The sequence below is a fragment of the Amaricoccus sp. B4 genome, from assembly GCF_043226085.1.
In the GTDB taxonomy this organism is placed as follows: Bacteria; Pseudomonadota; Alphaproteobacteria; order Rhodobacterales; family Rhodobacteraceae; genus Amaricoccus.
This window is the reverse complement of sequence record NZ_CP171225.1, coordinates 504,633-731,609: the sequence shown is the minus strand read 5'-3', so window position 1 is coordinate 731,609 and position 226,977 is coordinate 504,633. Positions and strand designations below refer to the sequence as shown.

Annotated in this window: 199 protein-coding genes, 1 tRNA gene, 1 other RNA gene, 3 pseudogenes and 1 riboswitch (2 of these 205 running past the window's edge); of the genes and pseudogenes, 98 read left to right on the top strand and 106 right to left on the bottom strand. The window is 65.4% G+C overall.

The window, feature by feature from the left end; genetic code table 11:
- Window positions 1-616, bottom strand: partial view of a DMT family transporter gene (locus ACF66B_RS03450; protein WP_111428235.1) — the 5' portion only. 275 nt of this gene lie to the left of the window's left edge; 616 of the gene's 891 nt are visible here — the first part of the coding sequence; it begins with the start codon at window positions 614-616; its stop codon lies beyond the left edge, outside the window.
- Window positions 613-1,338, bottom strand: coding sequence for a YdcF family protein (locus tag ACF66B_RS03445; RefSeq protein ID WP_162683126.1), 726 nt, complete (start codon window positions 1,336-1,338; stop codon window positions 613-615). The genes ACF66B_RS03450 and ACF66B_RS03445 overlap by 4 nt, the downstream gene beginning before the upstream one ends.
- Window positions 1,339-1,570: 232 nt before the next feature.
- Here ACF66B_RS03445 and ACF66B_RS03440 point away from each other — a divergent pair, with 232 nt between their 5' ends.
- On the top strand, window positions 1,571-1,861 hold the full coding sequence (locus tag ACF66B_RS03440; protein WP_111428237.1) for a hypothetical protein: 291 nt from the start codon (window positions 1,571-1,573) through the stop codon (window positions 1,859-1,861).
- A 46-nt stretch (window positions 1,862-1,907) separates the two neighbouring features.
- On the opposite strand, the gene guaA is transcribed toward ACF66B_RS03440, so the two are convergent.
- Entirely contained in the window at window positions 1,908-3,470 is a 1,563-nt protein-coding gene (gene guaA / locus ACF66B_RS03435) for a glutamine-hydrolyzing GMP synthase (protein ID WP_111428238.1), read from the bottom strand.
- 174 nt (window positions 3,471-3,644) lie between these two features.
- Here guaA and ACF66B_RS03430 point away from each other — a divergent pair, with 174 nt between their 5' ends.
- Window positions 3,645-5,204 (top strand): trimethylamine methyltransferase family protein, encoded by a 1,560-nt coding sequence (locus tag ACF66B_RS03430; RefSeq protein WP_111428239.1) that lies wholly within the window; start codon window positions 3,645-3,647, stop codon window positions 5,202-5,204.
- Between the two features lie 19 nt (window positions 5,205-5,223).
- Here ACF66B_RS03430 and otsB read toward each other — a convergent pair whose 3' ends face one another.
- The 3 genes from otsB to ACF66B_RS03415 form a co-directional block, all read right to left on the bottom strand.
- Window positions 5,224-5,964, bottom strand: a complete 741-nt coding sequence (gene otsB, locus ACF66B_RS03425) for a trehalose-phosphatase (RefSeq protein ID WP_111428240.1) — start codon at window positions 5,962-5,964, stop codon at window positions 5,224-5,226.
- The gene (locus ACF66B_RS03420; RefSeq protein ID WP_111428241.1) at window positions 5,964-7,367 is read right to left on the bottom strand and encodes a trehalose-6-phosphate synthase; all 1,404 of its coding nucleotides are present in this window, start codon (window positions 7,365-7,367) and stop codon (window positions 5,964-5,966) included. The genes otsB and ACF66B_RS03420 overlap by 1 nt, the downstream gene beginning before the upstream one ends.
- A gap of 87 nt (window positions 7,368-7,454) precedes the next feature.
- Window positions 7,455-7,781 carry a DUF6477 family protein gene (locus ACF66B_RS03415; protein WP_392664019.1) on the bottom strand — a complete coding sequence of 109 codons (327 nt, stop codon included), beginning with the start codon at window positions 7,779-7,781 and terminating at the stop codon, window positions 7,455-7,457.
- Window positions 7,782-8,268: 487 nt separating this feature from the next.
- On the opposite strand from ACF66B_RS03415, the gene ACF66B_RS03410 reads away from it, so the two are divergent.
- A complete protein-coding gene (locus ACF66B_RS03410; protein WP_392664017.1) occupies window positions 8,269-9,144 on the top strand; it encodes a DUF6456 domain-containing protein in 876 nt (291 codons plus the stop codon).
- 18 nt (window positions 9,145-9,162) lie between these two features.
- Here the strand turns inward: ACF66B_RS03410 and tpiA are convergent, their stop codons facing one another.
- The 7 genes from tpiA to ACF66B_RS03375 all read right to left on the bottom strand — a co-directional run bounded on the left by tpiA (window position 9,163) and on the right by ACF66B_RS03375 (window position 13,916).
- On the bottom strand, window positions 9,163-9,897 hold the full coding sequence (tpiA, locus tag ACF66B_RS03405; protein ID WP_111428243.1) for a triose-phosphate isomerase: 735 nt from the start codon (window positions 9,895-9,897) through the stop codon (window positions 9,163-9,165).
- Window positions 9,898-9,948: 51 nt separating this feature from the next.
- On the bottom strand, window positions 9,949-10,290 hold the full coding sequence (locus ACF66B_RS03400; RefSeq protein ID WP_111428244.1) for a TfoX/Sxy family protein: 342 nt from the start codon (window positions 10,288-10,290) through the stop codon (window positions 9,949-9,951).
- A gap of 1 nt (window position 10,291) precedes the next feature.
- A complete protein-coding gene (locus ACF66B_RS03395; RefSeq protein ID WP_111428245.1) occupies window positions 10,292-10,642 on the bottom strand; it encodes an iron-sulfur cluster assembly accessory protein in 351 nt (116 codons plus the stop codon).
- Between the two features lie 78 nt (window positions 10,643-10,720).
- Window positions 10,721-11,464: a DUF3307 domain-containing protein gene (locus tag ACF66B_RS03390; protein ID WP_162683127.1), complete on the bottom strand. Its 744-nt coding sequence runs from the start codon at window positions 11,462-11,464 to the stop codon at window positions 10,721-10,723.
- Between the two features lie 79 nt (window positions 11,465-11,543).
- On the bottom strand, window positions 11,544-12,185 hold the full coding sequence (locus ACF66B_RS03385) for a hypothetical protein (protein WP_111428247.1): 642 nt from the start codon (window positions 12,183-12,185) through the stop codon (window positions 11,544-11,546).
- Window positions 12,186-12,247: 62 nt separating this feature from the next.
- Entirely contained in the window at window positions 12,248-12,613 is a 366-nt protein-coding gene (locus ACF66B_RS03380) for an SUF system Fe-S cluster assembly protein (protein ID WP_111428248.1), read from the bottom strand.
- A 94-nt stretch (window positions 12,614-12,707) separates the two neighbouring features.
- A complete protein-coding gene (locus ACF66B_RS03375; protein ID WP_111428249.1) occupies window positions 12,708-13,916 on the bottom strand; it encodes a glycerophosphodiester phosphodiesterase family protein in 1,209 nt (402 codons plus the stop codon).
- Window positions 13,917-14,028: 112 nt separating this feature from the next.
- Between ACF66B_RS03375 and tgt the strand changes: the two genes are divergently transcribed.
- The gene (gene tgt, locus ACF66B_RS03370) at window positions 14,029-15,156 is read left to right on the top strand and encodes a tRNA guanosine(34) transglycosylase Tgt (protein WP_111428250.1); all 1,128 of its coding nucleotides are present in this window, start codon (window positions 14,029-14,031) and stop codon (window positions 15,154-15,156) included.
- Window positions 15,157-15,159: 3 nt separating this feature from the next.
- Here tgt and ACF66B_RS03365 read toward each other — a convergent pair whose 3' ends face one another.
- Together ACF66B_RS03365 and ACF66B_RS03360 are read right to left on the bottom strand one after the other, a co-directional pair.
- The gene (locus tag ACF66B_RS03365) at window positions 15,160-16,476 is read right to left on the bottom strand and encodes a TrkH family potassium uptake protein (protein ID WP_111428251.1); all 1,317 of its coding nucleotides are present in this window, start codon (window positions 16,474-16,476) and stop codon (window positions 15,160-15,162) included.
- 1 nt (window position 16,477) lies between these two features.
- Window positions 16,478-17,146: a TrkA family potassium uptake protein gene (locus tag ACF66B_RS03360; protein WP_111428914.1), complete on the bottom strand. Its 669-nt coding sequence runs from the start codon at window positions 17,144-17,146 to the stop codon at window positions 16,478-16,480.
- Between the two features lie 284 nt (window positions 17,147-17,430).
- Between ACF66B_RS03360 and lon the strand changes: the two genes are divergently transcribed.
- Both lon and ACF66B_RS03350 read left to right on the top strand, forming a co-directional pair.
- Complete coding sequence (gene lon / locus ACF66B_RS03355) at window positions 17,431-19,842, top strand: endopeptidase La (protein WP_111428252.1); 2,412 nt, start codon at window positions 17,431-17,433, stop codon at window positions 19,840-19,842.
- Window positions 19,843-19,962: 120 nt separating this feature from the next.
- Window positions 19,963-21,255 (top strand): acetylornithine deacetylase/succinyl-diaminopimelate desuccinylase family protein, encoded by a 1,293-nt coding sequence (locus tag ACF66B_RS03350; protein ID WP_111428253.1) that lies wholly within the window; start codon window positions 19,963-19,965, stop codon window positions 21,253-21,255.
- A 27-nt stretch (window positions 21,256-21,282) separates the two neighbouring features.
- Here ACF66B_RS03350 and ACF66B_RS03345 read toward each other — a convergent pair whose 3' ends face one another.
- Entirely contained in the window at window positions 21,283-21,780 is a 498-nt protein-coding gene (locus tag ACF66B_RS03345) for a GNAT family N-acetyltransferase (RefSeq protein ID WP_111428254.1), read from the bottom strand.
- 338 nt (window positions 21,781-22,118) lie between these two features.
- Between ACF66B_RS03345 and ACF66B_RS03340 the strand changes: the two genes are divergently transcribed.
- The 11 genes from ACF66B_RS03340 (at window position 22,119) to ACF66B_RS03290 (ending at window position 36,125) form a co-directional block, all read left to right on the top strand.
- Window positions 22,119-23,594 carry an ABC transporter substrate-binding protein gene (locus ACF66B_RS03340; RefSeq protein WP_111428255.1) on the top strand — a complete coding sequence of 492 codons (1,476 nt, stop codon included), beginning with the start codon at window positions 22,119-22,121 and terminating at the stop codon, window positions 23,592-23,594.
- 144 nt (window positions 23,595-23,738) lie between these two features.
- Window positions 23,739-25,526: a M10 family metallopeptidase C-terminal domain-containing protein gene (locus ACF66B_RS03335; RefSeq protein WP_111428256.1), complete on the top strand. Its 1,788-nt coding sequence runs from the start codon at window positions 23,739-23,741 to the stop codon at window positions 25,524-25,526.
- A gap of 215 nt (window positions 25,527-25,741) precedes the next feature.
- A complete protein-coding gene (locus ACF66B_RS03330; protein ID WP_111428257.1) occupies window positions 25,742-26,689 on the top strand; it encodes an ABC transporter permease in 948 nt (315 codons plus the stop codon).
- On the top strand, window positions 26,689-27,501 hold the full coding sequence (locus ACF66B_RS03325) for an ABC transporter permease (protein WP_111428258.1): 813 nt from the start codon (window positions 26,689-26,691) through the stop codon (window positions 27,499-27,501). Before ACF66B_RS03330 ends, ACF66B_RS03325 begins: the two co-directional genes overlap by 1 nt.
- Window positions 27,498-29,084, top strand: coding sequence for an ABC transporter ATP-binding protein (locus ACF66B_RS03320; protein ID WP_111428259.1), 1,587 nt, complete (start codon window positions 27,498-27,500; stop codon window positions 29,082-29,084). Before ACF66B_RS03325 ends, ACF66B_RS03320 begins: the two co-directional genes overlap by 4 nt.
- The gene (locus ACF66B_RS03315) at window positions 29,084-30,088 is read left to right on the top strand and encodes a P1 family peptidase (RefSeq protein WP_111428915.1); all 1,005 of its coding nucleotides are present in this window, start codon (window positions 29,084-29,086) and stop codon (window positions 30,086-30,088) included. The genes ACF66B_RS03320 and ACF66B_RS03315 overlap by 1 nt, the downstream gene beginning before the upstream one ends.
- Before the next feature lie 119 nt (window positions 30,089-30,207).
- Window positions 30,208-31,020 (top strand): flagellar motor protein MotB, encoded by an 813-nt coding sequence (locus tag ACF66B_RS03310; protein WP_111428260.1) that lies wholly within the window; start codon window positions 30,208-30,210, stop codon window positions 31,018-31,020.
- 127 nt (window positions 31,021-31,147) lie between these two features.
- Window positions 31,148-32,488 (top strand): flagellar hook-basal body complex protein, encoded by a 1,341-nt coding sequence (locus ACF66B_RS03305; protein ID WP_111428261.1) that lies wholly within the window; start codon window positions 31,148-31,150, stop codon window positions 32,486-32,488.
- A gap of 33 nt (window positions 32,489-32,521) precedes the next feature.
- Complete coding sequence (gene flgK / locus ACF66B_RS03300) at window positions 32,522-33,985, top strand: flagellar hook-associated protein FlgK (protein ID WP_111428262.1); 1,464 nt, start codon at window positions 32,522-32,524, stop codon at window positions 33,983-33,985.
- Between the two features lie 4 nt (window positions 33,986-33,989).
- Window positions 33,990-34,997, top strand: coding sequence for a hypothetical protein (locus ACF66B_RS03295; protein WP_111428263.1), 1,008 nt, complete (start codon window positions 33,990-33,992; stop codon window positions 34,995-34,997).
- A 3-nt stretch (window positions 34,998-35,000) separates the two neighbouring features.
- The gene (locus tag ACF66B_RS03290; RefSeq protein WP_111428264.1) at window positions 35,001-36,125 is read left to right on the top strand and encodes a flagellar basal body P-ring protein FlgI; all 1,125 of its coding nucleotides are present in this window, start codon (window positions 35,001-35,003) and stop codon (window positions 36,123-36,125) included.
- Between the two features lie 16 nt (window positions 36,126-36,141).
- Here the strand turns inward: ACF66B_RS03290 and ACF66B_RS03285 are convergent, their stop codons facing one another.
- The gene (locus tag ACF66B_RS03285) at window positions 36,142-37,983 is read right to left on the bottom strand and encodes a glycerophosphodiester phosphodiesterase family protein (RefSeq protein ID WP_162683128.1); all 1,842 of its coding nucleotides are present in this window, start codon (window positions 37,981-37,983) and stop codon (window positions 36,142-36,144) included.
- Between the two features lie 129 nt (window positions 37,984-38,112).
- Here ACF66B_RS03285 and pheS point away from each other — a divergent pair, with 129 nt between their 5' ends.
- Together pheS and ACF66B_RS03275 are read left to right on the top strand one after the other, a co-directional pair.
- Complete coding sequence (pheS, locus tag ACF66B_RS03280) at window positions 38,113-39,207, top strand: phenylalanine--tRNA ligase subunit alpha (protein ID WP_392664004.1); 1,095 nt, start codon at window positions 38,113-38,115, stop codon at window positions 39,205-39,207.
- A gap of 287 nt (window positions 39,208-39,494) precedes the next feature.
- On the top strand, window positions 39,495-39,686 hold the full coding sequence (locus ACF66B_RS03275; RefSeq protein ID WP_111428266.1) for a hypothetical protein: 192 nt from the start codon (window positions 39,495-39,497) through the stop codon (window positions 39,684-39,686).
- On the opposite strand, the gene ACF66B_RS03270 is transcribed toward ACF66B_RS03275, so the two are convergent.
- From ACF66B_RS03270 to ACF66B_RS03235, 8 genes are all read right to left on the bottom strand, one after another.
- Window positions 39,677-40,840 carry an AI-2E family transporter gene (locus ACF66B_RS03270; protein WP_111428267.1) on the bottom strand — a complete coding sequence of 388 codons (1,164 nt, stop codon included), beginning with the start codon at window positions 40,838-40,840 and terminating at the stop codon, window positions 39,677-39,679. The genes ACF66B_RS03275 and ACF66B_RS03270 overlap by 10 nt on opposite strands.
- The gene (locus tag ACF66B_RS03265) at window positions 40,807-42,723 is read right to left on the bottom strand and encodes an acyl-CoA synthetase (RefSeq protein ID WP_111428268.1); all 1,917 of its coding nucleotides are present in this window, start codon (window positions 42,721-42,723) and stop codon (window positions 40,807-40,809) included. Before ACF66B_RS03265 ends, ACF66B_RS03270 begins: the two co-directional genes overlap by 34 nt.
- 125 nt (window positions 42,724-42,848) lie before the next feature.
- Window positions 42,849-44,633 (bottom strand): ABC transporter transmembrane domain-containing protein, encoded by a 1,785-nt coding sequence (locus ACF66B_RS03260; protein ID WP_111428269.1) that lies wholly within the window; start codon window positions 44,631-44,633, stop codon window positions 42,849-42,851.
- A gap of 133 nt (window positions 44,634-44,766) precedes the next feature.
- Window positions 44,767-46,956 carry a tetratricopeptide repeat protein gene (locus tag ACF66B_RS03255; protein WP_111428270.1) on the bottom strand — a complete coding sequence of 730 codons (2,190 nt, stop codon included), beginning with the start codon at window positions 46,954-46,956 and terminating at the stop codon, window positions 44,767-44,769.
- Between the two features lie 123 nt (window positions 46,957-47,079).
- A tRNA-Gly gene (locus ACF66B_RS03250) sits at window positions 47,080-47,153 on the bottom strand.
- A gap of 114 nt (window positions 47,154-47,267) precedes the next feature.
- Window positions 47,268-48,227 (bottom strand): NADPH:quinone oxidoreductase family protein, encoded by a 960-nt coding sequence (locus tag ACF66B_RS03245; protein ID WP_111428271.1) that lies wholly within the window; start codon window positions 48,225-48,227, stop codon window positions 47,268-47,270.
- Window positions 48,228-48,307: 80 nt separating this feature from the next.
- On the bottom strand, window positions 48,308-49,123 hold the full coding sequence (locus ACF66B_RS03240) for a metallophosphoesterase (RefSeq protein WP_111428272.1): 816 nt from the start codon (window positions 49,121-49,123) through the stop codon (window positions 48,308-48,310).
- A gap of 23 nt (window positions 49,124-49,146) precedes the next feature.
- A complete protein-coding gene (locus tag ACF66B_RS03235; protein WP_111428917.1) occupies window positions 49,147-49,836 on the bottom strand; it encodes an HAD hydrolase-like protein in 690 nt (229 codons plus the stop codon).
- Window positions 49,837-49,976: 140 nt separating this feature from the next.
- Here ACF66B_RS03235 and glmU point away from each other — a divergent pair, with 140 nt between their 5' ends.
- From glmU to ACF66B_RS03210, 5 genes are all read left to right on the top strand, one after another.
- Window positions 49,977-51,341, top strand: a complete 1,365-nt coding sequence (gene glmU, locus ACF66B_RS03230; protein ID WP_111428273.1) for a bifunctional UDP-N-acetylglucosamine diphosphorylase/glucosamine-1-phosphate N-acetyltransferase GlmU — start codon at window positions 49,977-49,979, stop codon at window positions 51,339-51,341.
- Between the two features lies 1 nt (window position 51,342).
- A complete protein-coding gene (gene glmS / locus ACF66B_RS03225) occupies window positions 51,343-53,163 on the top strand; it encodes a glutamine--fructose-6-phosphate transaminase (isomerizing) (protein ID WP_111428274.1) in 1,821 nt (606 codons plus the stop codon).
- The gene (locus ACF66B_RS03220; protein WP_111428275.1) at window positions 53,160-53,864 is read left to right on the top strand and encodes a DNA alkylation repair protein; all 705 of its coding nucleotides are present in this window, start codon (window positions 53,160-53,162) and stop codon (window positions 53,862-53,864) included. Before glmS ends, ACF66B_RS03220 begins: the two co-directional genes overlap by 4 nt.
- 125 nt (window positions 53,865-53,989) lie before the next feature.
- The gene (locus ACF66B_RS03215; RefSeq protein WP_111428276.1) at window positions 53,990-54,322 is read left to right on the top strand and encodes a BrnA antitoxin family protein; all 333 of its coding nucleotides are present in this window, start codon (window positions 53,990-53,992) and stop codon (window positions 54,320-54,322) included.
- Window positions 54,323-54,511: 189 nt separating this feature from the next.
- On the top strand, window positions 54,512-56,548 hold the full coding sequence (locus tag ACF66B_RS03210) for a heparinase II/III family protein (protein WP_111428277.1): 2,037 nt from the start codon (window positions 54,512-54,514) through the stop codon (window positions 56,546-56,548).
- 170 nt (window positions 56,549-56,718) lie between these two features.
- Here the strand turns inward: ACF66B_RS03210 and ACF66B_RS03205 are convergent, their stop codons facing one another.
- The 7 genes from ACF66B_RS03205 to ACF66B_RS03175 all read right to left on the bottom strand — a co-directional run bounded on the left by ACF66B_RS03205 (window position 56,719) and on the right by ACF66B_RS03175 (window position 65,023).
- Window positions 56,719-58,317: an ABC transporter ATP-binding protein gene (locus tag ACF66B_RS03205; protein WP_111428278.1), complete on the bottom strand. Its 1,599-nt coding sequence runs from the start codon at window positions 58,315-58,317 to the stop codon at window positions 56,719-56,721.
- Between the two features lie 145 nt (window positions 58,318-58,462).
- Window positions 58,463-59,584 carry an ABC transporter permease gene (locus ACF66B_RS03200; RefSeq protein ID WP_111428279.1) on the bottom strand — a complete coding sequence of 374 codons (1,122 nt, stop codon included), beginning with the start codon at window positions 59,582-59,584 and terminating at the stop codon, window positions 58,463-58,465.
- Complete coding sequence (locus tag ACF66B_RS03195; RefSeq protein ID WP_111428280.1) at window positions 59,584-60,657, bottom strand: microcin C ABC transporter permease YejB; 1,074 nt, start codon at window positions 60,655-60,657, stop codon at window positions 59,584-59,586. The genes ACF66B_RS03200 and ACF66B_RS03195 overlap by 1 nt, the downstream gene beginning before the upstream one ends.
- A 14-nt stretch (window positions 60,658-60,671) precedes the next feature.
- Entirely contained in the window at window positions 60,672-62,591 is a 1,920-nt protein-coding gene (locus tag ACF66B_RS03190; protein WP_111428281.1) for an extracellular solute-binding protein, read from the bottom strand.
- A gap of 148 nt (window positions 62,592-62,739) precedes the next feature.
- Window positions 62,740-63,243 carry a cytochrome c family protein gene (locus tag ACF66B_RS03185; RefSeq protein ID WP_111428282.1) on the bottom strand — a complete coding sequence of 168 codons (504 nt, stop codon included), beginning with the start codon at window positions 63,241-63,243 and terminating at the stop codon, window positions 62,740-62,742.
- 147 nt (window positions 63,244-63,390) lie between these two features.
- Window positions 63,391-64,251 (bottom strand): prephenate dehydratase, encoded by an 861-nt coding sequence (locus ACF66B_RS03180; protein WP_111428283.1) that lies wholly within the window; start codon window positions 64,249-64,251, stop codon window positions 63,391-63,393.
- A gap of 61 nt (window positions 64,252-64,312) precedes the next feature.
- Window positions 64,313-65,023 carry a class I SAM-dependent methyltransferase gene (locus ACF66B_RS03175; RefSeq protein WP_111428284.1) on the bottom strand — a complete coding sequence of 237 codons (711 nt, stop codon included), beginning with the start codon at window positions 65,021-65,023 and terminating at the stop codon, window positions 64,313-64,315.
- A gap of 238 nt (window positions 65,024-65,261) precedes the next feature.
- Between ACF66B_RS03175 and ACF66B_RS03170 the strand changes: the two genes are divergently transcribed.
- Together ACF66B_RS03170 and ACF66B_RS03165 are read left to right on the top strand one after the other, a co-directional pair.
- A complete protein-coding gene (locus ACF66B_RS03170; protein WP_111428285.1) occupies window positions 65,262-65,759 on the top strand; it encodes a hypothetical protein in 498 nt (165 codons plus the stop codon).
- 4 nt (window positions 65,760-65,763) lie between these two features.
- Window positions 65,764-66,996, top strand: a complete 1,233-nt coding sequence (locus ACF66B_RS03165) for an HlyD family secretion protein (protein WP_111428286.1) — start codon at window positions 65,764-65,766, stop codon at window positions 66,994-66,996.
- A gap of 38 nt (window positions 66,997-67,034) precedes the next feature.
- Here ACF66B_RS03165 and nudC read toward each other — a convergent pair whose 3' ends face one another.
- Window positions 67,035-67,994, bottom strand: coding sequence for an NAD(+) diphosphatase (gene nudC, locus ACF66B_RS03160; RefSeq protein ID WP_111428287.1), 960 nt, complete (start codon window positions 67,992-67,994; stop codon window positions 67,035-67,037).
- 279 nt (window positions 67,995-68,273) lie between these two features.
- Here nudC and ACF66B_RS03155 point away from each other — a divergent pair, with 279 nt between their 5' ends.
- Window positions 68,274-69,461 (top strand): acyltransferase, encoded by a 1,188-nt coding sequence (locus tag ACF66B_RS03155; protein ID WP_111428288.1) that lies wholly within the window; start codon window positions 68,274-68,276, stop codon window positions 69,459-69,461.
- A gap of 43 nt (window positions 69,462-69,504) precedes the next feature.
- On the opposite strand, the gene ACF66B_RS03150 is transcribed toward ACF66B_RS03155, so the two are convergent.
- From ACF66B_RS03150 to ACF66B_RS03125, 6 genes are all read right to left on the bottom strand, one after another.
- The gene (locus ACF66B_RS03150) at window positions 69,505-70,551 is read right to left on the bottom strand and encodes an aldo/keto reductase (RefSeq protein WP_111428289.1); all 1,047 of its coding nucleotides are present in this window, start codon (window positions 70,549-70,551) and stop codon (window positions 69,505-69,507) included.
- Window positions 70,552-70,605: 54 nt separating this feature from the next.
- Window positions 70,606-71,388 carry an ABC transporter ATP-binding protein gene (locus ACF66B_RS03145; RefSeq protein WP_111428290.1) on the bottom strand — a complete coding sequence of 261 codons (783 nt, stop codon included), beginning with the start codon at window positions 71,386-71,388 and terminating at the stop codon, window positions 70,606-70,608.
- Window positions 71,385-72,386, bottom strand: a complete 1,002-nt coding sequence (locus tag ACF66B_RS03140) for an iron ABC transporter permease (RefSeq protein ID WP_111428291.1) — start codon at window positions 72,384-72,386, stop codon at window positions 71,385-71,387. The genes ACF66B_RS03145 and ACF66B_RS03140 overlap by 4 nt, the downstream gene beginning before the upstream one ends.
- A 40-nt stretch (window positions 72,387-72,426) precedes the next feature.
- Window positions 72,427-73,230, bottom strand: a complete 804-nt coding sequence (locus tag ACF66B_RS03135; protein WP_111428292.1) for an ABC transporter substrate-binding protein — start codon at window positions 73,228-73,230, stop codon at window positions 72,427-72,429.
- A gap of 8 nt (window positions 73,231-73,238) precedes the next feature.
- Window positions 73,239-75,116: a TonB-dependent receptor gene (locus ACF66B_RS03130; RefSeq protein ID WP_111428293.1), complete on the bottom strand. Its 1,878-nt coding sequence runs from the start codon at window positions 75,114-75,116 to the stop codon at window positions 73,239-73,241.
- Window positions 75,117-75,257: 141 nt separating this feature from the next.
- Window positions 75,258-75,467, bottom strand: a riboswitch (cobalamin riboswitch).
- Between the two features lie 686 nt (window positions 75,468-76,153).
- Complete coding sequence (locus ACF66B_RS03125) at window positions 76,154-77,317, bottom strand: NAD-dependent epimerase/dehydratase family protein (RefSeq protein ID WP_111428294.1); 1,164 nt, start codon at window positions 77,315-77,317, stop codon at window positions 76,154-76,156.
- A gap of 419 nt (window positions 77,318-77,736) precedes the next feature.
- Here ACF66B_RS03125 and ACF66B_RS03120 point away from each other — a divergent pair, with 419 nt between their 5' ends.
- Window positions 77,737-79,326, top strand: coding sequence for a VCBS repeat-containing protein (locus ACF66B_RS03120; RefSeq protein WP_111428295.1), 1,590 nt, complete (start codon window positions 77,737-77,739; stop codon window positions 79,324-79,326).
- Window positions 79,327-79,333: 7 nt separating this feature from the next.
- On the opposite strand, the gene ACF66B_RS03115 is transcribed toward ACF66B_RS03120, so the two are convergent.
- The gene (locus tag ACF66B_RS03115; RefSeq protein WP_111428296.1) at window positions 79,334-79,756 is read right to left on the bottom strand and encodes a DUF1810 domain-containing protein; all 423 of its coding nucleotides are present in this window, start codon (window positions 79,754-79,756) and stop codon (window positions 79,334-79,336) included.
- Window positions 79,753-81,108 (bottom strand): cytochrome c peroxidase, encoded by a 1,356-nt coding sequence (locus ACF66B_RS03110; protein WP_111428297.1) that lies wholly within the window; start codon window positions 81,106-81,108, stop codon window positions 79,753-79,755. The genes ACF66B_RS03115 and ACF66B_RS03110 overlap by 4 nt, the downstream gene beginning before the upstream one ends.
- Before the next feature lie 120 nt (window positions 81,109-81,228).
- On the opposite strand from ACF66B_RS03110, the gene ACF66B_RS03105 reads away from it, so the two are divergent.
- Window positions 81,229-82,206, top strand: a complete 978-nt coding sequence (locus ACF66B_RS03105) for a ribonuclease T (RefSeq protein WP_162683131.1) — start codon at window positions 81,229-81,231, stop codon at window positions 82,204-82,206.
- 24 nt (window positions 82,207-82,230) lie between these two features.
- On the opposite strand, the gene ssb is transcribed toward ACF66B_RS03105, so the two are convergent.
- A complete protein-coding gene (ssb, locus tag ACF66B_RS03100; protein ID WP_111428299.1) occupies window positions 82,231-82,731 on the bottom strand; it encodes a single-stranded DNA-binding protein in 501 nt (166 codons plus the stop codon).
- Window positions 82,732-82,953: 222 nt separating this feature from the next.
- Between ssb and ACF66B_RS03095 the strand changes: the two genes are divergently transcribed.
- Window positions 82,954-83,538: a lytic transglycosylase domain-containing protein gene (locus ACF66B_RS03095; RefSeq protein ID WP_111428300.1), complete on the top strand. Its 585-nt coding sequence runs from the start codon at window positions 82,954-82,956 to the stop codon at window positions 83,536-83,538.
- Between the two features lie 40 nt (window positions 83,539-83,578).
- Here ACF66B_RS03095 and ACF66B_RS03090 read toward each other — a convergent pair whose 3' ends face one another.
- Window positions 83,579-84,385, bottom strand: coding sequence for a transporter (locus ACF66B_RS03090; RefSeq protein WP_111428301.1), 807 nt, complete (start codon window positions 84,383-84,385; stop codon window positions 83,579-83,581).
- Window positions 84,386-84,619: 234 nt separating this feature from the next.
- Between ACF66B_RS03090 and uvrA the strand changes: the two genes are divergently transcribed.
- A complete protein-coding gene (gene uvrA / locus ACF66B_RS03085) occupies window positions 84,620-87,496 on the top strand; it encodes an excinuclease ABC subunit UvrA (RefSeq protein WP_111428302.1) in 2,877 nt (958 codons plus the stop codon).
- Between the two features lie 50 nt (window positions 87,497-87,546).
- On the opposite strand, the gene ACF66B_RS03080 is transcribed toward uvrA, so the two are convergent.
- Complete coding sequence (locus ACF66B_RS03080) at window positions 87,547-88,212, bottom strand: hypothetical protein (RefSeq protein WP_111428303.1); 666 nt, start codon at window positions 88,210-88,212, stop codon at window positions 87,547-87,549.
- A gap of 559 nt (window positions 88,213-88,771) precedes the next feature.
- On the opposite strand from ACF66B_RS03080, the gene ACF66B_RS03075 reads away from it, so the two are divergent.
- Complete coding sequence (locus tag ACF66B_RS03075; RefSeq protein ID WP_111428304.1) at window positions 88,772-90,136, top strand: dicarboxylate/amino acid:cation symporter; 1,365 nt, start codon at window positions 88,772-88,774, stop codon at window positions 90,134-90,136.
- Between the two features lie 267 nt (window positions 90,137-90,403).
- Here ACF66B_RS03075 and mmsB read toward each other — a convergent pair whose 3' ends face one another.
- From mmsB to ACF66B_RS03055, 4 genes are all read right to left on the bottom strand, one after another.
- Entirely contained in the window at window positions 90,404-91,279 is an 876-nt protein-coding gene (mmsB, locus tag ACF66B_RS03070; RefSeq protein WP_111428305.1) for a 3-hydroxyisobutyrate dehydrogenase, read from the bottom strand.
- Window positions 91,280-91,297: 18 nt separating this feature from the next.
- Window positions 91,298-92,341 (bottom strand): 3-hydroxyisobutyryl-CoA hydrolase, encoded by a 1,044-nt coding sequence (locus ACF66B_RS03065; RefSeq protein ID WP_111428306.1) that lies wholly within the window; start codon window positions 92,339-92,341, stop codon window positions 91,298-91,300.
- Window positions 92,338-93,483, bottom strand: a complete 1,146-nt coding sequence (locus ACF66B_RS03060; RefSeq protein WP_111428307.1) for an acyl-CoA dehydrogenase family protein — start codon at window positions 93,481-93,483, stop codon at window positions 92,338-92,340. Before ACF66B_RS03060 ends, ACF66B_RS03065 begins: the two co-directional genes overlap by 4 nt.
- 85 nt (window positions 93,484-93,568) lie before the next feature.
- Window positions 93,569-95,068, bottom strand: a complete 1,500-nt coding sequence (locus ACF66B_RS03055) for a CoA-acylating methylmalonate-semialdehyde dehydrogenase (protein WP_111428308.1) — start codon at window positions 95,066-95,068, stop codon at window positions 93,569-93,571.
- A gap of 153 nt (window positions 95,069-95,221) precedes the next feature.
- Here ACF66B_RS03055 and ACF66B_RS03050 point away from each other — a divergent pair, with 153 nt between their 5' ends.
- From ACF66B_RS03050 to ACF66B_RS03030, 5 genes are all read left to right on the top strand, one after another.
- Window positions 95,222-96,133, top strand: coding sequence for a LysR family transcriptional regulator (locus ACF66B_RS03050; protein ID WP_111428309.1), 912 nt, complete (start codon window positions 95,222-95,224; stop codon window positions 96,131-96,133).
- A gap of 151 nt (window positions 96,134-96,284) precedes the next feature.
- Window positions 96,285-96,722 carry a CBS domain-containing protein gene (locus ACF66B_RS03045; protein WP_111428310.1) on the top strand — a complete coding sequence of 146 codons (438 nt, stop codon included), beginning with the start codon at window positions 96,285-96,287 and terminating at the stop codon, window positions 96,720-96,722.
- Window positions 96,723-96,806: 84 nt separating this feature from the next.
- Complete coding sequence (gene coaD / locus ACF66B_RS03040) at window positions 96,807-97,313, top strand: pantetheine-phosphate adenylyltransferase (protein ID WP_111428311.1); 507 nt, start codon at window positions 96,807-96,809, stop codon at window positions 97,311-97,313.
- Window positions 97,314-97,436: 123 nt separating this feature from the next.
- The gene (locus ACF66B_RS03035) at window positions 97,437-97,955 is read left to right on the top strand and encodes a peptidylprolyl isomerase (RefSeq protein ID WP_111428312.1); all 519 of its coding nucleotides are present in this window, start codon (window positions 97,437-97,439) and stop codon (window positions 97,953-97,955) included.
- A complete protein-coding gene (locus tag ACF66B_RS03030; RefSeq protein WP_111428313.1) occupies window positions 97,952-98,530 on the top strand; it encodes a peptidylprolyl isomerase in 579 nt (192 codons plus the stop codon). The genes ACF66B_RS03035 and ACF66B_RS03030 overlap by 4 nt, the downstream gene beginning before the upstream one ends.
- 75 nt (window positions 98,531-98,605) lie before the next feature.
- Here ACF66B_RS03030 and ACF66B_RS03025 read toward each other — a convergent pair whose 3' ends face one another.
- Complete coding sequence (locus ACF66B_RS03025) at window positions 98,606-100,069, bottom strand: NCS1 family nucleobase:cation symporter-1 (protein WP_111428314.1); 1,464 nt, start codon at window positions 100,067-100,069, stop codon at window positions 98,606-98,608.
- Between the two features lie 366 nt (window positions 100,070-100,435).
- Between ACF66B_RS03025 and ACF66B_RS03020 the strand changes: the two genes are divergently transcribed.
- Window positions 100,436-100,750: a hypothetical protein gene (locus ACF66B_RS03020; RefSeq protein WP_162683132.1), complete on the top strand. Its 315-nt coding sequence runs from the start codon at window positions 100,436-100,438 to the stop codon at window positions 100,748-100,750.
- A gap of 100 nt (window positions 100,751-100,850) precedes the next feature.
- Here ACF66B_RS03020 and tyrS read toward each other — a convergent pair whose 3' ends face one another.
- A complete protein-coding gene (gene tyrS / locus ACF66B_RS03015; protein WP_111428316.1) occupies window positions 100,851-102,107 on the bottom strand; it encodes a tyrosine--tRNA ligase in 1,257 nt (418 codons plus the stop codon).
- A gap of 136 nt (window positions 102,108-102,243) precedes the next feature.
- Between tyrS and ACF66B_RS03010 the strand changes: the two genes are divergently transcribed.
- The 7 genes from ACF66B_RS03010 (at window position 102,244) to lpdA (ending at window position 109,782) form a co-directional block, all read left to right on the top strand.
- Window positions 102,244-103,338 carry an anhydro-N-acetylmuramic acid kinase gene (locus tag ACF66B_RS03010; RefSeq protein ID WP_111428317.1) on the top strand — a complete coding sequence of 365 codons (1,095 nt, stop codon included), beginning with the start codon at window positions 102,244-102,246 and terminating at the stop codon, window positions 103,336-103,338.
- Window positions 103,339-103,473: 135 nt separating this feature from the next.
- Window positions 103,474-104,604, top strand: a complete 1,131-nt coding sequence (locus ACF66B_RS03005; protein WP_111428318.1) for a polysaccharide biosynthesis/export family protein — start codon at window positions 103,474-103,476, stop codon at window positions 104,602-104,604.
- A 128-nt stretch (window positions 104,605-104,732) separates the two neighbouring features.
- Window positions 104,733-104,966 carry a hypothetical protein gene (locus tag ACF66B_RS03000; protein WP_162683133.1) on the top strand — a complete coding sequence of 78 codons (234 nt, stop codon included), beginning with the start codon at window positions 104,733-104,735 and terminating at the stop codon, window positions 104,964-104,966.
- 123 nt (window positions 104,967-105,089) lie between these two features.
- On the top strand, window positions 105,090-106,145 hold the full coding sequence (queA, locus tag ACF66B_RS02995; RefSeq protein WP_111428320.1) for a tRNA preQ1(34) S-adenosylmethionine ribosyltransferase-isomerase QueA: 1,056 nt from the start codon (window positions 105,090-105,092) through the stop codon (window positions 106,143-106,145).
- 100 nt (window positions 106,146-106,245) lie between these two features.
- A complete protein-coding gene (locus ACF66B_RS02990; protein ID WP_111428321.1) occupies window positions 106,246-107,514 on the top strand; it encodes an MFS transporter in 1,269 nt (422 codons plus the stop codon).
- Window positions 107,515-107,628: 114 nt separating this feature from the next.
- Window positions 107,629-108,195, top strand: a complete 567-nt coding sequence (locus tag ACF66B_RS02985; RefSeq protein WP_111428322.1) for a DUF924 family protein — start codon at window positions 107,629-107,631, stop codon at window positions 108,193-108,195.
- Between the two features lie 192 nt (window positions 108,196-108,387).
- A complete protein-coding gene (gene lpdA, locus ACF66B_RS02980) occupies window positions 108,388-109,782 on the top strand; it encodes a dihydrolipoyl dehydrogenase (protein WP_111428323.1) in 1,395 nt (464 codons plus the stop codon).
- A 65-nt stretch (window positions 109,783-109,847) separates the two neighbouring features.
- Here lpdA and ACF66B_RS02975 read toward each other — a convergent pair whose 3' ends face one another.
- From ACF66B_RS02975 to ACF66B_RS02950, 6 genes are all read right to left on the bottom strand, one after another.
- A complete protein-coding gene (locus ACF66B_RS02975) occupies window positions 109,848-110,855 on the bottom strand; it encodes a hypothetical protein (RefSeq protein ID WP_162683134.1) in 1,008 nt (335 codons plus the stop codon).
- 174 nt (window positions 110,856-111,029) lie between these two features.
- The gene (locus tag ACF66B_RS02970; RefSeq protein ID WP_111428325.1) at window positions 111,030-112,739 is read right to left on the bottom strand and encodes a bifunctional sulfate adenylyltransferase/adenylylsulfate kinase; all 1,710 of its coding nucleotides are present in this window, start codon (window positions 112,737-112,739) and stop codon (window positions 111,030-111,032) included.
- Window positions 112,740-112,877: 138 nt separating this feature from the next.
- The gene (locus ACF66B_RS02965; protein ID WP_111428326.1) at window positions 112,878-113,495 is read right to left on the bottom strand and encodes a CDP-alcohol phosphatidyltransferase family protein; all 618 of its coding nucleotides are present in this window, start codon (window positions 113,493-113,495) and stop codon (window positions 112,878-112,880) included.
- A 140-nt stretch (window positions 113,496-113,635) separates the two neighbouring features.
- A complete protein-coding gene (pap, locus tag ACF66B_RS02960) occupies window positions 113,636-115,120 on the bottom strand; it encodes a polyphosphate:AMP phosphotransferase (RefSeq protein ID WP_111428327.1) in 1,485 nt (494 codons plus the stop codon).
- Between the two features lie 77 nt (window positions 115,121-115,197).
- The gene (locus ACF66B_RS02955; RefSeq protein ID WP_111428328.1) at window positions 115,198-116,268 is read right to left on the bottom strand and encodes a quinone-dependent dihydroorotate dehydrogenase; all 1,071 of its coding nucleotides are present in this window, start codon (window positions 116,266-116,268) and stop codon (window positions 115,198-115,200) included.
- Entirely contained in the window at window positions 116,265-116,603 is a 339-nt protein-coding gene (locus ACF66B_RS02950; RefSeq protein ID WP_111428329.1) for a DUF952 domain-containing protein, read from the bottom strand. Before ACF66B_RS02950 ends, ACF66B_RS02955 begins: the two co-directional genes overlap by 4 nt.
- Before the next feature lie 178 nt (window positions 116,604-116,781).
- Here ACF66B_RS02950 and ssrS point away from each other — a divergent pair.
- Together ssrS and ACF66B_RS02940 are read left to right on the top strand one after the other, a co-directional pair.
- A non-coding RNA gene (gene ssrS / locus ACF66B_RS02945) (6S RNA) lies at window positions 116,782-116,939 on the top strand.
- A gap of 16 nt (window positions 116,940-116,955) precedes the next feature.
- Window positions 116,956-117,531 (top strand): 5-formyltetrahydrofolate cyclo-ligase, encoded by a 576-nt coding sequence (locus ACF66B_RS02940; RefSeq protein ID WP_162683135.1) that lies wholly within the window; start codon window positions 116,956-116,958, stop codon window positions 117,529-117,531.
- 11 nt (window positions 117,532-117,542) lie between these two features.
- On the opposite strand, the gene ACF66B_RS02935 is transcribed toward ACF66B_RS02940, so the two are convergent.
- The 7 genes from ACF66B_RS02935 to ACF66B_RS02905 form a co-directional block, all read right to left on the bottom strand.
- Window positions 117,543-117,767 carry a formate dehydrogenase subunit delta gene (locus tag ACF66B_RS02935; RefSeq protein WP_111428331.1) on the bottom strand — a complete coding sequence of 75 codons (225 nt, stop codon included), beginning with the start codon at window positions 117,765-117,767 and terminating at the stop codon, window positions 117,543-117,545.
- Window positions 117,757-118,524, bottom strand: a complete 768-nt coding sequence (gene fdhD, locus ACF66B_RS02930; RefSeq protein ID WP_392663971.1) for a formate dehydrogenase accessory sulfurtransferase FdhD — start codon at window positions 118,522-118,524, stop codon at window positions 117,757-117,759. Before fdhD ends, ACF66B_RS02935 begins: the two co-directional genes overlap by 11 nt.
- 65 nt (window positions 118,525-118,589) lie before the next feature.
- The gene (gene fdhF, locus ACF66B_RS02925; protein ID WP_111428333.1) at window positions 118,590-121,469 is read right to left on the bottom strand and encodes a formate dehydrogenase subunit alpha; all 2,880 of its coding nucleotides are present in this window, start codon (window positions 121,467-121,469) and stop codon (window positions 118,590-118,592) included.
- Window positions 121,466-122,998: an NADH-quinone oxidoreductase subunit NuoF gene (locus ACF66B_RS02920; RefSeq protein WP_111428334.1), complete on the bottom strand. Its 1,533-nt coding sequence runs from the start codon at window positions 122,996-122,998 to the stop codon at window positions 121,466-121,468. The genes fdhF and ACF66B_RS02920 overlap by 4 nt, the downstream gene beginning before the upstream one ends.
- Entirely contained in the window at window positions 122,995-123,474 is a 480-nt protein-coding gene (locus ACF66B_RS02915) for a formate dehydrogenase subunit gamma (RefSeq protein WP_111428335.1), read from the bottom strand. The genes ACF66B_RS02920 and ACF66B_RS02915 overlap by 4 nt, the downstream gene beginning before the upstream one ends.
- A gap of 92 nt (window positions 123,475-123,566) precedes the next feature.
- The gene (locus ACF66B_RS02910) at window positions 123,567-124,451 is read right to left on the bottom strand and encodes a LysR family transcriptional regulator (protein ID WP_111428336.1); all 885 of its coding nucleotides are present in this window, start codon (window positions 124,449-124,451) and stop codon (window positions 123,567-123,569) included.
- Window positions 124,452-124,517: 66 nt separating this feature from the next.
- Window positions 124,518-125,531 (bottom strand): LysR family transcriptional regulator, encoded by a 1,014-nt coding sequence (locus tag ACF66B_RS02905; RefSeq protein ID WP_162683136.1) that lies wholly within the window; start codon window positions 125,529-125,531, stop codon window positions 124,518-124,520.
- A 221-nt stretch (window positions 125,532-125,752) separates the two neighbouring features.
- Between ACF66B_RS02905 and ACF66B_RS02900 the strand changes: the two genes are divergently transcribed.
- The 5 genes from ACF66B_RS02900 to ACF66B_RS02880 all read left to right on the top strand — a co-directional run bounded on the left by ACF66B_RS02900 (window position 125,753) and on the right by ACF66B_RS02880 (window position 136,334).
- Entirely contained in the window at window positions 125,753-126,589 is an 837-nt protein-coding gene (locus tag ACF66B_RS02900) for an FAD binding domain-containing protein (protein WP_111428338.1), read from the top strand.
- A complete protein-coding gene (locus ACF66B_RS02895) occupies window positions 126,586-129,339 on the top strand; it encodes a molybdopterin cofactor-binding domain-containing protein (RefSeq protein ID WP_111428339.1) in 2,754 nt (917 codons plus the stop codon). Before ACF66B_RS02900 ends, ACF66B_RS02895 begins: the two co-directional genes overlap by 4 nt.
- Complete coding sequence (locus tag ACF66B_RS02890; RefSeq protein ID WP_111428340.1) at window positions 129,320-130,918, top strand: xanthine/uracil/vitamin C permease; 1,599 nt, start codon at window positions 129,320-129,322, stop codon at window positions 130,916-130,918. Before ACF66B_RS02895 ends, ACF66B_RS02890 begins: the two co-directional genes overlap by 20 nt.
- Before the next feature lie 136 nt (window positions 130,919-131,054).
- Window positions 131,055-132,404 (top strand): guanine deaminase, encoded by a 1,350-nt coding sequence (gene guaD / locus ACF66B_RS02885; protein ID WP_111428341.1) that lies wholly within the window; start codon window positions 131,055-131,057, stop codon window positions 132,402-132,404.
- 276 nt (window positions 132,405-132,680) lie between these two features.
- Window positions 132,681-136,334, top strand: a complete 3,654-nt coding sequence (locus tag ACF66B_RS02880) for a vitamin B12-dependent ribonucleotide reductase (RefSeq protein ID WP_111428342.1) — start codon at window positions 132,681-132,683, stop codon at window positions 136,332-136,334.
- A 92-nt stretch (window positions 136,335-136,426) separates the two neighbouring features.
- On the opposite strand, the gene ACF66B_RS02875 is transcribed toward ACF66B_RS02880, so the two are convergent.
- From ACF66B_RS02875 to ACF66B_RS02840, 8 genes and pseudogenes are all read right to left on the bottom strand, one after another.
- Window positions 136,427-136,774, bottom strand: a complete 348-nt coding sequence (locus ACF66B_RS02875) for a hypothetical protein (protein ID WP_162683137.1) — start codon at window positions 136,772-136,774, stop codon at window positions 136,427-136,429.
- A 56-nt stretch (window positions 136,775-136,830) separates the two neighbouring features.
- On the bottom strand, window positions 136,831-137,100 hold the full coding sequence (locus ACF66B_RS02870) for a hypothetical protein (RefSeq protein WP_111428343.1): 270 nt from the start codon (window positions 137,098-137,100) through the stop codon (window positions 136,831-136,833).
- Between the two features lie 79 nt (window positions 137,101-137,179).
- Window positions 137,180-138,646, bottom strand: coding sequence for an aminotransferase class V-fold PLP-dependent enzyme (locus ACF66B_RS02865; protein WP_162683138.1), 1,467 nt, complete (start codon window positions 138,644-138,646; stop codon window positions 137,180-137,182).
- 1 nt (window position 138,647) lies between these two features.
- Window positions 138,648-138,995, bottom strand: coding sequence for a glutaredoxin domain-containing protein (locus ACF66B_RS02860; RefSeq protein ID WP_392664797.1), 348 nt, complete (start codon window positions 138,993-138,995; stop codon window positions 138,648-138,650).
- 114 nt (window positions 138,996-139,109) lie between these two features.
- Window positions 139,110-140,168, bottom strand: a pseudogene (locus tag ACF66B_RS02855) (PLP-dependent cysteine synthase family protein); the annotation flags it as partial.
- Window positions 140,169-140,197: 29 nt separating this feature from the next.
- Entirely contained in the window at window positions 140,198-140,773 is a 576-nt protein-coding gene (locus tag ACF66B_RS02850) for an OsmC family protein (RefSeq protein WP_111428346.1), read from the bottom strand.
- 12 nt (window positions 140,774-140,785) lie between these two features.
- Window positions 140,786-142,021 carry an NAD(P)-binding domain-containing protein gene (locus tag ACF66B_RS02845; protein WP_111428347.1) on the bottom strand — a complete coding sequence of 412 codons (1,236 nt, stop codon included), beginning with the start codon at window positions 142,019-142,021 and terminating at the stop codon, window positions 140,786-140,788.
- Window positions 142,022-142,050: 29 nt separating this feature from the next.
- Entirely contained in the window at window positions 142,051-142,611 is a 561-nt protein-coding gene (locus ACF66B_RS02840) for an OsmC family protein (protein WP_111428348.1), read from the bottom strand.
- Between the two features lie 150 nt (window positions 142,612-142,761).
- Between ACF66B_RS02840 and ACF66B_RS02835 the strand changes: the two genes are divergently transcribed.
- The 3 genes from ACF66B_RS02835 to ACF66B_RS02825 all read left to right on the top strand — a co-directional run bounded on the left by ACF66B_RS02835 (window position 142,762) and on the right by ACF66B_RS02825 (window position 146,552).
- A complete protein-coding gene (locus tag ACF66B_RS02835) occupies window positions 142,762-144,339 on the top strand; it encodes a winged helix-turn-helix domain-containing protein (protein ID WP_111428349.1) in 1,578 nt (525 codons plus the stop codon).
- 277 nt (window positions 144,340-144,616) lie between these two features.
- Entirely contained in the window at window positions 144,617-144,820 is a 204-nt protein-coding gene (locus ACF66B_RS02830; RefSeq protein WP_111428350.1) for a hypothetical protein, read from the top strand.
- Between the two features lie 100 nt (window positions 144,821-144,920).
- On the top strand, window positions 144,921-146,552 hold the full coding sequence (locus ACF66B_RS02825; protein WP_111428351.1) for a winged helix-turn-helix domain-containing protein: 1,632 nt from the start codon (window positions 144,921-144,923) through the stop codon (window positions 146,550-146,552).
- 275 nt (window positions 146,553-146,827) lie between these two features.
- Here ACF66B_RS02825 and ACF66B_RS02820 read toward each other — a convergent pair whose 3' ends face one another.
- Window positions 146,828-150,175, bottom strand: coding sequence for a M10 family metallopeptidase C-terminal domain-containing protein (locus ACF66B_RS02820; protein WP_111428352.1), 3,348 nt, complete (start codon window positions 150,173-150,175; stop codon window positions 146,828-146,830).
- A gap of 231 nt (window positions 150,176-150,406) precedes the next feature.
- On the bottom strand, window positions 150,407-151,624 hold the full coding sequence (locus ACF66B_RS02815) for an argininosuccinate synthase (RefSeq protein ID WP_111428353.1): 1,218 nt from the start codon (window positions 151,622-151,624) through the stop codon (window positions 150,407-150,409).
- A 316-nt stretch (window positions 151,625-151,940) separates the two neighbouring features.
- Between ACF66B_RS02815 and ACF66B_RS02810 the strand changes: the two genes are divergently transcribed.
- Together ACF66B_RS02810 and ACF66B_RS02805 are read left to right on the top strand one after the other, a co-directional pair.
- Window positions 151,941-152,627 carry a TetR/AcrR family transcriptional regulator gene (locus tag ACF66B_RS02810; protein ID WP_111428354.1) on the top strand — a complete coding sequence of 229 codons (687 nt, stop codon included), beginning with the start codon at window positions 151,941-151,943 and terminating at the stop codon, window positions 152,625-152,627.
- Window positions 152,624-153,124: a hypothetical protein gene (locus ACF66B_RS02805; RefSeq protein WP_111428355.1), complete on the top strand. Its 501-nt coding sequence runs from the start codon at window positions 152,624-152,626 to the stop codon at window positions 153,122-153,124. The genes ACF66B_RS02810 and ACF66B_RS02805 overlap by 4 nt, the downstream gene beginning before the upstream one ends.
- 12 nt (window positions 153,125-153,136) lie before the next feature.
- On the opposite strand, the gene recJ is transcribed toward ACF66B_RS02805, so the two are convergent.
- Both recJ and ACF66B_RS02795 read right to left on the bottom strand, forming a co-directional pair.
- Window positions 153,137-154,891, bottom strand: coding sequence for a single-stranded-DNA-specific exonuclease RecJ (gene recJ / locus ACF66B_RS02800; protein ID WP_111428356.1), 1,755 nt, complete (start codon window positions 154,889-154,891; stop codon window positions 153,137-153,139).
- Between the two features lie 43 nt (window positions 154,892-154,934).
- Window positions 154,935-155,579: an SOS response-associated peptidase family protein gene (locus ACF66B_RS02795; protein ID WP_111428357.1), complete on the bottom strand. Its 645-nt coding sequence runs from the start codon at window positions 155,577-155,579 to the stop codon at window positions 154,935-154,937.
- A gap of 177 nt (window positions 155,580-155,756) precedes the next feature.
- Between ACF66B_RS02795 and ACF66B_RS02790 the strand changes: the two genes are divergently transcribed.
- On the top strand, window positions 155,757-156,692 hold the full coding sequence (locus ACF66B_RS02790; protein WP_111428358.1) for a LysR substrate-binding domain-containing protein: 936 nt from the start codon (window positions 155,757-155,759) through the stop codon (window positions 156,690-156,692).
- Window positions 156,693-156,696: 4 nt separating this feature from the next.
- Here ACF66B_RS02790 and ACF66B_RS02785 read toward each other — a convergent pair whose 3' ends face one another.
- From ACF66B_RS02785 to ACF66B_RS02760, 6 genes are all read right to left on the bottom strand, one after another.
- Window positions 156,697-157,758, bottom strand: coding sequence for a 3-deoxy-7-phosphoheptulonate synthase (locus ACF66B_RS02785; protein WP_111428359.1), 1,062 nt, complete (start codon window positions 157,756-157,758; stop codon window positions 156,697-156,699).
- Window positions 157,759-157,988: 230 nt separating this feature from the next.
- Complete coding sequence (locus tag ACF66B_RS02780; protein ID WP_111428360.1) at window positions 157,989-158,600, bottom strand: 2-hydroxychromene-2-carboxylate isomerase; 612 nt, start codon at window positions 158,598-158,600, stop codon at window positions 157,989-157,991.
- A gap of 4 nt (window positions 158,601-158,604) precedes the next feature.
- Window positions 158,605-159,117: a cupin domain-containing protein gene (locus ACF66B_RS02775; protein WP_111428361.1), complete on the bottom strand. Its 513-nt coding sequence runs from the start codon at window positions 159,115-159,117 to the stop codon at window positions 158,605-158,607.
- A 142-nt stretch (window positions 159,118-159,259) separates the two neighbouring features.
- Window positions 159,260-160,945 (bottom strand): FMN-binding glutamate synthase family protein, encoded by a 1,686-nt coding sequence (locus tag ACF66B_RS02770; protein ID WP_111428362.1) that lies wholly within the window; start codon window positions 160,943-160,945, stop codon window positions 159,260-159,262.
- A 147-nt stretch (window positions 160,946-161,092) separates the two neighbouring features.
- On the bottom strand, window positions 161,093-161,959 hold the full coding sequence (pdxY, locus tag ACF66B_RS02765; protein ID WP_111428363.1) for a pyridoxal kinase: 867 nt from the start codon (window positions 161,957-161,959) through the stop codon (window positions 161,093-161,095).
- Complete coding sequence (locus ACF66B_RS02760) at window positions 161,956-162,636, bottom strand: MOSC domain-containing protein (protein WP_111428364.1); 681 nt, start codon at window positions 162,634-162,636, stop codon at window positions 161,956-161,958. Before ACF66B_RS02760 ends, pdxY begins: the two co-directional genes overlap by 4 nt.
- 174 nt (window positions 162,637-162,810) lie before the next feature.
- Here ACF66B_RS02760 and ACF66B_RS02755 point away from each other — a divergent pair, with 174 nt between their 5' ends.
- Window positions 162,811-164,241 carry a PLP-dependent aminotransferase family protein gene (locus ACF66B_RS02755; protein WP_111428365.1) on the top strand — a complete coding sequence of 477 codons (1,431 nt, stop codon included), beginning with the start codon at window positions 162,811-162,813 and terminating at the stop codon, window positions 164,239-164,241.
- A 20-nt stretch (window positions 164,242-164,261) separates the two neighbouring features.
- On the opposite strand, the gene ACF66B_RS02750 is transcribed toward ACF66B_RS02755, so the two are convergent.
- A complete protein-coding gene (locus ACF66B_RS02750) occupies window positions 164,262-164,720 on the bottom strand; it encodes an Lrp/AsnC family transcriptional regulator (RefSeq protein ID WP_111428918.1) in 459 nt (152 codons plus the stop codon).
- Between the two features lie 146 nt (window positions 164,721-164,866).
- On the opposite strand from ACF66B_RS02750, the gene ald reads away from it, so the two are divergent.
- Window positions 164,867-165,982 (top strand): alanine dehydrogenase, encoded by a 1,116-nt coding sequence (gene ald / locus ACF66B_RS02745; RefSeq protein WP_111428919.1) that lies wholly within the window; start codon window positions 164,867-164,869, stop codon window positions 165,980-165,982.
- 39 nt (window positions 165,983-166,021) lie between these two features.
- Here ald and ACF66B_RS02740 read toward each other — a convergent pair whose 3' ends face one another.
- Complete coding sequence (locus ACF66B_RS02740; protein ID WP_111428366.1) at window positions 166,022-166,570, bottom strand: cupin domain-containing protein; 549 nt, start codon at window positions 166,568-166,570, stop codon at window positions 166,022-166,024.
- Window positions 166,571-166,721: 151 nt separating this feature from the next.
- Here ACF66B_RS02740 and ACF66B_RS02735 point away from each other — a divergent pair, with 151 nt between their 5' ends.
- The gene (locus tag ACF66B_RS02735; protein ID WP_111428367.1) at window positions 166,722-168,095 is read left to right on the top strand and encodes an aminotransferase class III-fold pyridoxal phosphate-dependent enzyme; all 1,374 of its coding nucleotides are present in this window, start codon (window positions 166,722-166,724) and stop codon (window positions 168,093-168,095) included.
- A gap of 51 nt (window positions 168,096-168,146) precedes the next feature.
- Here ACF66B_RS02735 and ACF66B_RS02730 read toward each other — a convergent pair whose 3' ends face one another.
- Entirely contained in the window at window positions 168,147-168,782 is a 636-nt protein-coding gene (locus ACF66B_RS02730) for a PAS domain-containing protein (protein ID WP_111428368.1), read from the bottom strand.
- Window positions 168,783-168,880: 98 nt separating this feature from the next.
- Here ACF66B_RS02730 and ACF66B_RS02725 point away from each other — a divergent pair, with 98 nt between their 5' ends.
- Window positions 168,881-169,291, top strand: a complete 411-nt coding sequence (locus ACF66B_RS02725; protein WP_111428369.1) for a Rid family hydrolase — start codon at window positions 168,881-168,883, stop codon at window positions 169,289-169,291.
- Window positions 169,292-169,317: 26 nt separating this feature from the next.
- Complete coding sequence (locus tag ACF66B_RS02720; RefSeq protein WP_111428370.1) at window positions 169,318-170,448, top strand: pyridoxal-phosphate dependent enzyme; 1,131 nt, start codon at window positions 169,318-169,320, stop codon at window positions 170,446-170,448.
- Window positions 170,449-170,464: 16 nt separating this feature from the next.
- Here ACF66B_RS02720 and ACF66B_RS02715 read toward each other — a convergent pair whose 3' ends face one another.
- Entirely contained in the window at window positions 170,465-171,178 is a 714-nt protein-coding gene (locus ACF66B_RS02715) for a GntR family transcriptional regulator (protein WP_392663949.1), read from the bottom strand.
- Between the two features lie 167 nt (window positions 171,179-171,345).
- Here ACF66B_RS02715 and hutI point away from each other — a divergent pair, with 167 nt between their 5' ends.
- From hutI to ACF66B_RS02645, 14 genes and pseudogenes are all read left to right on the top strand, one after another.
- Window positions 171,346-172,548: an imidazolonepropionase gene (gene hutI / locus ACF66B_RS02710; protein WP_111428372.1), complete on the top strand. Its 1,203-nt coding sequence runs from the start codon at window positions 171,346-171,348 to the stop codon at window positions 172,546-172,548.
- Window positions 172,541-174,082 (top strand): histidine ammonia-lyase, encoded by a 1,542-nt coding sequence (hutH, locus tag ACF66B_RS02705; protein WP_111428373.1) that lies wholly within the window; start codon window positions 172,541-172,543, stop codon window positions 174,080-174,082. Before hutI ends, hutH begins: the two co-directional genes overlap by 8 nt.
- An 89-nt stretch (window positions 174,083-174,171) precedes the next feature.
- Window positions 174,172-175,845, top strand: a complete 1,674-nt coding sequence (gene hutU / locus ACF66B_RS02700; protein WP_111428374.1) for a urocanate hydratase — start codon at window positions 174,172-174,174, stop codon at window positions 175,843-175,845.
- An 18-nt stretch (window positions 175,846-175,863) separates the two neighbouring features.
- Window positions 175,864-176,865, top strand: a complete 1,002-nt coding sequence (gene hutG, locus ACF66B_RS02695) for a formimidoylglutamase (protein ID WP_111428375.1) — start codon at window positions 175,864-175,866, stop codon at window positions 176,863-176,865.
- Between the two features lie 244 nt (window positions 176,866-177,109).
- The gene (locus tag ACF66B_RS02690; protein WP_162683139.1) at window positions 177,110-177,454 is read left to right on the top strand and encodes a hypothetical protein; all 345 of its coding nucleotides are present in this window, start codon (window positions 177,110-177,112) and stop codon (window positions 177,452-177,454) included.
- A 20-nt stretch (window positions 177,455-177,474) separates the two neighbouring features.
- Complete coding sequence (locus ACF66B_RS02685; protein WP_111428377.1) at window positions 177,475-179,385, top strand: methyl-accepting chemotaxis protein; 1,911 nt, start codon at window positions 177,475-177,477, stop codon at window positions 179,383-179,385.
- 47 nt (window positions 179,386-179,432) lie between these two features.
- Window positions 179,433-179,531 (top strand): annotated as a pseudogene (locus ACF66B_RS02680) (IS5/IS1182 family transposase); the annotation flags it as partial.
- Window positions 179,532-179,860: 329 nt separating this feature from the next.
- Window positions 179,861-180,865, top strand: a complete 1,005-nt coding sequence (dusA, locus tag ACF66B_RS02675) for a tRNA dihydrouridine(20/20a) synthase DusA (RefSeq protein WP_392663943.1) — start codon at window positions 179,861-179,863, stop codon at window positions 180,863-180,865.
- A gap of 143 nt (window positions 180,866-181,008) precedes the next feature.
- On the top strand, window positions 181,009-181,356 hold the full coding sequence (locus ACF66B_RS02670) for a hypothetical protein (RefSeq protein WP_111428378.1): 348 nt from the start codon (window positions 181,009-181,011) through the stop codon (window positions 181,354-181,356).
- Between the two features lie 148 nt (window positions 181,357-181,504).
- Complete coding sequence (locus ACF66B_RS02665; RefSeq protein WP_111428379.1) at window positions 181,505-183,400, top strand: sigma-54-dependent Fis family transcriptional regulator; 1,896 nt, start codon at window positions 181,505-181,507, stop codon at window positions 183,398-183,400.
- A 229-nt stretch (window positions 183,401-183,629) separates the two neighbouring features.
- Complete coding sequence (locus tag ACF66B_RS02660; protein WP_111428380.1) at window positions 183,630-184,418, top strand: glucose 1-dehydrogenase; 789 nt, start codon at window positions 183,630-183,632, stop codon at window positions 184,416-184,418.
- 76 nt (window positions 184,419-184,494) lie between these two features.
- Entirely contained in the window at window positions 184,495-185,571 is a 1,077-nt protein-coding gene (locus ACF66B_RS02655) for a hypothetical protein (protein ID WP_111428381.1), read from the top strand.
- Window positions 185,561-186,691 carry a 2,3-butanediol dehydrogenase gene (locus tag ACF66B_RS02650; protein ID WP_392663938.1) on the top strand — a complete coding sequence of 377 codons (1,131 nt, stop codon included), beginning with the start codon at window positions 185,561-185,563 and terminating at the stop codon, window positions 186,689-186,691. The genes ACF66B_RS02655 and ACF66B_RS02650 overlap by 11 nt, the downstream gene beginning before the upstream one ends.
- 30 nt (window positions 186,692-186,721) lie before the next feature.
- Window positions 186,722-188,524 (top strand): NAD(P)/FAD-dependent oxidoreductase, encoded by a 1,803-nt coding sequence (locus tag ACF66B_RS02645; protein WP_111428382.1) that lies wholly within the window; start codon window positions 186,722-186,724, stop codon window positions 188,522-188,524.
- Window positions 188,525-188,607: 83 nt separating this feature from the next.
- On the opposite strand, the gene ACF66B_RS02640 is transcribed toward ACF66B_RS02645, so the two are convergent.
- From ACF66B_RS02640 to ACF66B_RS02610, 7 genes are all read right to left on the bottom strand, one after another.
- On the bottom strand, window positions 188,608-188,739 hold the full coding sequence (locus ACF66B_RS02640) for a hypothetical protein (RefSeq protein ID WP_392663935.1): 132 nt from the start codon (window positions 188,737-188,739) through the stop codon (window positions 188,608-188,610).
- Window positions 188,740-188,971: 232 nt separating this feature from the next.
- A complete protein-coding gene (locus ACF66B_RS02635; protein WP_162683140.1) occupies window positions 188,972-189,178 on the bottom strand; it encodes a hypothetical protein in 207 nt (68 codons plus the stop codon).
- An 841-nt stretch (window positions 189,179-190,019) separates the two neighbouring features.
- Window positions 190,020-190,199 (bottom strand): hypothetical protein, encoded by a 180-nt coding sequence (locus ACF66B_RS02630; RefSeq protein ID WP_162683141.1) that lies wholly within the window; start codon window positions 190,197-190,199, stop codon window positions 190,020-190,022.
- A 220-nt stretch (window positions 190,200-190,419) separates the two neighbouring features.
- On the bottom strand, window positions 190,420-190,665 hold the full coding sequence (locus ACF66B_RS02625) for a hypothetical protein (protein WP_162683142.1): 246 nt from the start codon (window positions 190,663-190,665) through the stop codon (window positions 190,420-190,422).
- 351 nt (window positions 190,666-191,016) lie between these two features.
- Window positions 191,017-192,240, bottom strand: a complete 1,224-nt coding sequence (locus ACF66B_RS02620) for an osmoprotectant NAGGN system M42 family peptidase (RefSeq protein WP_111428384.1) — start codon at window positions 192,238-192,240, stop codon at window positions 191,017-191,019.
- A complete protein-coding gene (ngg, locus tag ACF66B_RS02615) occupies window positions 192,222-193,997 on the bottom strand; it encodes an N-acetylglutaminylglutamine synthetase (protein ID WP_111428385.1) in 1,776 nt (591 codons plus the stop codon). The genes ACF66B_RS02620 and ngg overlap by 19 nt, the downstream gene beginning before the upstream one ends.
- 2 nt (window positions 193,998-193,999) lie before the next feature.
- Window positions 194,000-195,775, bottom strand: coding sequence for an N-acetylglutaminylglutamine amidotransferase (locus ACF66B_RS02610; RefSeq protein WP_111428386.1), 1,776 nt, complete (start codon window positions 195,773-195,775; stop codon window positions 194,000-194,002).
- A gap of 82 nt (window positions 195,776-195,857) precedes the next feature.
- Between ACF66B_RS02610 and ACF66B_RS02605 the strand changes: the two genes are divergently transcribed.
- Both ACF66B_RS02605 and ACF66B_RS02600 read left to right on the top strand, forming a co-directional pair.
- Entirely contained in the window at window positions 195,858-196,340 is a 483-nt protein-coding gene (locus tag ACF66B_RS02605; protein WP_392663931.1) for a MarR family winged helix-turn-helix transcriptional regulator, read from the top strand.
- A gap of 45 nt (window positions 196,341-196,385) precedes the next feature.
- On the top strand, window positions 196,386-197,411 hold the full coding sequence (locus ACF66B_RS02600) for a histone deacetylase family protein (RefSeq protein ID WP_111428388.1): 1,026 nt from the start codon (window positions 196,386-196,388) through the stop codon (window positions 197,409-197,411).
- 4 nt (window positions 197,412-197,415) lie between these two features.
- On the opposite strand, the gene ACF66B_RS02595 is transcribed toward ACF66B_RS02600, so the two are convergent.
- Genes ACF66B_RS02595 through ACF66B_RS02575 form a run of 5 tightly spaced genes read right to left on the bottom strand, consistent with a single transcriptional unit; the run spans window position 197,416 to window position 200,140 of the window.
- A complete protein-coding gene (locus ACF66B_RS02595; protein ID WP_111428389.1) occupies window positions 197,416-198,375 on the bottom strand; it encodes a hypothetical protein in 960 nt (319 codons plus the stop codon).
- A 23-nt stretch (window positions 198,376-198,398) separates the two neighbouring features.
- Complete coding sequence (locus ACF66B_RS02590) at window positions 198,399-198,707, bottom strand: urease subunit beta (RefSeq protein ID WP_111428390.1); 309 nt, start codon at window positions 198,705-198,707, stop codon at window positions 198,399-198,401.
- Complete coding sequence (locus ACF66B_RS02585; RefSeq protein ID WP_111428391.1) at window positions 198,704-198,961, bottom strand: DUF1272 domain-containing protein; 258 nt, start codon at window positions 198,959-198,961, stop codon at window positions 198,704-198,706. The genes ACF66B_RS02590 and ACF66B_RS02585 overlap by 4 nt, the downstream gene beginning before the upstream one ends.
- A gap of 12 nt (window positions 198,962-198,973) precedes the next feature.
- Complete coding sequence (locus tag ACF66B_RS02580) at window positions 198,974-199,276, bottom strand: urease subunit gamma (RefSeq protein WP_111428392.1); 303 nt, start codon at window positions 199,274-199,276, stop codon at window positions 198,974-198,976.
- A gap of 24 nt (window positions 199,277-199,300) precedes the next feature.
- Window positions 199,301-200,140: an urease accessory protein UreD gene (locus tag ACF66B_RS02575; protein ID WP_111428393.1), complete on the bottom strand. Its 840-nt coding sequence runs from the start codon at window positions 200,138-200,140 to the stop codon at window positions 199,301-199,303.
- Between the two features lie 193 nt (window positions 200,141-200,333).
- On the opposite strand from ACF66B_RS02575, the gene ACF66B_RS02570 reads away from it, so the two are divergent.
- From ACF66B_RS02570 to preA, 4 genes are all read left to right on the top strand, one after another.
- Entirely contained in the window at window positions 200,334-201,692 is a 1,359-nt protein-coding gene (locus ACF66B_RS02570; protein WP_111428394.1) for an NAD(P)-dependent oxidoreductase, read from the top strand.
- A gap of 66 nt (window positions 201,693-201,758) precedes the next feature.
- Entirely contained in the window at window positions 201,759-202,298 is a 540-nt protein-coding gene (locus ACF66B_RS02565) for a DedA family protein (protein ID WP_111428395.1), read from the top strand.
- A gap of 61 nt (window positions 202,299-202,359) precedes the next feature.
- A complete protein-coding gene (locus ACF66B_RS02560; protein WP_111428396.1) occupies window positions 202,360-203,181 on the top strand; it encodes a class I SAM-dependent methyltransferase in 822 nt (273 codons plus the stop codon).
- 49 nt (window positions 203,182-203,230) lie between these two features.
- Window positions 203,231-204,532 carry an NAD-dependent dihydropyrimidine dehydrogenase subunit PreA gene (gene preA, locus ACF66B_RS02555; protein ID WP_111428397.1) on the top strand — a complete coding sequence of 434 codons (1,302 nt, stop codon included), beginning with the start codon at window positions 203,231-203,233 and terminating at the stop codon, window positions 204,530-204,532.
- Between the two features lie 34 nt (window positions 204,533-204,566).
- Here the strand turns inward: preA and ACF66B_RS02550 are convergent, their stop codons facing one another.
- From ACF66B_RS02550 to ACF66B_RS02535, 4 genes are all read right to left on the bottom strand, one after another.
- Entirely contained in the window at window positions 204,567-204,965 is a 399-nt protein-coding gene (locus ACF66B_RS02550; protein WP_111428398.1) for a lysozyme inhibitor LprI family protein, read from the bottom strand.
- Window positions 204,966-205,178: 213 nt separating this feature from the next.
- Complete coding sequence (locus tag ACF66B_RS02545) at window positions 205,179-205,907, bottom strand: tRNA (guanine(46)-N(7))-methyltransferase TrmB (RefSeq protein WP_111428399.1); 729 nt, start codon at window positions 205,905-205,907, stop codon at window positions 205,179-205,181.
- A gap of 28 nt (window positions 205,908-205,935) precedes the next feature.
- Window positions 205,936-207,105 carry a methionine adenosyltransferase gene (gene metK / locus ACF66B_RS02540; protein WP_111428400.1) on the bottom strand — a complete coding sequence of 390 codons (1,170 nt, stop codon included), beginning with the start codon at window positions 207,103-207,105 and terminating at the stop codon, window positions 205,936-205,938.
- A 100-nt stretch (window positions 207,106-207,205) separates the two neighbouring features.
- Entirely contained in the window at window positions 207,206-208,054 is an 849-nt protein-coding gene (locus tag ACF66B_RS02535) for a DMT family transporter (protein ID WP_111428401.1), read from the bottom strand.
- Window positions 208,055-208,319: 265 nt separating this feature from the next.
- Between ACF66B_RS02535 and nrdR the strand changes: the two genes are divergently transcribed.
- From nrdR to ACF66B_RS02490, 9 genes and pseudogenes are all read left to right on the top strand, one after another.
- Window positions 208,320-208,790, top strand: a complete 471-nt coding sequence (nrdR, locus tag ACF66B_RS02530) for a transcriptional regulator NrdR (RefSeq protein WP_111428402.1) — start codon at window positions 208,320-208,322, stop codon at window positions 208,788-208,790.
- Window positions 208,791-208,795: 5 nt separating this feature from the next.
- A complete protein-coding gene (gene ribD, locus ACF66B_RS02525; protein WP_392663921.1) occupies window positions 208,796-209,902 on the top strand; it encodes a bifunctional diaminohydroxyphosphoribosylaminopyrimidine deaminase/5-amino-6-(5-phosphoribosylamino)uracil reductase RibD in 1,107 nt (368 codons plus the stop codon).
- A gap of 213 nt (window positions 209,903-210,115) precedes the next feature.
- A pseudogene (rplU, locus tag ACF66B_RS02520) lies at window positions 210,116-210,427 on the top strand (50S ribosomal protein L21); the annotation flags it as partial.
- Between the two features lie 26 nt (window positions 210,428-210,453).
- Complete coding sequence (gene rpmA, locus ACF66B_RS02515; RefSeq protein WP_111428404.1) at window positions 210,454-210,723, top strand: 50S ribosomal protein L27; 270 nt, start codon at window positions 210,454-210,456, stop codon at window positions 210,721-210,723.
- Window positions 210,724-210,800: 77 nt separating this feature from the next.
- Window positions 210,801-211,376, top strand: a complete 576-nt coding sequence (locus tag ACF66B_RS02510; RefSeq protein WP_111428405.1) for a GNAT family N-acetyltransferase — start codon at window positions 210,801-210,803, stop codon at window positions 211,374-211,376.
- Window positions 211,377-211,400: 24 nt separating this feature from the next.
- Window positions 211,401-212,438 (top strand): GTPase ObgE, encoded by a 1,038-nt coding sequence (gene obgE, locus ACF66B_RS02505; protein WP_111428406.1) that lies wholly within the window; start codon window positions 211,401-211,403, stop codon window positions 212,436-212,438.
- The gene (gene proB / locus ACF66B_RS02500; protein ID WP_111428407.1) at window positions 212,426-213,568 is read left to right on the top strand and encodes a glutamate 5-kinase; all 1,143 of its coding nucleotides are present in this window, start codon (window positions 212,426-212,428) and stop codon (window positions 213,566-213,568) included. The genes obgE and proB overlap by 13 nt, the downstream gene beginning before the upstream one ends.
- On the top strand, window positions 213,565-214,830 hold the full coding sequence (locus ACF66B_RS02495) for a glutamate-5-semialdehyde dehydrogenase (protein WP_392663915.1): 1,266 nt from the start codon (window positions 213,565-213,567) through the stop codon (window positions 214,828-214,830). The genes proB and ACF66B_RS02495 overlap by 4 nt, the downstream gene beginning before the upstream one ends.
- Window positions 214,831-214,959: 129 nt before the next feature.
- Window positions 214,960-215,991 (top strand): sodium:calcium antiporter, encoded by a 1,032-nt coding sequence (locus tag ACF66B_RS02490; protein WP_111428409.1) that lies wholly within the window; start codon window positions 214,960-214,962, stop codon window positions 215,989-215,991.
- 80 nt (window positions 215,992-216,071) lie between these two features.
- On the opposite strand, the gene ACF66B_RS02485 is transcribed toward ACF66B_RS02490, so the two are convergent.
- Complete coding sequence (locus ACF66B_RS02485) at window positions 216,072-216,629, bottom strand: DUF882 domain-containing protein (RefSeq protein ID WP_111428410.1); 558 nt, start codon at window positions 216,627-216,629, stop codon at window positions 216,072-216,074.
- A gap of 304 nt (window positions 216,630-216,933) precedes the next feature.
- Here ACF66B_RS02485 and ACF66B_RS02480 point away from each other — a divergent pair, with 304 nt between their 5' ends.
- Genes ACF66B_RS02480 through ACF66B_RS02465 form a run of 4 tightly spaced genes read left to right on the top strand, consistent with a single transcriptional unit; the run spans window position 216,934 to window position 221,250 of the window.
- Window positions 216,934-218,610 carry a L,D-transpeptidase family protein gene (locus ACF66B_RS02480; RefSeq protein ID WP_162683143.1) on the top strand — a complete coding sequence of 559 codons (1,677 nt, stop codon included), beginning with the start codon at window positions 216,934-216,936 and terminating at the stop codon, window positions 218,608-218,610.
- A 24-nt stretch (window positions 218,611-218,634) separates the two neighbouring features.
- Entirely contained in the window at window positions 218,635-219,720 is a 1,086-nt protein-coding gene (lpxD, locus tag ACF66B_RS02475; protein WP_111428412.1) for a UDP-3-O-(3-hydroxymyristoyl)glucosamine N-acyltransferase, read from the top strand.
- A 35-nt stretch (window positions 219,721-219,755) separates the two neighbouring features.
- Window positions 219,756-220,031, top strand: a complete 276-nt coding sequence (locus ACF66B_RS02470; RefSeq protein WP_111428413.1) for an acyl carrier protein — start codon at window positions 219,756-219,758, stop codon at window positions 220,029-220,031.
- Window position 220,032: 1 nt separating this feature from the next.
- Entirely contained in the window at window positions 220,033-221,250 is a 1,218-nt protein-coding gene (locus ACF66B_RS02465) for a beta-ketoacyl-[acyl-carrier-protein] synthase family protein (protein WP_111428414.1), read from the top strand.
- A 63-nt stretch (window positions 221,251-221,313) separates the two neighbouring features.
- On the opposite strand, the gene ACF66B_RS02460 is transcribed toward ACF66B_RS02465, so the two are convergent.
- The gene (locus ACF66B_RS02460; protein WP_162683144.1) at window positions 221,314-221,928 is read right to left on the bottom strand and encodes an invasion associated locus B family protein; all 615 of its coding nucleotides are present in this window, start codon (window positions 221,926-221,928) and stop codon (window positions 221,314-221,316) included.
- 558 nt (window positions 221,929-222,486) lie between these two features.
- Between ACF66B_RS02460 and ACF66B_RS02455 the strand changes: the two genes are divergently transcribed.
- Window positions 222,487-224,034 carry a helicase HerA-like domain-containing protein gene (locus tag ACF66B_RS02455; RefSeq protein WP_111428417.1) on the top strand — a complete coding sequence of 516 codons (1,548 nt, stop codon included), beginning with the start codon at window positions 222,487-222,489 and terminating at the stop codon, window positions 224,032-224,034.
- Here the strand turns inward: ACF66B_RS02455 and ACF66B_RS02450 are convergent.
- Window positions 224,021-224,473: an ASCH domain-containing protein gene (locus tag ACF66B_RS02450; protein WP_111428418.1), complete on the bottom strand. Its 453-nt coding sequence runs from the start codon at window positions 224,471-224,473 to the stop codon at window positions 224,021-224,023. The two genes, ACF66B_RS02455 and ACF66B_RS02450, sit on opposite strands and share 14 nt — an antisense overlap.
- A 246-nt stretch (window positions 224,474-224,719) precedes the next feature.
- On the opposite strand from ACF66B_RS02450, the gene ACF66B_RS02445 reads away from it, so the two are divergent.
- Window positions 224,720-225,172, top strand: a complete 453-nt coding sequence (locus ACF66B_RS02445; RefSeq protein ID WP_111428419.1) for a GNAT family N-acetyltransferase — start codon at window positions 224,720-224,722, stop codon at window positions 225,170-225,172.
- 18 nt (window positions 225,173-225,190) lie between these two features.
- Here ACF66B_RS02445 and ACF66B_RS02440 read toward each other — a convergent pair whose 3' ends face one another.
- Together ACF66B_RS02440 and ACF66B_RS02435 are read right to left on the bottom strand one after the other, a co-directional pair.
- Window positions 225,191-225,754, bottom strand: a complete 564-nt coding sequence (locus ACF66B_RS02440; RefSeq protein WP_111428420.1) for an adenylate kinase — start codon at window positions 225,752-225,754, stop codon at window positions 225,191-225,193.
- A gap of 175 nt (window positions 225,755-225,929) precedes the next feature.
- A protein-coding gene (locus ACF66B_RS02435) for an HlyC/CorC family transporter (RefSeq protein ID WP_111428421.1) crosses the window boundary here: on the bottom strand, window positions 225,930-226,977 show its 3' portion. It continues 263 nt past the right edge of the window; 1,048 of the gene's 1,311 nt are visible here — the last part of the coding sequence; its start codon lies off the right edge, out of view; the stop codon is at window positions 225,930-225,932.

Below are 226,977 nucleotides of genomic sequence, written 5' to 3'. Positions count from 1 at the left end.
GACAGAGGAGTGCAGAGAACACGGTCTGCAACAGCGTCATCCAGAAGAGCACGCAGATCGTGCGATCCTCGCGGGTGATGCGGCGGGTGTAGATCGAGGTGAGCGCAAAGCAGATCGCGGCGAGGAGTGCGGCGCCATGCCCCCAGCCGAGAGGCGAGACGCCCGGGCGGGCGACGATCAGCACGCCTGCGAAGCCCAGCAGGGCCGCGAGCATCCGGATGCGGGTGAGCCGTTCGTGGAGAAGCAGCGGTGCGAGCAGCGCGACCCAGAGCGGGTTTGTCATCTCGAGCGCGACGACCTGGGCGAGTGGGATGGCCGCCACGGCAAAGAACCAGGCGTTCTGGCCGATGAAATGGATGCTGTTGCGTTGAAGATGCAGCCAAGGCTGGCGCGTCACGACCGGCGCGAAACCGTCGCCGAGGCGGAGCACCACCACGAGCATGATGAGCCAGCCGATGGCGGAGCGGAAGAGCATGAGTTCGAAGGTCGAGAGTTCACGCTGTACCTCGCGGCCCGCAATTGCCATCGCGACGAAGGACACCATGGCGGCGAGCATCCAGGCGAAGGCGCGCCAAGGGCGCGCATCGCGCATGGCAGGGGTGACGGTGGCGTTCATACTGGGATCACTGCTTTGCGGGACGCGCCGGCGAGCAGACGTGAGGTTTCCGGCTCGTCAATGCCAAGGCCCTTCAGGATCTCCCAGACAGAGATGCGACCGAAATTGTAGGACCATGCCAAGGATTCGCGCGCAATGCGACGGAATTTCGTCCGCGCCGTGCCGTCTCCGAAGCTGGTCGCTGCTGACACTGCAACGTGACGGTAGCCCACCCAGCGGAAGATCGCCCAGGCACGGGCGAGATGGTAGCCGTCGGAGACGACGATGATCGGGCCTGTTGTGGCCGGCGGCAGCATCGGGCGGGAGAGGAGGGCATTCTGCAGCGTGGAGCGCGAGGTGTCCTCGACGGTAATGGCACTGAGCGGAACGCCGGCGGCGATGGCGACATCGGCCATGGCAGTACCGAGGCCCGGCAATCTGGGATTGGTATGGCCGCCGGTGAAATGCATCCGTGGCGCGAGGCCCGCGCGGTAGAGCGCAATGGCGTGGTTCGTGCGCGCGAGCGTATCGGGCCCGGGGGTGCCGTCTCGTCGGACACCGCCGCCAAGCACAACGATCACGGACGCGGGTGCGGGCTCGCCGCTACGGTGGACGAGCCAGAGGGCATGGAACGTCACGCCCACGCCGGTGAGCAAGACAGCGACCACTGCTGTCGCAACGAGGCGCGCGGCCCAGGTGAGCGCCGCGAGGCGACAGTCCTTCTGCTCTCCGGGGCGCGTCATGTCTTTCCTTCCCTCGCGTCGGACCCGCACCATAGGGGCTGGCCAGACGGCTTTGAACGGGAAATTTCGGGCGGCGCAAGGGGGGCTCCCATGCCGCACAACGCCGCGTGCCACGGCGTAATCTTCACAGATAACCTTCGGTTAGACTTATTCGTGCATCATCGCGGATCATTTGCAGGTGGTGGAGCCAGCGCAGCATTTGGCTGGTGGGATTCGAAACGTGGAGAAGGTCATGGGACGTGGATTCAGGATGCTCCTGTTGCTCGCGGCACTATCGCCGGCTGTAGCGCCCGTGGCCGCGGAGACGCAGGCGCAAGTCGGAGACTGTCCGCCGCGGGTCGGAGCCGAAGCAAAGACGGGCAAGCAGGCGGGGCAGGCCACCGGGCCCTGTGACGAGGAGGACTCGGATGGGCCGGTTGCCGGCAAGGGAGCGGATGGCAAGCGCCAGATGGAGCGGAACGTCTACTTCCCGCTGATGCGCTTCGAAGTGCCATCCTGGCTGCGCTGGTGGGATCCGGACTGACGGCTGGCTGCGCCGCGGGTTCTCGACACCCGGCGCAGCATATCGCTTATTCCCACTCGATGGTGCCCGGGGGTTTCGAGGTGATGTCGTAGGTCACCCGGTTGATGCCTTGGACCTCGTTTATGATCCGAGTTGCGGTCTCCGACAAGAAGTCGTGGCTGAATGGGTAATAGTCCGCCGTCATGCCATCGACGCTGGTCACGGCCCGGAGGGCGCAGGCGTAATCGTAGGTGCGGCCGTCGCCCATCACGCCGACGGTGCGCACCGGGAGAATTACCGCGAACGCCTGCCAGATTTCGTCGTAGAGGCCGTGCTTGCGAATTTGGTCAAGATAGACCGCATCGGCCTTGCGCAGGATTTCCAGCTTCTCGCGGGTGATCTCTCCGGGGCAGCGGATCGCGAGGCCGGGCCCGGGGAAAGGGTGGCGTCCGATGAAGCTCTGCGGCAGGCCAAGTTCGCGACCTAGGGCGCGAACCTCGTCCTTGAAGAGCTCCCGCAGGGGCTCGACCAGCTTCATGCCCATCTTCTCGGGCAGGCCCCCGACATTGTGGTGGGACTTGATCGTCACCGACGGTCCGCCCGAGAAGGAAACGCTTTCGATAACGTCGGGATAAAGCGTCCCCTGCGCGAGAAATTCTGCGCCGCCGAGTTCCTTCGCGTGCTTCTCGAAGAGCTCGATGAAGAGCCGACCGATGGTCTTGCGCTTCACTTCCGGGTCGGAGACGCCTTCGAGAGCGGTCAGGAAGGTCTCGCTGTCATCGGCGTGGATGAGCGGCAGGTTGTAGTGGTCGCGAAACATGCCGACGACCTCTTCGGCCTCGTTGAGCCGCAGGAGGCCATGGTCGACGAAGACGCAGGTGAGCTGCTCACCGATGGCCTCGTGGATGAGGATCGCCGCGACCGAGCTGTCGACGCCGCCCGAGAGTGCGCAGATGACCTTGGCGTCGCCGACCTGTTCACGGATCTGGGCAACGGCCTGCTCGCGGTAGGCTTCCATTGTCCAGTCGCCGGTGAAGCCGGCGAGCCTGACGAAGTTCTCATAGAGCTTCCGGCCGTTCGGAGTGTGGTGGACTTCCGGGTGGAACTGGACCGCGAAAAAATTCCGGGCGGCGTCGGCGGTGATGGCGAAGGGCGCGTTGGGCGAGGTGCCGTAGACCTCAAAGCCCGGCGCAAGTTTCGAGACATGGTCGCCATGGCTCATCCAGACCTGCTCCGAGGCGCCCTCGAACCAGCCCTCGAGGAGCGGCAGGCGGTCGTTTGCGGGCGTGACGAAGGCGCGGCCGAATTCGGCGGTGCCGTGGCCGCGTTCGACCTTGCCGCCGAGGCAGTGCATCATGACCTGCTGGCCGTAGCAGATGCCGAGAATCGGCACGCCGAGATCGAAGACTTCCCGGGGCGGCATCGGTGCGCCCTCGGCGAAGACGCTGGCGGGGCCGCCGGAGAAGATCACGGCCTGCGGCGCGAAGTCGCGCAGGAACTCGGCCGTCACGTTCTGGAACGGATGGATTTCACAATAGACATTCAACTCGCGCAGGCGGCGCGCGATCAGCTGCGTCACCTGGCTGCCGAAGTCGATGATGAGGAGGCGCTGGTGGGTGTCCTGTGTCATGGCAGACGCATTAGGGTGCCGCGCGCGCCGCTGCAAGAGGTCGATGCTGGCAGGTGAGGACTTCGGGCGCGGGGCATGTCGCGGATGATCCGTTTGGCGGCGCAAACCGGCAGGGTCGGTGCCGGGATTGCCGTAAGAATGGAGGGAATGGACCGGGTCCGACGGAGGAAGGCGATGAGCGAAGCAACTGTCGAGGAACGGAGCCCGGCACGGGGCCGCCGCACGGGCGGCGGCGCGGCCCGGCGGGCGGAACGCACGGCTCCGAAGATCGAGGCGGCGCGATTCATCGAGCGGCGCATCCCGAATTTCGAGATCCTCGACGAAGAGGGGCTCGCGCTCATCGAGGCCAATGCGGAGACGCTACTCGAGGAGATCGGGGTCAATTTCGTCGACAATCCGCCCGCTCTTGCGCTTTGGCGGGAAGCCGGGGCGGATGTGCGCGGTGAGCGGGTGCATATCCCAAGGGGGCTTGCGCGCAAGCTTTGCGCAACAGCCCCGTCGCGCTTCACCCAATTGGCGCGCAACCCCGAGCGCAGCGTCGAGATCGGCGGGAAGAGCCTCGTGCTGGCGCCGGTTTACGGGCCACCCTTCGTGCGCGACATGGAAGGTGGCCGCCGCTATGCGACGATGGAGGACTTCCGCAACTTCGTGAAGCTCGGCTACATGTCGAAATGGCTGCACCATTCGGGGGGGACGGTCTGCGAGCCCACGGATGTCGCAGTGAACAAACGCCATCTCGACATGCTGCTTGCCCATATGACACTCACCGACAAGCCCTTCATGGGCTCGGTGACGGAGCCGTCGCGGGCCGCGGATTCGGTCGAGATGTGCAAGATCCTGTTCGGTGCCGAGAATGTCGGGCCGAACTGCTACATGACGAGCCTCGTCAACATCAACTCGCCACTTACCTTCGATTCGGTCATGATGGGCGCGCTCGAGGTCTATGCCCGCGCCGGCCAGGCCTGCATTGTTTCGCCCTTCATCGTCGGCGGTGCGATGGCGCCGGTCTCGGTCGCGGGGACGCTCACGCAGCTTCTGGCCGAGGTGATGGCGGGGGTTGCGTATTCCCAGCTCGTCAAGCCCGGAGCGCCGGTGATCTTCGGTGCCTTCGTCACCTCGATCGACATGAATTCGGGTGCTCCGACCTTTGGAACGCCCGAGGCCTCGAAGATCCTGTTCGGGGCGGGGCAGCTCGCGCGCCGGATGAACCTGCCGTTCCGTTCCGGCGGCGGGCTTTGCGGCTCGAAGCTGCCGGATGCGCAGGCAGCGACCGAGACGGCCAACACGCTGCAGGCTGCATTGCTCGGCGGAGTGAACTTCATGCTGCATGCCTGCGGCTGGCTCGAAGGCGGGCTGGTCTCGTCCTACGAGAAGTTCGTACTCGATGCCGACCAGCTCGGTCTGCTGCATTCGATGGCCGAAGGGATCGACCTCTCGGAGAATGGTCAGGCGATGGATGCGATCCGCGAGGTGGGGCCGGGGGGGCACTATCTCGGTTGCGCGCACACCCAAGCGAACTTCAAGACCGCGTTCTGGCGCTCCAGTGTCTTCGACTACCGCCCGTACGAGACCTGGGCTGAGGATGGCGGGCCGGATTCGATGCAAATCGCCAACAGAAAGATGCGCAAGATGCTTGCGGCCTACCAGCCGCCGCCGCTCGATCCCGGGATTTCCGAAGAACTTGCGGCCTTTGTCGCGGCCCGGAAGGCATCGGAGCCAGACGCCTTCGGCTGAATGAAGCGCGAGGGATGCGTCACCCCGTGAGGCGTGCGGCCTCGCGGGCAAGCCAGGCGCGCACCGCGGCCGGATCGGCTGCGCGGATCTGCGCCACGGTGTCGCCGGGGCCGACCTTGGCGCCGATCCCGCCGAGCTCTTGAGCCACGGCCATCGCGTCCTCGTCGGTAGTGTCGTCACCGATCATCACCGGGCGCCGAGCGGTAAAACCCGAACGGCCCGCGATATCGCGGAGGGCGACGCCCTTGTGGGCATGTGCGGGCTTCACTTCGACGACCATCTTGCCGGGCTGGAACACGAGGCCCGGCACCGCTTTGGATGCCGCTTCGGCCGCGGCGAGGCATTGGGCTTCGGCCGCGGGGGCTGCGCGAAAGTGCAGGGCCGCGACAGGGCCCTTGGTCTCGAGCCAGACGCCCTTGATCTTTTCAGTAACTGTGAGCAGCGGGGCCAGAACCGTATCGGGCTGGGCGGGCGGCATGGCGGGCACCGAGCCGCTCGGAGGCACGATCTCGAGGCCATGGCCCCCGGCGCGCCAGACGAAATCCGGGGTGCGGCGGGCGAGGTCGCGAATGTCGCGGCCGCTCAGCAGCACGATGGCGCCGTCGAACACGCGGGCGAGCGCCTTGAGATCAGCCACCGTCGCCGGTGGAATGGCGATTGCTTCTGGATCCGGGCCGATTTCGGCGAGCGTGCCGTCGAGGTCGAGAAAAAGTGCGTCGGTTTTCGCAAGCTCGAGCGATTCGAGGTAGGTATCGGTCATCAGCTCTCGACCTCGGTGTCTGGCGCAGGCTTGCCGAGGCTTTCAAGTTCGTCGAGGAAAGCGCGGCGCCACCAGGCAATGCTCTGCGCGCGAACCGCGGCATCCATGGATTTCCATCGCTCGATTCGTTCCTCAAGCGGCATATTGATGCCTTGTTGGATCGCATCGGCGGTTGCCGCTATGTCGTGGGGATTGACGAAGATTGCACCCTGCAACTGTTCGGCGGCGCCCGCAAACTCTGACAGCACGAGAGTCCCCGGATCTTCGGGATCTTGAGCGGCGACAAACTCTTTCGCCACGAGGTTCATGCCGTCATAGAGCGGGGTCACGAGGCCCACGCGCGCAAGCCGGTAAAGCCCGGACAGCATGCCCCGCGGATAACCGCGGGCAAGGTAGCGGATTGGCACCCAATCGAGATCACCGTGATCGCCATTGATTCGGCCGGTTACCTGATCAAGCTCGATCCGGAGATCCTGATAGGTATCCACGTCCTCCCGGGAGGGCGGTGCGATCTGCAGGAAGCTCACCCGGCCACGGATATGCTCATTCTCGTCAAGCATGCGCCCGAAGGCGTGCATGCGCTGCGGCAGGCCCTTCGAATAGTCCATCCGGTCGACGCCGAGGACGAGTGCGCGCTGGTCAATGATCCGGCCGAGCCGGCTTGCCGCGCTACGGCCTTCCTCACTGTTGGCCAGGTTCACGATCTCGTCGGCGTCGATGCCGATCGGGAACGCCTTGGTGCGAAGGGTGCGCCCGAAGGCGGAGATCGTGCCGTCCGAAGAGGAAGATGCCTGGTCGATCTCGACCAGATAGCGCTCAAAGTTCGCTCGATCTCGTTCGGTCTGGAAGCCGATCAGATCGAAGGCGCAGAGCGCGCGGGCGATGCGGCGATGCTGTGGCAGCGAGGTGAAGATCTCGGGTGCGGGGAAGGGAATGTGCAGAAAGAAGCCCATCGGGCCTTCCCATCCGGACGTACGCATTTCCTGGCCCATCAGCAGGAAGTGGTAGTCGTGAACCCACACGGTGTCATCGGGTCGGGTGAACTGCGCCAGAAGCCGGCCGAAGCGGCGGTTCACTTCCTCGTATGTGGCAAACTCGGTTTCATCGAAATGTGCGAGGTCGACGCGGTAATGAAAAACCGGCCAAAGGGCGCGGTTTGCATAGCCGAGATAGTATCCCTCGTACTCCGCCTCAGTGAGATCGGCGAGCGCGAAATCGACATTGTCCTCGGCGAAGAGGCGTACGCCGCGCGTCTCGCGCTCGAGCGTTTCCCCCGACCATCCGAACCAGACGCCGCCGCCCCGTTCGCTAAGGGCTTCCCATATGGCTACCGCGAGGCCGCCGACCTTGGGTTCGCCGGGGCTGGCAGTGCGGTTCGATGCGATAATGAGCCTTCCCGTCATGGCGCGATAGAGACCCCATGCGGCTTCAGGAAGCAACAGCCAAAGGGTCTATTTGTCTATTTCGGTTGGGAAGAGATCATTTGCTGCTCAGGCGGCGGCGCAGATTTCCAGGAGGCCTCGCCCTATGGAGCTCGCGTCGGCGGAAAAGTGCCGAGCCTCGGCAATCAGGGCGGTGAGCACGCCGACATGGCGCTGGACCGAATAGGTGGCATCACCCGCAGCGCGGCATGATTCGAGGCGGCTTTCTTCTGCGATCAGGGTCACCATCACCTGATGCGGCGCGGTGCCGCGCAGGTTGCGGAAAAGGCGCTTGAGATCCCGGTCTCGGCGGTAGTCGGATACGCCTGCACGGGCGGCACGGATCAGAATCTTGGGGCGGCGAAGGCCGCCGAGAAGGTTCGCGAGATCGTTCATGATGTCCCTCTTTCTTGTCGATGGAAGGACTTTGCCGGTGTTCGGCGCGTGTTGCGCAACCAGAGCGAGTAACGCTCGCGGGGTTAAAGTGTAAAATAACTATAAAACAGCAACTTAATGATGTTTAAGGAATCTTTGAGGAATCAACCTTAAGACGAGTTTTGCGAAAATTGTAGGAACGCCGAAGGGCGATTGCCTGCCAGTCTTCCCCAAAGGCCCGGTCCGGGCCGATCCAGATGGAGCGTTGAACATGTTGCCAGGCTGGCTTCCGGAACCCGCCGTCACCTACCTTGCGCATACGTCCGCCGGTCACTCCATTCGCGGTCTTGCGCGGGCGAAGGGGTGCCACGCTTCCACGATCCTGCGGCAGGTCCGCAAGGTTGAATCCTGGCGCGATGACCCACTGATCGACGAGGCACTCGATCGTCTGGGGCGCGCCCTTTCCACTGAACTCACCGACCGTTCCGAATCCAGAGAGGTCTTGTCCATGTCCAACCCGGCCACGCAATCCTGTGACCGTCCCGATCCGCGCATCGAGCGCGAGGCGCGGCGTATCCTTCGCCGGCTTTGCGAGAAGGGGGCCTTCCTAGCCGTTGCGCCGACCATGGAAAAGGCGGTCGTGCTGCGCGAGGTGGTTCCGGGGCGGCAAAATCGTATCGCAGTGGTGGACCGGGACGTGGCCCATGCCTTCGCGTTGCAGGAATGGATCAGCTGCGAAAAGGCCGGAAAGATTGCTTGCTACACGATTTCTGCGGTCGGTCGGGCGGCGCTCAAGCGGTTGCTCGCGGAGGAGCGACAGGCGAAATCGGCGCGTGGCGGTTTTGCCGAGGCCCAGGGCGCCTTCCAGGAGCAGCATCGGACCTTTGCCGAGCGCGTGGTGATGGCTTCAGACGGCTCGGGTGAGCAGAAGATTCGCTACAACCTCGCCGAAAGCCCACTTTCGGTGCTCGGCCGCAAGCACGGCAAGGACGGCAAACCCTATCTCACGCCGGAGCTCATCGAGGCAGGCGAGCGTCTGCGCGAGGATTTCGAGCTTGCGCAGATGGGTCCGCGGGTGGCGCAGAACTGGGACCGTTTCCTGACGTCAGGGTCCGATCGGGGCGGCTTCTCGGCCGCGCGCGGACCGGCGGAGGGGCCTGCTGATGCCCGCACCCGGGTAGCGCTGGCGCTGGAGGCGCTGGGTCCGGGCCTCTCGGATATCGTTTTCCGGGTATGTTGCTTTCTCGAGGGGCTCGAGGCGGCAGAAAAGCGGCTCGGCTGGTCGGCGCGTTCTGGCAAGGTCGTGCTCAAGATCGCGCTCGAACGCCTCGCCGCTCATTACCAGACACCCGCTCGCCAAGAGGCGCGCAGAAAGACCGGCTGAGGCCGGAGGCCGCGCGGATCAGCCCGCGGCGCTGATGATCCCCCCGAAATCCTCGGCCTTGAGAGACGCTCCGCCCACGAGTGCGCCGTTCACGTTTTTGATTGCGAAAATCTCGGCGGCGTTGCTCGGCTTCACCGAACCACCATAGAGCAGTCGGACACCGCCGGCGATATCGGCACCAAAGCGATCGGAGAGGGTTTTGCGCATGAAATCGTGAACTTCGGCGATTTCCTCAAGAGAGGGGGTGCGGCCGGTGCCGATGGCCCAGACCGGCTCATAGGCTACGACCAGGTTTGCGGCGGTGGCGCCGTCGGGGATCGAAGCCGCAAGCTGGCTGCCAATGCGTGCGAGCGTCTCGCCTGCGTCGCGTTCGGCTTCGGTTTCTCCCACGCAGACAACGGCGACAAGGCCCGCGCGCCAGGCGGCTTCGGTCTTGTTGGAGACCATCGCGTCGGTTTCGCCGTGATCGGCACGGCGCTCGGAATGGCCGATGATGACTGCACTTGCACCCGCATCGGCGAGCATTTCTGCAGAGATATCACCTGTATGAGCGCCTGAGGCCTTCCAATGGCAGTCCTGGCCACCGATCGGGAAGGCGCCGCCGGCAAAGGCTGCTACGAGGGTTGAGGGCGGGCAGACCAGCACGTCGCAGACCGGAGAGGGGTGCGCTCTTGCCAGCTCCTCGAGCATGGCGGAGGAGGCCTTGAGGCCGTTCATCTTCCAGTTTCCGGCAACGAGCGTGCGTGGCGACATCTATCGGGCTCCCGTAACAATATTTCGCTGCTTGCTAGCAGAGGAGGCCGGTCAGGAAAAGTCGGGATCGGAGGCAGCAAGCGAACGGCGCGCCCAGGCGCAGGCGGCGTCGGGGTCGTCGAGTGCGGCATCTGGCAGGGTCCAGTAGCCCATCTCCATACGCCGCCCCGACCGATGGATGTAGGAGAAGCGACTGGCACCTTCGCGGGCGAGATCCTCGGCGAGGGGGCCGACTGCCTTGATGTAAAGCTGCCGCTCGGGGCCGCCGAAGATTGCAAAGATGCGGCCTTCGGAGTAGATCGCGAGGCCGCCCATCATTGCACGCGAGGAAATCCCGCTAATATCTTGGAAAAGTTCGTGGATCCAGGCGCGGATGTCGGCCGGAACGGCCATGTCACATGCCAGTGAACTTGATGGATTCACCACAGCCGCAGGCTTCAGCGACGTTGGGATTGTTGAACTTGAAGCCCGATTCCAGCAGGCCTGTTTCGTAGTCGATCTCTGTACCGAAAAGGAACATCTGAGCCATCGGTGCGATCATAACTCGCGCGCCGTTCTGCTCCACAACCTCGTCCATCGGGTCGATGGCATCGACATAGTCCATGGTGTATTCCATGCCTGCGCAGCCGCCTTTCTTGACGCCGATGCGCAGGCCCTTGGTATCGCCCTTGTTCATCAGGCGGAGGATTTGCGCTTGCGCCGCAGGCGTCATGCTGACGGGCGGCTTTCCGGGAATTCCGAACATCTGTCCTTTGTCTCTCGCTATCGGAGTTGCTCATAAGTTAGGTGAGGATGCATGTTTTCTCAAGGCCCGCTGCACGGCTCAGGGGCTGCCGAGCGCGCTGAGCGCCCAGCGCGCGGCCTCGGCCGAGGCAAGGCCCCAGGCAAAGCTGCCGAGGGTTCCGACGATCACGTATTCACTGACCTGGTGGTGCCGCTCGCGGGTGAGTTCATTGAAGCGGAGCACCGACTTTGCCGCGATAAGAAAGCCAATTGCGCCGACATTGCCCGAAAGCGTCAGCATGAAGATGAGTAGCCTTTCAAGGCGACCGATGAAGAGCCCCCCCTTTGGCATGTCCTGCCGTTCCTCGGGGGCGTCGAGCGCAATGTTGGCCATGAGCGCCTTGACCGCGTAACCGCCGGCGAAGACAGCGGCGATCAGGCCGGCGGTAACAGCCATGAGTGCGGGCAGCGCTTCGGTGAGGTCCGGAAGGGCTTCTGTGACGGCGGAATGGCCCCAGAGACCCGTGCCGAAGGCTTGCGGGGAGAGGCGTGCTGCGGCAAGTATCACAATGCCGTGGGCCGCCTGATCTGTGAGGAATGCGGTGAGTCCCGGCCCGCCGAGCCGGGCCTTGAGCACATCGATGAGGGCGTGACTGACGGTCACGAGCGCAAGCGCGGCAAATGCGGGCGCAAAGCCGAGGCAGACCCAGCTAGCAAGCCCGACAATGGCGGCATGAGTCGCAAGCGCCTTGGGGCGGCGCTTGTTCTCTACCATCCAGGTCGTCTGTAAAAGGAAGTCCGCGGCGAGATGCCCGAGAGCGAGTGCGATGGCCGTTTCGATCACGGTCGACCCCACCTTGAGCGCCCACGCTGTATTGGGGTTGTAAATCTAATTACAATCCTTAAAGGTTGTGATTTGGGGGTCATTCCGGGGTCTCCATAGCCTCGATCGCTTGGCGCAGGGCCCAATCGCCTCCGGCCGCGAGATGCTTGGCAACCATCTGCTGGCTAATGCCAAGCGCTTCGGCCGCTGCTCCCTGGGTACCCGCATCCGGGGGCAGCATCCGGAGGAAGACCTCGGCCTGCCGCACCGTCCAGCGCCCGGAGATCTCGTCGGCAAGTGCAAAGGCGGCCTTCCAGGCGCTTTCAGCCGGATGCGGATCGGACCAGCCGATTGCAAAGCGCGCACTGCGCTTCATACTGTCGAGGTTGCGGCCGGAGAGATCGAAGGCAGGGCCGGATGCCGAGGCAAGTGGCGCGTTCGCGGCGATCTTGCCAGGCCCGATCCCGATCGAGATACGGCTGTCCCGCGCCCGGCCCAGGCTGCGGAGGTTGGCGCGCACGAAGAGAGCGGCACGCAGGGCGAGTGCGGGCCTGGGGATCGCCATCTGCCAGCCATCGCCGCGAAAGCGTTCGAATGCAGGATGTTGCGCCGAGGTATTCCAGCCCCATATCTGCTCCGATGCCGCAGCAAGCGCGACCATCACCTTGTCAAGCTCGCCAGAGCCAAGACGGGAGGAGGCGACAATGTCGCCAGTCAGGATGGTGACAATCGGCGTGGTCATCGGCGGATCCGTTCGAGGCGTCGGACCCGGACCATGGCGGCGGCGGCGCGCCGCGGCAAGTCCTACATGAAGCCAAGCTCGAGGCGTGCCTCGTCGGACATCATGTCCATACCCCATTGCGGTTCCCAGACGAGTTGCACGTCGACTTGGCGCACGCCGGGCACAGGATCGATCGCATCGACGACCCAACCGGGCATCTCGCCGGCCACCGGGCAGCCCGGAGCGGTGAGCGTCATCACGATGGTAACGTCGTTCTCCTCGCTGATTTCGATCGTGTAGATCAGACCGAGATCGAAAATGTTGACCGGGATCTCCGGGTCATAGACGGTTTGACACGCCCGCACGATCTCGTCGTAGAGCGGGTGATCCGTCGAGGACGGCTTGATGAGCGGCGTCCCTTCCATCGGCAAATCGGGTTCGAGACTCATACGAACAGGCTCCCACATTCCTGACTGCAACTATAGGAATTAAGTCCGCCCCCGTAAAGCCGGGGACGGACAACAGCGCGGAAGCCGCCGGGCGTCAGTCGAGGCCCATGCAGTTGGCGTAATAGCTTACTGTCGCGGGCCAGTCGGAGAACAGACCGACGACGCCGACCTGCTGCGCGAGCACGTCGACAACCTCGTACATCTGACCGTCCGAGTGGATGATATCGTTTACTGAGGCATAGTACCAGCCACCCCCGGTATTGAGCGGACCGGAACGCTCGAGCGTCCAGGCGATGAGCTTGAGGCCCGCGGCTTTGGCGGCCTTGGCGTATTCGCTGGGGGCGATCTTGTCGCCATCGGTTGTGATCAGCATGTTGATCGATGGCGCGAGGTAGTTGACGCCCTGCGCCTTAAGCTCAACGAAGTTCTCGGACCAGGTGGAGGGATCCTGCTCGTCGAAGGGTTTGTCCTCAGGCCATTCCACAAGATAGACCGCCTGTGCGCCGAATTCCGGCTCGGCCTTGATCCAGTAGAGTACGTCGTCGAGATTGAACGATTGTGGGTAGACGTCCGATGCGGGGACGCCTGCCGCCTTGTATTCGTCGATCATCATCTGGGCATAGTCCTCCTGGGTCATGCCGTCGAAGGGCATGACCACGGCCGGAGACTTGAGCTCTGGGGTAAACTTCACGCCGAGCTGCTTGAAGAGTTCAATCGATTCGGCATGGGTCATCAGGGTGCCGGCCTGATCAGCGTAGAGATCGGTGCGCCACCCGGGGGTCGCGTTCATGAAACTCTCGATGTCGGTTGCAGCCTCGTCGCCCGCATCCATCTTGCCCTTGAGCGTCTCGAACTCGGCAAGGGTCAGGTCGGAGGTGCGGCAATCGGCGCCGGCGGGCGTGTCGCCTTCGGCCGGGGTGAAGCCTGCTGTGCATTTCGCAGCGAGGCCGGTAGCGAGGATGTTGGTGGTGGTGGCGAGATCATCCTGCGCATGGCGGCAGACGAGTTGCTTATCGGCAGTAAAGGTCACATCACACTCGACAATGCCCGCCCCCATGCGTGCCCCGGCGAGGTAGGATTCGCGCGTGTGTTCAGGAAACTGCATGGCCGCACCGCGGTGGCCGATCGAGAACAGTTTGCGTTCGAACGGGCCGCCTCCGCAGGCAGCGAGCTTGTCCTTAAGTTCGCCGTCCTCCATCTGGTCGACGAGAAAATAGGGGCGGGGCCCGAGTTCTATGATATCGGCAAGCGCCGGTCCGGCGATGGAGGCCATCGCGACGGAGGCGTAAAGAAACGGCTTCATGACTTCATCCCTCGTTGTGTCTGGAGTTGTTCTTTGATCGCGTTTCGATGACAAACCTGAGACAGTTCGGCGACGGTTTGTCGAGACCCGCGGTAGCGCGTAAAGGAGGCGCATGACGCGATTCTCTTTCCGTATTGACGCCCGCAACGGGCGTGCCAGAACCGGCCTAATCTCGACCCCGCGCGGCGAGATCCGCACACCTGCCTTCATGCCTGTCGGGACGGCGGCGACAGTGAAAGCAATGCTGCCCGAGAGCGTGCGCGCGACTGGCGCGGACATCTTGCTCGGTAACACCTATCACCTGATGCTGCGCCCGACGGCGGAGCGGATCGCAAAGCTCGGCGGGCTTCATCGCTTCATGAACTGGGAACGGCCGATTCTCACGGACTCGGGTGGCTTTCAGGTGATGAGCCTTGCCGACCTGCGCAAACTCACCGAGGAGGGTGTCACGTTCCGCAGCCATGTGGACGGCTCGAAGCATCATCTCTCGCCAGAGCGCAGTATTGAGATCCAGCGATTGCTCGGCTCCGATATCGTCATGGCATTTGACGAGTGCCCGGCGCTGCCTGCGACCGAGGCCGCGGTGACAGCCTCCATGCGGCTCTCCATGCGGTGGGCGCAGCGTTCACGAGATGCCTTCGGCGACCGTCCGGGGCATGCGCTATTCGGGATCGTACAGGGTGGCGTCACGGCCGCACTGCGTGAGGAGAGTGCGGCGGCGCTGAAGTCCATCGGTTTCGAGGGCTACGCAATCGGCGGCCTTGCGGTGGGCGAGGGGCAGGAAGCGATGTTCGGGGTGCTCGATTATACGCCGGGTTTCCTGCCAGAGGATAGGCCGCGCTATCTCATGGGGGTTGGCAAGCCTGACGATATCGTGGGTGCGGTGGCGCGTGGCGTCGACATGTTCGACTGCGTCCTGCCGAGCCGCTCGGGACGGACGGGGCAGGCGCTGACGCGACGGGGGCCCGTCAACATCAAGAATGCGCGCCATGCCGAAGATCCACGCCCACTCGATCCCGACTGCAGCTGCCCGGCCTGCCGGAGCTATTCGCGTGCCTACCTCCATCACGTCTTCAAGGCAGGAGAGATCATCTCCTCCATGCTGCTGACCTGGCATAACCTCCACTACTATCAGGAGCTGATGGCGGGGCTGCGCGGCGCGATTGCGGCAGGTACGCTCGAGACCTTTATCGAGAGCTTCCATCGCGGCTATTCGGCCGGCGACCTCGAACCGCTCTGAGCTTCAGCCGAGATAGACCGTTCCGGCGGGATAGGCGATGCGCCGCTTCGGACCCATGGCGAGGAGGAAGCCGAGAGACAGCGGTCCGACCCTGCCCACGAACATCACGAACATGATGATGGCACGGCCTGCGGTATCGAGATCGCCGGTGATGCCGCGGGAAACCCCCACCGTGCCGAAGGCCGAGGCCGTCTCGAACATCACGTCGAGAAATTCTCCTTCATGGAAGAGCAGGAGCAGGAAGAGGGCGGTGAAGAGCGTCAGGACGCTTACGATCGAAAGCGCCAAAACCTTCAATATCTCGGCCGGTCCGAGGCTGCGGCCAAAGATGTCGACCGAGGTTCGGCGCTGGAAAAATGCCTTCGTCGAAAGGAGCAGTACGATGAAGGTCGTGACCTTGATGCCGCCGCCGGTCGACGTGCTGCCTGCGCCAACGACCATCAGGACCATCGACATGAATGTCGTGCCGTTGGTCATCCCTCCGATATCGATCGTGTTGAAGCCTGCAGTGCGCATCGTCGCGGCCTGAAACCAGCTCGCAAGCAGTCGGGTCGCAGGACTTTCGAGTGCACCGAGCGTTGCGGGGTTTCTCCATTCCATTGCGGCGAAGGTGAGGGTGGGTATGACGAGAAGCACTGCCGTTCCGGCAAGCATCAATTTGGTATGGAGGGCGAATTGTCTCCATCGGCGGGTGCGCTGGAGGTCTATGATGACGGTGGCGCCGATGCCGCCAATGATGAAGAGCGCGGGAACGACGAGGTTGACGACGGGATTGCCCACCCAGGTGGAGAGCGAGTCAGGAAAGAGCGCAAAGCCTGCGTTGTTGAAGGCGGAAACCGCGTGAAAGATGCTCATCCACAACCCGCGGGGAACACCGAATTCCGGAATGAATACTATGCCGAGCAGTAGCGCCCCGACGAGCTCGCAGATGATTACGAAACGGAGTATGGCACGGACCATGTCGAGGAGGCCGTAGACTGAAGTCTGGTTGAGATCCTCGCGCAGGAAGCGTCGGTGGGCGATGCCGATGGGCAGGCCAAGCATCGAGAGGATCAGGATCGCGAATGTCATGATCCCGAGGCCGCCGAGCTGAACGAGGACGAGGATCACCGCCTGGCCGAACAACGTGAAACCCGCGCCGGTATCGACCACCCCGAGGCCGGTCACCGTCACCGCGGAAGTTGCGGTGAAGGCCGCATCCGAAAGCGAGATCGGGGCCGAGACGGAGATGGGTAACACGAGGAGAAGCGTCCCTGCCAAGATGAGCCCGGCATAGACGAGAATGAGGGCAAGCGGTGGCGGGATGCGCCAGCGCCCCATGTCAGGCTTCTCCGCGCAAGGTTTCGACGAATTTTTGCAAGCCGGCGCGGCGGCCCAGCACCAGAAGCTTGTCGTCCTGCTCAAGCTCCACCGAACTGGTTTCGCACGACATGAAGGTCGTGCCGCGCATCGCGCCGAGCAGGCGTAGGTCGTTGTCCTCGACAGCCGGCAGATCGCCGGTATGTCTACCGGCAAGGCCCTTTGGGATCGTGACATCTACGAGGGTAAATCCATTGCCGAGGCTTACGTAATCGCGCACCAGCGGGAAATTCAGCATTAAGGCGACATGCCGCCCGGTCTCCTGCTCAGGCAGAAGGATTCGGTCCACATCGAGCCTGGCGAGAATGCGGTGATGGGTCTTGTTGAGCGCCTTGGCCCAGATGGTATTGACGCCGAGCATCTTGACGTTCATCGAGCAGAGGATGTTGGCCTCGAGATCCTCGCCGATCGCAACGACGGCCACATCATAATCCCCCACGCCTGCTTCACGAAGGGCTACTTCATCCCTCCCGTCCGCGATGATTGCCTCATGGGCAATATCGGCGAAAGGGCTCACCTTACGCTCGTTCACGTCGATGACGAGCACGTGGTTGCCGAAGCGGCAGAGCTCGTTCGCAATGGTGGTGCCGAAGGTTCCGAGACCGATGACGACAAAGCTACGTCTTTTCATGATGCTCCACATTCGAACCGCAATCCGGGGATTCGGAGGGCAAGTTTAGCAGAGCCCATCAGCAACTCAGCCCCCAAGCCTGCCTTTTCCTGCGCCAGTGGCTGACCTGCGATTGCGGAATGGACAAGGCAGACAGTTCGATGCCTTGTAACCCGCGGCAGGGGAGCGCAGAATATGGGTTGCTTGAAACGCAGCGTCTCGCGCGCCATCTGTTCATCAAGTGGAGGTGTCGCGTCGCCGCGGAAGCGGGGCGTCGGCGCCTTGCCAATACAAGGACGATAAACATGACTCAATTGAGCAGTCCGACCTACCCGGTGCTCCCGCTGCGCGACATCGTGGTGTTTCCGCACATGATCGTTCCGCTCTTTGTCGGCCGGGAAAAATCCGTGCTCGCCCTTGAGGCGGTCATGAAGGACGACAAACAAATTCTTCTTGCCAGCCAAAAGGATCCTTCCGAGGACGAACCGACGGCGGATGGCATTTTCCGGGTTGGCGTGCTCGCCAATGTGCTCCAGCTCCTGAAGCTGCCTGACGGGACGGTCAAGGTTCTCGTCGAGGGCAAGGCGCGCGTTGCTATTTCGGACTTCCTGCCCAATCCCGACTATTTCGAGGCGACAGCCGAGACCGTCGCCGAGACCGAGAACGATCCGCCCGCGATCGTTGCGCTGGCGCGTGCCGTCGGGGAGGAATTCGAGCGCTACGCGAAGCTCAACCGCAACATCCCTGATGAGGCGGTGAGCGCAATTTCCGAAGACATGTCTCCCTCGAAGCTCGCCGACTCGGTCGCGGGGCATCTCGGGGCGAAGCTTGAAGAAAAGCAGGCGCTTCTGGAGCAGCCCGATGTCGGTGAGCGGCTCGAGACGATCTACGGCCTGATGCAGGGCGAAATGTCGGTCCTGAAGGTCGAGAAGAAGATCAAGAGCCGTGTCAAGAACCAGATGGAGCGCACCCAGCGCGAATACTATCTGAACGAGCAGATGAAGGCGATCCAGCGTGAGCTGGGCGGCGAAGGCGAAGGCCAGGATGACGCCACCGAGTTCGAGGAGCGCATCGAGAAGACGAAGTTCACCAAGGAGGCTCGCGAAAAGGCGCTGGCAGAGCTGAAGAAGCTGCGTTCGATGTCGCCGATGTCGGCCGAGGCCACTGTGGTGCGCAACTATCTCGACTGGATGCTTTCGATCCCGTGGGGCAAGCGGAGCCGGATCAAGAAGGATCTCGGTCAGGCGCAAGCCGTGCTGGACGCTGACCACTACGGTCTCGAAAAGGTCAAGGAGCGCATTGTCGAGTTCCTCGCGGTGCAGTCGCGGTCGTCGAAGCTCAAGGGGCCGATCCTCTGTCTCGTCGGACCTCCGGGTGTTGGTAAGACCTCGCTCGGCAAGTCTGTCGCTCGGGCGACGGGTCGCGAGTTCATCCGCATCTCGCTCGGGGGTGTCCGGGACGAGGCGGAGATCCGCGGCCACCGGCGCACCTACATCGGTTCGATGCCTGGCAAGATCATCCAGTCGATGAAGAAGGCCAAGACCACCAATCCGCTCGTCCTGCTCGATGAGATCGACAAGATGGGACAGGATTTCCGTGGAGATCCGGCGAGCGCCATGCTCGAGGTGCTCGATCCCGAGCAGAATGCGACCTTCATGGACCACTATCTAGAGGTGGAATACGATCTCTCGAACGTGATGTTCATCACGACGGCCAACAGTTACAACATGCCGCGACCTCTCCTCGACCGCATGGAGATCATCACGATCTCCGGGTACACCGAGGATGAGAAGGCCGAGATCGCCCGGCAGCATCTCCTTGCGAAGCAGGAAAAGGGCCATGGTCTGAAGAAGGGCGAGTTCGAGCTAACGGACGCCGGGCTGCGCGACATCATTCGCTACTATACCCGCGAGGCCGGGGTCCGGAACCTTGAGCGCGAGATCGCGAAGCTCTGCCGGAAGGCAGTGACCGAGATCGTCAAGGGTGCGTCGCAGAAGGTCGTGGTTACACCGGAAAATCTTGAGGAGTTCCTTGGTGTACGCCGCTTCAAATACGGGCTTGCGGAGACTGAGGATCAGGTTGGAGTCGTGACAGGGCTGGCCTGGACTGAGGTTGGTGGCGATCTTCTCTCGATCGAGGCGCTGAAGCTCCCCGGAAAAGGGCGGATGAAGACGACCGGCAAGCTCGGTGACGTGATGAAGGAATCGATCGACGCGGCCTCGTCCTATGTCCGATCCAAGGCGACGGATCTGGGTTTGAAGCCGCCGATGTTCGAGACGATCGACATCCATGTCCATGTGCCTGAAGGGGCGACTCCGAAGGACGGGCCGAGCGCAGGCATAGCGATGGTCACTTCCATCGTGTCGGTTCTGACCCAGATTCCGGTGCGTCGAAATGTGGCAATGACCGGCGAGGTCACGCTGCGCGGCAACGTCCTGCCGATCGGCGGGCTCAAGGAGAAGCTGCTCGCGGCGCTCCGCGGCGGCATCACTACAGTGCTGATCCCCTCCGACAACGTAAAGGATCTGAGGGATATCCCGGACAACGTGAAGAACGGTCTGGAGCTTATCCCGGTCTCGAACGTGATGGATGTGCTGAAGGTCGCGCTCGTGCGCATGCCCGAGCCGATCGAATGGGACGAGGCGGCCGAGGCCGCGGCGCGGGCGAGCGTCGCATCATCGGCGGAGACGCCGGGCGCTGGCGCAGCCGCGCACTGAACGACGAGTTCCAGCTGAGAAAAAAGGGGTCCGGGCCGAAAGGTCCGGGCTCCTCCTTTTTGGCCAGATGTCTGGACAAATCCGCTGCAGCGAAGGAAGCTCCGCGCAAAAGGATACCCCATGACGGACATTCGCGATGCGGTCCGGGCGGAAATCGAGCGCCGCCGGGACGATCTGATCGAACTTACCCAAGCGCTCATTCGCATCCCGACGCTGAACCCTCCTGGCGAGAATTATCGCGACATCTGCGAGTTTATTGCAGCACGCCTCGCACGCTCGGGCTTCACAGTCGCCTTCGTGCGAGCCGAAGGCGCGCCGGGTGACAGCGAGCGCTATCCGCGCTGGAACCTCGTCGCCCGGCGTGAAGGGGCGCGGCCGGGGCCGTGCGTGCATTTCAATGGCCATATCGACGTGGTCGAGGTCGGCAAGGGCTGGACGACGGACCCGTTCGGCGGAGCGCTGATCGGAGGCCGGATCTATGGCCGGGGGGCCTGTGACATGAAGGGCGGCATCGCCGCTTCGATCATCGCAGCGGAGACCTTTGCCGCTCTCTGGCCGGATTATTCCGGTGCCGTCGAGATCTCGGCGACGGCGGACGAGGAGACCGGTGGCTTCGGTGGCGTCGCGCATCTGGCGCGCGAGGGCTGGTTTGCGCCGGATCGGGTGCAGCATGTCATCATTCCCGAACCGCTGGACAAGGACCGGATCTGTCTCGGGCATCGTGGTGTCTGGTGGGCCGAGCTCGAGACCCACGGCCGGATTGCCCATGGCTCGATGCCATTTCTCGGCAATTGCGCCGTGCGCCATATGGGGGCGGTCATCGCCGAAATGGAAGAGACACTGTTTCCGGCGCTGGCCGCGCGCCAGACAGCGATGCCGGTGGTGCCCGAGGCGGCGCGGGCTTCCACGCTTAACATTAACTCGGTGCATGGAGGACAGGCTGAGCGTCCTGCCGATTTTGATGGTTGGCCCGCACCAGTCGTACCTGACAGTTGCCGGATGATTATCGACCGGCGCTATCTGGCGGAAGAACGTCTCGAGACGGTGAAGGCGGAGTTTCGTGCCGTGGTAGAGCGGGCGAAGGAGCGCAGGGGCGATTTTTCCTACGAGATTCGCGACATGTTCGACGTTTTCCCCTCGATGACAGACCGTGACGCTCCGGTGGTCGGCGCGCTCACCCGAGCCATCGAGAAGACTTTCGGGCGCACACCGCAATATGTCGTGTCGCCCGGGACTTACGACCAGAAGCACATAGATCGTATCGGTCGCCTGAAGAACTGCGTTGCTTACGGCCCCGGTATTCTGGATCTGGCCCATCAGCCCGACGAATACGTGGTTGTGCAGGACATGGTCGAATCCGCCACGGTCATGGCGCTGGCGCTGGCTGACCTCCTCGGGATTGGTGCGGGTTAGCGCCTCCGGCTGATGAGCGGCTTTGGGTCAAGATGTTTCCAGGCGGAATTTCAGGAAGGTTGCGCCGTCGTACGTGATGTTACCCACATGCTGCGCCCCTAGACGCGCGAGGCCCCCGATGTGCTGGCGAGAGGGCGGTAGAAGGAAGGTGACAAAGGGGATGCGTGAGTCCGAGCGGGCAAAGGCAAGCGCCTGTCGGGCAATCCTCGCCCCAAGTCCAAATGCCTCTCGCGTCAGTACAAGGCCGAAGTCCCATTCGTCGACCTCCTTCTGGAAGCCGCCCCAGCCCACATAGGTGCCGTTCCGGAAGATTGCCCAATGGCCAAGCCCGTCCCGGCGCCAGCACGCTTCCTTGACGGCGATGAACTGGGCGAGAACTTCCTCGTTCCAAGGTTCACGCAGGAGGGGAAGATGTCGGGCGATGCTGGGATCTGACATGTGAGAGATGATCTCGCATGGTGATACGTCCCGGAGGCGCCCGAAGGTGATCTGCCCCGGGGTGTTGGTGCTCTTGTCGGAGATCATCGACGTAACTCATCACTGATGATTGGCTTCGGCCTGCTCGGGTCGGTCGGAAACAGGCAAGATCCTGCGCCGTGGGGCGCTAGCATAGTAGCGGGCGTTGATCTGATGCTGAAGCCATTGGAACGGTACGGATAAGTTGCGCCGGGTTCGATTTATTCCGTTCCCTCCGCTGCGGCCACTGGACCTCGCCGGGCAACCTGACGAATATGTGAGCGTTGAGGACGTATTTGACGCCGTAGCGGGGAACGGAGCCGGGCAAAGCCGGCGGGACGGCTGCGCGGCGGAACATCCCGTGCTTGAATTGGCGGGCTTGAACCTGGGGCTAGGTGGAGACAGCAATGAGTCGAAAGATCCTCGCGCTCGCGGCAGCGTTCGCGCTTCTGGCCGGTGGAGCGCAGGCGCAGAGGATGGATATTACCATCGGCATGCAGCTTGAGCCGCCGATCCTCGATCCGACCGCGGGTGCAGCCGCGGCGATCGACGAGGTGACCTATGCCAACGTCTTCGAGGGACTGACCCGCTTTGCTCCGGACGGAACGATCCTTCCGGGCTTGGCTGCGAGCTGGGAAATCGCGCCGGACGGGCTTTCCTGGGTTTTCAATCTGCGTGAGGGAATAGTCTTTCACGATGGCTCGCCATTCACAGCGGAAGATGTGGCCTATTCCTTCGAGCGGGCGATGGCGGACGACAGCGTCAATGCTCAGAAGCAGCTTTTCGAGAGCATCAACTCGGTCAATGTGATTGATGATGTGACTGTGGAGATCGGGCTCGATGCGCCGAAGTCCTCGCTGCTGACCGATCTGGCCTGGGGCGACATGGCGATCGTATCGCCCGCGAGTTCCGCCACAAATGCGACGAGCCCGATTGGTACCGGACCTTTCATCTTCTCCGACTGGGTACAGGGGGATCGTATCGAGCTTGTTCGCAACGAGAACTACTGGGGCGAGGCTCCCAAGCTCGAGAAGGTCACCTTCAAGTTCATTTCCGACCCGACTGCGGCGTTTGCCGCGATGATGGCGGGCGATCTGGACGCTTTCCCTGTCTATCCTGCTCCAGAGAACCTCATGCAGTTCGAAGCGGATCCACGATTTTCCGTGATCGTGGGTACGACCGAGGGCGAGACCATCCTCGCGATGAACCACGGGCGTGAACCCTTTGACGATATCCGGGTCCGGGAAGCGATTGCTCATGCGATTGACCGCAAAGCGATCATCGATGGCGCAATGTTCGGCTATGGCACGCCCATCGGCACCCATTTTGCGCCTCATAATCCGGCCTATGAAGATCTGACGGCGCTCTCGGTCTACGACCCGGAACAGTCGAAGGCTCTGCTTGCGGAAGCGGGCCTTCCGGACGGTTTCGAGACAACGCTCGTTCTGCCGCCGCCATCCTATGCGCGACGCGGTGGCGAGATCGTGGCGGCCCAGCTTAGGGCCGTTGGGATCGATGCGAGGATCGTCAATGTGGAATGGGCACAGTGGCTCGAGCAGGTCTTCAAGGGCCGAGATTACGGCCTCACCATCGTGAGCCATACCGAGCCTATGGATATCTGGATCTATGCCCGCGATGACTACTACTTCAATTACCATGACCCGGTGATGCAGGCGCTGATGAAGGGTTATGACGCAACGGCGAATGTCGAGGATCAGACCGAAATCCTCCACGCCGCCGAGGAGCGGATCGCCGAGCGCTATGTCAACGCCTATCTGTTCCAGCTCGCCAAGACCGGCGTGGCTGACACCCGGATCCGCGGACTTTGGGAAAATGGTCCGACCCAGGCGAACGACATGACGGGTGTATACTGGGCGGAGTAGATCATGGGCACATGCGCCCGGATCCGGAAAACAAAGAGTAGCCTGCGGGCCAAATTGCGTCTGCCGGCACAGCCTTGCAAGGGCGTGGGATTTTTGCACGCAGGTCGGCGCAGCAGTTGATCCTCCGGGACGTGGGGAAAAGGCATGAGTGACGATTTTCAGATTGGACCGAACGGCAGGGCGGACCGAACCGACGTGCAGGTTCTGGCACTTCGCGATGGCGGGTTCGTCGTGGCTTACGCGCATCGCCTCCCCGGCCTTGAAGAGACATATGACGTCCGTGCATCCGTTTTCGATTCCGGCGGCAACGTGCTGCGGAGCGAGTTCCGGGTAAACTCCAGCGTATCGAACGACGAAAGGGCGCCGAGGCTCGCAGCGCTTGAGGATGGGGGCTTCATCGTCGGATGGACCTCGTCCGATCCCGACAAGCTGGAGGGACGAAAGAAGGACGGTTATCTGCGGCTCTTCGACGCGGATGGATCAGCACGAACCAGTGAGATCGCCGTGACACCGGAAGCAAAGCGCGATTATAGCGTCGAGAGCGTTGCACAGCTTTCCGACGGCTCGATTCTCGCGATGACGGCTCGATCAACGAGCGCGAAGGGCTACGACCTCATCGCCAGGCAGTTCGGTCTCGACGGCGAGGCGATCAAAGCGAAGACGATCGTCTCGAACGTGACGGGTGACCTCACTGCAGGTGGATACATCCCGGTAACTCCTGCACCGCAGGTCGCAGCGCTCCGCGATGGTGGCTACACCGTGATCTGGACCGGCGAGGATCCGCGGCATCCGGGTGGCGGGCAGATCCTCTTCTCGGAGAGCTTCAGCACTGGCGGAGCCGCGCGCGGGCGGCCTCATGTGGTTCAGGGCCTCCCAGACGCTGGCGGACGCTTTGATGCCTTGACCGACCGTCTGGAGTCTCGGATCGTGGCAAACGACGACGGCTTCGCCACAGCTTGGCAAAGCGAGCAGGACTTCGATGATTCTGGCGATGTCGCGATCTACTTCCGCCGGCTTGATTCCGATGGCATCCCGCTCGGACGGGCTCGCAAGGTGTCGGACGACGGTGCGGTCGGTCACTCGCTCGGTCAGGTCATCGACATCGGCCACGGTGAGTCGCTTGTCACCTATACTGCGGAGCGTCATGATGTGTCGGATAGTTCCGCTACCTATTACGAGATCAGGGGACGCTTATATTCCGATGATGGCAGGGCGCTGGGACGTTCTTTCGCGATCAGTTCGGATGTCTACCGGAACGTATTTGACAGCGATACGGCACTCCTGAAAAGCGGGCTTCTCCTTTCGGTCTGGTCTGGTGGATCGCTGGTCGAGCAGCAGGTCTACGGCAATCTGCCCAGCATCAAGCCTCCGATTGCGCCTGCAACAAGGCGTGGCGACCTGATCGTCGGCACCAAGCTCGCGGAGTCCATCGCAGGCGGCAAGGGTAACGATACACTGTTCGGCAACGACGGTGGGGATGTTCTGGCAGGCGACAGTGGTCGTGATAGGCTCAGTGGCGAGGCAGGGGACGACACACTTTTCGGTGGCAAGGGAGACGATGCCCTGACAGGCGCGGGCGGCGCGGATTATCTCGTTGGTGGCGAGGGGCGTGACGAGCTGACCGGCGGCCGTGGGGCGGATGTCTTCTATTTTTTCGATGCTTCGGAAAGCGTGCGGCGCAGCCCGGACCGGATCATGGACTTCGGCAAGGGCGCTGACCTCGTGGATCTGCATGAGATCGATGCAGTGAGGGGTGTATCGGGCAACCAGGCATTCGTCTTTGTCGGCGGGGATAAATTCTCAGGTATCGCGGGCGAGCTTCGGTTGGGAGAACACACGCTTGCAGGGGACCTCGATGGTGATCGGAAGGCTGATTTTCTTGTGGTTTTCGATGAACACGCGAAAGTGGGCCTGGCCGATCTGATCCTGTAGACGTGATGCCTTGAGGCACAGGGCGTGGCGTGGCACACCCGTTGTGAAATGCGTGAACTGAGCTTATTCCCGAAGATCAGACCAGATCAGTTTCGAGCAGAAATGCCGCCCGGAGACCGTATTTCGGTTCTGTCAGAGGGCGAGAGCGAGGCATCGAACGCAGGGCGCACCGGACTAGCCCGGTTCTGTGCCGCTCCAGCGCGAGGGGCCCGCTGATGCTGCGATATACGCTGATACGCCTCATCTCCCTCGCCGCCAGTCTTTTTGCCGCAAGTCTGGTGATATTTCTCGCGCTGGAGATCGTCCCCGGCGATCCGGCGAGTTACATGCTTGGTCTGAATGCAAGTCCGGAAACCGTCGCCGCTCTGCGGGCCGATCTCGGGCTCGATGCGAGCCCTGTCGCGCGCTACTGGGACTGGGTTGTGGGCATGTTGCGCGGAGATTTCGGGATTTCCTATACCTACCGCACGCCGGTCGCGGAGATGATCGCCGATCGCCTGCAGGTGTCACTACCGCTGGCGCTCTATGCCCTGGCGCTCGCGCTCGTAATCGGATTTCCAGCTGGTATCTGGGGTGCGTCACGGCGTGGCTCTCTGGCTGATACCGGCGTGATGGGCGCGACACAGCTCGGCATTGCCGTACCGAATTTCTGGTTTGCAATGCTGCTGGTGCTCGTCTTCGCAGTGAACCTGCGATGGTTTTCGGCGGGTGGTTTTCCAGGGTGGGGCGGAGGACTTCTGCCGGGGATGAAGGCGTTGACACTGCCCGCAATCGCCCTTGCCCTGCCACAGGCGGCGATCCTCGCGCGTGTCATGCGCTCGGCCCTGATAGAGACGCTTGGGGAGGATTTCATCCGCACGGCACGAGCCAAGGGGCTCAGCCGCCCGGCGGCGCTGCGACGACACGCGCTGCGCAATGCCCTCATTCCGGTCCTCACCATCATCGGGCTCCAGTTCTCCTTCCTGCTCGCGGGCGCGATCATCATCGAGAATGTCTTTTTTCTGCCCGGTCTCGGCAGGCTAGTGTTCCAGGCGATCAGCCAGCGGGATCTCATTGTCGTGGAGAGCGTAGTGATGCTGCTCGTCTTCGCGGTGATCGTCGTGACCTATCTCGTGGATCTTGCCTATGCAGCGGTTGATCCGCGGCTCAGGGCGCACCACTGATGCGCCTCCTACTGACCGGAAGCCTTCTTGCAGGAGCCTTTGTGGCCCTTGCTGTCGTTTCTTTCCTGTGGACGCCCGGGGACGTGATGGCGCTCGACATTGCCCAGAAGCTTCGGCCACCCTCGGCAACCCACTGGTTCGGAACGGATCATTTTGGTCGTGATGTCTTTTCGATGGTGATGGTCGGCGCGCGGACGTCGATCGCGGTGGCACTTGTCGCGGTCGGGATCGGGATGGGGTTCGGAGTGCCACTCGGGCTCGCCGCTGCGGCACGGCGCGGTGGCCTCGTTGATGAGGCGATCATGCGCGGAAACGATCTTGTCTTTGCATTTCCGTCGCTGCTCATCGCGATCATCATCACGGCTGTGTTCGGGCCGTCTGCCTTCAACGCCATCCTCGCGATCGGCATCTTCAACGTGCCCGTCTTCGCGCGACTGGTACGCGGGGCCGGGCTGTCGCTCTGGGCGCGGGAGTTCGTTCTGGCAGCGCGGGTTGCAGGGAAGGGGCGCGTGCGTATCTCGGTCGAGCATATCCTGCCCAATCTTGCGAGTCTGTTGATCGTGCAGGGGACGATTCAGTTCTCCCTCGGCATACTCGCTGAGGCCGGGCTTTCCTATGTTGGGCTTGGGGCGCAGCCGCCGACCCCTTCCTGGGGACGGATGCTTGCCGAGAGCCAGACAATGATTGCCTTCGCCCCCTGGCTCGCGATCTTTCCCGGTCTTGCGATCGTGTTGACAGTGCTGGGGCTCAACCTCATGGGCGACGGGCTGCGCGACATGCTCGATCCGCGGATCCGGCGGGGGCGTGCATGAGCCTGCTTGAGATTGAGAGGCTCGGCGTCGAGATTCACGGCGTGCCGATCCTTCGGGACGTCTCGCTCGGTGTCGGGCCGGGCCAGGTGCTCGGGGTGATCGGCGAGAGCGGCTCGGGGAAATCCATGATGGCGCTGGCGGTGATGGGGCTTCTGCCTCCGGGAGCCGACCTCCAAGGGCGGGTGGAGCTCGCAGGGCAGGATCTGGCCGCACTGTCCGAGCGCGCCATGTGCAAGGTGCGCGGGCGGGACGTCGGGTTGATCTTTCAGGAGCCGATGACGGCGCTCAACCCCCTTCAGACTATTGGCGATCAGGTCGCCGAGACAGTCCGGGTCCATGGCGGCACGTCGCGGGGCGAAGCGCTCCGGATTGCGCGGGAGACCCTTGACCGGGTCGGGCTTGCGGCTGCGGAGTTTCCGCTCGGACGCTGGCCGCATGAGCTTTCGGGTGGTCAGAGGCAACGGGTGGGGATCGCGATGGCAATCGCGCTCCGGCCGCGCCTGCTGATTGCCGATGAACCCACGACAGCACTTGACGTGACAACCCAGGCTCAGATCCTCGGTCTGCTCCGTCGCCTGGTACGCGAGGACGGCATGGGCCTCATCCTCATCAGCCACGATCTGGCAGTCGTCAGCGGCATTGCCGATCACATCGCGATCATGCGCGGCGGGACGGTGGTCGAGGCAGGCGAGGCTCGCGAGGTCCTGCGCTTGCAGCGGCACCCATACACGCGCGCGCTTTTCGCGGCCTCGACCCATCGGCCAGATCGCGGTGGCGTGGTAGCAGGGCCACCGCTTCTGGAAGTCGAAAAGGTCGTGCGGGAATATCCCGGCGGATTGCGTGGTCTCTTCCGGCGCCGGGTGCCATTTCGGGCAGTCCATGGCGTGAGCTTCTCTCTCAGGGAGGGAGAGAGCCTCGGTCTCGTGGGGGAGTCGGGCTGCGGAAAGTCGACGCTCACCCGCGCAATCCTCGGACTCGACGAAGTGCAGGCGGGCAGGGTGCGGCTGGCTGGGCGCGATATTCATGCCGGCGCGGCGATGGCGAAAGGCCTGAGGGCGCAGATGCAGGCGGTCTTCCAGGACCCGTATGGCAGCTTCAATCCGCGCCACAAGGTAGGCCGGCTTGTCACCGAGCCCTTCCACCTGCTTGCCGATCCGCCGAAGGGCGCGGCGCGGCGGGATGCTGTGGCGCGGGCGCTCGAAGATGTCGGTCTGAACGCAGAGGATTCAGGGAGATACATTCATGAGTTCTCCGGGGGCCAGCGGCAGCGGATCGCCATCGCGCGGGCGCTCATCATCCGGCCAAAGCTCATACTGCTCGACGAAGCGGTCTCGGCGCTCGATGTCCAGGTTCGTGCGCAGATCCTTGACCTGCTCGCCGGACTTTCGCGGCGCTACAGTCTCTCCTATCTCTTCATCAGCCATGATCTCACCGTCGTGCGGGCAATTACCGATCGTGTCATGGTAATGAGGGCTGGCGAGATCGTGGAGCAGGGCGAGACCGAAGCGGTCTTCTCGGCGCCAAGCCATCCCTATACGCGGGCATTGCTCGCGGCGTCGCCTGTACTGGAGATCCCGGCATGATGCACACCGGTCGGCATAATCTCATCACCGACGTCCCGGGCCTGCTGGTTGGAAATGCATCCGATGCGCAGCTCAAGTCTGGTGTCACGGTGCTCACGGGCAAGCGTCCTTTCGTGGCGGCTGTCGATGTTCGAGGTGGGGCGCCGGGCACGCGGGAAACGGATCTTCTGGCCCCGGGCAAGCTCGTCGAGGCGGTGGACGCGCTGGTCCTCTCCGGGGGCTCGGCCTTTGGGCTCGACGCAGCCTCCGGTGTAGCCGATGCCCTGCGCGCCGCCGGTCGCGGCTTTCGAGCAGGTCCGGCCGTCGTTCCCATCGTCCCCGCGGCGATCCTGTTCGACCTCGCCAACGGCGGGGCAAAGGACTGGGCGGAGAACCCCTACCGAGCGCTCGGGCAGGCAGCCTTCAACTCGGCGGGTGAGGTCTTTGCGATCGGTTCGGAAGGTGCGGGCACAGGTGCGATGACTCAGGAACTGATGGGCGGACTGGGCTCAGCCTCGATCGTGACGGAAGCGGGTTTCACAGTGGGGGCACTTGTCGCGGTGAACGCGTTCGGTTCGGTGCGCGCACCGGGCGACCGCACTTTCCTTTCCGGCCCGTTCGAAATCGGTGAGGAATTCGGCGGGCTTGGTGCATCGGCCGCGCGCATCGACCCCGAGTCCCCGCGCTTCACCAAGCCGGGCCCCGATGGCGGACAGACCAACACCACGATCGCGATCGTCGCGACCGACGCTGCGCTCGACAAGGCTGCGGCACAGCGCGTGGCCGAGATTGCTCATGACGGCCTGGCGCGCTCGATCCTTCCTTCCCATACGCCGTTTGACGGTGATCTTGTCTTTGCGGTGGCAACAGGCGAGCGCCAGCTCGGGGGGGCTCCCTTCGAGATACGGATGGCGCTCGAGCAGGCTGCGGCACTTTGCCTCGCACGCGCGGTTGCGCGCGGCGTCTACGCCGCACGACCTGCGCCCGGCAACCTGCTTCCTTGCTGGTGCGAACTGCCTGCCTGACCCTCGGAGCGAATTTTAACGACTTTACCATGCTGTGCCGGGTTCACTCGCAGCCGCGGTAACCGGAGTTTCAGGTTCTTGGTGTCTTGTGGCGGCGGGGAATTACGGGGGATACGGCTATGGCGAAGGGTTCTTCGGCCAATGTGACGATCATCAAACGCAAGACGGTCGTCGAGGCTGGCCATCATGGCGGCGCATGGAAGGTTGCCTATGCCGACTTCGTGACGGCAATGATGGCATTCTTCTTGCTGATGTGGCTCCTGAACGCATCTGACGAAGTCACGCGCGAGGGGCTTGCGCAGTATTTCAGTCCGAACATTCCGATCCATGACATGGCGGGCGGCGGTGACGGTATCTTCCAGGGTTCGTCGCTCTATGACGACCATACCCTGCCAAAGAGCGAAACCGGTCAGGACGGCGATCCCGACAAGAAGACGGATACCGGCAATCCCGACAAGACCCTCTGGGATATCCAGGAGGAGCTTAACGGGGCCAGCGGCGAAGCGCTCGACGCCGATCCGCTGCTCGAGCACATCGCGACGCGGATCACCGACGAGGGCCTCATCATCGACGTCTTCGACGTGCCGGGATCGCCGCTTTTCAATGGCGCTTCATCGGAGTTCAATCCGATCTTCGAGCGACTTATCACGATGATCGGCAAGGTCATCCGCCATACCGGAAATCCGGTTGCGGTTTCAGGCCATCTCGCCGCCGGCGATACCGGCAGAGCGGTGCCCTCACCCGATCCCTGGATCCTCTCGTCTGACCGAGCGCAGATCACGCGGGAACTGCTCGGGCTCACCGGGGTGGGGGATGATCGGATCCAGCGGGTCACCGGCAAGTCGGATCGCAATCCGGTCATCGAGGACAAACCCGCCGATTCGCGGAACCGCCGTATCGAGATCATCCTCCTGCGTGATTTCGGAAAGTGACGCAGCCGATTGAAATCCCTGCCAGAACGGCAGGGATTTGTCGTTAGCGGGATCTTAAACTCATTGCTTCACTTACTCGGTCCGTAACGGGTTCCAGTGACCGTTCCCTCACGGCAAAGGACTGAGTATGGGTATCTCCACGTCGATGAACGCCGGTGTGTCCGGCCTCAACGCGAACGGCAACAAGCTTTCGACGATCGCCGACAACATCGCCAACTCCGAGACCTACGGCTACAAGCGCTCGGACATGGACTTCTCTTCAATGACCGTGAGTGCGGGCGGGTCATCCGGTGTGGTGGGGGGCGGACGTGCGGCACTTGCCGGTGGCGTCTCCACGAATGCCATCTGGAACATCGCAGCCAAGGGCGCGCTCGAGGGTACCTCGAACTCTACGGATATCGCGGTTTCCGGGCGCGGGATGCTACCGGTCACCTCGCTGGCCTCGTATCAGGCCAACGCCGATGATCTCGATCTGATGCTGACGACGACCGGGTCGTTCCACACCGACAAGGATGGATACCTCACCACGTCGAGCGGCATCGTCCTTCTTGGCTGGCCCGCGGATACGGAGGGCAACATTCTACCGGCGGCGCGCGATACCACGGCTTCGCTCGAACCGGTGAAGATCAACCTTTCCTCGGTCTCCGCCGTGCCGACCGAGAACATCAACATGTATGCCAACCTGCCCGCGACGGATACCGGCCCGGATGGCACCGGCACTGCGCGGATGATGACGCTTGAGTATTTCGACTCGCTCGGTTCGGCGCAGAACCTGACGGTGAGCTACACTCCGACCGTCGCCGATCCGCAGAGCAACGAGTGGACGATGGAGATTGTCGACGAGAAGAGCGGCAATTCCGTTGGCACCTATACGATCACGTTCAGCGATGCGACAGCGACTGCCGGGCAAGTTGCGAGCGTCGTGCAGGTCGATGGCGGCGCCGGGGCCTACACGACCTCCTATGACACGTCCACCGGTCAGCTCACCATGGAGCTCAACGGCCAGACCATCATGGTGGCAATCGGTTCGGACTCCGGTGGACCGCAGTACCTGAGCCAGCTCTCCTCGAGCTTCTCGTCGAAGGGCGTGACGCATGATGGCTCGCCCGCCGGCACCTATCAGGGCGTGACGATCGACGAAAACGGCTTCATCAAGGCATCCTATTCCAGCGGTTTCTCCAAGGTGCTCTACCAGGTGCCGCTGGCCGATGTCGCCAATCTCGACGGGCTGAGCGTGCTCGACAACCAGTGCTTCGCGGTCTCTGCGGCAAGCGGCTCGCTTTATCTGTGGGAACCCGGCGACGGGCCGACGGGTACTGTGGAAGGCTTCGCCCTCGAGCTCTCGACCACGGACATCGCGACGGAGCTCACCGACATGATCCGCACTCAGCGCGCCTATTCGTCGAACGCGAAGATCATCCAGACTGTCGACGAGATGCTTCAGGAAACCACCAACCTCAAGCGTTGATGATCCGTCCCGTGTGACGAGAGGACCGAGACCATGAGTATCTCATCCGCCCTGAACAGCGCGGCCTCCGGGCTCCGAGCGAATTCGCGACTGGTCGACACCGTCGCGAACAACGTCTCGAACGCTCTTACGGAAGGCTATGCGCAACGCAGGACCGAGCTGACCTCGACCGTGTTCAACGGGACAGGATCAGGGGTTGGGGTCGTCGGGACCACACGGGCCGAGAGCGCCCATCTTACCGCCGAGCGCCGGGCCGCGGACGCCTCGCTCGGCTCGGCCGCGGCGCTCTCGGATGCTTACAGCCGCATGATGGATCTCCTCGGAACCAGTGCCGATGAGGCGGGGTCACTGATGGGGCTCGCAAATGATCTCGAAACGTCGCTCATTTCGGTCGCTGCGAGCCCTCAATCGCTGACCGAGCAGGCCGCCGTGGTCGAATCGGCCAAGGCGGTCGCTTCGAAGCTCAATGCGATCACGCAGGAGAACAACCAGATCCGCAGCGACATGGAGACGGAAATCGCCTCTCAGGTGAAGTTTGTGAACACGTCACTGCATTCGATCGACTCGCTCAACGAGAAGATCGCGACCTTGCGCACCCAAGGCAGCGACACGGCGTCGCTCGAGGATGAGCGCGCACGGCTGATCGACGGGATTTCCTCGGTCGTTCCGGTCAGCACCGTGAAGCGCGACAATGGCATGCTTGCGATCTATTCCGCGAATGGCGGCATGCTGCTCAACGGCAAGGTCTATGAGCTGAGCTTCACGGCGAACAACGGCGGCGTGACGGCAGACATGACCCTCGGTGCCCCGCTCAGCGGGCTCTCGCAGGATCAGGGCGTTTCCTCTGGTCCCGTAACGGTCGATGCCGGCATAGGATCCGGCCCCTTCGACGGGGGATCGCTCGGCGCGCTATTTCAGGTTCGGGACTCGATCGTGCCAGACTATCAGGCCGAGGTGGATGCCTATGCCAACGATCTGATCGACCGCTTCGGCGCTCAGATGCCCGCGGGCTTTCTCGACGGATCCGGCAACGGGCTTTTCGTCGATGCGGGCAGCGGTAGCGGCAGTGCAGGACGCATCACGCTCAATGCGGCTGCCGATCCGGACAAGGGCGGTGCGCTCTGGCGTATCCGGGACGGGATGGGGGCGGCAACGCAGGGGGATGCCGGGTTCGGCGACTACCTGCTTGCGATGTCCGACTCGGTCTCCGCTCCGCGCAGCCCGGCCGGCTTCACATACCAGTCGGCCGCTGCCTCCTCGGCCGGGATGGCGTCGGGGATCGCGTCTTACTTTGCTGGGGTCGCGGGGCGCTCGGAAGAGAACACAAGCTTCCTGACCGGGCTTCAGGCCACACTGGCTGACAACGAGATTTCGGTGATCGGGGTCGATTCGGACACGGAGCTTTCGACGCTCATGGTCCTTGAACAGGCTTATGCCGCGAATGCGCAGGTGCTGAGCACGATAGATCAGCTCATGCAGACAATTCTGGAGATCTAGGGTCATGAAGATCAACGGGGCAACTGAGCTGGCGCGGATGCAGTCCTTTCAGCGCCGCGCCGCGTCCATCGAGAATGCGCTCGACACCACGAGCAAGGAGCTCTCGTCGGGCATCAAGAGCGATCTGCACAAGGCAACCGGCGGAAACCTCGGCAAGCTGCATGCCATCGAGCGTACGCTTGCGAAGAATATCGCCTACGATCGCAACATCAACTTCCTCGAGCTCCGCGTCGATGGCGCACAGAATGCGCTCGGTCTCATCCAGGAACCGCTCGATGCGCTTTCGGTGGATCTGGTGAGCGCGGCAGGTGTAGGGGACTATCTCAGTTCGACGACGCTCGCCGCGACGGCTCGGCTGGATTTCAAGAGCGCAGTCTCGGCGCTGAACATCGAGGTCAACGGCCAGACGATCTTTGGAGGAGCGGCGGTCGACCGGCAGGCGCTCGCGGGCGGTGAAGCCATTCTCGCCAAGCTCGACGCAGCGGTTGCCGGGGCCGCGACCGCGGCGGATGTCATCACCGCGATCGACACCTATTTCGCGCCCGGCGGCGAATTCGTGACGAACGACTTCCTCGGCTCCGCCACGGATATGGGAGCTGCCGATGTCGGCGCCGGGGTCCGGATCAGCTACAATGCGCGGGCCGATGACGCAGAAATCGTAAGCGTTCTGAAGGCGCTTGCTCTCGCCTCTGTCGTCGCGGGCGGCGCCCTCGCAGGCAACCAGAATGAGCAGATGGCTGTTCTGTCCGAAGCTGGCGCACAGCTTCTCGAGGCCAAGGAAGGCCTGCTCGATTACCGGGGCAATCTTGGTGTGACCCAGCAGAACATCGAGAGTTCCAAGGCGCGCAGCGTGGCCGAAAGTGGCACGCTCGAGCTTGCGCGCGCCAAACTTATCGAGGCGGATCCGGCCGAGACGGCGACGTTCTTCGAGGCGCTCGAGGCCCAGCTCAAGGCGGTCTACACCGTCACGACCCGCCTCTCCGATCTCAGCTTCATCAACTTCATGAGATAAGACATGACCCTCCGGCCCCTGTTCGGTCTTTGCCTCCTGCTTGTCCTTCTGGTGGCAGGCGGGCTGGCAGGGGAAGCGAATGCCTCTCCCGCGCGGATCAAGGATCTCGTCGAGGTCGACGGCGTGCGCGGCAACGATCTGCTCGGCTACGGCCTCGTGGTCGGCCTCAACAACAGCGGTGACTCGCTCCGCAATTCACCCTTCACTGAAGATGCGATCGTCAACCTGCTGGAGCGCCTCGGGGTCAACGTCACCGGCGAGCAGATCCGGGCGCGCAACGTCGCTGCTGTCCTTGTAACGGCAAGCCTGCCGCCGTTCGCACGGGCGGGCTCACAGATCGACGTGAACGTCTCTGCCATCGGCGATGCGGCAAGCCTGATGGGCGGCACGCTCGTGATGACGCCGCTGAATGCCGCCGATGGGCAGATCTACGCTGTGGCACAGGGCTCCATCCTCGCGGGTGGCATCGTGGCTCAGGGCGAGGCGTCGAGCGTCACGCAAGGCGTTCCGACAGCAGGGATCATTCCCGGCGGGGCGCGGGTCGAGCGGGAGGTGGCCTTCGATTTCAGCCAGATGCGCGACATGCGCCTGGCGCTGCGCAACCCGGATTTCACGACCGCAGCGCGCATCGAGGCGGCCATCAACCAAGATGTCGGTGCAAAAATCGCCCGAATGGTCGATTCTGGAACCGTGCGGCTCGATCTTGCCTCCTTCGGAATCGACAGCCCGGCCCGCCTCATGGCGCAGATCGAGAATATCGAGGTTGCGACCTCGACCAAGGCGCGCGTTGTCGTCGATCAGCGCTCGGGCACCATCATCCTTGGCTCCGACGTTCGCATCAGCCGTGTCGCGGTCACGCAAGGCAGTCTCACCCTGCGCGTCGAGGAGACGCCGCTTGTGGTGCAGCCCAACCCGTTCAGCGATGGCCGGTCCGTGGTGATCCCGCGCACGAACGCCCAGATCCAGCAAAATCCCGGCAACGGTCTCGCGATCGTCGACAATTCCGTGTCGCTTCCCGACGTAGTTGCCGGGTTGAATGCACTGGGGGTTTCCGCTCACGACATGATCGACATCCTGAAGTCGATCAAGGCTGCCGGGGCACTCCACGCCGAATTCATCGTCCAGTAACCGCGCGGTCGCAGGCTCAATCGGTGAGGCCGAGCCTGCTTCCGGCCAGCAGCATCAACCTGTGCACGGGCGACAGCGTTTCATGCCGGGCGATCATCTCGCGGGCGAGCGCCGGGTTGTCGGTGACAAGCCCGTCGAAGCCGCGCGCGATCAGATCCGACATGAGGGCTGCGTCGTTCACCGTCCAGACATAGACCGCCTGGTCTGCGTCATGGGCGCTGCGTAGCAGCGATGTGCGCGCCATTCCCGTGCTGACGGCAAGAAAGTTCGTGTCCATCCGGGTCATGTCGCCGAAGGCGCGCGCGGTCAGCAGGCCGACGGGCCAGTCTGGCCTGAGGGCCTTCATTCGCTCGATCATCGTGCGGCTCATCGACATTATGGCGATGTCGTCCGCCATGCCGGCGGCCTCGATATCGTGCACCACGCTCTCCTCGAGCCTCTGGCTCTGGCCGTAATCCTTGAGTTCGATCAGAAGTCTGGCGCTGCCTTTCGCCACGGAGAGCGCATCGGGCAGCGTCATCAGCCGCTCGGTGGCGAAATCCGGTGCGAACCAGCTCCCGATGTCGATGCCGGCGATATCGTCGGACGTAAGATTGCGTACCTCGATCGGCGTCTTGGCCTGTCGCATCAGGTCGCGGTCATGAATCACGACGACAGTGCCGTCTGCGGCCTCCTGGACATCGATTTCGAGCCAGTCGGCACCGTCGGCGATGCCTTGAAGGAGCGCGGCCCTGGTATTTTCCGGTGCTGCGGTAGCGCCGCCGCGATGGGCAATGACCTGGACATGGTTCTCGAGGCGCAGATCCTCGATCAGGGAGATCGCCCCGCCAGCAGAACCTGCGGCGATGAAGGCCGTTGCTCCGGCGATCAGTGCCCAGCCGATCGGCCGCCGCATGCCGCGCCGGTCGGAGGGCTCAGGCACGCCCGCCTCCGACATGATGAGCGGATCGGCGGCGAGGGCGAGACCGTTGAGGGTCACGGCAAAGGTCGCGTTGACGAAGGCAAGCAGCAGCGCGTGGCTCACGATCCAGACGACCACGCCGAATCCGAGCGCAACGGCCTGACTGCCGGGCGAGGCTTCGAAGAGCGGCAGGACGACATCGCCAAGCGCATAGAGCGCCGAGCCGAGCAGGGCCGTGAGGCCGAAGGACATGGCCCCCCAGACGATGAATGCCTGCAAGATTGCCGGCCGGCGTTTCCGCACGAGGTGAGAGCTGCGCGCGAGCGCCGTCGTCGGGCGGATGCGGGCGAAGAGAATGAGCGGCAGACCGAGCGACCAGCGCAGAAGCCGCCGGAGCAGCATGAATGCTGCCGCAAGCAGCGTCAGCGCAATGAGTGCCGCGGCAGCAAGGAATTCCGGCGGATGGGTCGCAAGATAGTAGTTGATGTCATGGGCGCGCAGAAGGCCCCAAGAGATCAGCGCGGCGAGGCCGACCGCGGGCAGGAGGATCGCGAGCGTCCGCGCCGCGAGCAACAGCCCGAAATAGACCAACACCGGAAGGTGCCGCAGAAGAAACTGCACCGCATGGAGCGCCCCAGCGGGAGCGCCGCGGCGCTCGGCCATGTCGATGGCCATCATCGCGGCCGTTTCGGTCACGAGGATGGCAATGAAGGCCGCGAACACCACAACAAGTGCCAGAAGGCCGAGGGGCGTAAGCAGGAAACCGGCGATGTCGAAATCGGAGATGACGCGGCTGCCCGAGAGATTGATCGCGCTCTGTAGCAGCACGGCGAAGAGAGGCCAGAGCGCAAGCGAACCGAGGGCAGAGGCAGTGATATGGGTCGCAAGATGCCGCGGCCATTCGCTCATGGCGCGCGTGGCGGCGTCATGGTAGTTCCGGAAGCCCTGATGCAGCATGCGCGTTCCTCCCCGACCGTTGGACAGGATTTCTGCCGGTGTTGCAAGGCGGGTGGGCAGGCGGTGCGTGTGCGCCCCTTGCATTCGCGCGCGCCTCTGGTTAGGCGTCTGGCGCGAACGACCCTGACGATGGATGAGGCGGACATGGACGGCATCACCGAGCTGCGCGACAGGTATCTCGGCGCGATCGAGGCGGCCGGAGACGAGGCTGCGCTTGAGGCCGTGCGGCTCTCCGCTCTGGGCAAGAAGGGCGAGGTTTCCGCGCTGATGCGCTCGCTTGGCGGCATGTCCGCCGAAGAGCGCAAGACGGCGGGCCCCGCGCTGAACGCGCTCAAGGACGATCTCAACACGGCGATACTCACCGCCCGGGTCCGCCTCGCCGATGCAGCGCTCGAGGCGCGTCTCGCGACCGAATGGGCGGATGTGACCCTGCCGCCGCGGCCGCGCGCCGAGGGAACCATTCATCCGGTGAGCCAGGTGCGCGATGAGGTCATTGCGATCTTCGCCGATCTCGGTTTCTCGGTGGCCGAAGGCCCGCAGGTCGAGACTGACTGGTACAACTTCGACGCGCTGAACATTCCGGGCCACCATCCGGCGCGGGCCGAGATGGACACGTTCTACATGGCGCGGGCCGAGGGCGACAATCGCCCGCCGCATGTGCTCCGTACCCACACCTCGCCGGTGCAGATCCGGCATATGGAGGCGAATGGCGTCCCCTGTCGGGTGATCGCGCCAGGCCGCGTGTTCCGCGCCGACTACGACCAGACCCACACGCCGATGTTCCATCAGATTGAGGGGCTCGCGATCGATCGCGACATCTCGATGGCCAATCTGAAGTGGGTGCTGGAGGAGTTCTTCTCGGCGTTTTTCGGCACGAGCGTGAAGACCCGCTTCCGCGCCTCGCATTTCCCCTTCACGGAACCCTCGGCGGAGGTCGATATCCAGTGTTCCTGGGTTGGCGGCCAGCTCAAGGTCGGTGAGGGCGATGGCTGGCTCGAGGTGCTGGGCTCCGGCATGGTGCACCCGAATGTCCTGCGTGCCGCAGGCGTCGATCCGGAGCAATGGCAGGGCTTCGCCTTCGGCATGGGGATCGACCGTATCGCGATGCTCAAATACGGCATTCCGGATCTGCGCGCCTTCTTCGACAGCGATCTGCGCTGGCTCCGCCACTACGGTTTTGCCGCGCTCGACATGCCCTCGATTCACGCCGGCGTCAGCCGCTGAAGCCCGTGGGGGCCTGCGATATAGGCGCGCGCCCCTTATCCCTCCATGGCTGACTGATGGGCGGTAAACCGCGCTTGACGTCGCGACATGCTCGCAATGCGCCGTGGCTTGCGATAGTATTGATAGTATCGCGAGAGCTGGCAGGGCCTGTTCTTAACTATTACCGGACAAACCGACCGTATTGGCTGTGTTATCCATTTTTTCATGTTGCATGAATGGCTTGCGGCGTAGGAAGTGGAACCCGGAACGTCTTCTGAGACGGATCCAGCAAGACGGGACCAAACCATATGTATCTTCCTGAAGACAACGATCAGATGTTCGAGATCCTTGTGGATCTTCGGCTCTATGCGGCGATGAATTCGCTGCCTGATCTGGCGGAGGAGCTTGATGATGCGCTGGTCCTGCTTCAGACCGAAATCCGCCGCGCCGATGGCCGCTCCCCCGTCAGCCGGAAACCGCCCGTCACCGATCAGGGCTGAACGGCTTCCTCCGGTTCGCGCTGATTGTCGGGAAGCGTGCCGCGGAGCTGGATCGGATCACCCACCCTGCCATTTCGCGATAGCATGACGGCAACCGGCCGCGTGCTCCGGAAGCTTGCCAGCACGATCAGCAGGCTTGCCATGATCGGCACGCTGAGGATCGCGCCGGGAATGCCCCAGAGCGCCGTCCAGAAGGCGAGCCCGAGCAGGATCATCGTCGGGCTCAGATTGAGCGAATTGCCCATCACATAGGGCTCGAGGATGTTACCGACGAACATCTGCGCCGAAGTCAGCACCACAAGCACCAGTATGACGTTGCCAAGATCGGGGAATTGCAGCGCCGAGAGCAGCACCGGAAACAGAACGCCGACGAATGAGCCGAAATAGGGGATGTAGTTCAAAAGTCCGATCAGGATGGCCCAGAAGGCCGCGAACTCCACGCCCACGATCGTCATCATCGCCCAGCTGATGCCGCCGAGCACGATGTTCACGAAGGTCTTGAGGCCGAGATAGCGGCCGATGCGATCGTTGACCTCCGCAATGATCGCTCGCACGCCCTTCTGGGTGGCCGGATCCTGCACGGCGCGGCGGAGCTTCACACCGAAACTCGCATGCTCGGCGATGAGAAATCCGGAATAGATGAAGACCACGACCGCCAGCGTCACGATCTGGGAGACGGATGACACCGCGGTGCTGATGAGTGGCCGGATCTCGATCTGGTTCAGCACCTGATCGCGGAGCGTGGTCCAGGTCGGTTCCTCCTCGACGCCGAAACGCACGACCACGGCCTGAACGATGCCGAGAAGCCGGTCCTGATAGCGTGGCACGACCGCAGCGACCTGGTTCACGTTGGTGATGATGAGCGAGACCATGGTGGCAAGGGCCGCCCCGATCACCAGCATCGCGATCAGCTGGCGCAGCCAGCCCGGCAGCCGGTGGCCCACAACCGGAAACCGCTCGAGCGCCTGGGCGAGCCCGAGGATGACGTAGGCAACGATGATCGCCATCACGAAGGGCACGATGATCCCGCGCCCCATATAGAGAATCCAGCCACACATGATTGCAAGGCCGAGCACGTGAAATGCAGCCTGCACCGACTGGCGCAGCGCAGCCTGTCTGGTCAGCTCCGAGTCGGGTCCGTCATGTCGCTCCATGCCCAAGGTATAACGAACTCTCCCAGAATATGACCAGCAGCCTCGTCGTCCGCGGCGTCACGTCCATGCGATACGATTGCGACGAGGCCGCGGTGCCGGTCCTCGATCACGTTCTGGATCCGCGCGCCACTGCCGGCTCGTTCCAGGGCCGCGCCGAGCACGCGCTCTATTGCACGGCGCCGGAGATCGGGCTTGAAGATCTTGCCGACCGCCGTCTTCGGCAGCGTCTCCATCACCTCGATATGGCGCGGGATCGCGGCGCGCTCTCCGATGCGGGTGCGGGCGCTCTTGGCGATCTCCTCGATCGGGGTTTGCGCACCCGCGATGAGCTCGACATAGACCGCCGGAACTTCGCCCGAATGCGCGTCAGGCTGTCCGATTGCCCCGGCAAAGGCGACATCGGGATGATGCATGAAGGCATCCTCGATCATCGCGGGATCGATGTTATGGCCGCCCCGGATGATGATTTCCTTTGCGCGGCCGGTGATCCAGATGTAGCCGTCCGCGTCGATCCGCCCCAGATCCCCGGTGCGCAGGTAGCCTTCGGGCGTAAGCGTACCGCGATTTTTCGCCGGATCGGCATAGACCGGGTTGTTGACGCCCGGGCTCCGCACACAGATCTCGCCGACCTCGTCGGTGCCGCATTCGCGCTCGACGCTGCCGTCGGACCGGCAATTCAGGATGCGGACATCCGTATAGGGAAAGGGCAGCCCGACGCTACCGATCTTGCGCGCGCCAAACACCGGGTTGATCGAGACGAGACAGGTCGCCTCGGTCATTCCGTAACCCTCGAGGATCTTCACGCCCGTGGCAGTCTCGAAACGCCGGAAAAGCTCCACGGGCATTGCTGCCGAGCCACTGATTGCTAGCCGGAGCGAAGAAACATCGGCCTTGACCGGGCGCTGCATCAGCGCCGCGGCAGCGGTCGGCACCATGAGCAGAAGCGTTGCCCGGTGCCGCTCGACCAGCGCCCAGAAATTGCCGATAACCCCCTGGCCGCGGTAGCCTTGCGGCGTCGGCAACACCACCTGCGCTCCCGACATCACGGCGGTCATGAACACCGGATAGGCGGCAAAGACATGGAAGAGCGGCAGCGGACACATGAGTGTGTCCTGCTCGGTGATCTCGTGAATGACGCCGCACCAGCCGTTGTAGAGAATGCCGCCGGGCCGGTGGCCGGTGATCTTTGGCAGGCCGGTCGTGCCGCCCGTGTGGAAATAGGCACAGATCGAATCGTCGCGCCGCTCCTCGAAGTCGAGTTTCGTGCCGCTTTGTCGTCTGAGCGCCTTGTGAAAGTCCAGCACCCGGGCGGTGTGACGCCGCTCGACCTTCGGGCGGATGAGAGGCACGATCCAGCGCAAAGGGGCGGGAAGATAGCGGGCGAGATCGACCTCGAGCACTGTCTCGACCCGCGGGGCACGCACGATGGCATCGGCGACGGTCTGCGGCAGATCGGTCTTGGGGAAGGGGGCGAGCGTCACCACCATCTTCGCGCCGCTCTCGCGCAGGATGCCGGCTATGTGCTCCGGTGTGAGCAGAGGATTGACCGGATTGACGATGCCGGCCGTCGCGCCGGCGAGGAGCACTGTGGCGGCCTCGAGCCCGTTGGGCAGAATATAGGCCACCACGTCGTTCGGGCCGATCCCGAGAGCGCGGAAGACGTTGGCGGCGCGGGTCACGTCCTCATGGAGCTGGGACCAGTTGCGGGTAAACGCCGGGTCCTTGGGCCCGACGCGCAACTGGAAGGTCACGGCAGGTCTTTCGGGCACCCGCGCGGCGGTTTCGCTCAACTGTTCGTAGAGCGTCCTGGCGGTCCATTGCTCGGCAAGCGGCATGGCATTTTCGGCGGCGATCTTGTCGGCAAGCGCCGAGATCCTGATCATCGCGTCATCTCCCCCTCGGGCGCCCCCCTGCGCCTGCCGTGCCGGAGGGCACAGCCGCATAAGATAATGCGCATGGGCCGGTTGACCCGCAAGCGGTTCCGCTCGTTAGGGTAATTTTGCCGGGCTCAGGCTGCGCCGTCGGTGAACTGGAGCCGCGCGAGCCGGGCATAGAGCCCGTCCTCGGCCACCAGCGCGCCATGCGTGCCTTCGGCCACGACGCGGCCATCCTGGAAGACGACGATACGGTCGGCGCGCTTCACCGTGGCGAGACGATGCGCGATGATGAGTGTCGTGCGCCCTTCCGCGAGCGTTTCCACCGCCTGCTGAACGGCCCGCTCGCTTTCGGCATCGAGCGCACTCGTTGCTTCGTCGAGGAGCAGGACAGGCGCGTCGCGGAGGATTGCCCGCGCGATGGCAATCCGCTGCTTCTGGCCGCCCGAGAGCATCACTCCGCGCTCGCCGACGAAGGAGTCATAGCCCTCCGGAAGGCGCGAGATGAAATCGTGCGCAGCGGCGGCCTTCGCAGCCGCCTCGACCTCGGCATCGCTTGCCTCGGGTCGCCCGAAACGGATGTTCTCGCGGGCGGAGGTCGCGAAGATCACTGGTTCTTGCGGCACGAGTGCGATCTGGCGCCGGAAATCGGTGCGGGTAAGCGCGCGGAGATCGGTGCCGTCTAGCGTGACCTGACCCGAAACCGGGTCGAAGAACCGCATGAGAAGCTGGAAGACCGTGCTCTTGCCCGCGCCGGAGGGGCCGACGAGCGCCACCGTTTCGCCGGGCCGGATCGAGAGCGAGAGATCGCTCAGCGCCGCGATGTCGGGCCGGGCGGGATAGCGGAATGTCACGTCATCGAAGGTGATCGCGCCGGAAACGCGCGCCGGCAGTGCCGCGGGCTTTTCGGGGTCCGCGACCGCATCGATGGACTGGATGAGTTCGACCATGCGCTCCGTCGCCCCTGCGGCGCGCTGAAGCTCGCCCCAGATCTCCGAGAGCGAGCCGACGGCGCCCGCGACCAGCACGGCATAGATCACGAACTGCACGAGTTCGCCCGGGGTCATCCCGCCGCCGCGGACGTCGCGCGCGCCGATCCAGAGCACGCCGACAACGGAGGTGAAGACGAGAAAGATCACGATTGCGGTCATCACCGAGCGGGTGAAAATGCGTGTCTTTGCAGTCTGATACGCGGCCTCGGTCAAGGCGCCGAACTCGGCGCGGCTCGCCGCTTCATGGGTATAGGCCTGCACCGTCTGGGCCGCGAGCAGGGTCTCGGACGCCTGGGCGCTCGATTCGGCCACACGGTCCTGGTTCTGGCGGGAGAGGGCGCGGAGTTTGCGGCCCAGGGTCAGGATCGGCATCACGACGAGGGGAACGCCGATCAGCACGAGCGCGGTGAGCTTCGGGCTGGTGAAGAAGAGAAGCACGAGGCCGCCCAGGAGGGTGAGCACGTTGCGGAGCGCCACGGAGACCGAGGAGCCGATCACCGAGAGCACCAGCGTCGTGTCGGTGGTGAGCCGGGAGAGCACCTCGCCGGTCATGATCCGCTCGTAGAAGGCGGGGCTCATGCCGATGACGCGGTCGTAGATCGCCTTGCGGATATCGGCCACCACACGCTCGCCCAGCCGGGTCACGAGGTAGTAGCGCATTGCGGTGCCGAGCGCGAGAAGTGCAGCGATTCCAATGGCTGCGGCGAAGTAGAGATCCATCCGGGTGAGGGATTCGGCGAAGAAGCCATCGACGACGCGGCGCACCGCCAGGGGCAGCGTGAGCGAGAGCCCGGCGGTGACGACGAGGGCGGCGAGCGCGCCGAGCGCGAGGAGCCGGTAGGGGCGGATGAAGGGGCCCAGCGCCCTGAGCGGGGAAATGGTTTTCGACTTCGCACGGTCCTGCGCCGCGCTGCTCAATCGTGCCATCACTCCCACCCCGAGGCTGTTTCGCTGGCGACGGTCTAGCAAGCGGCGCGGGCGTGCTCAAGCTGACGAAGGTCGCAAACCGGTGTGTCTGGAATCGATATGGAATCGATATGGATTCCATATGGCAAGTTTTTCACTCGGTCTTTGGCCCCTGCGGCCCCTCCGACGGCCCGAGGGCCGCGAGCTTCGCGGCGACGCGATCACGGTTGCGCCGGCACGTCGCATGGTCGGGCGCCATGTGCGCGGGGTCGAAGACCTCGAGCGCCCGGTCGACACACGCGAGCGCCTCCGCATAGAGCGCGCCGGGATCGCCAGCCGCACGCTCGGCCATCGCCTCGAAGGCGAGGCCGAGGTTCTCCTGCGTCATCGCCCAGTTCACCGGATGGGCGGCGCGGGTGTAAACCTCAAGGGCGGCGCGGTAGGCGGTGACGGCCTCGGCGAGGAGGTCGGTGCCGGCCGCTCCCTCTGTGCGGGCGGCCTGATGGGCGAGGGCGGCGGCGAGGTTGTTCTGTGTCATGGCCCAATCCACCGGATGGTCGCGGCGGGTGTAGACTTCGAGGGCGGCGTGGTAGGTGGTGACGGCCTCGGCGAAGAGGTCGGTGCCCGCCGCTCCCTCCGTGCGGGCGGCCTGTTTGGCGAGAGCAGCGGCGAGGTTGTTCTGTGTCATGGCCCAATCCACCGGATGGTCGGCGCGGGTGCGGACCTCAAGGGCAGCGCGGTAGGAGGTGATAGCTTTAACGAAGAGCTTGATGCCCGGGAGCCCCTCCGTGTGCGCAGCTTGATCGGCTCGCACGTTGCCGAGATTGTTCTGAGTAATTGCCCAGTATCGTGGGTGCTCAATGCGAGTGGCGACTTCGAGAGCTACTTGGTATGCCATTGCGGCTTCTGCGAGGAGGTTAGCTGCTGCCTCGCCTTCGGTGCGAGCAGCTTGGTCGCGAAGGACGTTGGCAAGGTTGTTTTGCGTCGTTGCCCAGAACACGGAGTGATTGACATGCAGAGGGATTTTTAGGATGGCCCGGTATGCAGCCGCGGCTTCGGCGAGGAGAAGCACGCCTGCCTGTCCCTCAGTTCGGGCGGCTTGGCTTCGAAGTGCCATCGCAAGATTATTCTGTGTCTTTGACCAAGCTTCCGGATGCCGCGCATGATTGTAAACTTCGAGCGCGGATCGATAGGCGGTGACAGCTTCGGCCAGAAGATGCGTTGACTCTTCCCCCTCTGTTCGCGCGGCCTGTTCGCGGAGTGCCAAAGCAAGGTTGCTTAGCGTTGTCGCCCACAAGCCAGGATGCTCGGCGCGGGAAGCGATCTCGAGATTCTTACGGCAGGCCGTCGACGCCAGCGACAGGCCTGCTCCGCCGAAACGCAGGCCATGATTGTAAAGGCTGATAGCAAAAGCTTCGCGTGTCCGGGCTTCCTCCCACCGATCGACGCCCGAGAAGAGGCGGGCGCCGGTTTCGAAGGCGGCGGCGGCCTTCGCGGCATCGCCTTGCAGGAGATGGGTCTCGGCCTTCAGGGCGTGGATTTCGGCGAGTTTGCGCAAGGCCGGAAGGGCCTCGTCTTCGGTGCGGAGGCGGAGGGCGTCGTCGAGGCGCGCGTGGGCGGTGTCGAAATCGCCCGCAGCCAGGGCGTCCTCGGCGGCGGCTCGGATATCGGCGATGCGGGCGTCGGAGGCTTCCAGTTCGGCGAGGCGGGCCTTCAGCGCCTTCCACTCGACGGCCTTGTCCTTGAGGTGGCGTTCGAGCTCCGCGACGGGGGCATCCGGGTTGTCATGACCGAAGCGTTGCGCGAGGCTCTCGAGAAGGCTCCGGGGAATTCCATTCTGGGGCTGGGCGACGAGCTCTAGGACGGCAAGCATGCCCTCGCTTGCAAGCTGATCCCGGAAGGCCTTGCCCTCCATTGCGCTCGCGACGCCGGATTGCAGCAACGCGCGGGCATAGGCCTGAGCCTGTTCCGAGAGGCCGATGTCGGCGATGCCGAGGCGGGCGAGGAGGTGGTCGGTCGCGGCGGTTTCGTATTTGCCACTTTTCAGCAGGCCCCGGAAGATCTCGCGCTCGATCGGCACGCCGCCTGCGTTCAGGGCGAGGAAGTCTTCCATCCGGGCGATGTCGGGATCTTCGCGGGCGCGGGCGGCCCAGTCGGTGCGGACGGTGGCCTGGGCGGCGGCAACACGCCTGCGGTCCGCGCCCATTGCGCGAAGGCAGCCGATGGCGGTGACCGCGAGTTCGCCGGCGGCCGTGGTGGCGGCGAGGCCCGCCCCGCCGACCCCGAGGCTGCAGGCGACGAGGCCGATGCAGAGGGCGCTGGCTTCCTTGAGAAAGTCCGTCATCGTGAAATGTGCCCGGCTGCCAATGCCGGGCAGGTTAACGCGGGGCGATCAGAATGCAACGGGGGCGCGCCTCGCCGCACTTCTTCAGCGAGTCGCGGGGGCGGGATTCGGCAGGGAGGAAGGTGGAGCGGGTGATGGGAATCGAACCCACGTATTCAGCTTGGAAGGCTGCTGCTCTACCATTGAGCTACACCCGCATGAGCGTCTTGCTAGGACATTCCGTGCCGGAGGTCAACGCGCTGGCGGCAGGAGATGGGCTGAGCGCGGCAGGCTTTCCGCGAGGCCGGTTGCGGCCGGCCCCGCGGGGCGGATCAGGCGACGCTGAGGACGACCTTGCCGGTGGCCTTGCGGCTCCGCAGGAGCTCGAGCGCTTCTTCGGCGCGTTCGAGCGGCAGGACATTGGAGATGTGCGGGCGCAGGCGGCCTTCCTCGTACCAGGTGAAGAGCTGGCGGAAGCTCTCGGTCAGCACCGAGGGGCGGAGGGTCGCGTAGGCGCCCCAGTAGAGCCCGTGGACGGTGAGGTTCTTCACCAGCAGGATGTTGGCCGGGATCTGCGGCACGGTGCCGGAGGCAAAGCCCACCGGCAGCAGGCGGGCCTCGGGCTTGCAGGCGCGGAGCGCGGCCTCGAACTGCTCGCCGCCGACGGGGTCATAGACCACATCGGCACCGCCGAGCGCCTTCACCTCGGCGCGGATGTCGCCCTCGCTGTCGAAGGCGTGATGCGCGCCGGCGTCGATCGCGATGCGGCCCTTTGCCGCGCCGCGGGCGACCGCGATCACCGTCGCGCCCATGAGCCGGCCGATCTCGACGGCGGTGAGGCCGACGCCGCCCGAGGCGCCGAGGACGAGCAGGGTCTCGCCGGGCTGGAGCCGGGCGCGGTAGTCGAGCGCCACATGGCTCGTGCCGTAGGCGATGAGGAAGCCCGCGACCTCGGTGTCGGGCATCCCTTCGGGCACCTCGACGCAGCGGTTGGCCGGGACGGTGGCGTATTCCGCGAAGCCGCCGGCGCCGCCGTAGCAGGCGACGCGGGTGCCGGTGACGGGGCCGGTCACGCCCTCGCCGAGCGCCTCGATGGTGCCGCAGAGCTCGAGGCCGGGGGTGAAGGGCGGCTCGAGGCGTTCCTGGTAGCGGCCCTGGACCAGCAGGGTGTCGGCGAAGTTCACCCCGCAGGCATGGACGCGCAGCAGCACCTCGCCCGGTCCCGGCATCGGCCGGGGCAGATCCACGAGCTCAAGGGGGGTATCGAAAGCCTTCACCTGCATCGCCCGCATCGGGGTCTCCTCGCGTCTGGACCTGTCGGCCCCCGCGCATATCAGACCGGCCGGGGCCGCGGAAGGGGCGCGGGCGCCGCTCAGGCGGTGTCGGGATCCCAGGCGTGGATCTCGGCGGGCTGGACGGCGTGGTGGTCGAGGAAGTTCTCCTGATGGACGACGACGCCGTCCGGCCCGGCGAGCACGACGCCGATCTGGCCCGGCCCCTCGAGCCGCGGCACGGTGTCCATGGGCCCGTGGAGCTGGGGGTAGATGCTGTAGGTGTTGCCCGAGATCGTGGTGAAGGGGATGCCGCCGCAGACCCCGGAGGTCGACATGTGGACATGGCCGGAGATCACCTGGCGCACGTCGCCATGGGCGCGGAGTGCTGCGAGGAAGGGCTCGCGATCGGCAAGGCAGATCGCATCGGTCGGCACGCCGAGCGGGCAGATCGAGTGGTGGAGCACGACGATCACGCCGCGCCCTGCGGCCTCCGACAGCCGGGCGCGGAGCCAGTCGAGCTGTTCGGGGGTGAGCACGCCCTCGTCGGTGGTGTCGCCGAGGCTGTCGAGCACGATCACCCGGATGCAGCCCGCGTCGATCACGCTGTCGACGCAACCCGAGGCCGCCGCCAGCGAGGGGCCGAAGGCCTCGAGGAAGACCGGGCGGTTGTCATGGTTGCCGAGCGTGAGGTGGAAGGGCAGCTCGAGATGGGCGAGCTTGCCGGCGAGGCGCTCGTAGGAGGGGCGGTCGCCATCATCGACGAGGTCGCCCGCGAAGACGCAGAAGGCGGCGTCGGCGTGGCGGGTGTTCACATGGTCGATGGCGCGGGCGAGACGGTCGGCGGTGTCGATGCCGCGGCTGAGCCGGCCGCGGGGAACGATGTGCAAATCCGATATGACAATGAATTTCAGCATGTTGAATAGCCTTGAATGGGGGACTATCCGGCGCGGCGGCGGCGCGGGATCATGGCTTCCAGAAGGCCGGGCAGGTCGTCGTAGCGGGCAAGCATGGCCTCGGGGGCAAGCCGCGCGACGCCCGCGCCCTCGGGCCCGAAGCCCACGAGGATGCAGGGCAGGCCCGCGCGGCGGGCGGTTTCGCGATCGGTTTCGGTATCGCCGATCAGCACGGCCCCCTCGGGGCGGCCGCCGGCGCGGGCGATGGTCTCGAAGAGATGCTGCGGATCGGGCTTGCGCACCGGCAGGCTGTCGGCGCCGAGGGTTGCGCGGAAGCGTGGCGCGATGCCGAGCTCGGCGAGCAGCGCCTCGGCCAGCGCGACCGGCTTGTTGGTGCAGACCGCGAGGATCCAGTCTTCGGCCGCGAGCCGGTCGAGCGCGGCTTCGACGCCCGGATAGAGCCGGGTCTCGCGGCAGAGCCCGGTGCGGTAATGCTCCAGCAGCCGGGGGTAGAGCGCCTCGATCACCGCATCCGCGCCGCCGTCCGGGGCGGGAAGGCGGGCAAGGCCCGCGCGCAGCATGGCGCGGCCGCCGCGAAAGGCCGTATGCGCATCCGCCACGGCCTCGAGCGGCGTACCGAAGCCGCCCTCGCCGAGGGCCGCGTTTGCCGCCGCGATCAGGTCGGCGGAGGTGTCCGCGAGCGTTCCGTCAAGGTCGAATACGGCTGTACGCATGCCACTCTCCAGATACAGAAGGCCGCCTTTCTCTTGCCCGATCGCGGCAACCTTTTGAAACACATTCTGATGCGGGGTAGCCTTTTTCCCGCCGGAGCGGGCTGCTATGTCCCGGAGACCGACTTACCCGGAGGATGCGCATGCCCACTGCCGTTGTCGTTCTGGCCGCCGGACAGGGAACACGGATGAATTCCGACCTGCCCAAGGTCCTGCACAGCCTCGCGGGCGCGCCGCTCGTCGCCCATGCGATGCGCGCGGCGGATGCGATCGAGCGCGAGCGCCTGGTGGTGGTCACCGGCCATGGCGGCGTGGATGTCGAGGCGGCGGTGGCCGAGATCGACGACACCGTGCTCTTCGCCCGGCAGGAGGACCAGCGCGGCACGGCGCATGCGGTGCGGGCGGCCGAGGCGGCGCTCGAAGGCTTCTCCGGGGACGTGATCGTGCTCTATGGCGATACGCCGCTGATCCGGCCCGAGACGCTCGAGGCGATGCTCGCGGCGCGGGCGGACGGGGCCGACGTGGTGGTTCTGGGCTTTCAGGCCGCGGATCCGACGGGCTATGGCCGGCTGGTTCTGGACCTCGATGGCTCGCTCATCGCGATTGTCGAGGAGAGGGATGCAACGCCCGCCGAGCGGGAAATCTCGCTTTGCAATTCCGGTGTGATTGCAGCCGATTGCGCGACGCTCTTCGAGCTTCTTGGCGCGGTGCGGAACGACAATGCAAAGGGCGAGTTCTACCTCACCGACGTGGTGAGCCTCGCGCGGGGGCGCGGGCTCAAGGCGGCGGTGATCGCCTGTGAGGAGGCCGAGACGCTCGGGGTGAATTCGCGCGCCGATCTCGCCGCGGCGGAGGCGGCCTTCCAGGCGCGTGCACGGGCGGAGGCGCTCGAGACCGGCATCACGCTGAGCGATCCCGGCTCTGTCTGGTTCTCGCTCGACACCGTGATCGGGCGGGATGTGGAGATCGGGCCCTCGGTGGTGTTCGGGCCGGGGGTGACGGTTGAATCCGGCGCGGTGATCCGCGCCTTCTGCCATCTCGAGGGCTGTCATGTGAGCCGGGGCGCGACCGTCGGACCCTTCGCGCGGCTCCGGCCCGGCGCCGAGCTGGCCGAGGACACGCATATCGGCAACTTCGTCGAGATCAAGAACGCGGTGGTGGACGCGGGCGCCAAGGTGAACCACCTGAGCTACATCGGCGATGCGCATGTGGGGGCGGCAACGAATATCGGCGCCGGCACCATCACCTGCAATTACGACGGTGTCTTCAAGCACCACACCGAGATCGGGCCGCGGGTCTTCGTCGGCTCGAACACCGCGCTCGTGGCACCGGTGACGGTAGGGGCGGATGCGATGATCGGGGCGGGCTCGATCGTGACCTCGGATGTGCCCTCGGGCGCCCTTGCGGTGGCGCGCGCGCGGCAGGCGAACAAGCCCGGGCTCGGTGCGCGGCTCATGGAGCGGCTCCGGGCGGCCAAGGCGGCGAAACGCGCCGGGGAGGCGAGCTGAGATGTGCGGGATCGTCGGAATTCTCGGGCGCCATCAGGTCGCGCCGCTCATCGTCGAGGCGCTGAAGCGGCTCGAATACCGTGGCTATGACAGCGCGGGCATCGCAACGCTCGATGGCGGGCATCTGGCGCGGCGGCGCTCGGTCGGCAAGCTGATCGCGCTTTCCGACCTTCTGGTGCGCGATCCGATCCGCGGCACGATCGGCATCGGCCACACCCGCTGGGCCACCCATGGCCAGCCGACGGAAGTGAACGCGCACCCGCATCAGGCGGGGCAGGTTGCGGTGGTCCATAACGGCATCATCGAGAATTTCCGCGAGCTCCGCGCCGAGCTCGAAGCGTCGGGCGTGCGCTTCGAGACCGAGACCGACACCGAGATCGTCGCACAGCTCTGCAACAGCGAACGCGCGGCCGGCAAGGCGCCGCTCGCGGCGGCGCGGGCGACGCTCGCACGCCTGCGCGGCGCCTTCGCGCTCTGCTTTCTCTTCGAGGGCGAGGAGGATCTGATGATCGTCGCCCGCCGCGGCTCGCCGCTTGCGATCGGCTATGGCGACGGCGAGATGTTCGTGGGCTCCGACGCGCTGGCGCTCGGGCCGATGACGCAGCGGATCTGCTATCTCGATGAGGGCGACCACGCCGTCCTGACCCGCAGCTCGGCGGAGATCTTCAATGCCGCAGGCCAGCCGGTGGAGCGCGCCGTAACCGAGGTGCCGATCGACAATTTCCATGTCGAAAAAGGGCGTTACAAGCATTTCATGGCAAAGGAGATCCACGAGCAGCCGACCGTGCTCTCCCAGGCGCTCCAGCGGTATCTCGCGCCCGATCTGCGCACGGTGACGTTGCCGGGCGGCATCGACTTCTCGCGCTGCGAGCGGATCGTGCTCGTGGCCTGCGGCACGGCGCACTATGCCTGTCACGTGGCGAAATACTGGTTCGAGAGCCTCGCGCGGGTGCCGGTGGAGATCGAGGTGGCCTCGGAATTCCGCTATCGCGAGCCGCCGGTCGGCGAAGGCGCGCTCGGCATCTTCGTGAGCCAGTCGGGCGAGACGGCCGATACGCTCGCGGCGCTCCGCTACATGAAGGGCGAGGGCGGGCGGATCGTTTCGGTGGTCAATGTCGAGACCTCGAGCATCGCGCGGGAAAGCGATGTGGCGCTCTCGATCCTGGCCGGGCCGGAGATCGGCGTGGCCTCGACCAAGGCCTTCACCTGCCAGCTGCTGGTGCTGGCGATGCTCGCGATCCTTGCCGGGCGGCAGCGGGGCAAGCTGACGGCGGAGGCCGAGGCGGAGCTTGCCGGCTCGCTCGGCAGCCTGCCGGGGTTGACGAGCCGGGCGCTGGGGCTCGAGGCCGAGATCTCGGAGATCGCCAAGGAGATCGCGCGGGCCCGCGACGTGCTCTTCCTCGGGCGCGGTGGCATGTATCCTCTGGCGCTGGAAGGGGCCCTGAAGCTCAAGGAAATCAGCTACATCCATGCCGAAGGTTATGCGGCGGGAGAGCTCAAGCACGGGCCGATCGCGCTCATCGACGAGGCGGTGCCGGTGGTGGTTCTGGCGCCCTCCGGGCCGCTCTTCGAGAAATCGCTCTCCAACATGGAGGAGGTGATGGCGCGCGACGGGCGGATCCTGCTCCTTTCGGATTCGGCGGGGCTCGAGACGGCGCATGGCGAGGCCTGGGCCTCGCTCGAGCTGCCCTCGACCAATGCGCTGACCGGTCCGATCGTCTATGCGGTGCCCGCCCAGCTTCTCGCCTATCATTGCGCGATTCAGAAGGGGACGGATGTGGACCAACCGCGCAACCTGGCGAAATCCGTGACGGTGGAATGAGCGAGAATATCACGGCTCCGCAAGCACTTGAAGAGCTGGAGGCGCTTGCCGACCCTGCCGCCGCGGAGCAGATGGCGGCCTATCACCGGGCCAGCCGGCGGTATCTCGGCGTGGGCGTGCCGGCGATCGAGGGCTGCGTGCGGCGCTGGCGGGCGGGGATCGGCGGGATCGAGGCGCGGGTGGCGCTGGCGCGCGGGCTCTGGGACAGCGATGTGCATGAGGGTCGGGTGGCGGCGGCGAAGCTGCTGACGCAGGCGCGGATGGGTGAGGGCGAGGGGCTGGTCTGGGACGAGTTCCAGCGATGGGTCCGGGGGTTCGACGCCTGGGCCATTGCCGATCATGCCTGCAAGGTGGGCGAGCGGCGGCTGGTGGCCGATCCGGCCCGGCTCGATACGGTCGAGGGCTGGATCGCCGATCCGAACAAATGGGTGCGCCGATCGGCCCTGGTCGTGACGCTGCCCTGGACGAAGATGCGGCATCCCTCTGACAGGGACAGGGAAATCCGTGAGAGGGTGCTGGGCTGGGCCTCCGGTTACGTGGCCGACCGGGACTGGTTCATCCAGAAGGCGGTGTCCTGGTGGCTCCGGAGCCTGTCGCTCCGGGAGCCCGAGCGGGTGCGGGCGTTTCTGGCCGGGCCGGGGCAGGAGCTGAAGGCCTTCGCGCGCAAGGACGCGGGGCGTCTGCTCGGCGCGCGGGGATGACCGGCGGCCCTGTCTGGACGCCGTTGGGGCCCGATATGGCGGCCGGCCCTGCGGAAGTTGATCGGGCGTTAACCCCGACGCGCTAGCATCGCGGTCTATCCCGAGACAGCGATGGAGGGCCGCGCATGGCGGACCGCAAGCGGACGAAGTCCGAGGAGCGCAGCTATGTCGAGCTCATCGACGAGATCTTCCAGCTCGAGATCTGGCACCGGCAGAACCAGCTGAAGCTCCGGCACATTCCGGAAGGCTGGGAAGGCATCGAGGCGGCGCATCCCTGCCGTCGGAGGAAGTCCAAGCTCACGGCGAATTTCGACAGCGACGTGGTGAAATGGTTCCGCGGGATGGGCCATGGCTATCAGGCGCGGATGAACGCGGTGCTCCGGATCTACATGCTCTCGGTCGTCTCGAAGGAGATCAGGCGGCGCGGCGACAAGGACTGGAAGGGCGATCCGATCTGAGGGGGCGCTCGGTGCCGGATGTCCTGGCCATGAGACGAGCTACTGATCCGGATCGTCTCGAACGGGGCGTTCAACCCACAACATAAGGGCCGCCCACTTTTCTCTGTTGCTTTATGGGGTTGATATCAACCCTGAAATGTATTCTCATATCTGCAATTGTGATAGTTTTTATAGCGACTGAGGAATTCCATGCGGCAATCTTTATTGCAGAAGATGAAGAATATTGAGTTGGATATAGAAAAATCATCTCATAAGGACAAATTTTATCCCCTAAGTTTTTGCTATGTAATGTCGAGAGAATTCGACGAGCGGGCAGCCCTGAAACTTTTGGGAGATCATAATCCTTCATTTGAGCGGCTCCTTGCGGAGATGTTTCCTCTCTATGATGGAGCCCCGCTTGAGGGGGCGCTGCCAGAGCGTTCAGCCGATCTTTCAGTCCGAATTCCGGGCTTTCCAGAGGTGCGGATCCCGTCGCCGATCGACTGGGCGGTGCACACTGGCGACATATATCGCTGGAGGCTCGAGTTCCACGGTTTGAAGTGGCTGCCAGATGCCTGCGCCGAGGGCCGTGCGGGACGCAGATCAGCCGAGCGGGCGATCCTCGACTTTCAGGATTTCGTGCTGAACAGGGCGGTTCCCTTAGATTTTACGTGGGACAGATTCACTTGGGGCGATGTTGCGCTGGCGATCCGCACCAATGCGCTCCTCGAATTTCTGGATACTTATCTAGAGAGCCCGAGAAACGCGAATAGGCAGGTTGTTCTTGCGGCGATCCAGATCCTGGTCATCCAGATTGCAGCGATGCTGAACGAAAACTGCTATACGACTGGCCACAATCATGGCCTGTTTCAGGATGTCGCACTCCTGAGGATCATCGGGCGATGCAAGGGCATGTATGCCCGAGACGAGATCCTCGAGCATGTTTCCCAACGGATCTGTGATCTGCAGATGCGCAAGTCGCTGGTTGGTGGCATGCACGTGGAGAACAGTCCCGAATATCACCTGCTTTTTGTTAGATTGGCCCTTCGTGCCGCAGGCGCGGAAGCGCTCGGTCAGAGCGCCAAGAAGGAGATCGCGGACGCTCTGTCCCAGGCTCTGCGCAGTCTCTGCTATTTTGTGGTGCCGCCCTCGCAGATCGTGCCGTTCGGTGACACGGCCAGGCGCAATGTGCAGCAGGACTTTCGGAAGATCTGGCGCCGCGCCAGGCGCGACACGCTGCTCGGATCGCGGCAAGAGATAATGGATGTGGTCGACTTTCTGCGGAGCTCCGGTGACGAACGGACGCCGGACCTTCCCAAGAATGTCGTCTTCAAGGAGACGGGTTATGCCTGTTTTCGAAACGGGTGGATGCGGCAGGATGTGGATACGTCATCACGGTCTGCAACCTGCGTCTTCCTGAAATGCGGATCGGCCAGCAAGATCCATAAGCATGATGACGACGGAAGCGTGCAGATCTTCGCATTCGGCCAGGAACTGATTCTCGATCCCGGAAAATTCTCCAATGATCGGGCGGCGCCCGGCTCACGCCAGACCAATGCGAGCGCGAGCCATAGTCTCTTGCTGCTTGACGATGGTCAGGGTGGCGTGCGGTCGCCAAGGCGGTCACGCATTCTGCGATATGCCACCGAGGGTACACCCTGGGTACTGTGTGAGCGGGTTTTCGGTTCCGAGCGTCTTCTGCGCGCGCTGGTTCTGTTCGAGGAGGGAGGCGTCCTCGTGGTGGATATCGCCGGTTCGAAATCGCGCCTGAGCGGCTGGTCACAGTTTCTGCTGTCCCCGACCCTCTCGCTTTGCGAGAGGGAATCCTCTCCTGGACATCATCGCTTCGAGGGGGAGAGCGGGGTTGGCATGTCGATCTCGGTTCTCGGCGTCGCTGGGGCAGATCGCTGCACGCCGGAGCATGGGAAGTTGAATTTCGCGGAGTCGCATTTTCATCCCGCCCTTGGGCGACGCGAGCCGGCGGCGATGGCGCAGATCCGTTTCGACACGCGGGGTGGGCCGGCAGCGCTTGCCGTCTTTCTTCAGCCGGAGCGCGCGGGCGGGCCGCCGACCACGGCGCCCGCAATCCGGCGCACTGGCGGTGACCTCGTGATTGCGACTGGCAAGGAGAGGATATCCATTCCGGTGGAGATAGCCTCGACAACGCGAAGATCAAAAATTCGCAGCTGGATCTCAGCGGCGCTGAGCGTTCGCCGCGCCGCGCGACGGCGCCCTCCCAAGATGTGAGCGTCGAATTCCATCGTTCGGCGCCCTGTCGCCGGGCGATCGGGATGGGCGGGAATGTGGGTGATGCCAGCCTGATCCGCTTGCGATCATGGGCCCGATCTCGCTTCGGATCGTAACTGGGCACGGTTTCGTCACGCTGACCTGCAAGAGCGTGTCTTTGAGCGACGGGGCTACTCCGCTGCGGCCCTCAGATCAAACGCCGCGGCCATCAGGGTGCGGGTGTAGTCGGTCCTCGGTGCGTCGAAGATCTGCGCGGCGGGGCCGGCCTCGACCACCTCGCCCTGCTGCATCACCATCACCTTGTGGGCGAGCGCGCGCACGACGCGGAGGTCGTGGCTGATGAAGATGTAGGCCAGCCCGTATTTGCGCTGGAGCCGGCGCAGGAGCTCGACGATCTGGACCTGCACCGTCATGTCGAGGGCGGAGGTCGGCTCGTCGAGGAGGACGAGTTTCGGTTGCAGGACCATCGCGCGGGCCACCGCGATGCGCTGGCGCTGGCCGCCGGAAAACTCGTGGGGGTAGCGGTCCATCATCGCGGGGTCGAGCCCCACCTCGGTCAGGATGTCGGCGACGCGGGCGCGGGTGTCGCCGCCGTGGCCGTGGAGGGCAAGGCCCTCGGCGACGATCTGTTCGATCGACATGCGGGGGCTGAGCGAGCCGAACGGGTCCTGGAAGACCATCTGCATGTCGGCGCGGAGGCGGCGGAGCTCGCGGTGCCGGAGGCCCTGGATGTCGCGGCCCATGAAGGTGATGGGGCCGTTGGAGGAGATGAGGCGCATGAGGGCAAGCGCGAGCGTGGTCTTGCCCGAGCCGCTTTCGCCGACGATGCCGAGGGTCTCGCCGGCGCGGACGCCGAGGCTCGCGCCGTTCACCGCCTTGATGTGGCCCACGGTCTTGCGCAGGAAGCCGCGGCGGATCGGGAACCAGACCTTGAGGTCCTCGGTCTCGATGACGGCCTGGGTGGCTTCCGGGGCGGGCTCCGGGATGCCGCTCGGCTCCGCGGCGAGGAGCTTGCGGGTGTAGGGGTGCTGCGGGTTCTTGAAGATCTCCGCCGTCGGGCCGGTCTCGACGATCTCGCCGTCCTTCATCACCGCGACGCGGGTGGCGATGCGGCGGACGATGTTGAGGTCGTGGGTGATGAAGAGCATCGCCATGCCGAGGCGGCTCTGGAGCTCGGCAAGCAGGGTCAGCACCTGGGCCTGGATGGTGACGTCGAGCGCGGTGGTGGGCTCGTCGGCGATCAGGATGGCGGGGCCGTTGGCCAGCGCCATGGCGATCATCACCCTCTGGCGCTGGCCGCCGGAGAGCTGGTGGGGATAGGCCTGGAGGCGGCTTTCGGGGTCGCGGATGCCGACCTGGCTCAGGAGCTCGAGGATGCGGGCGCGGGCCTTCTGGCCGGCGAGGCCCTGATGCAGCGCGAGGCTTTCGCCGAGCTGGCGCTCGATGGTGTGGAGGGGGTTGAGCGAGGTCATCGGCTCCTGGAAGATGAAGCTGATGTCGTTGCCGCGGGTGGCGCGCAGCTCGCGTTCGGTGGCGTCGGCGAGGTCGCGGCCGGCGTAGCGGATGCGGCCGGTGACCTCGGCGCTCTCGGGCAGGAGCTTGACCGTCGACATGGCGGTGACGGATTTGCCCGAGCCGCTCTCGCCGACGAGGGCGAGGGTCTCGCCGGGGGCGAGATCGAAGGAGACGCCGCGGACGGCGCGGGTTTCCTTGGCGCCCTGGCGGAAGGTGACGGTGAGGTTCTCGACGATGAGGAGGGGCTCGGTCATCGGCGGATCCGGCCCGTCGGGCTGTCGGCGGCCGTTCCCTGAGCGGCGGTGCCGCCGGGCGCGCCCTGACCCGATCGCGTTGCACGGGGGCGGGCAGTGTGGGCGATGTCCGCAGGCGCGATCGGGCGGGGATGCGGGTTCGGGCTCATCGGAAGGTCTTTCTCGGGTCGAAGGCGTCGCGGATGCCCTCGAAGATGAAGACGAGCAGCGAGAGCATGAAGGCGAAGGTGAAGAAGGCGGTGAAGCCCAGCCAGGGGGCGTTGAGGCGGTTCTTGCCCTGGAGCGCCAGCTCTCCCAGCGAGGGGTAGGATGGCGGCAGGCCGAGGCCGAGGAAGTCGAGCGCGGCGAGCCCGCCGATGGCGCCGGTGATGATGAAGGGAAGCAGCGTGAGGGTCGCGACCATGGCGTTGGGGAGCAGGTGGCGGAACATGATGGTCCAGTCGCCGACCCCGAGCGCCCTGGCGGCGCGGACGTATTCGAAGTTGCGCGCGCGCAGGAATTCGGCGCGGACCACGCCGACGAGCGAGGTCCAGGAGAAGAAGGCGATGAGCAGCGTGAGCAGCCAGAAGTTCATCGTGAAGAGCGCGGAGAGGATGATGATGATGTAGAGGCTCGGCATGTTCGACCAGATCTCCACCACGCGCTGGAAGGTGAGATCGACCCAGCCGCCGAAATAGCCCTGCACCGCGCCCGCAGCGATGCCGATCACCGAGGAGATCACCGCGACGAGGAGGGCGAAGAGGACGGAGATGCGGAAGCCGTAGATCACGCGGGCCACGACGTCGCGGGTCTGGTCGTCGGTGCCGAGCCAGTGGTTGCGGTCGGGCGGCGAGGGGGCGGTGCTGACCTCGTAGTTGATGGTGTTGTAGCTGTAGGGGATGGGCGGCCAGAGGATCCAGCCGGGATCGGTGATCGGCACGCCCGCAGCGGTGCCGTGCTCGCGGGCCTCGGCGAGAATGCCCTCGGGATCGTCGAGGCAGGCCTCGGCGCCGCCGGTGCGGATGAGGCAGATCACTTCGGGGGCGTTGTATTCCGCCTCGGTCTGGAATTCGCCGCCGAACTCGGCCTCCGAATGGAAGCTGAAGATCGGCATGTAGAGTTCGCCCCGGTAGCTCAGCAGCAGCGGCTTGTCGTTGGCGACGAACTCGGCGCAGAGCGTGATGAGGAAGACCGCGAGAAAGATCCAGAAGGACCAGAACGCGCGGCGGTTGGCCTTGAAGTTCGCGAGGCGGCGGCGCTGGAGGGCGTTGAGGTGCAGGAGGCGCATCAGGTCTCGCGGCTTTCGAAGTCGATGCGGGGATCGACCCAGACATAGGTGAGATCGGAGAGGAGCCCGACGAGGAGGCCCAGCAGCCCGAAGACATAGAGCGTGCCGAAGACGACCGGGTAGTCGCGCTGGATCGCGCTCTCGTAGGCGAGGCGGCCGAGCCCGTCGAGGGAGAAGATGGTCTCGATGATGAGCGAGCCGCCGAAGAAGACCGAGATGAAGAGGGCGGGAAAGCCCGCGATCACGATCAGCATCGCATTGCGGAACACATGGCCGTAGAGCACGCGGTGCTCGGTCAGGCCCTTGGCGCGGGCGGTGATGACATACTGCTTCTTGATCTCGTCGAGGAAGGAATTCTTGGTGAGCAGGGTGAGCGTCGCGAAGGCGCCGATGGTCGAGGCCGCGACCGGCAGCGTGATGTGCCAGAGATAGTCCCCGATCTGGCCCAGGAGCGAGAGATCGGCGAAATTGTCGGAGGTGAGCCCGCGGAGCGGGAAGATCCGCCAGTAGGAGCCGCCCGCAAAGAGCACGAGCAGCATGATGGCGAAGAGGAAGCTCGGGATCGCGTAGGCCACGATGATGAGGCCGGAGGTCCAGGTGTCGAAGCTCGATCCGTCTCTGATCGCCTTGCGGATGCCGAGCGGGATCGAGATGAGATAGGCGATCAGGGTGGACCAGAGCCCGAGCGTGATCGAGACCGGCATCTTCTCGAAGACCAGATCCACCACCGAGATCGAGCGGAAGTAGCTCTCGCCGAAGTCGAAGGTGAGATAGTTGCCGACCATGATGAAGAAGCGCTCGACGGGCGGCTTGTCGAAGCCGAACTGCTTCTCGAGATCGGCGATGAATTCGGGCGGCAGGCCCTCGGCGCCGCGGTATTCGCTGCCGCCGCCGGTCTCGCCGCCGCCGCCGGAGATGCGGTCGAGCGCGCCCGAATCCTGGGAATTGATCTCGGCGATGATCTGTTCGATCGGGCCGCCGGGCATGAACTGGACCAGCACGAAATTGACGAGCAGGATCCCGATCAGCGTCGGCACGATCAGCAGGATGCGGCGGAGGATATAGGCGCCCATGTCAGGTTCTCATCTCAGCGGAGCGCGCCCTGCGCCTTGAGCGCCTCGTATTTTTCCTGATCGAACCACCAGTAGGCATCGCCGCGCGCGTATTCGGGCTGCATGTCGGGGCGGCCGAAGACGTCCCAGTAGGCAATGAGATACTGGCCGGAATACCAGTTCGGCACCCAGATCTGCATCGAGCGCAGCACGCGGTCGAGGGCGCGGACGCGGGCTTCCATCGTCGGGCGGTCCTCGGCGGAGATGACGGCTTCGAGCAGCCCGTCCACCACCGGATCGGCGATGCCCGAGAGGTTCGGCGAGCCCTTGGCCTCGGCCGCGGCGGAGGAGAAGAGCTGGCGCAGTTCGAGCGAGGGCGACAACGACATGGAGAAGCGGCCGGGGACGAGGTCGTAGTCGAAATCCTCCTGGCGCTGCTGCATCTGGGCCGCGTCGATCTGGCGGTAGCTCGCGTCGATGCCGAGGCGGCGGAGGTTCTGGACATAGGGGTTGAAGACGCGCTCGAAGGAGGAGTTGTCGTCGATGAACTCGACCTTGAGCGTCTCGCCGGCGGCGTTGCGGCGGAGGCCGCCGTCGCCGATGGTCCAGCCCGCCTCATCGAGCAGCTTCGAGGCGCGGCGGATCGCGGAGCGGTCGAGCTGCTGGGTGCTCATCACCGGGGGCGTGTAGGGCGGCTCGGTGAAGATCTCGGGCGGCAGCGTGTCGCGGTAGGGCTCGAGCGCGGCGAGCTCCTCGCCTTCGGGCAGCCCCTCGGCCTGCATGGTCTCGGTGTTTTCCCAGAAGCTGTCGGTGCGCTTGTAGAGGCCGTAGAACAGCGTCTTGTTGGTCCATTCGAAGTTGAACATCAGCGCGATCGCCTCGCGCACGCGCGGGTCGGCGAATTTCTCGCGGCGGAGGTTGAACCAGAAGCCCTGGGTGCCGGTCGGGGTGTTGTCGGGCAGGGCCTCGCGCTTCACCCAGCCCTTCTCGAGCGCGGGGAAGTTGTAGGCCGTGGCCCAGAGTGCGGAATAGAACTCCTGGTGGAACAGGTAGTTGCCGACCTTCAGTGCTTCGAAGGATGCGTTGTTGTCGGCGAAGTATTCATAGACGTAGCAGTCGAAATTGTTGGCGCCGACATTCACCGCCAGCTCCGCGCCCCAGTAGTCGGGATTGCGGCAGTATTTGATCGTGCGGCCGGGCTGGACGCTCGCGACCTCGTAGGCGCCGGAGCCCACCGGGGGCGTGAGGGTCGATTCCTCGAAGGGCACCGTCTCGTAGTAATGCTCGGGCAGGATCGAGAGTCCGCCTGCCGTCATCGGCAGATCCTTGGTCGCGGCCCCTTCGCGGAAGGTGAACTTTACCCGGTGCGGGTCGAGCGTCTCGACGCCGGTGATGTCGCGGAGGATGATCTTGTAGGAGGGCGCGCCCTTCTCGAGCAGCACGTTGTAGGTGAAGACCACATCGTCTGCGGTGATCGGTTCACCGTCGGAGAAGGTCGCTTCGGGGCGCATGTTGAAGATCACCCAGGAGCGGTCCTCGGGATACTCGAGGCTTTCGGCGACGAGGCCATAGGCGCTGTCGGGCTCGTCGGCGGAGCCCACCAGCAGGCTGTCGTAGAGAAGGCCGAGGCCTTGGGCCGGTTCGCCCTTGAGGATGAAGGGGTTGAGGCTGTCGAAGGTCTGGCTCGCCCCGGTGCCGCGGAAGCTCATGGTGCCGCCCTTCGGCGCCTCGGGGTTCACGTAGTCGAAATGCGCGAAGCCCGCGGGGTATTTCAGCTCGCCGTAGGTGGAGATGCCGTGGCTCGTGATGATGCCCGGCTCCTCGGCGGGGGCGGGCCCGGGCAGGGCGAGCCACAGGGCGAGGGCGGCGGGCATGAGGCGGCGGGACAGGAGGGCGGCCCTTTTTCCGCGACGGGTCTCTGCCGGGGCGGGATGGGACGGATCGTGTCTTGCCATGGAGCTTCCGGTTCTGCGGGATCTGGTTCCCGCGACTTTACTGCGCAGGGCCTGCACGTAAAGCGCGATCTGGGCCGGAGGGGCACAGGAACGCGTGAGGGCGGCGAATGGGATCCGCCGCCCTCACGTCGAAATGCCTGTGGCGTGCTTACTGCGAGATGGTCTCGAGATAGGCGATCAGGTTGGCGCGGTCGTCTTCCTTCTTGAGGCCGGCGAAGGACATCTTGGTGCCGGAGACGACGCCCTTGGGGTCGGCGAGGAAGGCGAAGAGCGCATCCGGCGTCCAGGGGCCGTGGGCCTTCATGCCATCGGAATAGGCGAAGTCCGGCACGGTGCCGGCTTCGCGGCCGACGACGCCGTCGAGGTGCGGGCCGACCGCGTTGCTGCCGTCGACCTTGTGGCAGGCGGCGCATTTCTTGAAGACCTTCTCGCCCGCGGCGGGATCGGCGGCGGCGACGAGGGCGGCGACATCGACCGGCGCGGCGTCGGCTTCAGCGGCGTCGCCCGCGCTCTCGTCGGGAACCTCGACCGTGTAGGCGACCATTTCGCTGTGAGTGTCGAAAATTCCGTTCGAGACCAAGTTGATCAGCAGGAACACCAGCAGGGCGCCACAGATGGCGCCGACGAATTTCGTAATCTCCATAGTGTTCATGGGTTGGACACACCTCTGCTGCATGGCCCCGTGCGGCCGGCCTGTTTCCGTCGCGTTCTTCTAGCCGCAACGCAGCAGGTGACGCAAGGCGGAGATGCAGGCCGCAGCGGGCGGAACCGGCGGTTTTTTCTTCCGGTGTTGCGGGTTTCAGTCGTCGTAGCCGTTGCGCTGGCTGCGGCGGAAGGGGTGGGCGGGGTAGGTGCCGAGCACCTTGGTCATCGAGGTGAAGAACTCGAGCTCCTCGAGCGCGCGGCGGACGGGCGCGTCGTCCGGGTGGCCCTCGATGTCAGCGTAGAACTGGGTCGCGGTGAACTGGCCGCCGATCATGTAGCTCTCGAGCTTCGTCATGTTGATGCCGTTGGTCGCGAAGCCCCCCATCGCCTTGTAGAGCGCGGCGGGGATGTTGCGGACGCGGAAGACGAAGGTGGTGAGCACGTCCCCCGGAGGCGCGGGCGCGGGATCGGGCGACATCACCAGGAAGCGGGTGGTGTTGTTCGACTGATCCTCGATATGGCGGGCGAGCACCTCGAGGCCGTAGATCGAGCCCGCGAGCTCCGAGGCCAGGGCGGCGAGCGAGGGATCGTCCTGCGCGGCGACCGCCTGGGCGGCGCCCGCGGTGTCGGCGGCGGTGCGCGGCGTGATGCCGTGTTCGCGCAGGAAGCCGCGGCACTGGCCGAGCAGCACGGTGTGGCTCATCGCGCTCCGGATGTCGCTGATCCGGGTGCCGGGGTGGGCGAGGAGGTTGATGTGCACCCGCAGGAAATGCTCGCCGATGATGTGGAGGCCGGATTCGGGCAACAGGTGGTGGATGTCGGCGACGCGGCCGTAGGTCGAATTCTCGACCGGCAGCATGGCGAGATCGGCCCGGCCCTCCTCCACCGCGGCAATCGCGCCCTCGAAGGTGTTGCAGGGCAGCGCCTCGTAGTCCGGATAGGCCTCGGAACAGGCCTGGTGGGAATAGGCGCCCGGGACGCCCTGGAAGGAAATCCGCCCTTTGGGACTGGTCATGGCTCTGCACTCGCATCGGGGATCTTGAGGCCCGATGCAGTATTGGCGGCGCGGGAAAAGATCAACCTTCGGCGCGGCGGGCGAGCCAGGCGCCCCAGAAGAGGCTCACGAAGAAGCGGAGCGGGGCTCCGAAGCCCGCGCCGGTGAGCAGGGCGGCCAGCGCGTCCTCCGAGGCGGGGGGCTCGGCGCCCTGAAGGATCTTCGCCATCTTCGTCTCGACCTCCTCCGGCGCGGCGCCGTGCATCCGCCAGCGGGCGGCCCAGGCCGCGAGCAGCAGCGGCTCGGAGGCATAGGGGCGGACGTTGCCCGCGAGCACGAGCGGCGCGCCGGGGCGCAGGCGTTGCGCGATCTGGCCGAGAAGCGCGCGCTTCGCCGCATCGCCCGGCAGATGGTGCAGGACGCCGATCAGGATGGCGGCATCGAAGCCGGGCCGCGGATCGAGATCGGCCACGGTGGCGGGCACGGTCTCGACCCGCGCGGCGAGGCCCTCGGCCGCGAGCCGGTCGCGGGCGAGAGCCAGCATCGGCGGGGAGGGATCGACGGCGGTGAAGGTCCAGCCCGGTTCGAGGCGCGCGGCGGCAACGATCTCGCCCGCGGTGCCGCCCGCGCCGGCGACAAGCACCCGTGCGCTGCCGCCCGCGCCGAGGGCCGCGGAGAGCATGCAGGCGGAAAGCTCGTGGCAGGCATCGTATCCTGCCAGCGCGATGCGGGCCTGTTCGGCGTATTCCCCGGCGCGGGAGGTGTCGAACTTGGCGGCAGAATCCTGGGTCATGGGGCCTCTCGGGCGTGTCTCCGGCTCCGGTGGAGAGGTTTGCGTAGGACGCGGCGGCTGTGAAGTCCATACAGGGGGGGGGCCGGGGACGCGGCGATGCCCGCGTTCTCGATCCCTGCCGCTGAGCCGCTGACCTTGCGCCGGTTTTTATTCGGCACCGGTTTTTATTTGCGCGCGGCGGGGCTGCCCGATAACTCTCTCGTGAAAATCCAGCGCAGGCAGGTCGGAGTTCCAGTTGATGGCGGGCGAAATGCACCCGATGGCACCACACCATATCCCGTGGTATCTCCCCGGTCCGGATGGGAGCGATACGCTCTTCACCGTCACGGTGGTGCTCATGATCGGGATCCTTCTGCTCGTGGGGGATCTCTACCTCAGGCTCCATGCGGTGCCCGAGCGCATGGCGCATTCGAGCAACCACACGCAGCAGCAGGCGGTGACGATCCTCGCGCTGCTGGCGCTCTTCACCCACAACAACATCTTCTGGGTTGCGGCCCTCTTCATCGCCGTGGTGCGCTGGCCCGATCTCACGACGCCGCTCAATGCGATCGCGGATTCGCTTGAGCGGCGCGAGGGGCGGCGCGTGCCGCCGGATGTGGATCACGCCCCGCTGGGGATGACCGGGGCGTCCGAACCCGAGCGCCATCGCGATCCGGCGCCGGAGGTGCGGGCCGATCCCGCCGTGCCGCCGGAGGGCACGCCCCATGGGGCGCCCTCTGCCGGGCGGGAGGTCTGAGCCGATGGTCGAGCTCGTACTCTGTTCCCTGCTCACGATCCTGCCCGACTACCTGCTGCGCCGCCATTTCCAGGGCAAGCGCTGGGGTCATGAAATCACCTTCTTCACCATGTGGTACGAGTTGCGGTGGGGAATCACCGCCTGCGTGATGCTGACGGTGACGCTCATCACCATTGTCTTCTATTTCCACCCCTCGACGACCAATGCCTCGCCCTTCTTCCGCACCGTCTCGATCCTGCCCGAAGGCGGCGGGCGGGTTCGCGAGGTCTATGCCGCGAACAGCGACGTGGTGGAGGCGGGCAAGCCGATCTTCGCCTTCGATGATTCGAGCCAGCAGGCGGCGGTCGATGCGGCGAAGCAGCGCGTGGTGGAGGCCGAGGCGGCCTTTGCCATCGCGCAGGCGCAGATCGCGGTGGCCGACGGGACGATTCACCAGGCCGAGGGCGCCTATCAGCAGGCGCTCGACGAGCTCGAGACCAAGACCGAGCTGCGCAAACGCAATCCCGATGTGGTGACAACCCGCGAGCTCGAGAGGCTCCAGAACCTCGCGGATGGCCGTTTCGGCTCGCTCGAGGCGGCGCGGGCGCAGAAGACGGTGGCGGAGAACAATTTCAAGACCGTGCTGCCCGCGCAGCTCGCGAGCGCCGAGGCCGCGCAGCGGCAGGCCGAGGTCGAGCTCTCCAAGACGGTTGTCTATGCGGGCGTGACCGGGCGGCTCGAGCAGTTCACCTTGCGGCCGGGCGATTACGTGAGCCCGATCCTGCGGCCCGCAGGCATTCTCGTGCCGCTCGATGCCGGGCGCGACCGGGTGCAGGCGGGCTTCGACCAGCTTTCGGCGAGTGTCATCAAGCCGGGGATGGCGGCGGAGATTTCCTGCGCGTCGAAGGCCTTCACCGTCATCCCGATGGTGGTGACGGATGTGCAGGACGTGATCGCGGCTGGTCAGATCCGGCCGGCCGATGGGCTGATGGACGCCCAGGACAGCGCAAGGCCCGGCACGATCACGGTGTTCATGGAGCCGCTCTATGCCGGACAGCTCGACGATATCCTGCCCGGCAGCAAGTGTGTGGCGAATGCCTATACCGACAATCACGAGCGGCTGGCGGAGGAGGATCTCGGGCTCGGGACCTATCTCTTCCTGCATCTGGTGGACACGGTCGGCTTCATCCACGCGCTGATCCTGCGCATCCAGGTGATGCTGATGCCGATCATGACGCTGGTCTTCTCGGGGCACTGAGAGGAGGGGAGGCTCCGGAAGGGGCCTCCCGGGTCCCCTCAGTCGAGCCGGTCCGCGAGCCAGCGATCGACGAGAAAGCGGGCGATCGAGCCCTTGCGGGCAGGGCGGACCGGCCCGCCGGGGCGCGCGAGGCTTTCGTGCACCGCCTCGCGGGTCATCCAGAGCGCATCCTCGAGCTCGGCCGGGTCGCGGCGGATTTCGTGGGTGAGCGCCATGCCCTGGCAGCCGATCATCAGGCTCGAGGGGAAGGGCCAGGGCTGGCTTGCGAGGTAGCGCACCTCGCCGACGGCAATGCCGGCTTCCTCGAAGGTCTCGCGGCGCACCGCGGCCTCGATGCTCTCGCCGGGCTCCATGAAGCCCGCGAGCAGGGAATACATGCCCTCGGGCCAGCCGGGCGAGCGGCCGAGCAGCACCGAATTGCCGTGGGTCACCAGCATGATGACGACCGGATCTGTGCGGGGGAAATGCTTCGCGCCGCAGGCGGGGCAGCCGCGGCGCCACCCGGCCTCCTCGACCTCCGAGGCCGCGCCGCAGCGGGCGCAGTGGCCGTGGGTCTCGTGCCAGGCGAAGAGGCCGCGCGCGGTGGCGGCATTGCCGGCATCGGCGGCGGAGAGCCCGGCCATCATCGCGCGGAGCTCGGCGAAGACGAGGTTTTCCGGCAGGCCGGGGTGCGGCGTCTGGCTCTGATCGATGAAACCGCCGGCATCGTCGGGTGCGCCCGGCCAGTCGGGCACCACGCGGGCAAAGCGCGGCGCGCCGGCCTCGAGGCCGAGGAAAAACGCAGGCCCCTGCGCCGGGCCGAAGACCGGGGCATCGAGGGGCAGCCAGGCGAGTGCGCTCGCGGCGCCCGCATCAAACAGCGGGCGGTTGCGCCAGAGCGGCAGGCAGCGGGCCTCCGGCCGGGCTGCGAGGTCTGCGAGCCTGCCGGGATCGGCGCGGAGCTCGGCGGCGCGATCGAGCGTGGCGCCGGCGAAGGTGACGGCTTCTGCGTTCCTCATGGCGATCCCCTTGCGAGTCGGGGGCAAGGGGTAGACCGGAACGCGCGGAACGACAATCCGGCTTTGTCAGGGTGCGCGGGGCGCCAATCCGTTAACCTTCACGCGCATTCGTCGCGCGACGGGCGGCGCTGGTTTTGCGAAGAAAAGAAGGGAATAGCTTCAAGTTCACGCGACGATCAAGTTTTGGTGTTCATGTGTTGAATTGTTTTAACCATAAGAACCGATGAATAATTCTCTTCAACAAGTGTGCGTGTGCATGGGGCGGGGGAGATTGGATTGATGTCGGGACAGGATGGTGTCCGGGGAGCCACGGCGGTCAGGCTTTCGGCAGAGGAGCATGAGCGTATCGACTTTCTGCGGATCCTGCTGGTTCTGCTTCTGGTGCTGCTGCATTTCGGCGGGCTCTATGGCGCGAACTACAATCCGAACCTGGGCTATGTCGGGCAGGACGAAGCCTTCGCCGCGATCGTCGTCTCCTACATCCATTTCCTCGGTTTCACGGCGGTGCCCGCGCTCAGCGCGATTTCGGGGTATCTGTTCTTCATGGGCGCCCGGCCGGGCAAGGCGCCCGACTTCCTGCGCAAGGTGAAAAGCCGGGTGCGCTCGCTTGGCCTGCCGTTCCTGATCTGGAGCACGGTCTTCATGCTGCTGGGCTATGCGCTCTTCCGGTTGCTGCCGGGGCAGTATTCGGATGTTTTCGCCCCGGCGGACGGCAATCTCGTGCGCTCGATCGGCAATGCCTGGCTCGGGATCGACGGATTTCCGCTGGCGATCCAGCTCTGGTTCGTGCGCGATCTCATTGTCACGGTGCTGATCTCGCCGCTGATCTGGCTGCTGGTGAGCCGGGTGCCGGTGCCGCTGCTTCTGGGGCTTCTGGTGCTCTGGTTTGCCGAGCACGACCTCTGGATCTTCACCAAGCTCGATGTGGTCGGCTTCTTCACGCTCGGTGCGGCCTTTGCGGTGCATGGCTGGCGGCGGGATCTGCCGCGGCGCTGGGTGCTGCCGCTGCTGGCGGTGTTCCTGCTCCTCGTGCTGCTGCGGAGCCTGGCGCCGGCCCTTCTCGATATCGAGCCCGAGAGCCGGGGGCTCTACATCGCGACCTGCCTCATGCGGATTGTCGGGCTGGTGACGGTCTGGAGTGCTGCCCCTTTGCTCATGGGGGGGCTGCTCGGGGCGATCACGCCGCAGGTCTCCTACATGGCGTTCTTCATGCACTGCGCGCATTTCCCCCCGATCATCGTGGTGAAGATGCTCTTTGGCCGGCTGCTTGATCCGGCGGGAAGCCTGGTGCATCTCGCGGTCTACTTCGGGACGGTGATCGTCACGATTGCGGTCATCGCGCTCGCCGCGCATCTGATGCGGCATGCAACGCCCCGGCTCTTCTCGGTGCTGAGCGGCGGGCGGACCGGGCCGAAGACGGCCCGGAGCGCGCCCGGCGCAGCCGAGCCGCGCAACCTCATGGCCTGAGCCCGGCCGGGGGCGCCCTTCTGGCGCCCCGCGGCGCGCGCGCCTACATCGGCATCGGGTAGGTCCGCCGGATCTCCTCGATGCCGGAGCGGACGTCGTCCGTCAGGGTGATCTCCGCGGCCGCGATGTCGGTGGCGAGCTGCTCCACCGAGGTCGCCCCGAGAATCACCGAACCCATGAACGGGCGGCTGGCGCAGAAGGCGAGCGCCAGATGCGCTGGCTCCAGACCGTGGGCGCGGGCGAGCGCGGCGTAGGCTTCGGTCGCGGCTTCCGCCTGTTCCGTGCGGCGGTGGTGGAGCGTCGGGTTGATGCTCGCGCGGCTGCCCTCGGGGACGGCACCCCCGGCATACTTGCCGGTCAGGAGCCCGGCGGCGAGCGGTGAATAGGCGAGCAGACCCACATCCTCCTGATGGCTGAGCTCGGCGAGATCGAGGTCGAAATGCCGGCAGAGGAGATTGTATTCGTTCTGGATCGAGACCACGCGCGGCAGGCCGTGGGCCTCCGCCACCTCGAGCCAGACCGCGGCTCCCCAGCAGCTCTCGTTCGAGAGGCCGAAATGGCGAATCTTGCCCTCGGCGACGAAGCCCGCGATCGTCTCGAGGATCTCGCGGAACTCGCCGCGCTGATCCTTCGGCTGGCCGCTCGGATCGAAGCTCCAGTTCTGGCGGAAGTGGTAGGAGCCGCGGTTCGGCCAGTGGAGCTGATAGAGGTCGATGTAGTCGGTCTTGAGCTTCCGGAGGCTTGCCTCGAGGGCCACGCGCAGCGTCTCGGGCGAGATCGGGCCGGTCTTCGGCGGACGGACGGTCGAATTGCCGGGGCCGACGATCTTGCTTGCGAGGATCACCTCACTGCGGCGGCCGGTTCTTGCGAACCATTCGCCGATGATGAGCTCTGTCTGGCCCACCGTGCCCGGCGATTGCGGCGTAGTGGGGTAAAGCTCGGCGGTATCAATGAAATTCATGCCGTGATCGAGCGCGCAGTCGATCTGGGCATGCCCCTCTTCCATCGTGTTCTGGCTGCCCCAGGTCATGGAGCCAAGGCAGAATTCGCTGACGACCAGATCGCTCCGGCCAAGCGTGCGCTTCTTCATGGGATTGTCCTCGCTCGGGATCGGCGCGCAGGCTGGACCGGCGCGGCGGGAAGTTCAACCCCCGAGCACGGCGGTCGGCACGAGGATGAGCCCGCCGTCATCCTCGGCAAAATGCGCCGTGATGCCGTAGACGGCGGCGAGGCGCTCCGGCGTGAGCACGGCGCGCGGATGGCCCTGGGCAATGATCCGGCCGCCGGCGAGCAGGATCACCCGGTCGCACCAGCGCGCGGCGAGCCCGAGATCGTGGAGCGAGACGAGGATGCCGCGGCCGCCGCGGGCGAGGCGCCGGAGGGTTTCCATCAGCGCGAGGGAATGGGCCGGATCGAGGCCGGCCATCGGTTCGTCGGCCACGAGGAGCGGCGCGTCCTGGGCGAGCGCGCGGGCGATGAGGGCGCGCGCGCGCTCGCCGCCCGAGAGCCGTGTCGCCAGGCGGTGGCCGAGCGCCTCGAGCCCGGTTTCAGCGAGCGCGCGGGCAACTGCGGCGCGGTTTTCGGCCTCGGTGGTGCGATGCGGCTGGCGGCCAAGGCCCACCAGGGTCTCGACGGTGACGGGCCAGGCGATGCTGCGGTCCTGCGGGATATAGGCGACGCGTCGGGCGCGTTCGGAGGGGGGAAGCCGGCCGAGGTCATCCCCCATGAGCCGGATCCGGCCGCTTTCGGGCGCGGCGAGGCCGATCGCGGTGCGCATGAGCGTGGTCTTGCCGGCGCCGTTGGGACCGAGGAGGCCGACGAGTTCGCCGGCAGCGATCGCGCAGCTTACCGCATCGAGCACGGTGCGGCGGCCCTGGCGGGCGGCGCGGCTGGTGGTCACGCGTTCGAGGCTGAGAAGCGGCGTCACGTGAGGCTCCTTCGGCCCTTCCAGACCAGCCAGAAGAAGAAGGGCGCACCGACGAGGGCGGTGAGCACGCCGAGCTTGAGATCGCGATCGGGGGCGATGAGGCGGACGGCGAGGTCGGCCGCGAGCAGGAGGGCCGCGCCGCCGAGCGCCGAGGCAGGCAGCAGCCGCGAGGGCAGGCCGCCAGTGATCGGCCGCAGAAGGTGCGGCACGACGAGGCCGATGAAGCCGATGGATCCCGCGACCGCGACGCCCGCGCCGACTGCGAGCGCCGTGCCGAGGACGGCAAGTGTTCGGGTGCGGCGGATATCGATGCCCATGGAGGCGGCAGCGTCCTCGCCGAGCGTGAGCGCATCGAGCGCCCGACCGGTGAGGGCGAGGAGCGCGATGCCTGCGACGATGAACGGGCCTGCGAGCCAGACATGGGCCATGGAGCGGTCGGCGAGTGAGCCGAGCAGCCAGTAGACGATTTCGGAGGCGGCGAAGGGATTGGGGGAGAGGTTGAGCACGAGCGAGGTGAGGGCGCCTGCGAGGCTCGAGACGGCGACGCCCGCGAGAATGAGGCTGATCGAGCCGGGCGCGCTGCCCGCGAGGCCCTGCAGCAGGACGGTGGCGGCGATGGCGCCGGTGAGGGCCGAGAGGGGCAGCGCCAGGGGGAAGGCGACGGACAGGCCGGTATAGAGCGCGAGGACGGCGCCGAGCGCGGCCGCGCCGGAGATGCCGAGCAGGCCGGGTTCGGCGAGCGGATTCCTGAGATAGCCCTGAAGCGTCGCGCCGGAGGCGCCGAGCCCGGCACCGATCAGGAGCGCGAGGAGCGCGCGGGGGAGCCGGATCTCGCGCATCACCAGCGCGATGGCATCGCCCTGGCCAGAGAGGAGCGCGCGCAGGCTCTCCCCCATGCCGAACCCCGCCGGGCCGACGAGAAGGGAGCCGGCGAAGAGCGCTGCGGTCAGGAGGCCGAGGGCGGCGATCACCAGCCGGGTGCGGGCGGCGGCGGTCATGGTGCCTTCCGGGGCACGGAGGATGGGATGGGTGCGCGCTTCATTCGGGGCGTGCCGCGCGCAGGAGGCGGACTGCTTCGGCCGCGCGCGGCGTGGCGCAGACCCAGAGCTTGTCGGAAACCTGCGCCCGGTCCCGGGGCAGGTGGGCAAGCGCCGGGTGGCTCAGGATCTCCTGGGCGCGGGCGGGGCTCCCGTAGTCCTGGCCGGTGATGAGGAGATCGGGATGGGAGAGCGCAAGCAGCTCGAGGGGGAAGCGCGAGAGGCCTTGGCGGCCGTCTTCGGCGGCGATGTTGCTGTAGCCCGCGGCCTCGAGAACGGCGTCAGCGAGGGTGCCGGTTCCGGAGGTGTAGCCGTTGGCGTAGAAGATCGCGGCGCGCGGGCGCTCTGCGGGCAGGGGGGCCGCAAGCTCGGCATCCATCTCGGTGATCAGGCGTTCGGCGCGCTCCGGCGTGCCGAGCAGATCCCCCATGCGGCGGACGGCGGTGCGGATATCCCCGAAGCTTTCGCCGATCGGAAAGCTCTCGACGCGAATGCCGAGGCGACGGAGCATCGAGACGGTCTCTGCGGGGGAATACTCGCCGGCGAGCACGAGGTCGGGGGCGAGGAGATAGATCTCCTCGGCGCTGTTGTGATGCGTGGGATAGGCGCGGGCCTCCGCGGCCATGGCGGAGGAGACAGGGTCGGCGGCAATGTCGCTCACCGCCACAAGCTGGCCGGGGCGGGCGAGCAGCATCGCGAGCTGATCGGTGCAGAGGTTCATCGAGACGACCCGGGCGGCCGGCGCGGCGCGGAGCGGCGCTGCTGCCAGCACGAGGCAGGCAAGGAGCGTCGCGAACCGCGCCATGGCGTGCATCAGAAGATGCCCCTGACGCCGAGGAAGACCGCCTGGTCGGAGGTGCCGTAGCCGCGCACGGTCTGGTATTCGGCGTCGAGCAGGTTCTCGACCCGGACATAGAGCTCGGCCGCATCGCTGATCGCATAGCCCGCGCGAGCGTTCACGATGAGGAAATCGTTGTGGAAGTTCGCGGTTTCGGCCGGGCCGGTGCTGTCGGTGTAATCGCCCGAGTAGCGGGCTTCGAGCCCGTAGGAGATGCGCTCCATCGCGGTGCCGTCGAGCGAGAGTGAGAGCGCGTGGCGCGGGATGCGGTCGCGATGCGCGCCATCGGCATCGGTGGCGTCGGTATAGGTATAGGCGCCCGAGAGGCTGAGGCTCGGGGCCAGTGCCCAGGAGGCGGAAAGCTCGACGCCGGAGCTCTTCGCCGTGCCGTCGCTCTGCACGTAGCGCCAGAGATCGTAGTCGTACTCGATAAGGTCATCGATCTCGAGCCAGAAGAGCGTCGCCGTCGCCTGGCCCCGGCCGTCGGCGAAGGCCTGTTCGATGCCGATATCGGCGCTGCGGCTGGTTTCGGGATCGAGGTTCGAGTCGCCGGCGAACGGGTCATAGAGCTCGTAGAGCGAGGGCGGGCGGAAGCCGGTTCCGAGGGAGGCGCGCAGCACGGTGGCGCTCGGCAGCAGGTAGGCCGCGGTCAGGCGGCCGGTGGTGTAGCTGCCGAACTCGGAATGGCTGTCGTTGCGGAGGGCGGCATTGACCGTGAGCGCGTTGGTCGGGGCCCAGTCGGCCTGGGCGAAGATGCCGGTGATCGAGCTGTCTTCGCGCGCGCCGTCACTCGGGGTGCTGGTCTCCTGCGACCAGTCGAGGCCGTATTGCAGGCCGACCGCCGCCCCAGCGTCATAAGTGCCGAGATATTCGGCGCGAACGCGGTTGCCGTCGGTCTTGTAGGGGTAGTCGTCGTGGAACTCGCGCTCGACATCGTAGTAGCTGATGGCGAGATGGTGGGTGAGGAGGCTCGCGGGCGGGGCGATGTCCAGCCCGGCGCGGGCACCCCACTGGTCGGATTCGGACCAGTAATCCGCATCGGCATAGGCCGGAAAGCTCATGTCGTAATCCGCCTTCTCGTGCTGCTGGAATGCGGAGGCGAAGATGGTCACCGTGTCGGAGGTCGCGTAGCGGCCGGTGAGGGCGAGGCGGGTGGTCTCGTAGCCGTCGCGCTCTGGATTGCCATCGTCGGCCTCGACGGCGGAGAACCCGTCGGTACGGTAGTGGGTGAGGTTGAGGGCGAATTCACCGCGCTCGTCGCGGCCGGCGAGGCCGAGCTCGCCGCGGAAGGTGTCGAAGCTGCCCCCCTCGAGGGTGTAGCGGGTCTCGAGCCCGTCCTTCGTTGGCCCGGCCGTCGAGATGTCGACAACGCCGGCGACGGCCTGGCCGCCGTAGAGCGCGGACTGGCTGCCGCGGAGCACCTCCATGCGGCCGATGCCGTCGGTGCCGAGGCCGGTGAGCGACGAGGCGACCTGGGGACCGGTCGGATCGGAAATCTCGATCCCGTCGACATAGACGCGCACATACTGCTGCGGTGCGCCGCGGATGGCAAAGCCCGAGGTGGCGCCCGCCGGACCTGCCTGGCTGGTGGTGACGCCGGGCATGGAGGTGAGCTGCTGGAGCACGAAAGGGCGATCGTCGGCGGCGATCTCCGCCTCATCGCGGACGGAGACTGCGGCGCCGGACCGGTCGGCGGGCGTGGCCGTGCGGTTGGGGGTGATGACGATTTCGTCGAGCTCGATCACATCGCCGTCGTCCGCGGCGGCAACCGGACCGGCGGCAAGCGCGGTGGTGGCAAACAGGGCCGCGATCGCGGTCCGGGCGGGTCTATGATGCGGTGCCGTCACTGGCATGTGCGTTCCCTCTGGCCTCGGGGCCTTATCAGGGCGCCCGCTGGAATGTGCGTCCGCTGCCGTCGGGTATGACCCCTCCGCAACGGACCTTGATCCGGATCACCGCTGCGGGGAGCCGCACCTGCACGCGCCCCGCGTGGAGGTTGGGTGACATATCCGGGCAGGTCTCCTGGCTTGCGGGTCGTGGCCCCCTGCGCCCGACCTTCCCGGATTGCTCCAGTGGCCGAATTCCTGGGCGCGGGACTCACCGCTTACAGTTGCGGGGGCAGCTGCGGCTCTGGGGCCTTTCCCCGCACCGCATTCCCTCTTGGCCCACCCCGGAGGGCAGGCACCCGAATTCGTGCCTTTTCCCGTGCGGCCGGTCTTCTGTCAAGATGGCACGCCTCCTGGAGCGGGGAGCGTTGCGTGAGGGCGGGAGCGCCAGCGTATGCCGAAATCCGGTGGACTTTCACGGGCCGCTTCGGTAGCGATCGCCGGGCGTGCGGACGTGGCGAAACTGGCAGACGCGGCAGACTTCAATTGGAGTGCCCGGGCGGGAAACCCCCGGTGCAGAACCGCTCAAAGTCGGGGAAAGCTAACGGGTTGGGAGGCTGGCGCGCCCGCTCTCCCGGCCCCATGCCAATCCCGAGCCAAGCTCTCCTTCGGGGGAGAAGGTGTAGAGACTGGACGGGCGGTGCCTAAGGCTGGAAAGGAGGCTTTCCGGCTATGGTGAAGGGACAGTCCAGACCACGAACGCCCCGGAGAGGGGCGGCTTCGAAAGTCGAAGTGGTACGAAAATCTGCTTCCCGTAAGGGAGTACGGGTTCGAGCCCCGTCGTCCGCACCAGGACGGCTGCGCCCAGCGCAGCCAACCTTTCGGCTTCGGTGTATCCCGGAAGCAGAAAAGGAGCTCCCGAGCGGCCGGAGCGGAAATGTCATCCCGACGCATTTTCAGAGCGTACATGCGTCGCGCCCCCGCGGACCCTCCATGGCATTGGGGCGCAGGGGCGGACGGGCGCATCCAGGGCGCGGGCGGCACCCGGGATGCGGAAGACCTGATTACCAGGTGTGGGTCGGCTCGATCGACGGAATGTCGATTTCGCACTTGAACTGAAGCAGGAAGCCGAGGCCCTGGGCAACGGCGGAATTCAGTTCGGTCGGCGTCAGCACGCTGTCGATATACTTGGTCTCGACGGCATAGTCGTAGGCCGTGCCGTCTTCGAAGCGCGGGTTGTACTTGTCGCGGCAGACCGAGGCCTGAAGGCCGAGCACTTCGGCTTCCGACTGCACGACTTCGGCGAGCTCGTTGATGCTGTACTTGCCGGGGCAGTTGTTGACGATGCGGTGCTGGCCCGCGGCGCCCGGATTATAGGCCAGGCTCTTCAGGATCTCGATGCAGTCCTCGAGCACCATGATGCCGGAGGTCTGCGTGCCGGAACCGTAAACGGTCATCGGCACCCCGGCGATCGCCTGGGTCACGAAGCGGTTCACCACCGTCCCGAAGATCTCGTCATAGTCGAAGCGGGTGCACAGGCGGTCGTCCTGAAGCGTCCGTTCGGTGGCTGCGCCGAAGACGGTCGACTGCATCACGTCGGAGATCTTGAGGTTCCACTTGCGGCAGGCGAGGCCCGCGAAGTTGCCGTCGTTGATCTTGGTGATGTGGTAGAAATCGTCGCTCGCGCGCGGGAAGGGCACCGGAACGGCGGATTCCTTGCCGTTGAGCGAGATCTTGGCGTTGCCTTCCGGGATATCGAGGCCCGGTTTGGCGTAGGCGCCGAAGCTGCCGAGCTTCACGAGATGGCAATCCGGAGCGTGCTCCTTCATGCCCCAGATCACGTTGAGGAAGCCGGCTTCGTTGTTGGTGATCGTTTCCACCGCTTCCTTGACGCCGAGCATCGAATAGGGCGCGGTGCGCTGATGCGCGAGGTGATAAACAACCTCGGGTTTGAACTCGGCAAAGAGCGCCATCACCTGATCGGAATTCGCACAATCGAGTTCGCGGAAGCTCAGGTTGGTCTGACCGGTGACCTCGCGGAAGGCGGCGAGACGCTCTTCCATGCTGCAGATCGGGGAAAGCGACTTCCCGCCGACCTTAGCCGAATTACGCCGGGTCAGGAAATTGTCGACTATCAAAATTTCCTTGTTGGGAAAGGAGTTTGCCAACTCCAATGACAGTGGCCAGCCGATATAGCCGTCACCGCCAAAAACAATGATATCCCCCATCTATCACACCTTTACTCGAGAATAGACTATAACAAATTCTTTACACTAAAAGTTTCCGAATTCAATGATGCAACGCACCTATAGTTAAATTTTTGCGCTTCGAAGTTTTGCACTCATGGGTTGGGAACCTCCACCCTTGCGTGCAAGCTGCTTGCTGCTCGGCGAGCATCCCGACAACATCTATTCCCTGGAGTGAGTATTCCGCGCCCTCGGAATCATCTTAATAGCGTGGGGCGATTATCTGCGCAAGTCGCTTGGTTTCGTAGGGTTGACGGTATGATTCGACCCTGAATCGTCCGGTCTTCCCGCCCGCGGCGGCGGCGCCCGAGTGAGGAATATCTCGCTCCGGCCCCGTGGGGCTTGCCAATGCGCACGAGCGTCGGGAGATTGGCGGCAGGATGGTTCCGGAGGTATGCTGCATGGCACAACGCCCTGTTTTCACAGCGCTCGCGTTTCTGGCTGCGAGCAGTCTGTCAGCGGCCGAGCCGGTCTTCGTCGAGCGCGCGCAGGAGTATCCGTTTGCGCATGTCTACGGGGGTGGATGGGAACATTTCGTTGGTGGCGGGGTGGCGGTGCTCGATTGCGATGGCGATCTCTTCCCGGACGCCTTTGTCGCGGGAGGGGCGAATCCCGCACGCCTCCTGCGCAATCGGACGGCGGCGGCGGGGCGACCGATCCTGTTTGAGGACGCGACAGACGCTGGGCTGGCGGTGCGCGGGGTCACCGGCGCCTGGCCGCTGGATTTCGACAATGATGGCACACTGGATCTCGCGGTGCTCCGGGTCGGGGGGAACCGGCTGCTGAAGGGCGGGCCAGAGTGCACCTTCCGGGATGTGACGGAGGAGCTGGGCTTCATGGCGGGAGAGCGGTGGAGCACCGCGTTTTCGGCAACCTGGGAGCCGGGGCAGCGCCTTCCGACGCTCGCGGTCGGCAACTATGTCGATCGCAGTGTGCCGGAGGGGCCGTTCGGGGCCTGCGACGTGAACGAACTGCACCGGCCGGAGGGCGCGCAGTACGCGACGCCGCTCACGCTTGCGCCCGGATTCTGTCCGCTTTCGATGCTCTTTACCGATTGGGCGCGGCGGGGGCGGCAGGATCTGAGGATCTCGAATGACCGCCATTATTACGTGAAGGGCGGCTACGAGCAGCTCTGGCGGCTCGATCCCGAGCCTCATCCCTACACCGAGGCCGATGGCTGGGCGAAGGTCAGCATCTGGGGCATGGGGATTGCGAGCCGGGATGTGAATGGCGACGGCTTGCCGGATGTCTATCTGACCTCGATGGGGGATCAACTGCTGCAGTTCCGCGATCCGGGTGCGCCGGGGCCGGTCTGGCGGGACGCGCCCTATGCGCTCGGGGCGACGGCGACGACTCCCTATCTGGGGGACGACGGACGGCCCTCGACCGGCTGGCACGCGCAGTTCGGCGATGTGAACAATGACGGGCGCGACGACATTCTCGTGGTGAAGGGCAATGTCGATCAGATGACGGAGAATGCGGCCTTCGATCCAAACAACCTGCTGATGCAGCAAGCGGATGGCAGCTTTCGCGAGGCGGGCGGTTCCGCGGGGATCGGCAGCCTGCATCGCGGTCGGGGCGGCGCACTCGTCGATCTCGATCTCGATGGCCGGCTCGACATCATCGTCGTGAACCGGCGGGCACCACTGGAGATCTACCAGAACACAACCGACGGCACCGGAAACTGGCTGGAGATCGAGGCGCGGCAGGCCGGGGTGAACACCCATGTGGTCGGGGGCTGGATCGAGCTCCGCGCCGGCGACTGGCATGCCGTGCGCGAGATTACCGTCGGGGGCGGCCATGGCGGCGGGCAGGCCGGTTTTGAGCATTTCGGGCTTGGAGATCGTGCGCAGGTGGAGCTGCGTCTCGTGGCGCCGGATGGCACCGCGAGCGATTGGGAAACGGTCGAGGCGAACGGATTCTGGCGCGCGATGCGGGCAGGCGGGTCCGAACCTGTGCCGGTGCATCTGGAGCGGCTTGCACCCCGATAGCGCAGGATCAGCGGGAGAGGAGGCTCAGCGTTCGGGCGTCGGGTTCGCCACCATAGAACGCCTCGAGTGCCTCGGCGAAAAGCGGATCGTCCGGTGCGGCGGCGGAGAAGAGGGTCAGGCAGGAGCGGAGCTTCACCGCATCGATGCTGCCGAGGATGCGCTCGGGCGGGGTGCCACGATGGGGTAGCAGAAGCCCGACGGCTTCGCGCAGCCGAAGGCCGAGCACCGGATGAGCGAGGTAGGCGCGGGCCTCCTCGAGAGAGGTGAGTGCAAAGCGCTCGGCCATCGCACTCCGGCCGAGGCCTGCAATCTGGGGAAAGACGAACCACATCCAGTGGCTGGCCTTGGCTCCGGCGCGCAGCTCGGCGGTCACGCTGTCCCAGACCTGGTCCTGCGCCGCGACGAAACGGGAGAGATCAGGGCTGGTCATCGGGCAGCCGCCGGATCGGGCAATCGGTCGACGGGAAGGTCGCTCGGAACGGTCTCCGGGATGCCGAGGCGGCCGGCGAGGCTGCTCGCGTCCGTGAGGCTTTCCAGAAAGGCGACGATCTGGCCGATTTCCGTCTCGCTCAGGGACACCGGGCGCACTTCGTTTGCAGCAGTGATGCGCGCCATCTCGTCGGAATCCTCCAGGACAGCCCAGGTGGGTCTTGCCGCCTCGAAGGCAGGAAGGCGCGCCATGGCTGGATCATAGGCGGCGAGGGCGGTGGCGGGGTCAGCCATGTGGCGGACGGTGTCGCGAAGGTCGGCGTAAGCGCCTGCGTGTCCGTAGGGCGCGGTCTCCGCCACATTGCGGAGGCTCGGGGTGCGAAAACGATAGAGGTCGGCGTCCTGCCCGGTGACGCGGGCACGGCCGGTGTCCTTCTGATGGCGCTCGAACCGCGCGGCCTTGCCCGGCCCGAGCTGCGGCATGGCGACGGCGTGGAACTGCTGGTCGGTCTGGAACGGGCCGGAGTGACAGGTGGCGCAGCCGGCCTTGCCGTAGAAGAGTTCGAGCCCGGCGCGCGCCTGGCCGGTAAGTTCGGCCTCTCCACGCAGATGACGGTCGAAGGGGCTGTCATCGGCGCGGAATTCGGCCTCCATGAAGGCGGCGAGCGCATTGGATATGTCGGTAAAGGCGAGCGGCCGCCCTGAAGCAATTTCCGGAATCGCGGCGGCAAAACGCGTCTGGTAGGCCGGAATTGCGGACACGCGACCCGCAAGCAGATCCCAGGCCCCGCCCGAGCCGGTGATGAGGCCCTGGCGCGCGGCCTTGGCGATGTCGTTCTCACCGTAATGGCCTGCCATCTCGTCCTGAGAGAGCACCGGAAACATCGTTTGCGCTGCCAGCGCGCTGTCGAAGCCCATCACCATCTCGTCCTCGAGCGGCGTGCGCAGGCCCGAGGGCCGCTCGGGGTCTTCCTCGAGGCGACCATCGAGGAACATGTGGGTGAATTGGCGCGCGCCAAGATTGAAGAGGGCAGGCGCGTTGCGGGGGATGAACTGCTCGGGGCGGTTTTCCTCCATGAGATGCCGATCGGGGCCAAGGCCCTCCGCGCCCTCGCCGAGATCGAGCGACACGCCGTCGGACGTGGCGAGGGAGGGGTGGTGGCACGTGGAACAGGCAATGTTGCGATTGCCGCTCAGGATCTTGTCGAAGAACAGGTCGCGGCCGAGCTCGACGAGCTCGAGGCGGACGGGGCGATAATCATCCTCCGTGACCGGGGCCGGCAGAGGGGGGGCCGCCATCGCAGGCGCTGCGACCGCGGTGAGGAGGACGATGAGTCTGGCGCATCGCGGCATGGTGTGATGTTCTCCCGTCGGTCCGCGCGGCGGCGGTTTTTTGCCGACGATACTGCAAGCGCACGGATCGCGACAGGGGCTCTGTCCCGGAACGGTGAAGCGGCCGAAGGGGGAGCCGGAATGAAATACGTGATGCTGGCGATGGCGTTGATGGCGGGGGGCGTCCGGGCCGCGGAGCCGGTCGGGGGCGTCTTTTTCGCCGAGGCGGGCTGCGTGGCGTATCTTTCGAAGAACAGCGGCAGCAATCCGGGCGATGTGCGGCTTGAACCCGGCCGGAGCTATGAGGCTCTGCAGATCAACGCTCCGGGCGGGGAATGGGTGCAGGTCCGGGTGCCGGGGGCGGCGCGGAGTGAGGCGCGCTGGGTCTCGCTTGATTGCGGGCGGCTTTCGGAGCGGATGGATGCCGTGCCGGCTTTGGCGGAGACGGAGGAGTCCTCCGAGAACCTGCTGGTGCTGAGCTGGCAGCCGGCGTTTTGCGAAACGCGGCCGGGCCGGGCGGAATGCCGGGAGCTGAACCGCGGCGGGCTGCGCGGTGCCGCGGGGCGGTTCTCGCTGCACGGGCTCTGGCCGCAGCCCCGACAGACGGCCTATTGCGCGGTTCCGGACGCGCTTGTGGGCCTCGACGAGGCGGGCGACTGGGATACGCTACCGCCGGTCGAGGTCGACCTGCAGACGCGCCGGGCGCTGGATGTGGCGATGCCGGGCGCGGCGAGCGGGCTCGACCGGCACGAGTGGGTGAAGCACGGCACCTGCTTTGGCGACTCGGGCGGTGCGGACGGCTATTTCGACGACATGTTGCAGCTGCTGAAAGAGGTCAACGCCTCGGGCGTTGGACGGTTCTTCGCCGAGCAAACCGGGGGTTACGTCCGGAGCAGCGATATTCGCGCGGCGTTCGAGGATGCCTTCGGCCGGGGCGCGGGAGCGCGGGTTACCGTCGATTGCGTTGAGGATGGCCGGCGCACGCTGATCGGAGAGTTGCGAATCGCGCTCCGCGGCGTGATCGGGCCGGAGACGCCGCTCCGGGATCTGATCCTGGCGGCCGACCCGGTGCCGCTCGGTTGCGGCGGCGGGTTGTTGGACGAGCCGGGCCTGCAATAGGCCCGGCGCCGGAACCTGAATGGTTCAGAACGGGATTTCATCGTCGAGATCGGCGGCCCCGCCGCCGGCAGCCCCGCCGCGGCCGCCGCCGTAGCTGCCCCCACCGCCACCGCCGTAGCCGCCGCCTTCGCCGCGGTCATATCCGCCGCCGCCGCCGCTCCCGCCACCTTCGCCGCGGCCGTCGAGAAGGGTGAGCTCGCCGCGATAGGGGCGGAGCGCGATCTCGGTGGTGTAGCGGTCCTGGCCGTTCTGGTCCTGCCACTTGCGGGTCTCGAGCTGGCCCTCGAGATAGACCTTGGAGCCCTTGCGCAGATACTGCTCGGCGATGCGGCCGAGGTTCTCGTTGTAGATTGCGACCGAATGCCATTCGGTGCGCTCGCGGCTTTCGCCCGAGTTGCGGTCGCGCCACTTCTCTGAGGTGGCGATGCGGAGGTTCACAACCTTGCCGCCGCTCGGAAAAGTCCGCGTCTCGGGATCGCGACCGAGATTGCCGACCAGGATCACCTTGTTGACGCTGCCCGCCATGCTGAGCCTCCCGTCTGCTCGAAATGTCGTTGCCTGTGCCGGAACTACACAACCCAAGGTGGTGCAGTTCCGGCGGGATTCCGGCGGTTTTAGGGCCATGCGCGGCCAAAGAACAAGTTGAAAGCTGCGCCCGGCTGTGATTTTTGAAACGAGGAGCCGCGAACCCGGGGATTTACGCCGGGGCGGTGACGTAAGCCCGGTGGCAGAAATACGGGAAGGGACATGAGGTTTGCGCTGATCGTCGCGGCGGGCTCGCTGCTCGTGGGCGGGCCGGTCTTGGCCGAAGGAAGCCTGAGCAGCGTGCTGAGCCGCCGCTCCAACGTGACATCCGAATACCGCGATCTCATCCGGCCGCCCGTGCCGGGTGCGCTGAAGGGGCAGTTGCGGCGGCCCTCCGGCGGTTCGGGCACCGACATCGGCAGCATTCCGGCCTATGCCGGCGCAGCGGGAGTCTATCAGGACATGGCGCGTGCGGCGGCCCGCCGGCACAACGTTCCGGAAGATCTGTTCCTGCGGCTCGTGCGGCGGGAATCAAACTTCCATCCGACGGCAAAATCGAGCAAGGGTGCCATCGGACTTGCCCAGCTCATGCCCGAGACGGCGCGGCTTCTGGGCGTCAATCCGCATGACCCGACCGAGAATCTCGAGGGTGGTGCCCGCTATCTCAGCCAGCAATACCGGAAGTTCGGCGACTGGCGGTTGGCGCTGGCGGCCTACAATGCCGGGCCGGGCGCGGTGGAGCGCTATCGCGACGTGCCGCCGTTTGCCGAGACGCAGGCCTACGTGAAGAATATCCTCGGGCGCTGACGCTGAGGCCGGCGTGTGACCGGCCTCGTGCACAGGCTGCTCAGCGCGGCAGCATGACCGTCATCTGGAAGCGTGCACCCCAGTCCTGCGGGCCGCCTTCGGGCGATTCGGCCCAGTAGCGGATCCCGCCGTTGAACTGAACCGGAACACCGCCGACCTTCACGACCTGACCGACGAAGGCGTTGATCGGCACCGACCACTCCTCGCTCTCCCAGTTGTAGGTCGATTCGGTATTGATGCCGAAGGACGTGGCCTTCGGCGTGGTATAGACCACGAACGGCTGCAGGTAGCTGTTGGACATGTTGTTGTCACCGTTGTTGTTGGTGACCGACCACACGTGGTTGGCAAGCAGCCCCATGGTCACGGGCCCCCGCTGGACCAGCGCCACGCCGGTGGGACCAAGGCCCCACTGGTTGCGGGCAATGCCGTCGGTGGCGGTCGGGATCTGGATCACCGGACCCACGCCCCAGATCAGGCCGCCGGGTCCGGGGTCTTTCGGCGAAAGAAAGAAGCTCTGCAAGGTGTTGCCAAGGCCCGATTGTGACCCTGCGCCCGGGACGACGTCGTCCTGCCAGACCACGGGAAGGATGGTGCGCGATATGATGTTCCAGTTCGGTGCAATCGAGAAGGGGATGACCGGCTGGATGTTGATGTAGCTCTGATGGCCGTCGTCCGGCCCGATGCCGGAGTTGTAGTTATACTGCAGCGGCACGCTTATGAGATTCGCGACCGGATTGGCGAGATCCTTAGCGAGCTTGGCCGTCGAGCCATCATCCTGGGCAAGGGCTGGGCTCACACCTATGGCCAGAAGGCCTGCGGCTGCGAGGAAACGGAGGACTTTGCGCATGGCGGGCCTCGGGGGTTGCGCCGCTGCCGGGGTGGCAGTGGACTGCGGAACACGAGTGTAGGCGCTTTTGTGCGGTACCGCCAAGAGGTCTGAGAGCAATGCGCCGCCGAGCTCTGGCGAAGACATGACCATGGGTGCGTATTTGCGGTTGTGTATGGTCCCGTTTTGTTCTCAAAGTGGGACTCGCATCTCCGGACATGAACGCTATCTAGGATGGATCGGCGGGAGCGAGGCATGGCTGAGCAGAAATTCATCGAGATCCGCGGCGCACGCGAACACAATCTGAAATCGGTTGATGTGGATATTCCACGCGACCGGCTCGTGGTCATCACCGGGCTCTCGGGTTCGGGGAAGTCCTCGCTTGCCTTCGACACGATCTATGCCGAGGGCCAGCGGCGCTATGTCGAGAGCCTATCGGCCTATGCGCGGCAGTTCCTCGACATGATGCAGAAGCCGGATGTGGATCACATCTCCGGCCTGTCGCCGGCGATCTCCATCGAGCAGAAGACCACGAGCCGCAACCCGCGCTCGACCGTGGGCACGGTGACAGAGATCTACGACTATCTTCGGCTGCTCTTCGCGCGGGCCGGCACGCCTTACAGTCCGGCGACCGGGCTGCCGATCGAGGCTCAGCAGGTGAGCCAGATGGTGGACATCACCATGGCGCTGCCGGAGGGGACGCGGGCCTATCTTCTCGCGCCGATCGTGCGCGACCGGAAGGGGGAATACCGCAAGGAATTTCAGGAACTTCGCAAGCAAGGTTTCCAGAGGGTGAAGGTGAATGGCACCTTCCACGAGCTCGATGAGCCGCCGGTGCTCGACAAGAAGTTCCGGCAAAATATCGACGTGGTGGTGGACCGTCTGGTGGTGCGCGACGGGTTGCAGACACGGCTTGCAGACAGTCTGCGGACAGCGCTCGATCTCGCGGACGGGATCGCAATTCTCGAGACCGCGCCCACCCCCGACGAGGAGGGCAATGCAGAGCCGCCGCAGCGGATCACGTTTTCCGAGAATTTCGCCTGTCCGGTGTCGGGTTTCACCATTCCGGAGATCGAGCCGCGACTCTTTTCGTTCAACGCGCCCTTCGGCGCCTGTCCGGACTGCGACGGGCTCGGGGTCGAGCTTTTCTTCGATCCGCGCCTCATCGTGCCCGACGAGAGCCTGCCGGTGCTGAAGGGGGCGATCGCGCCCTGGTCGAAGGGGCAGTCGCCCTATTACCGGCAGACGATCGAGGCTTTGGCGAGACATTACGGCTTCAACAAGTCGGCCCGCTGGCGCGACCTGCCGGAGCAGGCCCGCGACGTGCTGCTCTACGGATCGAAGGGCGAGAAGATCCTCTTCCGCTATGACGAGGGGGGGCGGGTCTACGAGATCGAGCGGCCGTTCGAGGGAGTGATCCCCAACATGGAGCGGCGCTATCGCGAAACGGATTCGAACTGGGTGCGCGAGGAGTTCGAGCGCTACCAGAACAACCGGCCGTGCCATACCTGCGACGGCTATCGCCTGAAGCCAGAGGCACTGGCGGTGAAGATTGCCGGGCTTCATGTCGGCGAGGTGGTGCGGATGTCGATCCGCGAGGCGCGGGACTGGGCCGAGACCGTGCCGGAGCATCTGACGGCGCAGAAGAACGAGATCGCACGGGCCATTCTCAAGGAGATCCGGGAGCGCCTCGGATTTCTCGTCAATGTCGGGCTCGACTATCTCACGCTGGCGCGCAACGCCGGGACGCTTTCGGGGGGCGAGAGCCAGCGGATCCGGCTCGCGAGCCAGATCGGGTCGGGGCTCACGGGCGTGTTGTATGTGCTCGACGAGCCCTCGATCGGGTTGCATCAGCGCGATAACGGTCGGCTGCTCACGACGCTCAAGAACCTGAGGGATCAGGGCAACACGGTGATCGTCGTCGAACATGACGAGGAGGCGATCCGCGAGGCCGATCATGTGATCGACATCGGGCCCGGCGCAGGCGTACATGGCGGCACGATCATCGCGCACGGCACCCCCGAGGAAATCGCGGCCAACCCCGCTTCGATCACCGGGCAGTATATCACCGGGGTCCGCGAGATCGCGGTGCCGGATCTGCGACGCGAGGGGAATGGCAAGAGTGTCGTCGTGCGGAATGCCACGGGCAACAACCTCCGCGGCGTCACGGCGGCATTTCCGCTCGGGACGTTTACTTGCGTGACCGGGGTCTCGGGCGGTGGCAAGTCGACGCTCACGATCGAGACGCTGTTCAAGACGGCGTCCATGCGGCTCAACGGTGCGCGGCAGACGCCGGCGCCCTGCGAGGCGATCGAGGGGCTCGAGCATCTCGACAAGGTCATCGACATCGACCAGTCGCCGATCGGACGCACACCCCGGTCAAACCCGGCGACCTACACCGGTGCCTTCGGACCGATCCGGGACTGGTTCGCCGGGCTGCCGGAGGCGAAGGCCCGCGGCTACAAGCCCGGGCGGTTCAGCTTCAACGTGAAGGGTGGTCGCTGCGAAGCGTGCCAGGGCGATGGCGTCATCAAGATCGAGATGCACTTCCTGCCGGATGTCTATGTCACCTGCGAGACCTGTGGTGGCAAACGCTACAATCGCGAGACGCTGGAGATTCTCTTCAAGGGCAAGAGCATAGCGGATGTTCTCGACATGACCGTCGAGGATGCCGAGGGTTTCTTCGCCGCAGTGCCCTCGATCCGCGACAAGATGTCGACGCTGATGCGGGTGGGTCTTGGCTATATCAAGGTCGGCCAGCAAGCGACGACGCTTTCGGGCGGCGAGGCGCAGCGGGTGAAGCTCTCGAAGGAGCTCGCGCGGCGCTCGACGGGCCGGACGCTCTACATCCTCGACGAACCGACGACGGGGCTGCATTTCGAGGACACCCGCAAGCTCCTCGAGGTGCTGCACGAGTTGGTGGAGCAGGGCAATACCGTGGTGGTGATCGAGCACAATCTCGATGTCATCAAGACGGCCGACCACATCATCGACATCGGCCCTGAGGGCGGGGATGGTGGCGGCGAGATTGTCATCACCGGCACACCGGAGGACGTCTCCGATTGTTCAGCGAGCCATACCGGACACTATCTCAAGGAGATCCTTGCCGCCCGCCGCGTTGCGGCGGAGTAGCCGCTCCCGGTGCGCGCCTTTCGCGGCGTGCCCGGGGGAGCGAAGCAGGATCAGGCGCGGGGCGGATTTCTGGTGTCCTGCGTGCCCTGTTCAAGGATCGTGAGGAGCGTGAACCCGAAGAGCGCCATGCCGAGCATCTCGAGGCTTTCCTCCACGCCGCAGAGCAGTTCGAACCGGACGCTGCCCTGGCTTTCGGCCATGCCGTGCGCCGAGACATAGAGACCGCCGAGCATCTCGATCCCCATGGCTCCCATCACGTAGATCGCACCCGAGACGATCATGAGACCCGCGATCTGTCGCGGTCGGTGCAGCAGGAAGTTCAGGAAGCCGAGCGAGAAGACGGTGACCGCGGCGCCCATCGGTACGATCCAGGCAAAACGGAAGATCCCCTTGGCTTCCACGAGATGTGCCCCGACGCTGCTGAGGCGCTCATGGAGCTGCGCCGCCTCGTCGTAGGAAAGCAGCAGGAAGATGGCGCATAGGATTACCCAATGCCAGCGCCAGCGATCCTGCGCGGCGAAACTGCGGTTGGCGATCACGCCGAGGAGCATCGCATTGATGAGGATCAGGAGATAGTTGAAGAGCGTCGGGACGCTGGTCTCGTGATCCATCATTGCGAGGCCCGCGATGGCCTTCAGGGGTTGGGTGTTCGTATGCGCTGCGATCTCGGAGCCAGCAAAGTTGCAAACGAAGAGCACGCCGATGATGCCGAGCATCAGCCGTACGTAGCCTGTCGATGACAAAGGAAAACTGCCGCTTCCGGCCAATGGACGTCCGACGTCGCGTTGCTTCGGAAATACCCGATCGGCAGTCTTCACCGTGCGCATTAATGAAATTTCCCCATGCTGCCGGGCAGCCATGCCGCCGCCCGAAAATCCCTTGTGCTAAAACTGTCATGAAAGTGTTATAAATAATACGCCGGAACGACATAATACTTAACGGGATGCCGAAGATCCGGCCTATACGATCGCCAAGCTGTGGAGTTCGCCGTTACTTTGCCCGCACCACGCGAGCCGCGTCGGGATCACGGCGTGCCTTGGAGCTGAACGCCGAATCCAGCGGGGAAAAGTGGCGGACTCCAACTGAAGCGGTTCTATGCAGATGCCCTTTGCTGGTCGCTGATTCATCAGCGCACTTGATTGAATGGCCATGTTGCGGGCACACTTCAGTCATCCCGGATGCGCCGCGCATCCTTTCCCCGGCAGGGGCGCGGGTCTTGGCGGGTCGGGCAAAGACTGGAACGGATACAAGACAAACGAAAAACAGGAGGGCTTTATGGCGGATGTGTCGCACGGGGCGTCAGGGCACAAGCTGTCCCTGACAGCCAAAGTGATGATCGGCATGGTCGGCGGTATCATCGTCGGCGTGATATTCAACAACCTGGGATCTGCATTCATCGATGATCACATCGTTGGCGGCCTCTTCGCGATGGTCGGCAAGATGTTCGTCAACGCATTGAAGATGCTCGTGGTCCCGCTCGTCATCTTCTCGCTGCTCTGTGGCGTCATGGGGATCGGCGATATCAGACTTCTGGGGCGCGTGGGCGGCAAGTCCTTCGGGCTCTATCTCTTTACGACCGCTGTCGCGATCGCAGTCGCGATTACGCTGGCCATCATCATCGGGCCCGGCAAAGGCTTCGACATGGTGGGGATTGACACCTCCGGGGTGACCGCGGCCGAAGCGCCGACGGTATGGGAGGTGTTTGCCAACATCGTGCCGACCAACCCGATCTCTGCCTTCGCCAATGGCGAAATGTTGCAGATCATCTTCTACACGATCGTCGTGGGGATCGCTGCTCTGACGCTGGGGGATGCGTCGAAGAGCTTTGCGGAAGCCTGCGAATACATGAACGAGCTGATGATGAAGGTGGTGGCGATCGTCATGGCTTTCGCGCCTTACGGCGTGTTCTGCCTGATCGCAAAGACCTTCGCTGAGCAGGGGATCGACCTCTTCATCCCGGTGATCGCCTATGTAACGACCCTGGTGGGCGCACTCTTCCTGCATCTCTTCATCACGCTCATGCTGATCCTGAAGGTGACTTCCGGCCTCAGCCCGTTCACCTTCATGCAGAAGATCAGGCCTGCACAGCTCTTCGCCTTCTCGACGGCGAGCTCGAATGCGACGATCCCGGTGACCTTGCGCTGCGTGAACGAGCGTATGGGGGCCGACAACTCGGTGGCCTCCTTCACCGTGCCGTTCGGTGCAACGATCAACATGGATGGCACCGCGATCATGCAGGGCGTGGCGACGGTTTTCCTCGCCAATGTCTACGGTATCGATCTCGGGATCGGCGGCTACATCACGGTGATCGCGATGGCGGTGCTTGCCTCCATCGGGACCGCAGGTGTGCCGGGCGTCGGGCTTGTCATGCTGACCATGGTGCTGAGCCAGGTCGGGCTGCCGATCGAGGGGATCGCGATCATTCTCGGTGTCGACCGGCTCATGGACATGATCCGCACCGCGGTGAACATCACCGGCGACGCCGTCGTCACCGCGATCGTTGCGAAGAGCGAGGGCAAGCTGGATCTCGCGGTCTTCAACGATCCGGACGCAGGGCTCGTAAATGAGGAGAACCTCAGCATCGACCCGGCGGCGGAAGAGCGTCTCGCGACCGCAGCACGGCCGCATCTCGCGGAATGAACTCGGCATCGGGCGCGTGAGATCGCGCCCGGGCCTTCCATATCTCTTCCCGAAACGCCAGCGGCCCGCCCCATACTCCGGGGCGGGCCGCTGAGCTTTGCAGGTTTGGACCCGCATGGAAAAAGGCGAGGGTGCCGCCTACTGGTTACGGTTGAGCTGTCGCCCCCACCCTATACACGACACTCGCACGTCACCCTCTGCGGGCAATCTAGTTGCGGTGCGGAATACGGGGAAATCACAAGGCTGTGAGCAGCAGCTGGGCGCCTGTCAGTCGGCGGTGTTGCTGCGCCCCTGGATCCAGGGAAAGATCCCTGAGAAGTCTGTGCCTTGCCCGCCATCTTTCAGGTAGCGCCCATAGAGTTCAGTTGCCCGTTCCGCGAGCGGAGTGGAGGCATCGGCGAGGCCAGCGGCATCCTGGCTCAGATTCATGTCCTTCAGCATGAGCTCGATGGCGAAACCTGGGTGATAATCGTTGTCTGCCGGAGACTTAGGCCCTACTCCCGGCACCGGGCAGTAGGTATTTACCGCCCAGCACTGACCGGATGACGTTGATACGACGTCATAGAGTGCGGCAGAATCGAGCCCAAGTTTGGCGGCGAGCGCGAATCCCTCGCAAACCGCAACCATGGTGGTGCCGAGAATCATGTTGTTGCATATTTTCGCCGTCTGACCGGCACCGGCGCCGCCGCAGAGCACAGCCTTGGCGCCCATGACCTCGAAGAGTGGCTTCGCAATGGCGAAGGATTCTTCGCTACCGCCCACCATGAAGGTAAGCGTACCCGCGGCGGCCCCGCCAACGCCGCCCGAGACCGGGGCATCGAGTGCGCCGATCCCGGCGGCCTCGGCGCGCGCCGCAGCCGCGCGGGCGCTTTCCACGTCCACCGTCGAGCTGTCGACGAAGATGGCGCCGGGGCGGCCCGCCGGCACGATCTCTTCATAGACGCTGCGGAGGATCGAACCGCTCGGCAGCATGGTGAAAACCGCATCGCGGCCAGCCGCGGCTTCGGCGGCGCTCGCGACGATCTCGACGCCTTCGACAGCGACAACAGCCGTGTCGAAGCCCACAACCTCGTGCCCGGCGGAGGCGAGGTTTCGGGCCATGGGTGCGCCCATGTTGCCCAGTCCGATGAATCCGATCTTCATGGCGGTTTCTCCCTAGGGTCAGGCGTTTTTTTCGGCTTCGGGTAGGACCAGTTCGTCCGCGCCGAGTTCTGCAAGCATGGAGGCGACATTCGCATCGAGTGCGTCGGCCATTGTGAGGGTCCAGCGCGGGGTGCGATCCTTGTCGATCACCGCGGCACGGATGCCTTCGAGAAGCTCGCCCTCGCTTACGCAGCGCCAGGTACAGCGGAATTCGCGAGCGAGCGCTTTTGCAAGGCCGGGCTCATGGCGGGCCGCGCGGATGAGCTCAAGTGTGCACGCCATGGAGAGAGCGCATTGCTTGCGCAGGGTTTCAAGCGTTTCGCGCCCCCAATCCGAACCTTCAAGCCGCGCCGCAATCTCGGTGAGGTTCGCGGCGGAGAAAGCCGCGTCTATTTCTGCCTGCAGGGGGGCAAGGGAAGAAGCTGGAGCTTCGGTCTCGAAATCGGCGATGCGGGCGACGTCGCCGCTCGCGGAAAGGGCAGCGGCGAGGTCGGGCCAGGCCTCGGCCGGCACGTAGTGATCGGCGAAGCCCGCATGGATCGCTTCCCCCGGACCCATGCGGTGGCCCGTGAGCCCGAGGTATTCGCCGAGATGCCCGGGGGCTTCGGCGAGAATTGCTGTGCCGCCCACGTCCGGGATCAGACCGATCATGCATTCGGGCATTGCGACGCGGGAGCTTTCGCAGAGCACACGGTGGCTGCCATGGCCGGAGATGCCGACACCGCCGCCCATGATGAAGCCCTGTGCCAGCGTGACGTAGGGCTTCGGGTATTGTCCGGTGAGCGCGTTCATCTGGTATTCCTGCCGCCAGAAATCACGGGCGAAGGCATAGTCGCCCTCTTGGCCTCGGCGGTAGATTTCGGCGATGTCGCCGCCAGCGCAGAAGGCCCGGTCGCCCTCGGCGTCGACGAGGACGAGTTCCACCGCCGGGTCATCGACCCAGGCGAGGAGTGCTTTTTCCATCGCGATGCTCATCTCCGGCGAGAGGGCATTCAGTGCCTTGGGACGGGTGAGGGTGATACGGCCGGCTCGGCCTTCGATGCGTGCGTGAATGTGGTTCATGGTCTCTCGGCAAGCAGGGCGCGGGCTGTGATGACCCGCATGATTTCATTGGTGCCTTCCAGGATCTGATGCACGCGCAGGTCGCGGACGATCTTCTCGATGCCATAGTCGGCAAGATAGCCGTAGCCGCCGAGAAGCTGGAGCGCATCATTGGCAACCCGGAAGGCAGTATCGGTGACGAAGCGCTTGGCCATGGCGCAGGCCTTGGTGTGATCAGGCGCGCAGGTGTCGTATTTCCAGGCAGCCTGATAGAGAAAGATGCGGGCCGCCTGAAGTTCGGTCTCCATGTCTGCGAGACGGAACTGGAGCGCTTGGAAGCGGTCGAGGGGCTGGCCGAAGGCCGTGCGCTCACCGGTATAGGCGAGCGCTTTGTCAAGCGCCGCCTGCGCGCCGCCAAGAGCCGCGGCGGCAATATTGAGCCGCCCACCATCGAGTCCTGCCATGGCATAGGCAAAGCCCTTGCCTTCCTCGCCAAGGAGATTTGTTGCCGGAATGCGGCAGCCGTCGAACTGGACCGCGGCGGTGGGTTGCGCCTTCCAACCCATCTTGCGCTCCTGCGCGCCGAAGCTGAGGCCGGGCGTGCCGGTTTCCACCAGCACGGCGGATATGCCCTTCGGGCCCTCGGATCCGGTGCGCACCATTGCGAGGTAGAGATCGGAGTAGCCGCCGCCCGAGATGAAGGCCTTGGTGCCATTGAGCACGATCTCGTCGCCCCTGCGTTCGGCCTTCGTCCGGAGCGCCGCGGCATCCGACCCTGAACCGGGCTCGGTGAGGCAGTAGGAACAGACCGCTTCCATGGATGCGAGACCGGGCAGATAGCGGGCACGGATCTCCTCCGAACCGTAAGCGGCTACCATTCCCGCGCACATGTTGTGGATCGAGATGAAGCTCGCGACAGAAGGGCAAGCCATGGACAGCGCCTCGATCACGAGGGCTGCGTCAAGGCGGGAGAGGCCGCTGCCGCCCATGTCCTCAGGGACGTAGAGCGCCCCAAGGCCAAGCGCGGCGGCTTCAGTCAGAACGTCGCGTGGGATGGTGCCCGCAACCTCCCAATCCGCGGCAAGTGGCTCGATCCGGTCGCGGCCGAAGTCGCGTGCCATGTCGAAGATGGCGCGCTGATCTTCCGAAAGGGCAAAATCCATGGTTCCAGTTCCCCCGAGACTGGTTGTTCCGGTCTTCGCCGGATACTGCGGGCCGGGACCCGCAGGTCCCGGCACCTTGTCGGGCTCACCCCATGGTCGGGATGGAGAACTCGGCGCCTTCCTTGATGCCGGAAGGCCAGCGCGAGGTCACTGTCTTGGTGCGGGTGTAGAACTTGAAGGCGTCCGACCCGTGCTGGTTGAGATCGCCGAAGGCCGAGAGCTTCCAGCCGCCGAAGCTGTGATAGGCGAGAGGCACCGGGATCGGCACGTTCACCCCCACCATGCCAACATTGATCTTGGCGGCAAAGTCGCGGGCCGTGTCGCCATCGCGGGTGAAGATCGCGGTGCCGTTGCCGTAGGGGTTCTTCATCGTGAGATCGAGCGCGTCGTTGTAGGACTTCGCGCGAACAACGGAAAGGACCGGGCCGAAGATCTCCTGTTTGTAAATGTCCATCTCTGGCGTCACCTTGTCGAAGAGGCAGGCACCGACAAAGAAGCCGTTCTCGTAGCCCTGCATCCGGAAGCCGCGACCATCGACCTTGAGGTCTGCGCCCTGGGCCACGCCGCTGTCGACGAGGCCAAGAATGCGCTCTTGGGCGGCGCGGGTGACGACGGGGCCGAAATCAACATCGTTTCCGGCGGTATAGGGCCCAATCTTGAGAGATTCGACACGCGGGATCAGCCGCTCGACGAGCGCATCTGCTGTTGCCTCACCCACCGGAACTGCAGCCGAAATCGCCATGCAGCGTTCGCCCGCGGCACCATACCCCGCACCGATCAGTGCATCGACAGCCTGGTCGAGATCGGCGTCGGGCATAATGATCATGTGGTTCTTCGCGCCGCCGAAGCACTGGACGCGCTTTCCGGCCATACAGCCGTGGCCGTATATGTACTGCGCGATAGGCGTGGAGCCGACGAAGCCGATTCCGGCGATGTCGGGGTGCTGGATGATCGCGTCCACCGCTTCCTTGTCGCCGTTGACGACTTGGAGCACGCCGTCAGGAAGCCCGGCCTCCTGCATGAGTTCGGCGAGCATGAGCGGGACCGAAGGATCGCGCTCAGACGGCTTTAGAATGAAGGCATTGCCGCAGACGAGTGCGGGGCACATCTTCCACATCGGGATCATCGCGGGGAAGTTGAAGGGTGTGATGCCGGCAACGACACCGAGCGGCTGGCGCATGGAATACATGTCTATTGCGGGGCCCGCGCCGTCGGTGAATTCGCCCTTCAGCAGATGCGGCGCGCCGATGCAGAACTCGGCGACCTCGAGGCCTCGGATCACGTCGCCTTGAGCGTCTGGCAGCGTTTTGCCGTGCTCGCGGGAGAGCGCTTCGGCAAGCTTCTCCATGTCTCGATGGAGAAGCTGGACGAATTTCATCATCACGCGCGCGCGGCGTTGCGGGTTCTGCGCCCCCCAGAAGACCTGTGCCTCCTTCGCGCTGGCGACAGCCGCATCGAGCTCGGCGGCGGAGGCGAGGGGAACGCGGGCCTGAACCTCGCCGGTCGCTGGATTGTAGACCTCGCCAAATCGGCCCGAGGTTCCGGCGACGCGCTTTCCGTCAATGAAATGGCTCAGCTCTTCCATGGCAATCCTCCCTGCCTCTTGGCAGCCTGTCTGTTCTCGGAGGGCACGCTAGCGGGTCTGCCGCGCCTTTGCAGGCCAAAAATGCACAAAGACATTTTGCAAATTTGCATGGCAGCAGGCCTGTGCTATGGGGAGACCATGCAAAATGGCGGAATGAAATGGGACGATCTGCGCGTGTTTCTCGCGCTCGCACGCCAGAACCGCCTCATGAATGCAGGCCGGGTGCTCGGGCTTGATCCTGCGACGGTCGGTCGGCGGGTCACGAGCCTGGAGCAGGCCCTCGGCGCCAAGCTCTTCGACCGTTCGCCGCAAGGCTATGCGCTGACTGAGGCGGGGCATGCGCTGGTTCCGCATGCGCAGGCGATGGAGGGGCTTGCGGCCATGGTGACGGAGGATATCGGCGGACATTCCGACAAGCTGTCGGGGACAGTGCGAATCGGTGCGCCCGATGGCGTATCGAACTACCTGCTCACCGACGCCTGCGAGGCGCTGTCGCGCGACAATCCGGAGTTGCAGGTGCAGGTCGTTGCCTTGCCCCGGATGTTTTCACTTTCCAAGCGTGAAGCCGATCTGGCGATCACGGTCTCGCCGCCGACCGCAGGGCGGCTTACCGTGCGCAAGATCTCTGATTATCGGCTGAGCCTCTACGCGCGGCCTGAACTTGTGGCGGCAGTCGGCTCGATCAGATCGGTCGATGATCTGCGCAAGGTGCGCGGGATCGGCTACATCTCGGACATGATCTTTGACAAGGAGCTCGACTATTTTGCCTTGCTGGGCCAGGACACCGAGCCTGCGCTCACTTCGAACAGTCTCATCGTGCAGTTGCGCTGGTGCCTCAAGGGCGCAGGTGTGTGCATCCTGCCGGACTTCGTTGCGCGCGAATATCCCGACCTGCAGGTGGTTCTCCCTGAGGATGTGCACCTGACACGGGCATTCTTCCTCGTCCGGCACCAGGATGACGCGCGTGTCGCGCGGATCAATCGCATGGCGGAAGTGATCGTGGACTGGATGCGCGCCGCGCTGCACGAACGGGTCGAGGCGCCGGTGAATCTGACACTGCCTTGATCCGATGCGCCACTTTCGGCGCGCTTCCTGTTCCCGGGTGGTCACGGCAAACTGCACGTTTGCCGGGCAAATTCCGTTCGGGCTGCTTGACACTTAGCATGCGGATTGAAAGACTCGGTAATAATCGTGCTAGAGACAGGGGAAGTGACTCATGATTGTTCGCAAGATCGTGGAGTCCAAGAACATCCAGCAGATCCTGACCGTGAAGCCTGGCGACACGGTAATGGTTGCAGCCGAAATCCTCTCGAAGAACAGGATCGGTGCCGTTGTGGTGAGCTCGGACGGAAAGACTCTCGAGGGGATACTCTCAGAGCGTGACATCGTGAAGACGATCGGCGTTGCCGGAGCAGGCTGCCTGCAGCAGGCGGTCTCGACACTGATGACGTCGAAGGTCATGCATTGCGCGCTGGACGATACGTCCGAATCCGTAATGGAGCGGATGACCGAGGGACGTTTCCGGCACATGCCGGTCATGGAAGAGGGGGAGATGGTGGCCCTCATTTCCATCGGCGACGTGGTCAAGGCGCGCATCAGCGAAATCGAGTCGGAGAATTCGGCGCTGACGGGCATGATCTCGAACAGCTGGTAGAACAGGCTTCCCGCGGGGGTGGGACGGGGCCCGGCGCGAGCGACTCGTCTTTCGGCAACAGACAGCAAGATCAGGAGAGCTGGAATGCGCGTCGGCCTTTATCCGGGCACGTTCGACCCTTTGACGCTCGGACATCTGGACATAATCCGCCGGGCCTGCCGCATGGTAGACAGGCTGGTGATCGGCGTTGCCATCAACCGCGACAAGGGGCCGCTCTTCACGCTCGACGAGCGCGTGGCAATGGTCGAAAGTGAGTGCGCGCCTGTCGCGGCGGAGACTGGAACAGAGATCGTCGCGCATCCCTTCGAGAACCTGCTCATCCACTGTGCGCAGGATGTCGAGGCAAGCGTTATCATCCGGGGCCTGCGGGCCGTTTCCGATTTCGAATACGAGTTCCAGATGGTTGGGATGAACCGGGCACTCAATGACGATATAGAGACGGTCTTTCTCATGGCGGATGCAAACCATCAGGCAATCGCGTCGCGGCTGGTCAAGGAAATCTCCCGGCTCGGCGGCGACGTCCGGCCCTTCGTTCCGGAACGGGTTGTGCCCGCGCTCGAGGGCAAGTTTGGCAAGAGCCGCCGGCGCTGAAGCGCGAATGCCCCTTTTTCCGCGCGAAGGTTCGCCCGCAGGTCGCGATCGCCGCGAAAAGCGGTTTCCACTTTCCCGCGACCTGGACTAGGGTCCGCCGCGAACAAACTGTGGAGGACCTTCATGGCCGAGATCAAGGATCCGGAAAACACACTCGTCATCACCCTCAAGGGCGGCGATGTCGTGATCGAAATGCTGACCGACGTGGCGCCGAAGCATGTCGAACAGATCAAGACGCTCGCGCGCGGCGGAGAGTACGACAATGTCGCGTTTCATCGAGTGATCGAGGGCTTCATGGCCCAGACCGGCGATGTCGCGAATGGAGACATGGAAGACGGCTTCAATCTTCGCCGCGCCGGAACTGGCGGGTCTGAACTGCCGAATCTCCCGGCGGAGTTCTCCAAGATCCCGTTCGATCGTGGCATGGTCGGCATGGCGCGGTCGCAGAACCCGAACAGCGGCAACTCGCAGTTCTTCATCATGTTCAAGGATGGCCATTTCCTGAACGGGCAATATACCGTCTGGGGCCGGGTCATCTCCGGCATGGAGCACGTGGATGCGATCACCCGCGGCGAGCCGCCAGCCAGCCCCGACCGGATGATCTCGGTTCGTGTCGCGGCGGACGCCGAGGCCAGCGCATGATCCGCGCCGCCTTCACCGGCATTGCACTGGCACTCGGTCTCGGTCTTTCGGCTGCGGCGCAGGATGCGAATGATGTGATGGTGATCGAGGTCGCCGGAGAAGCGAACGGCACCATCGAGATCCAGCTTCTTCCGGATGTTGCTCCCGTTCATGTCGAGCGTCTCGAGACGCTTGCGCGTGAGGGGGCTTATGACGGTGTCGTTTTCCACCGGGTGATCGAGGGCTTCATGGCCCAGACCGGTGACGTGGAATATGGCACGGTCGATGCCTTCAATCAGGGTCGTGCAGGCACGGGCGGATCCTCCTATCCGGATCTTCCGTCGGAGTTCTCGGATATTTCCTATGAGAAGGGCGTCGTGGGCATGGCGCGGTCGCAGGACCCGGACAGCGCCAACAGCCAGTTTTTCATCATGTTCAGCGAGGCCCCCTTTCTCAACGGCCAGTATACGGTCGTGGGCAAGGTGATCTCGGGGCAGGATGTTGTTGATGAGATCAAGCGCGGCTCCGGCTCGAACGGCATGGTCTCCGACAAGCCTGACGTCATGAAGAAGGTCTACATGAAGGGCGGCCAGTAGGGCGCGCTTTTGATTGCAACGAAGAGGCCCGGATGCCAGGCGGCTTCCGGGCCTCTTGCATTTTTCGAGTGTTCTTCATTCGGCGGGAGTGGCTGCCTCTTCCGCGGCCTGTGCCGTGTTCGGCATGAGGAAGATATAGAGTGCGCCGCCAAAGATCGCTCCGATGAGCCAGGCGAAGCCGGTGAGCGCGCCGAATGCAGGAACCCAGACTGTCGCAATCGAGAAGATCGCAGAGATGCCGAAGGCGCTCAGGGCACGCTTGTTCCAGCCGCCATCATAATGATAGGCGCCTGCCGGGTCCGTGGTGAACATGTCCGGCAGGCTGAGCTTGCCCTTTTTCACTAGATAGTAGTCGGCGACGAGAATGCCGTAGAGCGGCGCGAGCACTGCGCCGAGTGTATCGACGAAGGCCGCAATCCCGATCGACGAGATGAAGGCAACCCAGAAGGCTCCGATGAAGAAAGCGATACCCGCGGTGATGAGGCCGCCAGTCTTTGCAGAGATTTTCGAGGGAGCCAGATTGGCGAGATCGTAGGCGGGCGGAATGAAGTTGGCCACGAGATTGATGCCGACGGTCGCAAGGAAGAAGGTAATCGCGGCGATGAGCGTCAGAAAGACGTTGTCGACGCGGGCGACGATATCGGCGGGATTGGTCAGGGTCTCACCAAAGATTGCGACGGTTCCCGCTGTGGTGAACATTGCCAGAAACGAGAAGAACGCAAGGCTGACCGGCAGGCCCATGAAGTTGCCGAAACGCATCTGCCCGTCGCTGCGAACGAAGCGCGCGAAATCGCCATAGTTCAAGACGACTGCGGAGAAGTAAGCGATCATTGTGCCGAGCACGCCCATGAACGCCATGAAGCCGCCACCCTCCCCATCGGCCGGCGTGAAGATCGCGCCGAGTTGCGTGAAGAGGTCGTTTCCGGCGGTAAACCAGATGTAGAGGGCGAGCGCGATCATCACGCCGTAGACGAACGGACCGGCGAAGTTGAGGAACTTGGTGATCCAGGTGATGCCGCGCATGAAGAGATAGACCTGAAATCCGCAGACGAGGGTATAGGCAAACCAGTCGACGAAGGTCATGCCAAGGAAGGTGCCGCTCTCGGTGCCGCCGAAGATGGCATAGATCGCCATGGCAACAGCGGTCGAGGCGAAATAGGTCTGCACGCCGTACCAGAAGATTGCAACGATACCGCGCACGAGGGCAGGGAAATTCGCGCCCCGGACGCCCATGGCGGCGCGGGCCATGACTGGATAGGGAACCCCGTATTTCACGGAAGGCCGCCCAGTCAGGTTGACGAGGGCCATGACCACGATGCCCGCGAGTACGATGGCAGCAAAAACCCACCATCCCCCAAGGCCGGAGGATATGAAGAGCGTCGCGGCGAGTGTGTAGCCGAACAGGCTCTGGATGTCGTTCGACCAGACGTTGAATATTTCGAACCAGCCCCACTTCCGTTCGCTGTGGTTCAGCGGGGCCAAGTCTTCGTTGTAGAGGGATGGGGCGGTCTTCGAAGGGTCGATGATTGCGTCGTCCATTATCCGGTCCCATGCATGTGTTGTGATCTTGCGCCCGATGTGCCGGGCGCGGCTGAGTGTTCCGGACTATCGGAAGTCAGCAGGCGACATGGGAAAAGGGGGCGGATGGCGCGATTGTGACTTTCTTTGGGCAAATTCATTGAAATGATTATTTGGAAGGCAGATCATCTCATCTGGTGACTGGAGCAGGGCAGAAAACCCGTGGGCGGGCTCTGGTCAGCGCCCCGCCAGAGGACGGCGTGCAGCGGGAACCGGAAGGCCGAATCGCGGGTTGCATCTCTGCTTGGCGGAGAGTCAGAATGGCGCGCGGAGCGGCCAGTGCCGTCGGGCGGCTGGTGATGCTGCTCCGCGCAGCGGACCATCGTTTTGTTTCTCGACGAAGCCATGGTCATGAGAGGAATGGAGGAAACCATGGTGGATCAACGGCAGAAACCGTCCGACCGTGTCGAGAAGCTTGGCGCCGAGATTGGAGAAGCCCGGCGGCGTCTGGAGGACCACAAGGCGCATGACTGGACTGGCGGGCTCGGCGCGCTGCTTGAGGATCTGTCGCACGATCTGCACGGCGTTCACGAGGACGGCGCACCGGACGAGCCTGACACACATGCCCGGCTCGACGAGATAGAAGCCCGCCTTTCCGAGGCACGCTCGCGCATCGCGTCGGCGGAAAAACTCAAGACCTGAGTGCCATTGGCTCAGGCCGGATCGGCCTGAGCCTGCGTCGTTTTTCTGATCGGTGCAAAATGCGTGAGGCCGACCGCGTCCCTGGCGCGAGCCGGAATTGTTATACTTCCAGCCGCACGAGCGCGTGCCGTTTGCGACCCGCTGACAGCTTGCGTGGCTCTGTGAGATCCTCCAGGCCAAGGAATAGGCCGGCATCTGAGACGGGCATATCATCGAGGCGGGCGCCGCCCTCTGCAATCAGGCGCTTGGCTTCCTTGCCGGACCCTGCGAGCCCCGATTTCACCAAGAGCTGCACGATCGATATGCCTGCTTCTGGCACATCCCCCTGACCGAGGCTGAGCGTGGGGAGATCTTCCCCCATTCCGCCGCGCTCGAAGACCTCGCGGGCGGTTGCCTCGGCGGCCGCTGCTGCTTCCGCGCCATGGCAGAGGGTCGTGACCTCATTTGCGAGCGTAATCTTTGCGGCATTGATCTCGGAGCCGCCGAGCGCCCCCATGCGCTCACATTCCTCGACCGGGAGCTCGGTGTAGAGCTTGAGGAAGCGGCCGACATCCGCGTCGGTCGTATTGCGCCAGAACTGCCAGAACGCATAGGGCGTCAGAAGATCGGCATTAAGCCAGACGGCACCGCCCTGCGACTTGCCCATCTTGCGGCCGTCCGAAGTTGTGAGCAGCGGAGTCGTGAGGCCGTAGATCTCTGTCCCAAGGACGCGGCGGGTGAGATCGATACCGTTGACGATGTTGCCCCACTGGTCGGAGCCGCCCATCTGCAGCAGGCAGCCATAGCGGCGGTTGAGCTCCAGAAAGTCGTAGGCCTGTAGGATCATGTAATTGAACTCGAGGAAGCTCAGAGACTGATCGCGATCGAGGCGCGACTTCACGCTCTCGAAGGAGAGCATTCGGTTCACCGAGAAATGGCGGCCGATGTCGCGCAGGAAATCGAGATAGTTAAGCTCGTCGAGCCATTCGGCGTTGTTGCGCATCATGGCCCCGCCTGGCGCATCGCTGTAGGCGAGGTATTTCGCAAAAACGCTCTGCATCGTGGCGATGTTCGCATCGATCTGCGCGGGGCTGAGCAGCGGGCGTTCGTCAGAGCGGAAGGAAGGGTCGCCCACCTTTGTCGTGCCGCCGCCCATCAGGGTGATCGGTTGGTGCCCGGTCTTCTGGAACCAGCGCAGGAGCATGATGTTGAGCAGGTGCCCGACATGGAGCGACTGGGCCGTTGCATCATAGCCGATATAGGCGGGAACCGGTCCCTTCAGCAGCTGCTCGTCGAGGCCCTGAAGATCGGTGCAATCCTGAAGATAGCCCCGCGCCTGCAGGACGTGCAGGAAGTCGCTCTTCGGCTTGTATGTCATGACGCTGGTCCTTTCACCCGCTTCTTTCACTGGGCGCGGCGCCGTTCTATAGCGTCGGGCAGGGCAAAGAAAAAGGGGCAGCAGGCGATGGACCGGAGCTCACTCGGACAGCATGCAGCGGCATGGGCGAGACGCCATGCCGGTTGAGCGCCCGCTGCGAGCCTTGGGGCTCATGTCGGGAACGTCCATGGATGGAGTCGATGCCGCGGTGATCGAAACCGATGGCGTGGATATTCTCGACTTTGGACCGTCGTCCTTCATTCCCTATGAAGCGGATGAACGTGCCATATTGCGCGCCGGGCTTGGGCTCTGGCCCGGTGATGGAGGTCTTGATGGTATCGAGGCCCTTGTGCGCGCGCGTCACGCTGCCGCGATCCGGCGCTTTGACGGGCTCGATGTGGCCGGATTTCACGGCCAGACACTCGCGCATGACCCGGCTGTGCGCGGGACGCATCAGATTGGGCGTGGCGACCTGCTGGCGCGCGAGGCCGGGCTGAGGGTGGTCTGGGATTTTCGCAGTGCGGATGTGGCAAGTGGCGGTGAGGGAGCCCCGCTCGTCCCTTACTTTCATTTTGCCTGCGCTCGCCGGATCGGGGCGGCCGGTCCGATCGCCTTCCTCAATCTCGGCGGGGTGGGTAATGTGACCTGGGTCGATCCGGCGGCTGCGGCGCCAGAGGCACAGAGCGCTTTACTCGCGTTTGATACTGGGCCCGGTAATGCGCTCATCGACGATTTCCTGAAGCTTCGGCTCGGGCTTGCCTACGATGCGGAGGGCCAGATCGCGGCGACAGGACGGGTCGACGCAGCGGTTCTGTCCGACCTGGCAACGCACCCGTTTCTGATGCGGTCGCCACCGAAGTCGCTCGACCGGCAGGATTTTCATGGCTTCCTGGAGCGAGTTGCGCATCTCTCGACAGAAGACGGCACGGCCACGCTGACCGCGCTCACGGCAGCCTGTGTGGCAGAGGCGGCGCGCCACTTTCCGCGACCAGTTGATCGTTGGTTGGTTTGCGGAGGCGGACGGCTCAACCGCTCATTGATGGCCCGTCTCGGTCAGTCGACAAATGCCCCCGTCGATGCCGTCGAGGCGGTCGGTCTCGACGGCGACATGCTGGAGGCGCAGGCCTTCGCCTTTCTGGCTGTCCGCGTCCTGAAGGGGTTGCCGACCTCTGGGCCATCGACGACCGGCGCGCGCTTGCCGGTTTGTGGCGGACGCATCTCGCGGGGATGAGCGGGGTTTGATGGCGGATTCCCGGCGGGTGATGCAGAGCGGACACGTTTCCGCCGTCCTTGTTGCTGGCGTGCGAGAGCCAAAGCGACTAGATTCCCTGAAAACGCTGGCACTCAGTCCAGGACGAGGCGATCGATGCAGTTTCCCCGAAAAGCCGCGCAGGCTGTTAGCGCGCTGGTCATTGCCGCGATGGTTGCGGGTTGCACGCTGCCGCGCTCCGGCCCGACCACGCGCGAAATTCTTTCAGGTGGCGACAATCCGGCGATTGGTCTTCATATCGTGAGCGTGACGCCGGCCGTCGCAGCCGCGACGCACTATTCCGAACCCCTCGGCTTCGGCTCGGATTTCACAGGCGCGGGCTTGCTTGGCGCCGATGTGATCCGGGCGGGGGATACGCTCTCCGTTGCGGTCTGGGAAAATGTGGATGCCGGTCTGCTGGCTGGCGTCGGCCAGAAGGTCACCGCTGTCGATCAGCTTCAGGTCGATCAGGCCGGCAATATCTTCATGCCGTATGTCGGCCAGATCGAGGCGGCCGGCCGAACGCCGGAGCAGCTGCGCACCGAGATCACCCGCAGTCTTGCGCCTCAGACGCCGGATCCTCAGGTCGAGGTGCGCCGCATCGCAGGTGATGGCTCGACGGTGAGCGTCCTGGGCGCGGTCGCTTCGGCGGGAGTCTATCCGATCGAAGCTCCGACGCGGCGGCTTTCTTCCATGCTTGCGCGTGCCGGCGGGGTAGGTATCGAGCCCGACATTGCTCAGATTCGGGTCGAGCGCAATGGCCGGGTCGGCCGGGTCTGGCTCCAGGATCTCTATGACACGCCCGCTTATGATATTGCGCTGCGTGGAGGCGACAAGATCATCGTCGAGCAGGATCGGCGAGCCTTTACCGCGCTTGGGGCGACCGAGCAGCAGGCGCGGGTGAATTTCACCAAGCCCAACATGAGCGCCATCGAGGCGATTGCTGCGGCGGGAGGGCTCGACGGGGATGCGGCCGATCCGACCGGCATCTTCGTCTTCCGTTCCGAGCGAGCCGATGTGGCGAGCAGGGTGCTGGGCGGTGTTGCCGTGTCAGGCCCGCAGCGCATGGCCTACGTAATGAATCTCACGGAGCCAGAGGGAATGTTTGCGGCCCGGGAGTTCACCATTCGTGACGAGGACACGGTGTACATTACCGAGGCGCCGTTCAAGGCTTGGCGGCAGATCATTGGCCTGACTGCGACAACGGTGGCCCTCGGCGGGTCTGTGGCGGCAATCGCAAGTCGTTGATCGGCGGGGCACGAGATAATCCACATCACGAGTTGTGATGTGGATTATCTCAAACATTCGTTTGAATGATGATATCGGATGATTATGTTCATCTGCGAAGCGATCACGCTTCGTGAATGGAGCAAGCCATGACGTATCAAGAACAGGCCCGCAGCGGCCGCAGCCTCGCCTCGGGGTCATCGAACGGGGTGCTGGCATCTCTGCTACTCGTTCTCGGCACCGTCCTTTTCCTCGCCGTTTTCGGCAACGGAGAGCCATACGCCGTTTCGGACCCGTACGACTCGCTGACGCAGAGTGTCCGGGCACCGCAGAACATCGCCGACTGGCGCGGTAACAGCGCGCATATTCCGGCGGCCGAATGAGCCCTGATTGAGACCGGTTCCGTCCGACAAGCTCGTCCGGAACCGGTTGGCTGCATCGCGAAGGCCGTTGCCGCGGACCCGGCAAGCGTGCATATGAGCCGCTACAATACCTGAGCCTGCCCGATGCGCCTTGATGATTTTGATTTCTCCCTGCCTGAAGACTTGATCGCGCTCCGTCCTGTGCGGCCACGCCCAGCTTCTCGGCTGCTTGTATCCCAAGGCGGCGGGATCATTGACTCGAGCGTCGCTCGTTTGGGCGAACATCTTCGCGACGGCGATCTTCTGATTTTGAACGACACACGCGTCATTCCGGGGCGGTTGCAAGGCTTCCGTGCGCGGCGAGGCGGGGCGGGTGCGCGCATCGAGATCACGCTCATTGCGGCGCGGCCAGATGGAAGCTGGCAGGCGTTGGCGCGACCCGGCAAGCGGCTCGCTGTCGGTGACCGGATCGAGTTCACGGCAGTTCTCAGCGCCGAGGTTCTCGACAAATCCGGGGCTGAAGTCGCGCTTGCGTTTTCATGCAGCGGGCCTGCTTTCGAGGCCGCACTGGAAGAGGCGGGCGAAATGCCCCTTCCACCCTACATCGCTCAGCGGCGGGCCGTCGATGCTCAGGACCGGGAAGACTACCAGACCGTCTTTGCTCGAAATCCCGGCGCCGTTGCCGCACCGACGGCATCGCTCCATTTTGATGAGGCTCTTCTCGCCGGGCTCGAAGCGCGCGGCATCCGTTTTGCCCGTGTCACGCTGCACGTTGGGGCAGGGACATTCCTGCCTGTGAAGGTCGAGGATATCGAGAACCATCGGATGCACAGCGAGTGGGGCGAGATCGGGCCCGAGACAGCTGAGTGTGTCATGGAAACACGGGCCTCGGGCGGCAGAGTGATCCCGGTCGGGACGACAGCGCTCCGGGTGCTCGAGACTGCGGCATCTTCGTCCGGCCAAATCGTGCCCTGGCGGGGCGAGACCGAAATCTTCATCCGCCCCGGTTATGAATTTCGCGTCACCGATGGGCTCATGACCAACTTCCACCTGCCGCGCTCGACGCTGCTCATGCTGGTTTCGGCGCTCATGGGGTGCGAACGGATCAAGGCGATCTATGCTCACGCCATCCTGGAACGCTACCGCTTCTTCTCTTACGGAGATTCCTCACTGCTGATCCCGCGCCCTCCCGTGGGCTGAAATACGGCCACTTTCCTTGCCCAGCTTTGTCGCCGGGCTAACCCTTTTTTGTCCGCTTTGTGCTATCGGGACGCTGCATCGCGTCTTCAGGATTCATCCAATGCTGCAAGTTCTGACCAATTCCTGGGCGCTGCTGCTCGGACTTCTTCTCCTGCTTGTCGGCAACGGCCTGCAGGGCACGCTTCTCGGTATCCGTGGCGCAATCGAGGGCTACGATGCCGCGACGATGTCCTGGGTGATGTCCGCCTACTTCGCCGGTTTCCTCCTTGGATCGCGTCGGGCACCGGTGATGATCCGCAGCGTCGGTCATGTGCGGGTCTTCGCAGCGCTGGCGTCGATGATCTCCGCAGTATTCATCCTCTATGCTGCCGCCCCGAGCCCGATCGCCTGGGTCGCGATGCGCTTCGTGGTCGGCTTCTGCTTCTCCGGCGTCTATGTCGTGACGGAGAGCTGGCTGAATGAAGCTTCGACAAACGAGAACCGCGGCAAAGCGCTCTCACTCTATATCATCGTGCAGATGCTGGGCCTGATCTCGGCTCAGGGCATCGTGAATATCGGCGATCCCTCAGGATATGATCTGTTTATTCTGATGTCGGTTCTGGTTTCGGTGTCGTTCCTGCCGATCCTGCTTTCCGTAAGCCCGGCCCCGTCGTTCTCCACCACGAAGCCCATGACATTGCGGCAACTTTTCGAGACCTCGCCTCTCGGCTGTGTCGGCATCTTGCTGCTCGGGGGAGTCTTTGCGGGGCTTCTCGGCATGGCTTCTGTCTTCGGTACCGAGCGCGGATTTGACGTCGCTCAGATCTCGATTTTCGTTGCTGCCATCTATGCTGGCGGTCTCGTCTTTCAGGTCCCGATCGGAATTCTCTCCGACCGGATGGATCGCCGCATTGTCATCATTATCGTGACTGCCACGGGAGCGCTGCTCAGCGCTGTCGCGATGCCGTTTGCCAGCAGTTTCGAGGTGGTTGTGGCACTCGGCTTCATGCTTGGTGGTGTTGCCAATCCGCTCTACTCGCTGCTGATTGCCTATACGAACGACTACCTTGAGCCATCCGACATGGCTGCGGCTTCGGGCGGAATGCTTTTCATGAATGGCCTTGGCGCAACGCTTGGCCCGATGCTGATCGGCTGGATGATGCGGGTCTGGGGCGCGGATGCGTTCTTTGTCTATATCGTCGTCCTGCTGGCCGCGATCGCACTTTTTGCGCTCTACAGGTCGACACAGCGCGCAGCACCCAGCCCGGATGAAGCAATGCCCTATACGCCGGTTTCACCGCAGGGGTCGCCCGTTGCGCTTGAGCTCGCCCAGGAGGTTGCGATCGATCTTGCTGAGGCTCAGGAGGATAGCCGTGGCGCAATGTCTTGACCCAGCCATTTTACCGGGCGGATAATTTCATTCTACTCGTAGTTCGGCGCTATTTCCTTTTGTTTGCTGCGCTGCGACAATGACGCCGCAGAACTTGGCGGGGAAGGGACAAGAGTGGACAAGCGAGCGGAACAGATTCTGACCTTCTGGTTCGATGAACTGGGCATGGCGGATTGGTACGAAGGAACGCCGGAACTCGATGCAATGATCCGGCAGCGTTTCGAAGGCATCTGGGGGTTTGCTGCCCGTGGTGATCTTGATGCCTGGATTTGTGAACCGATGACCAGCCTCGCTCTTCTCGTTGTGCTCGACCAGTTTCCGCGCAACATGTTCCGGGGTGAACGCAAGGCGTTCTCAACGGATCTCAAAGCGCTCAAGGCGGCCAAGCAGGTGATTGCCCTAGGTCACGACAAGCGGATCGACATGCCGGGGCGGCAGTTCTTCTACCTTCCCTTCATGCATTCGGAAATCGGCTCCGAGCAGGAACATGCCGTGCGGCTCTACCTCCTCGCCGGAGCAAAAGAGCAGCTTCTGCATGCCCGGGCTCACCGCTGGGTCATTCGCAAGTTCGGCCGGTTTCCCCACCGCAACGAAGTATTCGGACGCAAGAGCACGCCCGCCGAAGAGGCATATCTCGCGGCAGGTGGTTACAAGGCCGCGCTCGAGGCAGTTGCCGACTGATCCGACAAAGGTTCAGTGTTGTACTGCTTCATTGTGATTCGCTGCGCCTGCGTGCCTTGCGTGGTGTCGACAGTACGCAACGGATTGGTTTAATCTCGAACGATCCCGGCGATTGCGTCGAAATCCCGTTTGATCCTCCACTCGCAAACACTTATCACGAGGTCAGGGTAAATATCTCTGGGGGAATGAATGATGGCGGTCCAGAACTTTGACGTGGTGGTGATCGGAGCCGGGCCCGGTGGCTATGTTGCGGCGATCCGGGCGGCTCAGCTCGGTCTGAAGACTGCGGTCGTCGAACGGGAGCATCTGGGCGGCATCTGTCTGAACTGGGGCTGTATCCCGACCAAGGCACTTCTTCGTTCGTCCGAAGTCTTCCATCTCATGCACCGTGCGAAGGAATTCGGCCTGAAGGCCGACGGCATCGGCTACGATATTGATGCGGTGGTGAAGCGCTCTCGCGGTGTTGCCAAACAGCTCAGCGGCGGTGTCGGTCATCTTCTGAAGAAGAACAAGGTCACGGTCGTCATGGGCGAGGCCTCGCTTCCGGCAAAAGGCAAGGTCTCTGTCAAGACTGACAAGGGGACTGAGGAGCTTCAGGCCAAGAACATCATTCTCGCCACCGGCGCACGGGCCCGTGATCTGCCCGGGCTCGAGGCGGACGGGAAGCGAGTCTGGAGCTACAAGCACGCGCTCATGCCGCCGCACATGCCCAAGAAGTTGCTCGTTATCGGTTCGGGCGCCATCGGAATCGAATTCGCGAGCTTCTTCAACACTCTTGGGGCCGAAACGACGGTGGTCGAAGTCCTTGACCGGATCCTGCCGGTCGAAGATGCGGAAATCTCGGCTTTCGCGAAGAAGCAGTTCGAAAAGCAGAAGATGAAGATCCTCGAGAAGGCTACGGTCAAGAAGCTCGACCGGACTGCCGACAAGGTGACCGCGCATATCGAGAAGGATGGCAAGGTTACGACGCAGGATTTCGACACGGTGATCTCGGCTGTCGGAATCGTCGGTAATGTCGAAGGGCTCGGTCTGGAGGCCTTGGGTGTGAAGGTCGATCGGACTCATGTCGTGACAGACGAATTCTGCCGCACGGGTATCGATGGGCTCTATGCAATCGGCGACATTGCCGGTGCACCGTGGCTTGCGCACAAGGCAAGTCATGAAGGCGTGATGGTGGCCGAACTCATTGCTGGAAAGCATGCGCATCCCGTCAAGCCCGAGAGCATCGCCGGATGCACCTACTGCCACCCGCAGGTGGCGAGCGTCGGGCTGACCGAAGCCAAGGCTAAGGAAAAGGGCTATCAGGTCAAGGTTGGGCGCTTCCCGTTCATTGGCAATGGGAAGGCGATCGCGCTTGGCGAGCCGGAAGGGATGATCAAGACGGTTTTCGACGCCAAGACGGGCGAGCTTCTTGGCGCCCACATGATCGGGGCCGAGGTGACGGAACTTATCCAAGGATATGTGGTTGGCCGAACACTCGAGACGACAGAAGTGGAACTGATGAACACGGTCTTCCCGCATCCGACCCTGTCCGAGATGATGCACGAGAGCGTGCTCGATGCATACGGGCGGGCAATTCACTTCTGATCAAGACGGCGCGCGGCCCGGAACGCATCCGGGCCGCGTCTGCTCGCATGTATCTCACATGTATCTCAGTCGGCTGCCGGCCGTAGGCTTTCGAGAAAGTCGACAACGGCAGCTTCGATGTCCCCATGAACCCTTTGCCGCGCCTGCGGCTTGCCGCTGCAGAGGCTGGGATCCCCCCCTTCTTCCCTGAGAATTCGTGCGCCTGTCTTTGTGCAAAGCCCGAACGTGTCCGCGGGTGAAGCATCGAGCAATGACCAGGTTGCCGTCGCTTCAGCACGAAGCGCTGCGGCCTCTGTGTTCTGCGGTCCAGTTTCAATCAGTCCGATCGGAACGGCAAGGTCAGCTAGATTGGATGCGGTGAAGGCTGCGACATACTCAGGGTTGACTGCAATTGCCGCAGAGATGCGTTGATCACGGCGAAGTTGTCCAAGACGCTTATAATCCGCCGAGGTAAGGGAATCTCCGGCGGCTGCTCGCCAGGCGCACTCCGATCGCGCTGGGTCAGCGTCGCAGAAATGGTCATACTGACTCACATCCAAGGGAACGCCAGCGACAATGAGCGCCGCCGTACCTCCAAGCTGAAAGCCCAAGACTGCGACTCGGCGAGAATCGACATGTGCTGCCCAGCGGGGCTCTTCCTCAAGCAGGGAAAGTGCCGTGGAGATGTCTTCGGTTCGCCGCCAGATTTCGTCTTGAGCTTCGCCAGGACGTCTAGGGGCGCGCGCGTTGACCTCGACGGCGACATAGCCATTTGCGGCAAGTCGCGCCGAGAGCCATGCACCGGAATCTGCAGCTGATCTCAGTCCGCCGTGCGAGATGATGACGGCCATGAAGCGCCCAGCGGCCAGTTCGGCATCGCGAAAAGCCGACACGCCAGCAAAGACGGCATTGGCTCCGACCTCTGCTTCGAGACCTCCATCCAACGCAGGATACCAGACGGTGATCGAGACTGGTCTTCCGGAGGTGCCGCCGGGGCTTCCAAATGTGGAGACACCGATCGGTGCTGCCGTTGATAATGCGTTGCTATTAATCAAAGCAATAATGGACGCACCGAGAATGGCTGAAATACGCATAGTTTGATAAGTCCCCGAGGGTTCCCCATCGGATAGATTGGGGCGGCCATTTTGACGCCCCAAGACCGCTTCGAAAAGATCTGCACTGCTAGAGTCTTCCGGCGTAAGGCAAAAAAAAGGCGGTGTTCCGAAGAACACCGCCTTGCGATTGGTCTGAAGGGAAATCCGACAGCCTCAGGCGGCGCCGATCAGCCCCATGCTCTCGAGTTTGAGGAGCACCTGCTGTGCACAGTAGTCGACATCGTTGCCTTCGGTTTCCAGTCGAACTTCAGGATTCGCAGGCGCCTCGTAGGGGTCGGAGATGCCGGTGAATTCCTTGATCTTGCCTTCGCGGGCCAGCTTGTAGAGGCCTTTGCGGTCACGGCGTTCGCATTCCTCGACCGTCGTCGCGACGTGGACCTCGACGAATGCACCATAAGCCTCGATCATCTCGCGGACAGCAGCGCGGGTCGCGGTGTAGGGCGCGATGGGAGCACAGATCGCGATGCCGCCATTCTTGGTGATCTCGGATGCGACATAGCCGATGCGGCGGATGTTGATGTCGCGATGCTCCTTGGAGAAGCCAAGTTCGGACGAGAGGTGCTTGCGGACGACATCACCATCGAGCAGCGTGGTCGGACGACCACCCATTTCCATCAGCTTGACCATGAGGGCGTTGGCGATCGTCGACTTGCCGGAGCCGGACAGGCCGGTGAAGAACACCGTGAAGCCCTGCCTCGCCCGCGGGGGCCGGGTGCGGCGCAGTTCGGATACGACGGACGGGAAGGAGAACCACTCGGGGATCTCCAGACCTTCCTGAAGGCGGCGGCGGAGCTCAGTGCCGGAGATGTTGAGGACGGTCTGACCTTCCTCGACTTCGTCAGCCGGTTCATACTGGGCCTTTTCCTGCACATAGACCATGTGCTTGAAGTCAACCATCTCGACGCCGATCTCATCCTTGTACTGGCGGAAGAGTTCCTGCGCATCGTAGGGGCCGTAGAAGTCCTCGCCCTGCGAGTTCTTGCCCGGACCGGCATGATCGCGACCCACGATCATGTGTGTGCAACCATGGTTGCGGCGGATGATGCCATGCCAAACGGCTTCGCGCGGGCCGGCCATGCGCATTGCGAGGTTGAGAAGAGAGAGAGTGGTGGTCGCCGCCGGATATTGGTCAAGAACGGCTTCGTAGCAGCGAACGCGGGTGAAGTGATCGATATCGCCCGGCTTGGTAAGGCCGACAACCGGATGGATGAGCAGGTTGGCCTGTGCTTCTTTCGCCGCCCGGAAGGTCAGCTCCTGATGTGCGCGATGCAGCGGGTTGCGGGTCTGGAAGGCTACGATCTTGCGCCAGCCAAGCTTGCGAAAATACGCACGAAGCTCGTTCGGCGTGTCGCGGCGGGCGCGAAAATCGTAGTGGACCGGCTGCTGGATGCCGGTGACCGGACCACCGAGATAGACCGCGCCGGCTTTGTGATGCAGGTAGTTGACTGCAGGGTGCGCGATGTCATCGGCACCGAAGACCTTCTCTGCTTCAAGCGACTTGTTCGGCACCCATTTGTCGGAGATCGACAGGATTGCGAGGATGACGCCTTCGGGGTCGCGAAGAGCGATGTCCTGGCCGGGCTCGACCTTGCCCGCGAAATCCTCGGAAACATCAAGGGTGATCGGCATCGGCCAGAGTGTTCCATCGGCAAGCCGCATGTTCTCGACAACGCCGTTGTAGTCCTCTTCGGACAGAAAGCCCTTCAGGGGATTGAAACCGCCGTTCATCAAGAGCTCGAGGTCGCAGACCTGGCGCGGCGTCAGATCCCATGACGTAAGCTCGGCGGCTTCAAGCTTCAGCTTGGTGGCACTGTCGTAGGAGACATACAGCTCTGGGATCGGCACGAGATTGGACGCGGGCATGGACGGACCTTTACCTATGATTCGGAACTGCTCGGGTGTTACCAGCGCCTCGCGATGGGGTCAAAGCAGTGTGATGGCATTAGAAGATTTAATCTGCTGCATTGCAACAATGGCGCGGAGGTGCGGCCGAGAATCCGCCTATCGGACCGATTTTCCGACTGTGTCGTATGCGCGTAGCGTGCGCAGTGCAGCTGTAAGAAAGCAGAGCACGGCAAAACCCATCGAAATTGGTGTGAAAAGCGAAGGAAGTGCGCAGATTACTATGAAGAACCCGATGGTCTCGCTACCCTCGAGTAGTCCCCCAGAATAGTAGAGGTTCTTGAGCCCTCTTGGGTTGGTGTCGAGCTTTCGCCGTTCTGCGAGAATCGCAAAACCGAGAAAGCTTGCGCCATTCACGTAAAACGCGAGCAGCAGAAACGCGCCTGCGAGACTGTTGGTGGCAGGATTCAGAAGAATGAACCCCATTGGGACTGCGCCGTAAAATAGAAAATCGCAGGTGATGTCGAGATATCCGCCAAAGTCGGTGCGGTGCGTTGCTCGAGCGACGGCGCCATCGAGACCGTCGGCGAGCCGTGATGTGACGAGCGGCAGGAGGGCCCATTGCGGCATCCCGACGGCAATCATTGCGGCTGCAGAGAGGCCCAACAAGAGCCCTGCAAGGGTGACGGTATTGGCACTCACGCCGCACGCAGCGAGCCATCGACCCACATAATTAAGCGGCGGATCAATGTGCCGCCTCAAGATTCCATCGAGCATGGCGTCTTCCGTCGTTGATCCGATCGTAGCTCACTTCGGCCGCAAGGGGGCGCATCTTACGAAAGCAGACTGAACGGCTGTTCACTTTCGCAGGAGATGAAGTGATTTTCTGCCTGAAATGGGTCCCACCGGAGAGAGATTCAGAGCTCGGCCTCGAGACGATTTACCAAGGTTTCGATGACCTTCACCCGCGCGAACCGCTTGTCGTTTGCCTCGACAAGCGTCCAAGGCGCAATGGGAGTGGACGTGAGAGCGATCATGTCCTCCACGGCCGCGGCATAGAGCGGCCATTTCTCGCGATTGCGCCAATCTTCCTCTGTAATCTTGAAGCGCTTGTGGGGCACTTCCTTGCGTGCCTCGAAGCGCGCAAACTGTTCGTTCTGGTCGATCGAAAGCCAGAACTTCTGAACAATGTAACCTCCGCCCGTGAGAAGATGCTCAAAATCATTGATCTCGTTGTAGGCGCGCTGCCAGTCGGCGGGTGCAGCAAATCCCTCGACGCGCTCAACGAGCACCCGGCCATACCAGCTTCGGTCGAAGATCGCTGTATCGCCACGCTCGGGCACACGCAGCCAGAAGCGCCAGAGATAGGGATGCGCAAGTGATGCTTCATCGGGCGCCGCAATGGGATAAACCTCGCTGTGCACCGGATCGAGTGAACTTCGGAGGCGCTTGATCGCACCGCCTTTTCCGGCCGCGTCATTGCCTTCGAAGACGCAGACAAGCCCCCGCGTTTCGAAGCTTTTCGAGCGGGTCAGCTCATAGAGCCGTTTCTGCGCAGCGGCGAGGCGGTCGTGATACTCTTCTTTCTGAAGACTCAGGGAGAGATCCAGCGCCTTTAGTGCGGATGGGCCACTACTGATCCGACGCGGGCGTGCAGCTGGTCTGCGGCGTTTCCCGGGCAGCTTGCGGGTGTTCGCAGCACGGATAGCCGACAATACCAGTTCGCCAACGGCAAGATCGCGTGCCAGTGGCACGGTCGCAGGGATGAAATGCCACGGCGCGGATTGTGGCCCTGTCGTCTCGACCAGCTCGACGGCTGCCTCGATCAGCCGCTCGCGCTCCTTCTTCGTATCGATCTTGCCCCATTCCCTCACGAGAGGGTGCTTGATGCCGCCTGGCCCCTCGTGCTTCCGCCGGAAACGCTTGACCGCCTTGCTGGCGGAAAGACCGAGCCAGATTTTTACCACGCGCACGCGCTCTTCCCCGAGCATTGTTTCGACGCGGTTCACCTTCTCCAGACGGTCGACGAAATCGGCGCGGCTGATCTGTTTCGTGGCGCGCCGGAGCAAAAGCACATGGTACCATGATCCGAGCACCACACCCAGCCGACCGCGTTCGGGCATGTCGTGCCAATAGCGCCAGCCTCCTGGTCGCCGCGTCTCGTCAGGCGCCTCGATATCATAGGCCATGGTGGCGATGGCACGGGGGTCCAGCCAGTTGTGGAGCCGGTTCAGGACTTCGCCCTTTCCGGAACCGTCGGGGCCGTTGAGTAGGATCAGGATTGCTTCATATTTCTTTTCAGCCAGATCGAACTGTGCGTCGAGCAACGCTTCGCGGAGCTTTTCTTCCCGCTCCTTGAAGTCGGCTTCGTCCATGGGCTCGAACGTGCTGCCATCATCCATCGCTGTGGATCTCCATATCTCTGCCCCGCGGTGGTCATGTTTGCGCGACAAGTAAGGCATGGCAAGACCTTGCGGCGTCAGAGATTGCCTTCCGCCCAGTCGGATGCATCGACACCAACCGCGTCTGCGACGGTGGCAAACCCGTCCCGGGCGAGCAAAGCGTCAAGGCCCTCAATAATGCGCGGGACGAGTGAGAGGCCTTCATATACAAGCGCGGAGTATATCTGCAGTGCGCTCGCGCCGGCGCGGATCTTGGCATATGCGTCTTCGGCCGAGCCGATGCCTCCCACGCCGACAAATGCGATCCGGCCATCCGCTATCCTGTAGAGTTGGGCCAAGATCCGCGTTGCTCGCCGAAAAAGTGGCGTGCCGGAAAGCCCTCCGGTCTCGCCGCGCTGCGGGCTTGTGAGGCCATCGCGATCCAGCGTCGTATTGGTGGCGATGATCGCAGCGATGCCATTCTCGCAGGCCACATCGACGATATCGAGGAGATCGGCCGCAGCGAGATCCGGCGCGATCTTCAGGAGGATCGGCAGGGGGCGGGAAAGTGCTGCGTTTGCTTCCATCACTCCGGAGAGCAGGCTCATCAGCGCGGCGCGGCCCTGAAGATCGCGGAGGCGTTCGGTATTGGGTGAGGAGACGTTTACGGTGGCAAAATCGACAAACGGTCCGGCGTGGGCAAGCACGCGCGCAAAGTCCGCAGCCCTGTCAGCACTTGTCTTGTTGGCACCGAGATTGAGGCCGACGATACCAGTTCGCGGGCGCTTCGCCAGTCGCTCTGCAATTGCTTCCATGCCGTCATTGTTGAAGCCGAAGCGGTTGATGACAGCACGGTCTTCCGTGAGCCGGAAAAGGCGTGGGCGCGGATTGCCTGGTTGAGGTAGGGGCGTTGCCGCGCCGACTTCGACGAAACCGAAGCCGGCGCGCAGAAGCGGATCGACGACAATCGCGTTCTTGTCCATTCCGGCCGCCAGCCCGAGTGGATTGGGCAGATTGAGTCCGGCGAGACGGGTCGCGAGGCGGGGCGACGTCAACTGGCCGGTCCGCGGACCCAAACCGGCGGCGAGCGCGCGAAGCGCGATGCCGTGAGAGAGTTCCGGGTCAAGGCGATGAAGGAACTTGAGGCCGAGCCGCTCGACGGAACTCATTCAAGACCCTCCGGGCAGATGGGACCGGTCGCGTCCTCCTGAATCTGACGCACCCAGAGAACGTCGGCAAGGGTCAGGTTGCGGTAGAGATGCGGAAAGAGATCGCCGCCGCGTGAAGGTTCCCAGCGCAGATCATCGCCGACCGAATCTGCATCAACTGCGAGCAGAACAAGTTCACGGTCATCAGCAAAGTGACGACGTAGCGTGACGGACAACTGCGCCGCGGTCGAAAAATGAACGAAACCGTCGGCGATGTCGACAGGCGCGCCGCCGGTTGCGCCCGAGTTCGTCAGTTCGGCCCATTCGGTGGCTCGGAAAATCTTGTAGATCAGCATGGAGGGACGTTTGGATGAGGCCTGCGCGCGCGTCAAGCGGAGAGGGAGGCCACAAATGGCAAAGGCTGGTGCAAGCTGCGAAACGTGCGGAGGTTTTCGCGCCGTGCGAGAAAATTCCTGCTGATGATCTAGCGATCCTCTTCAAAGCTTGCATGCTCTGCGCTACATGTGCGACAGGCGGGTTCTGGCCTTCTCGTGAGAGGCACAATCCTAGTGGCCTTAAACATTCTTGAGGGAGCCGGCTCTGCGACTGGCCTTGGCCTATCGCACCTGGTGCCCACCTGGTTATCCAGGCTCTCGAGGATCTCACGCCTTAACGGTCGCGCCGGGCCCGCCGCAGGATAGAATGAGCATGACAGACAGCGCCGCCGACAAGACGACACTCCGCAAAACTGCACTCAATCTCCGTAAATCCACACATGCATCTTCCACCGGTGCCGCCCGTCGAGCCGCGGGGCACGCGCTTCGCGAAATCGGACGCTTGCGTCATTTCCGGTGCGTTTCGGCCTATTTGCCGATGCGCAGCGAGATGGACACGGCGCCCTTGCTGCATGCGCTTGCGGGGCAGGGTTATGCCGTTTGCCTGCCTGTGGTCGAGGCTGCGGATGCGCCGCTCGTTTTCCGGTTTTGGACACCCGGAGCAGCTGTTGTGCCCGGGGCCCACGGCGTCATGGTGCCGGAGGGCGGCGCGGAGGCCGAACCCGAGATCCTCGTCGTTCCACTCTTGGCCTTTGATGCCGATTGTTACAGGCTCGGTTATGGCGGAGGCTATTTCGACCGGACACTCGCACGTTTCAGAGATGATCGCGAAATCGTTGCGCTCGGCTTTGCCTATGCGGCGCAGGAAGTCGTCTCTCTCCCGCGCGATGACTGGGACATGCCGCTTGATGGTATCATCACCGAAAACGGCGTCCGCTGGCGTGGCTGACGCGAGGCATTTTATGCCGTTTGGCGCGGTCGTTTCAGATGGCTCGCAGCCTCGATAATCAACGGCGAGAGATCCTTGCCGCCGGCATCGATGAGCTCGAAAAGCTGCCGGCGCATCCGGGGATCCCAGAAATCTTCAAGATGGGTCACGACGCCTTCAAGCCGGTCCTGCTCGGGCTGGCTTTCGAAGAACGTGGCGATCTGATTGGCCATGTACACAATCTTGTCAGGCAACATGGGTCCGGGCTCCGGTCGTGATGCGGTTCATGTGGGTGAAGATGTCAATACGCCCGCCGCGTCCGAGCGTGGCAAGTGTGATCCCGGCGGCCTCTGCGAGCTGAACCGCCAATGCGGTCGGGGAGGAAACCGATGCGAGCAACGGAACGCGCGCTACCGCGCATTTCTGCACCAGATCGACGGAGATCCGAGATGTAATGGCAATGCCACGGCTTATGCCGGACAGCCCGGAACGGCCCATGGCGCCGACAAGCTTGTCGAAGGCATTGTGTCGGCCAACATCCTCGCGCGCAAGGTAGATTGCGCCGCTGTCGCCGAAAAGCCCCACTGCGTGAACGGCATGTGTCTGGTCATGGAGCGGCTGATGGCTGCGTAGCGCGTCGAGGGCACGCTCCAGATCCTTTGCTGCAAATTGCGCGTTGTCCCCTGCAAGTGGGGTAATTGGGTGTAACGCCTCGGAAAGACTGTCGATGCCGCAAAGCCCGCAACCGACCGGCCCCGCCATCCGGCGCCGGCGCGCCGCCACGGCATCGCTCCGCTTCTCGTCGAGCCAGAGGCGTGCCTCTATCCCAGTCTCTTGAGCCACGATTTCAAGCTCGCGGATCTGACCGAGGTTTGTCACCGCATGATCGGCGAGCGCAAACCCGATGGCGAAATCCTCAAGATCCGCTGGGGTTGCCATCATTACAGCCTGGGTGCTTCCGTTATAGATGATTGCGACCGGCGTTTCCTCCGGCAGAACGCGGGTGTCAGACAAACCAAGCGCCTCTCCCTTGCGGAGGGAGAGGGTCTGTACAGTCCGGGAGGGCGGCGGCGCAGCGCTCATTCGGCCGCCGGAAGAATGCGCCGCGAGAGGGTTGCACGTGCCTCGTAATCCTCCTGCCAGTCGGTTGGACCATTGGAAAGGCTCACCTGCACAGCAGTCACCTTGTATTCAGGGCAGTTCGTGGCCCAGTCGGAATAATCCGTGGTGATTACGTTGGCTTGGGTCTCCGGGTGATGGAAGGTCGTATAGACCACGCCCGGAGCCACGCGCTCGGTGACATGCGCGCGCAGGCTTGTGTCGCCTCGGCGGCTGGCAAGCCGGACCCAGTCGCGGTCCTTGACCCCGCGGACTTCAGCGTCGTGGGGGTGGATCTCCAGCACGTCCTCTTCATGCCACACAACGTTGTGCGTCCGGCGCGTCTGGGCGCCGACATTGTATTGCGACAAGCTACGCCCCGTAGTCAGCAGGAGCGGGAAGCGCGGCCCGGTCTTCTCATCGGTGGGCACATATTCCGTGACGATGAACTTGCCCTTGCCGCGAACGAAACCGTCTATGTGCATCACCGGCGAGCCGATCGGATGAGCCTCGTTGCAGGGCCACTGCACGGACCCCTCGCGCTCGAGAAGCTCGTAGTGCACTGAAGCGAAGCTCGGCGTGGTGGCTGCGATCTCGTCCATGATCTGCGAGGGGTGAGTATAGGTCCAGTTACCCCCCATCGCATTGGCGAGCATCATCGTCACTTCCCAGTCCTCATAGCCGTTCCGGGGCGCCATCACCTTGCGCACGCGGTTGATCCGCCGCTCGGCATTGGTGAACGTGCCGTTCTTCTCGAGGAAGGTGGAACCTGGGAGGAATACATGGGCGTAATGCGCCGTCTCATTCAGGAAGAGGTCATGGACGATCACGCAATCCATCGCCTCAAGCCCTGCCGAAACATGCTTCGTATCGGGATCTGATTGCAGGATGTCTTCGCCCTGCACGTAAAGCCCCTTGAAGCTGCCTGCGACCGCGGCATCGAGCATGTTGGGAATGCGCAGACCCGGCTCGGCATCGAGCTCCACGCCCCACATCTTCTCGAAGACCGACCGTGCGGTGTCGTCAGAAACATGGCGGTAACCCGGAAATTCGTGAGGGAAGCTGCCCATGTCGCAGGAGCCCTGCACATTGTTCTGGCCACGCAGCGGATTTACGCCCACGCCCTCGCGTCCGATATTGCCGGTCATCATCGCGAGGTTCGCGATGGCCATCACCGTGGTCGAGCCCTGGCTGTGTTCCGTAACGCCGAGGCCATAGTAGATCGCGCCGTTGCCGCCCTTCGCATAAAGCCGTGCAGCGGCGCGCAGTTCCGCGGCCGGAACACCGGTGAGCATTTCCGTTGCCTCCGGCGCGTGGCGGGGGTCTGAAACAAACTCTGCGTAGAACTGGAATTCCTCCCAGTCGCAGCGCTCACGGATGAAGCGCTCGTCAAAAAGCCCCTCCGTCACGATGACATGCCCCAGAGCGGTCAGAACGGCGACATTGGTGCCGGGACGCAGGGCCAGATGATGAGCTGCCTTGACATGCGGTGTCTTCACCAGATCGATCCGGCGCGGATCGATGACGATGAGTTTTGCACCCGCCCGCAGCCGCTTCTTCAACCGCGAGGCAAAGACAGGATGCCCATCGGTGGGATTGGCACCGATGATCACCACGACATCGGACTGTTCGACGCTGTCGAAATCCTGTGTGCCGGCCGAGGTGCCGAAGGTTGTCTTGAGTCCATAGCCGGTGGGGGAGTGGCAGACGCGAGCGCAGGTGTCAGTGTTGTTGTTGCCGAATATGGCGCGAATCATCTTCTGGACGAGATAGGTCTCCTCATTGGTGCAGCGCGAGGAGGTGATGCCACCAATCGAGGCGCGGCCATGTTCGGCCTGAATGGCCCGCATCTTGCGCGCGGCGAAGGAAATTGCCTCTTCCCAACTAACTTCCTTCCACGGGTCGTGGATATCATCTCGGATCATCGGCTTCAGGATTCGGTCGCCGTGCACTGCGTATCCGTAGGCAAAGCGCCCCTTGACGCAGGAGTGTCCGCGGTTTGCCTTGCCGTTCTTGTATGGGATCATGCGCACGACCTCGTCGCCGCGCATCTCTGCCTTGAACGAACAGCCGACGCCGCAATAGGCGCAGGTCGTCACGATGGCGCGCTCCGGCGTGCCGATCTCGATCACCGATTTTTCCTGAAGCGTCGCGGTAGGGCAGGCTTGCACGCAGGCGCCGCAGCTCACGCAATCGCTCGAGAGGAAGTCGTCACCCGGCATTCCTGCTGCTACCCGGCTCTCGAAGCCGCGACCCGAGATCGTGAGAGCGAAGGTGCCCTGCACCTCCTCGCAGGCCCGTACGCAACGGGAGCAGACGATACACTTCGACGGATCGTAGGAGAAGTAGGGGTTGCTGTCGTCCTTGGGAATGTAATGCGGATTGGCTTCGCCGTTCTGGCGCGGCGTGAAATGCTGCTCCACCGCGTCATAGCGGACTTCACGCAGGCCAACGGCGCCTGCCATGTCCTGAAGTTCGCAATCTCCATTCGCCGAACAGGTGAGACAGTCGAGCGGATGGTCGGAGATGTAGAGCTCCATCACGCCGCGGCGCAGCTTCTTGATCTTTTCGGTCTGGGTGCGGACGACCATTCCCTCTGCCACTGGCGTTGTGCAGGAGGCCGGCGCGCCGCGTCGGCCCGTTATCTCGACGACACACAGGCGGCAGGAGCCGAAAGCCTCGAGATTGTCGGAAGCACAGAGTTTCGGGATCTGGATCCCGGCGATTGCCGAGGCGCGCATGACGGACGTGCCTTCCGGCACTGTGACCTCAAGGCCGTCGATGGTTAGCGTGACCAGAGTTTCGGAGTGAACCGGCGGTGTGCCGAAATCCGCGTCTTCGGGGAGGATGAAGTCTTTCATTCTGCTGCCTCCTGCCGGGTGGCGTTGAAATCGTCCGGGAAATGACTCACGGCGCTCATGACCGGATAGGGGGTGAAGCCGCCTAGGGCACAGAGCGAGCCGTCTCGCATCGTTTCGCAGAGATCGGTGAGCAGTTCGAGCGCACCAGGCTCGCCCGATGCAATCCGGTCCACCGTCTCCATACCTCGTACTGCTCCCAAGCGGCAGGGCGTGCATTTTCCGCAGCTTTCAACGGCGCAGAACTCGAGTGCGAAGCGCGCCATCTTCAGCATGTCGGCGTTGTCGTCAAAGACCACGATGCCTGCATGGCCGATGAGTCCGCCCTCTCCGTCAAATTCCTCATAGCCGAAGGGCGTGTCAAACTTATCGCGCGGGAAGTAGGCGCCGAGCGGCCCGCCCACCTGCACGGCCTTGACAGGGCGTCCCGTGAAGGTGCCGCCCGCGACCTCGTCCACGAGCGCGCCGAGTGACATGCCGAAAGCCGTCTCGAACAGGCCGCCGTATTTCACGTTGCCGGCAATCTGGATCGGAATCGTGCCGCGTGATCGGCCGAGCCCGAAATCGCGGTAGTGCCCTGCACCCTTCTCGAAAATGACGGGCACCGTTGCGAGAGAGATCACATTGTTGATGACGGTTGGGCGTCCGAAGAGCCCTTGGATGGCGGGCAGCGGCGGCTTTGCCCGTACTACACCGCGCTTGCCTTCAAGCGAATTAAGAAGGCTCGTCTCCTCGCCGCAGACATAGGCCCCGGCTCCAACGCGAACCTCCATGTCGAAGGCATGATGCGATCCGAGTACGGACGGCCCGAGGAGCCCAGCATGCCTGGCGAGCTCGATTGCCCGTTGCATCACCTCGATCGCGTCCGGGTATTCCGAACGGATATAGACATAGCCCTTCGTTGCCCCAACACCGATCCCCGCAATCGTCATGCCCTCGATGAGCGTGAACGGATCGCCCTCCATGATCATCCGGTCGGCGAAGGTGCCGCTATCACCTTCATCGGCGTTGCAGACGATGTATTTCTGCGCGGCGGGTGTGTCGTGAACAGTCTTCCACTTGATACCGGTCGGGAAGCCCGCACCGCCGCGGCCACGCAGGCCGCTGGTCGTCACCTCCTCCACAATCTCCGCAGATGTCATCTCGAGGGCTGCGCGCAGGCCGGCAATGCCACCATGCGCTTCGTAATCCGCAAGCGAGAGTGGATCGATCAGACCGCAGCGCGCGAAGGTAAGACGAGTCTGGCGCGCGAAGAACGGTATGGTCTCGACGGCCCCGAGAGCGAGAGGGTGCCGATGAAACTCTGCCTCGAAAAGGCTCTTCACGTCTGTGGCTGTCACCGGACCAAAGGCCGTGCGCCCGGCTGATGTTTCGACCTCTACAAGCGGTTCGAGCCAGACCATGCCGCGCGTTCCGTTGCGCACGAGCGTGATGTCCAGACCGCGCGCCGCGGCTTCGGCAGTGATGGCATTCGCCACCTCGTCAGCACCGAGCGCCTTGGCGGCAGCGTCGCGGGGAACGAAGATCTTCATGCGCGAGCCTCCCCGACCAGGGTCTCGATTCGATCGGCATCGAGCCGTCCGTGCAGCTTGCCGTCGACCATTGCCGCTGGACCGCAGGCACAGAGCCCCAGACAATAGACCGGCTCGACCGTTACCGCGCCATCGGGCGTCGTTTCATGCCAAGTCACCCCGAGCCGTGAAAGCGCGGCTTCCGCAACTGCATTGCCTCCCGACGCCTGACATGCCTCGGCGCGGCAGATTTTAACCACGTGCCGACCTGCGGCGTGCTCCCGGAAATCGTGATAGAAGCTCGTCACCCCGTGGATGTCGGCCCGGCTGATGTTGAGCGCGCGCGCAATCTGCGGCAGCGCTGCATCCGGCACATGACCGAATTCGGCCTGAATTGCGTGAAGTATTGGCAAGAGGGGACCTTCAAGCCCCTCATGCTCCACAATGATCTCGGACACACGCTGTGCCAACGCAGAGGCTGCGCTGTTCTCGGCCATGAAAGGTCGCTCCCAAGTTTCTTGCCACAGGAATGAACCTGGTTGGGCGTGGAATCAATATCGAATTTTCGTTGCTTGATAGATCACGTCTATCAATCGTCTGCCATGCGCCGTGCCATCTGCAGAAGGGTCCGAAGGACTGGCGAGCGTGGTTCGCGCTCCGGAGCAATGAAGCCGACCGCCTGAAGAGCGTCCGGCTCTCCGATCGGAATGGCCGCAAGCGGTGCGTCGGCAAGGAAGATATCCGCTGCCTTGAGCGGAAGGATCGTAGCCCAGTCGCCTTGCAGAACGTGGCTCACCAGGACGATGACGGAGTTGGTCTCGACCGCTGGCACCACCGGGTTGCCGTTCTCGTGCAGATGGCGGGCAATGATGCGCCGGTTTTGCATATCCGGCGTCAGAAGGCAGAGTGGCAGACTCCCAAGCTCGCTCCAAGCAACGCTCTGCCGATCTGCAAGTGGTTCACCTTTGCGAACTACCAGCACATAGCGCTCGGAATAAAGGGGAACCGTCACAACGCGGCCGAGCGGCTCGTTGTCGAGGTAGGTGATGCCTGCATCGATCCGGAGATTGTCGAGTAATTCAAGGATCTCGCCGGAATTCCGCGACAAGATTGTGAAACGCACGTTGGGGTGCGCCCGGGCAAAGCTCGCTGTTAGTCGGGACACTGTAGTGAGAGCGGTAGGAATAACGGCAAGCCTCAGGTTTCCTGAAAGCCCGAGCCGCGTTGCGCGGATCTCCTCGCGCATGGTGCGCGTATCGCCGACGATCCGCCGTGCCCAATCAAGTACGCGTTTGCCTTCTGGCGTAAGACCGCGATAGCGCGAGCCGCGCATGACGAGTGTGACCCCGAGATGCTCCTCGAGTTGCTTTATGGCGGAGGAAAGCGTCGGTTGTGTCACACCGCAAGCTTCGGCCGCCTTGCCAAAATGCTCCTCCGTCGCGAGCGCGATGAACATCTCGAGCTTGTCAATCATGCTGCCGGATTGCCTTTCTCTGCCACACTGAGATGCAAGTGCCCAAAATCTCTTCGCCGCATCAGCTTAGACTGCGCCGGGAAGTTCGATCGTCGACAGGAAATGCTGTGCATGCTCGAAGAAGACAGCTGGGGCGAAGCCAAGATTGCCGCTTGCCGCCACCATCAGCGCGAAGCGATTGAGCGGCAGCCCGGGATCTTCGAGCCTGCGGAACCGAAGCGCCCCCGAGGCGATTTCCGCCTCGGCGCCGATTGGCGTCATGACCGAAACGTAGTGACCACTCCGGGCAAGTTCCACAAGCATCCGGATCGAGTCTGCCTCCACCAGTGGAGGCAGAGCCGGAACGGTCTGCAGAAGGAATGGCTCGATCACTTCACGGATCGAGATTTCCGGCTTCGCGACTGCCATGGGATAGCCGATGCAGTCTGCTATGGTGAGATTGGGGATCGAGGCAAGTGGGTGGTCAGGCGACATGATCGCGCCAATTCGAACGTCCCGCCGCAGCGCAACCTCGATCTTCGGTGGCGTGCGTGAAATGAATCCAAATCCGATGTCGACACGCCTGGCCGCAAGCCGAGCCGTTACCTCGGAGGCTGGCGTGACCGCCACGTCGAGGTGAATTCGCGGGTGGCGCTTCCCGAACTCCGCAATGAGCCGCGGCAGGAACGAGAGGCCGACGCTCTCGATCGTCGCAATCCGCACCCGGCCCGTGCGCAGCCCGCGGAGCATGTCGAGTTCCGAGATCGCGGTCTCGATCGGGATCGCGAGACGCCGCGTGTGACGGTAGAGGATCTCGCCCGCAGGGGCGAGTTTCAGCCGCCGGGCCTCACGCTCGAACAGCGGCAGACCCAGCGCGTCCTCGAGATGCGCGATTTGCCGCGATACGGCGGAGGAGGCAACATTCAGCCGCCGGGCGGCCTCGCGGATCGAGAGATGTTCGGCAACGGCATTGAAATAGATCAAGGACGGCTGGTGAAACACGCGCGCGAGCAGCGCGGGCGAGAGCGCGGACTTCCGCGGCCGCGCATCTTCGTCTGAGCCGGAAGCGGGGGCGTCCGGGGCCGCGTCCTGCCCTGCCATCGTGCAACCTCGTGCTTTGGGGTGTTGCCGTTCCGGCAGCATAGCGCTCTCCCATTGAATGTTTCAACTTTTCATCATCGGCCTAGACTGGGCGGAAGAATGTTTCCGGGAGGATGGTTGTGGATGCCGGCTGAATTGCCGGGGGTATGAGGAATGCTGTGCATGAGGATTGGGTGTGAGGGAGGTCGCTGGGCACTCCGGCGCCGCCGGGAGGTCAGACCATGGATCTGACCTCGATCGAGGCGGTCGAACGGCCCGAAGGAGATGCGGCTATCGCCGCACGGATGGGTTGCTTCGGTGACGGGGATGCGTGGCTTGCCGGCGGAACCTGGCTCTTTTCCGAACCACAACCACAGCTCCGACGGCTGATTGACCTGGCTGCTGCGGGCTGGCCGCCGATTTCGGCGGACGCAGAGGGGCTATCCATAGCCGCGACCTGTACCATTGCAGAGCTCGATCGGTTCGAGGCGCCCGGCACATGGCAGGCCTCGCATCTCATCGGGAAATGTTGCCGCGCTTTTCTTGCCTCGTTTAAGATCTGGAATGTGGCGACGGTCGGGGGCAATCTTTGCATGTCGCTTCCGGCGGGTCCGATGATCTCGCTCACAACGGCGCTTGATGGTTTGTGCGAAATCCTCGGCCCGAGTGGTTCTTCACGAAAAGTGCCGGCGCTCGATTTCGTGCATGGTCCGCTTGAAAATGCGCTTGAGCCGGGTGAGATCCTGCGCGGTGTCTACATACCCGCCGCGTCGCTCATGCGGCCCGCAGCATTCCGCCGCATCTCACTTTCGCCCATGGGACGCACTGGTGCATTGGTGATCGGCACGCGGGCGCCGGACGGCGGGTTCGATCTTACTGTGACCGGGGCCACCCGCCGCCCGGTCCGTGTCGCTTTCTCCTATGCGCCGGGGCTGACGGCGCTGCGGGCAATGATCGACGTCGCGATTCCGCCGGACCTCTGGCACGATGACATACATGGTCGCCCCGAGTGGCGGCGACACATGGTGATGCAGTTTGCAGCCGAGATCGTGGCAGAGCTTTCGGAGGGCGCCGCATGACCTTTACCGTCAATGGCCGGAAATTCGAGGCAGATCCTCGCCCCGGCCAATGCCTCCGTAACTTTCTGCGCGATCTCGGCTGTTTCGGGGTAAAAAAGGGATGCGACGCGGGAGATTGCGGTGCCTGCACGGTCCATGTGGACGGCGCACCGGTGCACAGTTGCCTGATGCCTGCGGCGCGGGTGCATGGCCGGGCGATCACCACTGTCGAAGGGCTCGCTGACCCGGACGGCGCACTTCATCCGATGCAGCAGAGCTTTCTTGACAATCAGGGCTTCCAGTGCGGCTTCTGCACCGCAGGCATGCTGATGACGGCGACAGCCCTTGATCAGAGCCACCGCGCCGCGCTTGACTGGGCGATGAAGGGCAACCTCTGCCGTTGCACGGGCTATGGCTCCATAAGGAGTGCAATCGAAGGCAAGAATCCTGTTTCGGCAGCGAACGGGCAGGGCGCGTGCGGCCGCAACGCACCGGCTCCGGCCGGACCCGACATCGTCACCGGCCGTGCCCGCTATACGATGGATACGGCGGTAGATGGGCTTCTTCACATGAAGATCCTCCAGAGCCCGCATGCCTCTGCACGCATCCTGGCGATCGATACACGCGAGGCTCTGGCTTTTCCGGGTGTCGTTGCCGTGCTCACCCATGCCGACGCACCTGCGCGCCACTTCTCCACGGCGCGCCACGAGAACCCGTTGGAAGATGTCGACGACACGCTGGTGCTCGACCCCATCATCCGATTTGCGGGACAGCGCGTCGCTGCGGTCGTGGCCGAGACCGAGGCGGCGGCGGATGCGGCGCGCTCGCTCATTGCTGTTGATTACGAGCTCAAGCCCGCGATTTTCGATCCTGAGGAAGCGATGGCGCCGGGCGCACCAGTCATTCATGACAAGCCCGCTGTCTCCCGTATCGCCAACGCCGGGCGCAACATTGTTGCCGAGCTTCATAGCGAGGTCGGTGATGTCGAAGCGGGTCTGGCTGAGGCCGATGTGGTCCACGAGGGGGGCTTTGAGACCCAGCGCGTCCAGCATGCACATCTCGAGACCCACGGCTGCATCGGATGGATTGATGATGACAGCCGCCTGGTAATCCGCACGTCGTCCCAGACGCCGTTCCTGACCCGGGATGCCCTTGCGGCACTCTACGACCGGCCGCGCGAAAGCGTCCGGGTCTTCTGCGAGAGGATCGGTGGCGGGTTCGGTGGCAAGCAGGAAATGCTCACCGAGGATATCGTTGCGCTCGCGGTCCTCCGTACGGGCCGCCCGGTGAAGCTCGAGCTTTCACGCGCCGAACAGTTCACACTCACTACCACCCGCCATCCGATGCGCGTGAGCATGAAGGTCGGGGCGAAACGCGATGGCACCCTGACTGCTATCTCTATGCGGATGCTCAGCAACACCGGTGCCTACGGCAATCACGGCCCCGGCGTTCTCTTTCACGGCGCAGGCGAAGCCGTAGCGCTCTACCGCTGTCCTAACAAGAAGATCGACGGCTACGCGGTGTACACCAACGTTATACCGGCTGGTGCCTTTCGCGGCTACGGTCTGAGTCAGACGAACTTCGCCATCGAGAGCGCCATGGACGAGGTGGCGCGTTCGCTCGGCATGGATCCGTTTGCCTTCCGCCGGAAGAACGTCGTCGTCCCTGGCGACGCGATGATCGCCGTCGATCACGGACCCCACGACGTCGAATTCGGCAGCTATGGTCTCGACCAGTGCCTCGACATGGTAGAGCGTTCGCTCGCTGACTGCGCACGGTACCCGGATCTTTCCGAGGATTGGCTCGTTGGGCGCGGCATGGCCGCCGGCATGATCGACACCATCCCGCCCGGCGGTCACCATGCCGAAAGCCGCATCGCGCTTGTCGAAGGTGGCGGTTATGAACTCGCATTCGGAACGGCTGAGTTCGGCAATGGAACCACGACGGTACATGCCCAGATCGCCGCCGAGATCCTCGGCTCCGATCCCGGACGGATCCGCATTCTGCAATCCGACACTGATATCACAAGCCACGATACCGGCGCCTACGGAAGCAGCGGCACGGTGGTCGCCGGTGCCGCGACCCAGGCCGCGGCAGAGGCACTCGCTGGCGAGATCCGGACAGCCGCCGCCCATCGGCTCGGCGCCGCCCCTGAGGAGTGCGTCATTGGCCCCGACGCCGTCACCGCGCCAAATGGCCGCATTCTGCTGTCCGATCTGACGGCGGGGGGCGGGAGACTCGAAGCGATCGGCCAGACCCATGGCTCGCCGCGCTCGGTTGCGTTCAATGTTCAGGGTTTCGAGGTTGCCGTCCATCGCCGCTATGGCGTGATCCGAATCCTGCGCAGCATTCATGCCGCCGATGCCGGCGCCGTCATAAACCCCCGCCAGTGCCGTGGTCAGATCGAGGGGGGGGTGGCGCAGGCGCTTGGTGCAGCCCTCTGGGAACAGGTTCTGATCGACGGTGCGGGGCGTGTCGCCAACGGCACCTTCCGCGGCTACCACATGCCCGCAATGTGCGATCTGCCCGAAACAGAAGTCCATTTTGCCGATACATATGACAGTATCGGTCCGATGGGCGCGAAGTCGATGAGCGAGAGTCCCTACAACCCTGTTGCCGCCGCCCTCGCCAACGCGATCCGCGACGCGACGGGACTTAGGCTCCGCACAACCCCCTTTCTGGCCGACGCAATCTTCGAAGAGCTCGTCACAGCCAGCAGTAGCCAAATGTCACGCCCCGAGGAGACCGAGAGTGAGCCAGCCGAGCTATAGCTACAGCCTGTTTTCCAGGAACGACTACAGCGCCTTCTGGGCGCTCTTCACCGACAATCTCATCAACCTGCTGGTGCTTTCAGGGGTCTGCCAGTTCGTCTTCGGCATGCCGGCCGAAATCGTCTTCGGCCGTATTCTGCCGGGCGCCGCGATTGCCATCGTTTCGGGCATCATCGTTTACACGCTGCTCGCTAAGAGAGCGGCGGCAAAGGCCGGCCGGGATGTCACCGCTCTTCCCTATGGGATCTCGACCCCGGTGATGTTCGTCTACCTCTTCGGTGTGATCGGCCCGATCTACTGGGCGACCAATGACCCGTTGCTCGCCTGGCAGGTCGGGATCGGCGCCGGATTCATCGGCGGCATTGTTGCTGCGATGGGTGCGATCGTCGGCCCGGCGCTCAAGAAGGTCACGCCGCGCGCCGGCATGCTCGGCACGCTCTGTGGAATCGCGCTCGTTTTCATCGGCACCGTACCGCTCGCGGAAGTATTCGAGAACCCACTGATCGGCTTTGCCTCGCTTGCGATCATCCTCTGGGGGCTCGTCGGGCAGTTTCGTCTGCCGTTCAACGTTCCTGCGGGTCTGCTTGCGCTCATCGTCGGCGTGGTGATTGCGCTCATTCTGGGGGAATCCAGGATCAGCTTCGAGGGGCTCGGCTTCTACCCGCCAATCCCCTATTTCGGTGACCTGATCGCGGGCATCCAGCATCTCTGGGCGCATCCGGAGCTCTTCCTCGTGCTGATACCGGTGCAGATCTACAATTTCATCGAGACGATGAACAACGTCGAAAGTGCCGAGGCCGCGGGCGACCACTACCCGGTAGCGGTGTGTCAGGTGACCGATGGTGCGGGCACGATGATTGGCGCGCTTTTCGGTTCGCCTTTCCCGACCACCGCTTACATCGGCCACCCGGCCTACAAGCGCATGGGGGCGCATGCAGGGTACATCATCGGGGTTGGCGTCGTGATCCCGCTCGCGGCCTGCTTCGGCCTGCTGGCTTTCCTTGGCAATCTCATGCCGGTGGCGGCAGCGGCGCCTGTGCTCGTCTTCGTCGCGCTGAGCCTCATCGCGAACACTGCTCATTCCGTCCGGCCCGAGCACATGGCCGCGGTCGCTTTTGCCATGCTGCCTCATGTTTCGGACTTTCTGATCGTCAAATGGGGCTCGCTCATGGGTGCGCTGAGTGCGACCGGGGTCGAGGGCCTGCCACAACTCGGTGATCCTGCCCTGACAGCAGCGCTGCTCCAGCAGGGCGCACACTATGCCGGTCACCTTGCTCTCTCGCAGGGCGCGATCATCACCGGGCTCGTCTGGGGTGCGATCGTGGCGGCGCTGATCGATGGCGACTTCAAGACTGCGGGCGGCTTCACGCTGGCCGGTGCCGCCATGTCGTCGATCGGGATTATCCACGGGGCGAGTCTGCATATGCCCGCGCTTGGCGGCATCACCGGTGGCTATCTGATCGCCGGGGCCTTCTTCCTCATCTATCCGATGGTCCTCGGCGAGCGTGCGGGCGAGAAGGGCCATGCCGTGGTCGATGAGGTCTTCCCAGAAAAGCCGAAGACAACGCCCGCGGAGTAGGGCCGGACCGCATTCCGGGAATTGGAGTGAGTTAGTTCTTCCGCCTCCGGGATCTCTCGATCCGGAGGCGGAGGCTTTCCCTTCGTTGATAAGCACGCTACCCCGAGACGACCGTCTGCACCCTCCGGAGCGATACATGCCCCAACACGTGACGGCCCTGCGCGGCCGCGCCTTCACTTTTCACAATGATCCTTTCCTAAACGACCCGGAAGCCTGCGTGACCTGGCTCGACGATGCGCTTGTAGTCATCGAGGAGGGCCGCATCACGGCTTTCGGGCCGCACTCTGAAATTGCACCGTCGCTTCCCGCCGGCGCCGTGATGGTCAACTACGGTCAGGGCATCATTGCGCCGGGCCTGATCGATACGCATGTGCACTTTCCGCAGCTCCAGATGATCGGGGCCTACGGTGCCCAGCTTCTCGAGTGGCTTGAGACTTACACCTTTGTTGCAGAGCAGCAGTTTGCCGATAAGGCACACGCGGAGAAGGTCGCGGCCCTTTTCCTGCGCGAACTGCTGCGTGCGGGCACGACGACGGCCATGGTCTACTGCACTGTCCATCCTCAGTCGGTCGAGGCTTTTTTTGCCGAGTCCGCACGTTTCAACACCCGCATGATCGCAGGTAAGGTGTTGATGGACCGCAACGCGCCGCCGGCGCTGCTCGATACGGCACAGCACGGCTACGACGAGTCGAAAGCGCTGATCGCGCGGTGGCATGGGGTTGGGCGTCAACACTATTGCGTCACCCCCCGGTTTGCACCGACGAGCACCGAGGCGCAGCTCGACGCCGCGGGCGCGCTTCTCGCCGAACACGACGCGCTCTTTCTGCAGACGCATATCTGTGAAAATCCGAGCGAAGTCGAATGGGTGCGCGAGCTCTTTCCGGAGCGTTCGAGCTATCTCGATGTCTACGCCCATGCCGGACTTGTGCGCGAACGCGCGATGTTCGGGCACGCAATCCATTTTCACGAACACGATTTCTGCACTTGCCACCAGACCGGCGCAGCGATTGCCCATTGCCCGACCTCGAATCTCTTCCTTGGCTCCGGGCTGTTCCGGCTCTATGACGCGCTCGATCCGAAACGACCCGTTCGGGTTGGGCTCGGTACCGATGTGGGAGCAGGCACCTCGCTCTCGCAGCTTCAGACGCTCAACGAGGCCTATAAGGTTGCCGCCCTTTCGGGCCGGAAGCTTGATGCGCTCCGTGCCTTTTATCTGGCAACGCTCGGCAGCGCGCGCGCCCTCTGCCTCGACGATCGCATCGGAAGGCTTGCGGCCGGCCTTGACGCGGATGTGATCGTGCTCGACCCCTCGGCCACCCCGCTGCTCGATTTCCGCAGCGGCTATTGCAACAGTTTCGAGGAGCTTCTCTTCGTGCTGATGACACTTGGCGACGACCGTGCGATCCGGGCGACCTGGATCGCGGGCGAGCCCGTGTATGATCGTGATCGCATCGCCGAGCCCTTCCGCTATCCTGACGCTGCCTGACATCAGGCCGCCTTCTTGGTGGAATTCCCGGAACTTGCGCCTTCGGGATGCCGCGGCCGTTGTGTCTGGGCTAACGACTGGTGGAATCATTTCCTAACAGTCGGTTAACTGCAGTTTGTGGGCTTATCCACGTCAAGCACAATATCTTGTGGATAAAGCGCAGCTTGGGCTTCCCGACTCGGGCGGGATCTGCTCCCTTAGTGTGACACCGCAGCGCGGATACAAAATCTGGTGCCCGCCCCAAAATGGGCCAGGGCCGAGACCCAGGAGCAGAACATGAAGATCGAGCGTCGTTTCACAACCGAAGAGTCTGGGGCTTACGGGCGGATCCCCTTCAAGTCCACATCTTCCGAGATTCGCAATCCGGATGGTTCGGTCGTGTTCGCGCTTGATGGGCTCGAGGTTCCCGAGAGCTGGAGTCAGGTTGCTGCCGATGTCCTGGCGCAGAAGTACTTCCGCAAGGCCGGCGTCCCGGCCGCACTGAAGAAGGTGCGAGAGAAGGGCGTTCCAGAATTCCTTTGGCGCTCGGTCGCCGATGACGAGGCACTCGGCAAGCTTCCCGAGGCGGTTCGGTTCGGCGGTGAAACCGATGCGCGCCAGGTCTTCGACCGGCTGGCTGGGGCCTGGACCTACTGGGGCTGGAAAGGTGGCTACTTTACCGCCGAGGCCGACGCGCGTGCCTATCTCGATGAGATGCGTTACATGCTCGCGACCCAGATGGGCGCGCCGAACAGCCCGCAGTGGTTCAACACCGGATTGCATTGGGCATACGGCATCGATGGGCCGGGGCAGGGCCACTATTATGTCGATTTCGAGAGCAAGAAGCTCGTGAAGTCGACCTCTGCCTACGAGCATCCGCAGCCGCATGCCTGCTTCATCCAGTCCGTAGAGGACGATCTGGTGAACGATGGCGGCATCATGGATCTCTGGACCCGCGAAGCCCGTCTCTTCAAATACGGCTCCGGCACCGGCACGAACTTCTCGTCGCTGCGGGCCGAAAGCGAGCGGCTCGGCGGCGGCGGCAAGTCCTCCGGTCTCATGTCTTTCCTCAAGATAGGTGACCGCGCCGCAGGTGCGATCAAGTCGGGCGGCACCACACGCCGCGCGGCAAAGATGGTGATCTGCGAGATGGACCACCCGGACATCGAGGATTTCATCACCTGGAAGGTCGTCGAGGAACAGAAGGTTGCGGCGCTCGTTGCTGGCTCGAAAATCCACCGCGAGCGGCTGGCCAGCGTCCTCGAGGCAATCCGCTCCTGGGACGGTGCCGAGCAGGATGCGTTCGACCCCAAGGTGAATGCCGGGCTCAAGTCCGCGATCCGTGCGGCCAAGAAGGTCCACGTGCCAGAAGCCTACATCAAGCGCGTGCTTCAGCAGGCCGAGCAGGGCGGGGAAGACCTCGAGTTCCGCACCTATGACACCGACTGGGACTCGGAAGCCTATCTCACCGTCTCGGGTCAGAACTCCAACAATTCGGTGCGCGTGACCGACGCCTTCCTGAAGGCTGTCCGCGAGGATGCCGACTGGCAGCTCACCCGCCGCACCGACGGCACCGTCGCGAGGACAGTTAAAGCGCGAGAGCTCTGGGAAAAGGTCGGCACTGCGGCTTGGGCCTGCGCCGATCCGGGCGTCCAGTTCCATGACACCATCAACGCTTGGCATACCTGCCCGGAGGATGGCCCGATCCGGGCCTCCAACCCGTGCTCGGAATACATGTTCCTCGATGACACGGCCTGCAATCTCGCGTCCATGAACCTGCTGACCTTCCTCAAGGACGGCGCGTTCGATGCGAAGGCCTACATGCATGCAACCCGGCTCTGGACTGTCACGCTCGAGATCTCGGTGCTGATGGCGCAGTTCCCGAGCCCGCGAATCGCGGAACTCTCCTACAAATTCCGCACGCTGGGTCTTGGCTACGCCAATATTGGCGGCCTGCTGATGACCATGGGCCTCGGATACGACAGTGCCGAGGGCCGGGCGCTCTGCGGCGCACTTACCGCGGTAATGACAGGGGAGGCGTATGCGACCTCGGCCGAAATGGCCCGCGAGCTCGGTGCCTTCCCAGGGTATGAGAAGAACGCCGAGCACATGCTCCGCGTCATTCGCAACCACCGCAATGCTGCCGAGGGGAATCTTACGGGCTACGAGGGGCTCTGGACGCCGCCAGTCGCGCTTGATCACGCCAATTGTCCCGACAGCGCGCTCCTCAACCTGGCCCATTCTGTCTGGGATCGCGCGCTCGAACTCGGCCAGAAGCACGGCTTCCGAAACGCCCAGACCACGGTAATCGCACCCACCGGCACCATCGGCCTCGTCATGGACTGCGACACCACCGGCATCGAGCCCGATTTCGCTCTGGTGAAGTTCAAGAAGCTCGCCGGCGGCGGTTACTTCAAGATCATTAACCGGGCCGTGCCGAATGCGCTCGCCGGCCTCGGATATGCGCCTGAGCAGATCGAGGAGATCATCGCCTACGCTGTCGGTCACGGCTCTTTCGTCAAGGCGCCCGAGATCAACCCGACCGCATTGGTTGGCCAGGGCTTCGGCAAGGAGGAGATCGCCAAGATCGAGGCTGCGCTGCCCACCGCCTTCGACATCCGCTTCGTCTTCAATCAGTGGACGCTGGGGGAGGAATTCTGCACCCGCGTTCTCGGTATCCCTGCCGCGAAGCTCACGGATCCGTCCTTCGACCTGCTACGCCATCTCGGCTTCAGCCGGGCTCAGGTCGAGGCAGCCAATAGTCATATTTGCGGCACGATGACGCTCGAGGGGGCCCCGCACCTGAAGCCCGAACACTATACGGTCTTCGATTGTGCCAACCCCTGCGGCAAGATCGGCAGGCGCTACCTGTCCGTCGAGAGCCACATCCGCATGATGGCCGCGGCACAAAGCTTCATCTCGGGGGCCATCTCCAAGACGATCAACATGCCCTATGACGCCACGATCGACGACTGCAAGGCAGCCTACGAGCTCTCCTGGTCGCTGGGTGTGAAGGCCAACGCGCTCTATCGCGACGGCTCGAAGCTCAGCCAGCCGCTGTCTTCGGCACTGGTCGAGGACGAAGCGGACGATCTGGAGGAAGCCCTGATCGACGCACCCCAAGCCGAGCGCGCGACCCTGCTGGCCGAGAAGATCGTCGAGAAGGTCATCGTCCGGGAGATCGAGCGTTCCAATCGGGTGAAGCTGCCCGAGCGGCGCAAGGGCTACACCCAGAAGGCGATGGTCGGTGGCCACAAGGTCTATCTCCGCACCGGCGAATACGAAGACGGCTCGCTAGGCGAAATTTTCATCGACATGCACAAGGAAGGCGCCGCCTTCCGGGCGATGATGAACAACTTCGCGATCGCTGTGTCGGTGGGGCTGCAGTATGGCGTGCCGCTCGAGGAGTTCGTCGACGCCTTCACCTTCACTCGCTTCGAACCCGCGGGCATGGTGCAGGGCAACGACTCGATCAAGAACGCAACCTCGATCCTCGACTACATCTTCCGCGAACTGGCAGTGTCCTACCTTGATCGCACGGACCTCGCGCATGTGAAGCCGACGGGTGAGAGCTTCGACTATGTCGGGCGACCGGAGGCCGAAAGCCTCGATGTCGAGGCGGCGGCCCAGGCCGAGGCAGCGCACAACTCGATCGAGATGATCAAGCACATCTCCTCGACCGGGTATCTGCGCAAGCGTCTGCCGCAGGAGCTTATGGTGCTTCAGGGGGGAGCCGGGGTCGGCGGCGCGCTTGGCGTGGTGAGCGGCCTCGCGGCCGTTGCCACCTCGCATCACGCGACAACAAGCGTCACCGCAATCGACGCCCGTTCCAAGGCCCGGATGCAGGGTTACGAGGGTGACCCCTGCGGCGAGTGCGGCAACTTCACGCTGGTCCGCAACGGAACCTGCATGAAGTGCAACACCTGCGGCTCGACGACGGGCTGCAGCTGAGGCTCAGGGATCAGGTGTGTCGGATCACCCAAAAGGAACCCTTTTTGGGCGATTTGACACCCTTTATCACCCCAATTATCGCCCATCGATGGCTAAGGTGTTGAAAACATTGAAACGCGGCTGAGGCCGCGCTTCGCAAGGCCAGAAAACAAGCCGCGAAAATCGAGCAGAATGGCGGCGGAAATGGAAAAGAACCGATGGCGACACAGTATCGAGCAAAGGCCAGCGACGTCAGAAAGACCGATGCCGGCCTTCATTTCAATCAGCGGCACCCACGCGTGGACTTCGACCAGCTTCTCGGGATGATCCAGCTGAACATGTTTGACTGCAAGCAAGACCCCGTCGAGCAGTAAGAACGGATATCGCAGTCCAAGACGGGGGAATTGACACTTCATGAGGCCCGCAAGGGCCTCTTTTTTCGTGGTGAACCATTTGGGCAATTTCTGATGCCCGGATCACGGCTTGCGAAATCGCCATCTGAAAGAGATACGCGAACTCAGACAGCGTCGAAGATCTGATACTTCAGTTCGTCGAGCAGACTGCAACGGACTTCGTCCTCGATGCGGCGGATCCTGTCGGCGCTTAGCCCGAGCTCTTGCCCAAGCGCTTTCCGCCCGTCCTTCGTTGCTTCACCGGAAAGCCAGGCGAGGGCCACCTTGAGTTTAGTGCCGAAATACATCTGGTGCAGGAGGCCGATTGCGAAGCATGTCAACCGGCGCGCGTCGATCCGGTCTTCGAGCCCTCCATGGAAGTCGGCGATCAGCAACTAGGGATTTCAGGCGCCTCACTGACTCTACGCGCGAAACCTTCGCAGCTGTGCTTCGCCAGGCCGGCGCAGCTGTTGTCTAACCTCCGTCTCCCGCGACGTCGCAGCATCGTGCAGAGACCCGCTGAGGGGGTGAGCCGGTCGCGGAGATCAGGTCCCAGTGTCTCTCGATCTCCCGCCCGAGCCGCTCCACCTGCTCTGTCCCGCAGTCCTGCGAGATGACCGAAAGCCGGAGGATGGTGCGCCCTTTCCAGAGCGCGGTTCTGACGAAGATGTCGCCTCTGGCATTCAGCCGCTCGGCAAGCCGCGAAATCCTCGGCTCTTCGTCTGCCGGGTCGCGAGCGGCTACGACGATCTGGTTGAGGCGAACTGGGTTCAACACCGTCAACCCGTCTATCCGGCGGATGCGCTCCGCCAGCAGCGCCGCAGCGTCACAGTGCCGGTCGACGAGCGCTGACACACCGTCGCGCCCGAGGCTGCGCAGAACGGCCCAGGCCGCAAACCCGTGAGCGCGGCGCGAGAGATCCGGCGTATAGTCGGACGGACACCTGCCATCGCCTTCTGCCGCATTCAAATATCCGGCGGTCTTCTGCATGGCACGTCGGTGGGCATCCCTGTCGTGAACAATGGCAAATCCCGAGCCATAAGGGATCTGCAACCACTTGTGCCCGTCCACCGACCAGCTGTCGGCGCTTTCGGCGCCGAAAGCCAGCGGCTTGCGGGTTGGCGATGCCCGCGCCCAGAGGCCGAAGGCACCGTCAATATGCAGCCATGCATCATGGCGGCGCGCGAGCCCCGCGATCTCCTGCAACGGTTCGAAGGCGCCGGAGTTGATATGGCCGGCCTGCGCGATGATGATCTTTGGTCCGTCGAAATGCGCCAGCGCCTCGGCCAGATCTTCCAGCCGCATCAGGCCGGCGCCATCCGACGGCATTCGGTGAAAATTCTCGTCTCCGAAGCCCAGATTGCGCAGGGCCGCGAAATTGGTCACATGCGCGTCTTCGCTTAGGAAGACGGCAACCAGCGGTGCGTCCTGGAGTCCGCGCCGATCGAAATCGTATCCGACGCGCCGGAGTACCTCGGCGCGTGCAGCGGCGAGGCAGACGAAGGCCGCCGTGGTCGCGCCGCCAACGAAGCCCACGGAGCTTTCCCGCGGCAAATCGAGCAGCTCGAGCAGCCAGGACTCCACGGCCTCTTCAGCAACGGCGGCCGCCGGCGAAGACTGGAAAATCGCAGCATTCTGACCCCAGGCAGAGGTCAGCCAGTCTGCCGCCACGCCAACGAGATTTGATCCGCCCATGACCCAGGCGAAGAAGTTCGGATCAGTATTGCCGACAAGTCCGGCCTCGGCGGCGCTGATCAACGCGTCGATCACTTCAGCGCCGGAACGGCCGTGATCACTGAGGGGCAGGCAGAACCGCTCCCTCAACGATGCAACCGCGGCGGTGGGGCCGATTGGCTGGCGACCGGCGCGATATGCCCTTGCATGGCGGGCGGCGCGGTCCAGATAATCCTCGATGGCGGGATTGGAGCCGTCATGCGCCATGTCATCCTCCGATCTTGCGGGGCTGCATCCAGCCAGGCAGATACGAATAGGGATCGGCGGTCTTGCCTGCATCGAAGCTCAGTCCTGCGGCCGCGAGCCTGTCGGTCATGGCACCGTTCATGAAGGCATCGAAAGTCTCGGTCGCGCCACCGACATGCTGGCCGCCGACGAAGATCTGCGGGATTGTCGGCGCACCGGCCTTCACGCCCAAGGCTGCCCGAAGATCACTGCCGAGATTGTCCTTCTGCAGCGCCGCCGCATCGAGCTCGACGGCATGACAGGGCACACCTGCCGCGGCAAAGAGCTTGCGCACCGACCAGCTGAATTCGCACCATTCGAGGACGAACATGACGACGGGGTGCGCCGCGACGATTTCGTCGATCATGCCTGCCGCCTCGGGGGTGCAGGTTGGCGCGGCCTGCGCCGCCGCCGGGGCGGGCGCGGCAGTATCGAACCGGCCACCCGGAGTGGAGCGGGAAATCTCCATCTCCTCGTCGTTCATGGCCTCCCCGATCCCCTCGAAGAGAGGGGTCGACATGTAGCGCTCGCCGGTATCGGGCAGCATGGCAAGGATCCGCGCGCCCCGTGGGGCGGTTTCGGCGAGCTTCAGCGCCGCGGCGCAGGTGGCGCCGCTGCTGATGCCGCAGAAGATGCCTTCGCGGGTCGCAAGATCGCGGGCGACGGCCAGCGCATCCTTGCCTGCAACCGGCTCGAACATGTCGATGGCGCCAGCAGCAACGGCATCTTCGGCGAGCTTCGCGACGAAGTCTGGCGACCAGCCCTGCATGGGGTGCGGACGGAACATCGGATGGCTGACGGCACGGCCATCGCTATCCCGCTCCTGGGCAATCCCGCTCTGCAGCATCGGCACATTGTCGGGCTCGGCGACGACAATCCGGGTTGCCGGGCTCTCGGCGCGCAACACCCGGGCGACACCCTTCAATGTACCACCTGTCCCAAAGCCAGTGACCCAGAAATCGGGACCCTTCCCGCCGAAGGCGTCGAGGATCTCCCGGGCTGTGGTGCGGGAATGCATGTCGGCATTGGCCTCGTTCTCGAATTGCCGTGCGAGGAACCAGCCGTGAGCGCGGGCAAGCTCCTCGGCCTTGGCGAGCATCCCCGTGCCCTTGAGAGCGGCTGGCGTCAGCACGACCTTCGCGCCCAGAAAGCGCATCAGCTTGCGGCGCTCTACACTGAAGTTTTCGGCCATCGTCACCACCAACGGGTAGCCCTTGGCGGCGCAAACCAGCGCGAGGCCGATGCCGGTATTGCCGGAGGTCGCCTCGACCACGGTCTGTCCCGGCTTCAGCGCGCCGCTGGCTTCAGCCGCCTCGATGGCGGCGAGAGCGAAGCGGTCCTTGATCGATCCGCCGGGATTCGCGGCCTCGATCTTGACGAAGACTTCTGCACGATCCTGCGCGATTCGGTTGAGCCGGACGATCGGCGTGTTCCCGATCGTCTCGAGGATCGAGCCATGGAGGTCCGTGCGGCGGGGCGGTAGGGTGTCGAGTTCTTTGAGCATCGGATCGGCTTCCGTTCGAGAGGGATGGGTCAGCTGGACGTCTGTTCACCGGTGCCTGGGCGGCGCGTGCGGACCTCGTGGCGGACGACCTGCGCGTCGCGCAGCGCAAGATACCAGGGGTCGGCCGATAGGGCGCGCTCGACCAGGTTAAGGACGGTGGCGAGGTCTGCATCGGTATCGATCGCGATCCGCAGCCGGGATTCGAGCGGAGCGGCTGTCCGCGAGCTCAGGCCCATGAGTGCGGCATCATCGAAGTCGCATTCGATGGTCACCTCAACCGAGCGGAAGAGGAGTCCCTCACGGACTGCCATCATCTTCACCCCCATGCTGACGCAGCCGACGACGGCAGCGCGGGCAAAGAACCCCGGGCTGGGGCCTGCTGCATCGCCGCCCATACCTCGGCCAAGATCGAGCGTTGCGCGATGCTTGCCCTGCAGCACCTCGCAGGCCAGCCCTTCCTCGATCCGCCCGGTCGTCACAATCGTGCTGCAGGCGGCATCGATGTCGGCCCGCATCCTATCGATCACGGCGGTCTGTGCCACGCGGATCGCCTCGTCTCTGGCGGGCAGAGGCTGGCTTGCGGCTGTCATGATATCCTGTTCCATCAAGGTCTCCCTTCAGGCGGCGGTACGGCCGCGGCTGGCATGAATGTGATCCGCAAGGGCGACGGCGTCGTCACCGACCCCGTCGAGAAGCGCGGAATTCCGGCGCCGTTGAAACGGCAACCCGAGAACATAGAGGCCCGGCGCCACCAGCCCCTCACGATGGAGAAGCTCGCCCTTACGCCCAAGCACCGGCAGCTGCATCCAGCGATAGTCGGGTCGGTAGCCGGTCGCCCAGACGATCGTCCTGATACGACCATCGGAGAGGCTCAGACTCAGGCGTGCATCTTTGGGGCAGGCGGTCGGCGCGAAGCGCTCGACCGGCGCAAGACCCTCAATCCCGGACGCATCCGCCCACTCGTCAAGCGTATCCAGCAGGCGGTTCATCTTCAGATCGGAGAGCGCACAGTGATTGGCGAGCCCACCCGAAAACAGTGCTGTTTCGTCGCGGATACCGGCGAGGCGTCCGACAATCTCGATGCCCGAGGCCATGAGCGCGTTCAGGTCGCAGAACCGGCGAGCATTGCTGCCCACCAGTTGCAGCGACGGCACCCGGCGGGCGCGGGCGGGGTCGTCCACCTCGTCGATCCGGGTTGCATGAAGTCCCGACCGATCCATCCACCATTGGATATCCCGGCCGCGATAGTGGCGGGGCATGCGGATATGCTCACCCGCCGACAGAAACACCTCGTGACCTGCCGCCCGGATCTCGGCGGCCAGCTGAACGCCGGTGGCCGAGGCCCCAATGACCAGAACGCCACCTGCGGCAAGCTGGCCCGGATTTCTATACGCCATCGCAGTGATCTGATTGACGCGTGAGGGCACCTGCGCGGCGAGTCCTGGGACGGCGGCAAGGTTGCAGGCGCCAGTCGCGAGCACGAGATGTTCGCAACGCCAGGCACCACGGTCGGTCGTGACGACGTATCCAGCACCTTCGGCCGTGACCGACTGCACGGTGGTATGTTCCTCGACCGGCGCGTCGAACGCCGCGGCATAGCCCTGCAGATAGCCCACGACCTCTGGCATCGACATGAACCCGTCCGGATCCGTGCCCTGATAGCGAAAGCCGGGAAGCCGGCTCTGCCAGTTCGGGGTGAGCATCCGCAGGCTGTCCCAGCGCTCGTGGCGCCAGGAGTTTGCCACCGCACCGCGTTCGAGCACGACATGCGGAATGGCGCGGTCCGACAGGCAGCAGCTCATCGCAAGCCCGGCCTGACCGGCGCCAATGACGAGGGTTTCGATCCGTTTCATGCGAACTGCCTCCTGCAGGACCGCCGCGCTCAGGCGACCGTCACGTTGACGTTCGTGGGATTGGTCAGAATGTCGAACACCGCCGAGCGCTTCTGAGACTGGGCGACGACTGCGCGGATCTCGTCAGGCGTCGCATCGGCATCAATGTCGAAGCTCACGCGGATCGCCGAGAAGCCGTTGCGGATATCGGCGTCCATGCCGAGGATGCCGCGCACGTCGATGTCACCTTCGACCGTGGCCCGCACCTTCCGCAGCTGGATACCCCGGTGCTGGGCAACGGCCGCCACGCCGCCCGTCAGGCAGCTGGCAAGTGCGGCGAGCACGATCTCCGGCGGGGTGGGTGCGCGGTCGGCCGCAGCGAAGACCTCGGGATGGTCGCTTTCGATGCGGAAGTTCTCCTTGCGCTCATGTTCCTGTCCAAGGCCGAAATAACCCTTTATCGTGTTCGCGTTGAAGGTGCCTTCCATCCAGTCGCAGGTGCTGCGGAAGGTGAAGGCAGCGGCCTCCGGCATCGCTTCGAAAGCGCCGCGGGCGCCGATCAGGGCTTCGGTGTTGACACCATTCTGGGCGGTCATGGTCGAGGTTTGCATGGTTGGTCCCTTCTGAGATTGAGTTGAGGAGTGGTTGTCTTCGGTCCCGTGTGGATCGGTGGGACTGTTTTACCGCCAAGTTTCGCTTGTGGTCTTGAGGGAGGGGTGGGAGATTCATGGGGAAACCTGAGTTCGCGCTGAGGAGACGGCTTGCGGTACGGCTTCGACGGCTTCATTCTCGATCTTGACCGCGGCGAGCTGCGGTGCGGCGTGGAAGTGCTGCAGCTCGAACCGATGACCTTCGCGGTGCTCAGCCATCTGGTTCAGAATGCCGACCGGCTGGTTTCGAAGGACGAGCTGATCGAAAAGGTCTGGGATGGGCGCTTCATCTCCGACGCGGCGGTCTCGACGGTCATCAAGTCGTTGCGCCGAGTGTTGGGAGATGACGGCAAGCAGCAGCGCTACGTCCGGACTGTCCATGGCCGCGGCTTTCGACTGGTGTCGGAGGTCAGGGTCTACGCGCCGGCTGAGGCGGCCGGGCCCCCTGCGGCCGACACGGTACCGGTTGATGACCCGCCACCCGCCGATCCCACACCATCGATCGCGGTGCTGCCGTTCACTCTGGTGGGCAGTCCGGACGCGTTTTCTGCTATTGCAGACGCCATCCCCGGTGAGCTCATCTCGACGCTGTCGCGTCTGCGCTGGATCAAGGTGATTGCGCGCGGCTCGAGTTTCCGCTTTCGCGCCCCGATCGAGAACTTCGAGACAATCCGCGCGGTGCTCGGCGTGAGCTATATTCTGTCGGGCGAGATCGAGATGCTGGGCCCCTCGCTTGGCATTACCGTTGAACTGGTCGATGCCCGCAGCGCACAGGTCATCTGGGGCGATCGGCTCTCAGGCAGGATCGACGATGTCCACGACATGCGCGAGGCGATCGTGGCTCTTGTCATCTCGGCGCTCGAACTTCACATTCCCCAGCACGAGGCGCAGCTTGCGCGGCTGCGGTCTCCCTCGGATCTCGACGCCTGGTCTTTTTACCACATCGGGCTGCAGCACGCCTATCGCTTCAATCAGGCTGACAACGCGCGCGCCAGCGATTGTTTCAAGCGTGCCACCGAACTCGATCCCTATTTTGCCCGGGCGCACGCGGCACGATCCTTTGCGAGTTTTCAGGCCGCATTCCTGCGCTACTCGGCGGATGACGCACGCGCAGTGGAAGACGCCCGGCGCCATGCCGAGCGAAGCCTGGAACTCGACCCGATGGATCCCTTCGCGAATTTCAACTTTGGCCGGGCGCACTGGCTCAGGGGCGATCCGGCCGCGGGCCAGGCCTGGCTGGAGCGATCGGTCAGCCTCAGTCCCAGTTTCGCACAAGGCTTCTACGCCCATGCGTGGGCGGATGTCATGGCGGGGGACGGCGCCGCCGCACTCGAAAATCTCGGAAAGTCGGTAAGGCTCAGCCCTCTCGACCCGTTTCTCTATGCAATGATGAGCGCCAGAGGCATGGCGCATTTTCATATGGGCGACATGGAGGCAGCCACGCTATGGGCCGAACGGGGCGCCAGCACACCTGGAGCGCATTACCTGATCAGCGCCTTCGCCGCCGCGATCAACGAGGCCGCAGGCAACCACGCTCAGGCCTTGTACTGGACCGAAAAGACCATGCACCGCCGGCAGGATGCATCGATCGAGGCCTTCTTCTCGGCTTTTCCGTTCAGGGATGAAGCAAGAAAGAAGATCCTGCGCGAAGCATTGGCCGCTTTGGGATTTCCCGAAAATGCCTCCTGATCCCCACGCTGTTTTCGCCTGATAGCTTGCTCCGGCCAAACGCGCGCAGCAGGCTGGTTCTGTCGCGACACAGCGCTCTCGGAAGGTCCCTGACCGTAGCTTGACGGCACGGCCGCCAAGGCATTTCTACTTTCGGCCAAGCGACAGTTTCGGCAGATTTCGCAAATATTCAGACATTTTCGCCTGCGTTTCACGACTCCGCTGACGCCTCGGGAGCAGACTGACAGGCATGGTGAAATGCGCCAGCTCCTTTGGAACAGCAAGATGAGGTGTCGTGATGATCGAGTTCATTCTTGTGGCCTGCATGGCCGGGGATCCATCGGTCTGCCGGACCGAAACGAGGCTCCTGACCGACATGACATTGATCCAGTGCATGACGAGCGCACAGTTTCTCGTCGCCGACTGGCAGGGCCAGCATGAAGGCTGGGAAGTCGGCCGGCACGGCTGCGGAATTCATGACCCGTCCCGGGTCTCGCTCTAGCCGCCCGCTCTGGTCCTTTGTCGGCGGGCGGCATGAATGGTCCTGTCCCGCCGGTCGGCGCCACTTTGCGGAAAACGTCATCTGGCGTTATGCTTGAAGTATGAAATACGCCTTCGGGAGTTTTGAACTCGATGTCCGGCGTCAGACGCTGAGCCGGGGCGGCATCGTCCTGCAAGTGCCGCATCGCGTCTTTTCCACGCTCTACCTTCTGGTCGCCCACCATGACCGCGACGTGACAAAGGATGAGCTCCTGCAGAAGGTCTGGCGTGGGCATTTCGTCGGCGATGACTCCCTTACCGCGGCAGTCCGGGAGGCGCGCCGCCTTGTTGGCGACGATGGCCGGTCCCAGCGCATGATCCGGACGCTGCATGGCGTCGGCTATCGCTGGGTCGGAGAGGCACGGCTGCTGGCAGGCGACAGCCGCGCCGCGCTGCCAGGCCTTGTCTTCGAGGATGAGGGTCAGGAGGGCTCGGGCCGGATCCGGCGCAACGGAAATCCCTCCATCGCCATACTGCCATTCGCGGTGCTGACCTCCGCGCAGGAGTGTGGACTGCTCGGCGATGCGGTGGCCGCCGAGTTGATCGGCGAGCTTGCGCGGCTCGCGTGGTTGAAGGTAATTGCGCGCGGATCATCCTTCCGCTTTCGCGAACCGAACCCGGATCCCGCCGCCGTCGCACGCCTGCTGGATGTTCGCTACATACTCTCCGGCACGATTGAATGCAGCGGTTCCCGTCTCGAGATCTCTGTCGAACTGGCCAGAACACTTGATGCGGTTGTGATCTGGAGTGAGCGTTTCTCCGGCCGGATCGACGATGTTCACGACATTCGAGCCCATATCCTCACCGCTACCATCGCGGCGCTGGAGTTGCGGATTCCGGCGGAGGAAGCGAGGGTGGCCCTGACAATGGCGCCGGAGAACCTCGATGCCTGGGCCGAGTTCCATATCGGCCTGAGGCACCTCTATCGCTACAATCGGCGCGATATGGATCTGGCGGAGGCACGGTTCAAAGCAGCGCTCTTGCGTGAACCCGGCTTCGCACGGGCCCATGCCGGCCTCTCCTTCATCGCTTTCCAGCGGGCATTCATGCACGTTACCGGCAATCGGGAGCACGCGATCGTTGAGGCTGCCGCACATGCCGAGCGCAGCCTCGAGCTTGATCCCCTCGATCCCTTCGGCAACTACTGCATGGGCCGCGCGAGCTGGATTTCCGGCGATCTGGAAAGTGCGAGCGTCTGGGCGCGCCGAAGCTTCGCGGCCTCACCGAGCTACGCACACGGACATTACCTCTACGCCATGATGGATCTCTACTCCGGCGGCACGGCAATGGCCCGGTGCGAAAGTGCGACCTCGCTTGGCATGAGCCCGATTGACCCGTTGTCCTACGGAATGCTGGCAACTCATGCCTCGGCACTGATCGGGGAGGGCGCATTCGAGGCGGCCGTGGCCTGGTCGGAGGAAGCGGCCCTGCGGCCGGAAGCACACTACCTCATCGACATGATCGCCGCCGCGGCCAACGAACTCGCTGGCAGGCCACGACGGGCCGAGTTCTGGACGCGCAGGATCCGGGGCCGCAGACCCGACGCCACGGGCACCGATTTCTTCGAATCCTTCCAGTATCGCGAATGCCCGGCGCAGAAAAACCTGTCTGGCGCCTTCTGCCGCCTTGGCCTGTCGGACGGCCGCACAGCTGGTAGCGCCCCCGCTCGGAACAGCGCGAGGGCCTCGGCCTGACGATCGCATCCGGTTTCTGTGGCAGGAAGTGTCGCGGCCAAGTCTCGCTGCTTCTTCACTGGTCAATAAAGAGGCGGATAAAGGCTCTGTCGCATGCGCGCCGAGGACGGCGTCGCCCACGCTCCGCGGCCGGGACGGCGTCGTTTCAGCGGTGTGCCGCGCCTGTCTGGAGCTGACATTGCCATGATCGATAGGCGTCAAAGGCAGGGACTATGAAGCAAGAGCCTGCCCGGTTCGATGACCGGGCAGGCCCGATGGGCTATTTGCCTCGTCGCTCAGAGGTGAAAGTACGACGAGTAGAGATAGGTGACATCCTTGAGCAGAAGGCCGAAATCGGCTGCTCCATCGCCGTCGACATCGCCCTGGACGAGCGCATCCGTTCCATTCCTCAACTCGTAGCGAAGCTCTCCCGCGGTTCCGGAAAAATCGCTCGTGCCGATGAAGTCGAAGGCCTGGTTGCCCTTGGCCCCCGTATGCGCGTCAATCCCGGTCAGATCGATCACGTCGCCTTCGTAGCCGGAAAAGTCGCTGATCGTGTCCCGCCGCGAGGCGTTGAGCGTCGACTCCGATACAGCCTTGAACACGAACGTGTCGCCGCCATCGCCGCCGATGATCTTGTCGGCACCGGTGCCGCCGCGCAACGTGTCGTCGCCGGCGCCGCCATTGAGCGCATCGTTGCCGCCTTCGCCCAGGATCATGTCGTTCCCGTCGCCGCCCTTGATCGTGTCGCGCCCCTCGCCGCCGCGCAGCACGTCGTCGCCGTCAAGGCCGGAGATCGTGTCGTCGCCCTTGCCGCCCGAGATGATGTTCTCGATCGCGCTACCGATGATCCTGTCATTGAAGCGCGAGCCGATCGCATCCTCGATGGCCGTCTGCGTGGCGAGGACCGTCGCGTTCTTGATTACGGAGACAATGTTGCTCGAGTCGGTCTGGAGCGACACCACGCCGCCGACGCCGAGCTCGTCCACGAGGCCATCGTAGGTTGTGGTCGTGCCTGAGGTTACCGCAAAGATCGGAAAGATTCCTGACGCAGCGAGGGCCTTGGAGAGCTGCGTGACACTCGGATAGTCCTCGAGGATACCGTTGCCCTCGATGTCTGCGTCGCCATCGTTTGGCCTGGTGATGCCTGCCGATGCGCCGTCGCCAGCTTCGTGGTAGCCGGCGTCTGTGAAGATTATCGCGACGCGCATCGTTCCATCACGGAAACCCACCTCGCCTTCGGCCCGTTTCGCAACCTGGAAGAGCGCCTCGAGCTGCGCTTCGTCGCCGTCCGCGCCGCTCTTGATCGTCATTTCGGAATATGCATCCGAGATGCGGCTGCCAACCTTGGTGATCGGCGTGAAGAGTTCGTAGACGTAATCGCCGTAGGAGCTTCCGAATGGCGAAATCGGCTTGTCGACAAAGCCGACCACACCATAGGCGCTGTCGGAATTGACCCCGTTGATGGCCTTCACGACCTTGGGCACGAGCGTGCGAACCTGCTCGATGTCGTCGCCGAATGAACCCGAGAGATCCTGCAGGAACATGAGATCGAGCGGCAGGGTGCTCGATCCGCCGGAAGCGAGGGTCAGGGTCTGGCCGCCGGAGGTCGAGGACTTGCCCGTGCTCAGATTGATCGTTGCGGCATCACGCGACTGGCTGGCATCGACGAGATCGTGCGAGCCGAGGGAGTCCTCAATGATACCGGTGCCCTTGCCGGTGCCCAGCATGTACCGGTCATTCCCCGATCCGCCGATCAGTCGTTCCCGCGTGCCGTTTCCAGCATCAAGGATATCGTTTCCGGCGCCGCCGATCAGCGTATCGGATCCCTGACCGCCGAAGAGCCGGTCAGACCCGCCGCCGCCGTCGATCACGTTACCCCTGGTGTCGCCGAAGAGCTTGTCGTTGCCCTTGCCGCCGGTGACGTTCTCGATCCCGACAAGCATGTCGCGACCCGCTCCGCCAGTGTTCTGGATGCCGGTCTTGGCGAGATGAACGGTAACGGCCTTGCCGATGTCGGAATAATCGGCGGTGTCGCGCCCGGCTTGGCCGTTCAGCACGTCGTTTCCGGCCCCGCCGCGTAGCGTGTCATTGCCGTCGCCGCCCGAGAGCGTGTCGGCGCCGCCGTTGCCGATAAGGATGTTGTCGCCCTTGTTGCCGGCAAGCTTGTCGGAGGCCGAACCGCCCGCAAGGCCCTCGATGCTGACAAGCTTGTCCGCTCCGGCTGATCCCGCCTTCTGGGCACCGGTCTTGGCGAGCGAAAGATTGAGCTTTGTTGTAACCTCGGCGTAGGAGGCAATGTCGAAGCCGCTGCCACCGTTCAGGAGATCGTCGCCTGCCTTGCCTTGAAGCATGTCGTTGCCTGCGCCGCCGAGCAGGTCATTCGCTCCACGGTTGCCGATCAACGTGTCCGCGAAGTCGGTTCCGGCAACGCGTTCGATCGATACGAGGGTATCACGCCCTGCGCCGCCGGTTGCCTGCGGGCCGGTCGCGCCAAGGTTGACGGTAACGCCAGTGCCTATGTCCGAATAGTCCGCTGTGTCGCGGCCGCCGCCGCCGTTCAGGACGTCATTGCCCAGACCGCCGGTAAGAATGTTGGCCCTGCCATTGCCGGTAAGTCTGTCGTTGAAGGCGCTGCCGATCAGGCTCTCGATTTCCGTCAGGCGGTCCGTGCCGGCGCCGCCGGTGGCCTGGAAGCCGGTCTTCGCGAGAGAGACCTTCACTCCTGCTGTGGCATCGGCATAGCTTGCGGCATCCACGCCAGCCCCGCCGGCAAGGACGTTCTTGCCGAGCCCGCCGATCAGGGTGTCGCTGCCGCCGTTGCCACGGAGGATGTCGTCTCCCGAGCGTCCGTCGAGTGTATTCGCGCCAGAACTGCCGTTGAGCGTGTCGCCGGCATTGCTGCCAGTCAGGTTTTCAATCTGGGACGACGTCATGGTGTAGGCGTTGGAATAGCCCCAGACGGCCTTTCCATTCACGGTGGCCTTTACGCCATAGTAGCTGGATTCGAAGGAGAGCGTGTCCGATCCGGCGCCGCCGATGAACTTGTCACCACCATAGAGCGCCTTGAACGTGTCATTGCCCGCTCCGCCGTCGGCCGTATCCTTGCTGTTGTATGTATCGAGGAAGATGTCGTCCCCGGCTTCCCCGAACAGCTTGTTTCTGCCGCCGTCGCCGGAGATTGTGTCATTGCCCGTGCCGCCCCGGAGCGTGTCGTTGCCGTCGCCGCCGGAGAGCGTGTCGCTGCCAGCCTCTCCCCTGATGGTATTGGCCCTGGAATCGCCGGAAAGCGTATCACCGAAGCCAGTGCCGATAATGTTCTCGACATTGGTGATCGTCTTGTAGCCGTCGAGAATATACTGGCTGTATGTGCTGTCGAGCCTCACCCTGACGGCTTCAGCCTCACCCGCGAATGTGATGGTGTCGTTGCCCTTGCCGCCATCGACACTGTCGCTGCCGGTGCCAGGGGCGAGAAGGTCGTTGCCGTCGCCACCATTCAGGGCATCGTCGCCAGCGCCGCCGGAAAGGGTGTCATTTCCTGCCGCGCCCGCCAGAGTGTCGTCGCCGGCAAGGCCGCGAAGCAGATCCGCAGCGCTCGTTCCCTTGAGAACATTTGCGCCGCTGTTTCCCGTTTTCTTGACCAATTCACCCCTCCATTGACCAATGTGTCATGCCCCACCTGCCCGCAAGTGGGTACCCCCGGGGATGTCTTGCCACAAAATAGCAATTTGAGTGAAGTTAACTTCGCATCGGAAGTTAATTTGGATGGCATGGCAACCGGACTGCGGCCCTCAGCACTTGCGAGGGCCGCGCGCATTTCCGGGAGAGGGGGGGGGACCGCAGCCAAGCGGAGGGCGTGGCCGCGGCGGGTTGGTCTAGCGGCGGTCGCGGGCGCCAAGCAGCTTGAGGCGCAGGGCGTTGAGGCGGATGAAGCCCGCCGCATCCTTCTGGTCGTAGGCGCCGGCATCTTCCTCGAAGGTCACATGCTTTTCGGAGTAGAGCGAGAAATCCGACCAGCGGCCGACGACGCTCGCCGAGCCCTTGTAGAGCTTCAGCCGCACGGTGCCGGTGACGTTCTCCTGGCTCTTGTCGATCGCGGCCTGCAGCATCTCGCGCTCGGGGCTGAACCAGAAACCGTTGTAGATGAGCTCGGCGTAGCGGGGCATGAGCTCATCCTTGAGGTGGCCCGCGCCGCGATCGAGGGTGATCTGCTCGATGCCGCGATGGGCCATCAGCAATACGGTCCCGCCGGGCGTCTCGTAGATGCCGCGGGACTTCATGCCCACGAAACGGTTCTCCACGAGATCGAGTCGGCCGATGCCGTGCTTGCCGCCGAGCTCGTTGAGCTTCGTGAGCAAGCTCGCGGGCGAAAGCGCTTCGCCGTTGATCGAGACGGCGTCGCCGCGCTCGAAGCCAACCTCGACGTATTCCGGCTCGTTCGGCGCCTGCTCCGGATCGACGGTACGCTGATAGACATATGCCGGTGCCTCGTCGGCCGGATTTTCGAGAACCTTGCCTTCGGAGGAGGTGTGGAGAAGGTTCGCATCGACCGAGAACGGTGCCTCACCGCGCTTGTCCTTGGCGATCGGGATCTGGTTCTGTTCGGCAAACTCGAGGAGTTTCGTGCGCGAGGTGAGATCCCACTCCCGCCACGGGGCGATGACCTTGATTGCCGGGTTGAGCGCATAGGCGGAGAGCTCGAAGCGGACCTGATCGTTGCCCTTTCCGGTCGCGCCATGGGCGACGGCATCGGCACCGGTTTCGGCGGCGATCTCGACGAGACGCTTGGAGATCAGCGGACGCGCGATCGAGGTGCCGAGGAGGTAGAGTCCCTCGTAAACGGTGTTGGCGCGGAACATCGGGAAGACAAAGTCGCGCACGAATTCCTCGCGCACATCCTCGATGTAGATGTTCTCGGGCTTGATGCCGAGAAGCTCGGCCTTTTTCCGGGCCGGTTCGAGTTCCTCGCCCTGGCCGAGATCGGCAGTGAAGGTCACCACCTCGCAGCCGTATTCGGTCTGGAGCCATTTGAGGATGATCGAGGTATCGAGACCGCCGGAATAGGCGAGCACGACCTTCTTTGGTGCCGACATCGTAAACCCTCCGCATGCGCGCAATTTGCCCGCCGTCTACGGGGTTTTCAGACGATCGGCAAGGCGGCGCGGCGGGGCCAGGCCGGCCGTGCCGCAGGGGCGCTTCGCCAGTGAAAGGAAGGCCCTTCACGAGAGCGGCCCACATATACGCCTTGAACAAAATGGATTTTTCTTGGGTCGGGTCGGTGGCAAGCCTCGCGCGTCGGCCCGCTGCACGCCCGAAACACTGCGCTTGACGAAAATTTAGACCAGTGGTCTACGTGTGTGGGCCGCGCGGGATAGCGGAGGGCGGCACCGAATATCGAAGAGCGGTGCGATGCAGAAGAAGGATCCGCGGGCGCGATTTGAGCGGCTTTCGGCGGAGGTGCAGGCGCGCTGGCTCGATCCGGCGGAAGACGAGTTCCTCCGGCTGGGGTTCGGGGCGGCCTCGCTCAACCGCATCCTCGCGCAGACTGGCGCCAGCAAGGGGCAGTTCTACTATTATTTCGCGGACAAGGGCGCACTCTATCGCGCGGTGATCGAACGGGCACTGGCCGAACTCGGCACGGCGCTCGATGCGCACATGCCCGCGCCAGACGGCACGGCGGCGGAGTTCTGGCGCGAGACGGCGGCACTCTTCGGCCGGATCACGCAGGTGCTCGGTGAAAACGCCCGGTTTGCGGAGCTCGGCCGCGGGATCTACCGCGAGGCGGCAGCGCAGGCAGCCCTTGCAGGGCCGCTCGAAATCCTGCGCGGGCAGGTCGAGGCGCTGGTCGCCGCGGGGCGGGTGGTGGGCGCCGTGCGTGACGATCTCCCGGTTCCGCTGCTCGCCGCCATCGCCTTTGCCGCCGCCCGCGCGGCCGACGAATGGTTCGCCTTCCACGGGGCTGCGCTCGCGCAAGAGAGCGCAGCCGGGCTCAACGCCCGCCTCACAGAGGTTTTCGTCGCCATGCTGGCGCCGCCCGGGTGCGCGGCCGACTTGACGGCCGTTGCGGGCAAGACAACAGAAGGACTGCCCTCATGACCCTGCTGCACCTCGCCGTTCTTGCGTTGCTTCTCGCTTCGGCAACCAATCTCGCCCTGATGATCCCGGGCGGGTTCGTCGAAATGCGCGATTTCAGCGCTTATCCGCCGCTGGTTCTGGGAGCGTTCAATGTCTTTCTGACGGGGCTTGGGCTGGGGAGTTTCGCACTGGCCTACTTGGTGCTGCGTCACGACACCGGCTTCGGGCTCGCGGCATTTGCAGGTCTTGGCTATGCCGCGGTCTATCTGCTCGATCTCGGTCGGATATTTCCTGTCGCCCCGCAGGCCATGTCGCGGCTTCTGACCCGGCTCGAGATGCTGGGCACCGGTCTTGGCTTCGCGCTCTCAGTCGCGGCGGCCTGGGCCTGGCGCGGGGGGGCGGAGCATAAGACCGGGGCGGCGTTGCCGTCACTGCCGCTGCCTGTATTGGTTGTGCTCGCGCTGGCGGGGATCGGGATCATCGCCTTCGCGACACGCGCAGCCATGCGGCGGAAGTAAGTGCCTCGCAGGCTATTCGCGCACCAGCGCGGCGTCCTCGACATGGAGCTTGGCCTTGGGCCTGCCGCCCCAGTCGTCGCGCTCGAGGCGGCCGGCGAGATGGACGGGGCGGGAGCCGAGGCCGCCGAGGGCGGGGCCGAGCTCGCTGTCGAAGGCGCGGAAGGCGATGGCCTCGAGCCGCCCGCCGAGCCGGTCGGAGAGCGTGAGCGCGAGATGGTTCTCGCCCACGGGCCGGAAACGCTCGATCCGTGCTTCGGCGATGGCGATGCGCGGGGCGGGCGCGCCCATGCCGAAGGGGCCCGCGGCGGCGATTCGGTCGCAGAGCTCGGGGCTCGCTGCAGCGGCGCCGATCACCCCGTCGATCTCGAGGCTGTCGTGGCGCTCGGGCTCGGTGCCGGCCTCGGCGACGAGCTCGGCAAGGCGCGCCATGGCCGGCTCCATCTGGGCCCGGTTGAGGCTGAGGCCGACTGCGGCGCGGTGCCCGCCGCCCTTTTCGATAAGACCCTCGGCGAGGAGGCGCGCGATGGCAGCGCCGAGGTCAAGCCCGCCCGCCGAGCGGCCCGAGCCCTTGCCTGCATCGCCGTCGAAGGCGACCACGATGGCGGGCCGCCCGAAGGCTTCCTTGAGGCGGGAGGCGACGATGCCGACGACGCCCGGATGCCAGCCCTCGCCCGCGGCCCAGACCAGGGGTCCTTCGGCGCCGCGGGCCTCGACCTGGTCGAGCACCTGGTTGGCGATGCGGGCCTCGACGGCGCGGCGCACGGTGTTGAGGCGTTCGAGCTTCTGGGCAAGCGCCGCGGCCTCGTTGGGATCGTCGGTCGCGAGCAGGCGCGCGCCGATGTCCGGCGCGCCGATGCGGCCGCCGGCGTTGACCCGTGGGCCGAAGACGAAGCCGAGCGTGTAGGGATTGGGGGCGGACTTGAGCTTCGCGATCTCGGCAAGGGCGGCGATGCCCGGCCGGTCGAGGCGGCCCATCACCGCGAGGCCCTGGCGGACGAAGGCGCGATTGAGGCCCATGAGGGGCGCGACATCGGCGACGGTGGCGAGCGCCACGAGATCGAGAAGAGCAAGGAGGTCGGGGCAGGGCAATGCCGCCGCCCGGCGCAGGCGGTTGAGCGCGACGAGGAGGAGAAAGACCACGCCGGCGGCGCAGAGATGGCCGAGCCCGGCGTCGTCGTCCTGGCGGTTGGGGTTCACCACGGCGGCGCAGTCGGGGAGGTGCTCACCTGCGAGGTGGTGGTCGAGCACGATCACGTCGCAGGCGGCCGCGGCGATGGGCTCGAAGGAAAGCGTGCCGCAATCGACGCAGACGATGAGGTCGTGGCGCGCGCCGAGACGCTCCATGGCGGGCACGTTGGGTCCATAGCCCTCGGCAAGCCTGTCGGGGATATAGAGTGTTGCCTCCCGGCCTGCGGCGCGGAGCCAGGTCAGCAACAGGGCGGCCGACGCGCCGCCGTCGACATCGTAGTCGGCAAAGATCGCGATGCGCTCGCCGCCGTCGACCGCGCGGTGGAGGCGGCTCGCGGCGCGGTCCATGTCGCGCAGGCTGGAGGGGTCCGGCATGAGGTCGCGGAGGGCGGGCGCAAGAAAGGCTGCCGCCTCGGGCGGCGCGACGCCGCGGCGGGCAAGGATGCGGGCGACGATCTCGGGCATCTCGGCGGCCTGCGAAATCGCCAGAGCCTGGCGGTCTTCGGCCGGGGTGGGGCCGAGCCAGCGGCGACCGGTGAGGGAGCTTTCGATGTCGAGGCAGAGGGGGCGTTCTGTCATGGGCGGCTTCATGCCCGACAATCGGCGCGGGCGCCAGAGGCGCTCACACCTCCTCGGGTTCGATCAGCTCCAGAAGCTCGTCCTCGAGCGGGCGCTGCAGCACGCGGGCCTCGGCCCAGGGCGCGCGCAGCCAGGTCTGCCAGTCCGCAGGTTCGGTGAGGATCACCGGCATGGCACGGGGATGATGGGGCGCGACGACGGCATTGGGCTCGGTGGTGAGAAAGCCGAAGAGATCGTCGGTGGTCTCGCCGTCCTTCATCTTGCGCACGCTCGTCCAGCCCGACACCCAGAGCCCGGCGAAGAAGGCCGGGCGCTCGCCTGCAACCGCAAACCAGACATTGCCGCGGCCCTTGCCGCCCGGCTCGGCGAAGCGTGTGACCGGTACGAGACAGCGGTTGCCGGGCATGAGCCAGCGGCGCCAGTGGGCGGAGCGGGTGTTGCGGATGTTGGTGACGCCGCGGTCGGTCTTCCTGCCGACAAGATACTGCGGCGGCGTCGGCATGCCCCAGCGCGCCATGGCGAGGACGAGCCCGCCCGCGTCCGGGCCGGGATGCAGGATGGGCGCCAGCTGGTCGGGCCAGATCTCCGGCAGGGGCGGCAGGTTGCCGGTCGAGTCGACGAAATGGCCGGGAGCGAAGAGGCGGCGGATGGCCTCCTGCGGCAGGAAACTGGAGTAGAGGTTGCACATCGTCTCGGTCTCGGGAACATCCGGGGGTGGGCGATGGGCGCGCTGGCCCTGCGCCCCCGTTATCGGGGCATTGCCTTCAGGGGGCAAGTCGGGGATGCAGGGAAGGCTGGCGCGCGTGCTTGTTTTCCTGGGCGTGCCGCGCCGCGGGTGCCGATTGTTTCAGAGGCTGCTGTCAGAATGCCGGATACCTCCGCTCCGCCAAGGCTGCCCGTGCCGCTCAACGCACTGCGAGCCTTCGAGGCGGCGGCGCGAAACCGATCGATCAGGGCGGCGGCCGATGAGCTGGGGGTGACGCCTTCGGCCATCAGCCACCAGCTGCGTGGGCTTGAAGAGGCGCTTGGGCTTAAGCTCCTCCATCGCGGCGCAGGGGGGCTCGAGCTCACGGAGGCGGGCGGGCAGCTCGCACCGGATCTCCATGCGGGCTTCACGCGCATCGCCGGGGCGGTGCAGGCGCTTCGCGAGACGCGGCGGCAGGGGCCGCTCCGGCTCTCGATGCTGCCGACTTTCGCCGCGCACTGGTTCTCGCCGCGGCTCACGCGTTATCCCTTCGAGCGGGCAGGCTTCGAGTTGGCGATCTCCACCACGCAGGACGCGGTCGATCTGACCGCGGGGGCGGCTGACGCGGCAGTCCGGCACGGGCAGGGGCGCTGGCCCGGGCTCAGGGCAGATCTGCTCTTTGAAGAGTCCGTCGGGCTCTTCGCGGCACCGCGCCGGGCCGAGGCCGATGCGGCGGCGATGCGCGCGGCCCTTGCGGCCATGCCGCTTTTCCTCTCGCGGCACCGGCGGGAGAACTTCGCGCGCTGGAACGCGACGCTGCCGGGCGGGCCGATCCGGCCCGCATCGGTGATCGAGATGGAATCGGCCGATCTCGCGCTCAGGGCGGCGATGGACGGCGCCGGGGTGGCGCTGGCCTCTGCCGAACTTACCCGGCAGGACGTGGCGACCGGCTGGCTCGTGCCGCTGCTCGGCCACCGGGTGCCCTCGGGCGGAGCCTACTGGCTGGTCTACCCGGAGGGTATGGCGGCGGACCGGCGGATCCGCAACCTTGCCCGCTGGATGGTGGAGGCGGCGCAGGAGGACAGGACCCCCGCGCCGCCCGCCGCCGAAGTCTGAGGCCTCAGGCGGCCGCCCGGCTGCGGCTCGCGGCGGCCCCGGCGAGCGCCTCGAGAAGCTCGACGGTGGTTTCCCAGCCCACGCAGCCGTCTGTGATGCTCTGGCCATAGGCGAGCGGCGCGCCGGGCGTGAGCTTCTGCGCGCCCGCAACAAGGTTGCTCTCGATCATCGCACCGCGGATCCGGGTCTCGCCGGCGCGGATCTGGCTTGCGATGTCCTCGATCACATCGCGCTGGCGCTCCGGGTCCTTGTGGCTGTTGGCATGGCTCGCGTCGATCACGATGCCGGGGTCGATGCCCGCCTTCGCCGCCGCCACGGCAACCGCCTCGACATGCTCGGCGCCGTAGTTGGTCGTCCGGCCGCCGCGCAGGATGATGTGGCAGTCGGCATTGCCCGTGGTTTGTGCGATGGCGGCGCGGCCGTCCTTCGTCACCGCCGGGAAGTGGTGTGGCTGGCTCGCCGAGAGCATGGCATCAAGCGCCACCTTCACGCCGCCGTCCGTGCCGTTCTTGAAGCCGACCGGGCAGGAGAGGCCCGAGGCGAGCTGGCGGTGGATCTGACTCTCGGTGGTGCGCGCGCCGATTGCGCCCCAGGCGATCAGGTCGGAGAAATACTGCGGCGTGATCGGATCGAGGAATTCGGTGCCCGCGGGCAGGCCCATGCGGCTGATATCCATGAGCAGCGTGCGCGCAATCCGCAGCCCTTCCTCGATGCGGCCGCTGCCGTCGAGGTGCGGATCCATCACGAGGCCCTTCCAGCCGACCGTGGTGCGCGGCTTTTCGAAATAGACCCGCATCACGATCTCGAGCTGGCCGGCGAGGCGCTTGCGCTCTCCGGCAAGGCGGGTGGCGTAATCGCGTGCGGCCTCCGGGTCGTGGATCGAGCAGGGGCCGACCACGACGAGCAGACGCCGGTCGCGGCCCGACAGGATCTCGCGGATCGCGGCACGGCCACCAAGCGTCGTGTCGGTCGCGGCGGCATCGCGCGGGATCTCGCGGATGACGTCGGCGGGCGCGGGCATCGGTCTCAGCTCGGCGATGCGGAGGTCTTCGGTGGGGGCAAGCATGGGTCTTCTCTCCTTGGGGGAGGTCCGACCGGGTCCGAAACAAAAACCGCCGGTCGGACCGGCGGTTTGTTGGATCGGTGTCGTCGCGTTTCTTCGCCTAGACAGCAACCCCAGCCCGCCGGGTGTGGCGGAACCAATAAAAGGATGCAGCATAGGTGAAGATCTGTGACATGCGCGACCGGATACGCGATTCCGCGCGGCCTGTCATCCTTTTTCTGCGGGGGGGCGTCTCACCAACCGCCGCGGGTGAGCCAGTCCTCGAGCATGGGCATCCGGTCCCAGCCCCAGAAGGGCTCGCCATCGGCGACAAAGAAGGGCGAGCCGAAGATGCCGCGGCCGACCGCGGCCTCGCCGACCGTCCGGGTGCGTTCGCGGATCGCGAGGCTTTGGGCACCCTCGATCAGCGCCTCGCCCGAGAGGCCGAGAGGTGGGGCGAGGCGGGCGACCTCCTCGATACGGGACGTGTCGAGGCCGGGGCCGTAGTATTCTGCAAAGACGCGGGCGGCGAAGGCGGGCGCGCGCTCCGGGGCTTCGGCCTCGATCCAGTAGAAGGCGCGCGTGGCGGCCAGCGCGATGCGCGGATGGCCTTCGGGGAGCCTGAAGTCGAGCCCCTCGGCACGGGCGATGCGGGCCCAGTCGCGGCGGGCGTAGTCGCGCTTGAGGGGGGTGGCCGAGAGCCCGCGCGCGCCGGTGACGGCGAATGCGGTGCCGAGCATGTAGGGCCGCCAGAGCACGGCCCGGCCGGTCCGTTTGGCGAGCGCGGTGATGCGCGCGGCGGCGAAGAAGGCATACCCGGAGGAGAAGTCGAACCAGAATTCGATGAGCGCGGGGTCTGCAGGCATGGGCTCAGTCCTCGCCATCCCAATAGTCGACCGCGTCCTCCGTGCGGAACGAGGCGGCGACCCGGCGCGCGGCCTTCTCGCCACCAGGCGCGGCGCCGGCAAGGACGGTCAGCTTGCCGCTGTCGGGGTATTCCATCACCTCGGGCTCGCGCATGGTGCTGATGGCGAGATAGCGGAGCGGGCTGGCTGCGCCGGCTATGAGCTGGTGCGCGGTTTCCGGGCCGCCCGCCGGACAGACGATCGCATCGCCTGCTGCGACCGGGAAGACGCGGGGACCGAAGCGCAGAGTTCCGCTGCCGTCGAGGATCACGAACATCTCGTCATTGGCGTGGTGGCAGTGGAAGGGCCAGGCGGCCTTGCCGGGGGCTACCTCGACGAGCCGGGCCCCGAGGCCGCGCGCGCCCCGGGGGGCGGCAACTGCGGCCATGGCAGCGGCAAAGCGGCTGCCATGGGTCTGTGGGTGAAGCGCAAGGCTTGCGAGCCGGACGACGGGCTCGGCCAGGGGTGTCTGGGGCATGGCGGGGGTCCTCCTCGAGGCGCAGGAAAGCGCGCCGCGCCGCGCGGGGCAACTGAATTGCCCTCAGCACGGGGCGAGGAAAGCTCATCGGGGGGGCAGGTCGCCGGGAGCCCGCGCCGGAGCGCGGGGCTCCCTCTGCGGGTCAGGAGGGCATCGGAACCGGGGCGTGAGAGTGGCGCGCGACCGGCGTAAGGAACGGCCCGTGCGGGATCTCGGAGGGCGAGAAGCTTGCCGCCGAGGCGCGGTCCCACCGGCGGTGCCATTCGCGCAGCTCCTCGATCTCCTGGTCGGCGATGAGAAAGCCCACGGGCAGATAGGGATAGGCCTCGTTCCCGTCGAGGAACTCCGCGCCCTTGTTCCGGAACATGAAATGGTAGGGCATGAAGTCGATCGGGTGCTTGAGCCCGGCCGCGCCCGCGATCTCGCCCAGCGCATGGAGCGTGTTCTTGTGGAAGCGGTAGACGCGCTCGCTCTTGTCGGGCACGTCGAGGGCGCGCTGGCGCTGCTTGTCCTGGGTCGTGATGCCGACCGGGCACTTGTTGGTGTGGCAGGCCTGGGCCTGGATGCAGCCGACGGCGAACATGAAGCCGCGGGCAGAGTTGCACCAGTCCGCCCCGAGGGCGAGGGCGCGGGCCATGTGATAGGCCGAAGTGATCTTGCCCGCCGCGCAGATCTTGATCTTGTCGCGCAGGCCGGCGCCGCGGAGCGTGTTGTGGACGAAGTGGAGGCCTTCGAGCATCGGCATGCCGACGCGGTTGGCGAACTCGAGCGGGGCCGAGCCGGTGCCACCCTCCTTGCCGTCGACGATGATGAAATCGGGTGTGACGCCGGTTTCGAGCATCGCCTTGACGATGCACATGAATTCGCGCCGGTGGCCGATGCAGAGCTTGAAGCCCACCGGCTTGCCCTGCGCGAGCTCCCTGAGGCGGGCGATGAATTCCATGAGCTCGATCGGCGTGGAGAAGGTAGAGTGCCGCGCGGGCGAGATGCAGTCGACGCCCATCGGGATGCCGCGGGCCTCGGCGATCTCATGGGAGATCTTGGCAGCGGGCAGCATGCCGCCATGGCCAGGTTTCGCGCCTTGGCTGAGCTTGAGCTCGATCATCTTGATCTGCGGATCCTTCGCCTGTTCGGCAAAGCGCTCGGGGCAGAACTGGCCCTCCGGCGTGCGGCAGCCGAAATAGCCCGACGCGACCTGGTAGACGAGATCGCCACCCGCCTGGCGGTGGTAGCGGCTGATGCCACCCTCGCCAGTGTCATGGGCAAAGCCGCCCTTCTTGGCGCCGGCGTTGAGCGCGAGGATGGCGTTGGCGGAAAGCGCGCCAAAGCTCATGGCCGAGATGTTGAGGAGCGAGACGTCATAGGGCTGCGTGCAGTCCGGGCCACCGACGCGCACACGGAAATCGCTGTCGGTGATGACATTCGGCACGATCGAGTGAGTGAGCCAGGAATAGCCGGGCTGGTAGACGCTTTCCGTGGTGCCGAAGGGGCGCTTGTCCTCGATGCCCTTGGCGCGCTGGTAGACGAGGCTGCGGGTCTCGCGGCTGAAGGGCTCCTCGTCCTTGTCGGATTCGAAGAAATACTGCCGCAGCTCGGGCCGGACGTCCTCGAACATGAAGCGCAGGTGGCCGAGCACGGGGTAGTTGCGCAGGATGGAGTGGCTGGTCTGGAAGATATCCTTCACGCCCACCAGCGCAAGGCCGGCAAAGATCAGCGCGGGTATCAGCATCCAGGCCGACCAGGTCGCGGCCAGGATGAGGCTGAGCAGCGCAAGCAGCGTGACGAGCGCGAGGGTGGAGAAGCGGATATATTTTTCGAAGAGGGTCATCTCGTGCCTGGCCTTGCCGTCGGGTTCCTGTTGGGAGGTTCATTGCATCACCCTATGATGGTCTGATGTCCAGCATAAGGTTTGTGCACGCTGTCATCGCGGCGTGTCCTTGAGGTCCGAAGAGAGGCGGGGCCGGAGTCCTGCAAATCAGGTGGCGTGGCCCTGAGGTGGCGGGCGCAGGGTCAGCAGAGCCTCGCGGAAGTCCGGATCGCTGAGGACGATCTCCCGGGCGCCCAGGGCCGCGGCGCGGGCAAGCGCCATGCCGGTGAGGCTCTGGGCCGCATCCACCGCCGCGGGCAGTGTGAGGCCGCGGCCGAGCGCGGCGGTGACGAGCCCCGCATAGAGATCGCCGGTGCCCGGTATCGCCACGGGCAGATGTGGCGTCGGGTGGCGCATCGGCGCCTCCGGCCCGAGGATCACGCTCTCGATCGTGCCGGGGGTCGTATCCTCGAGCGCGCAACCGGTCGCGATGAGCCGCCCGCCAGGCGCGAGAGAGAGCGCGCCTGCGGCACGCTCGAGATCCCCGAGGGTGCGGATCTGCGTGCCGGTGAACCAGCCGAGCTCGAACGGGTTGGGCGTTGCGAGATCGGCAAGCGGCAGCAGATGCTCGCGCAGCGCGGTGGCCACGGCTTCGGGCACGTAGAGGCCGGGCCCGGCATCGCCGATCACCGGATCGCAGATATAGGTGAGCGCCGGGTTTGCCGCGCGGGCGCGGGCGATGAACGCCGCCAGTTGCAGGACGACCTCGACCGAGCCGATATAGCCGGTGACGATATAGGCCGCGCGGCCGGGCAGGCCGCGCTCCTCGGCACCGAGTAGCAACTCGCCAAAGAAATCGGCCGGCAGCGGGCGGCCGCGCAGGGTGGGATAGTCCGGCGTGTTGGAAAAGATCACCGTCGGGATGGCGGCGACCTCGAGGCCCGCGGCCTGCATCGGGAAGACCGCCGCCGAATTGCCGACATGGCCGAAGACCACCTGGCTCTGGATCGAGATGACGAGCGGCGGACGGGTCATGACGAGCCCTCGAGCCGCTTGCTCCAGTCCTCGACCTTGCCGCTCGCGACGCGGCGGGCGGCGTGGCGGCGCCAGCCCTCGGCGAGGAAGTCGAGCTCTGCGATGGCGCGGAGTTCGTCGAGGTTCATCCGCTCGACGTAGAGCGCGGTCCAGAGCCGGTGCAAGGTCCATTCGGGCTCAGACCGGTCGATCCGCTCGAGCGGATCGCCAGGCTCGACGACACCGGGCCGGAGCACCCGATAATACCATCCGGTGCGGCCCGTGGCCTGTACGCGTCGGGCCATGTCGGCAAGGCCGAAGCGGTGGTTGAGCTTCCAGCAGGGCTGGCGGCCCTGCGAGACCTGGAGCAGCGCGGTGCCGAGGCTGAAGATGTCACCGACCGCGACATCGCGCTCGGTGAAGCCCGCGGCAGCGATGTTCTCGCCAAAGGCGCCGGGCCGGTCCAGCAGCGGCAGCGGCCCGAGATCGTCCTGCCAGAGCGGGTAATGCTCGGCCGGATAGTGGTGTATCGCCTTTTCCGGGCCACCGTGAACCCGCCGGTCGGCCTGCTCGTCAGTGGCGAGCCCCTCGGGGCCCAACCGCTGCGGGCCGGACACCGGTTGTTTGGCGATGGCGCTCGTCCGGCCGCTGTCGTCAAGGGCTGCGACGCGGCCGGCAAGAAGGATGACGCCGCTCATGGCCGCGTCCCGCGCGAGCGGAGGCCGGTGGTCTTGCGGTGCAGGGAGGGTCTAGCGGCAAAGGGCATGGCGGCGGGTCTTTCGGTCTTGCGTCTCGCGCGCCGTGTCGCAAAGAAACGGCCTAGGAAAAAGATCCGGTTTTGCAATTCCGGCTAGGCCGGTCAGGGAGGGCCCATGCGTACGGCGGAGGAACTCGAGCTCGATCCGGGCCACCCGGGGCCGGTCTTCCAGGCAATTGCGGACGCGATCGTGCGCGACATCACCCGGGGCCGGCTCGCACCCGGCGCGCGGCTCCCCGGCACCAGGCGTCTGGCGCGCGCGCTCTCGGTGCACCGCAATACGGTCGATGCCGCCTATCAGGAGCTGCTGACCCAGGGCTGGCTCGAGGCCCACCCCTCGCGTGGCACCTTCGTTGCCGGCGATCTGCCCGAGGCGGTGCTGCTGCCGCAGCCCGAGGTGGAGGGTGGCGCGGTGGTTGAGGGGCCCGCGCCCGGAGCGCTCGCGTTTTCTGACGGCGCGCCGGATCCGCGGCTGATGCCCGACCGGGCGCTGGCGCGGGCCTTCCGCCGGGCGCTGTGCGCCCCCGGGTTCCGGGCGGGGAGCGACTATGGCGATGCGCGCGGCTCTGCTGGGCTGCGGGCGGCACTTTCGGCGCACCTCGCGGTAAGCCGCGGCGTGGTGGCCGATCCGGGGCGGATCCTCGTGACCCGCGGCAGCCAGATGGCACTCTTTCTCGCCGCGCGGGCCGCCCTCGCACCGGGCGATCTCGTTGCGGTCGAGGAGCCAGGCTATCCATTGGCCTGGGAGGCGTTCCGGGCCGCGGGAGCGGTGGTGCGCGGCTTTCCGATCGACGCGGGCGGCCTCGATGCCGCGGCGCTGGCGCAGGCGCTCGATACGGGCCTGCGGGTCCGCGCGGTCTATGTGACCCCCCATCACCAGTATCCGACCACGGTGACCATGGGCGCGGCCCGGCGGCTTCAGCTGCTGGAGCTTGCGCAAAGGCATGGGCTCATGATCATCGAGGATGATTACGACCACGACTATCGTTTCGAGGGGCGGCCGGTTCTGCCGCTGGCGGCGCGCGCGCCCCTCGATCAGCCGCTCGTCTATGTGGGGTCGCTCTCGAAGCTGCTCGCGCCGGGGATCCGGGTGGGCTATGCCGTCGCGCCGCCCGCGCTGCTCGGCCGGATGGCGACGGTGCGCGCGGCAATCGACAGGCAGGGCGACGCGCCCCTCGAAAACGCGCTGGCCGAGCTGATCCGCGACGGCGAGCTCGGCCGTCATGCCCGCAAGGCGCGGCGGGTCTACCGGGCGCGGCGCGACCTGCTGCTTGCGGGGCTCGCGGCCGAGCTGGGGGCGCGGGTCGCGGTCGATGCGCCGGCGGGCGGGCTCGCGCTCTGGGTCCGGGCGCAGGGCGGTGTCTCGGCGGAGGACTGGGCAGCACGGGCGCAGGCGGCGGGCCTCTCGCTGCTCCCCGGAGCGCGCTTCGTGCTGGAAGCTCCGGCGCCCGAGGCGTTCCGGCTGGGCTATGCGGCCCTCGACGAGGCGCAGATCGCGAGGGCGGTCGCGCGTCTCGCCGCCAGCTGGCCCGGAGCGCCATGCTGAGCTGAGCTCAGCGAGGCGGCTCAGACCGGGATCTCCGTCGTCTCGCGGACCCGGCGGAGCGAAAAGTTCGACTGCATTTGTGCCACGCCGGGCAGACGGGAGAGATGGCGGCGGTGGAGCGCGGCGAATTCCTCGGCATCGCGCACAGCGATCTTGACGAGATAGTCGGCGGTGCCAGCCATGAGGTGACACTCCAGGATCTCCGGGATCCGGGCGATCGCGGCCTCGAAGGCGTCGAGCAACGCCTCCGCCTGGCTGGTGAGACGGATCTCCACAAAGACTGTGGTACGGCGATTGAACACGGTGCGGTCGAGAAGGGCGACATAGGCGGCGATGGCCCCCGAGGCCTCGAGCCGTGCGACCCTGCGGTGACAGGCCGAGGGGGAGAGCGCCACGGCTGCTCCGAGCTCGGCGTTGGATATCCGGCCATTCCGCTGCAAGGCCCGCAGCAGCCGCCGGTCCGTTTCATCGAGAATCACCACGCGCACGATTTTCTTGCGAAACCGGCAATCAGCGCAAGGAAATTGCATGGGAGCCGGGGCCCGGGGCGCAGAAATCACCCGTAATGCGGAACGCCTGCGATATTCTGGCGCGCACAAGAACGCAAATCGGGGAGGAACACGACATGCGTATCGGATGTCCCAAGGAAATCAAGAACCAGGAATATCGAGTGGGTGTCACGCCCACCGCGGCGCGGGATGCGATCGCCCGTGGTCATGAGGTGATGGTGGAGACCGGCGCCGGTATCGGCGCGGGGTTTGCGGATGCCGACTATCTCGCGATCGGAGCGCAGATTGTTGAAACAGCCGAGGAAGTCTTTGCCTGGGCGGAGATGGTGGTGAAGGTGAAGGAGCCTCAGGTGGCCGAGCGGCGCATGCTGCGCGAGGGCCAGCTGCTGTTCACCTATCTCCACCTTGCACCCGACACGGCTCAGACCGATGACCTGCTGGCCTCGGGCGCAACCTGCATCGCCTACGAAACCGTCACGGACAATTTCGGCGGGCTGCCGCTGCTGGCGCCGATGTCGGAAGTGGCCGGGCGGCTTGCGCCGCAGATGGGAGCCTGGACGCTCCAGAAGGCCAATGGCGGGCGCGGCGTGTTGCTCGCCGGTGTGCCGGGGGTGACACCCGCGGAGGTCGTTGTGATCGGCGGCGGCGTTGTCGGCACCAATGCGGCCCGCATCGCGGCGGGGATGGGCGCGGATGTAACCGTGCTCGATCTCTCGCTGCCGCGGCTCCGCCAGCTCGACGAGCGGTTCGGCCATCTCTTCAACTGCCGCTATGCCTCCGGTCAGGCGACGGACGAGCTGATCGCGCGGGCCGACATGGTCGTGGGCGCGGTGCTGATCCCGGGGGCCGAGGCGCCGAAGATCATCACGCGGGCCCATCTCGCCACGATGAAGCCGGGCTCGGCCATTGTCGATGTGGCGATCGATCAGGGCGGGTGCGCGGAGACCTCGAAGGCCACGACGCATGACGATCCGGTCTACGAGGTCGATGGCATCATGCACTACTGCGTCGCCAACATGCCCGGCGCGGTGTCGCGTACCTCGACCATCGCACTCGGGAACGCAACGCAGCCCTTCCTGCTCGCGCTCGCCGACAAGGGCTGGAAGCAGGCCTGCCGGGAAGATGCGAACCTCGCCAACGGGCTCAACATCCACGCCGGCCGGATCACCAACGGCCCGGTGGCGCGCGCTCAGGGCCGCGACCATGTGGAGCTCGCCGCGGTCCTCGCCTGAGGCGCGGTGGCCGCCGCGCGTCCTCTCGCGGGCGCCGGATCAGAAGCTCGACGGCGTGCAGGCGCTCACCACATGGCACGGCTCGCCGCCGACGGCGCGGAACCGGTGCGGAAGCTGGCTCTGGAAGGCATAGGCGTCTCCAGGGCCGAGGATGCGCCGCTCGCCGTCGACGAAGACCTCGAGGCGGCCGGAGAGTATGATCCCGGCCTCCTCGCCGCGGTGGCTGAGCGGGATGCGGCCGGTATCGGCGCCAGGCTGGTAGGTCTCTCGCAGCATCTGGAGCGTGCGGCCCTCGGAGCCGCTGCCGATCTGGAGATAGGAGATGCCGCCCTTGCCGATCTCCTTGAGATCCTCGGCAGCGAAGAAGAAGGTGCGCGGCGCCTCTGGCTCGTAGGCGAAGAACTCTGCGAGCCCGACGGGCAACCCGTCGAGGATGCGCTTCAGCGCCCCGACCGACGGGCTGCTCTTGCCGCTCTCGATCAGCGAGATCGTCGAGTTGGGAACGCCGGTCCTGCGGGCAAGTTCGCGTTGCGAGATCCCGCGCCCCTCGCGCAGGGATCTGAGTCTGGCGCCGACTTTGCCTTCCATGGCTCTCTCCCGTTTTGTGGTGTTCAGAATCCGCCAATACTCGCCCCGCAACCTTGGATTTACAAGCGCTTGCCCAGGGCGAATAAAGGATTGTTTGCGGCGCCGGATCATGTGCCACTATGGTGGCGACCGGTTGCCCGAGGAGTTCCCGATGACATTGCTGACAAACGACATGAATCGCGTGACAGAGCTCGATCGGGCCCATGTCTGGCACCACATGTTCCAGCACAAGGCGCTGGAAACCACTGATCCGCGCATCATCGTGCGCGGGCGGGGGATGACGGTCTGGGACCAGAAGGGCCGGGAGTTTCTCGATGCGCTCTCGGGCGGGGTCTGGACGGTGAACGTCGGCTACGGCCGCGAGTCGATTGCCGATGCGGTGCGCGACCAGCTCGTCGAGATGAACTACTTCGCCCAGAGCCTCGGCTCGGTGCCGGGCGCGCTTTTCGCCGAGCGGCTCATCGAAAAGATGCCGGGGCTTTCGCGTGTCTACTATTCGAACTCGGGCTCCGAGGCCAACGAGAAGGTCTTCAAGATGGTGCGCCAGATCTCGGCGCGGCATCACGGCGGGCGGAAGTCGAAGATCCTGTTCCGCGAGCGCGACTATCACGGCACCACGATCGGCGTGCTTGCCGCCTGCGGCCAGCCGGAGCGCGTGGCGCTCTACGGGCCGTATCCCGGCGACTTCGCCTCGGTGCCGCATTGCCTCGAATACCGCAAGCAGTGGGATGTGGAGAATTACGGCGAGCGCGCGGCAGAGGCGATCGAGGAGGTGATCCTGCGCGAGGGTCCCGACACGGTCGGCCTCCTATGCCTCGAGCCGATCACCGCCGGGGGCGGGGTCATCACGCCGCCCGAGGGCTACTGGGAGAAGGTCCAGGAGATCTGCCGGAAATACGAGGTGCTGCTGCACATCGACGAGGTTGTCTGCGGCATCGGCCGTACCGGCGAATGGTTCGGCTACCAGAACTACGGCGTGAAGCCGGATTTCGTGACCATGGCCAAGGGGGTGGCCTCGGGCTATGCGGCGATCTCCTGCACGGTGACGACCGAGGCGGTGTTCGAGCAGTTCAAGGACGATGCCAGCGATCCGCTGTCGTACTTCCGCGATATCTCGACCTTTGGCGGCTGCGCGGCAGGGCCCGCGGCGGCGCTCGAGAACATGCGGATCATCGAGGAGGAGAACCTGCTCGGGAACACGAGGGTGATGGGTGAGCGGCTCGAGGCCAACCTGAGGGCGCTGATGGAGCGCCATGCGGTGATCGGCGACGTGCGCGGGCGCGGGCTCTTTGCCGGCGCCGAGCTCGTGGCCGATCGCGAGACCAGGGAGCCGATGGCCGAGGGCATGGTGCAGAAGGTCGTCGCCGAGGCCAATGCGCGCGGCGTCATCATCGGCATGACGAACCGCTCGCTGCCGGGGTTCAACAACACGCTCTGCTTCAGCCCCGCGCTGATCGCCACTGCCGACGAAATCGACCGGATCACCGATGCGGTCGATGGCGCGCTGAGCGCCGTCTTCGGCTGATCGGGCCCGCGCCCCGGCGGCCCGCGTCGCGTGGTGCCGCCGGGGTGCGGCTCAACTCTTGCCCAGATAATAGTAGACGCTGCTGCGTGAGCCTCCGATGAGCCGCGCCACCGTATCGGCTGCGCCGCGCATCCGCAGGTATCCGCCAGCGTCGAGCTCGGCAATGAGCGCGCGTTTCTCGATGCTCGAGAGCGCGCGGGGCTCCTTGTTGCGCTGACTGGCATAGCGCTGGATCACATCCTCGAGCGGCGGGCCGGAGGGGGCGGGGGCGAGGGTTTCCACCGGAGCCTCGACCGGCCGTGTGCCGGTGAATTCTTCGAGATAGGCCGACATCGAGCGGAGATAGGAGATATCGACGTTGAGGCAGATCGCCGCGACGAACGCGCCGGAGGAATCCCGGATGCCGATCGACGTGCTCTTGACCGCGCGGCCGTCCGGAAAGCGGTTGGGGTAGCCCACGAGCATGTCGGGGAAATCCGGGTCGGCGATGCGGGCGAGGCCAAGCTCGGTCGCGGGCTCGCCCGCGCTCCGGCCCGAGAGATTGTTCTCGATCCGGGCGATGGCGTGGTCGGGATCGCGGAGATCGTGCAGCACCACCTCGCAGAGCGGCGCGAAAGTCCCGGCCAGCGCCTCCACGATCTTCGCCGCCTCGCGGAGCAGGAGGTCATGCTCGGAGAGTGTTGACATAATGTCCAATCCTGACTAATGGAAACTGTCAGTTCCTGACAGATCTGTGCCACGGCCTGCGCGCGCCGCGCAAGCCCCGATCAGAAAGGCTCAGCCGAATGTCCGCCGGACCCGCATCCATCGAACTCATCGAGACCCCCGCCGCCGCCGCGCCGGGCGGGCATTATTCCCAGGCCGCGGTTGCGGGCGATCTCGTCTTCGTCTCCGGGCTTCTGCCCGTCGAGCCGGGTGGTGCGCCCGATGCCACACTGCCCTTCGAGCTGCAGGCCGAATGCGTGCTCCGGAGCGCCGCCGCCATCCTCGATGCGGCGGGAAGCGATCTCGCCCACGTGGTGAAGGCCACCGTCTACATCGCCGACATCGCCCAATGGGGCGCCTTCAACCGGATCTTCGCCGCGCATTTTGGCGCGCACCGCCCGGCGCGCGCGGTGGTGCCGGTGCCCTGCCTCCATCACGGGTTCGCCGTCGAAATGGAGCTGGTCGCGGTCCGCCGCCCTGCCGCCCGGTGAACGCCCGCAACCCTGAGGATCCGCCGATGACCGCCACCTATCTCGATCCCGCCGATGGCGCATGTTTTCCGCTCGACCGGCCGCTCTGGCGCTCGCCGACCAGCGGCGGGCCGCTTTCGATCCCGCCGGGCCCGGGGATCGGCCCCGAGGCAATCCGGCGCGACCTGCGCTCGATCTGGCGCTATGCCGCGGCGCTGCCACTGGAGATCGCGGCGCCCGTGAGCCTGGGCGAGGGCATGACACCGCTCGTCCCCGGGCGGCTCGGCGGCGGTTCGGTCGCCTTCAAGCTCGAGTGGTTCAACCCGACCGGCAGCTTCAAGGACCGCGGCGCCGCGGTGATGCTCTCCTATCTCCGGGCGATGGGCGTGCCCGCCATCCTCGAGGACAGCTCCGGCAATGGCGGGGCGGCGATCGCGGCCTATGGAGCGGCGGCGGGGGTTCGCGTGCGGATCCTCACGCCCGCAACGACGCAGCCGGCGAAGATTGCACAGATGCGCGCCTTCGGCGCGGAGGTCCAGCTCGTGCCCGGCCCGCGCGATGCAAGCGAGGCCGAGGCGATCCGGCAGTCGGAAGAGACCTTCTATGCCAGCCACAACTGGCAGGCCTTCTTCCTGCAGGGCACGAAGCTGCTGGCCTACGAACTCTGGGAGGAGCACGATTTCGCGGCGCCCGACAACATCGTCATTCCGGTCGGAGCGGGGAGCAATGTGCTCGGCTGCGATCTGGGATTTTCGGAGCTTCTTCGGGCGGGCCGGATCGCGCGGCTGCCGCGGATCTTCTGCGCCCAGCCGGAAAACTGCGCGCCGATCCATGCGGCTTTCACGGCGGGCGGCACCACGCCCGTAGCGATCACGCCGCAGCCGACCATTGCCGAAGGGGCCTCGATCCGGGCGCCTGTCCGTCTCGGGCCGGTGCTGGACGCGCTCCGGCGCTCGGGCGGCGGGACCATCGCGGTGCCGGAGGCGGGGATCGTGCAGGCGGTGCGCGATCTTGCGGCGCGCGGGCTCTATGCCGAGCCCACCTCGGCACTTGCCGCCGCGGCGGCGGAGCGGCTGATCGCCGAGAACAGGATCGGACCGGATGAACGGACCGTGGTGCTGCTGACGGGCAGCGGCCTCAAGGCGACGGCCTTCATGACGGCGGAATTCGCGGGCTGAAGGCCGGCCGCCGCCGTCACGGTGTTGCCCGGATGACGTGCCCCGGGCGACAGGCGATCCGTACCGAGGTGATGAGCCCGGCATCGTTCCAGGTTGTGCGGTGCAGGATCAGGAGCGCCGTGCCCGCGGCGATCTCCAGCAGCTGCGCATCCCGCACATCGGCACTCTCGGCCGAGAACGCCATGTCGGCACGCAGGTAGGGTGCGTTTCGCACCAGCCATTCATTGGCATTCACCTGGCGGAAATCAACCGCCTCCATGCCCGGGACCGCCCGCGGGTTGAGCCATCGGTCCTCGAACTGGAACGGTGTCCCGTCGCCATAATGTACGGCCTGGAGGTGGAGGAGCGGCATGTCCGCGGCAACACCGGTCCGCTCCGCCACCGCCTCCGGGGCGAAGCCCTGGCTGAGCCCGAACACCCGGTAGGCGTAGGCCATGCCTTGCTGCTCGATCTGTTCGCGTACGACCGGGATGGTGAAGGTGGCCTTTCGCGCCGGATCGACGGCAACCCGCGTGCCGGCCCGGCGGCGGCGCTCGAGAAGACCCTCGTCGGCAAGAAGCTGGAGCGCCTTGTTCACGGTGGCGCGGGCCGCGCCGAAAGTCACCGCAAGCTCGGCTTCGTCCGGAATCCGATCACCCTGCCGCCATTCGCGATCGAGGATGCGGCGGCGCACGTCCTCGGCAATGAGCTGTGCCTTGGGTGTGGTCGGGCCGGGGGCTCGTTCGGTCACGTGGTCTCCTGCATTCGGATCATGGCTGCCAGAGGCCCGCAAAGCGCCTTTCGCAGGCCTCCCCCTTCCTTCCGACAGAGCGCGATTGACGTCAATTAGATTTAGACATATACGATAAATATGTTTATACATAAAAGCGCATCAGATATGCGGACCCATGGGGGCACATGCATCTTCTCGAGAATGCCAGAATCGCGGAATTCGATGCGCCGTCGGGCCGGTGGCGCCTTTCCGCGCCCGCGATGATCGCGATCGGGGAGGGGCGGATCGTCTGGACGGGCGATGCGGAGGATCTGCCGGAACCCTTCGCCGGCGCCCCCCGCCGCGATCTCGACGGCCGGGTGGTGACGCCGGGTCTGATCGATTGCCACACCCACGTGGTCTTCGGCGGCAATCGCGCGCGGGAATTCGAGATGCGGCTCGAAGGCGCCAGCTACGAAGAGATCGCCCGGGCTGGCGGCGGCATCCTCTCCACCGTGCGCGAGACCCGTGCGGCGTCGGAAGAGGAGCTGCTGGCGGCGGCCCTGCGCCGGGTCGACACCCTGCTGGCCGAAGGTGTCACGACCCTCGAAATCAAGTCGGGCTATGGGCTCGACATCGAGAGCGAGCTCAAGATGCTGCGGGTTGCCCGCCGGATCGGCAGGGTGCGGCCCGTGAGCGTGCGCACGACCTGGCTCGCGGCGCATGCGTTGCCGCCCGAACGCCGCGAGGATCGTGCGGGCTACATCCGCGACGTGGTGATCGCGGGCATGGCGCGCGCCAATGCCGAAGGGCTGATCGACGCGGTGGACGGCTTCTGCGAAGGCATCGCCTTCTCGCCCGAGGAAATGGCCCGGATCTTCGAGCATGCCGCCGGGCTCGGCCTGCCGGTGAAGCTTCATGCCGAGCAGCTCTCCGATCTCGGCGGCGCCGCGATGGCGGCGCGGCACGGCGCGCTCTCGGTCGACCATCTCGAGTATCTCGGAGCGGACGGGATCGCGGCAATGGCCGTCGCGGGGACGGTCGCCGTCCTGCTGCCGGGCGCCTTCTACACGCTCCGGGAAACGCAGCTGCCGCCGGTTGCCGCGCTTCGTGCAGCCGGGGTGCCGATGGCGCTCGCAACCGACTGCAACCCCGGCACCTCGCCCGTCACCTCGCTGCTGCTCACGATGAACATGGGCGCGACGCTCTTCCGCATGACGCCCGCGGAATGTCTGGCAGGGGTGACCGTTCATGCCGCCCGCGCCCTTGGCCTCGAGGGCCGGGGCCTGATCGCGCCGGGCTTCCGCGCCGATCTCGCCATCTGGGACATCACCGATCCGGCCGAGCTGTCCTACCGCATCGGCTTCAATCCGCTTCACGCCCGCATCGTCGGAGGCACCCTTGTCTGACCTCGTCCTCATCCCCGGAGAAACGCGGCTCGCGGAACTCGAGCGCATCTGGCGCGAAGGCCTGCCGGCACGGCTCGCCGAAACGGCGCGGCCGCTGATCGCGATGTCGGCGGCGCGGATCGCGGCCGCGGCGAGCGGCGCGGAGCCCGTCTATGGTGTCAATACCGGCTTCGGGAAGCTCGCCTCCATCAAGATCCGCCCCGAAGATACCGCGACGCTCCAGCGCAACCTCGTCCTCTCGCACTGCTGCGGCGTGGGCGAGCCGGTCGAGCCGGAAACGGTGCGCCTTGTCCTGGTGCTGAAGCTCCTCTCGCTCGGGCGCGGCGCCTCGGGGGTTCGGCCCGAGGTGATCGCACTGCTCGAGGCGATGCTCGCCAAAGGCGTGCTGCCGGTCATCCCCGCGCAGGGCTCGGTCGGAGCCTCCGGCGATCTCGCGCCGCTTGCGCACATGGCCGCGGTCATGATCGGCGAGGGGCGGGCGACCTTCGAGGGCCGCGAGATGGCCGGGGCCGCCGCGCTCGCAGCGGCGGATCTCACCCCGGTGGTGCTCTCCGCCAAGGAGGGGCTCGCGCTCATCAACGGAACGCAGGTCTCGACCGCCTTTGCGCTCGCCGGGCTCTTCGAGGCCTTTGCCTCCGCCCGCGCGGCGCTGGTGACCTCCGCGCTCTCGACCGATGCGATCATGGGCTCGACCGCGCCCTTCCTCGAGGAGATCCACAGCCTCCGCGGCCATCGCGGCCAGATCCTCGCGGCGGCGGTGATCCGCGACCTGATGGCGGGGAGCGAGATCCGCGAGAGCCATCGCGCCGGCGATCCGAGGGTGCAGGATCCCTATTGCATCCGCTGCCAGCCGCAGGTGACCGGCGCCTGCATCGACCTCCTCTGGCAGAGCGCGCGCACGCTCGAGATCGAGGCCAATGCCGCGACCGACAATCCGCTCGTGCTCACGGCCGCGGATCGCATCGTCTCCGGCGGCAATTTCCATGCCGAGCCGGTGGCCTTCGCCGCCGACCAGATCGCGCTCGCCATCGCCGAGATGGGCGCGATCGCGCAGCGCCGCGTTGCACTCATGGTGGACCCGGCGCTGAACCACGATCTGCCGCCCTTCCTCACGCGCGACCCGGGGCTCAACAGCGGCCTGATGATCGCCGAGGTGACGAGTGCCGCGCTCATGAGTGAGAACAAGCATCTCGCGACGCCATGCTCGACCGACTCGACGCCCACCAGCGCCAATCAGGAGGATCATGTGAGCATGGCCGCCCACGGCGCCCGGCGGCTCCGGCGGATGAATGCGAACCTCTCGCAGATCCTCGGCATCGAGGCCCTCTGCGCCGCCGCAGGCGTCGAGTTCCGCGCGCCCCTGCGCACCTCCGGGCCATTGCAGGCGGTGATCGACCGGATGCGCGCCACCATTCCGCCGCTCGAACAGGACCGCTACCTCGCGCCCGATCTGGCCGCGGCCGCGGAGCTGGTCCGCTCGGGGGCGCTCACCGCTGCGGTTCCCGCCCGGCTCCTCGCGGGCGTCGCGCCTTGACGCTGCGCCCGGCCGCACCGGCCTCCCCCCCCCATATCCCGTCCGATCCACCCCGCGGCACGCGCCCGCCGAACCGAAGGCCTGATCCGATGAACTCGCCCCGACACAACATCCGCGACATCTTCCCCGCCACCGGCACGGAGATCTCGGCGAAGAGCTGGCTCACCGAGGCGCCGCTCCGGATGCTGATGAACAACCTCCACCCGGATGTCGCCGAGAACCCGCATGATCTCGTGGTCTATGGCGGCATCGGCCGGGCGGCGCGGACCTGGAAGGATTTCGACCTGATCGTCGAGAGCCTGCGCAGGCTGGAAGATTACCAGACCCTGCTGGTTCAGTCGGGCAAGCCCGTGGGCGTGTTCCGGACCCACAAGGACGCGCCGCGCGTGCTCATCGCCAATTCCAACCTCGTGCCGCATTGGGCGACCTGGGATCACTTCAACGAGCTCGACCGCAAGGGGCTCGCGATGTACGGCCAGATGACCGCCGGCTCGTGGATCTACATCGGCAGCCAGGGCATCGTGCAGGGCACCTACGAAACCTTCGTCGAGGCCGGGCGCCAGCACTATGGCGGCGAGCTGACCGGCAAGTGGATCCTGACGGCGGGCCTTGGCGGCATGGGCGGCGCACAGCCATTGGCCGCGGTGATGGCCGGGGCCTGCTGCCTGGCGGTGGAATGCGACGAGACGCGCGCCGATTTCCGGCTGCGCACCCGCTATGTCGACGAGAAGACACATGATCTCGACGAATCTCTGGCGATGATCGACCGCTGGACCACGGCGGGCGAGGCGAAATCCGTGGCGCTGATCGGCAATGCGGCGGATGTCTATCCCGAGCTGGTCCGGCGCGGCGTCCGCCCCGATATCGTCACCGACCAGACCAGTGCCCACGATCCGATCCACGGCTATCTGCCGCAGGGCTGGAGCGTCGCGGAATGGCGCGCCCGGCAGGAGAGCGATCCGAAGGCGGTCGAGACGGCTGCGCGCGCCAGCATGAAGATCCATGTCGCCGCGATGGTCGATTTCTGGAACGCGGGCATCCCCACGCTGGATTACGGCAACAATATCCGTCAGGTGGCCAAGGAAGAGGGGCTGGAAAACGCCTTTGCCTTCCCCGGTTTCGTGCCCGCCTATATCCGTCCGCTGTTCTGCCGCGGCATCGGCCCGTTCCGCTGGGTTGCGCTGTCGGGCGATCCGGAGGATATCTACAGGACCGATGCCAAGGTGAAGGAACTGATCGACGATCCGCACCTGCACAACTGGCTCGACATGGCGCGCGAACGCATCAGCTTCCAGGGGCTGCCGGCGCGGATCTGCTGGGTGGGCCTCGGGCTGCGCGACAAGCTCGGCCTCGCCTTCAACGAGATGGTCCGCACCGGCGAGCTGAAGGCCCCGATCGTCATCGGCCGCGATCATCTCGACAGCGGCAGCGTCGCCAGCCCCAACCGCGAGACCGAGGCGATGCGCGACGGCAGCGACGCCGTCTCCGACTGGCCGCTCCTGAACGCGCTTCTCAACACCGCATCGGGCGCGACCTGGGTCAGCCTCCACCACGGCGGCGGTGTGGGAATGGGCTTCTCGCAGCATTCGGGCATGGTAATCTGCTGCGACGGCAGCGCCGAAGCCGACGCCCGCATCGCCCGCGTGCTCTGGAACGACCCGGCGACCGGCGTGATGCGCCACGCCGATGCGGGCTACGACATCGCGCTCGCGTGCGCGCGGGAAAACCGGCTGGATCTGCCCGCCATTCTCGGCGAGCGCTGACGACAGGAGGCGGGCGACATGGAGCAGGGCGTGACCCCCGGATTGCGGCCCCCCGCGGCCTGGAGCGGCCGGTCGGATGTCTCCGAAGGGCCGGAGGGGCGGCGGTGGCACGAGATCGTCGCGCTCGGCGGCCCGGCCCAGGCGGGCGAGATCGCGCTGCTCGGCTTTGCATCCGACGCGGGCGTGCGGCGCAACGGCGGCCGGCCGGGGGCGGCCGACGGGCCGGCCGCGATCCGGGACATGCTCGCGAACCTCCCCGCCTGGCCTGGCCTCGCGCTCCGCGATCTCGGCGATGTGACCTGCGACGGCGATGCGCTGGAAGCGGCACAGGCGCAGCTCTCCGGCGCGCTGGCGCAGGTGCTGGCGTCGGGGGCGACACCGATCGCGCTCGGGGGCGGGCACGAGATCGCGTTTGCAAGCTTCTCAGGGCTTTGCGACCATCTCTCCGGGGGAGGGCCCGCGCCCCGGATCGGCGTCGTCAATCTCGATGCGCATCTCGATCTCCGCGCCGACCCGCGCCCGAGTTCCGGCACACCCTTCCGACAGGCCGCCGAGCTCTGCGCTGCGCGGGGCTGGCCCTTCCGCTATGCCTGCCTCGGGGTGAGTGCCTTTGCCAACACCCGGAGCCTCTTCCGCCGGGCGGAGGATCTTGGCGTCGAGATCCTGCCGGACGAGGCGATGGTCCCGGGCGGCGAGGCGGCGATGACGGCACGCCTCCGGCAGTTTGCCGGCAGCGTCGATCACCTCTATCTCACCATCGATCTCGACGTGCTCGCGGCTGCCGCCGCACCGGGGGTGAGCGCCCCCGCCGCGCGCGGGGTCGAGCCATTCCTGCTGGAGCTCGCGATCGACACCCTTGCCGCGACCGGCAAGCTGCGCCTCGCCGATCTCGCCGAGATGAACCCGCGCCACGACATCGACGGCCGCACCGCCCGCCTCGCGGCGCGTCTCGCCGCCCGCCTCGCGTTGCGCCTGAGTGCCCCGGACGCTCTCACCGGAAAAGCACACAGGGAGGGATAGGCCAGCGGCGCCATCGCTTGTGCCGGGGCGCGACATGAGGCGGACAACAGGGCCTGATCCATCGTATTGACAGCCTCCGGCGCGGAAGGTTCACCGGAGCGTTACCGAAGTCCTTTCCCTGACATCATGCTGTACAGGCAGCGTGGCAACCCTTGCTGCCGACCCACAGTTCCGTTGCAATGGACGAGAAACGGAACAGCCTCATTCAAGAATAATTAGGGCATCGCCGACATAGACTTCCGCGATGAACGAAGTCGCGCCGATTCCATCCGCAGCTAACCTCATGCGGCAAATACTGTGGCCAGCCGCCATGGCGCTGACCGCATTCATGGCCTTTGGAGTGCTTCTGCTCTCATCCGCAGTGGGACAGCCAGGCGAACCCGGTCTGCTGATCTTCCCGCCAAACTGGGATCGTCACAAGGTTATGGACGCGGCTTTGTCGATCAATGCTCCGTTGATCGACATCGGCCCGGCGGCCTTTGTCGTGTCCGTCTTTCTGGAGGATCACGCAACAATATCGCGTGCTCACCAGGCAGGCGCGTTGTTCGTTCTCAATGCCAAAACTGCAGCGCTCTGCGGTGCGAAATAGGTGTCAAGAAAGCAAAGATCATGGCTCTGTTGTCTACGCTTTTTGCAAAACTCTTCCCGAGCGAGGAAGTCGCGGCAGTTGAAGCGGTGCGTCGCAAATCGGCGCATTCCTTTGTCATGTTCCTGTGGGCATCGGCCGCTGCGGTTTCTCTGATCTCTTTCCTCTGCGGCTCAAACTGGCAAGTGGTCGCCGTTCTTTGCGCAGCTTTTGCCGGGGTGACGCAGCTTGCATCCCGAGGACATCCCGAAGGCCTTCGATCAAGGTTGATGATCGCCACGTGCATTCTTGCGCACTGGATGATGTTGGTCTACGCGGTCACGCCTGTCGCACAGGGCCAATTCATACTCGACGCGCATATGGTGTTTTTTATCATCATGGGCGCTCTTGTCAGTTTCGTGTGCCCGGCGACAATATTGTATACAACAATTGTCGTTTTTTTTCACCATCTACTGTTTAGCCTGCTCGTCCCGACATTCATCTGGCCGGATGTCCAGTTCGCGCTGCCACACTTCCTGATTCACTGTGTCCTGGCAGTGATTACCGCAGGAGTGAGCCTCACACTCTCGATCAGTTTCCACAATCTGCTGACATCTTCCGCCTCCGCGATCGCGAGAAGTGACGCGGCCAAGAAATCCGCAGAAGAGGGTTTGCTGGAGACTGAAGCCGCGAAGGAAAAAGCGGAACAATCGAAGCTCGCGGCCGAGGCCGCGCAGAAGGAGGCAGAGGCTGCGCAGCGAGAGGTCGAGCACGCGAATGCCGAGCGTGAGAAACAGGCCAAAGAGGCGGAGATCGAGCGCGCTCAAATCATGAACAGTCTCGGGGCTTCGATCGGCACCGTTGTCAGCCAGGCCAAGAGCGGCAACTTCTCTGCGAGAGTGGAGGCTGAATTTGACGATGAAATCCTGTTGACGCTTGCCCGCAATGTCAACGAGTTGCTGGATTCGGTTGATGGTGGACTGGGTGAGGCGGGCAAGACCTTGGCCAAGATTGCGGGGGGCGATCTGTCCGAAGGCATGCGCGGCGAGTTCAGTGGCGCCTTCAAGGAGCTTCAGGACAATGTAAACGCGATGCTCCTGTCGCTGAAGGATCTTATCGGAGGTGTTGCCGGGAGCGTGGATAGCCTTGCGTTTTCCTCGGCGGAACTGCGGGAAACATCGGATGTCCTATCGCGGCAGGCTGAACAGAATGCCGCTTCCCTTCAGGAAACTTCGGCGGCGCTCGAAGAGCTTTCCGCCAGCATCAGACAGGTCGATCAGAACATTTCCGAAGCATCCAGTAACGCGCAGCTTGCAAATACGTCCGCGCAAGAGGGAATAACGGTCGCGGAAGAAGCTGGCGAGGCCATGAGCAGGATCATTTCCGCCTCGTCCGAGATCTCCCAGGTTGTCAGCGTTATCAATGACATCTCGTTCCAGATCAACTTGCTTGCTCTCAATGCCGGGATCGAGGCGGCGCGCGCTGGGGAGGCCGGTCGCGGCTTCTCGGTTGTTGCATCGGAAGTGCGTCAACTGGCGCAACGATCCTCGGACGCGGCAAAGGAGATCGCCCATGTCATCGCACGCAGTGACACTGCGGTGTCGGACGGGGTTGCAAAGGTCAAGGACGCAGAACTCGCTTTGCAGGCGATCGCTGAGAGTGTGAGCGGTGTGTCGGGCCGTATTGAAGAAGTGGCGCAAGCAATCTCGGAACAGGTGAGCGGCGTTTCGGATATCAACAGTTCGATCGCCCAGATCGACCGGAACGTCCAGAAACAGGCCGCATCGTCTGAAGAGGTCACCGCGACAAGCACCGTGCTCTCGGGCGAAGCAGACGGGCTGAAGGACTCGATAAGCCGTTTCAATATCGGTGAAAGCGCTGCAGCGCGGAACGGACGGACCAGTGCCAACGCCCACGGGAAATCCGGCCGGAGACTTGCGGTCCGAACCCACTGATTGCGGCTTTCCAGCATGATGCACGGTTCGAAAACCGGGCGGTGAACATGTCTGATCTTTTCTCGCTGACGGACGCGCAGAAGGCGCGTCTTGCCCCCATATGTCCCAACTTTTACGGCAAGCCGCGGGTCCAGGGCCGGTTGGTGTAATTTCGACGCCGCCGACGATGAGGGCCTGCCCCGGTCTGTGGTCCAGGCGCCATGCGACCCCTGGGTTCCAATTGACCGCGCATAGAGATACGTCCTTTCGGCGTTCCTGATTGAGGTCGGAATGGCGATCGGTCAAAGCGTATCCGCCCGGGGAGAATTTCCGTGGGGAACGGTCTTCAAGAAGCCGCGAAGGGGCAGGTGCGCGGCGTGTCGGCTGGTCGACAGTTGTGCTACGCCGTGGCATCACCTATCCGAAAACTTGGGAAAACCGCCGGAAAACGCGGCAGATCTTCGAGATTGCGCGACGCGGAAGGCCGGAGCCAAAAGTGAACAAGACAAACAAAAACAGTAGTGAAGCGGCATATCGTCTGTCCGTCGCCCCTATGATGGACTGGACCGACCGGCATTGCCGCTATTTCCACCGGCTGTTTTCGGCCCGGGCGCTGCTCTACACCGAAATGGTCACCACCGGGGCGGTGCTCCATGGCGACCGCGCGCGGCTTCTCGGCTTCGATCCGGCGGAGCATCCGGTGGCGCTTCAGCTCGGCGGATCGGACCCGGACGAGCTCGCGGCGGCCACGCGGATCGGCGTGGCGGAAGGCTATGACGAGATCAATCTCAACGTCGGCTGCCCTTCGGAGCGGGTGCAGTCGGGCTGCTTCGGGGCGGCGCTGATGCGCGAGCCGGGCCTCGTCGCCGATTGCGCCCGGGCGATGATCGAGGCGGCAGGCCCCGTGCCGGTCACCATCAAGTGCCGGATCGGTGTCGACGATCAGGATCCGGAGACGGTCTTGCCGGAGTTCCTCGCGCGGATGGCCGGGGCAGGGGTGGCGACGGTGATCGTCCATGCCCGCAAGGCCTGGCTTCAGGGCCTGAGCCCGAAGGAGAACCGCGACATCCCGCCGCTCGACTATGGCCTCGTCCACCGGATGAAGGCGCGCTTTCCCGAGCTCACGATCGTGCTCAATGGCGGCGTGCCCGATCTCGCCACCGCGGCGGAGCACCTTGCCGCAGGGCTCGACGGCGTGATGCTGGGCCGCGCGGCCTATCACGGGCCGGCGCTGCTCGGTGCGGCGGACCGGCTCATCTTCGGCGCGCGCACACCGGATGTTCCGGCCGAAGCTGCGGTGCGGGCGATGCTCCCCTACATCGAGGCGGAATGCGCGCGCGGCACGCCGGTCAACCAGATCACCCGCCACATGCTCGGCGCCTTTGCCGGGCGCCCGGGCGCGCGCGCCTGGCGCCGTGTGCTCTCGGAAGGGGCGCACCGTCCGGGGGCGGGGCCGGAACTCGTCGAGGCCGCCCTGGGCCGCATTTCCGAAGCAGCCTGAGGCGCACGCTGCCTCGGATCAGGCCCCGTTCTTAAGATCCGCTAAACCATGTTCATGCACGGTCCCCCGCAACAGTCCGGCGCGCATTTTCGCTGCCGGGTCCTTGCGGTGGTCGGGAGGCCGCCCGACTTTGGGAGAATGCCATGAAGGACGCCCTCACCGCGCTCGTTCAGACATATCTTGGCCTCGCGCTGCTCTGGCCGGTCGCCACCGCGACCGTCGCGCGCATCGTCAACCGCCGCTACGACGCGGTCATTGCAGCCGACATCCGCCGTATTGCCGGCCCGGCGCTCGCGCTTCTCTTCCTGGGCGTGCCGGTCTTTCTCGAATTTCCCTTCGCCGGCGTCATCGTCCTCTGCACTTGGATCGCCTATTCCGATCACGTCGTTCGGCCGCAATCCGAGTCGGAGAAGGGCGAAAGCGGCGTCAGAAGCCTCCACCAGCGGCTGCGCGCCCTTCTCGGCACCGATGACGGTCCGTTCCGCAAGTAACTGACAACCCTCCGGTCCGGGTCGCGGCCCGGGCCCCGAGTCCCTCGGTACTGTCCGAAAGGCCTATTTCCTCCACCGCCGCTTTGTGCCACGGTTCCGCTTCCTGGGAGGAAAGGCGCGACCCAAAACAATCGGGCGCGAGAACGGCATGGCGGGAGAAGTCGACCACATCCGTGAAATCGAGAGCGTGCTCGACGGCCGCGCGAGCGGGCGCGATGCGCTCGTCATCCAGTCGTGGCAACGCTGCGTGCACGATCACCGGCTCGATCCCACCCGAGCCTGCGAGGCCTATATCGTGCCGGAGCGCCAGCTCCGCGAACACCGGCAGCAGTCCGAGGAGCTGATCGCCATCGCGCGCTCTGGGCTCGACGGGCTCTTCAACCAGATCGCGGGCCAGAACTACGTCCTGCTGCTCTCCGATGCCGAGGGCGTCACGGTCGAGTTCCTCGGCGATCCGCTCTTCGACAACAACCTGCGTAAGGCCGGGCTCTACATGGGGTCGGAATGGCTCGAGGGCCGGGCAGGCACCTGCGCGGTCGGGGCCTGCCTCGCCACCGGCGAGGCGCTCACCATCCACCAGACCGATCATTTCGACATCACCCACACGCCGCTCTCCTGCACCGCCGGGCCGATCTACGACACCGCGGGTGGGCTCGCCGCCGTGCTCGATGTCTCGCTCCTGAGCTCGCCCATCGAGAAGAGCAGCCAGAACCTCGCCTTCCATCTCGTCCAGGCCACCGCGCGGCGGATCGAGCTTGCGAACCTGATGGCGCGCACCCGGCATGAGTGGGTGCTGCGCTTCGCCCATTCGCCGGATTTCCTCGATGTCGATCCCGAGGCCGCGATCTCGCTCGATGGCTCGGGCCGGGTCATGGGCATGACCCATGGCGGCGCCCGCATCCTCGCCCGCGCGGCGGGCTGTGACTGGCGCCGGCCACAGGGCCTGCTCGGGCGCAAGGTGCAGGATTTCTTCGAGATCGGCGTCGACGATCTGCCCGAGCTCACCCGCTGGCGCCCGACGCGCGACCGCATCCTGCGCTGCCACGACGGCGGCGCGCTCTTCGCCCATGCGATCGAGCCGCAGATCCGCCGCCGCAACCCGCCACTCCCGGCGCGGCCGGCGGGTCTTCCCGGAGCGCTGCGGGATCTCGGCGGCGAGGATCCGGTCATCGCGGCGCTGAAGGCGCGGGCCGCCAAGCTCGCGCCCCGGCCGGTGCCACTGCTCATCCAGGGCGAGACGGGGACCGGCAAGGAATTCCTCGCCCGCGCGCTCCACGACGCGAGCGGCTTCCGCGGCCGCTTCATCGCGGTGAACTGCGCCGCGATCCCCGAGACCCTGATCGAGAGCGAGCTCTTCGGCCATGTCGCGGGCGCCTTCACCGGCGCGGCCGCCAAAGGCCGCCGCGGGCTCATAGAGGAAGCCGACGGCGGCACGCTCTTTCTCGACGAGATCGGCGACATGCCGTTGACGCTGCAGGCCCGCCTGCTGCGCGTGCTCGCCGAGCGCGAGGTGATGCCGGTCGGCGCCAACCGCGCCCGGCCCGTCAACGTGCGCATCCTTTCGGCCTCGCATCACGATCTTGCCGGGCTGGTGGCCGAGGGCCGCTTCCGCAAGGATCTCTACTACCGCCTCAATGCCGCGACCCTCACGCTCCCGCCGCTGCGCAACCGGGCCGATCTCGGATGGCTGATCGAGCGCCTGCTCGAGCGCCAGGCCCGCGCCCATGGTCTGCGGGGGCTCCGGCTCGGTGCGGCGGCGCTTGCGGCGCTCGAGGGCCACGACTGGCCCGGAAACGTCCGCGAGCTCGACAACGTGCTCTCGGTCGCCGCCATCCTCTGCGAAGGCAGCGAGATCTTGCCCGCGGATCTGCCCGAGACCATGGCTCCGGCATCCGAGGGCGGCGAACCGGACGAGGCGGCCGGGCTCGAACGGCTGCTCGCCGAATGCGGCTGGAACGTCTCGGAAGCCGCGCGGCGGCTGGGCGTCGACCGCTCGACCGTCCATCGCCGCATGCGCCGGCTCGGCCTCTCCACCCACAACTGATCCCTGCGCCGCAACGCGCTGCACAGACCGGGCGCCGAGCGTCCGGCAAACGCGTGCATGCGCCCGTGTCTGTTGCGTCGCCGCGCGCCTCAGGTGTGGCGCGCGGCGACCGTGGCGCAACAGCGGAATCCGGTTCATCCTATTGAATTGTAATAATAAATTATAATACCCTGAACTGGTACGGTCCTTGCTTATACCTTGGCAGAACAAGAACCAAGGGAGGAAGACAATGCAGGCAGAGCTTGCAGGACGCGCCATCATCGTTACCGGTGCGGGCCGTGGCATCGGAGCGGCAATGGCCCATGGGCTCGCCGCGGAAGGCGCAGCCCTCACGATCGCCGACATCTCGACCGAAACGGCCGAGGAAACCGCCGAGGCCATCCGTGCGGCAGGTGGCACCGCCATCGCGGCAACCGTCGATGTGACCGAGCGCGAGAGCGTGAAGGAGATGATCGCCAGGACCGCCGAGGCGCATGGCAAACTCGATGTGATCTTCAACAACGCAGGCATCGCCCAGACGCGGCCGTTCCTCTCGATCACCGAAGAGGACTGGCACCGCGTGCTCGATGTGAACGGCCTCGGCGTGCTCATCTGCATGCAGGAGGCGATCCACCGCTTCCTCGATCAGGGCACGGGCGGCAAGATCATCAACACCGCCTCGATCGCGGGCAAGCAGGGCTACGAGCCGCTCGCCCATTACTGTGCCTCGAAATTCGGCGTGGTGGCGCTCACCCAGGCGGCCGCGCGCGCCTTCGGGGCCAGGCAGATCACCGCGAACTGCATCTGCCCCGGGGTCGTCGCCACCGAGATGTGGAAGGTGATCGACAAGGGCTTCAAGGACGAGGGGCTGACGAGCCGCGACAACGAGGCCTTCGAGACCTTCTCCGCCGGCATCCTGCTCGGCCGTCCCTCGACCGCGGACGATCTTGTCGGCGTCGCGCGTTTCCTCGCCTCGGGCGCATCGGACTACATGACCGGCCAGAGCCTCGTGGTCGATGGCGGCATGGTCTTCGTCTGAAGACCGCACCTGCCTGCCCGGACAACCGGGCAGGCCCCAGACTCCAAAATAACAATACCAACAGAGAGGAACAGGGATGGAAGCAATTCAGGATACCGGCCCGCCGGTGGATATCGCGCCCGGGCACTGGCCAAGTTCGCTCCGCGGCCTCGGTCTGGTCTACGGCGCCGCCATCGCCTCCTGCTACCTGGTGAACGCGATCGTCATCGCGAATCCGATCGGCCCCTGGACGGCCGAAAAGGTGCAGGACATGTACTGGCTCGACAACGTGACCTGGCAGCTGCTCGCACTCTGGTGGGTGCTGCTGAGCGTGGTGAGCGGCGGTTTTCCGTTCCACCGCATCGAGGATGCACGCACCCGCGCCTTCGTCACCCTCGGCACGGCCTGGGTCGTGGGCTGGCTCTCGGCCAAGGGGATCTACTGGGCCGGGCTGGATGCGGACTGGGTCTTCCCGATCATCGGCTGCATCTTCTTCTTCATCGCCTTCTTCAGCTTCGCGGGCGAGAACTGGCTGGTCGCGGGGATGCCGCCGCACCGGCAGTTCTTCATCCTGCTGGTGATGATCGCCTTCCTGACCTATGCGATCACCCACTCGGCGATCCGCTGGATCCCCGCCTGGTGGTTCCCCTTCATCGAGATGGGCTCGGCCTCGGGTCTGCTCGCCTATCTGACCCGGCGCATGAGCCAGCCGGGCAAGGCCCTGGCCCAGATCGCGATCCTCTTCCTCGTGGTCCTGGTGTTCCTGGCGATCTGCCAGCATCTCGGGATCTGGAGCGCCGAGGCCCCCGGGATCGGCACGTTCTGGACCCTGGGCTACTTCTCCGACCCGTTCTGGCTGCTCTGGTTCATGGTGGCCTGCTCGGTGTCCTACGCGCTCCTGATCCAGCTACGGAACTGGCCCTTCAGCCGGATTCCGATGCCGCTGGGCGGGATCCTCGCCTGCCTCTTCTGCGCCGCGGTGACAACGATCGTCGCGCAGATCCTCGCCCGCATGGTCGGCCCGGTCTTCACCGACATGAACGAGGCGCTCACCTACGCATACATGGGCACGCACTGGTCCTTCGTGATCGCGCTGCTTTTCGGATTTGGACTCGAACGGCCCTACCTGTGGGTCGGTCAGAAAACACCAGGGAGTTGGGAAGATGTCGACTGAGAACATGACCATGACGCGCGACGCATCGGAAACCGCCGGCGGCACGATGAAGGCCCTGCGCTTTCACGCCGCCAAGGATCTCCGCATCGAGGATGTGCCGCAGCCGCCGCAGCCGGGCCCCGGCGAGGTGCTGATGCGCAACCGCTACGTCGGCATCTGCGGCACCGACCTGCACGAATATTCCTACGGGCCGATCTTCATCCCGAAGGAGCCGCATCCCTACACCGGCGCCTACGGCACCCAGATCCTGGGCCATGAATTCGGCGGCGTCGTCGAGGCCGTTGGCGAAGGCGTGACCCATGTGAAGCCCGGCGACCGGGTCTCGGTCCAGCCCCTCATCATGCCCCGCAAGGGCGACTACTTCTCCGACCGCGGCCTCTTCCACCTCTCGACCGATCTCGCGCTCGCCGGCCTCTCCTGGCATTCGGGCGGCATGGCGGAATGGGCGCTCCTCAACGACTACAACGTCGAGGTTATCCCGGACGAGATGAGCGACGAGGAAGCCGCCCTCGTCGAGCCTGCCGCGGTGGCGGTCTATGCCTGCGACCGGGGCGGGGTGACGGCGGGGGCGAGCGTGCTCGTGACCGGCGCCGGGCCGATCGGCGCGCTCACGCTGCTCGCCGCGAAGGCCGCGGGCGCCGTGCAGCTCTTCGTCTCCGATCCCAACGAGGCCCGGCTCGCCTTCGCCCGCGAGATCCTGCCGGAGGTCGTCACGATCAACCCGACGAAGGAAAGCGTCGGCGACGTGATCCGGGCCGCGACCGAAGGCGGCGTCGGCTGCGACGTGGCCATCGAATGCGTCGGCAACGAACATGCGCTCAAGGCCTGCCTCGACGCGGTCCGCAAGCAGGGCGTCGTGGTCCAGACCGGGCTTCACCCGCATGAGAACCCGCTCGACTGGTTCCAGGTCACCTTCAAGGATATCGATCTCCGCGGCTCCTGGGCCTATCCGACCCATTACTGGCCGCGCACGATCCGCCTGATCGCCTCCGGGGCGCTTCCCGCCGCGAAGGTCATCACCAAGCGGATCACCCTCGACACAGCCGTAACCGAGGGGTTTGATGCACTGCTCGACCCGGCTGGCACCCAGCTCAAGATCCTCATCGATCTCACGAAATGAAAAACGTAGAAAACACAGGGAGTAACGCGAATGCTTGACGACAGTCCGAGAACAGTCCTGGAGCCCGTGATCGAGGATCTCGGCCGGGCGCTCGAGGCGGGCGACATCGACGCCGCGGTGGATCTCTTCGCCACCGACAGCTACTGGCGCGACCTCGTCTCGATGACCTGGAACCTCAAGACCTCCGAAGGCAGGGACGGCATCCGGGCGATGCTCGACAGCCAGCTTGCCAAGGTGAAGCCGCAGAACCTGCGGCTCGACGCCAACGAGCCGGTGTCGGGCGATGCCTCCGTCGCCGAAGGCTGGATCGAGTTCGAGACCGCCACCGGGCGCGGCTACGGCCATGTCCGCGTCAAGGACGGCAAGATCTGGACCCTGCTCACCACGCTCTCCGAGCTCAAGGGCTTCGAGGAGCCGAAGGGCACCCGCCGCCCGATGGGCGCCGAGCACGGCCACGACCGCAACCGGCTGACCTGGAAGGAGAAGCGCGAGAAGGAAGCCGCCGAGCTCGGCTACAAGGAACAGCCCTACGTGCTCATCATCGGCGGCGGGCAGGGCGGCATCGCGCTCGGCGCGCGGCTCCGCCAGCTCGGCGTGCCGACGATCGTCGTCGACAAGCACGAGCGCCCGGGCGACCAGTGGCGCAAGCGCTACAAATCGCTCTGCCTGCACGACCCGGTCTGGTACGACCATCTGCCCTACATTCCCTTCCCGGAGAACTGGCCGGTCTTCTCGCCGAAGGACAAGGTCGGCGACTGGCTCGAGATGTATACGAAGGTGATGGAGCTCAACTACTGGAGCTCGACGCTGGCCAAATCGGCGAAATACGACGAGAACGCCCAGGAATGGGTCGTCACCGTCGAGCGCAACGGCGAGGAGGTCATCCTGCGCCCGAAACAGCTCGTCATGGCCACCGGCATGTCGGGCAAGGCCAACGTGCCGCAGATCCCCGGCCAGGACATCTTCCGGGGCGAGCAGCAGCATTCCTCGCAGCACCCGGGCCCGGATGCCTACGAGGGCAAGAAGGTCGTGGTGATCGGCTCCAACAACTCGGCCCATGACATCTGTGCCGCGCTCTGGGAAGGCGGGGCGGACGTCACCATGGTCCAGCGCAGCTCGACCCATATCGTGAAGTCCGAAACGCTGATGGATATCGGCCTCGGCGGGCTCTATTCCGAGAAGGCGCTCGCCAACGGCGTCACCACCCGCAAGGCCGACCTGATCTTCGCCTCGCTCCCCTACCGGATCATGCACGAGTTCCAGATCCCGCTCTACGAGCAGATGAAGGAGCGCGACGCGGAGTTCTACCGCAAGCTCGAGGAGCGCGGCTTCATGCTCGACTGGGGCGCCGACGGCTCGGGCCTCTTCATGAAGTATCTCCGCCGCGGCTCGGGCTACTACATCGACGTGGGCGCCTGCGATCTCGTCATCGACGGCTCGATCAAGCTCGTCTCCGGCCGCCAGATCGAACGGCTGAGCGAAACCGGCGTCGTGCTCGACGACGGCACCGAGCTTCCCGCCGATCTCGTGGTCTATGCCACCGGCTACGGCTCGATGAACGGCTGGGTCGCCGATCTCATCGACAAGGAGACCGCGGACAAGGTCGGCAAGGTCTGGGGCCTCGGCTCCGACACGCCGAAGGACCCGGGCCCCTGGGAAGGCGAGCAGCGCAACATGTGGAAGCCCACCCAGCAGGAAGCCCTCTGGTTCCACGGCGGCAACCTGCACCAGTCGCGCCACTACTCGCAGTATCTCTCGCTGCAGCTCAAGGCGCGGATGGAAGGGATCGATACGCCCGTCTACGGGCTTCAGGAGGTGCATCACGTCACCTGACGGCCACTTGCCCGGCGGCGGAACGGAGGTCGGATAACCGTCCCGCCATCACCTTCGGCTCTCCTCCCCGCCGAAGGCCGGGCTCACCCGCCTGCGCTCCCCTCGCAGGCGGGTTCTTCATCTCCGCCGTTCCCCCCCTCCGCCGCGATCCAGGCCACGATCCGCGCGATCTCGGCCACGCGCCCGTTCCCGCCATCGACCACCGCTCCATCCATGCGGCCTTCACCGCACCGGCGGAGCGCGAGGGCTGAATGGCGGAGCGGCCGGCGCTTTCGGACCGGCGCATCGACGAGGTCTCGGCCGCCGATATCCTTGTGATGGGGGGGCCGATCTACAATGGGCGGATGCTGCGACGGCCGGTTAGGCGTGCCACGCGCGGCCGAGCCGTCGAGCGTTTCGGCGTGGGCAAGGAGCGGAAGCTTGCTGCTCCTGAAACGACATCCCCGATTAGCGGTTGCTGCCCATGAAACGGATGGCCGCAACCGGAATGCGCACCTTTCCTGCATCTCGGTCGATCTCCGATCCAACAGGAATGCATCCAACCGACTCCATGCCGGATACTGCTTTCACCAGACTGCCGAATGCGTTGAATGCAACCCGGTCTCCGATTTTCAATTGCAGCTCGTCTTCGCAAGGAAAGCTATGGGTTACCATGTCAAGTCCTCTAAATCACTTGTATATTTGGCGCGTAATACCGCCTAAGTTGTCTAGGATATCGGACTGCGCGTTGCAAGCTCTTAATATTCGGCTTCTGCGATGTAAGAGCTGCCTGGGGTAGATGGATTCTGGTTTTGGCGGCTGCCAGGCGATCCGCCCGCCAGAGAATTGCCCGGGTACGTGCGTCGCGAACACGAAGCGCGTGAAGTCCTCGACATCTGCGAACCCATCCGTCTGAGCGAATTCGTTCGTGATATACTCTCGGTTTCCAGCCAGATGATTGCAGCTGGCTCAAGCTTGGTCGGCACCCGGACCCCAATGCTCTCGATCCCAAGGCACGTAGCATCTGGGATGATCTTTCGGCAGTGCGTGGTCCGCATGCCGACGTAGAGCTCACAGCGTCTCTCCTCCCCGCCGAAGGCCGGGCTCACCCGCCTGCGCTCCCCTCGCAGGCGGGGTCTTCCTGTCCGCCGTTCCCACCCTCCGCCGCCATCCAGGCAACGATCTTCGCGATCTCCGCCCGCTGCGGATGGTCGGACGAAGGGCGCCCGCGCCTGCGCCCGCAAAACCTGTCCTCAGGCAGCGTCCGGCGAAGCTTCCTGCGGCTTGGTGCCGTTTCGATCGCGGGACGGCATCCAGGCGGCAAGGCGCAGAATGTCGGCCAGGCATGGATGCTATGGGCGGGCGACTTTCCAGAAGGTAGAACCCGACAGGGGATGACGAAGATCCGGACCAACCGCGCGCCGGCAAGACCTTCCGACACGAAGCGTTCAGGCCTGAGAATGGCCTCCTGCACGGCTGGATCGTTTCTTGACCTGAACAGATGTCGAGGGAGACATCAGTATCTGGGCAAGCATGCCTGCGCGCGGTCAAGAGTATCTGCCCGATCGAGACACCAGCCGGCACCCTGCAGTTTGGATCGCAGGCTTTCGGCTTCGGCCAGCGCATTCTTGGCGCGCTCCAGCAGGTCGTTATACCGGTCCACCAGATCGTCATAGTCATCTGCGAGTTCCGTCAATGCCGACTTGCAGACGAAACCCCTATAATCGCACGTGTATGGCGTGAAGCAGGTGGCTCTTTCATCAACACACTTTCCGTTGGAGGCACACACCTTGTCGCTGTAATCGAGGCAGGCAGGCGTCTTCCCGAATGAGCACGAGAATGACTGCGTGAGGCCGGCACCACCGCTTAGGAGTAGCGCGCAGGCAGCGGCCGCAACCGTGGGCCATTCCATCCCGCTACAGCCCGAGGACCGTGGACAGGGGCGTGTTGCCCCCGAAGATGTGCATCACGATCCAGATCGCCCATGTGAACGGCCAGATCGCAGCAAGGAAGGCATCGAGCGTCAGGGAAATCAGGATCTTGACGAATATCGATGTGGTGCCGCTCCATGTCTCCACGACCGAGATGATATAGGTGATTGGCCCGCCGAACAGGAATGCGAGACCGAATACCCCACCGAACAACCCTCGAATGGCTTCCATATGAAAATTCTCCACGCGCAATCCCTGCAGCTTGCCCGTGGAGCGTTGACGAAACGTAACAGACCGCGTTGCGCTTGGCGGAGTGCCTGCCCTCTGCTGGTATCGCTTCCCTTGAGTGGGTCAGGGTCCGCGGCAGCGAATTCCGCGTTTGCGAAGTCGCTTGCACGTTCCTTTGGCGCGAACATGTCTGGAAGGTCGCGAATGGCACGCCAGAGGGGATTCATCCTCCCCGCGGCCGAGCGCCGGACGCGCGAGGCCGCGCGCCGCCTCGCCGGGGAAGGGCGGGACGCGGCCTGATGGAAGGGGCAGGGCGGCCGGGAAGGCCGCCCCGGTGAGAGGTGCCGCGGCGGGCTATTCCTCCTCGTCGTCCTCGTCGCGCTCGAGATCGTCGAAGCCCGGCGGCAGCTCCACCGCCGGGTAGAGGGCGGCGGCATCGTGCTCCGAGGGCTGGCGGGTGAAGCCCGAAAGCCCGGCGAGCGCATGCTCGTCGCGCGGGATCTCGACCCCGCTCAGCCCGTAGGCGGTCACCAGCTCGGCAAGCGAGCGCAGCGCATGCATGTGAATGCGCTCGTAGCCGTGGCTCGCGCTCACCCCGAAGGTGATGAGCGCCGTGCGCACGTCTTCGCCCGCCTCGATCGCCGAGGCGCTGTCGGAGCGGTAGAAGCGGAAGACATCCTTCTGATAGCGGATGTCGTTCTCCTGGCAGAGCTCCACCAGCTTGCGGGTGAGGTGGTAATCGAAGGGCCCGGTCTGGTCTGCCATCGCGATGGTCACGCCGTATTCCGCCGAGTTCTGCCCCGGCGCCGAGGTGCCGTTGTCGATCGCCACCAGCGAGGCGATATCCGGCACCAGCACCGCGGCCGCGCCGTGGCCGACTTCCTCGGCGATGGTGAAGAGCCAGAAGAGATCGACGGGCGGCACCGTGTCGGTCGCGAGCAGTGCCTTCATCGAGGCGAGCATGATCGCCACCCCGGCCTTGTCGTCGAGATGGCGCGAGACGATGAAGCCGTTCTCGAGGAACTCGGGCTGCGGATCGACGGCGACGAAATCGCCGATCTCGATGCCGAGCCGGTGCAGATGCCGCGCATTCGCCGCGAAGGCATCGACCCTGAGCTCCAGATGCTCCCAGCCGATCGGCGCGGTGTCGACCTCGTCGCCATAGGTATGGCCCGAAGCCTTGGGCGGCAGGATCGTGCCGCGATAGGTGCCCTTCTGGGTGAAGACCGTCACGCGGGCGCCCTCGGCGAACCGCGCCGACCAGGTGCCGATCGGCACCAGCGCCACGCGCCCGTTCGATTTCAGCGCCTTCACCTGCGCGCCGAGCGTGTCCACATGGCTCACGATCGCCCGCGCGCCGAGCTGGCTCGCGCCGGGGATCCGCGCCCGGATCGCGCCGCGGCGGGTCAGATCGTAGCGCACGCCGAGCCGCTCGAGCTCGTGACAGACATGGCGCACGATGGTGTCGGTATATCCGGTCGGGCTCGCGATCTCGAGCAGCGCGCGAAGCTGGTCGCGCAGATACACGACGTCGATGTCGAGCCGATGTCCCGGCAGGTCTATTTTGCCTGTCTCCATAGTGTCTCCCTCGCGGAGGCCGGCACCGACAGCGGAAACAGCAAGTCGATGAACCGCTCCGCGGTCGGTTGTGGTTCGTGGTTGGCGAGGCCAGGCCGTTCGTTCGCCTCGATGAAGACATAATCAGGTTTGAGATGCGTCTTCACCATCAGATCGATCCCCGTCACGGGAATGTCGATGGCGCGGGCCGCGGCGATCGCGGCCTTGATGAGGCCCGGATGGGTTTCACCGGTGACATCGATGATCGTGCCGCCGGTGTGAAGGTTCGCGGTCTTGCGCACCTGGATCGTCTCGCCCGCCGGCGGCACGTCCTCCATGCCATAGCCCGCGAGCCGGACGCAGCGCTCGGTCTCGGCATCCATCGGGATGCGGCTTTCGCCGCCGGTCGCCGCGGCGCGGCGGCGGCTCTGGATCTCGATGAGCTGGGCCACCGTCGAGCGGCCGTCCGACACCACCTGGGCGGGCCGCCGGATCGCCGCCGCCACCACCCGGTAGTCGATCACCACGAGGCGCAGGTCCTCGCCGGGGAAATACTGCTCGACCACCACGTCATCGCAGAAGGTGCGCGCCTTCTCGATCGCGGCCTCCAGATCGGCCTCCGTCTCGACGCCGACCGAGATGCCGTTGCCCTGCTCGCCGCGGGCGGGCTTCACCACCACGCTGCCCTGCTCGGCGAGAAAGGCCGCGCGCGCCTCCGGTCCCGGTTCGAGAAGCTGCGCGGGGACGGTCACGCCCGCCGCCTCCACCAGCCGCCGGGTGATGCGCTTGTCGTCGCAGATCGAGAGCGCCACGGCCGTGGTGAACTCGCTGAGCGATTCCCGGCAGCGCACCTGCCGCCCGCCGTAGGAGAGCCGGAAGAGCCCGGATTTCGCGTCGATCACATCGACCGCGATGCCGCGCCGCCGCGCCTCGTCGATGATGATGCGGGCATAGGGGTTGAGATCGCCGTCCGGCTGCTCGCCGGCGAAGAGCTTCTCGTTGATCGGGTTCTTGCGCTTCACCGCATAGACCGGCACCCGCCGGAACCCGAGCTTCTCGTAGAGCGCGATCGCCTGGGTGTTGTCATGGATCACCGAGAGATCCATGTAGGCCGCGCCCCGCTCCTGGAACTGCTCGGCAAGGGCGCGCACCAGCGCCTCGCCGATCTTCCCATGCGGCGCCTTGGAGGAGACCCCGAGGCACCAGAGCGAGGAGCCCTTCTGCGGGTCCTGGAAGGCGAGCGTGTGATCGACCCCCATGACCGAGCCGAGGATCGAGCCGGTCTCGGCATCCTCGGCCACCAGCACGGTGAGCGTCCGCGCGTCGCGGTGCGACCAGAAGAACTCGGGCGGTACCGGTACCATGCCGCGCTCGAGATAGATGAGGTTCGCCGCCTCGGCATCGACCTGCGTGCTGAGGCGCCGGATGGTGAACTGCTCCGGGCGCCGCTCGGCGGGCGTGTAGTCGGCGAAATCGAGCCGGAAGGTGTGCGAGGGGTCGAGGAAGAGCTCCTGCGGCGCGAGCGAGAGCAGCACATGCGGCTCGGGCACGTAGAAGGCGATGTCGCGCCGGTCGGGGCGCTCGTCCTGCAGCGCCTCGGCAAGCGCCTCGTTGGTCTCGAAGGTATGCGCGAAGATCAGCCGCCCCCAGCCGCAATCGACGATCGCATTGGCATCGCCCGTCTGGCCGGGCGGGGTGGTGAAGGGGGTGTGGGCATCCTCATGGAGATGCGGCGGCCGGGGCTCCGGCCGTGCATCGTCCCTGCGCTCGGAAGCCATCCTCAGACTCCTTGTTCCTGCAGCCACATTTCCAGAAGCGAAACCTGCCAGAGTTCGGAACCGCGCAGCGGCGTGATATGTTCCTTGGGCGCGGCAAAGAGCGTTTCGAGATAGTCCTCGCGGAAGAGCCCGCGCTCGCGTGCCTTCTGCGAGGTGAGCACCGAGCGCACCATCTCGAGATAGGGCCCGTCGATGTATTTGAGCGCCGGCACCGGGAAATAGCCCTTCGGCCGGTCGATCACCTCCGAGGGAATGACCCGGCGCGCCACGTCCTTGAGGATGCCCTTGCCGCCATGGGCGAGCTTGAGCTCGGGCGGCACGCGGTTTGCAAGCTCGACCAGCTCGTGGTCGAGGAACGGCACGCGCGCCTCGAGCCCCCAGGCCATGGTCATGTTGTCGACCCGCTTCACCGGATCGTCCACCAGCATCACGTTGGTGTCGATCCGGAGCGCCTTGTCCACCGCGTCATCGGCGCCCGATTGCGCGAAATGCGCCGCGACGAAGGCGAGCGCCTCGTCCTTCTCGGGCATGTGCTGGGCCTGAAGATGCTTGCCCAGCGTCGCGAAGGAGCGGTCGAAGAAGGCCTTGGCGTAATCGGCCACCGGATCGTTCGAGGAGGCCATCGGCGGATACCAGTGATAGCCCGCGAAGACCTCGTCCGCGCCCTGGCCCGACTGCACCACCTTGATCGTCTTGGCGACCTCCCGGCTCAGCAGGAAGAAGCCGATGTTGTCGTAGGAGACCATCGGCTCCGACATCGCCGCGATGGTGGCGGGCAGATTGGTCTTCATCTCCTCGGAGGGAATGAAGATCTTGTGGTGATTGGTGCCGTAATGCTTGGCGATGAGGTCGGAATACTTGAACTCGTCGCCCTGTTCGCCATGCGCGGCCTCGAAGCCGATGGAATAGGTCGCGAGATCCTTCTGGCCTTCCTCCGCCAGCAGCCCGACGATGAGCGAGCTGTCCACACCGCCCGAGAGCAGCACGCCCACCGGCACGTCGGCGACCATGCGGCGGCGGACCGAGACGCGCAGCGCCTCGAGCACCATGTCGTTCCACTCCTCCGCCGAGCGCGCCACGTCCTCGGCCGAGCGGGTGAAGTCCGGCCGCCAGTAGATCTCGTCCGTGTGGCTGCCGTCGGTCTCGTAGGTGCGGATCGTGGCGGGCGGCATCTTGCGGACGCCGGCCAGGATCGTGCGCGGGGCGGGCACCACCGCATGCCAGCTCATGTAATACTGCAGCGCCACCCGGTCGATCGAGGTGTCCACGTCACCCGCGGCCAGAAGCGCCGGCAGCGAGGAGGCAAAGCGCAGGCTCTTGCCCGTCTCGCTGTAATAGAGCGGCTTGATGCCGAAGCGGTCGCGCACGAAGCTGATCCGTCCGGTGGCCCGGTCGTGGATCGCGAAGGCGAACATGCCGTGCAGCTTCGGCACCGCCGCCTTGCCCCATTCCGCCCAGGCCTTGAGGATCACTTCCGTATCGCCCGTCGAGGCAAAGACATGGCCCTTGCCCTCGAGCTCGCGGCGCAGCTCGGGGTAATTGTAGATGCAGCCGTTGAAGGCGATCGTGAGCCCGAGGCCGGTGTCGACGAAGGGCTGCGCCGCCGCTTCGGAAAGGTCGATGATCTTCAGCCGCCGGTGGCCGAACCCGACACGCCCCCGCACGACGACCCCCGCGCCATCCGGCCCGCGGGGCGCCATCGCATCCGCCATCTTCTCGATCCGGCCGGCCGACGCCAGAGCGTCATCGAACCTCACCTCTCCGCAGATTCCACACATGGACCGGTGCCACCTCCTCGACAATTTCATTGACGCGCGATCATTAGAACAATAATCATTCGCGCACAACCATCGCATGAACATGTCGCAGACTTCCGAAACGTCAACCGCCCTCCTGAAGTCGATCCGCCGCCTCGCCAGGGCGCTCGACATGCATTCCCGCCACATCAACCGCGAGAGCGGCCTGACGCTGCCCCAGCTCATCGTGCTGCGCTGCGTGCGCGAGCTCGGCGAGGTGACGGGCCGCGCCATTTCGGAAGCTGCCGACCTGTCGCCGCCCACCGTCGTCGGCATCCTCGACAAGCTCGAGACCAAGGGCCTGATCGAGCGCTACCGCTCGACCCGCGACCGCCGCATCGTCCACACCCGGCTGAGCGGGACGGGCAGGGCGCTGCTCGACCGCTCGCCCTCACCGCTCGGCGCGCGCTTCGAGACCCGCTTCATGGCGCTCGAGGCGCGGGAGCGGGCGGAGATCCTCGAGGCCTTCCGCAAGGCCGCCGATCTTGCGCTCGAGCCCGCGGTGCAGGAGGCTCCCGAAGACGACGGTCCCGATCTCGTCCACTGAGCCCGCCGCCACCGCCGCCGCTGCCCAACCGGAGAGAGGAGCCCCATGCGCGCCATCCACGACCCGCGCCAGAGCCGCCACGACCCGAAACACTGCCTGATCTCGGGCAAGGTCAAACCCAACCGCGAACAGCCCGAGCGCGCCGCGCGCCTGCTTGCCGGCGCCAGGGCCGCGGGCGCCAGCATCGAGCCGCCACGCGACGCGGGCCTCGCGCCCATCGCCGCGATCCACTCGCCCGAATACCTTACCTTCCTGCAGACGATCCACGCCCGCTGGCAGGCGCTCGAGGATGCGAGCGAGGAGGTCATCCCCAATGTCCACCCCGCCCGCCGCGACGCCGACAGCTACCCCGCCTCGCCGGTCGGGCAGGCGGGCTGGCACATGGCCGACACCGCATGCCCGATCGCCGCGCACACCTGGGACTCCGCCTACTGGTCGGCCCAGACCGCGCTCAGCGCCGCCGATCTCGTCGCGGGCGGCGCGCGCGCCGTCTACGCCCTTTGCCGTCCGCCGGGGCACCATGCCTTCGGCGATCTCGCCGGCGGCTTCTGCTTTCTCAACAATTCCGCCATCGCCGCCGAGCGCCTCTGCGCCGCGGGCCTGCGCCCGGCGATCCTCGACATCGACGTCCACCACGGCAACGGCACCCAGGGCATCTTCTATGCCCGGCGCGACGTGCTCACCGTCTCGATCCATGCCGATCCGGCGGGCTTCTACCCGTTCTTCTGGGGCCACGCGGCGGAGCGCGGCAAAGGAGCGGGGCAGGGCTACAACCTCAACCTGCCGCTCCCGCGCGGCACCGGCGACGCGCCGTGGCTCGAAACCCTGGGCGTGGCGCTGGCCCGCATCTCGGCCTTCGCGCCCGACGTGCTCGTGCTCGCCCTCGGCCTCGATGCCCATGAAGCCGACCCCTACCAGGGCCTCGCCGTCACCACGCCGGGCTTCACCCGCATCGCCGCCAGGATCGCGGGCCTCGGCCTGCCCACGGTGATCGTGCAGGAGGGGGGATATCTCTCCGAGCATCTCGGCCCCAACCTCACCGCCTTCCTCGGCGGCTTCGAGGCCGGCTGAGCGCTCAGGGCGCGAGCGTGAGCCCGATGCGGATCACCGTGTCCGGCCCGTAGGCAAGGCCCGCGGTGTTGATCCAGAGGCTGTCGCCGGCAAAGAGCACCCGCTCGGGCGTAAGCCCCGCCATCGAGGTCTCGGCCTCGATCCGCGCCTGCGTGATCTCGACAGGCGGCGTGCCATGAAACCGGATCGCGGGGCCGGCGAACCGGCCCGCCTGGATCACGCCCGAGCCCGCGTTGCGGAAATCGGCGCGCACCCAGTCCGGCCCGAAATCGACCGCGACATCGAACACCTCGATGCCCTCCGCCAGCGTGCCTTGGGTGTTGAGCACCGTGGCGCTCGGGATCTCGACGCCATCCCCGACCGCCACCGTCACCGCCTCGCTCTCCCGCGCGCCCCCCGCGCCCTCAAGCGGCGCAAACTGGAGGCTGAGCGTCGCATAGCCCCCGGTCAGCTGCTGCGGAACCCGGCCCGCCGGCGCAGCAGGCTCCGGCGCGGCCACGGCCGGCGGCGGCATCGCCCGGCGCTGATCGGAGGGGATCGCCACCACATAGCGCGTGCCGTCGAAGGCCAGCAACGCGCCGTTCATGTCGACCTCGCGCCAGCCGTTGCTCCGGCTCTCGAGCGGAGTGAAGCCGTGCGCGATGAAATCGCCGATGCTGCGCGCCTCCGGCCCGGTCAGATCGAGGATCGTGCCGGCGCAGCCCCGCGTGCCGCAATCCCAGAGCGAGGACACGATCACCAGCGCCTCGGGCACCGGCGTGCCGCCGAGATCGGCGAAGGCGCGCCAGACGCTGCGGTCCGGCGCCGGGGCCATGCCCTGCGCCGCCACATCGCGGGCGAGGAAGGCATCGACCTTGGCCGCGAGCTCGGGCGTCTCCTGCGCCGACGCAGTCCCCGGCAGCAGCCCGAGCGCGAGGCAGACGCCCCGGAGCCCGCCGCCCCGTATCGTGCCGTTCCGTGCCATGGCCACCCGCCAGCCCGCGCCGCTCAGTCGAGCGCGCCCATCACCTTGCCGTTGAAGCCGTAGACCTCGCGCTTGCCGCCGAAGGGCACCAGCGCGACCTCCCGCGTCTGCCCGGGCTCGAAGCGCACCGCGGTGCCGGCCGCGATGTCGAGCCGCATGCCGCGGGCCGCCGCGCGATCGAAATCGAGGCCGGGATTGGTCTCGGCAAAATGGAAATGGCTGCCCACCTGCACCGGCCGGTCGCCGGTGTTGGAGACCGTGAGCGTGATCGCCTCGCGGTCCGCATTGAGGGTGATGTCGCCCGCCGCCGGAAAGATCTCGCCCGGTATCATGCCTTTTCCTCCGTCTTCATGCAGCCCGATACGTTCAGCACCCGGATCGTCGAGGCCGGATGCCGCTCCAGCGCCGCCCTGGGCCGGATCGGCCGCGCCGTGAACCCGCCGCCGCAATTCGGACAGACGCCGCCGAGCGTATCCTCGACACAGTCCCGGCAGAAGGTGCATTCGAAGGTGCAGATCATCGCCTCGAGGCTCTCGGGCGGCAGATCCCGGTCGCAGCATTCGCAGTTGGGCCGCAATTCGAGCATCGCGCGCCTCCGTCAGCGGATCGGGTGATGAACGGTCACGAGCTTGGTGCCGTCGGGAAACGTCGCCTCGACCTGCACGTCGTGGATCATCTCGGCGATGCCCGGCATGCACTGGCTCACGGACACCACATGCGCGCCCGCTTCCATCAGATCGGCCACCGAGCGGCCGTCGCGCGCGCCCTCGACGACGAAATCGGTGATGAGCGCGATCGCCTCGGGGTGGTTGAGCTTCACGCCGCGCTCCAGCCGGCCGCGCGCGACCATGGCGGCGAGCGAAACGAGGAGCTTGTCTTTCTCGCGGGGGGTCAGGTTCATCGGGTGTCCTCGGGCTCCTTGGGTCTAGAGGCTCCAGACGCGCGGCAAGGCGTCCTGCCGGAAGGCGGTGAGAAAACGGAACAGCGCCGCGCGCAACGGGGCCGCGTCGCGGGCAATGAACCGCAGGATGAGAAGATCGGGCTTGCTGCTCGCCGCCGCCCGGACGGCCGGGCCTTCGGGCAGCAGCGCGCGCACCGCGTCGATCCGCTCCGCGGCGCCCGGCGCGGCATGGATGAGGGTCGCAAAGGCCCGCGCCCCGCCGAGCGTCGCCGGGCCTGCCGTCGCCGCCGCGAGATCGCCCGACGCGCGCAGCGCCTCGGCATGGACGAGCCGGCCGCCGCGCCGGATGCGCCACTGGTCGGAGATATGGCCCACCGTCACCCGCTCGCCCATCGCCGCCCGGCCGAGCACCACGGTCTCGAGCGCGGTAAGCTGCGCATCCTCGGCCATCTCGACCTCGAGCCGGCGCGCCACCGCGCCGCCCTCGAAGACGATGGTCTCCTGCGGCAGCCAGGCGAGCTCCGCGCCCGCGCCGAGCGTGAGCCGCGTCTCGATCTGCCCGACGCCCGAGGCGGCGCGGTAGATCCGCTCGGCGGCCTGGGTCGTCACCACCAGCCCCGCGCCATCGCCCGCCGTCATCACATAGTCGAGCCGGTCGCCGCCGGTGATGCCGCCCGAGGTGTTGACGAGCACGGCCTCGGGCAGCCGCGAGTGGCTCCGGGGCAGGATCGCCTTGGCGCAGCCCTGCTGGTAGAGCCGTTCGAGCCGGGTCCGGCCACCGTCCGCGCGCATCGCAACCTCCGCCCGGCCGCGGGCGCGCTGCAGGCCCTCGGGGGCGATATGCGGCAGGATCGTCTGGGTCATGGCCGGGGAAATCTAGGCGCCGCCGCGCGCCGCGTGCAATGAAGAAGCGTTCCGCAGGCGGGCTTTGCGCCGCGCCTGCCCGCAAAATGGGCAACCCGGCGGACCGAATGCATGCGAAATATTTTACCAATTGATAAAAAACGAAGCCTGTGCCAGCGTTTTCCCAAGCAAGGTTGCGCGCCAGGAGAGGCCAATGTCGTCCCAGCCCAGATCCTCAGGCTCCCGCACGGCCGCTCCGGCCGCAGGCATCGCGGCGGGCCGCCTGCCACCCGAGGCGATCGCCGCGAATTTTGCCGATATCGCGCCGCGCCTCACGCCCCACGAGGCCATGGTCGCCGCCGACCGCTGCTATTTCTGCCATGATGCGCCCTGCATCACGGCATGCCCCACCTCCATCGACATCCCGCTCTTCATCCGCGAGATCGCCACCGAGCAGCCGCTCGCCGCCGCCCGCACCATCCTGTCGCAGAACATCCTCGGCGGCATGTGCGCCCGCGTCTGCCCGACCGAGACGCTCTGCGAGGAGGCTTGCGTGCGCGAGGCGGCCGAGGGCAAGCCGGTCGAGATCGGCCGGCTCCAGCGCTTCGCGACCGATGCGATGATGGCCCGCCCCGGCCACCCGTTCTCCCGCGCCGCCGCCACCGGCAAGCGCGTCGCCGTCGTGGGCGCCGGCCCCGCGGGGCTCGCCTGCGCCCACCGGCTCGCGATGCTCGGCCACGAGGTCGCGGTCTTCGACGCGCGCCCCCGGCCCGGCGGGCTCAACGAGTTCGGCATCGCCGCCTACAAGGCGCCCGAGGGCTTCGCGCAGGCCGAGCTCGACTGGCTGCTCGGCATCGGCGGCATCACCATCCGCCAGGGCGTCGCGCTCGGCCGCGACGTGAAGCTCGCCGCGCTCCGCAAGTCCTACGATGCGGTCTTCCTCGGCATGGGGCTCGGCGGCGTCAACGCGCTCGAGGTCCGGGGCCGCAAGAAGGCCGGCCTGCGCGCCGCGGTCGATTTCATCGCCGAGCTGCGCCAGGCCGAGGATCTCTCCGCGCTGCCCGTCGGCCGCCGCGTCGTCGTCATCGGCGGCGGCATGACCGCGATCGACGCCGCGGTGCAGTCGAAATACCTCGGCGCCGAGGAGGTGACGATCGTCTACCGCCGCGCGCAGGCGCGGATGAGCGCCAGCCGCCACGAACAGGAGCACGCGACGGATGCGGGCGTGCGCATCCTCTGCAACGCCGTGCCGCTCCGGCTGAAGGGCAACGGCGCGGTCTCGGCCGTCGAGTTCGCCCGCGTCATCGAAACCCCGGACGGCCTCATGGACTCCGGCGAGACCTTCACCCTCGCCGCCGACCAGGTCTTCACCGCCATCGGCCAGAGCCTCGGGAAACTGCCCAAGACCCTCGCGACCGAACGCGGCAAGATCCGCGTCGAGGGGCCGGGCCGCACCAGCGTCCCCGGCGTCTGGGCGGGGGGGGATTGCGCCGCGGGCGGCGACGATCTCACCGTCACGGCCGTGGCCGAAGGGCGCGACGCGGCCATGGACATTCACCGGGCGCTGTGCTGATGAAGAGCGCGCGGGCGGCGGCGCATTCCGGGAGGGCCGGTTGCCGGCCCCGCCGGAGGGACCATCATGCAGGCGCTTCTCGGCCATGTCGTCGATTTCGTGGCCGCCCACGCGAGCTGGGCGCCCTACCTGGCGTTCCTCTTCGCCTTCGCCGAAACGCTCGCCTTCCTCTCGATCCTCGTGCCCTCCACCATGATCTTCATCGCGGTGGGCGGGCTGATCGCCACCGGCAGCCTGCACCTCCTGCCGATCTGGATCGGCGCCTCGCTCGGGGCGCTCGCCGGTTCGACCTTCTCCTGGTGGCTCGGCGCCCGCTACGGCTCCCACCTGCTGGCGCTCTGGCCGCTCAACCGCGAACCCCGCGCGGTGGAGCGCAGCACCTGCGCCTTCGCGCGCTGGGGCGGCGGCGCGATCTTCGCCGGGCATTTCTTCGGCCCGATCCGCTCGGTGGTCTTCGTCGCCGCCGGCATGTCGATGATGCCCTCGCTGCGCTTCCAGCTCGCGAACTTCCCCGGCGCGCTGCTCTGGGCCTATGTGATCCCGAAATCCGGCGAGCTCGGCGGCGGCGTCCTCGGCCACCTCTGGCACGCGGTCACGGGAAGCTGACGGCGCCGGTCGCCCGGCAGTGCTATCCTGAACAGTCTTCGGGAGCGCACAGGGGGCGGCCATGAACGGGATCGAGGCGGAAGTTGCCAGGCACTACGGCGAGCGGAACCTCTTCGAGAGGATCGTTGCCGCCATCGGCAAGGACGAGGCGGAGATCGGCGCCGCCGACATCCGCGCGCATGACGAGTTTCACATCGGTCAGGGCGAGGCGACCGAGCGCCTGCTCGACCCGCTGGGCCTGCCGCCCGGCACCAAGGTGCTCGATATCGGCTGCGGCATCGGTGGCCCGGCGCGGCGCATGGCGGCGCGCTACGGCTGGGTGGTGACGGGCCTCGACCTCACGCCCGATTTCGTCGCGGCGGCCACCCGGCTGTCGCAGATCGCCGGCGACGGCACCAGCCGCTTCGTTCTGGGAAGCGCGCTCGGCATGCCCTTCGCCCCCGAGAGCTTCGATCTCGCGACCCTCATCCACGTCGGGATGAACATCGCCGACAAGCAGGGCCTCTTCGCCGCGGTGGCGCGTGTCCTGCGCCCCGGCGGCCGCTTTGCCCTCTACGACATCATGCGCACCGGGCCGGGCCACCCGGACTATCCGGTGCCATGGGCCGAAACGCCCGCAGCCTCCCACCTCTCCGCGCCGGATGCCTACCGCGCGGCGGCGCGGGCCGCGGGCTTCCACACCGAACGCGAAGCCGACCGGAGCGACGTGGCGCGCGCCTTCTTCGCCGCGATGCAGGCGGCGATCCGCGAGGGCCGGGCCCCCGGCGGCCCGCCCGTCATCATGGGGGCAAACGCCCGCGAGAAGGTCGCAAACCTCACCGCCGCCGTTCAGTCGGGCGACATCGCCCCGGTCGAGATGGTCTTCCGCAAGGGAGCCGCGTGAGCCTGCGGTCCGCGTCGCCGCCCGGACCAGACGAGAAAGGAAAGAGCCGATGGCCGATCTCAGATCCGACTTCCTGGGCATCAAGTCGCCCAACCCGTTCTGGCTCGCCTCGGCGCCGCCGACGGACAAGGAATACAACGTCCGCCGCGCCTTCGAGGCCGGCTGGGGCGGCGTGGTGTGGAAGACCCTCGGGCTCGACCCGCATATCGTCAACGTGAACGGCCCCCGCTACGGCGCCATCTGGGGCGCCGACCGCCGCCTCCTCGGGCTCAACAACATCGAGCTCATCACCGACCGCCCGCTCGAGGTGAACCTCCGCGAGATCAGGGCGGTGAAGCGCGACTGGCCCGACCGCGCCATGGTGGTGAGCCTGATGGTCCCCTGCGACGAGGAAAGCTGGCGCGGGATCCTGCCGCTGGTCGAGGAAACCGGCGCCGACGGCGTCGAGCTCAACTTCGGCTGCCCGCACGGCATGAGCGAGCGCGGCATGGGCTCGGCCGTCGGTCAGGTGCCGGAATACATCGAGATGGTGGCGCGCTGGTGCAAGGCGCACACCCGCATGCCGGTGATCGTGAAGCTCACCCCCAACATCACCGACATCCGCTTCCCGGCGCGGGCGGCCAAGGCCGGCGGCGCGGACGCGGTCAGCCTCATCAACACCGTGAGCTCGATCACCTCGGTCAATCTCGACACCTTCAGCCCGGAGCCCTCCATCGACGGCAAGGGCAGCCACGGCGGCTACTGCGGCCCGGCGGTGAAGCCCATCGCGCTCAACATGGTGGCCGAGATCGCCCGCGATGCCGAAACCCGCGGCCTGCCGATCTCCGGCATCGGCGGCATCACCACATGGCGCGACGCGGCCGAGTTCATCGCGCTCGGCTGCGGCACGGTGCAGGTCTGCACCGCGGCCATGACCTACGGCTTCAAGGTGGTGCAGGAAATGGCCGCCGGGCTCGCGCAATGGATGGACGATGCCGGCCACGCCGATCTCGCCGCCTTCCGCGGCCGGGCCGTGCCCAACGTCACCGACTGGCAGTATCTCAACCTCAACTACGTCGCGAAGGCGAAGATCGACCAGGATCTCTGCATCAAGTGCGGCCGCTGCTTCGCCGCCTGCGAGGACACCAGCCATCAGGCGATCGCGATGAAGGAGGGCCGCGTCTTCGAGGTGAAGGACGAGGAATGCGTCGCCTGCAACCTCTGCGTCAATGTCTGCCCGGTGGAGGGCTGCATCTCCATGGAGGCCATGGCGCCCGGCACGACCGATCCGCGGACGGGCAGGGAGGTCTCGCCCGGCTACGCCAACTGGACGACGCACCCCAACAACCCGATGGCCAGGGCCGCCGAATAGCCTTCGGCGGGCGGGCGCGCGCGGTCAGGCGCGGTCAGGGAATCGAGGCCATGAGCTCCGCGACCCGCGCCCGCCCGAGCGCCACCCGGCAGGACCGGATCGCGATGCCCGAGCCGGAGCCGCCGCCATAGGTCGCGCCGATATAGTCGCACTGCGCATCGCGATAGGCCGCCCATGCGACCTGGCTTGCCTCGAGCGCCGGGACGGAGACCGGGCGCCCGGTCACCCCGTCGAGCTCCTGCGCCGCCTCTTTCGCAAACCCGAGGGCCGCGTTGACCGTCTCGTCAACCGTCGCCTCGGCCGCCGCGACGCAATCGGCGATCTCGACCTGCGAGCCCAGCCCCCGGCTGCATTCGAGCGCGGCATCGGCCGATGCCGCCGCCGGCAGCAGGGGGACGAGGAGCAGGGGAAGTGTCAGGCGAAAGGCGGTCATGGCGCGGGCTCCGTTCGGGGGGCATGTCGCACCAGTCTGCGCGCGCACGCGCCGGGCTCAAGCGAAATCCGCAAGGCGCCCCCGCCCTGGTGCCGATCGGGCCGGGCGCGGGCCCCGTTCATGATATGTTAACTAGGAAAATCCAGTTATTTCAATGCGATTTTTTGGTTTTCACGGTGAAACGCCCCGCTTTCACGCCTGAGGCCCGCGGGCTTAGAGCCGCCGGAAGGTCAGGTAATGCGGTGTCCGCCCGGCCTTCAGCGCCTTGGCCTCGTAGCGCGTGCCGGGCCAGTCGCTCCAGGCCACGCTCCAGTCCGGCGCCTCGGGCTCGACCGTCTCGAAAAGCGCCCCGCAGGCCGCCACCGCCGCGAGCGCGTGCTCCACGTAATCCGGGATGTCGCTCGCAACCCGCAGCTCCGCCCCCGACGGCATCACCCGGGCGAGCATCGCGAGATTGTCGGGGTTCATGAAGCGCCGCCGGTGGTGCCGCGCCTTGGGCCAGGGATCGGGATAGAGCAGGAAGACCCGCCCGACCGATCCCTCCGGCAGCCGCTCGATGAGGTCGCGGGCATCCGCCGGATGAACCCGGACATTGGAAAGCCCCGCCGCCTCGATCCGGCCGAGCAGCATGGCGACGCCGTTGACGAAGGGCTCGCAGCCGATGAACCTGGTTTCGGGATGCAGCGCCGCCTGATGCGCAAGATGCTCGCCGCCGCCGAAGCCGATCTCGAGCCAGAGCGGCCGCGGGCCGCCGAAGAGCGCGGCCGGATCGAGCGGGGCGGGCGCCTCGCCCCCGGCGAAGCCCGGCACCCAGATCTCGGGCAGAAGCTCCGCCATCAGGCGTTCCTGCGTGGCCCGGAGCGCCTTGCCCTTGCGGCGTCCGTAAAGCTTGCGACGGTGCGGGGCGGGGTCCGCCCCGTGGATCGGGTCGTGATCGGTCATTGTTCTCGGCAGGCTCGTTCTTCCGGGGTCAGACCGCAGCGCGAAGCGCGTCGGCGAGGTCGGTGCGCTCCCAGGAGAAGCCCCCCTCGCTGTCCGGCTCGCGGCCGAAATGGCCATAGGCGGCGGTGCGCTGGTAGATCGGCTTGTTGAGGCCGAGATGGGTGCGGATGCCCTTGGGGGTGAGGTCCATGACCTTCGCCACCGCCGCCTCGATCACCGGCTCCGGCACCTGGCCGGTCCCGAAGGTATCGGCATAGATCGAGAGCGGGCGCGCCACCCCGATCGCATAGGAAAGCTGCAGCACGCAGCGCTTCGCGAGCCCGGAGGCGACGATGTTCTTCGCGAGATAGCGCGCGGCATAGGCCGCCGAGCGGTCCACCTTGGTCGGGTCCTTGCCCGAGAAGGCGCCGCCGCCATGCGGGGCCGCGCCGCCATAGGTATCGACGATGATCTTGCGCCCGGTCAGGCCCGCGTCGCCGTCCGGCCCGCCGATCACGAACTTGCCGGTCGGGTTCACATGCCAGACCGTCTCGCCCGTAAGCCAGCCCTCGGGCAGCACCTCGCGGATGAAGGGCTCGATCATCTCGCGCACATCCGCCGAGCTCATCTCCTCGTCGAGATGCTGGGTCGAGAGCACGAGGCTCGCGACGCCCACCGGCATCCCGTCGACATAGCGCAGCGTGAGCTGCGATTTCGCATCCGGCCCGAGCCGCGGCTCCGCGCCGCTCTTCCGCGCCTCGGCAAGGCGGCGGAGGATCGCATGGGCATAATGGATCGGGGCCGGCATCAGCACCGGGGTCTCGTCGACCGCATAGCCGAACATGATGCCCTGGTCGCCGGCACCCTCTTCCTTGTTCTCGGCCGCATCGACCCCTTGCGCGATATGGGCGGACTGGCCGTGGATGAGGTTCTGGACCACGAGCGTTTCCCAGTGGAAACCCTTCTGCGCGTAGCCGATGTCGCGCACGCAATCGCGCACGATCTGTTCGATTCGGCTCAGAACCCCCGGCGCGCCGCGAACCTCGCCGCCGACGATCACCCGGTCCGTCGTCGCGAAGGTCTCGCAGGCGACGCGCGCTTCGGGATCCTCGCTCAGGAAGCTGTCGAGGACAGCATCCGAAATGCGGTCGCAAACCTTGTCGGGATGTCCCTCGGACACCGATTCTGAAGTGAAGAGATAGTCACTCCGATACGTCATGCACTCATCTTCCGTCGGTTGTATCCGCGCTGGCTGCGGTATCCCTAAGCAGGGCCGGAGGGGAGGTCAACGCCGCAAAGCCGGCGGGCCCTAGGTGGCCTCAGTGCCGTGCCGCCCGGAGCACGATCGCGCCGGCAAGCGTCATCATGGTCGAGACGACCTTGCCGAGATCGAGCCGCTCGCGGAGCGCGAAGACCCCGAGGAGCAGGGCAAAGACGATGCTCGTCTCCCGAAGCGCGGTCACGAGCGCGATCGGGGCTTCGGTGAAGGCCCATACCACGATCGCATAGGCGGCAAAGGACGCCCCGCCGCCGAGAAGCATCGGCCGCAGGCCTTCCCGCGGCAGCCGCGCAAGGAGCCCGGGCCGCCAGAGCGCGGCGCCTGCCAGCACCGCAACCCCATTGAGGATCGAGGCCCAGGCGAAGAACCCGACCCCGGTGCCCGCCAGCCGCGCGCCGGTGCCGTCGACCAGCGAATAGGCCGCGATGAAACACCCGGTTCCGAGCGCGAGCACCGCGGCACGATGGTTGCGCACCCCGTCCGCCTGCCGCACGAGGCCGAGGCTCAGGATGCCGCAGGCGATGATCGCGATCCCGATCAGCTCGCCGCGCCCGAGACTGACGCCGAGAAAGCTCACCGAAACCGCCGCCACGATCAGCGGCGCCGCGCCGCGGGCGATGGGATAGACCTGCGTCAGATCCCCCACCCGGTAGGAGTTGAGCAGGAAGAGCTGATAGCCGACATGGAGCGCCGCGCTCGCCGCGATGAAGGGCCAGCTTTCCGGCGCCGGGGCCTGGAAGACGAGCAGCGCGCCGAGGGCGAAGGGCAGATGCCCGGTGACGACCGCAATCATCGCGAGCCCCGAATCCCCGCCGCGCTTGACCAGGAAATTCCAGGCGGCGTGGAGAAAGGCCGCGAGGATCACGGCGGCGAAGACGGCGGACGACATCTCGGAGGGGCCTCCTGACATATAATATGTGCACTCGGGCAACACCGCCCGGCACGCCGGTGAAATCCGGCACCCTGCCACTTGACCCGGGCTTCGGGCGGACCGCAAGCTGGGAACCGGGGCCGCTATCGGACCCCTGCGAGGCATCGCCACCACTGGTGGACGCCATTCACCGATCTTGTGGCTACAACTTCCCCCTACCCAAGCCATGGACCCCGCCCTATAGTGGCCGGACTTGGCGACAGGGATTTCCGGAGGCCCGTTCATGCGCTGTCCGTTCTGCGGCAACATCGACACCCAGGTGAAGGACAGCCGGCCGGCCGAGGACCATGTCTCGATCCGGCGCCGGCGCTTCTGTCCGGCATGCGGCGGGCGGTTCACCACCTATGAACGCGTGCAGCTGCGCGACCTCGTCGTGGTCAAGAAGAACCACAAGCGCGAGCCCTTCGACCGCGACAAGCTCGAACGCTCCATCCGCATCGCGATGCAGAAGCGGCCCATCGAGGCCGAGCGGCTCGACCAGATGATCTCCGGCATCGTCCGGCGGCTGGAATCCATGGGGGAGACGGATATCCCCTCCGACACGATCGGCGCGATCGTGATGGAGACTCTTGCGCGCATCGACACCGTGGCCTATGTGCGCTTCGCCTCGGTCTACAAGAATTTCCAGGCGGCCGACGACTTCGAGGAGTTCGTGGCAGAGCTGCGTCCGGACGTGCCGCTCAAGGACGATTGACAAGAATGTCCCAGCAAATCGAAGACGTGGGCTGGATGCGCGCGGCCCTCGGCCTGGCGCAGCGTGGTCTGGGCCGTGTCTGGCCCAACCCGGCGGTGGGCTGCATCCTGGTGCGCGACGGGCGCGTCGTCGGGCGCGGCCATACCGCCGACGGCGGCCGCCCCCATGCCGAGACGATCGCGCTTGCCCAGGCGGGCGAAGCGGCGCGCGGCGCCACCGCCTATGTCACGCTCGAGCCCTGCGCCCATACCGGCAAGACGCCGCCCTGCACCGAGGCGCTGATCGCGGCCGGGGTGGCCCGCGTTGTCATCGCGATCGAGGATCCGGACCCGCGGGTGAACGGCCGGGGGGCCGCGCTTCTGCGCGAGGCCGGAATCGAGGTCTCGATCGGCTGCCTCGCGGGCGAGGCGGTGACGCTCAATCGCGGCTTTCTCTCGCGGATCACCTCGGGCCGCCCGATGGTCACGCTCAAGCTCGCCGCCAGCCTCGACGGGCGCATCGCCACCGCCACCGGCGAAAGCCGCTGGATCACCGGCCCGCGCGCCCGCTCCGAGGTTCATCTGATGCGCGCCCAGTCCGATGCGGTGCTGGTCGGCGCCGGGACGGTGCGGAGCGACAACCCGCGGCTCGACGTGCGCGAGCTCGGCATCGAACGCGCCGATCCGATCCGGGTCGCGGTCACCGGCGGCCTCAATCTCTCGCGCAACAGCTATCTCGCCGAAAGCGCCCGCGAGGTGCCGCTCTGGCTCTGCCACCATGCCGAGGCTGAGACATCGCGCATCGAGGCCTGGGCCGAGAGGGGCGCCGAGCTCATCGTCGTGCCGTTCCAGCCCGATGGCCAGCTCAACCTCTCCGCGATGCTCCAGAAGCTCGGCGACCGCGGCCTCACCCGCATCCTCTGCGAGGGCGGCGGGCGGCTCTCGGCGGCGCTGCTCCACGCGGGGCTCGTCGACGAGATCGTCCTCTTCAGCGCGGGCATGGCGCTTGGCGACGAGGGCGTTGCCTCGGTCGGGCCGATGGAGATCGACACGCTCCAGCTCGCGCCCCGCTTCCGCCTCACCTCGGTGCGCCAGGTCGGCCCCGATGTGCGCTCGGACTGGCGCCGCCGCTGAGCCGGCGCCGGGGGCGGATGAAAATCCCGACGCCCGCTTGACTTTGCCGCGCGCCTCCGCGATATAGCCCGCTCCCGGCAGGCAGCGGCCATGCGGGGGTAATTCGCTTGAACAGGGCGCGCAGTTAACGGGCGCGGGTGGCTTCGCCTCCCGCACGAACACCGGGAAACCGGGGCCTCGAGGACGCGGCACGGGATAGAAGGAAAAACGCGGATGTTCGCGGTAATCAAGACGGGCGGCAAGCAGTACAAGGTCGCCGTCAACGACGTTCTTACGGTCGAGAAGCTGGCGGCAGATGCCGGCGCGGCCGTCGAATTCGATCAGATCCTGATGGTGGGTGGCGACACCCTCACCGTCGGTGCGCCCCTCGTCGAGGGTGCTGCGGTGAAGGCCGAGGTGCTCGAGCAGTATCGCGGCCCGAAGGTGATTTCCTTCGTGAAGCGCCGCCGCAAGCATTCGTCGCAGCGCAAGCGCGGCCACCGGCAGTATCTGACCCGCGTGCGGATCACCGACATCGTGACCTCCGCCAACTGAACTGAGGAGAGAGCTCCATGGCACACAAGAAGGCAGGCGGTTCTTCCCGCAACGGTCGCGACAGCGCCGGTCGCCGTCTCGGCATCAAGAAATTCGGCGGCGAAGCCGTCGTCCCCGGCAACATCCTTGCCCGCCAGCGCGGCACCAAGTGGTGGCCGGGCACGGGCGTCGGCATGGGCCGCGACCACACGATCTTCGCCATTGAGGAAGGCCAGGTTTCCTTCCACAAGGGCTTCAAGGGCCGCACCTTCATTTCGGTGCGTCCGCAGGCCGAAGCCGCGGAATAAGAGCCTGCCGGCAAAGATTTTCGTGTGGAGGCCGGCCCCTGCGCCGGCCTTTGCTCGTTTGGGAGGAGGGTTCACCCATGGCGCTCGTCGCACCGATCGAGAGCGAGATCGCAACCGCGCGCCTGCGTCTGCGCCGGTTGTGCCGTTCGGACGCGGCCCTGCTCGCGCTTTACGCGAGCGATGCCCGCGTCGCCCGGATGACGGCGCATATCCCGCATCCCTATCCGCCCGGTCAGGCCGAAGCCTTCGTCGAGCGGGCGCTTTCGCCCTCGAGCCCGATCCACTACTGGGCCATCGTGATCGGCGGTGCGGTGGAGGAGATCCCGGAGGACGGCACGATCCGCACCAACAGCCTCATCGGCCTCGTGAGCCTGCGCCCCGCCGGTGACGGCAGCGCCGAGATCGCCTACTGGGTCGCCCCCGCGGTCTGGGGCACGGGCTACGCGAGCGAGTCCGTGCGCACGATCTGCGAGGCCGCCGGGCGCTGGGGCATCCACACCATCACCGCCCAGGTCTTCCAGGACAATGCCGCCTCGATCCGGGTTCTCATGCGCACGGGCTTCACCTATATGGGCGCAGGCGAGACCCACTCGGTCGCGCGCGGCGCCATGGTGCCCACCTTCCTCTATCGCCGCGCGAGCGGCATTGCCTGACGACCAGGCCGGAGACATGATCCCTTGAAGTTCCTCGATCTCGCCCGCGTGCAAATTCGCTCCGGTTCCGGCGGCAACGGCTGCGTGAGCTTCCGGCGCGAGAAGTTCATCGAATTCGGCGGCCCCAACGGCGGCGACGGCGGCCGCGGCGGCGATGTCTGGGCCGAGGCGGTCGAGGGGCTCAACACCCTCATCGACTTCCGCTACCAGCAGCATTTCTTCGCCAAGAACGGCCAGCATGGCATGGGCAGCCAGCGCACCGGCAAGTCCGGCGACGACATCGTGCTCCATGTCCCGGTCGGCACCGAGATCCTCGAGGAGGACGAGGAAACCCTCGTCGCCGATCTCACCCGCGTCGGCGAGCGGGTGCTGCTCGCCAGGGGCGGCAACGGCGGTTTCGGCAACCTCCACTTCAAGACCTCGACCAACCAGGCGCCGCGGCATGCCAATCCCGGCCAGGAGGGTGTCGAGCGCACGGTCTGGCTGCGGCTCAAGCTCATCGCGGACGCGGGCCTCGTCGGCCTGCCGAACGCGGGCAAGTCCACCTTCCTCTCGGCGGTCTCCAACGCCCGTCCGAAGATCGCCGACTACCCCTTCACCACGCTCCACCCCAATCTCGGCGTCGTCGGCGTCGACGGGGCGGAATTCGTGATGGCCGACATTCCGGGCCTGATCGAGGGCGCGCATGAGGGCAGGGGCCTTGGCGATCTCTTCCTCGGTCATGTCGAGCGCTGCGCCGTGCTGCTTCATCTCGTCGACGGCACGTCGGAGACGCTGGTGGAAGATTACCGGGTGATCCTCCACGAGCTCGAGGCCTATGGCGAGGTGCTCTCCGGCAAACCCCGCATCCTCGCGCTCAACAAGATCGACGCGCTCGACGAGGAGGCCGTCGAGGACGCCGCCGCAGCACTCGCCGAGGCGTCCGGCCTGAAGGTCCACCGGCTCTCGGGGGCGACCGGCAAGGGCGTGCAGGAGGTGCTGCGCGCGCTCCGCACCGAGATCCGCGCCGAGCGGACGGAGGTGCAGGCGGAGGAGGCGGATTCCGCACCATGGACGCCCTGAGCTCGGCCGAAAGGCTCGCGCGGGCGCACCGGATCGTCATAAAGATCGGCTCGGCGCTGCTCGTTTCCACCGAAACCGACGAGGTCCGCCTCGCCTGGCTCGAGGCGCTCGCGGAAGACGTCGCGATGCTGCGCAACCAGGGCAAGCAAGTGGTGATCGTCTCCTCGGGCTCGATCGCGCTCGGCCGCCGGGTGCTGCACCTGCCCGAAATCGTGCTCGCGCTCGAGCAGAGCCAGGCGGCGGCGGCCGTCGGCCAGATCCGGCTCGCGCGCGCCTATGAAAGCGTGCTCGCGCCCCATGGCATCACCACCGCCCAGGTGCTGGTGACGCTCGAGGACAGCCAGAACCGCCGGCGCTATCTCAATTCGCGCCGCACGCTCGACATGCTGCTCAGCCTCGGCACCGTGCCGATCGTGAACGAGAACGACACCGTCGCAACCGACGAGATCCGCTACGGCGACAACGACCGCCTCGGAGCGCAGGTCGCCACCATGGCGGGCGCCGACATCCTCGTGCTGCTCTCGGACGTGGACGGGCTCTATACCGGCAATCCGCGCATCGATCCCACCGCCCGGCGCCTCGACAGCGTCGCGGTCATCACGCCCGCGATCGAGGCGATGGCGGGCGGTACCGGCTCGGCGCTCTCGAGCGGCGGGATGAAGACCAAGGTGCTCGCCGCCAGGGCAGCCACCGCGGGCGGCTGCGCCATGGCGATCACACTTGGCGCGCAGCCCCGTCCGATCACCGCGCTGATCGAGGGCGCGCCCTGCACCTGGTTCGAGCCTGACGGCGATCCGCAGGCGGCCCGCAAGCGCTGGATCACCGGCATGAAGCCGCGTGGCCGCATCATGGTCGATGAGGGCGCCGCCGCGGCACTTGCCCGCGGCAAGTCGCTCCTGCCCGCCGGCGTCACCGGCACCGAAGGCAGCTTCTCGCGCGGCGATCCGGTGGAGATCATCAACGGGGCGGGCGAGGTGGTCGCCAAGGCGCTCGCGGGATATGATGTGACCGAGGCGAGAATCATAATGGGGCACCGATCGAGCGAGATCGCCGATCTGCTCGGGTATCCCGGCCGCGCCGCGATCGTGCACCGGGACGACATGGTCATGCGTAAGGGGGGGCCGAAATGAATGTAATGTCCGACATCAGTTCCTTGATGCAAGATATTGGTCGCAAGGCGAAATCCGCGAGCGCAAGCCTTGCTGTCGCCACTCCGGACCAGAAGCGTCTGGCGCTTGAGGCCGCGGCGGAGGCCGTCGAGGCCACGACGCCCGACATCCTTGCGGCCAATGCGCGCGACATGGCGGCCGCGCGCGAAAAGGGCCTCTCCGGGGCCATGCTCGACCGGCTCCTGCTCACCGATGATCGCGTGGCGGGTATCGTTTCCGGCCTGCGCGCCATCGCGGCCCAGCCCGATCCGATCGGCGAGGTGCTGTCGGAATGGGATCGCCCCACGGGCCTCCACATCCGCCGCGTCCGCACCCCCATCGGGGTGATCGGCGTGATCTTCGAGAGCCGCCCCAACGTCACCGCGGATGCCGGCGCCCTCTGCCTCAAGGCGGGCAATGCCGCGATCCTGCGCGGCGGCTCGGAAAGCCTCAATTCCTCGCGCGCGATCCATGCGGCCCTTCAGGCCGGCCTGCGCGCCGCCGGGCTGCCCGAGGCCGCGATCCAGCTCGTGCCGACGACCGACCGCGCCGCGGTGGGCGAGATGCTGGCGATGACCGACTACATCGACGTGATCGTGCCCCGCGGCGGCAAGGGCCTCGTGGCGCGCGTGCAGGCCGACGCCCGCGTGCCGGTCTTCGCCCATCTCGAGGGCATCGTGCACATCTACGTCGACAAGGCCGCCGATCTCGACAAGGCGCGCCGGGTCATCCTCAACGCCAAGACCCGCCGTCCGGGCATCTGCGGCGCCGCCGAATGCCTGCTGGTGGATCGCGCCTTCTTCGAGGCCTATGGCGCGCCCTTCATCACCGATCTGGTGGCCGCAGGCGTCGATGTGCGCGGCGATTCCGATCTCCTCGGGCTGGAAGGCGTTTCCCCGGCGGAAGAGGGCGACTGGGGGCGAGAGTTCCTCGATCTGGTGATCGCGGCGCGGGTCGTCGACGGGGTGGAGGGCGCCATCGCCCATATCCGCCGCTACGGCTCGCACCACACCGATTGCATCATCACCGAGGATGATGCCGCCGCCGAACGCTTCTTCGCCGCCCTCGACAGCGCCATCATCATGCGCAACGTCTCGACCCAGTTCGCCGATGGCGGCGAATTCGGCATGGGCGCCGAGATCGGCATCGCCACCGGCAAGCTCCACGCCCGCGGCCCGGTCGGCGCCGAGCAGCTCACGAGCTTCAAATACATCGTCGAAGGCGACGGGATCACCCGCGCCTGAGACGCCAGAGCCCTTCTCCGGCCGGGATTAATCCGGCGGGGAAGGGAACGTGGCTCCTCTCCCGCCCGTTAGGTCTGTGATCGCCCGTCATGCGGGCCGCGCAGGATCACTGAACGGCCGGGAGAGAGAATGTCTTTTGCCACCGCCCCGCTCGGGGCCCTCGCCGCGATCTTCGCCATTGCCGGGGCGCTGATCCTCATCTGCGGGCTGCGCATGACCGGGCTTGCCGACCGGATCGCCGACCGCACGGGGCTCGGCGAAGCCCTCGTCGGCGGCGTCCTTCTCGGCGCTGCAACATCGCTTTCGGGCACCATCGTCTCCTTCACATCCGCCCTCGATGGCCGCGCCTCGCTCGCCTTCTCGAATGCCGTCGGGGGAATCGCCGCCCAGACGGCGTTTCTTGCGGTGGCCGATCTTCTCTACCGTCGCGCGAATCTCGAACATGCCGCCGCCGAGCTTGCCAATGTGCTCCAGGGCGTCGTGCTCATGCTGCTTCTGGCCCTGCCGATTCTCGCCCGCACCGGCCCCGAGGTCAGCGTCTGGGGCATCCACCCGATGTCGATTATCTTGTTTTTGATTTATCTGGGCAGCCTCCGCCTGGTGCGGGACGCCCGCGAAGTGCCGATGTGGGTGCCGGTCGAGACCCGCGAAACCCGCCGCGATTCCCCCGAGGAGCCCGAAACCGGCGGGCAGGAGACCCGTGCCCTGTTGCTCCGATTCGCCGCTCTCATGCTCGTCATGGGGGTATCGGGCTGGCTGGTGGCCGGCGTGGCGGGGGCCGCGATCGACCGTTTCGCGCTGCGGGCCTCGCTCGTCGGCGCGCTTCTGACCGCCGTTGTCACCTCGCTCCCCGAGCTGGTGACAACGCTTGCCGCTGTCCGGCGCGGCGCGCTTCAGCTCGCGGTCGGCGGGATCATTGGCGGCAACACCTTCGACGTGCTGTTTCTGACGGTGTCCGATCTGGGCTATCGCGAGGGTTCGCTCTATCACGCGATCGGCGCGGACGACCTCTTCTGGCTTGCCGTGGGCCTGGTGATGACCGCCGTCCTCACCCTCGGCCTCCTCATGCGCCAGCGCGAGGGGCCCGCCGGGATCGGCCTCGAGAGCGCGGCACTGCTCGGGATCTACGGCGGGGCCGTCGGCCTCCAGGCGCTGCTATGAGCGCCTCTGCGGTTACCGTTCCCGAAAATACGACGGCCGGCGCGAGGCCGGCCGTTGAGACACCTGATTGTCCGAAAGGATCAGCCGCGCCAGGTGCGCACCGGGCCGCAATCCATGTGAACGAAGTTCGAGCGGTTGTAAGTCCCCACGCCGCCCGCATTGCAGGCCAGCGCCGCGCCGGAGATCTGCTTCACCGACCGGCTGCGGAGCCGCACATCCGCCGCCATCGCCTTCATGTGGAAGGAGTTGCTGGCCGCACCGCGCAGCATCTTGTTGGTCTTCGGCGTGCGATAGCCCGAGATGAGCAGGTAGGGCTCCTCGGTGTCCATCATCTTCTGCGTCGCCGCGAGGATGTCCACGTTGTGCGGATCGTAGTTCAGCATCGCATTCTGGCGCCAGTCCCGCATGAAATAACTGATTTCCTGCATGACTTCCTTGATGTATCGCCCGTTCACGTAGTAGACGGTATCGATGGACTCTCCTGTCCGCTGGCTATACATGCGCACCCGCCGGGCATCGCCCGCCTTGCGGAGAAATCCGGGTGCACGCGAATAGACCGGCGCGGCTGCAACGGTGCAGAGTCCTGCAAAGATGCCCAATAACGTTCGTCTGGACGGACGGAATCCTTCACTGCCCATTTTTGTTCACTGCCTCTGGTTTCTTGCTCGATGAGCGACTTTTGCCTGCGCTCTGATGTTTTGATGCCACAGGAACGCGATCTTTCCAAGCCTTCTTTGACGGCTGCCGATGGGGAAGAGAAAAACTTGAAACCGGTTAACGGATCGTTAGCCTGCGCAGCAAAGCTGGCCGGATCGTGAAGATGCGCGCCGGCGCAGCGCTTGTTTCGGCGCTGCGGTCAAGCTAGAGTCCCCCGATCAGGCAAGACGTCGAGAGGCAGGAATGAGAGTGGACACGGTTGCGCGTGCCTTGGGGATATCGCTGATGGTCGGCACCCTGGCGCAAGGCGCCATGGCCCAGGACGCGGCCCCGCCCGCAGCCGCGGCCGTGCCGCAGGCCACGGCGACGGGGCTTTCCGCAGACGCCATCGCCTTCCGCGACGGGCTCGCGCACGAGACCGCAGGGCTCGACGAGACCACCCGCGCCGCGATCGACGGCTTTTACGCCAGCCGCGACTACCGGCCGTTCTGGAACGCGGGCGAGGGCAGCCCGCTCGCCACGCTCGAGGCCTCGGTCGAACAGGCCGACGCCCAGGGCCTGCCGTTCTTCCGCTACGACGCCGATGCGCTCCAGCTCCTCGCCGGCGAGCCCGGCATGGTGGGCAGCCCCAAGCTCGAGGTTGCCGCGACCCGGACCTACATCCGCTTCACCGGCGATCTCTCCGCCGGCATCGTCCGGCCGCTCGACATCGACCCCGAGATCAACGTGAAGCCGAAGCGCGCCACCGCCGCGGCGCTGCTCGCCCGGCTCTCGGACGGCTCGGTGAGCGAGGTGCTGCGCGCCGCCGAGCCGCAGGACCCGGATTACCGGGCCCTGATGGCCGAGAAGGCGCGTCTCGAAGGGCTCCTCGGGACCGATGCCTGGGGCGCGCCCGTGCCCGCCGGCCCGACGCTCCACGTCGGCGAAAGCAGCCCGCGCGTGGCCGATCTCCGCGCCCGGCTCGCGCGCCTCGGCTATGGCCCCGAAACCGCGCAGGCCGCGGTCGACGACGCCGCGCCCGCAGCGGTCGAAACCGCCGCCGCTGCCTCGGCCTTCGATCCCGGGCTCGAGGCGGAAGTGAAGCGGTTCCAGAAGGATAACGGCCTTGTTGACGATGGCGTCGCAGGTCGGCGGACGATCGATGCGCTGAACGCCAGCCCCGAGGATCGCCTCGAGCAGGTCGTGGTCAATCTCGAGCGCCTGCGCTGGATGAACCACGATCTCGGTGCCCGCCGCATCGAGGTGAACATCCCCGATTTCTCCGTCGTGCTGCTCGATCATGGCAATATCCCCTGGTCCTCGCGCGCGGTGGTCGGCAATGCCGCCGAGACCCGCACGCCCGAGTTCTCCGACGAGATGACCTACATGGTGGTGAACCCCACCTGGCACATCCCCGACAGCATCGCGACGCGGGTGTATCTCCCGAAGCTGCGCAAGGATCCGACCGTGCTCGCGCGGAGCAACATGCGCCTCTTCACCCGCTCGGGCGTCGAGATCAATCCGAAGCTCGTGAACTTCAACCAGTACACGGCCGAGAACTTCCCGTTCCGGGTGAAGCAGAACCCCAATTCGGCCAATGCGCTCGGCCGGGTGAAGTTCATGTTTCCCAACCAGTTCTCGATCTATCTTCACGACACGCCGCATCGCGAGCTCTTCGTGAAGGATGCCCGCGCCTTCTCCAACGGCTGCATCCGGCTTCAGGAGCCGATCGAGCTCGCCGAGGTGCTGCTCAAGGGCCAGGTGCCCGATCCGCAGGCCAGCATCGACGGCTGGCTCGCCGCCAAGTCGGAGCGCTACGTCTATCTCGATCAGCCGCTGCCGGTATATATAATGTATCGCTCCGCCTGGGCCGATCCTGATGGCACCATCCAGTACCGCGCCGACATCTACGGCCGCGACGGCGAGGTCTTCCGCGCGCTCGAGGCGAAGGGCGTGAGCCTGCCCGATGCGGCGCAGGGCTGAGCCGCCGGTCCGGGGAGCAGGAACATGATCACCGTCGCTGAACTCGCCACCGCCATCGGCGGAGAGGTTGCCGGAGACGGGGGGCTCGCGATCGCCGGCGCCTCCGAACCGGCCTCCGCCCGCGCCGACGAGATCGCGCTGGCGATGGACCAGGCCTTCGCGGCCGATCTCGCCAAGGGCGCGGCACGGAGCGCCATCCTCTGGCCCGGCGCCGACTGGCAGGCGCTTGGCCTCGGGGCTGCGATCTTCGCGCCCCGGCCGCGCTATGTCCTGGCCGGGGTCACCCGCGTCTTCGACCATCCGATCGGGCTCGCACCGGGCATCCACCCGAGCGCCGTGATCGACCCCAGTGCCGAGATCGGCGAGGGTGCGGCCATCGGCCCCTTCGTGGTGATCGGCGCGCGGGCGAAGATCGGGCCGCGCGCCCGCATCCTCTCCCATGTCTCGATTTCCGAGGATGTCGTGCTCGGGGCGGATGCGCTGCTCCACCCGGGCGTGCGCCTCTGTGCCCGCGTCCGCATCGGCGAGCGCTTCATCGCCCAGCCCGGCGCGGTGATCGGCGGCGACGGGTTCTCCTTCGTCACCCCCGTTCCCGGCCATGTCGAGGAGGCGCGCGCGACCGGCGCCATCACCGCCGAGGATCAGGCCTCCTACGTGCGCATCAACTCGCTCGGCGCCGTGGTCATCGGCGATGACGTCGAGGTGGGCGCCAATTCCTGCATCGACCGCGGCACCGTCGCCGACACCCGCATCGGCAACGGCACCAAGATCGACAACCTCGTGCAGATCGGCCACAACGTGAAGATCGGCGAGACCTGCCTCGTCTGCGGCCATGTCGCGATCGGCGGCAGCACGGTGATCCACGACCGCGTGGTGCTCGGCGGCAAGGCCGCCCTGGCCGATCATCTGGTGATCGGTGCCAATTCCATCATCACCGGCAACTCCGGCGTCGCGAGCAACGTGCCGCCCAACCGGGTGATGATGGGCTATCCCGCCGTGCCGATGGAGCGCAATGTCGAGATGTACAAGGCCCTGCGACGTCTGCCGCGGGTCATCGAGAAGCTCGTGGCGGTGCAAAAACCAGTTTCAAAAGCGGATCGGAACGAGTAGATCATCGCGAGCCATGGTCGACCGATGGAGGGGACATGTCAGATGCAGTTAAGGAAGCCGTGAAGGACAGGGTCGTCGCGATCCTTGCCGAGCAGGCCGTGATGAACCCGGCCGACGTGTCCAGTGATGCGACGCTCGAGGATCTCGGCATCGATTCCCTCGGGCTTGTCGAGGCGGTCTTCGCGATCGAGGAGAGCTTCGACATCCAGGTGCCGTTCAACGCAAACGAACCGGACAGTGGTGAATTCGATATCAGCTCCGTCGGATCCATCGTGGCCGCCGTCGAAAAACTGATCGCCGCGAAGCACTGACGTGTCAGACTGCCGGGTAGTGATTACCGGCCAGGGGGCCTTCAACGCCCTTGGCCGGAGTGCCGATGAAACGATGCGCGGAATGCGTGAGGGCCTCTGCGGCATCGGGCCGCTCGAGTTCCCGGATGTCGATCGCCTCTCCATCACGATCGGCGGCCAGGTCCGCGATTATGATCCGCAGGCGCATTTCTCCCGGCAGGAACTGACGCTCTACGACAGGTTCACCCAGTTCGCGCTGCTGGCCGCCCGCGAGGCGATCGCCCAGTCCGGCCTCGTCTTCGACGGCGAGCTTGCCGAACAGTCGGGCGTGGTGCTCGGCACCTCCGGCGGCGGGCTCGGCACCCAGGACGAGAACTACCGCCTGGTCTACCAGGAGGGGAAGAACCGGGTGCATCCCTTCGTGGTGCCGCGGCTGATGAACAATGCCGCCGCAAGCCACGTCTCGATGGTCCACAACCTCCAGGGGCCGTCCTTCACCGTCTCCACCGCATGCTCATCCTCGAACCACGCGATGGGCGAGGCCTTCCGGCTGATCCGCTCCGGCGAGGCCCGCGCCGTCGTCACCGGCGGCAGCGAGAGCATGCTCTGCTTCGGCGGGATCAAGGCCTGGGAGGGGCTGCGCGTTCTCTCGCGCGATGGCTGCCGGCCGTTCTCCAGGACCCGCAACGGCATGGTCCAGGGCGAGGGCGCGGCCGTCTTCGTCTTCGAGGAGCGCGATCACGCGCTCGCCCGCGGCGCCGAAATTCTCGCCGAAGTCAAAGGCTTCGCGATGACTTCTGATGCGTCCGACATCGTCATGCCCAACATGAAGGGCGCGATCCGGGCCATGCGGGGGGCGCTCCGCAGCGCGGGCCTCGCGCCCGAGGCCATCGGCTACATCAATGCCCACGGCACCGGCACGGCGGCGAACGACCGCACCGAATGCGCCGCGGTGCGCGAGGTCTTCGGCCCCCATGCCGACAGCTTGATGATCTCGTCGACCAAATCCATGCACGGCCACCTGATCGGCGGCACCGGCGCGGTCGAGCTGCTCGCCTGCATCATGGCGCTCCGCGACGGCGTGATCGCGCCCACCATCGGCTATGACGAGCCGGATACCGAATGCGATCTCGATGTGGTGCCGAACGTGGCCCGCGAGGCGCGTGTCGGTGCGGTGATGACCAACGCCTTCGCCTTCGGCGGGCTCAACGCCGTCCTGGTCCTGACCCCGGCGGAATAGAGGGCCTGGCCCGGAATTTCGCCGCCCGCGCCGGGCTTCGGCGCGGGCGGCGGGTTCGCGGGATTACTGCTTCAGCGGCTCGATCGAGTCGAGCGCGGCCGTGAAGCCCTTCAGCGAGACATTGAGCTCGACCGGCGTGCCCGGCGCCCCGACGGAGAAGAGCGTGAGCTTGGCCGTGGTGCCCTTCTGGTAGGCCTCGATCGACGCGGTATCGAGCGCGAAGCGCGCGAAGCATCCGGCGGCATCGCACCAGGTGAAGGGGAAGGAGCGCTTCTCGCCGCCGTCGATCTGCACGGCGAGGCCGGGCCGGAGCAGCGTGCCGAGCGGGGTGAGCACGGTGACACCGGCCACCGCGGGCGCGCCCTCGGGCAGACGCACGATATTGAGCTCGGCCACCGGGTTGTTCTGGGCATCGCGCGCGAGCTGATACATGAAGCATTCGCTCTCGTCCGGCGCGCAGCGCACCTCCCAGTCGCCATGGCTCTCGCGCAGCTTGATCCGCATCTCGGCCGCGGCGGGATCTCCGGCCGGAGCGGCCTCGGGGGCGGGCGCTGCCGGCGCCGGTGCGGCCGGTGCGGCGGGCGCCTCGGTCCCGGCCTCCTGGGCAAATGCAGGTGCCAGCGCCGCGCTCAGCGCAAGCGCCGTGGAAAGGGAAAGCGCCGCCAGTCTAGATCTCATGGGTCGCATGTTCTGCTCGGGTCCTGTCTTCTGGTTTCATGGGTTCAGACCTCCCACGGGCATGTCACTCCCCCCTCCGGCTGTCAACGGTCTGGGGGCGCAGGGTGGCGCGCGAGGATAACGCGGCCCCGCGCCCGAAGCCCGGAAGGAGCGCCGCAGAAGACGGGATGTATCGTGATGAAGAACGGCGCCCGGGCGGTAGCTCCGCAATAAAAAAGGGTACCGCGATCGGTACCCTTTTTCCGCAGTTTTCTGCGTTGTGTTCCCTGTCGGACTGGCCGAACGTCAGGCCCTGAACCTAAAGCAGCCGGTTTTTCCGGTCAAGCGCCAGAATCCATGCTGCGCCGCACAAGCTGCTGTAAAGTTAGGCAAAAATCACCGTCAAACGCTGTGGAATAGAGCGCGGCGGGGCAAAAAAAGAGCCGGCTCCATGCCGGCCCAAGTCAGAAGGGAGGAAGTCGCGTGCACAGGACCCTGAGGCTGCGACGCAGCTTTGACGTATAGGGCACAATGGTTAACATCGGGTGCAGTTCGGGTTTTATCCAATGGAATGCTCAGATGACGGCCGATGGAATTTTCGTGGGCGGCGGCGGCGAAGGCTACGCCGAGGCTCGCAAGCTGCTGTTGCGCTATGCCAACCGCCACGGCCTCATCACCGGTGCGACCGGCACCGGCAAGACGGTCACCCTGCAGATCCTCGCCGAGGGTTTCTCGGCCGCGGGCGTGCCGGTGGTGGTGCAGGACGTGAAGGGCGATGTCTCGGGGCTGGCGCAGCCCGGCGATCCGGCGGGCAAGGCGCATGAGGCGTTGAGCGCGCGCGCGACGCAGATCGGCATGGCCGATTTCGCCTACCGCGCCTTTCCGGCGGTGTTCTGGGATCTCTTCGGGCAGAACGGCCACCCGGTGCGGGCGACGATCAGCGAGATGGGGCCACTCCTGCTGGCCCGCATGCTCGAGCTCACCGAGGCGCAGGAGGGCGTGCTCAACATCGCCTTCCGCGTCGCCGACGAGCAGGGGCTGCTGCTGCTCGATCTCGCCGATCTGCGCGCCATGCTCACCTGGCTGGCGGAAAACGCGGCGGAGGTCGGGCGCACCTGGGGCAATGTCTCCACCGCCTCGGTGGGCGCGATCCAGCGCAAGCTGCTCGTGCTCGAGAACGAGGGCGCGACGGGCTTCTTCGGCGAGCCGCATCTGGCGCTCTCCGATCTCATGGCCACCGACGCGGGCCGGGGGCGGATCAATGTCGTGATGGCCGACCGCCTGATGCAGGCGCCGCGGCTCTACGCGATGTTCCTGCTCTGGCTGCTCTCCGAGCTCTTCGAGGAGCTGCCGGAGGTGGGCGATCCCGAGAAACCCGTCCTCGTCTTCTTCTTCGACGAGGCGCATCTGCTGTTCAAGGATGCGCCGAAGGCCCTCATCGAGAAGGTCGCGCAGGTGGTGCGCCTCGTGCGCTCCAAGGGGGTCGGGGTCTATTTCGTCACCCAGAACCCCGACGACGTGCCCTCCGAAGTGCTCAGCCAGCTCGGCAACCGCATCCAGCACGCGCTCCGCGCCTTCACCCCGCGCGATGCCAAGGCGCTCCGCCAGGCCGCCGAGACCTTCCGCCCCAATCCCGCCTTCGACACCGAAACGGCGATCCGCGAGGTCGGCACCGGCGAGGCGGTGGTCTCGCTCCTCGAGCTGAAGGGCGTGCCCGCGATGGTGAGCCGGGTGCTGATCCGCCCGCCGATGTCGCGCATGGGTCCGCTCACCGCCGAGGAGCGCGCCGCGGCCCTCGCCGCATCGCCGGTCGCCGGGCGCTACGACACCGCCATCGACCGCGAGAGCGCGAGCGAGATGCTTGCCGCCCGCGGCGAGAAGGCCGCCCGCGACGCGGCCCTGGCCGAGGAAATGCTCCGCGAGGCCGAAGCCGCCCGCAAGGCGCCCGCGCCGGCGCCCTCCGGCTCCCGCGGCCGCCGCTACGAGCCGGAAGCACCCCGCCGGAGCGGCGGCAACGGCAGCTCCCTCGGCGCCGATCTCGCGCGCACAGTGGTCAAGCAGCTCGGCACCCGCGAGGGCCAGCGCCTCGTCCGCGGCATCCTCGGCTCGCTCTTCAAGGGCCGCTGAGGCGCGTGTTCGGGAACCCGGCCTCCCGGCCCAGATCCTCGACGAGGCGGAACCGCTCCCAGACGATCTGCATGTCCGGGGAAAACCCGCCGTTCCGCGCGAAATAGGCGCCATGCCCGGCGCGCCACCCCTCGAGGCTCTCATCCTCGCCCTCGGCGCGCGCCATGGCTTCCGTCACCGCGTCGAACCGGCACCGAACCAGCGCGACCGTCTCGATGACGAGCGCCGGCGTGTCGTCCCAGTTAAGCGCGATGTCCCGCCGCCCGATCACCGGCATCGGCTCGCCGGCCTGAAAGTCCCGCAACGCGCCGCAGGTCGCGACCTTCTTGCCCGAGCGCACCAGGGCAAGAAGCGCTGCCGATGAGGCAGCACTGTCGCCAAACCTGAAGGTCTCGGCCGTCGGATAGCGCCGTTTCAGCGCGCGCACGTCCTCGATCATGTCCGCCCCCGATGCTGCCGGCCCCGATCCCCGCGTCATCTCGCACGGACGGGGCCTCGATTGAAGGGCTGCAAGCGCATCGGGGCCAGCCTGCGCCGATCATTGACGCGCGCGCCCGCGCGGCCTAACCCGGCACCAGCCCCGGCAGGCGCGTGATGCGCGGAGGCTTCGACCGGGCCGCACGGAGCGGCCTCGTCCGGCACGGCAGGTGTCGGCCCCTTTTCTCATGATTTCCGTGGAGCTCTCATGGAAGACCACGACATCCTGATCCGTCCGCTTGATGCGGCGACGGATATCGAAACCCTGTCGGGCATCTGGCTCGAAGCCTCCCTGAAGGCGCACCCGTTCATCGGAGAACCCAGGCTTCGGGAACAGCGCACCCTGATCGAGGATGAATACATGCCCAAGGCGGAGACCCTTGTCGCCTGGTGCGACGGTGCGCCCGCCGGCTTCATCAGCCTTCTGGGCACCTTCGTCGGCGCGATCTTCATCGCCCCGGCGCAGCAGGGGCGCGGCATCGGCCGCAAACTCATCGCCCATGCGCTTTCGCTCAAGGGGGAGCTTTCGCTCGAGGTCTACACCGCCAACGACGGGGCGGTCCGCTTCTATCGTGCGCTCGGGTTCACCGAAGCGTCGCGGCGGGATGTGGATGACTTCGGCTATCCCTTCCCGAATGCCCTGTTGAAGCTGAAGGCGTAGCAGGCGTGCCCCGCTCGATCAGGAGCGGGCCGGGGCGGGACGTCTTGCAAGGGCGGCCTCGATCTCCCCGGCAAGCGCCTCGATGGGGCGTTCGCCCTCCAGCGCGAGAACCGGTGCGGATTGCGCGGCCAGCCATCGCTGGTGCTGCGCGAGGTTGCGGCCGTCAAACGAGGGGTCGTCATAGCGCGATGCCCAGTCCCGGAACGCCAGATGCGCCCGGTGCATGTCACCGCCCGGCAGGATGCGGTCCCCGTGGCGCCGCGCCTCCCGCCGGTCCAGACGCGCGAGGCGGACCGGCGTCGGCGTATGGACAAAGACGACGAGATCGACGTCCCTTGCAAGATCGTCACCCCAGCCCATGAACGAGCCGGTCAGCACCCAGCCCGGGCAGGCCCGCTGGCGCGAGCGGATCAACCGCACCCGGTCGTCCGGGGCACGTTTCACGTGGAACGGCGGCTCGCTTGGCATCCAGTAGAAATCGTCGACATCGATCTGCGGAACATCCAGACGTTCAGCGATCGCCGCCCCCAGGCTCGATACGCCCGAGCAGGAGGCGCCGAGGAGATACAGTCTTGGCGTCATGAGGATCATCTCCGCTGGCGAAAGGCGGCAATCTGACCCCGGCGTCCGGGGAACGCACACTCACACGCCATTCATGATATGTTAACCAGGAAAATCCTGTAATTTCAAAGCCGTTTTTTGATTTTCACGGTGAAACGCCCCGTTTTCACCGTGAAATCCCCCGGCTTTCGCCGCCTCAGAGCTTGCGAATCCGGAGCTTGGTCAGCCGGTTGTTCTGCCGCTCCAGCACCTCGAAGCGGAAGCCGTGGAAGCTGAAGACCTGGCCTGCGTTCGGAATCGCCTGCGCCTCGTGGATCACCAGCCCCGCGACCGTATTGGCCTCCTCGTCCGGCAGGCTCCAGTCGCAGGCGCGGTTGAGGTCACGGATCGTCATCATCCCCTCGACCTCGACCGAACCGTCATCGCCGGGCTCGACCCCGCCCGGGGTTTCCATGTCGTGCTCGTCGGCGATCTCGCCGACGATTTCCTCGAGAATGTCCTCGAGCGTGATGAGCCCCTGCAGGGCGCCGTATTCATCGACCACCAGCGCGAAATGCGCCCGGCGGCGCAGGAATTCGCGCAGCTGTTCGTCGAGCGCCGTGGTCTCGGGCACGAAATAGGGCTCGACCGCGACCGCCATGATATCGAAATCGGCCAGCGCCTCGCTGGGGCGCTCGTTTTCGTGCACGATCTGGTGCAGCGCCCGAAACAGGTCCTTGGCATGGATCACGCCGACGATGTTCTCGGCATCGTCACGATAGAGCGGCAGCCGGGTGTGCGGCGAGCGCAGCGCCCGCTCGATGATCTCGGAGGGCGGTTCATCGGCATCGATCATCTCGATGTCCCGGCGGTGAAGCATGACCTCCTCGACGGCGCGTTGCCCGAGATCGAGCGCCCCGAGCAGCCGGTCGCGCTCGGCCTTCTCCACCGTCCCCTCGGAATGATGGAGCGCGATCGCCTCGGCGATCTCCTCCTGGGCGGCGAGGAAGTTCACCTTCGGATCGGTCTCGACCCCGAAGATCCGCAGGATCAGCCGCACGAGGATCTGGACTGCGCTGACGATCGGCGCGAGCAGCACCACGACCGTCCGGATCAGCGGCGAGACCTTGCGGGCCATCGCCTCCGAATTGGTGATGGCATAGGTCTTCGGCAGCACCTCGGAAAAGACGAGCACCAGCGCCGTCATCACCAGGGTCGCGATCGCCACCGCGCCCGAGCCGAGCAGCATGGTGAAGAGCGTCGTC

Excerpts from the sequence above, each read along its gene's own strand:
- ACF66B_RS03445 (WP_162683126.1), bottom strand. The coding sequence starts at position 1,338 with ATGACGCGCCCCGGAGAGCAGAAGGACTGTCGCCTCGCGGCGCTCACC.
- ACF66B_RS03440 (WP_111428237.1), top strand. The coding sequence starts at position 1,571 with ATGGGACGTGGATTCAGGATGCTCCTGTTGCTCGCGGCACTATCGCCG.
- guaA (WP_111428238.1), bottom strand. The coding sequence starts at position 3,470 with ATGACACAGGACACCCACCAGCGCCTCCTCATCATCGACTTCGGCAGC.
- ACF66B_RS03430 (WP_111428239.1), top strand. The coding sequence starts at position 3,645 with ATGAGCGAAGCAACTGTCGAGGAACGGAGCCCGGCACGGGGCCGCCGC.
- otsB (WP_111428240.1), bottom strand. The coding sequence starts at position 5,964 with ATGACCGATACCTACCTCGAATCGCTCGAGCTTGCGAAAACCGACGCA.
- ACF66B_RS03420 (WP_111428241.1), bottom strand. The coding sequence starts at position 7,367 with ATGACGGGAAGGCTCATTATCGCATCGAACCGCACTGCCAGCCCCGGC.
- ACF66B_RS03415 (WP_392664019.1), bottom strand. The coding sequence starts at position 7,781 with ATGAACGATCTCGCGAACCTTCTCGGCGGCCTTCGCCGCCCCAAGATT.
- ACF66B_RS03410 (WP_392664017.1), top strand. The coding sequence starts at position 8,269 with ATGTCCAACCCGGCCACGCAATCCTGTGACCGTCCCGATCCGCGCATC.
- tpiA (WP_111428243.1), bottom strand. The coding sequence starts at position 9,897 with ATGTCGCCACGCACGCTCGTTGCCGGAAACTGGAAGATGAACGGCCTC.
- ACF66B_RS03400 (WP_111428244.1), bottom strand. The coding sequence starts at position 10,290 with ATGGCCGTTCCGGCCGACATCCGCGCCTGGATCCACGAACTTTTCCAA.
- ACF66B_RS03395 (WP_111428245.1), bottom strand. The coding sequence starts at position 10,642 with ATGTTCGGAATTCCCGGAAAGCCGCCCGTCAGCATGACGCCTGCGGCG.
- ACF66B_RS03385 (WP_111428247.1), bottom strand. The coding sequence starts at position 12,185 with ATGACCACGCCGATTGTCACCATCCTGACTGGCGACATTGTCGCCTCC.
- ACF66B_RS03380 (WP_111428248.1), bottom strand. The coding sequence starts at position 12,613 with ATGAGTCTCGAACCCGATTTGCCGATGGAAGGGACGCCGCTCATCAAG.
- ACF66B_RS03375 (WP_111428249.1), bottom strand. The coding sequence starts at position 13,916 with ATGAAGCCGTTTCTTTACGCCTCCGTCGCGATGGCCTCCATCGCCGGA.
- tgt (WP_111428250.1), top strand. The coding sequence starts at position 14,029 with ATGACGCGATTCTCTTTCCGTATTGACGCCCGCAACGGGCGTGCCAGA.
- ACF66B_RS03365 (WP_111428251.1), bottom strand. The coding sequence starts at position 16,476 with ATGGGGCGCTGGCGCATCCCGCCACCGCTTGCCCTCATTCTCGTCTAT.
- ACF66B_RS03360 (WP_111428914.1), bottom strand. The coding sequence starts at position 17,146 with ATGAAAAGACGTAGCTTTGTCGTCATCGGTCTCGGAACCTTCGGCACC.
- lon (WP_111428252.1), top strand. The coding sequence starts at position 17,431 with ATGACTCAATTGAGCAGTCCGACCTACCCGGTGCTCCCGCTGCGCGAC.
- ACF66B_RS03350 (WP_111428253.1), top strand. The coding sequence starts at position 19,963 with ATGACGGACATTCGCGATGCGGTCCGGGCGGAAATCGAGCGCCGCCGG.
- ACF66B_RS03345 (WP_111428254.1), bottom strand. The coding sequence starts at position 21,780 with ATGATCTCCGACAAGAGCACCAACACCCCGGGGCAGATCACCTTCGGG.
- ACF66B_RS03340 (WP_111428255.1), top strand. The coding sequence starts at position 22,119 with ATGAGTCGAAAGATCCTCGCGCTCGCGGCAGCGTTCGCGCTTCTGGCC.
- ACF66B_RS03335 (WP_111428256.1), top strand. The coding sequence starts at position 23,739 with ATGAGTGACGATTTTCAGATTGGACCGAACGGCAGGGCGGACCGAACC.
- ACF66B_RS03330 (WP_111428257.1), top strand. The coding sequence starts at position 25,742 with ATGCTGCGATATACGCTGATACGCCTCATCTCCCTCGCCGCCAGTCTT.
- ACF66B_RS03325 (WP_111428258.1), top strand. The coding sequence starts at position 26,689 with ATGCGCCTCCTACTGACCGGAAGCCTTCTTGCAGGAGCCTTTGTGGCC.
- ACF66B_RS03320 (WP_111428259.1), top strand. The coding sequence starts at position 27,498 with ATGAGCCTGCTTGAGATTGAGAGGCTCGGCGTCGAGATTCACGGCGTG.
- ACF66B_RS03315 (WP_111428915.1), top strand. The coding sequence starts at position 29,084 with ATGCACACCGGTCGGCATAATCTCATCACCGACGTCCCGGGCCTGCTG.
- ACF66B_RS03310 (WP_111428260.1), top strand. The coding sequence starts at position 30,208 with ATGGCGAAGGGTTCTTCGGCCAATGTGACGATCATCAAACGCAAGACG.
- ACF66B_RS03305 (WP_111428261.1), top strand. The coding sequence starts at position 31,148 with ATGGGTATCTCCACGTCGATGAACGCCGGTGTGTCCGGCCTCAACGCG.
- flgK (WP_111428262.1), top strand. The coding sequence starts at position 32,522 with ATGAGTATCTCATCCGCCCTGAACAGCGCGGCCTCCGGGCTCCGAGCG.
- ACF66B_RS03295 (WP_111428263.1), top strand. The coding sequence starts at position 33,990 with ATGAAGATCAACGGGGCAACTGAGCTGGCGCGGATGCAGTCCTTTCAG.
- ACF66B_RS03290 (WP_111428264.1), top strand. The coding sequence starts at position 35,001 with ATGACCCTCCGGCCCCTGTTCGGTCTTTGCCTCCTGCTTGTCCTTCTG.
- ACF66B_RS03285 (WP_162683128.1), bottom strand. The coding sequence starts at position 37,983 with ATGCTGCATCAGGGCTTCCGGAACTACCATGACGCCGCCACGCGCGCC.
- pheS (WP_392664004.1), top strand. The coding sequence starts at position 38,113 with ATGGATGAGGCGGACATGGACGGCATCACCGAGCTGCGCGACAGGTAT.
- ACF66B_RS03275 (WP_111428266.1), top strand. The coding sequence starts at position 39,495 with ATGTATCTTCCTGAAGACAACGATCAGATGTTCGAGATCCTTGTGGAT.
- ACF66B_RS03270 (WP_111428267.1), bottom strand. The coding sequence starts at position 40,840 with ATGGAGCGACATGACGGACCCGACTCGGAGCTGACCAGACAGGCTGCG.
- ACF66B_RS03265 (WP_111428268.1), bottom strand. The coding sequence starts at position 42,723 with ATGATCAGGATCTCGGCGCTTGCCGACAAGATCGCCGCCGAAAATGCC.
- ACF66B_RS03260 (WP_111428269.1), bottom strand. The coding sequence starts at position 44,633 with ATGGCACGATTGAGCAGCGCGGCGCAGGACCGTGCGAAGTCGAAAACC.
- ACF66B_RS03255 (WP_111428270.1), bottom strand. The coding sequence starts at position 46,956 with ATGACGGACTTTCTCAAGGAAGCCAGCGCCCTCTGCATCGGCCTCGTC.
- ACF66B_RS03245 (WP_111428271.1), bottom strand. The coding sequence starts at position 48,227 with ATGCGGGCGATGCAGGTGAAGGCTTTCGATACCCCCCTTGAGCTCGTG.
- ACF66B_RS03240 (WP_111428272.1), bottom strand. The coding sequence starts at position 49,123 with ATGCTGAAATTCATTGTCATATCGGATTTGCACATCGTTCCCCGCGGC.
- ACF66B_RS03235 (WP_111428917.1), bottom strand. The coding sequence starts at position 49,836 with ATGCGTACAGCCGTATTCGACCTTGACGGAACGCTCGCGGACACCTCC.
- glmU (WP_111428273.1), top strand. The coding sequence starts at position 49,977 with ATGCCCACTGCCGTTGTCGTTCTGGCCGCCGGACAGGGAACACGGATG.
- glmS (WP_111428274.1), top strand. The coding sequence starts at position 51,343 with ATGTGCGGGATCGTCGGAATTCTCGGGCGCCATCAGGTCGCGCCGCTC.
- ACF66B_RS03220 (WP_111428275.1), top strand. The coding sequence starts at position 53,160 with ATGAGCGAGAATATCACGGCTCCGCAAGCACTTGAAGAGCTGGAGGCG.
- ACF66B_RS03215 (WP_111428276.1), top strand. The coding sequence starts at position 53,990 with ATGGCGGACCGCAAGCGGACGAAGTCCGAGGAGCGCAGCTATGTCGAG.
- ACF66B_RS03210 (WP_111428277.1), top strand. The coding sequence starts at position 54,512 with ATGCGGCAATCTTTATTGCAGAAGATGAAGAATATTGAGTTGGATATA.
- ACF66B_RS03205 (WP_111428278.1), bottom strand. The coding sequence starts at position 58,317 with ATGACCGAGCCCCTCCTCATCGTCGAGAACCTCACCGTCACCTTCCGC.
- ACF66B_RS03200 (WP_111428279.1), bottom strand. The coding sequence starts at position 59,584 with ATGCGCCTCCTGCACCTCAACGCCCTCCAGCGCCGCCGCCTCGCGAAC.
- ACF66B_RS03195 (WP_111428280.1), bottom strand. The coding sequence starts at position 60,657 with ATGGGCGCCTATATCCTCCGCCGCATCCTGCTGATCGTGCCGACGCTG.
- ACF66B_RS03190 (WP_111428281.1), bottom strand. The coding sequence starts at position 62,591 with ATGGCAAGACACGATCCGTCCCATCCCGCCCCGGCAGAGACCCGTCGC.
- ACF66B_RS03185 (WP_111428282.1), bottom strand. The coding sequence starts at position 63,243 with ATGAACACTATGGAGATTACGAAATTCGTCGGCGCCATCTGTGGCGCC.
- ACF66B_RS03180 (WP_111428283.1), bottom strand. The coding sequence starts at position 64,251 with ATGACCAGTCCCAAAGGGCGGATTTCCTTCCAGGGCGTCCCGGGCGCC.
- ACF66B_RS03175 (WP_111428284.1), bottom strand. The coding sequence starts at position 65,023 with ATGACCCAGGATTCTGCCGCCAAGTTCGACACCTCCCGCGCCGGGGAA.
- ACF66B_RS03170 (WP_111428285.1), top strand. The coding sequence starts at position 65,262 with ATGGCGGGCGAAATGCACCCGATGGCACCACACCATATCCCGTGGTAT.
- ACF66B_RS03165 (WP_111428286.1), top strand. The coding sequence starts at position 65,764 with ATGGTCGAGCTCGTACTCTGTTCCCTGCTCACGATCCTGCCCGACTAC.
- nudC (WP_111428287.1), bottom strand. The coding sequence starts at position 67,994 with ATGAGGAACGCAGAAGCCGTCACCTTCGCCGGCGCCACGCTCGATCGC.
- ACF66B_RS03155 (WP_111428288.1), top strand. The coding sequence starts at position 68,274 with ATGTCGGGACAGGATGGTGTCCGGGGAGCCACGGCGGTCAGGCTTTCG.
- ACF66B_RS03150 (WP_111428289.1), bottom strand. The coding sequence starts at position 70,551 with ATGAAGAAGCGCACGCTTGGCCGGAGCGATCTGGTCGTCAGCGAATTC.
- ACF66B_RS03140 (WP_111428291.1), bottom strand. The coding sequence starts at position 72,386 with ATGACCGCCGCCGCCCGCACCCGGCTGGTGATCGCCGCCCTCGGCCTC.
- ACF66B_RS03135 (WP_111428292.1), bottom strand. The coding sequence starts at position 73,230 with ATGGCGCGGTTCGCGACGCTCCTTGCCTGCCTCGTGCTGGCAGCAGCG.
- ACF66B_RS03130 (WP_111428293.1), bottom strand. The coding sequence starts at position 75,116 with ATGCCAGTGACGGCACCGCATCATAGACCCGCCCGGACCGCGATCGCG.
- ACF66B_RS03125 (WP_111428294.1), bottom strand. The coding sequence starts at position 77,317 with ATGGGGGATATCATTGTTTTTGGCGGTGACGGCTATATCGGCTGGCCA.
- ACF66B_RS03120 (WP_111428295.1), top strand. The coding sequence starts at position 77,737 with ATGGCACAACGCCCTGTTTTCACAGCGCTCGCGTTTCTGGCTGCGAGC.
- ACF66B_RS03115 (WP_111428296.1), bottom strand. The coding sequence starts at position 79,756 with ATGACCAGCCCTGATCTCTCCCGTTTCGTCGCGGCGCAGGACCAGGTC.
- ACF66B_RS03110 (WP_111428297.1), bottom strand. The coding sequence starts at position 81,108 with ATGCCGCGATGCGCCAGACTCATCGTCCTCCTCACCGCGGTCGCAGCG.
- ACF66B_RS03105 (WP_162683131.1), top strand. The coding sequence starts at position 81,229 with ATGAAATACGTGATGCTGGCGATGGCGTTGATGGCGGGGGGCGTCCGG.
- ssb (WP_111428299.1), bottom strand. The coding sequence starts at position 82,731 with ATGGCGGGCAGCGTCAACAAGGTGATCCTGGTCGGCAATCTCGGTCGC.
- ACF66B_RS03095 (WP_111428300.1), top strand. The coding sequence starts at position 82,954 with ATGAGGTTTGCGCTGATCGTCGCGGCGGGCTCGCTGCTCGTGGGCGGG.
- ACF66B_RS03090 (WP_111428301.1), bottom strand. The coding sequence starts at position 84,385 with ATGCGCAAAGTCCTCCGTTTCCTCGCAGCCGCAGGCCTTCTGGCCATA.
- uvrA (WP_111428302.1), top strand. The coding sequence starts at position 84,620 with ATGGCTGAGCAGAAATTCATCGAGATCCGCGGCGCACGCGAACACAAT.
- ACF66B_RS03080 (WP_111428303.1), bottom strand. The coding sequence starts at position 88,212 with ATGCTCGGCATCATCGGCGTGCTCTTCGTTTGCAACTTTGCTGGCTCC.
- ACF66B_RS03075 (WP_111428304.1), top strand. The coding sequence starts at position 88,772 with ATGGCGGATGTGTCGCACGGGGCGTCAGGGCACAAGCTGTCCCTGACA.
- mmsB (WP_111428305.1), bottom strand. The coding sequence starts at position 91,279 with ATGAAGATCGGATTCATCGGACTGGGCAACATGGGCGCACCCATGGCC.
- ACF66B_RS03065 (WP_111428306.1), bottom strand. The coding sequence starts at position 92,341 with ATGAACCACATTCACGCACGCATCGAAGGCCGAGCCGGCCGTATCACC.
- ACF66B_RS03060 (WP_111428307.1), bottom strand. The coding sequence starts at position 93,483 with ATGGATTTTGCCCTTTCGGAAGATCAGCGCGCCATCTTCGACATGGCA.
- ACF66B_RS03055 (WP_111428308.1), bottom strand. The coding sequence starts at position 95,068 with ATGGAAGAGCTGAGCCATTTCATTGACGGAAAGCGCGTCGCCGGAACC.
- ACF66B_RS03050 (WP_111428309.1), top strand. The coding sequence starts at position 95,222 with ATGAAATGGGACGATCTGCGCGTGTTTCTCGCGCTCGCACGCCAGAAC.
- ACF66B_RS03045 (WP_111428310.1), top strand. The coding sequence starts at position 96,285 with ATGATTGTTCGCAAGATCGTGGAGTCCAAGAACATCCAGCAGATCCTG.
- coaD (WP_111428311.1), top strand. The coding sequence starts at position 96,807 with ATGCGCGTCGGCCTTTATCCGGGCACGTTCGACCCTTTGACGCTCGGA.
- ACF66B_RS03035 (WP_111428312.1), top strand. The coding sequence starts at position 97,437 with ATGGCCGAGATCAAGGATCCGGAAAACACACTCGTCATCACCCTCAAG.
- ACF66B_RS03030 (WP_111428313.1), top strand. The coding sequence starts at position 97,952 with ATGATCCGCGCCGCCTTCACCGGCATTGCACTGGCACTCGGTCTCGGT.
- ACF66B_RS03025 (WP_111428314.1), bottom strand. The coding sequence starts at position 100,069 with ATGGACGACGCAATCATCGACCCTTCGAAGACCGCCCCATCCCTCTAC.
- tyrS (WP_111428316.1), bottom strand. The coding sequence starts at position 102,107 with ATGACATACAAGCCGAAGAGCGACTTCCTGCACGTCCTGCAGGCGCGG.
- ACF66B_RS03010 (WP_111428317.1), top strand. The coding sequence starts at position 102,244 with ATGCCGGTTGAGCGCCCGCTGCGAGCCTTGGGGCTCATGTCGGGAACG.
- ACF66B_RS03005 (WP_111428318.1), top strand. The coding sequence starts at position 103,474 with ATGCAGTTTCCCCGAAAAGCCGCGCAGGCTGTTAGCGCGCTGGTCATT.
- ACF66B_RS03000 (WP_162683133.1), top strand. The coding sequence starts at position 104,733 with ATGACGTATCAAGAACAGGCCCGCAGCGGCCGCAGCCTCGCCTCGGGG.
- queA (WP_111428320.1), top strand. The coding sequence starts at position 105,090 with ATGCGCCTTGATGATTTTGATTTCTCCCTGCCTGAAGACTTGATCGCG.
- ACF66B_RS02990 (WP_111428321.1), top strand. The coding sequence starts at position 106,246 with ATGCTGCAAGTTCTGACCAATTCCTGGGCGCTGCTGCTCGGACTTCTT.
- lpdA (WP_111428323.1), top strand. The coding sequence starts at position 108,388 with ATGGCGGTCCAGAACTTTGACGTGGTGGTGATCGGAGCCGGGCCCGGT.
- ACF66B_RS02975 (WP_162683134.1), bottom strand. The coding sequence starts at position 110,855 with ATGCGTATTTCAGCCATTCTCGGTGCGTCCATTATTGCTTTGATTAAT.
- ACF66B_RS02970 (WP_111428325.1), bottom strand. The coding sequence starts at position 112,739 with ATGCCCGCGTCCAATCTCGTGCCGATCCCAGAGCTGTATGTCTCCTAC.
- ACF66B_RS02965 (WP_111428326.1), bottom strand. The coding sequence starts at position 113,495 with ATGCTCGATGGAATCTTGAGGCGGCACATTGATCCGCCGCTTAATTAT.
- pap (WP_111428327.1), bottom strand. The coding sequence starts at position 115,120 with ATGGATGATGGCAGCACGTTCGAGCCCATGGACGAAGCCGACTTCAAG.
- ACF66B_RS02955 (WP_111428328.1), bottom strand. The coding sequence starts at position 116,268 with ATGAGTTCCGTCGAGCGGCTCGGCCTCAAGTTCCTTCATCGCCTTGAC.
- ACF66B_RS02950 (WP_111428329.1), bottom strand. The coding sequence starts at position 116,603 with ATGCTGATCTACAAGATTTTCCGAGCCACCGAATGGGCCGAACTGACG.
- ACF66B_RS02940 (WP_162683135.1), top strand. The coding sequence starts at position 116,956 with ATGACAGACAGCGCCGCCGACAAGACGACACTCCGCAAAACTGCACTC.
- ACF66B_RS02935 (WP_111428331.1), bottom strand. The coding sequence starts at position 117,767 with ATGTTGCCTGACAAGATTGTGTACATGGCCAATCAGATCGCCACGTTC.
- fdhF (WP_111428333.1), bottom strand. The coding sequence starts at position 121,469 with ATGAAAGACTTCATCCTCCCCGAAGACGCGGATTTCGGCACACCGCCG.
- ACF66B_RS02920 (WP_111428334.1), bottom strand. The coding sequence starts at position 122,998 with ATGAAGATCTTCGTTCCCCGCGACGCTGCCGCCAAGGCGCTCGGTGCT.
- ACF66B_RS02915 (WP_111428335.1), bottom strand. The coding sequence starts at position 123,474 with ATGGCCGAGAACAGCGCAGCCTCTGCGTTGGCACAGCGTGTGTCCGAG.
- ACF66B_RS02910 (WP_111428336.1), bottom strand. The coding sequence starts at position 124,451 with ATGATTGACAAGCTCGAGATGTTCATCGCGCTCGCGACGGAGGAGCAT.
- ACF66B_RS02905 (WP_162683136.1), bottom strand. The coding sequence starts at position 125,531 with ATGGCAGGGCAGGACGCGGCCCCGGACGCCCCCGCTTCCGGCTCAGAC.
- ACF66B_RS02900 (WP_111428338.1), top strand. The coding sequence starts at position 125,753 with ATGGATCTGACCTCGATCGAGGCGGTCGAACGGCCCGAAGGAGATGCG.
- ACF66B_RS02895 (WP_111428339.1), top strand. The coding sequence starts at position 126,586 with ATGACCTTTACCGTCAATGGCCGGAAATTCGAGGCAGATCCTCGCCCC.
- guaD (WP_111428341.1), top strand. The coding sequence starts at position 131,055 with ATGCCCCAACACGTGACGGCCCTGCGCGGCCGCGCCTTCACTTTTCAC.
- ACF66B_RS02880 (WP_111428342.1), top strand. The coding sequence starts at position 132,681 with ATGAAGATCGAGCGTCGTTTCACAACCGAAGAGTCTGGGGCTTACGGG.
- ACF66B_RS02865 (WP_162683138.1), bottom strand. The coding sequence starts at position 138,646 with ATGGCGCATGACGGCTCCAATCCCGCCATCGAGGATTATCTGGACCGC.
- ACF66B_RS02860 (WP_392664797.1), bottom strand. The coding sequence starts at position 138,995 with ATGTTCGTCCTCGAATGGTGCGAATTCAGCTGGTCGGTGCGCAAGCTC.
- ACF66B_RS02850 (WP_111428346.1), bottom strand. The coding sequence starts at position 140,773 with ATGGAACAGGATATCATGACAGCCGCAAGCCAGCCTCTGCCCGCCAGA.
- ACF66B_RS02845 (WP_111428347.1), bottom strand. The coding sequence starts at position 142,021 with ATGAAACGGATCGAAACCCTCGTCATTGGCGCCGGTCAGGCCGGGCTT.
- ACF66B_RS02840 (WP_111428348.1), bottom strand. The coding sequence starts at position 142,611 with ATGCAAACCTCGACCATGACCGCCCAGAATGGTGTCAACACCGAAGCC.
- ACF66B_RS02830 (WP_111428350.1), top strand. The coding sequence starts at position 144,617 with ATGATCGAGTTCATTCTTGTGGCCTGCATGGCCGGGGATCCATCGGTC.
- ACF66B_RS02825 (WP_111428351.1), top strand. The coding sequence starts at position 144,921 with ATGAAATACGCCTTCGGGAGTTTTGAACTCGATGTCCGGCGTCAGACG.
- ACF66B_RS02815 (WP_111428353.1), bottom strand. The coding sequence starts at position 151,624 with ATGTCGGCACCAAAGAAGGTCGTGCTCGCCTATTCCGGCGGTCTCGAT.
- ACF66B_RS02810 (WP_111428354.1), top strand. The coding sequence starts at position 151,941 with ATGCAGAAGAAGGATCCGCGGGCGCGATTTGAGCGGCTTTCGGCGGAG.
- ACF66B_RS02805 (WP_111428355.1), top strand. The coding sequence starts at position 152,624 with ATGACCCTGCTGCACCTCGCCGTTCTTGCGTTGCTTCTCGCTTCGGCA.
- recJ (WP_111428356.1), bottom strand. The coding sequence starts at position 154,891 with ATGACAGAACGCCCCCTCTGCCTCGACATCGAAAGCTCCCTCACCGGT.
- ACF66B_RS02795 (WP_111428357.1), bottom strand. The coding sequence starts at position 155,579 with ATGTGCAACCTCTACTCCAGTTTCCTGCCGCAGGAGGCCATCCGCCGC.
- ACF66B_RS02790 (WP_111428358.1), top strand. The coding sequence starts at position 155,757 with ATGCCGGATACCTCCGCTCCGCCAAGGCTGCCCGTGCCGCTCAACGCA.
- ACF66B_RS02785 (WP_111428359.1), bottom strand. The coding sequence starts at position 157,758 with ATGCTTGCCCCCACCGAAGACCTCCGCATCGCCGAGCTGAGACCGATG.
- ACF66B_RS02780 (WP_111428360.1), bottom strand. The coding sequence starts at position 158,600 with ATGCCTGCAGACCCCGCGCTCATCGAATTCTGGTTCGACTTCTCCTCC.
- ACF66B_RS02775 (WP_111428361.1), bottom strand. The coding sequence starts at position 159,117 with ATGCCCCAGACACCCCTGGCCGAGCCCGTCGTCCGGCTCGCAAGCCTT.
- ACF66B_RS02770 (WP_111428362.1), bottom strand. The coding sequence starts at position 160,945 with ATGACCCTCTTCGAAAAATATATCCGCTTCTCCACCCTCGCGCTCGTC.
- pdxY (WP_111428363.1), bottom strand. The coding sequence starts at position 161,959 with ATGACCCGTCCGCCGCTCGTCATCTCGATCCAGAGCCAGGTGGTCTTC.
- ACF66B_RS02760 (WP_111428364.1), bottom strand. The coding sequence starts at position 162,636 with ATGAGCGGCGTCATCCTTCTTGCCGGCCGCGTCGCAGCCCTTGACGAC.
- ACF66B_RS02755 (WP_111428365.1), top strand. The coding sequence starts at position 162,811 with ATGCGTACGGCGGAGGAACTCGAGCTCGATCCGGGCCACCCGGGGCCG.
- ald (WP_111428919.1), top strand. The coding sequence starts at position 164,867 with ATGCGTATCGGATGTCCCAAGGAAATCAAGAACCAGGAATATCGAGTG.
- ACF66B_RS02740 (WP_111428366.1), bottom strand. The coding sequence starts at position 166,570 with ATGGAAGGCAAAGTCGGCGCCAGACTCAGATCCCTGCGCGAGGGGCGC.
- ACF66B_RS02735 (WP_111428367.1), top strand. The coding sequence starts at position 166,722 with ATGACATTGCTGACAAACGACATGAATCGCGTGACAGAGCTCGATCGG.
- ACF66B_RS02730 (WP_111428368.1), bottom strand. The coding sequence starts at position 168,782 with ATGTCAACACTCTCCGAGCATGACCTCCTGCTCCGCGAGGCGGCGAAG.
- ACF66B_RS02725 (WP_111428369.1), top strand. The coding sequence starts at position 168,881 with ATGTCCGCCGGACCCGCATCCATCGAACTCATCGAGACCCCCGCCGCC.
- ACF66B_RS02720 (WP_111428370.1), top strand. The coding sequence starts at position 169,318 with ATGACCGCCACCTATCTCGATCCCGCCGATGGCGCATGTTTTCCGCTC.
- hutI (WP_111428372.1), top strand. The coding sequence starts at position 171,346 with ATGCATCTTCTCGAGAATGCCAGAATCGCGGAATTCGATGCGCCGTCG.
- hutU (WP_111428374.1), top strand. The coding sequence starts at position 174,172 with ATGAACTCGCCCCGACACAACATCCGCGACATCTTCCCCGCCACCGGC.
- hutG (WP_111428375.1), top strand. The coding sequence starts at position 175,864 with ATGGAGCAGGGCGTGACCCCCGGATTGCGGCCCCCCGCGGCCTGGAGC.
- ACF66B_RS02690 (WP_162683139.1), top strand. The coding sequence starts at position 177,110 with ATGAACGAAGTCGCGCCGATTCCATCCGCAGCTAACCTCATGCGGCAA.
- ACF66B_RS02685 (WP_111428377.1), top strand. The coding sequence starts at position 177,475 with ATGGCTCTGTTGTCTACGCTTTTTGCAAAACTCTTCCCGAGCGAGGAA.
- ACF66B_RS02670 (WP_111428378.1), top strand. The coding sequence starts at position 181,009 with ATGAAGGACGCCCTCACCGCGCTCGTTCAGACATATCTTGGCCTCGCG.
- ACF66B_RS02665 (WP_111428379.1), top strand. The coding sequence starts at position 181,505 with ATGGCGGGAGAAGTCGACCACATCCGTGAAATCGAGAGCGTGCTCGAC.
- ACF66B_RS02660 (WP_111428380.1), top strand. The coding sequence starts at position 183,630 with ATGCAGGCAGAGCTTGCAGGACGCGCCATCATCGTTACCGGTGCGGGC.
- ACF66B_RS02655 (WP_111428381.1), top strand. The coding sequence starts at position 184,495 with ATGGAAGCAATTCAGGATACCGGCCCGCCGGTGGATATCGCGCCCGGG.
- ACF66B_RS02650 (WP_392663938.1), top strand. The coding sequence starts at position 185,561 with ATGTCGACTGAGAACATGACCATGACGCGCGACGCATCGGAAACCGCC.
- ACF66B_RS02645 (WP_111428382.1), top strand. The coding sequence starts at position 186,722 with ATGCTTGACGACAGTCCGAGAACAGTCCTGGAGCCCGTGATCGAGGAT.
- ACF66B_RS02640 (WP_392663935.1), bottom strand. The coding sequence starts at position 188,739 with ATGGATGGAGCGGTGGTCGATGGCGGGAACGGGCGCGTGGCCGAGATC.
- ACF66B_RS02635 (WP_162683140.1), bottom strand. The coding sequence starts at position 189,178 with ATGGTAACCCATAGCTTTCCTTGCGAAGACGAGCTGCAATTGAAAATC.
- ACF66B_RS02625 (WP_162683142.1), bottom strand. The coding sequence starts at position 190,665 with ATGGAAGCCATTCGAGGGTTGTTCGGTGGGGTATTCGGTCTCGCATTC.
- ACF66B_RS02620 (WP_111428384.1), bottom strand. The coding sequence starts at position 192,240 with ATGGAGACAGGCAAAATAGACCTGCCGGGACATCGGCTCGACATCGAC.
- ngg (WP_111428385.1), bottom strand. The coding sequence starts at position 193,997 with ATGGCTTCCGAGCGCAGGGACGATGCACGGCCGGAGCCCCGGCCGCCG.
- ACF66B_RS02610 (WP_111428386.1), bottom strand. The coding sequence starts at position 195,775 with ATGTGTGGAATCTGCGGAGAGGTGAGGTTCGATGACGCTCTGGCGTCG.
- ACF66B_RS02605 (WP_392663931.1), top strand. The coding sequence starts at position 195,858 with ATGTCGCAGACTTCCGAAACGTCAACCGCCCTCCTGAAGTCGATCCGC.
- ACF66B_RS02600 (WP_111428388.1), top strand. The coding sequence starts at position 196,386 with ATGCGCGCCATCCACGACCCGCGCCAGAGCCGCCACGACCCGAAACAC.
- ACF66B_RS02595 (WP_111428389.1), bottom strand. The coding sequence starts at position 198,375 with ATGGCACGGAACGGCACGATACGGGGCGGCGGGCTCCGGGGCGTCTGC.
- ACF66B_RS02590 (WP_111428390.1), bottom strand. The coding sequence starts at position 198,707 with ATGATACCGGGCGAGATCTTTCCGGCGGCGGGCGACATCACCCTCAAT.
- ACF66B_RS02585 (WP_111428391.1), bottom strand. The coding sequence starts at position 198,961 with ATGCTCGAATTGCGGCCCAACTGCGAATGCTGCGACCGGGATCTGCCG.
- ACF66B_RS02580 (WP_111428392.1), bottom strand. The coding sequence starts at position 199,276 with ATGAACCTGACCCCCCGCGAGAAAGACAAGCTCCTCGTTTCGCTCGCC.
- ACF66B_RS02575 (WP_111428393.1), bottom strand. The coding sequence starts at position 200,140 with ATGACCCAGACGATCCTGCCGCATATCGCCCCCGAGGGCCTGCAGCGC.
- ACF66B_RS02570 (WP_111428394.1), top strand. The coding sequence starts at position 200,334 with ATGTCGTCCCAGCCCAGATCCTCAGGCTCCCGCACGGCCGCTCCGGCC.
- ACF66B_RS02565 (WP_111428395.1), top strand. The coding sequence starts at position 201,759 with ATGCAGGCGCTTCTCGGCCATGTCGTCGATTTCGTGGCCGCCCACGCG.
- ACF66B_RS02560 (WP_111428396.1), top strand. The coding sequence starts at position 202,360 with ATGAACGGGATCGAGGCGGAAGTTGCCAGGCACTACGGCGAGCGGAAC.
- preA (WP_111428397.1), top strand. The coding sequence starts at position 203,231 with ATGGCCGATCTCAGATCCGACTTCCTGGGCATCAAGTCGCCCAACCCG.
- ACF66B_RS02550 (WP_111428398.1), bottom strand. The coding sequence starts at position 204,965 with ATGACCGCCTTTCGCCTGACACTTCCCCTGCTCCTCGTCCCCCTGCTG.
- ACF66B_RS02545 (WP_111428399.1), bottom strand. The coding sequence starts at position 205,907 with ATGACCGATCACGACCCGATCCACGGGGCGGACCCCGCCCCGCACCGT.
- metK (WP_111428400.1), bottom strand. The coding sequence starts at position 207,105 with ATGACGTATCGGAGTGACTATCTCTTCACTTCAGAATCGGTGTCCGAG.
- ACF66B_RS02535 (WP_111428401.1), bottom strand. The coding sequence starts at position 208,054 with ATGTCGTCCGCCGTCTTCGCCGCCGTGATCCTCGCGGCCTTTCTCCAC.
- nrdR (WP_111428402.1), top strand. The coding sequence starts at position 208,320 with ATGCGCTGTCCGTTCTGCGGCAACATCGACACCCAGGTGAAGGACAGC.
- ribD (WP_392663921.1), top strand. The coding sequence starts at position 208,796 with ATGTCCCAGCAAATCGAAGACGTGGGCTGGATGCGCGCGGCCCTCGGC.
- rpmA (WP_111428404.1), top strand. The coding sequence starts at position 210,454 with ATGGCACACAAGAAGGCAGGCGGTTCTTCCCGCAACGGTCGCGACAGC.
- ACF66B_RS02510 (WP_111428405.1), top strand. The coding sequence starts at position 210,801 with ATGGCGCTCGTCGCACCGATCGAGAGCGAGATCGCAACCGCGCGCCTG.
- proB (WP_111428407.1), top strand. The coding sequence starts at position 212,426 with ATGGACGCCCTGAGCTCGGCCGAAAGGCTCGCGCGGGCGCACCGGATC.
- ACF66B_RS02495 (WP_392663915.1), top strand. The coding sequence starts at position 213,565 with ATGAATGTAATGTCCGACATCAGTTCCTTGATGCAAGATATTGGTCGC.
- ACF66B_RS02490 (WP_111428409.1), top strand. The coding sequence starts at position 214,960 with ATGTCTTTTGCCACCGCCCCGCTCGGGGCCCTCGCCGCGATCTTCGCC.
- ACF66B_RS02485 (WP_111428410.1), bottom strand. The coding sequence starts at position 216,629 with ATGGGCAGTGAAGGATTCCGTCCGTCCAGACGAACGTTATTGGGCATC.
- ACF66B_RS02480 (WP_162683143.1), top strand. The coding sequence starts at position 216,934 with ATGGTCGGCACCCTGGCGCAAGGCGCCATGGCCCAGGACGCGGCCCCG.
- lpxD (WP_111428412.1), top strand. The coding sequence starts at position 218,635 with ATGATCACCGTCGCTGAACTCGCCACCGCCATCGGCGGAGAGGTTGCC.
- ACF66B_RS02470 (WP_111428413.1), top strand. The coding sequence starts at position 219,756 with ATGTCAGATGCAGTTAAGGAAGCCGTGAAGGACAGGGTCGTCGCGATC.
- ACF66B_RS02460 (WP_162683144.1), bottom strand. The coding sequence starts at position 221,928 with ATGAGATCTAGACTGGCGGCGCTTTCCCTTTCCACGGCGCTTGCGCTG.
- ACF66B_RS02455 (WP_111428417.1), top strand. The coding sequence starts at position 222,487 with ATGACGGCCGATGGAATTTTCGTGGGCGGCGGCGGCGAAGGCTACGCC.
- ACF66B_RS02450 (WP_111428418.1), bottom strand. The coding sequence starts at position 224,473 with ATGATCGAGGACGTGCGCGCGCTGAAACGGCGCTATCCGACGGCCGAG.
- ACF66B_RS02445 (WP_111428419.1), top strand. The coding sequence starts at position 224,720 with ATGGAAGACCACGACATCCTGATCCGTCCGCTTGATGCGGCGACGGAT.
- ACF66B_RS02440 (WP_111428420.1), bottom strand. The coding sequence starts at position 225,754 with ATGACGCCAAGACTGTATCTCCTCGGCGCCTCCTGCTCGGGCGTATCG.